Raw genomic sequence first — 227857 nt, 5'->3', positions numbered from 1 at the left:
AACTGGCGGCGTTCCTCGACAGCAACATCTAAGCGACGTTCCACGAAAAACCCCCGCCAAATGCGGGGTTTTTTTCGCTTATACGTCTGGACGGCCTCGTCTGGCCGGTGTTACATTCGGCCTCGCTGCATTTCCTATGTAGCCCCCTGCAAGCCGTCGCCGACGCCTTCCCGATCGAATAATTCGATACACAAGCAGGCGATCCAGTCGCCTCTCCGCGGCGCGGCCTCCCAAGCTCATAGCTTATTCCCCTCCTACAATGATTACGTCATTCCTATGAATCTGACCGAACTCAAGCAAAAGCCGATCACCGAACTGCTAGAAATGGCCGAACAAATGGGCATCGAGAACATGGCCCGTTCGCGCAAGCAGGACGTGATTTTCTCGCTGTTGAAAAAACACGCTAAAAGCGGTGAGGAAATCTCCGGTGATGGCGTGCTGGAGATTCTCCAGGACGGTTTCGGCTTTCTCCGCTCTGCGGATGCCTCGTACCTCGCCGGCCCCGACGATATCTACGTCTCGCCGAGCCAGATCCGCCGCTTCAACCTGCGCACGGGCGACACCATCGTCGGCAAGATCCGTCCGCCGAAGGAAGGCGAGCGTTACTTCGCGCTGCTCAAAGTTGACACCATCAACTACGACCGCCCGGAAAACGCCAAGAACAAGATTCTCTTCGAGAACCTGACGCCGCTGTTCCCGACCAAGCGTCTGGTCATGGAAGCCGGCAACGGCTCCACCGAAGACATCACCGGCCGGGTGATCGACCTCTGCGCCCCGATCGGCAAGGGTCAGCGTGGCCTGATCGTCGCACCGCCGAAAGCCGGTAAGACCATCATGCTGCAGAACATCGCGGCCAACATCACGCGCAACAACCCCGAGTGCCACCTGATCGTGCTGCTGATCGACGAGCGCCCGGAAGAAGTGACCGAAATGCAGCGCACCGTGCGCGGCGAAGTGGTTGCCTCGACGTTCGACGAGCCGCCGACCCGTCACGTGCAAGTGGCCGAGATGGTCATCGAGAAGGCCAAGCGCCTGGTCGAGCACAAGAAGGACGTGGTCATTCTGCTCGATTCCATCACCCGTCTGGCCCGCGCCTACAACACCGTGATCCCGAGCTCCGGCAAGGTCCTCACCGGTGGTGTCGACGCCCATGCCCTGGAGAAGCCGAAGCGTTTCTTCGGTGCCGCGCGCAACATCGAAGAAGGCGGCTCGCTGACCATCATCGCCACCGCGCTGGTGGAAACCGGCTCGAAGATGGACGAAGTGATCTACGAAGAATTCAAGGGCACCGGCAACATGGAACTGCCCCTGGACCGTCGTATCGCCGAGAAGCGCGTCTTCCCGGCGATCAACATCAACCGCTCCGGCACCCGCCGCGAAGAGTTGCTGACCGCTGAAGACGAGCTGCAGCGCATGTGGATTCTGCGCAAGCTGCTGCACCCGATGGACGAAATCGCCGCGATCGAGTTCCTTATCGACAAGCTGAAAGCGACCAAGACCAACGACGAGTTCTTTATGTCGATGAAACGTAAGTAAGGCGTTCCGCGCCCTACAACAAAAGCCGGGGAAACCCGGCTTTTGTGCGTCTGCGCATTGCGCGGCCTTCTGAAAGACCGACTTCGGCGCTAAACTTTGCCGTTCCCCGCTTTGCCCCACATGAGGCACCTTGCAATGCAGTATCGCGACCTGCGCGACTTTATCCGTGGCCTTGAACAGCGCGGCGAACTCAAGCGCATCCAGACCCCGGTGTCGCCGGTGCTGGAGATGACCGAAATCTGTGACCGCACCCTGCGCAAGGGTGGCCCGGCGTTGCTCTTTGAGAACCCGACCGGCTTCAGCATGCCGGTGCTCGGCAACCTGTTCGGGACGCCCAAGCGCGTGGCCTTAGGGATGGGCGCGGAGGAGGTCAGCGAGCTGCGGGAAATCGGCAAGCTGCTGGCGTTTCTCAAGGAGCCCGAGCCGCCCAAGGGCCTCAAGGATGCCTGGAGCAAATTGCCGATCTTCAAGAAGGTCCTGGCCATGGCGCCCAAGGTGGTCAAGGACGCACCCTGCCAGGAAGCGGTAATCGAAGGTGAGGATGTCGACCTTGGCATGCTGCCGGTGCAGACCTGCTGGCCGGGCGATGTCGGCCCGCTGATCACCTGGGGGCTGACCGTCACCAAGGGGCCGAACAAGGAGCGGCAGAACCTCGGCATCTACCGTCAGCAGGTGATCGGTAGCAACAAGCTGATCATGCGCTGGCTTAGCCACCGCGGCGGCGCCCTGGATTTTCGCGAATGGTGCCTGAAGTACCCGGATCGTCCGTACCCGGTCGCCGTTGCCCTGGGCGCTGACCCAGCGACCATCCTCGGCGCGGTCACACCGGTGCCCGATACGCTGTCCGAGTACGCCTTTGCCGGCCTGCTGCGCGGTCACCGCACCGAGCTGATCAAGTGCCGTGGCAGTGAATTGCAGGTGCCGGCCAGTGCCGAGATCGTGCTTGAGGGCGTGATCCATCCCGGCGAGATGGCCGATGAAGGCCCCTATGGCGACCATACCGGCTATTACAACGAGGTCGACCGCTTTCCGGTGATGACCGTCGAGCGCATCACCCACCGCCGCCAGCCGATCTACCACAGCACATACACCGGCCGCCCGCCAGATGAACCGGCGATTCTCGGCGTGGCGCTGAACGAGGTGTTCGTGCCGATCCTGCAGAAGCAGTTTCCGGAAATCACCGACTTCTACCTGCCGCCCGAGGGCTGCTCCTACCGCCTGGCGGTGGTCACCATCAAGAAGCAGTACCCCGGCCACGCCAAGCGCGTGATGCTCGGCGTCTGGTCGTTTTTGCGACAGTTCATGTACACCAAGTTCGTTATTGTCACCGACGACGACATCAATGCCCGTGACTGGAACGACGTGATCTGGGCCATCACCACGCGCATGGACCCCAAGCGCGATACCGTGCTGATCGACAATACGCCGATCGACTACCTGGACTTTGCCTCGCCGATTTCCGGGCTGGGCTCGAAGATGGGCCTGGATGCGACCCACAAGTGGCCGGGTGAAACCACCCGCGAGTGGGGCCGGGCGATTGTCCAGGATGATGCGGTCAAGCAGCGCGTCGACGCGCTTTGGGCCGAGCTGGGCATCGATTAACTGTACATCGGCGGCCTGGGCCGCCCCACGAACCTGTTTTGGATGCACATGCCATGAGAGTCACCTTGCAACCTTCCGGTGCAGCCTTCGAGATGCTGCCCGGCGAGCGCATTCTCGATGCGTTGCAGCGCCTGGGATTCGATTGCCCGCACAGCTGTCGCAACGGCAACTGCCATGTCTGCGCCGCCTTGCTGGTCGAGGGCCGCGTGCGTCAGGCGGACGAAGTCATCGAACAGGGCGAGTTGTTTACCTGCCTGGCCGAGCCGCTGGAAGACTGTGTGCTGCATTGGGATGCCGTGCTCGCGCCAGGCGAGCTGCCGGTGCGTGAGCTGGCCTGTCAGGTCGTCGACTGTGCGCCCCAGGGCGGCGATGTCTACCGCCTGCGCCTGCGTGCCCCTGCCGGCAAACTGCCGCGTTACCACGCCGGTCAATACGTGCTGCTGCAGCGCGAAGGCGAGGATTACGCAGCGTTTTCCCTGGCCTCGGCGCCGCATCAGGGGCGGGATCTGGAATTGCATATCCTGGCGCGTGATGCGGTGACGGAGGCGCTGGTGGCGCGTTTGCAGCAGCAGCCAAGTGTGCGCGTGAAGCTGCCATTCGGCGATACCCATCTAGCCCAGCTGCCCGATGGGCCGCTGGTGCTGATCGCCGCCGGCACCGGCATGGCGCAGATGCACAGCCTGATTGAGCATTGCCGCGCCGCCGGCTTCGCCCATCCGGTGCACCTGTATTGGGGCGCGCGCCATGCGGATGACTTCTATGCACTGCCGCACTGGGCCGACTGGCAACAAGTGGCCAACCTGACCCTGCATCAGGTGGTCAGTGAGTCCTGTGGCTGGCAAGGCCGCTGTGGCCTACTGCACGAGGCGGTGCGCGAAGATTTCCCTGACCTCAAGGCGCTGCACGTCTACGCCAGCGGGTCACCGGCGATGGTTTACGCGACCCTGGATGCGCTGGTCGAAGCCGGCATGGATGCCCACCAGATGCGCGCCGACGTATTCGCCTACGCGCCGCGCGGCTGAATGAAAGAAGCCGCTTTGGGCGGCTTCGTAGGGTGGATCACGCTTCACCGATCCACCCATTTGGGCGTCAGTGGTGGATGAATAAAGCGTCATCCACCCTACAATTTAGCGCACCTGCACCACCACCTTGCCCACGGCCTTGCGCTGGCCGAGGGTATTGATCGCGTCGGCGGCCTGGTCCAGGGGGAAGGTCTGCGATACCAGTGGCTTGAGCTTGCCCTCGGCGTACCAGGCAAACAGTTGCTGGAAGTTGGCCGCGTTGTCGGCGGGCTGGCGTTGGGCGAAGGCGCCCCAGAACACCCCGACCACCGCAGCGCCCTTGAGCAGTGCCAGGTTGACCGGTAATTCGGGAATGCGCCCACTGGCAAAGCCGACCACCAGCAAGCGGCCGTTCCAGGCGATGCTGCGTACGGCGGCATCGAACAGGTCGCCACCGACCGGGTCGTAAATCACGTCCGCGCCCTGGCCGCCGGTGAGGCGTTTGACTTCATCCTTGAGGTTGCTTTCGCTGTAATTGATCAGCTCATCGGCGCCGGCTGCCCGCGCGACGTCGAGTTTTTCCGCACTGCTCGCTGCGGCAATCACCTTGGCGCCCATGGCCTTGCCGATTTCCACTGCCGCCAGGCCGACGCCGCCGGAGGCGCCCAGCACCAGCAGGGTTTCCCCAGGCTGCAGGTTGGCGCGCTGCTTGAGCGCGTGCATGGAGGTGCCGTAGGTCATGCCGAACGCCGCCGCACTGGCGAAGTTCATGCTCGGCGGGATTGGCATGACGTTGTAGCCCGCTACCGCCACCTCCTCGGCAAAGCTGCCCCAGCCCGTCAGGGCCATGACCCGGTCACCAACCTTGAGGTGGCTGACCTTCTCGCCCACCGCCGTGACCACGCCCGCCGCCTCACCGCCGGGGGAGAAGGGGAAGGGTGGTTTGAACTGGTACTTACCCTCGATGATCAGCGTATCCGGGAAGTTGACGCCCGCGGCATGTACCTCGAGCAGAATCTCGTTGTTCTTCGCTTGCGGGCTGGCGACGTCTTCCAGAACCAGGGTTTCGGCGGGGCCGAAGGCTTTGCACAGCACGGCTTTCATCGGGCGACTCCTCTGCGGATGGTCGAGGCAGTGTAGGGCGCCGGGACGCTCGGTCAACGAGCATGGCTGGCCCTGATGGGCCTGCATAAGCGACGGGGCTTGGGATGGGGCGCCGCTGTGGCTATGCTAGGGGCTATCTGTGGAGGACACCCCTTGAAAATCTGGATCGCATCGCTGTTGCTCATGACCCTGCCGTTGTACGTGCAGGCCAATTCGTCGGAGGAGCCCAAGGTCGATCCCGCGACCGTTGTTGCTTACGTCGGTTTGTTTCCTGCTCTGGTCGGTAATTTCGGCACGGGGCCGCGGCTGAAGTTCTTCAAGGCCGATGTCTCATTGCGTGTCACCGGCGCCGAGGCTGAGGCCAAGGTGGTGCATCACCAGCCGCTGATCCGCAATCAGTTGGTGATGCTGTTTTCCCAGCAGACCGACGAGACCATGGCTGCCGCTGATGCCAAGGAAACGCTGCGCCAGGCTGCACTCAAGCAGGTGCAGGATGTGTTGGTACAGGAAGAAGGCGCGCCCCTGGTCGAAGACCTGCTGTTCAACAACCTTATCATTCAATAACGCAGCGCCAGGATCGCCTGCCAGTGGGCGTCGCTCACCGGCATGACGGACAGGCGTGAGCCTTTCTGGATCAGGGGCAATTCAAGCAAAGCCTGCTGAGCTTTCAGCAGTGACAGCCCGATAACCTGGGGGAAGGCTTCGACGTAAGCCACATCGATGGCGCTCCAGGGATTCTTCTCGGCACTGGCGCGGGCATCGAAGTAGTGGCTGTCGCGGTCCAGGGCTGTCGGGTCAGGATAAGCAGCGCCCTGAATGCGGCCGATGCCGGCAATCCCCGGCAGCGGGCAGCTGGAGTGATAAAAGAAAAACAGCTCACCCGGCTGCATGTCGCGCAGGAAGTTGCGCGCCTGGTAATTGCGCACGCCATCCCAGCGCGCCGTTCCCAGGCGCTGCAGGTCGTGGATGGAAAACTCATCGGGTTCGGACTTCATCAGCCAGTTGGGCATGAACATTGCTCCTTGGAATCGGCCCTATTGGGCCAGGTCTGCAATCTGGGTGCAAACTCGGAGAGATCGAGAGCAACGAGCGCCGGGTGCACCCTGCGCCGTCTGCCTTTAAGGGGGAGGCATTGGATGAAACGCAAACCAGATCTGTTGTGGGTACTCGTTATTCTGTTCAGCCTGGGCATGGTGACGACGGGGTACACCCAGAGCCAGTGGGAAGCACCAGGCACACCGCCTGCTCTGGCCCTGCCCGGCCGTTGAGCACTCCGGCCGCAGGGAAGCGGTTCTCAGTACCAGCCGGCGTCGGTCACAGTCGCTTGCAGCGGCACGTCCCAACTCGCTAGCGCCAGGCGCTCCACGCGCTGACAGCTATGCGCCACGCCCAGCAATATCGGTTTGTGCCAATTTTTGCGCATGCGCAGGTAAGCCAGGCTGCGATCATAGAATCCCCCGCCCATACCCAGACGACCGCCCTGGGCGTCGAAACCCACCAGGGGCAACAGCACCAGATCCAGCGTCCAGGTCGGTCGTTGCCATGCCGGGTTGTTGCGTGGCTCGGCGATGCCGAAGCGATTGGCGATCAGCGTCTCGCCGGGCCGCAGGCGCTGGAACACCATGCGCGTGCGTGGCCAGGGTTTGAGGACCGGCAGGTACACGGCCTTGCCGCGCCGTTGGGCTTCGCGCAGCAGTGGGCGTGGATCGATTTCACCGTCAGTCGGTAAGTACAGGGCCAGGTGCCGGGCACGGCGATAGGTGGGGTGCTGCGCCAGTTGGCGGTACAGCCTGCGCGCGGCTTGGCGCTGGGCTTGGGGCGAGAGTGCGCGGCGCTTCTGGCGCAGCAGGCGACGAAGCTGTGGGCGGCTGTGGGCGGTGGGGTCGAGCATCGAGCTGACAACCTATTGCAAAGAGGCGGCAATAAGCGAAGAAGAAATGACTCCCCGACGTGCCGCTGTCGGCTTAGCCCTTGAACCCGAAAGTTCAAGGTGGAGGTTGCAGGAGGCGTTAAGGCTTTCCGTCAGGCGGACATGCACACCGGCCTCAACATGCAACCCCCGGGTTTGTGCGTATCGGCTCAGGGACATCACCAACTGGCGCACACTTCAGGGAGCTGCGGCCAGTATACCCGAATCTGCCGCCAGGACACCCCGTCGGCAAAGCTGCACTGAGATGGATGAGCGTTCCTGGGCCGCTCGGCATGGGCACGGCAAGCATCAGGGAGCGACCCATTGCCGCAGCGTTTCAGACGTCGTCGTGGGTCAGTGCCTGGTCGACACGCTGCAGCAGGTCACGCACCTGTTCGCGCGTGGAGTTGGCCTGCAGGTCCTGGTGCTGTTGCTTGTGCAGCAGGTCGTGGGTGATGTTGAGCGCTGCCATGACGGCCACGCGATCGGCACCGATGACTTTGCCGCTGGTACGGATCTCACGCATTTTTCCGTCCAGGTAGCGGGCAGCGCTTTCCAGGTTGGTGCGTTCGTCGGATGGGCACGTGATGCAATATTCTTTGTCCAGAATGTGGACGGTAACGGTATTCGACTGGGTCATGAGTCCTGCTCCAGGGCTTTTAGGCGCGAAATCATCGATTCGACCTTGTGCCGGGCCATTTCGTTCTTTTCGATCAGATGGGCGCGTTCCTCGCGCCAGGCCTTTTCACTCGCCAGCAGAAGACGGTTCTGGGCCTTGAGTTGCTCGACACGCTGGATCAACAGCTCCAGTTTGGTCGTTAGGGCTTGCAAATCGGCGTCTTCCATGGGGTCTCGCTAAGGCAAGGGGTGACCGGTTATATCGGCGCACCATGGGGTGGGGTCAAACCCTCCGATGGTTTTGCCGCGTCTGCCGGTGCTAGGATACGAGGCCTCCATTCTAGTGATTGCGCCGTCTGGCGCCTAGTTATCTATGCCGACTTCAAGTTCTCCGTATTCCGCCTTCGCCGCACTGCTCAGCAGTGCCGGTTACACCGTTTCCCCTGCCGAGCTGCATGGCCTGCTGCTGGGCCGCAGCTGCGCCGGCGCGGGCTTCGATATCGCGCCCTGGCTGGTCGATGCCGCCGAGCTGCTCGGTGGCGAACCGCAGGACACCGTGCGCCAGGCGCTGATTGGCCTGCAGGAAATGGTCAAGGGCGAGCTCAGCGGCGAAGACATCGCCGTGGTATTGCTGCTGCCCAGTGATGAGGCGCCGCTCAGTGAGCGCGCCGTGGCCCTCGGCCAGTGGTGCCAGGGCTTTCTCGGTGGCTTCGGCCTCACCGCCCGTGACAGCGCGCTGAGCGCCGAGGCGATGGAAGTGCTGCAGGATCTTTCCGCCATCGCCCAGGTGCAGAATGCCCTCGAAGAGTCCGAGGACGGCGAGAGCGATTACATGGAAGTGATGGAGTACCTGCGCGTGGCACCCATGCTGCTGTTCAGCGAATGCACCAAGCCCGCTGCGCCGGCGCCCAAGCCCCTGTTGCACTGATCTTTCCGCCAACCCGATGGACTCGCTGCCCATGACCCGCATCTCCAAGTCGGAATACGCTCGTCGACGCAAGGCGTTGATGGCGCAGATGGAACCCAACAGCATCGCCATCCTGCCGGCGGCGCCGGTGTATATCCGCAACCGCGATGTCGAGCACGTGTATCGCCAGGACAGCGATTTCCAGTACCTCAGTGGTTTTCCCGAGCCCGAGGCGGTGATTGCATTGATTCCGGGGCGCGCCCATGGCGAGTACGTGCTGTTCTGCCGCGAGCGTGATCCCGAGCGCGAACTGTGGGACGGCCTGCGGGCCGGCCAGGATGGCGCAATCAGCCAGTACGGCGCCGATGATGCGTTTCCCATCGGCGATATCGACGACATTCTCCCGGGGTTGATCGAAGGCCGTGAGCGGGTCTACTACGCCATGGGCACCAACCCCGAGTTCGACCGTCACCTGATGGAGTGGATCAACGTGATCCGTTCCAAGGCACGTCAGGGCGCGCAGCCGCCGAACGAGTTCGTCGCCCTCGACCACCTGCTGCACGACATGCGTCTGTACAAGTCGGCCGGCGAGGTCAAGGTGATGCGTGCTGCGGCGCAGATTTCCGCCCAGGCGCATATCCGCGCGATGCAGGCCAGCCAGGTCGGGCTCAGCGAATACCACCTGGAAGCCGAGCTGGACTACGAGTTCCGCAAGGGTGGGGCGAAGATGCCGGCTTACGGCTCTATCGTCGCGACCGGCAAGAATGCCTGCATCCTGCATTACCGCGAGAACGACGCGCCGCTCAAGGATGGCGATCTGGTGCTGATCGACGCCGGCTGCGAGATTGACTGCTATGCCAGCGACATCACCCGCTGCTTCCCGGTCAACGGGCGTTTTTCGCCGGAGCAGAAAGCCATCTACGAGTTGGTCCTGGCGGCCAACGAAGAAGCCTTCAAACATATCGCGCCGGGCAAGCACTGGAACGAAGCCCACGAAGCGACGGTGCGGGTGATCACCGCCGGGCTGGTCGAGCTTGGGCTGCTGCAGGGCGATGTCGATGAGCTGATCGCCGGCGAGGCCTACAAAGCGTTCTACATGCACCGGGTCGGCCATTGGCTGGGCATGGACGTGCACGATGTCGGCGACTACAAGGTCGGCGGTGAGTGGCGCGTGCTGGAGCCGGGCATGGCGATGACCGTCGAGCCCGGCATCTACATTGCGGCGGACAACCAGAATGTGGCCAAGAAATGGCGCGGCATTGGTGTGCGTATCGAAGACGATGTGGTGGTGACCAAGAGCGGCTGCGAGATCCTTACCAACGGTGTGCCCAAGACCGTTGCCGAGATCGAAGCCCTGATGGCCGCCGCCCGCAGCGAGGCCGCTTAAGCCTATGGACAGGGTCAATCTGGCGATTATCGGTGGTGGCCTGGTCGGCGCCAGCCTGGCCCTGGCACTGCAGGATGAGGCGCGCAAACGCGGCTGGCAGATCGTGATGATCGAACCCTTTACTCCGGGTGTCGGTTACCAGCCGAGTTATGACGCGCGCTCCACCGCTCTGTCTTATGGCACCCAACAGATTTATCAGCGCCTGGGCCTGTGGCCGGCGATCAGCCAACGTGCCGAGCCGATCCGGCAGATTCACGTCTCCGACCAAGGCCGCTTTGCCGCGGCGCGCCTGAGCGCCGAAGACGAAGGTGTGGCGGCGCTGGGTTATGTGGTGGAAAACGCCTGGATTGGCGAGTGCCTGTGGCGCGCCCTCGACCCGGATGTGGTGACCTGGCGCAGCCCCGCCGAGGTCGTGAGTCTGGATCCGCTTGCCGATGGCTATCGCCTGACCCTTGACGACGGCTCGACTCTGGACTGTGACCTGGCGGTGATCGCCGAAGGCGGCCGCTCCAGTCTGCGTGAGCAACTCGGTATCCAGGTACGCCACACGCCGTACGGGCAAACCGCGCTGATCGCCAATATCACCCCGCAAGACGCCCATGCCGGCCAGGCCTTCGAGCGTTTCACCGCCGCTGGCCCGCTGGCCCTGTTGCCGCTGGCCGATAACCGCTGCGCCCTGGTCTGGACGCGCAGCGGCGAAGACGCTGCACGGCTGCTGCAGGCCAGTGATGCGGACTTCCTCGCCGAGCTGCAGCAGGCCTTTGGTTACCGCCTGGGTGCATTGCAACAGGTCGGGGCCCGCTACCTTTACCCGCTGGCGTTGGTCGAGGCGGCCGAGCAGGTTCGTGATCATCTGGTGGTGCTGGGCAATGCTGCGCACAGCCTGCACCCCATCGCCGGCCAGGGCTACAACTTGTCGCTGCGTGACACCCTGGCCCTGGCCGAGTGCCTGCTGGCCAGCACGGCGCCGTTGGGCGATCTGACCACGTTGCAGCGTTATGCGGATGGTCAGCGCAGCGATCAGCTACGCACCGTGGGCTTTTCCGATCAGGTCACCCGGCTGTTCAGTCGCGACGACAAGCTGTTGGCCGCCGGCCGCAGCCTCGGTCTGCTGGGTCTGGACATGCTGCCGCCAGCCAAACGCTGGTTCGCCCGCCAGGCCATGGGCCTGGGCACCCGCGCAGGTTACTAAAGCATGAGTGCCACGCGCCTGGCGCGCAAAGCCCGCTGGCTGCGCTGGGCGATGAACCTGTATCCACCCTATCTGGGCGCTGGCGTGCGTGTGCGGCAGATCAGCGCAGACTTCCGTCAGGTGCGTGTCAGCATGGGCCTGGGCTGGTACAACCGTAATTACGTGGGCACCCAGTTTGGCGGCAGCCTGTACAGCATGACCGACCCGTTCTACATGCTCATGCTGATGGAGAACCTCGGGCGCGATTACATCGTCTGGGACAAGGCGGCCAGCATCGATTTCGTCAGCCCCGGCACAGGTCCGGTGCACGCCGAGTTTCATATCGACGAGGCATTGCTGGCGCGTATTCGCCAGCACACCGCCGCAGGCGACAAGTACCTGCCGGTGCTCGACGTCGAGGTGCATGACAGCGCCGGTAAGCTGGTGGCCCGGGTGCACAAGACCCTCTATGTGCGGCTCAAGCCGCACCTGCGACAGACCACCGAGGACAGTACATGCAAGCAGATGTGATCATCGTGGGCGCCGGTATGGTCGGCAGCACCCTGGCCCTGGCGTTGCAGGACCTGGGGCTGGAGATTCTGATCGTCGACGGTGGTGCCTTGCAGGTCGCGCCATTCGCCGCCGATGCGCCGTTCGAGCCGCGGGTCAGCGCGTTGTCCGGCGCCAGTCAGCGTATTCTGCAGCGCCTCGGGGTCTGGTCGGCTATCGAGGCGCGGCGGGTCAGCCCCTATGGCGAGATGCGCGTGTGGGACGGCTCCGGCACCGGGCAGATCCACTTCAGTGCCGCCAGCGTGCATGCAGACGTGCTCGGCCATATCGTCGAAAACCGCGTGGTGCAGGACGCGCTGCTGAGCCGCCTGCATGACAGCGATATCGGCCTGCTCGGCAATGCGCGTCTCGAACAATTGCGCCGCAGTGGCGACGGCTGGCTGCTGACGCTCACCGATGGCCGCGAAGTGCGCACGCCGTTGCTGGTGGCCGCCGATGGCGCCAACTCGGCGGTGCGCCGGCTGGCCGGCTGCGCCACGCGCGAGTGGGATTACCTGCACCACGCCATCGTCACCAGCGTGCGCTGTGCCGAGCCGCACCAGGCCACGGCGTGGCAGCGTTTCACCGATGACGGGCCGCTGGCCTTCCTGCCGCTGCAGGGGCCGCCGGGTGAACACTGGTGTTCGATCGTCTGGTCAACCGTGCCGAGCGAAGCCGAGCGGCTGATGCAGCTCGACGACGCCGCGTTTTGCGCGGCCCTGGGGCGTACCTTCGAGCACCGCCTGGGCGAGGTTCTGCATGCCGATCCGCGGCTGTGCATCCCGCTGCGCCAGCGCCATGCCAAACGCTACGTGGAGGAGGGGCTGGTGCTGATCGGTGATGCGGCCCATAGCATTCATCCGCTGGCGGGGCAGGGCGTTAACCTGGGCTTTCTCGATGCCGCCGTGTTGGCCGATGTGCTGCAGCATGCCCATGGGCGTGGCGAGCGCCTGGCTGATGAGCGTGTGCTGAGCCGCTACGAGCGTCGCCGTATGCCACACAACCTGGCGATGATGGCGGCCATGGAGGGCTTCGAGCGGCTGTTCCAGGCCGACCCCCTGCCGCTGCGCCTGCTGCGCAATATCGGCCTTGATTGGGTCGATGGTTTGCCCGAGGCCAAGGCACTTTTCGTGTGTCAGGCGCTTGGCTTATCGGGCGACCTGCCGCCGTTGGCAAGGCCCTGAGGGCTGCTGACATTGCGTTGCGGGGGCGCAAGCAAAACGGCGCTAGGCCCTGGGCCGTTGCCGGGTTAATTGTGTACGACGGATACAAATGGCTAGTTGAGAAGCGAAATGCCATTCACTACTATTCGGCCTCTCTGCTTACCCACAAGAGGCTGGTCCCATGAAGGCTCGTAACGCGCTCCTCGCTGCATTTACCCTCAGCACCCTGGCAACTGCCGTTCAGGCTGCTGACGAGGTGGTGGTCTACTCCGCCCGTATTGACGAGCTGATCAAGCCAGTATTCGACCTCTACACCGAGAAGACCGGGGTCAAGGTGAAGTTCATCACCGACAAGGAAGCCCCGCTGATCGCTCGCCTCAAGGCCGAGGGCGCCAATACACCGGCCGACCTGCTGATTACTGTAGACGCTGGCAACCTCTGGCAGGCCGAGCAGGAAGGCGTGCTGCAGCCCGTCAAGTCCGAGGTGATCGACGCCAATATCCCCGCTCAGTACCGCTCCAGCACCGGCAGTTGGACCGGCCTGTCGCTGCGTGCGCGGACCATCTTCTACTCCACCGAGCGAGTCAAGCCGAGCGAGCTGTCGACCTACGAAGCCCTGGCCGACAAGAACTGGGAAGGCCGCCTGTGCCTGCGCACCAGCAAGAAGGTCTACAACCAGTCGCTGACCGCCACCCTGATCGAAACCCATGGCGCGGCCAAGACCGAAGAAATCATCAAGGGCTGGGTGAATAACCTGGCCACTGACGTGTTCGCTGATGACACCGCGCTGCTGCAGGCCATCGACGCCGGTCAGTGTGACGTCGGCATCACCAACACTTACTACTATGGCCGTCTGCACAAGCAGCAGCCTGACCTGAAAGTGAAGCCGTACTGGCCGAACCAGCAGGACCGTGGCGTGCACGTCAACCTCGCTGGCGCTGGCGTGACCAAGCATGCGCCGCATGCCGAGGCGGCGCAGAAGCTGCTGGAGTGGATGACCACTGCAGAAGCGCAAACCATCTTCGCCGGCGTCAACCAGGAATTCCCGGCCAACCCGGCGGTTGAGCCGTCCGCGGAAGTAGCCGCCTGGGGTACCTTCAAGGCCGACTCGATCGCCACTGAGGTCGCTGGTAAGCGTCAAGCCGAAGCCACCATGCTGATGGACCGCGCTGGCTGGAACTAACTGGCTGCAGACAGAGGGCGGCTAGCCGCCTTGCCGTTATACTCGACGCCCCGGCTTGCCGGGGCGTCGTGTTTTTGTCTTGAGGAATCTGCGTGGCCCATCCCGCCCAGCGCCGTTGGTATCCGATCGTCTTCGTTGTCGTGCTGCTGGTTCTGCTGCCGCTCAGCGTGTTGCTGTTCAGCTGGCACGAGGTGGACCAGCAGATCTGGGCGCACCTGTGGCAAACCCAGTTGCTGCGCCTGATCGGCAATACCCTGACCCTGGTGCTGGGGGTCGGCATTGGCGTGACGTTGCTGGGCGTCAGCCTGGCCTGGCTCACCAGCCTCTGCGAGTTTCCCGGCCGGCGCTGGCTGGACTGGGCGCTGATGCTGCCGTTCGCTATTCCCGCTTATGTGCTGGCCTTTGTCTTCGTTGGTTTACTGGACTTTGCCGGGCCGGTGCAAACTCTGATGCGCGAGTGTTTCGGCAGTGGCTTGCGCTTGCCGCGGGTGCGCTCTACCGGCGGGGTGATCATCGTCCTGGTGCTGGTGTTCTATCCCTATGTCTACCTGCTCGCGCGCAATGCCTTCCTCGCCCAGGGCAAGGGTCTGATGGAGGCGGCGCGGGTGCTTGGCCTGTCGCCCTGGCAGGCGTTCTGGCGGGTTGCCCTGCCGATGGCGCGCCCGGCCATCGGTGCAGGGCTGGCCCTGGCGATCATGGAAACCCTGGCCGATTTCGGCGCGGTGTCGGTGTTCAACTTCGATACCTTCACCACTGCCATCTACAAGACCTGGTACAGCTTCTACAGCCTGACCAGCGCCACCCAACTGGCCAGCCTGCTGCTGCTGGCGGTGATGCTGGTGCTCTACGGCGAGCGGCGTGCCCGTGGCGCGGTGCGGCCGACCAACGAGCGTCCGCGGGGCAAGGCGTTGTACCCGCTCAAGGGGCTGCAGGCCGCGGCGGCCACGGGCTGGTGTGTGCTGGTGTTCACCTGCGCCTTTGTCATCCCGATGGCGCAACTGCTGGTGTGGTTCTGGCAGCGTGGGCGTTTCGACCTCGATGAGCGCTACACCGCGCTGATCCTGCACACCCTGTACCTGGGCGCGATGGCCGCCTTGATCACCGTGTCGGTGGCGCTGCTGCTGGCGTTCGCCCGGCGCCTGGCGCCGACCCGGCTGATGCGCAGCGGCGTCAGCCTGGCCAATGTCGGCTACGCTTTGCCTGGTTCGATGCTCGCGGTGGCGATCATGCTGGCCTTCAGTTATCTGGATCGTGAGCTGGTGATTCCGCTGTCCAGCTGGCTCGGCGGCGCGGGTAAACCGCTGCTGCTCGGCAGCCTGTCAGCGTTGCTGCTGGCCTACCTGATTCGCTTTATGGCGGTGGCCTATGGGCCGCTGGAAAACAGCCTGGCGCGTATTCGCCCGTCGTTGCCGGAAGCCTCGCGCAGCCTGGGTGTAGGTGGGCCACGGTTGTTCTTCACGGTGTACCTGCCGTTGCTGGTGCCGGGGGTGTTGTCGGCGGCGCTGCTGGTGTTCGTCGACGTGCTCAAGGAAATGCCGGCGACGCTGCTGATGCGTCCCTTCGGCTGGGACACCCTGTCGGTGCGGGTCTTCGAGATGACCAGCGAAGGGGAGTGGGCACGGGCGGCGCTGCCGGCCCTGACCCTGGTGCTGGTGGGCCTGCTGCCGGTGGTTGGGCTGATTCGGCGCTCGGCGCGGCGAATCGGCGAAGACTGACCGTTCGCCCCGGTAGCCGATGGTCAGGATGACCCACCGCAGGCTTGCCGCTACAATGCGCGCCATTCGCTGCGGCCTGTCATGTTGACCGAGCACGCCGGACCGTGCTGGCCTGCTGCAAGGGCTACCCCGGCCTGACGCTCGCCCGCAGCTTCGCCACGCCCGGAAGGAGATACCCATGGGACAGCGTACCCCGCTCTATGACCTGCACCTCGCCCTGGGCGCCAAGCTGGTCGACTTTGGTGGCTGGGACATGCCGCTGCATTACGGTTCGCAGGTCGAGGAGCACCATCAGGTGCGCCGCGATTGCGGGGTCTTCGATGTGTCGCACATGACCGTGGTCGATGTCGCCGGACCTGACGCCCAGGCTTACCTGCAGCAATTGCTGGCCAACGACGTGGCGCGGCTCGAGGCCTCGGGCAAGGCCCTGTACAGCGGCATGCTCAATGCCCAGGGCGGAGTGATCGATGACCTGATCGTCTACCGTAATGACGGCGAGCAGGGCCTGGCATACCGGGTTGTGGTCAACGCCGCGACCCGCGACAAGGACCTGGCCTGGATGCGTCAGCAGTGTGAAGGTTTCAGCGTGCAGCTCGATGAGCGCGCCGAGCTGGCCATGCTGGCGATCCAGGGGCCGAAAGCCCGTGCTCGGGTCGCCGAGCTGGTGAGCCCGGCGCGTGCCGAGCTGATCCAGCATCTGGCACCCTTCCACGGGCTTGCCCAAGGCAACTGGTTTATCGCGCGCACCGGTTACACCGGTGAAGATGGCCTGGAAATCATTCTGCCGGCTGACCAGGGCGTGGCCTTTTTCAATGAACTGGTGGGCGCGGGGATTTCACCCATCGGCCTGGGTGCGCGCGACACCCTGCGCCTGGAAGCCGGGATGAATCTCTACGGCCAGGACATGGACGAGCAGACCAGCCCGCTGGCCGCCAACATGGCCTGGAGCGTGGCCTGGAACCCGCCGACCCGCGCTTTTATCGGCCGTGCGGCCCTGGCCGCACAAAAGGCCGCTGGCGTGCAGGCCAAGCTGGTCGGCCTGGTGCTCGAGGAGCGCGGCGTGCTGCGCGCACACCAGGTGGTGCGGGTCGATGGCGTGGGTGAGGGTGAAATCACCAGTGGCAGCTTCTCGCCCACGTTGGGCAAGTCCATCGCCCTGGCCCGCGTGCCAGCGGCGACCGGGGAACGCGCCGAGGTGGAAATTCGCGGCAAGTGGTACCCGGTGCGGGTGGTCAAACCGCTGTTTGTGCGCCACGGTAAAGCCTTGATCTGATATTTCCTGGCTCTGGCTGCGTCTATCGCGGTCAGGCCCTGAGCTGTTAACTTTTCCTGACGGCGCGATCGCCGTCACCGACCTATGAGGACGCCTACATGAGCACGATTCCCGCCGACCTGCGTTACGCCGCCAGCCACGAATGGGCGCGCCTGGAAGCCGATGGCAGCATCACCGTGGGCATCTCCGACCACGCTCAGGAAGCGTTGGGTGATGTGGTGTTTATCGAACTGCCGGAAGTCGGCAAGGTATTGGCTGCAGGCCAGGAAGCCGGTGTCGTGGAGTCTGTGAAGGCGGCATCCGATATCTACGCGCCAGTCGGCGGTGAAGTTATCGCGATCAACGAAGCCCTGGCCGACAGCCCGGAGAGCGTCAACAGCGATCCTTATGGCAGCTGGTTCTTCACGCTCAAGCCGCAGGACGCCAGCGAGCTGGATAAGCTGCTGGATGCCGAAGCGTACAAGGCTGCGTCCGAAGCTGAGTAAGCGTCAAAGGCTATGTCCCCATTGAGTGAGGCATGGAGAGTAGGGTGCGCCGTGCGCACGGCGTACCCCACGACATCACTATAGAAAAGGCTATGTCCCAGTACCCTGTTGCACTGCGACGATGCTTTTTGTGGGCCGCGCCCCACGGCGAATGCCATGGGTAACGCCGAAATAACTGCATGACTGCCATCGATTCGCCCCGAGGCGGGGCTCCTACGCGTGTTCGGTAGTTCACCCTGGTGCTGCGTGATGGCTTGCACGGGATGCAACACGATTTTGGGACATCGCCATAAAAAACCGCTGCCGAGGCAGCGGTTTTTTTATGGTATTTCGTTGTGCTTGGCTGTTGCATCCAGGCGCTTATTACTCAGCTGCGAGGATGGCGCTGGCCAGTTCCATGTCGCTGGCCTGCAGGCTTGGATTCTCAGCGCGCAGTTGCTGCAGGGCTGCTTCCAGGTACGGACCGCGGATCTCGCCGCCGCTGGCAACGAAGCTGGTGGCCTCGTCGTGGGCCGGGACGATCAGCTTCTTGTCCTTGAACGTCAGGTAGGTCGAAGCCGTGGTGGCGCCGGAAGAAAGGATATCGCGCAGACCGGCGGCCGAGGCCGAGGCGCTGCAAACGACGAGTACAGCAAGCAGCAGGGGGGTGAACTTACGCATGGCAGTAGCTCCGTGAGGGGGTAATCCTGAAGGATAAGAACGCCGATTGACGCAAGGGTTCAGTCGGATGGTGGCAGCGCCTGCTTCAGCATAGGCGTTGCAGGTAACACCGGCTTGGGCAATGCGCTCGCCGAGGGCTGACAGGCTTGCCGGGTCGGTGGCGGGCTCGGCTAGGGTTAAACAGCTCAGCCCCAGCAGTTGGTCAGCCTGCCAGGCGCCCAGATAGGCCCGTCGGCGGGCCGTGTAACCGGGCTGGGTCTGTTGCAGCACCCAGGCGAGGGTCTTCGGCAAACGCGTGTTCGAGCAGCGCCAGTGCCGCCGCGCCATCGGCTGGGGTCAGCGCCGTGACCGGCAGCGTTATGGCACCGCGTCGACCTTCAGCAGCACACCATCCTGGCCGATCACCCGCACCTGGCTGCCGGCCGGCAGCTCAGGGCCGCTGACCAGCCACAGGCTATCGCCAGCCTTGATCTTGCCGCGCCCGCCGCTGATCGCTTCGTGCAGGGTGAAGGTGCGCCCCAGCAGCTCGCTGCCACGCTGGTTCAGCCCCGGTTGGTCAGAGGGTTTGGCGGCGGTGCGCTGGCGTCGCCACCAATACACGGCGGTGAGGATGGCGAGGACACCGAACAGCACGAACTGCAGGGTCCAGTGCAGGTCCGGGATGAGGTAGGTGAGCAAACCCACCGCCGCGGCGGCCAGGCCGATCCACAACAGGTAGCCACCGGCCCCGAACACCTCGAGGATCAGCAGCAGGGTGCCGAAGGCCAACCAGTTCCAGAAACTCAGGTGCTGCAGGGCATCGAACATGGCTTAGCGTTTCCTGTCGCCGTCGGTTGGGGTGCCGAAAGTGGCCTTGACGATCTCGCCGATGCCGCCCACCGCCCCAATCATCTGGCTGGCTTCCAGCGGCATGAGGATCACCTTGCTGTTGGGCGAGGCGGTCAGCTTGCCCAGGGCGTCGATGTATTTCTGCGCGACGAAGTAGTTGATCGCCTGCACGTTGCCACTGGCAATCGCCTCGGAAACCATACGCGTCGCCTCGGCTTCGGCGGCCGCCGCGCGTTCGCGCGCCTCGGCTTCGAGGAAGGCGGCCTGGCGTTCGCCCTCGGCCTCGAGGATTTGCGCCTGTTTCTTGCCTTCGGCGGTAAGGATGGCGGCGGCGCGCAGGCCCTCGGCTTCGAGAATTTGTGCACGCTTGATGCGCTCGGCCTTCATCTGCCCGGACATCGCCGCCATCAGGTCGGCGGGCGGGCTGATGTCCTTGATCTCGATACGGGTGATCTTGATGCCCCAGGGCGCGGTGGCTTCATCGACGGTGCGTAGCAGTTTCTCGTTGATCCCGTCGCGCTGGCTGAGCATGGCGTCCAGCTCCATGGAGCCGAGCACGGTGCGGATATTGGTTTGCAGCAGGTTGCGGATGGCGTGCTCGAGGTTGTTGACCTCATAGGCCGCCTGGGCCGCGTTGATCACCTGGAAGAAGCACACGGCGTCGATCTGCACCGTGGCGTTGTCGGCGGTGATGACTTCCTGGGGGGGAATATCCAGCACGCTTTCCATGACATTGAGCTTGCGGCCGATGCGGTCCATCACCGGGACGATGATGTTCAGGCCCGGTTTAAGGGTGTTGGTGTAACGGCCGAAGCGCTCTACCGTCCACTGCGAGCCTTGCGGGACCACCTTGAAACCCATGAAGACCACGGCGACGGCAAGGCCGACGAAGAGAAAAATTACACTGCCGATTTCCATACAAACTCCATTTTCTGCGGCGCCTGGGCGCGTTCGAGCTGCCGTCCGGCGGCCCGTTGGTTATTTCTGCTCGCTCTGCGGGGTTACGCGCAGCACTTCTTCGATTGTAGTTAACCCAGCGGCGACTTTCTGTGCGCCAGACAGGCGCAGGCTGCGCATGCCTTCCTTGAAGGCATGGCGGCGCAGGGCGATCAGGTCGGTGTCAGCGGTGATCAGCGGCTTGATCGCATCGTTGAGCTGCATGATCTCGTACACCCCGGCGCGGCCGCGGTAGCCGGTGTCGCGGCATTCCAGGCAACCGACCGCGCGCTGCGCGCCGGTCGGCAGCGGGGCGTTCCAGGGGCGCGTCAGGGTTTGCCAGTCTTCCTCATTAAGGTCGTGGGGCGCCTTGCAATGCGGGCACAGGGTGCGCACCAGGCGCTGGGCCATAACGCCGAGCAGGGTGGCCTTGAGCAGATAATGCGGTACACCGAGCTCGAGCAGGCGGGTGATGGCGCTCGGTGCATCGTTGGTGTGCAGGGTCGAGAGCACCAGGTGCCCGGTGAGCGCGGCCTGGATGGCCATTTCGGCGGTTTCCAGGTCGCGGATCTCGCCGACCATGATGATGTCCGGGTCCTGGCGCATCAGGGCGCGCACGCCGCTGGCGAACGTCAGGTCGATGTTGTGCTGCACCTGCATCTGGTTGAAGGCGCCTTCGATCATCTCGATCGGGTCTTCGATGGTGCAGACGTTGACCTCGGGCGTGGCCAGTTGCTTGAGCGTTGTGTAGAGCGTGGTGGTCTTGCCCGAGCCGGTGGGGCCGGTCACCAGGATGATGCCGTTGGGCTGGCGGGTCATGTCGGCCCAGCGGCGCATGTCGTCCGGGGAGAAGCCGAGCTGGTCGAAACTCTTGAGCAGCACGTCCGGGTCGAAAATCCGCATGACCATCTTTTCGCCGAACGCGGTCGGCAGGGTCGACAGGCGCAGCTCGACTTCGCCACCGGCCGGGGTCTTGGTCTTGACCCGGCCATCCTGGGGTTTGCGTTTTTCCGCGACGTTCATCCGGCCGAGGGTTTTCAGACGGCTGACGATGGCCATGGTGACCTGGGGCGGGAATTGGTAGACGGTGTGCAGCACGCCGTCGATGCGAAAACGCACGCTGCCCTGTTCGCGGCGTGGCTCGATATGGATGTCACTGGCGCGCTGCTGGAAGGCGTACTGGAACAGCCAGTCGACGATATTGACGATGTGTGCGTCGTTGGCGTCAGGCTCCTGGTCCTGGGCGCCGAGGTTGAGCAACTGCTCGAAGTTACCGACGCCGCTGACCCGCGCATCGGCTGCCGAAGCGCCGCTGACCGAGCGCGCCAGGCGGTAGAACTCGACGGTGAAACGCTGGATATCCGCCGGGTTGGCCACCACCCGTTTGATCGGGCGCTTGAGCACGTGAGTCAGGTTGGCTTCCCAGCTGTGCATCAGCGGCTGGGCGCTGGCAATGGTCACGGCATCGGCGGTCACGGCGATGGCAAGGATCTTGTGGCGCTGGGCGAAGGCATAGGACATCAGTGGGGTGATGGCCGCCACGTCGATCTTCAGCGGGTCGATGCGCAGGTAGGGCTGGCCGGCATACTCGGCCAGCCAGACGGTCAGGGTTTCCAGGTCGAGAGTCTTGCCCGGGCGCGTCAGGTCAGCCAGTTGCTGCGCGGCGATGAATTCCAGCGGGTGCTGCTGCGCATTGGCCGCCGTGCGCCGTAGGCTCAGGCACTGCTCGGCGCCGTCCTGGTCAAGCCGACCGTGGGCGACCAGTTCGCGCAGCAGGTCGTTGAGGTCGAGCAGGCGGTCCTGAGGAGGCTGGGCAAGTGCGGACATGGGGCTCCCTGGGGTCTGTGGACGTTTCGTCGCGGCCGCGCACGAAAAATCAACAGACCCTCGTGCGAGTGAGTCATGGTCCTGCAGTGTGCCGCAAAACGGCCGTGCAGGTGCCATGCGCGGGGTGCATGGCGGGGCCTGCGCGGCCGTACTGTCGATTACTTCACTAATTGCCGCCAGGCTTTCAGCGTTGCCACAGTATGGGCCTGGGCCTGACGGGCAGCCAGTACCTCGGCATCACGCGGCTGCTGAGCGAGCTCGCTGAGCTTGCACATCTCCCCATACAGGCGGTCGGTTTCGGCCACATCGAGTACGTTGCGCGCCAGGCGCAGCCAGACCAGCAGGCGCTCCAGGCGTGGCAGTTGCTCGCTCAGGTCTTCGGGCTGCTGCTGGTAGCGTTTGAGCTGCAGGGCGGCGCCTTCTTCGGCGATCAGGGTCGGCAGCCAGTTGCCCAGCGGCGCGGCGCCCTGGCGATTGCCGCGGTTGTTGCGCTCAATGGTCCAGCGGCGGGCCAGCAGCCAGCTGGAAGTGCCCAGGGAGAACTGGCCCCAGCGGGTCAGCGTCAGCTCTTCGGCGAACTGTGCCGGGGCCACTTTGCGCACCGCGTCGTCGAGTTGCCCGGCCTGGACGATCGGGCGCCAGTGCTGCAGCAGCGCGTCGAGGGTCTGGCGCAGGGCATTGCTGGTGCTGCGCGGCGCGGCCTGGCCAAGGCTGCCGAGCAGGGCGCGTAGATCGACCAACTGTGCAACCCAATCCACCAGCAGGCGCCAGTGGCCGTTGAAACGATACTGTTCGGCCAGGCGCTGGCTGCTGCCGAGCAGGTGCCAGGCGAGGGCGCTGAGGCTGTCATCCAGGTTGGCTTCGGCATTCAGCTCGGGCGCGTTGAGGCTCAGGTTGTAGCTGCCGGCATCGAACAGGCGGTAGCCGCGCTCGGCCTTGCTGATGTCGCAGGGCATCAGCGCCAGGTCGGCGGCCAGGGCCTCGGCCAGTTCAAGCAGGGCTTCGGGTTCGCCTTGGCGCAGCTCAAGCTCCAGCTCGCAGATTTCTTCTTCACCCTCACCGGCAATCACCTTGCCTAGATCCAGGGCGGCTTCGATAACCACCTTGGCTTTGCCGCGACCCCAGGCGATTTCCGCACGCTGGCGCACGAAGTCGGTGGTGAACAGCGGCTGCAGCAGGGCTTTATCCAGCTCGGCGAGCGCCGCCGGCCAGCAGCTGTCGTCCAGGCGGCTGATATCCAGCTCGGGCTGTTCCAGGTACCAATCCCACTCGTGACGCTCGGACAGGCCTGCGATGCTCTGGCCGCGGCTCTTGAAGGTCTGGATGATTTGCTCGCCGTCACGGCGCAGGCGCAGGGCGACCTTGGCCGCGGCCAGGTCGCGCGCAGGCGTGTCGTAGTACTGGTTGTACAGCGGGTGTTCCTGCCAGCCGCTCTTGTTGCGTTTCTTCAGCAGCGGGTGGTCGCGCAGCGCCAGCAGGGTTTCGGGGCTGACTCGCAGTTTAATTTCGGTTTCTTTGAACATAGTGATGAATAGTGCGCCTACGATGATATGTGACAGTCCGATTACATGCGCTGGCGAGCCTGGGGAGTGATCCGTATACTTGCCGCCTTCTTAAAGCCGGGGTTCACCCTATGCCAGTCAATCCGTTTGCCAGCCTGTTTGGCCGTTCACCCATCGGGCCGATGCAGAAGCACTTCGCCAAAGCCCATGAGTGCGCCGCGAATCTTGTGCCGTTCTTTGAGGCCGTGATGGCTCAGGATTGGGCCAAGGTGGAACAGGTACAACAGGAAATGGCCAACCTCGAATATGAGGCCGACAAGCTCAAGAAAAGCGTGCGTCAGCACCTGCCCAAGAGCCTGTTTCTGCCCGTACCGCGCTCGGACTTGCTTGAGCTGCTGAGTGTACAGGACAAAGTTGCCAACCGCGCCAAGGACATTGCCGGCCTTATGCTGGGCCGTGAAATGGCCATTCCGCAGGCCCTGCAGCCGCTGATGCGCAGCTTCGTGCAGCGCACGGTGGATGCCAGCGCCCAGGCGCTGAAGGCCATGAATGAACTCGATGAATTGCTGGAAACCGGCTTTGGTGGCCGCGAAGCCGCATTGGTCGAAGCCATGGTGCTGGAGCTGGAGCAAATCGAACGCGACACCGACAAGATGCAAATCGACGTTCGGCGCGCGCTGTTCAAACTGGAAAAGGATCTCCCGGCTGTCGATGTGATGTTTCTCTACAAGATCATCGAATGGATCGGCGATGTAGCCGATCGGGCCGAACGTGTCGGCAACCGACTGGAACAACTGCTGGCGCGCTAAGCGCCAGTGTCCTTTCTGGAATCTACGGATTAACTATTTATGTCTCTGATTGCGGACTACGGCCTCGTATTGCTGCTGCTTGCCTGTCTCTTTGGTTTTTTCATGGCCTGGGGTGTGGGCGCCAATGACGTGGCCAACGCCATGGGTACATCGGTGGGCTCGAAGGCGCTGACCATCAAACAGGCGATCCTGATCGCCATGGTCTTCGAGTTCGCCGGCGCCTACCTGGCCGGCGGCGAGGTGACCGAAACCATCAAGAGCGGCATCGTCGACGCCTCGATGATCACCCCGGACCTGATGGTGCTGGGCATGATGTCGGCGTTGCTGGCAGCCGGCACCTGGCTGCTGGTGGCGTCGACCAAGGGCTGGCCGGTTTCCACCACCCACTCCATCGTCGGCGCGGTGATCGGCTTTGCCGCCGTTGGTGTGTCCATGGACGCCGTGCATTGGGACGGTGTTGGTCCGATCGTCGCCAGTTGGGTGATCTCCCCCGTACTGTCCGGCATCGTTGCCTTTGGCCTGTTTGTCAGCGTGCAGAAACTGATCATCGACACCGACAACCCCTTCCTCAACGCCAAGCGTTTTGTGCCGCTGTATATGTTTGCCACCGGCTTCATGGTCAGCATCATGACCCTGACCAAAGGCCTCAAGCATATCGGCCTGGACCTCTCTGCCACTGAAGGTTTCTTCCTTTCTCTGGGTGTTGGCGCCTTGATCATGCTGCTGGGCATCGTCTTGCTGAGCCGCATCAAGGTCGATGTTGAGGCGGATAAGGAATTCCACTACGCCAGCGTGGAGAAGGTGTTCGCCGTTCTGATGATCTTCACCGCGTGCGCCATGGCCTTTGCCCACGGCTCCAACGACGTGGCCAACGCAGTCGGCCCGCTGGCGGCGATTGTCGGGGTGATCCAGTCCGGCGGCGAAATGGCTGTTGGCGCCAAATCGTCCGTGCCCGGCTGGGTGTTGCTGCTCGGTGCCGTGGGTATCGTGATCGGCCTGGCCACTTACGGCTACAAGGTGATCGCCACCATCGGCAAGGAAATCACCGAGCTGACCCCGAGCCGTGGTTTCGCTGCCGAACTGGCCACCGCGACCACTGTGGTCGGCGCCTCGGCCATCGGCCTGCCGGTCTCTACCACCCACACCCTGGTCGGTGCGGTACTGGGTGTGGGCTTGGCCCGCGGTATCGGCGCGCTGAACCTGGGCGTGATCGGCAAAATCTTTATGTCCTGGCTGATCACGCTGCCGGTCGGTGCGGCGCTGTCGATCTTCTTCTTCTTTATCCTGCGCGGCATCTTCCTCTAAGAAACCCTCCCGCGGTTTCATCTCGGCGGGCGATGCCTCTATCATGGGGCTCGCCCGCGGAGACCGCTTATGCCCCTGCCTTCCTTGAAAGACCAGTTCGCTGCGCTGATTGCCACGCCCTCGGTGAGCTGTACCCAGGCCAATTGGGACCAGAGCAACGGCCCGGTGATCGAGTTGCTGGCCGCCTGGCTGGGCGACCTGGGTTTTACCTGCGAGATCCAGACCGTGGAGCCCGGCAAGTTCAACCTGCTCGCCAGTTATGGCAGCGGACCGGGCGGGCTGGTGCTGGCCGGGCACAGCGACACCGTGCCCTTCGATGCCGCGCTGTGGCAGACTGATCCGCTGAAACTCACCGAGATTGACGGCCGCTGGGTCGGCTTGGGCGCCTGCGACATGAAGGGCTTCTTCGCCCTGGTGATCGAGGCGGTCCGCCCGCTGCTCGAACAGCGCTTCCAGCAACCGCTGCTGATTCTCGCCACCTGCGATGAAGAAAGCTCGATGTCCGGCGCCCGTGCCCTGGCTGCGGCTGGCCGGCCACTGGGCCGTGCCGCGGTGATCGGCGAGCCGACCGGGCTGCGGCCGGTGCGCCTGCACAAGGGCGTGATGATGGAGCGCCTGGATATCCTTGGGCAAAGTGGCCACTCCTCCGACCCGTCACTGGGCCACAGCGCCCTGGAGGCAATGCACGATGTGATGAGCGCATTACGCGGGCTGCGCAGCCAGTGGCAGGTCGAGTACAACAACCCACAGTTTGGTGTACCGCAACCGACCCTGAACTTCGGCTGCATCCATGGTGGCGACAATCCCAACCGTATCTGTGGCCAGTGCTCCCTGGAGTTCGACCTGCGTCCGCTGCCCGGCATGGCCCCGGAACACCTGCGGGCGGCGATCCGCCAGAAGCTGCAACCGCTGGCCGAACAACACCAGGTGAGCATCGACTTTGCGCCGCTGTTTCCGGCCGTGCCGCCGTTCGAGCAGGCCGCCGATGCCGAGCTGGTACGGGTGGCCGAACGCCTGACCGGGCACACCGCCGAGGCGGTGGCGTTCGGCACCGAGGCGCCTTATCTTCAGCAACTGGGTTGCGAGACCCTGATTCTCGGGCCGGGGGATATCGCCTGTGCCCACCAGCCCGGCGAGTACCTGGACATGGCGCGTCTTGACCCTACCGTGCGCCTGCTGCGCGAGCTGATTCAACATTACTGCCTGGCGCCGCTCAAATGAGCCTGGCGCGAAACTGTTCTACCCGGAGGGACGCACGCGTGCAGCGGCTTACTCAACGACGATAACCCTCGGCACCCGCTTGTACTGCGGGGCGCTCGGCGCCCACTTTCGTGTTTTGCTCAGTTTCTACAGGTTTTTTTGCCCATGCTCGACTACGTCAACTGGCTGCGCCATGCATCGCCTTACATCAATGCTCACCGGGACTGCACCTTCGTGGTCATGCTGCCGGGCGAGGGCGTTGCCCATCCCAATTTCGCCAATATCGTCCACGACCTGGTGCTGTTGCACAGCCTGGGTGTGCGCCTGGTGCTGGTCCACGGTTCGCGTCCGCAGATCGAAGCGCGCCTCAATGCGCGCGGGCTGACGGCGCACTTTCACCGCGACCTGCGGGTGACCGACGGGCCGACCCTGGAGTGTGTGATCGACGCGGTTGGCCAGTTGCGCATCGCCATCGAGGCACGCCTGTCGATGGATATCGCGGCCTCGCCGATGCAGGGCTCGCGGCTGCGGGTGAGCAGCGGCAACTACGTCACCGCGCGGCCGATTGGGGTGATGGATGGCGTCGATTACCACCATACCGGCGAAGTGCGGCGTATCGACCGCAAGGGCATCAATCGCCAGCTCGATGAACGCAATATCGTGCTGCTGTCGCCTCTGGGGTATTCGCCAACGGGCGAGATCTTCAACCTGGCCTGCGAAGATGTGGCCATGCGTGCGGCCATCGACTTGGCGGTCGACAAGCTGATTCTGTTCAGCAGCCAGCAGGGTCTGCTCGATGAAGACGGCAAGCTGATTCGTGAGCTGCGTCCGCAACAGGTGCCGGCCCATGTGGCGCGCCTGGGCAGCGATTACCAGGGCGAGTTGCTGGATGCTGCCGCCCAGGCGTGCCGCAGCGGGGTCAAGCGCAGCCACATTGTCAGCTACACCGGCGATGGTTCACTGCTCACCGAGTTGTTCACCCGCGACGGTGGCGGCACCCTGGTCGACCCGGAGCAGTTCGAGTCCTTGCGCGAGGCCACCATCGGTGATGTCGGCGGCCTGATCGAGCTGATCAGCCCGCTGGAGGAGCAGGGCATTCTGGTGCGCCGCTCACGTGAGGTGCTGGAGCGCGAGATCGAGCAGTTCAGCATCGTCGAGCGTGATGGCCTGATCATCGCCTGCGCGGCGCTCTACCAGATTGCCGATACGGAATTCGGGGAGCTGGCCTGTCTGGCCGTAAACCCGGAATACCGCCACGGTGGCCGTGGCGACGAGCTGCTCGAACGCATCGAAGACCGTGCCCGTGCCCAGGGTATCAAGACCCTGTTCGTCCTCACCACGCGCACTGCCCATTGGTTCCGCGAGCGTGGCTTCGTACCCAGCAGTGTCGAGCGCATGCCCGCCGCGCGCGCGTCGCTGTACAACTACCAGCGTAATTCCAAGGTGTTCGAGAAAACGCTGTAGGACTAGGTCGGATTACCCTGCTTCCAGACCGCCAACAGCTCGGCGGACTCCATGACCAAGCCCAGGTGCAGGGAGACCATGCTGAAGGCCGCAGCCTCCAGGTGGTCGTCGGTGCCGCGCACCAGGTCACGCAGGACGATCACCCGATAGTTCAGGTTGGCTGCTTCAAAGGCGCTGTTCAATACGCAGCAGTCGGCGAAGCCGCCATTGAACACCAGGGTGTCGATGCGTTGGTTGCGCAGCAGAAAGTCCAGGTCGGTGGGGTAGAACGCCGACAGCCGGCGCTTGTTCGAGACCGTCAGGTCGCCGGGTTCGACCTGGGTCAGCCACTCGGTCCAGCGTGAGCCTTCCAGAGCATGTTCGGCATGGTTGGGGATCTCGCCGACATGCAATGGGAAGGTACGCCGCCAGGCCGAGGGAATACCGCCGAGATCGTCCGAGCCATCTGCGCGCAGCACCGAGCGCACGTGCACGATGCGCACCCCAATATCCCGCGCCTGCGTGTGGAAGGCGTCGACTGGCGCGACCAGTTCCCGTGCCCGAGGGGCTGGGCACGGGCAGTCGGGGGATTCGTCGAGGTGGCCGCGGTGCAGGTCGATGGAAATCACCGCCGTGCTGCGCGGGTCGAGGTAGTCGGCGAATGCGGCGGCATCGAGTTCGCGGGGGCGTTCATAGACAAAGGTGCGCATGGCAATCTCCTTGGCGCCGGGTCAGCGGCGCTCTTCGCGGACATAGGGTTCGCCGAGGGCGCCGGGCTGGTCGTTCTGGCCGCGGCCGGAAAGGGCGACCCAGATCATCACGCCGAGGGTCACGGCATAGGGCGTCATCAGCACGAAATACTGCGGCAGGCGGATGCCGGCCGCGGCGAGCTGCGGGATCAGCGCCTCGATGCAGCCGAACAGCAGCGCGCCGACCAACGCCTTCCAGGGTGACCAGCGAGCAAAGATGACCAACGCCACGGCGATCCAGCCACGGCCACCGCTCATGTCGGCAATCCACATCTTGGTGCTGAGCACCGCAATATAGGCGCCGGCCAGGCCCACCAGGGCGGCACCAGCCATGACCGCGGCGAAGCGGTAAGCGATCACCGGGATGCCCGCGGCATCGGCCGCTTGCGGGTTTTCGCCGACTGCGCGCAGGCGCAGGCCCGAGGTGCTGCGCTGCAGGTACCAGACCACGGCGAAAAAGATCGGCGCGGTGAGGTAGACCATCAGGTTCTGGTTGAACAGCCGGCCAATCAGCGGCAGCTCCGACAGCGGCCACAGCGCCAGCGCCGGCAACCCCTGGATCGGCTGGTTGGTCCACTCCAGCAAGGTGCCGAGCAGGCTGGTCAGACCCTGGCAGAAGAACACCAGGGTCAGCCCGGCGATGACCTGGTTGATCCGCAGGATGATCACCATGACCGCGAACAGCACCGAGACCAGGGCGGCGGCCGCCATACCGGCAAGCAACGACAGGCCAGTGACGCCCAGCGCCAGTTGCATGCCGATGCTGGCCAGGGCGCCGGCCAGCAGCAGGCCTTCGGCGCCGAGGGCCAGTACCCCGGCACGTTCAGTGAGAATCAGACCCAGGGCGGCCAGGGCATAGGGCACGGCAAAGTCGGGGACGTTACCGAGCCAGCTGGTGATTAGTTCCATCAGGCGTCTCTCCCGAGCGTGCGGCGAATGCGGTGGCGAATGAAGAAGTCGGAGCTGGCGACACAGATGACGATCAGCGCCTGGATCAGTTGCACCATGGAAAAGGGGATCTGGTAGAACACCTGCAGGTTGCGCCCGGCGACGAACAGCGTGGCCACCAGCAGCGCGACTATGGTTGCTGCCAGTGGGTTATTGCGGGCGAGGAAGGCGATGAGAATCCCGGAGAAACCGTAGCCCTGGTAGAAGGCCTGGGTCAGGCGACTTTCCTGGCCGGCTGCGACCAGCCAGCCGGCCAGCCCGGCGAGGCTGCCAGAGAGCAGCACACTGGTGATGATCACCTGGCGCACCGGTACTCCGTTGGCGGTGGCCACCCGCAGGTTGGCGTCGACGAAGCGTAGATAGAGCCCGGCCCGGCACAGGCTGACGAACCACCAGGCCAGCAGGGCGGCCAGCAAGGCCAGCGGGATGGCCAGGCTGTAGCCGTCGAAGAATTCGGGAATGCGCTCGAAGGGGCGGTACTGCGGTGAGTAGGGGAAGGCGTCGCGCGGGTCCTTCCAGGCACCATAGACCAGGTGCAGGAGAAAGTTCGCCGCGATGTAGTTGAGCATCAGCGTCGAGATGATCTCGTTGACCCGCAGGTTGAGCTTCAACAACACCGGTGCCAGCGCCCAGGCCAGCCCTGCGAGGGCGGCGGCCAGGCCCATCAGCGGCAAGCGCAGGGCCTCGGGGCCCACCTCGAACAGTGAGATGGCCGTGGCCGCGATGCCGCCCCAGATCATCTGCCCTTCCAGGCCGAGGTTCCAGAAGCGCGCGCGGAAGGCGATGCAGCCGGCCAGGCCGACCATGATGATGGGCGCGGCCTGGAACAGCACGGCCTTGAGGCTCTGCAGGTCGAACAGGGTGAGCAGGACGAACTCGTTGAGCAGTTCGCCGGCTGGCACTCCAGCTGCGACCAGGATCGCGGTGGAGATACCCAGACCGACCAGCAGCGCCAGGGCGAGGATCAACGCCTGCCAGTGCCAGGCCATCTGTTGGCGGATTTCCAGGGTGTAGCGGCGGCTCGCCAGCGGCTGGCGCGGTGCAGCAGTGGGGGCAATATCAGGCATGGTCCACCATGGCTTTGCCGATCGCTTGGCGATCAGCGGGTCGTTCAAATTCGGCGACGATGCGTCCGCCGCTCATCACACCGATACGGTCGGCCAGGGCCAGCACTTCATCCAGGTCTTCACTGATCAGCAGCACCGCCGCGCCAGCGTCGCGGGCGGCGAGCAGGCGCTGGTGCACGGCGGCCCCAGCGCGCACGTCGAGCCCCCGGCTGGGGCTATGGGCCAGGACGATGTTCGGCTCACGGGAGAACTCGCGGGCGATCACCAGCTTTTGCGCATTGCCGCCGGATAGCAGGGCGGCTTTCTGCCCTGGGCTGCGCGCGCCTTGCACATCAAAGCGTTCCACGGCGGCGCGAGTGTCGGCGCGCACAACGCCTTCGCGCAGGCGCCAGAAGCCGCCGTAGCGGCCGTTGTGCACCTGGCCGATGGCGAAGTTATCGGCAATCGACAGGTTGCCCGCCAACGCCAGGCCGTAACGGTCGGCAGGAATGGCAGCGATGCGCAGCTCACGGCGCTGCGCCGGGCTGGCGCTGAGCAGGTCGCCGAGGCCGTCGACCTGCACCTCGCCCTCGCAGGGTTCGGGCAGGCCCATCAGCACGTTGGCCAGTTCGCTCTGGCCGTTGCCGCCGACCCCGGCGATGGCGTAGATCTCGCCGGCGCGCAGGTCCATGTCGACACCCGAGAGGATGCGCCGCCCGCCACGCTCCGGTGAGCGCAGGCCGCGCACTTGCAGGCGCACCGGGCCGGCCTCGTTGCGCGTGTGCTCGGGCAATGAGGGCGATTCGCCGACGGTCAGTTTGACCAGCTCGGCGATGTCGATGCCGGCCGGGTCGAGGGTGGTGATGGTGCGCCCGCCGCGCATCACCGTCACGCGGTCGGCGAAGCGTTTGACATCGCTCATGCGGTGGGTCACCAGAACCACTGCGGCGCCCTGGCGGGCCAGTTTGCGCACCGTGCTCAGCAGGCGTTCACCCTCCTGGTCGGTGAGCACCGCCGTGGGTTCGTCGAGGATCAGGATGCGCGCCCCGGCGAGCAGCACCTTGAGGATCTCTACCCGCTGCTGCTCGGCGATGGAGAGGGTGGCCACCGTCTGCCGTGGGTCGATGGCGAAGCCGATCTCAGCCGCCTTCTCGGCCACCAACCGCTCGGTTTCAAGCAGGCGCGCGCGGTGACTGCCGGCACGTTTCGGCAGGCCGAGGAGGATGTTCTCGGCGACGCTGAACGGCTTCACCAGTTTGAAATGCTGGTGGACCATGCCGATGCGCTCGCGCGCCGCATCAGCCGGGCCTTTGAGCCGTACCGGGTTGTCGTCGATCAGTAAGTGGCCGCTTTCCGGGGCATAGAGCCCGGCGGCGATGTTCATCAGCGAGGATTTGCCAGCGCCGTTCTCGCCAAGCAGGGCATGCACCTCGCCCCATTTGACGGTGAAACTGGCGTCTGACAGGGCCTTGTAGCCGTCGAAGCTCTTGCTGACGCCTTCGAGTTGCAGTGCGTTGGGCATTCCGGTTGTCCGCGTCGGGCAGGCGAAGGCGCGCCGCACGCGGCGCGCCCCGGCACTGGATTACTTCTGGGTGATAACGCCGTCGACGTACCAGTCCATCTGCCACAGCTCGGCATCGGACAGGCTGCTACCGGCAGGCACGCGTTCTTTGCCTTCGCGGTCGCTCAACGGGCCGGCGTAGAGGTGCTTGCCATCGATGATCGCCTGGCGTGCGGCCATGATTTTGGCTTTGGCTTCTTCGCTCAGGCCGACCTTGCCGAAGGCGATGTCACCGCCGCCCTCGCTGATGGTCATAAAGGCGCCGTAGGGGGCGGGTTTCCAGTTACCGGCGATGATCTTCTTCAGCTCCGGTACGAGAAAGCGCTCCCAGGTCCAGATCGCTGAGCAGATGGTCGCCTCGGGGGCGAACTGCGACAGGTCGCGGTGGTGCCCGGTGCCGTAGACGCCGCGTTCCTGGGCGACGATCTGCGGTGTTGGGGTGTCGACGTGCTGGCCAATCACGTCGGCGCCCTGGTCGATCAGGGCCATGGCGGCGGCGCGTTCTTTTACCGGGTCGTTCCAGGCGCCGGTGAAGATCACCGTGGTAGTGGCCTTGGGATTCATCTCGCGGGCGCCCATCTCGAAGGCGTTGACCGTCCAGTTGACCACGCCAAAGGGGTTGGCGGCGACGAAGCCGAGCTTGCCGCTTTTCGACGCGGCGCCAGCGGCCATGCCGCACAGGTAGTGGGTTTCGTAGGTGCGGCCGTAAAAGGATTCGAGGTTGTGCCCGTTGGTGGTGCCGGAACCATTGAGGAAGGCCACATCGGGGTACTTCTCGGCCAGCTCCTTGAAGCTGTCCGAGTAGCCGAAGGCGGTGCCAATGACGATATTCGCGCCACGGGCAATAAAGCGTTCGGCGGCCGGTTTGATGGCTGAGGCACTTTCCGGCACCTTCTCGACAAACTGGATTTTTTGCCCCAGCTCACTCTCGATCTTGATCCGTGCCTCATCGAAGGCCTGGGTCCAGCCGCCATCGTTTTTCGCATCGAAATAGAGCATCGCAATCTTCGGTTCGCCCTTGAGGGTAAAGCCGTCTTCGGCCTGAGCCAGGCCGGCCGCCAGCAGCAAACCACCGGCTACCAGGCCGGCCGCTTTGTGCATCCATCTGTCGATCATGGTGTTGTCTCCTGTGCACGCATTTTTTGGTGTTGGCGTTATGGTTTTGTGGCAGATCCCAGGCACTTAGAGCATGTGGTTGATTCGGAACAGGTTGCCTTCAGGGTCGAGCAGCACGGCCTGGTACCAGTTGTAGTAGGTCGTGTAGGGCGCCTTGATCAGGGTTGCGCCGGCATCAAGGGCGATGGGCACCAGACGGTCCACCTCCGCTTGGCTGTCGACATCGAGGTTGAGCAGAAAGCGGATGCCGCTGCTCTGGGCATGCTCGGCGATACCCAGCAGTTCATAAGCGTGCGGGGCGTTGAAGCCAATGCAGGATTTGCCGGTATCAAGCCCCCGGAAAATCGGCGAGCGGATGGCCTCGATCTCACTGAAGCCAAACACCCGCTGGTAGAAACCGCTGAGGGCGACAATGTCGTTGGCGAAGACGTTGACGTACGACAGGGTCGCCATCACGCCACCTCCTTGGTGCCGCCGAAGGTGGTCTGTTTGACGAATTTCGAGCTGAGGTGATCGCCCGAGCTGATCGGCGCGTGGCGCGGGCTTTCACCAGGGGCCAGGCAGCTGGGTAGGCATTCGACCATGGCGTCGTAGTTCGGCTGGTGGAAGAACACCAGGGACTGTCGGCGTTTGTTGCTCGGTTCTTCCAGCCCCGGCACGACCACGCGGTGCACGGTGGAAATCCAGCGATCGTTGGTCCACTGCATCATCAGGTCGCCGATGTTGACCGCGAAACCGTCCGGGTCGTAGGGCACGTCGACCCATTCACCGGCCTTGTTGCGCACCTGCAGGCCTGGTGCGTCGGGATAGACGATGGTCAGGCTGCCGTAGTCGCTGTGGGGGCTGGCACGGAACTGGCCCTCTTCGGCGCGCTCGCGCAAGGGCGGGTAGCTGAGGGCGCGGAACATGCTGATGTGGCGGTCGATCTTGTCGTCGAAGTAGTGCTCCGGCAGGTGCAGGGCCAGGGCAAAAATACGCATCAGGTGCATGGCCAACTCGCTCATGGCGACGAAGTAGGCCTCGTAGTGTTCGCGCAGCGCCATGGGCTCGGCCGGCCAGACGTTGGGAGCAAAGTGCGGGCCAGCGGCGGGGCCGGTGAAGTAGGGGGTGTCCGGGACCTGGCTGGGGCCGATGGAGAAGGACTCCTTGAGGTCACCGGGCGCCGCTTCGCCAGTGCTGTAGGCCAGGCTTTCTTCGGCAACTGCGGAAAACCCCCGGACCTGATCGCGGCGTGGGCGATCAACCTTGCGTTTTTCTTCAAGCGGCAGGGCGAAAAATGCTTGCGACAGGGCGGTAACCTGATCGAGCAGTTCGCGGGGAATTCGATGCTTTTTGATAATCAGAAAACCGATGTCGCGGCAGGCCTGATCAACAGCCTGTGCAACCTGCATTTTGCCTTCCTGGCTGCCTTCAAAATAAGGCTCAAGATCAATGATGGGGACATATAACAGCGTCATTTAAAACTCTCCTTTCAGGCAAGGAAAAGTAAATAGGGGCAGCTGTGATCTGAAATAAAGCCAGGGCCATTAAGGCGGGGTTTGCACGCTTTTATAGTTACGTTAGGCAGTTCTTTGTTAGCAACCGACATGCCATTTTTGACCAAATGGAAAAATGCAATTATCTATATGATTAATAAGACATTTATTTTAATTTTCGCGAGGTTTTCAGGGTGCTCGAAAAGTACTCTTGCGCACCGCGCTGGCGCGCAAGTGCACCAAACTGTTGCCGTTTTATAAACGGAGTAAAAAGCCCGATAGAATCCTAGAAAAAACAGCCACGATATGCTTCGATCGGGGCGTTTATAGCGGCATAGAAACGGCGGTTAATTCACGGCAAAAGCGCGCGGGGATTTAACTAAATGGGTCAAGACAAGGGCGTGTGCTGATGGCCATTCGACGTTTATCTGCACCATCGACCAAGCAAGAAACCATTCAGCAGGCGGCACTGGCGCTGTTTTCCCGCTTCGGTTTGCACGGTGTCAGCCTGGACCAGATTGCCGCCCAGGCCGGTCTGTCGAAAAGTAACCTGCTCTATTACTTCGCCTCGAAGGAAGAGCTGTACGTCGATATCCTCGGGAGTTTGCTGGATCTCTGGTTAGCCCCGCTGCGAGCGATTACCGAGGAGCAGGATCCGGCAACCGCGATTGGCGATTACATTCGTCTGAAGATGATCAACTCCCGTGATCATCCCGAAGCTTCGCGCCTGTTCTGTCTAGAGATGATCCAGGGCGCTCCGTTGCTCAAACCGTCCCTCGAAGGGTCGTTGCGTGCGCTGGTGGATGCCAAGGCGGATGTGGTGCGCACCTGGATTGCCGAAGGGCGGATGCAGGCGGTTGACCCGCATCACCTGTTCTTTTCACTCTGGGCATTGACCCAGCACTACGCCGACTTTTCGGTGCAGGTGGCCTCAATTACTGGCCACACCCTCGACGACCCGCAGTTCTTTGATCAGGCGTTGGCCAATGTGCGCCGGATGATCCTGCGCGGCATTGGTATCGCGGCCTGATCAGGGCGTCAGCTCGGCTACTCGCCGAGCCGGTGGTAGGCGCGCTGGAAATACATCAGCCCGGCGCTGGCCTGGCCATGATGCAGGCCAATGACCTCGGCGTAGAGCACGTCATGGCTGCCGACCTGACCGCTGTCGACGACCTGACAATCGAATGAGACCAGTGCCCCTTGCAGTACCGGCGAGCCGCTGGCGCCGTGCAGCCAGTCGGCTGCGGCGAAACGCTCGGCCATGGCGGTTTTACCACCGAACAGATTGGAGAGCGCCTCCTGCCCGTGGGCCAGCACGTTGACGCAGAGCACCCGGTTGCGGACGAACGCGTCGTGGACCGAGGCGCTGCGGTTGAGACAGACCAGCAGGGTGGGCGGTTCGTCGGTCACGCTGCAGACCGCCGAGGCGGTAAAGCCCGCGCGCCCACCGGGGCCGTCGGTGGTGATGATGTTGACCGCGGCGCCCAGGCGCGCCATGGCATCGCGGTAGTCCTGTTTGGCCAGGGGTGGGGTCGCTGGGGTCGGTTGCAGCATGGAAGTCAGCATTGCAGGTTCCTCGAACAGGCGGTTCAGGCCAGTTGGCAGGCGTCGTCGAACGCCAGTCGCGGCAAACGGGCGAAGAGTTTATCGGGGTTGCCGTGCCCCAGGTTGATCAGCAGGTTGCTGGTCCAGGTGCTGTCGGCGAAGAACGCGGCGTCGAGCTTGCCGGCATCGAAGCCCGACATTGCTCCGCTGTCCAGGCCCATGGCGCGAGCAGCGAGGATCAGGTAAGCGGCCTGCATGGAGCTGTTGCGCAGGGCCGTCTGTTCGGCGAACGCCGGACTGGAGGTGAACCAGCTACGGGCGTCGGCGTGGGGAAACAGTGCGGGCAGGTGTTCGTAGAAGGCTTTGTCGTAGGCGACGATCACCGTTACGGGTGCGCTCATGGTCTTTTCCAGGTTGCCGGACGACAAGCAGGGTTTGAGCTTTTCCTTGCCAGCGGCGCTGCGCACGAAAACAAAGCGCGCGGGTGAGCAGTTGGCCGAGGTCGGGCCCATGCGCACCAGGTCGTAAAGCTGCTGCAACTGCGCATCGCTGACCGGCTCGTCGCGCCAGCCATTGTGGCTGCGGGCCTGGAGAAAGAGCTGGTCGAGAGTGTGGGTGTCGAGAGACATCGGGTGTGCTCCAAAGGTGCTCAGGGTGCCGGCGTCAGCAAGAACGCCAGCAGTTCGGCGTCGAATTCCGCCTGTTCGGTTAGGTTGAACGCGTGCCCGCCGAAATCCCGCAGGGCCAAGCTGGCATTGGGCAGCCCCTCTGCCAGCTGGCGGGACTGGGTCCAGGGCACCAGCGTGTCGTCGCGACTGGCCATGACCAGAACGGGCTGGCGAATCTCGGTCAGCACCGCGCTGATGTCGAAGGCGCGCAAAGCGCCAATCCGTCTGAGCGTATTGGCCACGCCGGGAAAGTGCTGCAGCGCATGCGCCAGCTCACGGGCCACCTGTTCAGCGTTCTCGAGAAGCCAGACCGGCGGGTAGAGAAAGATTGGCTGGGCATCGATGTAGGCCGCCGGGCCGCTGTGGCTCAGCAGCGCAATGCGCGCGTCGAAGCAGCGCGCGCTGTGGGCATTTGGCGCGGCCCAGGCGTTGATCGGTACCAGGCGGCGAATTCGGCTCGGCTGCTGGCGTGCCAGTTCCAGGCCCACCAGGCCGCCGAGGGCGTGACCGACGAAATCGCAGGTGCTGATCTGCAACTGTTCCAGCAGGGCGTCCAGTTCCTGGGCCATCTGCGCGATGCTGTAGCCCTCAGGTAGTTCGGCGGGGCTGCGCCCGGTGCCGCGTTGGTCGTAGCAGATGACCCGAAAGTGCTCGACCAAGGCTGGCAGGTTGGCCGCCCAGTAGGCCGCCGAGCCGCCGAGGCCGGAGCACAGCAGCAGGGTGGGGGCATCGGCCTCCTGACGGCCGTGGATCTCGTAGTACATGACAGTCTCCGCCTGCAAAGGGGCGCGTCGCACAGCGGCGACGCGCGGGGTCAGCCGATGTGCGCGATGCTGGCGATCTCAATCAGCGCATCCGGTTTCACCAGACCGCACTGGATGCAGTAGCGAGCAGGTTTTTCCCCGGCGAAATACTCGGCGTAGACCGCGTTGACGGCGGCATAGTTAGCCCAGTCGGTAAGCATGATCATGTTGAAGGTGACATCGTCCAGGGTGCCGCCAGCGGTTTCGACGACGCTTTTGATGGTTTCCAGGACGTGGCGGGTCTGGGCGGCGGCGTCGCCGACGTGGACCACGTTGTTGTCCTTGTCGAAGGGCAGGGTGCCGGAAACGTAGAGCACGCCGTCGGCCATTGAGCCCGGCACGAAGGGGGCGATGGGTTTGCTGGTGCCAGCGGGGATGATCGCGTGTTTGGGCATGGCAAGGCGTTCCTATTATGGGGGTAGGGAGTTAAGTGTTTTGCAGGGTGGTGCAGAAGTCGTCCACCGAGGAGACCCAGCCAAAGAAGGTCTCAATGTTGAACAGGGACGCCTCATGCGCCGCGCGAGGTCCGGCCTGGTGGCAGGCGTCAGCGAGGATCACGCCGAAATATTCGAGGAAGAAACCGTCGCGCAGGGTCGATTCCACACAAACGTTGGTGGCGATACCGGTGAACACCAGGTTGCGGATGCCGCGGGCGCGCAGGGTGCTGTCTAGCGGGGTATTGAAGAAGCCGCTGTAGCGGGTCTTGGGCATCACGATATCGCCCGATTGCGGCTGCAGCGCATCCACCAGGGCGTAGTCCCAGGTACCACGCGCCAGCAGGGTGCCTTGCAGGTCAGGGTGCCGGCGCATGGTTTTCAGGGCGTTGGACTTGTGCCAGTTCGGCGAGCCCGGCCCGCCAGCCTCAACGTAGTCGGGGTCCCAGCCATTCTGCAGAAAGATCACCTGGATGCCGGCGCTGCGCGCCGCCGTGATGGCGGCGTTGATCCGCTCGATCACCGGACCGGTGGCCGAGACGTCAAAGCCGGCTTTGTCCAGGTAGCCGCCCAGGGACGAGTAGGCGTTTTGCATGTCCACCACGATCAGTGCGGTTTCGCTGGGGCGCAGGTGCAGGGCTTCAGGGCGCGCGGGCAGGCGCAAGGGGGCGCTGCTGTCCGTGGGCAGGGCGTAGCCGGTATGGGCAGGCTGGTTCATCAGGCACTCTCCTTCACGGCATCGATATGACCACGGCTTTTCATCAGCGGCTGGATGCGCTGGCCGAAGTGCTCAATGCCTTGAACAAAGTCATCAAAGGTCAGCATCACGCCTTCGGTGCCTGGCACCTCGGCCACTTCGTCGAGCATCTTGGCCACTTGCTCGTAGGAGCCCACCAGGGTGCCCATGTTGATGTTCACCGCCGAGGTGGGGTCGGACATCTGCCGCACGTTGGTGTCGCTGCCTGAGCGGGTGTCGACGGCGGCCTGGTCGCCCAGCCACTTCAGTGCCTCCTGATCGGCGCCGGCCTTGTAGTGTTCCCATTTGGCACGGGCGGCCTGCTCGGTCTCATCGGCAATGACCATGAACAGCACGCAGGAGGTCACGTTGCGACCGCTCTTGGTGGTTGCGGCGAGTAACCGCTCGGTGGCCGGGGCAAAGGCCTGCGGGGTGTTCACGCCTTTGCCAAAGCAGAAGTTGTAGTCGGCGTAGCGGGCGGAGAAGTCCATGCCGGCATCCGAGGAGCCGGCGCAGATGATCTTCATATCGGCCTGGGGCTTAGGGCTGACGCGGCAGTCATCCATCTGGAAGTAGCTGCCCTTGAGGTCGCAGTGCCCGGTGCTCCAGAGGTCACGCAGAACCTGGGCATACTCGGCAAGGTAGTCGTAGCGGGTGGCAAAGAACTCATCGCCCGGCCACAGGCCCATCTGCGAGTACTCGGGGCGCTGCCAGCCGGTGACCAGGTTGACGCCGAAGCGGCCATTGGAGATGGAGTCGATGGTCGCCGCCATGCGCGCGACTATCGCCGGTGGCATGGTCAGAGTGGCGGCGGTGGCGAAGAGTTGGATGCGGCTGGTGACGGCGGCGAGGCCGGCCATCAGGGTGAAGGATTCCAGGTTGTGTTCCCAGAACTCGGTCTTACCGCCGAAGCCACGCAGTTTGATCATCGACAGGGCGAAGTCGAAACCGTAGTGCTCCGCGCGCTGGACGATGTGTTTGTTCAGCTCGAAGGTGGGCATGTACTGCGGTGCGTTTTCCGAGATGAGCCAGCCGTTATTGCCGATTGGGATGAAGATGCCGATATTCATGAAGCCTCCATTTTCGCTGGAATTGGCGGAAGTTAGCCGTCAATTGCTGGAAAATTGCCTGGTGTGGGTCAAGCAGGCTTCAGCATGGAGCGTGCCAAAAATACAAATGACTTGATAATCATGGGCTTGCAGAAAAACCAGGGCTTACGGTGGACCATGTGGTCTACCTTAGAGCACCTGTATTGTGCGCCGCGCTCGATAAAGAGGCAGGCGCGCCTCCCGCTGGGTTTCGCGGCAACGCGGCTTGCGACGAAACGTCAACAGACCCTAAGGTGGCCACTGCACTGTGGGTGCCGGTAATCAGGAGTTGTAATGGCAGAGCATCTTTCCCCCGCCAATCCGCCCGCGATGGCCATCACGCCGAAGGTCAAGGCTGTGCGTGTGCCCAGCGCTGCGACCCTGGCCCGCCGTGAGCAGCAGTTGGAGAGTAAGCGGGCTGCCATCAGTGAGGCGGCTATCGGGCTGTTCTCGCAGTTTGGCCTGCATGGCGTCCGTGTCGAACAGATTGCCGCGCGCGCCGAGGTGTCGAAGACCAACCTGCTGTACTACTTTGCCAGCAAGGAAGATCTCTACCTGTATGTACTCAAGCAGTTATTGGGCATCTGGTTGGCGCCCCTGCGGGCGCTGCGTGTGGAGATGGAGCCGTTGCATGCAATTAGCGAGTACCTACGCTTGAAGCTGGAGTTGTCACGCGACCATCCAGCCGCCTCGCGGCTGTTCTGTCTGGAGATTATCCAGGGCGCGCCGCTGTTGCGCGGCGAGTTGGAGCATGAGTTGCGTGATCTGGTGCAGGACAAACGTGCGGTGATCCAGCACTGGGTCGATGCGGGCCAACTGGCGCCAATAGACCCTTACCACCTGATCTTCTCGCTGTGGGCGACTACTCAGCACTACGCGGACTTCCGGGTTCAGGTCGAGTCGATAACCGGCCGCACCCTGGACGACCCGGTGTTTTTTGAGGAGGTGCTGACCAACCTGCAGGCGCTGTTGCTCAATGGCCTGCGGCTGCGCTGATGCGCGAGCAGCAGTGCTGCCGAGTGGCGTCAGATCATGATGGCGAGGATGGCGGTTTAACGAAAGCGTCGAAATCGCTCTCGTCTGGCGCGCCTCCTGTGAGGAGCTGTCGATAAGCCAAGCTTATGCAGCAGTGGGCCTTGTATGCTCAGGCGCTGCGCTGCTGGCGCAGCATCTGTTCGTGGCCATCGACCCAGCCGGCTTCCCAGGCGGCCGTCAGCACGTCGGCTGGCTGCCGTTGAGCGGTGACTGATTGTCCCGTGAGGCCGGCCATATAGCCGCGCTGGTAAGCCTTGTTAAGGCTTTCCAGGCTCCAATGGCGATCATCGCTTACGGGAGAGGGTGGGGCATCCATGCGGGCAAGTCTCGTGTGACGGTCATACTTGCATGCTAGCTGCCTCTGCCAGGAGACAGGCTGCCGCCCATCCCGGCTTTTGCCCCACTGGCGTCTTTTGTGACGCCGTTCACGGGTTAAGTCGCCAGCGCCAGGATGCTCGCCTGGTACGCCGCGGCAAAGCTGTCGAAATCCCCCTGTTCCTCGGCTTCCATATCCGCCTGATCACGCAGCGACTGGGCGGCCGCTGCCTCGAAGGCGGCTTGTTGCTCGGCTGACAGTGGCTGGCTGCGGAAATAGTCGGCATGGGCCTGGCTCTGGCGCAGGGCGAAGTCGCGGAAACGTTCACCGGCCTGCAACTGGGCGAGTACCTGGGCCGAGGGCGTCAGGGCCGGGTCGGCGACCTTGGCGCGCTGGGCGTCCAGGGCCTGGCGGTGATACCCGGCATCCTGGCTGCGGTCGAGCAGGTCGGCGAGGCTGGCGATTTGCTCAAGCAATTCGTCGGCCCATGCCTGCAGGCCGATGGCCTGACCGTCGCGTTGCAATTGCAGGCCCGGCAGGCGGCCTTCCTTGACCACGCTGAGGAAGTTGTCGGTGCAGGCGTGGCACTCGTCGCCGCCCAGCGGCGGGCTGTCCTGCAGGGCACAGAACAGCAGGAAGGCGTCGAGAAAGCGTGCTTCGCTCAGGTCGATACCCAGCGGCAGGAAGGGGTTGATGTCCAGGCAGCGTACTTCCACGTATTGCACGCCACGGGCCATCAGCGCCTGGATCGGCCGTTCGCCACTGTAGGTCACGCGCTTGGGGCGGATGTTGGAGTAGTACTCGTTTTCGATCTGCAGAATGTTGCTGTTGAGCTGCAGCCACTCGCCGTCCTTCTTGGTGCCCATGGCCACATAGGGCGCATAAGGCGTGCCGACGGCCTGGCGCAGGCTGTCGGTGTAGCTGACCAGGTCGTTGTAGCAGGGCGTCAGGCCGGCCTGGGCCTCGCTCTGGTAGCCCAGGTCGCTCATGCGCAGGCTGGTGGCGTAGGGCAGGTAGAGGGTATCGGCATCCAGGCTCTGCAACTGGTGCGGGCGGCCGCGCATAAAGCTGCTGTCCAGTGCCGGCGAGGCGCCGAACAGGTACATCAGCAACCAGCTGTAACGGCGGAAGTTACGGATCAGCGCGATATAACGCGCCGACTGGTAGTCGCGTGCGCTGCTGCTGTCGCCTTCGGCGGCTTGCAGCACCTGCCACAGGGCCTCGGGCAGGGAGAAGTTGTAGTGGATGCCGGCGATGCACTGCATGGTCTTGCCGTAACGCAGGGCCAGGCCCTTGCGGTAGACGTACTTGAGCTTGCCGATATGCGAGTCGCCATAGCGGGCGATGGGAATGGTCGCCTCGTCCGGCAAGGGGCAGGGCATCGACGGGCTCCACAGGTATTCGCCGTCGAGCTGGCTGACGGCGAAACGGTGGATGCGCTCCAGGTCGGCCAGGGTTTGCGCCGGGTCGGTCTCGGTTGGGGTGATGAACTCCAGCAGCGACTCGGAATAGTCCGTGGTGATCTGCGGGTGGGTGAGGGCCGCGCCCAGCGCCTGAGGGTGGGGGGTCAGGGCGAGCTGGCCCTGGCTGTCGACCCGTAGGCATTCGCGCTCGATGCCATGCAGGCACTGGCCCAGCAGGGACAGGTTGGCCGGCTGACCCAGCAGGGTCAGGCGACGGGAAAGAAGATCGCTCAAGATGTAGTTCCTAGCTGGCAGGCGCCGCAGGGCGGGCAATCGCCACAATATGGGGGGCAGAGCGACAAGCTTCAAGCGTCAGATCGCAAGATAATGCCAAAGCCTAAAGGCCTGTAGGCGCGAATTAATTCGCGCCTACGCGTCCCGTTAAATGCAGGCGAAGGTGCCTTGCGCCTTGGCGATCAGCTTGTCGTCCTGCCACACCTCGGCTTCGACAACCTGGGTGCGGCGCCCGGCATGCAGCACTTTGGCATGGCACAGCACGCTGCCTTCGCTGACCGGGCGGATGTAGTTGATCTTGCATTCCAGGGTCACGCTGCTTGGGCCGCCATCGCCCAGGCTGTGGCTGGCCTGGCCCATGGCGGTGTCGATCAGCGAGAACAGCGCGCCGCCATGCAGCTTGCCGTGCAGGTTGCGCAGGTCATCGGTGAGGCTCAGGCGCACGCGCGCCTCGCCGCCGCCGACCTGGAGAATGTCCAGGCCGAGCAGGCGGGAAAAGGCGCTGCTGGCGCCGCTGCGGGTCGTTTCGTTCATTTCTTCAACTGCTTGGCATTGGCGAACAGAGCGGCCATGCCGCCGCTGGCGGGGGCGGGTTTGTCCTGGCTGGAGTGGCGTTCGCTGCGCGGCGCACTGCCACGGTTGCCGCCACGCGGCCCTTCGACTTTCTCGCCGGGGGTGTCGCCCATGCGCATCGACAGGGCGATACGGTTACGCGGAATGTCGACTTCCATCACCTTGACCTTGACCACATCGCCGGCCTTGACCGCCTCGTGCGGGTCTTTGATGAACTTCTCTGACAGCGCACTGATGTGCACCAGGCCGTCCTGGTGCACGCCGATGTCGACAAAGGCGCCGAAGTTGGTGACGTTGGTCACCACGCCTTCGAGGACCATGCCCAGCTCCAGGTCCTTGAGGGTTTCCACGCCATCCTGGAAGGCGGCGGTCTTGAACTCCGGGCGCGGGTCACGGCCGGGTTTTTCCAGCTCGCTGAGGATGTCGCCGATGGTTACCAGGCCGAATTTCTCGTCGGTGAAGGCTTTCGGGTCAAGGCGCTTGAGAAAGACCGCGTCGCCGATCAGCGAGCGGATGTCGCGGCCGGTGTCGGCGGCGATGCGTTGCACCAGCGGGTAGGTTTCCGGGTGCACGGCCGAGGCGTCCAACGGGTTGTCGCCGTTCATCACACGCAAAAAGCCCGCGGCTTGTTCGAACGTCTTGTCGCCCAGACGCGGCACCTTTTTCAGAGCCTCGCGGCTGGGGAAGGCGCCGTGGGCGTCGCGGTGCGCGACGATGTTCTGTGCCAGGGTGCTGTTGAGCCCGGAGATACGCGCCAGCAGGGCGGCGGAGGCGGTGTTCACATCAACGCCGACAGCGTTCACGCAGTCTTCGACCACTGCGTCCAGGGAGCGCGCCAGCTTGAGCTGGGAGACGTCGTGCTGGTATTGGCCGACGCCAATGGATTTCGGGTCGATCTTCACCAGCTCGGCCAGCGGGTCTTGCAGACGCCGGGCGATGGACACCGCGCCACGCAGCGAGACGTCCATCTCCGGGAATTCCTTGGCCGCCAGTTCCGAGGCGGAATACACCGAGGCGCCGGCTTCGCTGACCATGACCTTGGTCAGGTTCAGGCCTGGCAGTTTCTTGATCAGGTCGGCGGCGAGCTTGTCGGTCTCGCGGCTGGCGGTGCCATTGCCGATCGAAATCAGGTCCACGGCGTGCTTGGCACACAGCTTGGCCAGCACGGCCAGGGTGCCATCCCAGTCGTTGCGCGGCGCATGGGGGTAAACGGTGGCGGTTTCCAGCACCTTGCCGGTGGTGTCGACCACGGCCACCTTGCAGCCGGTACGCAGGCCGGGGTCGAGCGCCAGGGTCGCCCGCGGGCCTGCCGGGGCGGCCAGCAGCAGGTCGTGCAGGTTACGCGCGAAGACGTTGATCGCCTCGTCTTCGGCCTTCTCGCGCAGCTCGCCGAGCAGGTCGGTTTCCAGGTGGGTGTAGAGCTTGACCTTCCAGGTCCAGCGCACCACTTCGCCGAGCCATTTGTCGGCCGCGCGGCCCTGATTGGCGATGCCGAAACGCTCGGCAATCATCAGCTCGCCGGGGTGCAGGGTGCCGGGCAGTTCTTCGCCGACCTTGAGGCTGGCGCTGAGGATGCCTTCGTTACGCCCACGGAAAATCGCCAGGGCGCGGTGCGAGGGGGCGAGCTTGAGCGGCTCGTCATGCTCGAAGTAATCGCGGAACTTGGCGCCCTCGACCTCTTTGCCCGGGATCAGGCGGGCGCTCAGGGTGGCGTGTTCCTTGAGGAAGCTGCGCAGGTTGCTGAGCAGGTTGGCGTCTTCGGCGAAGCGCTCCATAAGAATGTACTTGGCGCCTTCGAGTACCGCCTTGGTGTCGGCGAAGCCCTTCTCGGCATCGATAAAGCGCGCGGCTTCGTTTTCCGGCGTCAGGCTGGGGTCGTTGAACAGCGTATCGGCCAGCTCACCCAGGCCGGCTTCCAGGGCGATCTGGCCCTTGGTGCGGCGCTTCTGCTTATAAGGCAGGTAGAGGTCTTCGAGGCGCGTCTTGGTGTCGGCCAGGTTGATCTCGCGGGTCAGCTCGGGGGTCAGCTTGCCCTGTTCCTCGATGCTCGCCAGGATGCTGGCGCGGCGATCGTCCAGTTCGCGCAGGTAGCGCAGGCGCTCTTCCAGGTTGCGCAGTTGGGTGTCATCGAGGCTGCCGGTGACTTCCTTGCGGTAGCGCGCAATAAACGGGACGGTCGAGCCTTCGTCGAGCAAGGCCACCGCGGCGGCTACTTGTTGCGGGCGCACGCCCAGTTCTTCGGCGATGCGGTTGTTGATGCTGAGCATATAAAGAAGCTACCCACACTGGAACGAAAAACCGGCCACGCAGACTACGGGCCAGACACGAAAGTCGCGCATTATAAACACCGTGGTGCGAGGTGCTGGGACCGTTCGGGGAAAAATCTGCTAACAATGGATGGCGCGCCCGATAGGGCGCCTGAGCCATAATGCCGACGTTTGGAGCCCGCTGGCGCCGTTGCGTTCGGTGGTTTCTCGGTCAAGGAGCTTCTATGAGCAGCACGGCGGTAGCGGTTGAAGGCGAAAAAATTCTGATTGTCGACGACGACGCTCGGCTGCGTCGGCTGCTCGAACGCTTCTTCGACGAGCAGGGGTATCGGGTACGCGCGGTCGAGAACGTCGAGCAGATGGATCGTCTGCTGGCCCGCGAATTATTCAATCTGGTGGTGCTCGACCTGATGCTGCCGGGCGAGGACGGCTTGTCCGCCTGCCGCCGCCTGCGTGAGGGCGGTAATCAGATTCCGATCATCATGCTCACCGCCAAGGGTGACGAGGGCAGCCGGATTCAGGGCCTGGAACTGGGCGCTGACGATTACCTGGCCAAGCCGTTCAATCCGCGCGAGTTGCTGGCGCGGATCAAGGCTGTGCTGCGCCGCCAGGCGCCCGTGGTGCCTGGTGCACCCGGTGCCGAAGACGAAAGCGTCAGTTTCGGCGAGTACGAACTGTCGTTGGCCACCCGCGAGCTGAAGAAGGGTGAGGAAGTGCACATGCTCACCACCGGCGAGTTCGCCGTGCTCAAGGCGCTGGTGCAGCATGCGCGCGAGCCGCTGACCCGCGACAAGCTGATGAACCTGGCCCGTGGTCGCGAGTGGGATGCGTTGGAACGCTCCATCGACGTGCAGATTTCCCGCCTGCGCCGGCTGATCGAGCCGGACCCGTCCAAGCCGCGTTATATCCAGACGGTCTGGGGCGTGGGCTATGTGTTCGTGCCGGATGGCAATAAGTGATGCTGCAAGCGACAAGCCTCAAGCGGCAAGTGCTTGTGCTGTGCGTGGGCGCTTGCAGCTTGCAGCTTGAGGCTTGCCCTTGATGCAAGCCCCACTCTGGTTCCCGCAAAGCTTCTTCTCGCGCATGCTCTGGCTGGTGCTGATCGTCGTGCTGTTTTCCAAGGCGCTGACGCTGGTCTACCTGATGATGAACGAGGATGTGCTGGTCGACCGCCAATACAGCCATGGTGCGGCCCTTACTCTGCGTGCCTATTGGGCAGCAGACCCGGAGGACCGGGCGACCATCGCTGAGGCGGCCGGGCTCAAACGCGTGCCCTATGCCGAAGTGCCCGCCAGCGAGCAGCATTGGCCGTACAGCGAAATCTTCCAGCGGCAGATGCAATCCGAGCTGGGCCCCGATACCGAGGTGCATGTTCGGGCCAAGAGCCCGCCGGCGCTCTGGGTGCATGCGCCGACATTGGGCGAGGACTGGTTGCGGGTGCCGCTGTACCCGCACCCGCTGCGTGGGCAGCGAATCTGGAGTGTGCTCGGCTGGTTCCTGGGCATCGGCTTGTTATCCACTGCTGCGGCCTGGATTTTCGTGCGGCAGATGAGTGCACCGCTCAAGCGCCTGGTTTTCGCCGCCCGGCAGATCGGCCAGGGGCGTAGCGTGCGCCTGCCGGTTGGCGACACACCGAGCGAGATGACCGAGGTGTATCGCGCGTTCAACCAGATGGCCGAGGACGTCGAGCAGGGCGCGCGCGAGCGCGAATTGATGCTGGCCGGGGTGTCCCATGACCTGCGTACACCGCTGACGCGCCTGCGTCTGTCATTGGAGTTTCTCAACAGCGACTCCGAGCTGACCGAGGATATGGTTCGCGATATCGAGGACATGGATGCAATTCTTGACCAGTTCCTGGCCTTTATCCGCGATGGCCGCGATGAGCCCGTGGAGAACCTCGACCTGCTGGCGTTGATCCGTGAGGTGGTGGCGCCCTACAACCAGCAGCAGGAGCTGGTGCGCCTGTGCCTGGAGCCGGTGCCGGTCTTCCCGCTGCGGCGGGTGTCGATGAAGCGCCTGCTGGTCAATCTGATCGAGAACGCCCTGCGCTATGGCGGCAATGCAGTGGAGGTGGCGGTTTCGGTTGCCGGTGACAGCAGTGCGCCTTATGTGGTGCTCAGCGTGCTCGACCGTGGCGCCGGGATCAATCCGGCTGAGCTGGGCAGCATCTTCAACCCGTTCATCCGCGGCGATCGGGCCCGGGGCGGCAAAGGCGCTGGTTTGGGCTTGGCGATCGTCAAACGCATTGCCGCCTTGCACGGCGGCAGTGTCGAGCTGCGTAATCGCTCCGGTGGTGGTCTGGAGGCGCGCGTTTGCCTGCCGTTGGGGTTATTGCTACCACGCGACGCCGCCTGACCCTGGAGACACTTTGGTGTCGGGCAGTCAGGCCCGTCTGCACGCTTGCACACGCGGCCGGCGCGCGGCATTGTGTGCTGCGTCACCTTCTTAGGTCGCATACCCAGCAGGCGCTGCCGCGCCTTGGCAGATGACCTACCCCGCATCCCATCTCCGTGTTTCGCCAGAGGTTCGCATGCCGGCTGCCCCCGCTCTGCCCAGATGGACCTGGTGGTTGCCCTTGCCGTTGTTCCATCTGGCCACCTGGCTTGCGTTAGCCTCGCAATTTGCTGATGGGGCAGCATTGCTTTATGTGCCGTTCGCCCTGGCTCTGGTGCTGTGCCTGTGGTGGGGGCCGCGCGTACTGCCGGCGATGTACCTCAATGCGTTGCTGAGTATTCCTCTCTGGGGCCTCGACTGGCAGTGGGCGCCGCTGTATGCCATCCCGGAGACCGTCGGGGTGGGTCTGGCGTGGCTGCTGTTGCGCCGCCGTCCCTTCGATGCTGCCCTGGCGGACCTGCCCGGGTTATTGCGCTTCTGTGCCCTGGGTGTTTTTGTGCCGGTTGTACTGGTGTCTGTGGGTGTTCAGGGCAATCTGTGGCTGACGGGGCACCTGCCGACCGAGGATCTGCTGGTCGGCATATCCACGTTGATACTGGCCGATAGCCTTATTTCGTTGGCGCTGGCCACGCCTCTGCTGGTGTATGTCACGCCTTGGATGCGCCGCTGTGGCTGGGTGTTGCAGCCCGGTATCACAGCGCTGCCGGTTGCGCTGCGCCGGGCACCACCCTGGTACCTGTTGTTGGCCCTGATGGTGGGGTTGCCTTGGCTGCTCGGCTGGCTCCCCCTGACCCTCAATCTGCCATTGCTGGGGGTGGTGATGCTGGCCCTGGCACTGGTCTGGGGCATGGCGGGGGCGCTATGCGGCGCTTTGCTCAGTGTTCTGCTGGTGCTGGTGCTGCCCCTGGTCGTCGGTGCCAGCGAGGCCGCCGCCTGGCTTGATCCGCAGCGCCTGGAAATGCACCTGAGCGTGCTGCTGTTTATGCTCGCCTCATTGCTTATCGGCCGTAGCCTGAGTGATCTGCGCCAAGCACTGCAGCACAGTGCCCAGGTGCAGCAACAACTGACGCTGGCCCACCTGGCGCTGGATGCCAGCCCGCTGGGGGTGTCGATTGCTGATGCACGTACCTCCGGTCTACCGGTGATCTACAGCAACCCGGCATTGGCGCGTATCACCGGTTATGGGCGTGAGGAAAGCCTGGGCAGTGACAGCCTGACGCGCTTGCAGGACGAGCGCCCAGAGAGTGAACTGCCACGGCTGCAGCAGGCGATTCATCGCGGCGAGCCCTGCCAGGTGGTGCTGCGTAACCAGCGCAAGGATGGTCGTGCCTTCTGGAATGAGCTGATCCTCGCGCCGCTACATGATGGCGAAGGCGTCAGCCATTTCGTCGCCCTGCAGAACGATGTCACCGCTCGTGAAGAGCTGGCCGAGCAGGTCGCCCGGCAGCGGCGCGAGCTGCTACGCCAGAGCCATTTGTTCAGCCAGACCGAGCATATCGCCAGCCTCGGTGGATGGATGCTTGATGTGGCCGACCTGAGCATGTACTGGAGTCTGGGCTGCTTTCGCATTTATGAGCTGGACCCCAAGGGGGCGGCGCCTTCACTCAACCAGGCGCTGGACTACCTGGATGCCAATGGTCGTGTACTGGCACAGCAAGTCTCGCAACGCTTGCAGGATGGTCGTGATCAATTCGACATCGAGGTCCGCCTGATCACTGCGCGCGGGCGCTCGCGCTGGGTGCGCATACGCGGTGTGGCCGAGCGTGACGGTGAGGCACTGGTACGCGTGTATGGCGCGGTGCAGGACGTCAGTTCCCGCAGGCGCACCGAGCAACAGTTGCGCGAGCGCGACGAGCGCCTACGGCTATTCTTCGAGGCCCCTTTGCTGGGTATGGCCCTGACCAGCCCCAGCTATGGCTGGGAAGAGGTCAACGCCAAGCTGTGCAGCATTCTTGGACGCACCACGGAGCAGTTGCTGGCCTCTAGCTGGGAGGAGCTTTCCCAGCCGGATGATTGGCTGGTCGAGCAGCGCCTGCTCGACGATGTACTGGCCGGTGTGCGTGAGGGCTATGAGCTGGACAAGCGCTTTTTGCGTCCGGACGGCAGCCTGGTCCACACCCGAACCAACCTGCGCGCCGTGCGCCTGGCCAGCGGGCGGGTGAGCATGTTCCTGCTGCTGGTCGAGGACATCAGCGCCCGCTACGAGGCTGAAGCCCGTTACCGCACAATGATCGAGCATGCGCCGGAGGCGATCATGCTGTTCGCCCCACGGGGTGGCGTGATCGACTGTAACGAGAACGCCATGCGCCTGTTCCGTTGCAGCCGCGAGGACCTCCTCGGCAAGACCATACTCGAGCTCAGCCCACAGCGGCAGGCGGACGGCCAGCTTTCTGCTGCGCTGGACGGGCGCTACCTGCGTGATGCCAGTGCCGGGCAGGCGCCGGTATTCGAGTGGCTGCACCGCGACAGCGCCGGGCGTCAGGTGCCCTGTGAGGTTCGCCTGGTGCGGCTGCCGGGGGACCAGGAGCTGATTCGCTGCAGCATCACCGATATTTCCGAACGCCAGCGTTACCAGCGTGAAATCGAGCGGTTGGCCTACAGCGACGAATTGACCGGGTTGCCTAATCGTCGCCTGCTGCTCGATCGCCTGCAGCACGCCATGGATCGCGAGCTGCGCGAAGGCAGTCTGGGCGCATTGCTGTTTATCGACCTGGACCATTTCAAGACGGTCAACGACAGCCTCGGCCACCTGGTGGGTGATGGCTTGTTGCGTGAGGTGACCGTACGCCTTGCCGGCAGCCTGCGCGCCGAGGACACCTTGGCACGCATGGGCGGCGACGAGTTTGTGGTGCTGCTCGAAGGGCTCGACAACGACGCCCAGGTGGCGGCCGAGCACGCGGCGCTGACCGCCGAAAAACTGCTGGAGAGCCTCAAGGGCAGTTGCTGGATCGATGGCCACGAACTGTCGATCAGCGCCAGTATCGGTATTGCCCTGCACCCCTTTGGCGAGCAAGTGGCGGCCGATGTACTCAAGCAAGCCGATACGGCGATGTACCGGGCCAAGCACGCCGGGCGCAACGCCCTGCACTTTTTCGCCCCGGCCATGCAGGCCGCCATCGACCAGCGCCTGCAACTGCAGGGCGAGTTGCGCCAGTCGATCCAGCGCGGCCAACTGTATCTGGTGTTCCAGCCGCAGCTGGCCCTCGATACCGGGCAGGTGGCGGGCGCCGAGGTACTGCTGCGTTGGTTGCACCCGGAGCGCGGCGATATTCCACCGGATCAGTTTATCCCGCTGGCCGAAGAAACCGGGTTGATCCAGGATATCGGCCACTGGGTGCTGGAGCAGTCATGTGCCGCCCTGGCGCGTTGGCTGCCGCGTTATCCCAAGCTGGTTCTGGCGGTCAACCTGAGCCCGCGCGAACTGCGCCAGGAAGACTGTGTGGCACGTGTGCATGCCTGCCTGGCGCGCTACCAATTGCCCCATGCGGCGTTGGAGCTGGAAATCACCGAAGGGGTGCTGCTCGAGGACGTCGAACTGTGCATTGCCAACATGCTGGCCTTGCGCGCCTCGGGTATTCGCTTTGCCATCGACGATTTCGGCACCGGCTACTCGTCACTGACCTACCTCAAGCGCCTACCGCTGGATCGATTGAAGATCGACCGCAGTTTTATTCAGGACCTGGACGGTGACGGCAGTGACCTGATGCTGGTGCAGACCATCCTGATGATCGCCTGCAACCTGGGGCTGGAGTGTGTCGCCGAGGGCATCGAGACCGCGCAGCAGTTCGAGGTGCTGCGCGCCCACGGTTGTGAGCTGGGGCAGGGCTTTCACTTTGGGGTGCCGATGCGCGAAGCGGCCTTCCTCGAATGGCTGGGCGCGCGAAGTTAACCTTTACCCTTGGTGCGGGTCAGGTGTGGGCCGCCGTTCTTTTCCAGGTACTGAATGACCAGGCTGGCGACATCCTTGCCGGTGGTGGTTTCGATACCTTCCAGGCCCGGCGAGGAGTTCACTTCCATGACCAGCGGGCCGTGGTTGGAACGCAGGATATCGACGCCGGCCACCGACAGGCCCATGACCTTGGCGGCGCGGATCGCGGTCATGCGTTCTTCCGGGGTGATCTTGATCAGGCTGGCGCTGCCGCCGCGGTGCAGGTTGCTGCGGAACTCGCCGGGCTTGGCCTGGCGCTTCATCGCCGCGATCACCTTGTCGCCGACCACCAGGCAGCGGATGTCTGCGCCGCCGGCTTCCTTGATGTATTCCTGCACCATGATGTTCTGCTTGAGGCCCATAAAGGCCTCGATCACCGACTCGGCCGCCTTCTCGGTTTCGCAGAGCACCACGCCGATACCCTGGGTGCCTTCGAGCACCTTGATCACCAGGGGCGCGCCGTTGACCATGGCGATCAGGTCGGGAATATCGTCGGGGGAGTGGGCAAAGCCGGTCACTGGCAAGCCGATGCCGCGGCGCGAGAGCAATTGCAGGGAGCGCAGCTTGTCACGCGAACGGGCGATGGCCACCGACTCGTTGAGCGGGAACACGCCCATCATCTCGAACTGGCGCAACACCGCGCAGCCATAGAAGGTCACCGAGGCGCCGATACGCGGGATCACCGCGTCGAAGCCCTCCAGCGGCTGGCCGCGGTAGTGGATCTGCGGCTTGTGGCTGGCGATGTTCATATACGCCCGCAGGGTGTCGATCACCACCACTTCATGGCCCCGCTGCTGACCGGCTTCGACCAGGCGGCGGGTGGAATACAGGCGCGGGTTGCGCGACAGCACGGCGATCTTCATGGGGCGTCCGAGAATTGAGCGAGCGTTGGTTTGTCTTGTACGTAGGTTTGCGCCGGGTTCACCAGCAGGCAGCCGTCAACCAGCGCCTTGCTGCCCAGCAGCACGCGGTAGCGCATGGTCTTGCGGCAGGCGAGGGTGAACTCCACCGGCCAGCTGCGGGTACCGAGCGTTAGCAAGGTACGGATCACGTAGCGGCTCTGGGCGTGGCCATTGGAGCTTCTGATGATCTTGACCGACACCCGTGGTGCCTCGCAGCGGTGGCGGCGCTGCACCAGGGTGCCCAGGTGCGCGGTGAAGCGTACCCAAGGCTGGCCATCGCGCTCGAACGGCTGGATATCGCTGGCATGCAGGCAGGAAGTGCTGGCGCCGGTGTCGATCTTGGCGCGCAGGCCAACGATGCCGAGCTCCGGCAGGTTGATCCATTCGCGCAGGCCGATTACGCCGAGTTGGTCAAAAGTCTTCAAAGTGGGGGTGGTCCTCGTTTCCCGGCATTCTAGGGTCTGCACACGCCACTCGGCGAGAGGGCTCGCATGGCAATGCTGCAAGCGGGTAGGGTAGCTGGCCTTTATGACAACGGCCGCAAACAAAAGATGCGGCTTTAAACAGGAGTGAACGCACCCACGATGACGGCTAAAGACGACGACAAGGTCCGCCTGGACAAGTGGTTATGGGCGGCACGCTTTTATAAGACCCGGGCGCTGGCCAAGGCGGCCATCGAGGGCGGCAAGGTGCACCACCGCGGTGAGCGCTGCAAACCGGGCAAAGAGCCTCGGGTTGGCGACGAATACGTGCTGCGCAGCGGCTTCGAGTCGCGCACCGTGGTGGTGCTGGCGTTGTCGGCGGTGCGCCGCGGCGCGCCCGAGGCGCAGTTGCTCTACCGCGAAACCGAGGAGAGTGTGGTGCGCCGCGAGCAGGCCGCCGCGCTGCGCAAGGCCGGCGGCCTGGGCATGCAGACCGACGGCAGGCCGAGCAAGAAGCAGCGCCGCCAGTTGCAACATTTCAGTGACGCCCAGCAGGTGGTGCACCCCTGGGCGGATGAGGACTGAATGGCCTCAGCGAGGCTGCAGCACGCTCAGGCGCCCTATAACCGGCAGGGCGACCAAGGGCCTGAGCAGCGGCTGCACCAGGCGCTCAAGGTGTTGCGCTGCCCAGCCGGCCAGCGGTGTGTAACCGCCCCAGGCCAGGCCCAGCAGGCTTAGCAGCACACCGCCGACCAGTGCATCCGAAGCCCAGTGCGCCCCTGCGACCAGGCGTGGCATGACAAACAGCAGGGCCAGCGCCCAGACCAGTAGCAGGCGCCAGCCGTGGGCAGCACCGCTGAGGAACAGCGCCCAAAGTAGCAGCACCGAAGCATGGTCACCCGGAAAGCTGCGACTGGCGCTGTCCTTCATATTCCAGCGGGCTTCCCATTCGGGGAACAGTTCGCTCAGGCGCGCGGCGCCCTCGACCACCAGTGAGGCGCTCGGACGTTGCCAGTCCAGCAGGCGTACCAGGTCGGCAAAACCCACGCGGATCAGTAGCATCACCAGCAAGGTGGTGACAAAGGCGAACAGTGCCAGGCGCACCTGTTCGGAGCGCAGCACCAGGCCGCCCTTGAGCATTATGGCCAGCATCACCACGCCGACACCCAGGTCCACCGGACGCATGCTGCCAATGGCCCAGATATGAGCCCAGAGCCCGGCGTCATGCACGGGCGCGTTGAGCAGGTGGAACAGCGCCAGGTCCAGGGCGTCCCAGTAGACGCGGGTGACGGGCCAGCGCCAGCTGACCAGCAGCAGGATTGCGATCAGGTGGCAGAACAACAACGGGCGCAGGCGCCAACGGCGGTCGAGGCAGTCGGGAAACATGCTGGATATCCTCCTTGAATAGGTCGCTTCGTGCGGGGCGGGCGCGGATTCTAGAGAGCTCGCGCGTGCTGCGGACCGGCAACGGGCCTCTCGTTCAGCCGCGGTTCAGCTTTGGGCGACGGGCGGTGACCGCGTGCGTTCGGCGCATACCCCTTGGTTGAGGGCGCATTTGTGCCTAAAATCACTCGCCTTCCCGGTCGCGACCGGATGGCGCCCCGCCTTCAAAGCCTGCCGCCGCTGCCCGCGCGATCTTCTTGATGCCGTATTCCTGCAGGCGAGTTTGCGATGACCGATTTCACTCAACGCTTTCTGTTCGACGACACCGATGTGCGCGGCGAACTGGTCAGCCTGGAAGCCAGCTATCAGCATGTGCTGGCCAAGCATGCCTACCCGCAGCCGGTAGCGCAGTTGCTCGGCGAGCTGCTGGCAGCCGCTTCGCTGCTGGTCGGCACCCTCAAGTTCGAGGGCCTGCTGATTCTCCAGGCGCGTTCCGAAGGCGCAGTGCCGCTGCTGATGGTCGAGTGCTCGAGTGAGGGTGACGTGCGCGGCATCGCCCGCTACCACGCCGAGCAGATTGGCGCTGACGCCGGCCTGGCCGAGCTGATGCCAGAGGGCGTGTTGGCGATGACCATCGACCCGACCCAGGGCCAGCGTTACCAGGGCATAGTGGCCCTGGATGGTTTCAACCTGGCCGAGTGCTTCACCAACTACTTCGTCACCTCCGAGCAGCTGTCCACCCGGTTCTGGCTCAGCGCCGATGGCCAGCGGGCCCGGGGCCTGCTGCTGCAGCAGTTGCCGGCCGATCGTCTGAAAGACCCGGAAGAGCGTGAGGCCAGCTGGCAGCACGTGGCGACCCTGGCCGATACCTTGCAGACCGAAGAGTTGCTAGGGCTGGACAACGAAACCCTGCTCTATCGCCTCTACCACGAGGAGCCCCTGCGCCTGTTCGAGCCGCGCGGCCTGCAGTTTCGCTGCAGTTGCTCGCGGGAACGTTCAGCCAATGCACTGGTCAGTCTGGGGCAGGCCGATGCCGAGTTGCTGGTCGAGGAGAACGCCGGCAGCATCGTCATCGATTGTCAGTTCTGTAATGAACGCTACGCCTTCGACGCGGCCGATGTGGCCCAGTTGTTCGCCGGCGGCGGCAGCCAGGCACCGTCTGGCACGCGTCACTGATCGAGCGGGCGTTTAACGCACGATAGACGCAGGCTATTGGATTGGGAGCTGCCAAGGCGCGTTGCTTTCTGGCATACTCCCGCGACTTTTTTACCGCTGTAGTTGAACCTCTGGTTCCACTACACCCGTTCGGAAAACTCGGCCGCCGGCCGACGGGGACCCACATGACGCAAGCCAACACCGCCGTGTACACCGATATCAGCGCCGCTCAACTGGTCGAAGAGGCCATCCGTCGTGGCGAAGGCGAACTGGCCGCCAACGGCTCGCTGGTCGTACGCACCGGCCACCGCACAGGCCGTTCGCCGGCTGACCGCTACATCGTGCAAGAGCCGAGCACCGAGGCGAAAATCGCCTGGGGCGCGATCAACCGCCCATTCCCGGCCGACAAGTTCGATGCCCTGTGGGACCGCGTGCAGGCGTTCTCCGACGCCCAGGACAGCTTCGTTTCCTACGTCCATGTTGGCTCGGCCGAGGCGCACTACCTGCCGGTCAAGATGACCACCGCCACTGCTTGGCAGAACCTCTTTGGTCGTTGCCTGTTCATCGAGCCGGCGCAGTACAACCCGGCGGGCAAGGATGAGTGGCAAGTGCTCAACGTGGCCAATTTCGAGTGCGTGCCCGAGCGTGACGGCACCAACTCCGACGGTTGTGTGATCCTCAATTTCGCCGCTAAAAAAGTGCTGATCGCCGGCATGCGTTACGCCGGTGAAATGAAGAAAGCCATGTTCAGCGTGCAGAACTTCCTGCTGCCCGATGCCGACGTGCTGCCGATGCACTGCGCCGCCAACATCGGTGAAGAAGGCGACGTGACCCTGTTCTTCGGCCTGTCCGGCACTGGCAAGACCACCCTGTCGGCCGATGAGTCGCGCTACCTGATCGGCGACGACGAGCACGGCTGGGGCGTGGGCGTGGTGTTCAACATCGAAGGCGGTTGCTATGCCAAGTGCATCGACCTGTCGGAGAAGAACGAGCCGGTGATCTGGAAAGCCATCCAGTTCGGTGCTGTGCTGGAAAACGTCGTGCTCGACGGCAACCGCGTGCCGGATTACGCCGACGACAGCCTGACCCAGAACAGCCGTGCGGCCTACCCGCTGACCCACGTCGAGAAGCGCAGCGAGCACAACCTCGGCGGCGAGCCGAACGCGGTGATCTTCCTGACCTGCGACCTGACCGGCGTACTGCCGCCGGTGTCGATCCTCAACGAAGAACAGGCGGCTTATCACTTCCTCTCCGGTTACACCGCGCTCGTCGGTTCCACCGAAATGGGCAGTGGCGCCGGCATCAAGTCGACCTTCTCCACCTGCTTTGGCGCGCCGTTCTTCCCGCGTCCGGCGGGCGAGTACGCCGAACTGCTGATCAAGCGCATCCGTGGCTTCGGCTCCAAGGTGTACCTGGTCAACACCGGCTGGACCGGCGGCGGCTACGGCGTGGGCAAGCGCTTCAACATCCCCACCACCCGTGGCGTGATCGCGGCGATCCAGAGCGGCGCCCTGATCGGCACCGAGACCGAGCAACTGCCGATCATCAACCTCAGCGTACCTAAAGCCGTCCCAGGCGTTGAAACCAACTTGCTCAACCCGCGCAATACCTGGGCTGACCAGGCGGCATACGACGAGGCCGCGAAAGGCCTGGCCAAGCTGTTCGTCGAGAACTTCAAGAAGTTCGACGTCAGCGATGCCATCCGCAATGCCGGCCCGCAGCTTTAATAAGTAGCCGCGCGCTGTATAAAAAACCGCCTTCGGGCGGTTTTTTTATGACGCTGTCCCAGTATCCGCGTTGCACGGCGACGATGCTTTTGTAGGAGCCGCGCCCCGCGGCGAATGCCATGGGCAACGCCGAAATAACTCAATGGCTGCAATCGATTCGCCCCGAGGCGGGGCTCCTAAGCGTGTTCGGTCGTTCACTCTGGTGCTGCGTGATGGCTTGCACGGGATGCAACTCGATTTTGCGACATCGCCTTTTTATGGTCGCTGCTGATTGAGTCGATGCTGCTGTGTAGCGGTCAAAACGATGTCCTGTTAGCCGGAGTGTGACCATGGCCTTTAGCATCAACCCTGTTAAGTGTTCGAGCAAACAGCTGCGCCGGGTGGCCCGCGGGCGGCTGGACAAGGCCGTCAAGGCCGTACAGAGCGGCAGCAGCGAAGGTGTGCACGACGCCCGCAAGCGCCTGAAAGAGCTGCGCGCCTTGCTGCGGCTGGTGCGTGAACCGCTGGGGGCGGCGCGTTTTTCGGCCCTGAACCAGCGCCTAGGCGACACCGCCAGGCAGCTTTCCAGTGCTCGTGATGCCGTGGCGATGGTGGAAAGCTGGGACGCGCTGGTGCGCCATGAGCCGGCCCGTTTTGCCGCCGCGGCCATGGCCAGCGTGCGTGAGCGTTTGCAGGCGCGGGTCAGTGCCGGGGTAGGGCAGCCGCCCGAGCGTGACAGTCTGATCGCCGCGCTGCAGCAGACCGCCACCGAGGTCGCCGAGTGGCGGATCAAGGGCAAGGGTTTCAGCCTGTTCGAGGAGGGGTTGCTGCGCAGCTACCGCGCAGGCCGGGCGGCCCTGCGCAGGGTGCGCTGCGAGCCTGGCGATGAGGCCTTGCACGACTGGCGCAAGCGGGTGAAGGACCACGGCTACCATGCGCGTTTGCTGCACCAGGCCTGGCCGCAGCACTGCAACAGTTGGCATGCCTCGCTCAGCCTGCTGGCGGAAAAGCTGGGTGACTACCAGGACCTGAGCGTGATGCAAACGCTGTTGGCCGAGCAGCCCGAGCTGTTTGGCGATGTGTTGATGCGTGCCAGTATTGCCGAGGGCATCAGCCATCGGCGTGTCGTGCTGCACCACGAGGCGCTTGACCTGGGCCGCCGCCTGTACGCAGAAAAGCCCAGTGCCCTGGTAGCACGTTGGGCGCTTTACTGGCGTGTGGCCCGGCGAGCGTGAGGGACGACAGCAGTATCTTTTATCCTCAGGCGTTTACACTGAGGGTCTCGCTCTCATCGACCCAAAGGACTGAGCCATGATCCAGCAGAGCCTCGCCGAGGTTTTCGGCTTCACCCAATTGCGCCCCGGGCAGGATGCCGTGGTCAGCGCTGTTATGGCCGGGCGTTCGGCCGCGGCAATCTTCCCCACCGGTTCGGGCAAGTCGCTGTGCTACCAGCTGCCTGCGCTGCACCTGCCGCACCTGACCCTGGTGATCTCGCCCTTGCTGGCGCTGATGCAGGACCAGCTGGCGTTTCTGCACGCCCGCGGTATCAGCGCCGCCAGTATCGACTCGGCGCAAAGCCGCGAGGACGCCAGCGCGGTGATGGCCAGCGCCAAGGCCGGCGAGCTGAAGATTCTGATGATCTCGGTCGAGCGTCTGAAGAACGAACGCTTCCGCACCTTTATCGCCCAGGTACCGATCTCCCTGCTGGTGATCGACGAGGCGCACTGCATCTCCGAGTGGGGCCATAACTTCCGCCCGGACTACCTCAAGCTGCCGGACTATCAACGTCAGTTCAACATCCCCCAGGTACTGTTGCTCACTGCCACGGCGACGCCGCAGGTGGTGGCCGATATGCAGCAGAAGTTCGCCATTGCCGCTGCAGACGTGGTCACCACCGGTTTCTACCGACCCAACCTCAACCTGCTGGTGGAGCCGGTCAGCGGGCGTGACAAGCAGCGCCGCCTGGAGCAGTGGTTGCTGGCCAAGGCCGGGCAACCGAGCATCGTCTACGTCACCCAGCAGAAGACCGCCGAGCAGGTGGCCGAGCGCCTCAGCCAGCAGGGGTTTGCCGCCAGTGCCTACCACGCCGGCATGGCCCACGAAGCACGCGAGGCGATCCAGCGCCAGTTTATGGCCGGGCAGGTCAACTGCATCGTTGCCACCATCGCCTTCGGTATGGGCATCGACAAGAGCGACATCCGCAACGTCGTGCACTTCGACCTGCCGAAATCCATCGAGAACTACAGCCAGGAGATCGGCCGCGCCGGCCGCGATGGTCAACCCTCGGATTGCCTGGTGCTGGCCAACCGCGACAGCCTCAACGTGCTGGAAAACTTCGTCTACGGCGATACGCCGGAGCTGGATGGCATTCGCTGTGTGCTCGATGAGCTGCTCAACAGCAGTCACAACGGCGAGTGGGAGCTGATGCTCAACCAACTCTCCGAGCAGAGCAATATCCGCCAGTTACCGCTCAAGACCCTGCTGGTGCAGCTGGAACTGCGTGGCATCATCGCCCCGCGTTACGCCTACTTTGCCGAGTACCGCTTCAAGTACCTGATCGAGCCACAGGCGTTGCTGGATAAGTTCGAGGGCGAGCGGCGGCAGTTCGTCGAGGCCATCGCCAGCACCTCGGCGCGGGCACGGACCTGGTGCACGCTGGATTTCGAGACGCTGTACAGCCAGCACCAGGCCGAGCGCGGCCGGGTGATCAAGGCGTTGGACTTCTTTCAGGAGCGCGGCTGGATCGAGCTGGAAAGCAAGCAGATGACCGAGGTCTACGCGCTGCTCGATGGCCGTTTCGATCCCGCCGCCCTGGCCGAGGAGCTGCATGCGCACTTTCGTGCCCATGAGGCCAGCGAGATCACCCGCATCCAGGCCCTGCTCGGGCTGTTCGAGAGTCGCGAATGCCTGAGCCGGCGCCTGGCGCTGTACTTTGGCGACAAGCAGGCGCCCGAGCGTTGTGGGCATTGCTCGGTGTGCCAGGGGCGCGTTGCCAGATTGCCCGCGCCGCCGGATTTGCCGCCGCTGAGCGCACGCGACCCCGAGGCGCTGTGCGCGGCCTTGGCCGAGCGGCATATGCAGCACTGTGCTCAGGCACCGAGCAGTGAGTGCATGACGCGCTTTCTCTGCGGTGTCACCACGCCGCTACTGACCAAGCTCAAGGCGCGGCAACTGCCAGGTTTCGCCGTACTGGAAGATTATCCCTACGCCGACGTACGCGCCTGGCTGGACAAGTAGGGCGCGATGCGCGCACCAATGCGCACCCTACTGGCTGCGCTGTCCTTCGCCCAGCGTCCAGGCAATCAGCTCGCTGGCCAGGCGATCGCCGGCCTGGCCGAAGGCCGCCACAACCGCGTCGACCGATGGATCTGCCGTCGGCTGACGCACCTCGAAGCGTTGGCTGGCGACAATCTGCTGGCTACTGGCCTGGACCAGGCGCGCTTCCAGCACGATATGCACCGCCGGTTGGCCAGCGTGGTACTCGCTCTGGAAGGCGCGCAGGTCACTGCTCAGGACCAGGTCGGCGGCCAGCCGGGCGTCGTCGCTGCTCACCGCCGCTACTCGGCCGTCGCTACGGATGGCGTCGACCAGCCGATCACGCAACAGGATCGGTGCGCGGTCGCTCCAGCGCGCGCCCTGGTAGGCCGCGACCTGGGCGCCGCCCGGCAGCACGGCGATGCGCGGGCTGTCGAGCAACTGGTTGCTGTAGGGCTTGTCCACACGCAGGCTCCAGGCCACCTGGCCGGCAGCTGCCTGATTGACCGTGGGGCTTGCCGGCAGCAGGTAGTAGGTCAGCGGTTCACTCTTGGGCAGCACCGAGCAGGCGCCGAGCAGGGCGCTCAGGGCCAGCGCTGTCAGGGCGGCGATACGATTCATGGTTGGAACTCCTTGATGCTGTCGCTGCGCAGCAGGTAGCCCGCCGGGTCTTCTTCCAGTCGCCGGGAAAAGTTGCGCAGCGAGCCCAGGGTGTCGCGCAGTTCGGTGATCGCCGGGCCGATCTCGGCAAAGCTCTGCAGGCCGCCGTCGACGGCGTCGCGGTTGTCGGCCAGCAGGCGCTCGATCTGCGTGCTGCTGCGCTCCAGCGAGGTCATCAACTGGCGCGCGCTGGCGAAGGCTTCGCGGCCTTCGCCGTCGAGCAACTGGTTGGCGCTGCGCATCGCCTGGCTGGCCTCGCGGCTGAGCTGGCTGATCTGCTGCAGGGCCTGAGCCAGCTCGTCGCGCTGCTCGGCCACGGCGCCGGTGATCTTCTCCAGATGGTCGAGGGTCTGGCTGACGCGCTGGCTGTTCTCGCGCGAGAACATCTGGTTGGCGCGGTCGAGCAGGCGAGTGATGCTGATCATCAGGTCTTCGCCGCCGGCCATCAGCCGGGAGAATGGCGAGCGGTCGGCGATGATGATCGGCGGTTCGCCATTTTCGCTGGTCAGGTTCGGGCTCTCCGGGGTGCCACCCTCCATCTGGATGACGGCGGCGCCGGTGATATTGGTGACCGCCAGGCGCGCCCGGGTGTCCTGCTTGATCGGCGTCTGCCCGGTGATGCGGACGCGCGCGCGCACGGTGCGTGGGTCTTGCGGGTCGAGGCCGAGGGCGATCACTTCGCCGATCTTGATCCCGCTGTACTGCACCGCACTGCCCTGGGATAGACCGCTGACGTTGTCGTTGAACACCACCTCGTAGTCGGTGAAGTCGCTGTCGCTGCCCGAATGGCTCAGCCACAGGCCAAACAGCAGCGCGGCCGCGGCCACCAGCACGGTGAACAAGCCGATCAGAACATGGTGGGCTCGGGTTTCCATCAGCTGCTCCCTGGCACGCCTGTGGCGGCCTGTGTGGCGGCGCGTCCGCGCGGGCCATGAAAGTATTCGCGAATCCAGGCATCGTCGGTGTCGGCCACCACGTCGAGGCGGTCGGCGACCAGCACCTGCTTGCGCGCCAACACGGCAACGCGGTCGCACAGGCTGTAGAGGGTGTCGAGGTCGTGGGTGACCAGGAACACGCTCAGACCGAGGGCGTCGCGCAGGGTGCCGATCAACTGGTCGAAGGCCGCCGCGCCAATTGGGTCGAGGCCGGCGGTGGGTTCGTCAAGAAACAGAATGTCCGGCTCCAGCGCCAGGGCGCGCGCCAGGGCAGCCCGTTTGACCATGCCACCGGACAATTCGGTGGGGTATTTATCGCCGGCGTTGCTCGGCAGACCGACCAGGGCGACCTTGACCCGCGCCAGGCGCTCGGCGGCCTCACGGCTGAGTTTGGCGTGCTCGATCAGCGGCAGGGCGATGTTCTCCAGCACCGTAAGCGAGGAGAACAGCGCACCGCGCTGGTAGAGCACGCCGAAGCGTCGTTCCAGTAGTGAGCGACGCTCGCCCGACAGGCTCAACAGGTCTTCGCCGAACACTGTGATGCGTCCGGCGCTGGGCTCGCGCAGGCCGACGATGCTGCGCAGCAGCACCGACTTGCCGGTGCCCGAACCGCCGACCACGCCCAGTACTTCACCGCGATACAGGTCCAGGTTGAGGTGCTCGTGCACCACCTGGGCGCCGAAGCGATTGCCCAGGTCGCGCACTTCGATGATCGCTTCGCCGCTCACCAGCCCATCTCCATCAAGAACAGCGCGGCGATGGCGTCGAGCAGGATCACCACGAAAATCGACTGCACCACCGCCGAGGTGGTGTGCTCACCCACCGACTGCGCGCTGCCGCTGACCTTGAAGCCTTCCAGGCAGCCGATCACGGCGATCAGAAAGGCGAAGATCGGTGCTTTGAGCATGCCGACCAGGAAGTGGTTGAGGCCGATGTCCTCCTGCAGGATGGCCAGGAAGCGCACCAGCGGAATATCCAGGGTCAGGGCGCAGACCACCGCACCGCCGAAAATACCGCTGAGCATGGCGACGAAGGTCAGCATTGGCAGGGCCAGGAGCAGGGCGAACACCCGCGGCAGGACCAGCAACTCGATGGGGCTCAGGCCCAGGGTGCGGATCGCGTCGATCTCTTCGTTGGCCTTCATCGAACCGATCTGCGCAGTGAAGGCGCTGGCGGTGCGCCCGGCCATGAGGATGGCCGTGAGCAGCACGCCGAATTCGCGCAAAAACGAGAAGGCCACCAGGTCGACGGTGTAAATGCTGGCGCCGAAGTCGGCGAGTACGGTCGCACCGAGAAAGGCCACCACAGCGCCGACCAGAAAGGTCAGCAGGGCCACGATGGGCACGGCGTTGAGGCCGGTTTGCTCCAGGTGTGCGGCCAGGGCGGTGAGGCGCCAGCGTTTGGGCCGCAGCAGCACGCTGACCAGGGTACTCAGGGTCAGGCCGATAAAACCGAGCAACGCCACCAGGTGTTGCCAGATCGTCAGGGTGGCCTCGCCGATGTGCGCGAATACATCCCCGAGGGCGCTGCCGGCTTTCGCATGCGCTGGCGCCTCGTTGTCGGCCATGGCCTGACCGATGGTCTGCAGCAGCGCGCGGCGCTCACGGGACAGGTCCGGCGCGTCAGCGGCGAGCTCGGCCAGGCGCCCGGCGCCCAATAACTCCACCAGCAAGGCCGCGCCCGCCGTATCGAGGGCGCCGAGGTCGCTGAGGTCGACACGCACTTCGGCGTCGAGCTGGCTGCGCAGGGCATCGACCTGGGGCAGCAGCTGGGCGTAATGAGCCAGGGTCCAGTCACCGCCGATACGCAGACGTGCCTCGGTGTGCGAGGCGGTCGCAGCGGGCGATTGCAGGTAGGGGGCTGTACTCATGGGCGCAGCTTACTGGCTCAGCGCTCTGGCGCAAAGCTGCGCGGTATGTCGAGGCTGGGTAACGCGCAAGCACCGCTGGCGTCCGCGGATGCTGTGATTGGCGTTGAATCACAGGACATGCTGAACCTCCCGCGTATTGGCGCCTCGAATGACTACACCCTATGCAAGTGAGGAATACCATGCAGATTCACGTCAACAGCAACCACATCGAGGGCAGCGCCCGTCTTCAGGCCTGGATCGAGGCTAGCGTCGGCGAGCGCCTGGAGCGTTTCGATGATTTGCTGACCCGTGTTGAAGTGCATGTCAGCGACGAGAACGGCGCCAAGGCCGGAGACGACGACAAGCGTTGCCAGATCGAAGCGCGGCCCAAAGGGCATCAGCCGCTGTCGGTAACCCATAAGGCGGCCTCACTCGACCAGGCGGTGGACGGTGCCGCTGAGAAGATGCGCCACGCCCTTGAGCACCTGATGGGTAAACTCGACGCCAAGGTGCTGTCCGCCGGTGAGCTGAACGATCCGCTGCTCGAAGAGTCGCCTGAGCAGGTCAAGGATGCTCTGTTACAGGAGGAGTTTCTCGCCCGCCAGGAGGCCCTCGGCAAGGAGTGAGCCTGCTTCGCTGTGATTAGGGGCTGTTAGCGTTTTCGTCGTCAGCCGCGTTGTTGCGAACGAAACGTCAACAGACGCCTAGGTGCGGCATTGATGCTTCTCGTAGGAGCCGCGCCTCGCGGCGAATAGTGGCCATCCAGCGATACCGCAGGAAAGTCCAAACGCTCGCGCCGGGGCGACGCTTCTACGGGAGTTGCTAGTCCCGCCGAGCGCAGCCATTGTGGCAGACTCGGTGGGACCACTCTTTGGACTATGCCTGATGACCGACCTTTCTCTGCAGGACCAGGCCGCGCCAGACGGGGTCTGCTACGGCTGTGGCAGCAGCAACCCCCACGGCCTGCACCTGAAAAGCCACTGGGATGCCGAACAGGCCCATGTCATTTCCGAGTACCAGCCGGACGCCCGCTACTGCGGCTGGCCCGAGCTGGTTTATGGCGGCCTGATCGCCATGCTGGTCGACTGCCATTCCAACTGGACTGCCATGGCCTTTCACTACCGCGCCGAACAGCGCGGGCTTGAGAGCCTGCCGCGCATTGAGTGCGTTACCGGGCACCTGGGCATCCGCTTTATCAAACCGACGCCCATGGGTGTGCCGCTGCAACTGCGGGCCTGGGTAGAAGGCGAGGTCGCGCGCAAAAGCCGGGTGATCTGCGAGTTGTACGCCGGCGGCGTTATGACTGCCTGCGGTGACTCGACTTTTGTACGAGTCGAGGCCGCCGCCCTCGGGGCTCAGGCCCACGGGCGCTAGTGTCACGACAAAAATCAAATGTCGGTAAATTCAGAACTGCATGGGTGGGGCCGGGCGGCGTTCTGCTTTAGCAGCGATGCTTTCAGCGCCTTCAAGGATTATCGCGAATAAATTCGCTCCTACAGAGAGCGACATTTGATTCGTGTCACGACCCTATCCAGCCACCGCCACTATCTCTTCGATCAGCCACTGCAGCGCTGCATCGCGTCCGCGCTGGGCCAGGCTGACGATTTCCAGGTGAAACGGGCCTAGGGCAAAGGGCAGGTCGAACAATTGCAGTGGCAGTAGCGCGGCGAAGTGGTTGGCCAGGGCGGTGGGTAGCACCGCCGCCAGTTCGCTGCCGGCAACTATATGGGCCGCCTGCAAGTAGTTTGGTGTGGTGTAGAGAATCTGCCGCGACAACCCCTGTTCCCCCAGCCACTGGTCGACCATGCCGCGGGTCTGGCCGCCGTGTACCCACAGATGACGCAGGCGCAGGAAGGCCGCCAGGTCCGGCTGTGCCTGCAACTGTGGATGCTCGCGACGCAGCGCCAGCTTGAGGGTTTCGCTCATCCAATGCTGGCGGGCGAAGCGTGCAGGGATTTCATCGAAGCGGCCCAGCACCAGATCCAACTCGCCCTTGTCCAGGGCATCCATTGGCAGGCCTGGGCTGAGGTGGCGAATATCAATGCCGATCCCTGGCGCGCGCCTGCTCAGGCGCTCAAGCAAGCGCGGCATGCACACCAGCTCAACGTAGTCGGTGACGGCGATGCTAAAGCGCTGGCGGCTCTCGCCGGGCTCGAACACCTCTCCCGCACTGAGGCTCTGTTGCAACTGGCGTAATGCGTTGCGGATTGGCGCCTCCAGGGCCAACGCGCGCGGGGTGGGCTGCATACGCCGGCCGACGCGCACCAACAACGGGTCATCGAGCAGTTGGCGCAAGCGATTGAGCGCATTGCTCACCGCCGGCTGGCTCAGCGCCAGGCGTTCGGCCGCGCGCGAGACGTTCTGCTCACGCAGCAGGGCATCGAGTACGCGCAGCAGGTTGAGGTCGAAGTTGGAGAAATTCATAGGCTGAATATGTCGTATCACAAGACTAAATTTCAAAAATAGTAGTCGCTTGCTTATCGTGACCCAAACTTTTCTGTTCGTGCACGAGAGGAACAACAATGAACAACATCGTCTCGCCGCTTCGCTGCGCCGCCGTCATCGGCGCCGGCACCATGGGCCGCGGCATCGTCATCAGCCTGGCCAACGCCGGCCTGCGCGTGCTCTGGCTGGATAACAACCCGCAGATGGTCGAAGCAGGCCTCGAGATGGCCGAGCAGACCTGGGCGCAGAATGTCGCCAAGGGTCGTATCGATGCGGCCGAGGCGGCGGCGCGGCGGGCTCGAGTCGAGGCGGCGGACGGTTACCCGGCGCTGGCCGAGGCCGACCTGGTGATCGAGGCGGTGTACGAGAACCTCGCCCTCAAGCAGCAGATCTTTCGTGAGCTGGATGGGCTGATAAAGCCCGGCGCGATCCTCGCCAGCAACACCTCGGCGCTGGATATCGACGCCATCGCCGCCGTCACCTCGCGTCCTGAGGCGGTGCTGGGCCTGCATTTCTTCAGTCCGGCGCACATCATGAAACTGCTGGAGATCGTGCGCGGCGCCAAGGCTGCCCCGGCGGTGCTGGAGGCCGCCCAGGAGCTGGGCGTGCGCATGGGCAAGGTGGCGGTGGTGGCTGGCAACTGCCATGGCTTTATCGGCAACCGCATGCTGCACACCTATGTGCGCGAGGCGCGCATGCTGCTGCTCGAAGGTGCCTGGGCGCATCAGGTCGACGCCGCGCTGCAGGGCTTCGGCTTTGCCATGGGGCCGTTCCGTATGTACGACGTGGTCGGTATCGACCTCGAATGGCGCGCCCGCGAGCTGGCTGGGCAGGGCCAGGACGATGTGGCCGTGCAGGTGGACAACCGCCTGTGCGAGCAGGGCCGCTTTGGCCAGAAGAGCGGCAAGGGCTACTACCTGTATGCCCCCGGCAGCCGCCAGGCCGAGCATGACCCCGAGGTAGACGCCCTGGTGCTGGCCGAGTCCGAGCGCCTGGGCTTCGTCCGCCGAGAGATCGGCCGCGAGGAAATCCTCGAGCGCTGCCTGCTGGCGCTGGTCAACGAGGGCGCGAAGATTCTTGAAGAGCAGATCGCCGCCAACAGCCACGACATCGATCTGGTCTACCTCAACGGTTACGGTTTTCCCGCCGAGCGTGGCGGGCCGATGGCCTGGGCTGACGGCGAGGGTGTTGGCGCCATCCGCCAGCGCCTGCTGCACCTGCGCGAGCGCTTGGGCAGCCACTGGCAGCCAGCAGAGCTTATCGATCGCCTGGCAGCGGCTGGCAAACGATTCGCCGACGTGCAGGAGGGCCGGGCATGAGCTACCAGGCGCCGCTGCGTGATATGCGTTTTGTGTTGCACGAACTGTTCGATGCCACCGCTCACTGCGAGCGTTTAGGCAATGGCCTGGACCGCGAACTGATCGACGGTGTGCTGGAGGAGGCCGCGGCCTTTGCAGCCGGCGAGATCGCCCCGCTCAATCGCAACAGCGATGAGCAGGGCTGCCAACTGCAGGACGGCCAGGTCAGGACGCCAACGGGGTTTGCCGACGCCTATCGGCAATACGTGGACAACGGCTGGGCGAGCATGACCGGGCCGGTGGCGTTTGGCGGCCAGGGCTTCCCGCAGTTGGTGGCCTTTGCCTTCCACGAGATGCTGATGGGCGCATCGCTGTCCTTCCGCGTGTACTCCGGGCTGACCGAAGGCGCCGTGCTGGCGTTGCACAAGCACGGCAGCGACACGCTCAAGCAGAGCTACCTGGCGAAACTGGTCAGTGGCCAGTGGGCCGGCACCATGTGCCTGACCGAACCCCAGGCCGGCACCGACCTGGCCCTGTTGCGCACCCGCGCCGAGCCGCAGGCGGACGGCAGCTTCAAGGTCACGGGCAGCAAGATCTTTATCAGCGGCGGTGAGCAGGACTTGTCCGAGAACATCATCCATCTGGTGCTGGCGCGCCTGCCGGATGCGCCGGCCGGGGTGAAGGGCATCTCGCTGCTGCTGGTGCCGAAGTTTATCGTTAGCGCCGACGGCGGCCTGGGCGTGCGCAATACGCTGAGCTGTGGCGCCCTCGAACACAAAATGGGCATCAAAGGCGCCGCCACCTGCGTGATGAACTTCGACGGAGCCAGCGCCTGGCTGGTGGGCGAGGCCAACCAGGGCCTGGCCTGCATGTTCACCATGATGAACGACGCGCGCTTTCAGGTTGGTCTGCAGGGCCTCGGTATCGCCGAGGCGGCCTTCCAGGGCGCGCTGCGCTATGCCCGTGAGCGCCTGCAGTCACGGGGCCTGGCCGGGGTGCAGGCGCCGGACAAGGCGGCTGATCCGATTATCGTGCACCCGGACGTGCGGCGCATGCTGTTGACCCAGAAGACCCTGGCCGAAGGCTGCCGCATGCTCGCCGCCTACACTGCGCGCCAGCTCGATCTGGAGCACGGCGCCGAGACGACTGAGGCGCGCAAGGCGGCCGGCAAGCGCGCGGCGCTGCTGATCCCGATCGTCAAGGCGTTCTTCACCGACATGGGCCAGGAAGTGGCCAGCCATGGCGTACAGGTCTACGGCGGCCACGGTTTTATCCGCGAGTGGGGCATGGAGCAACTGATGCGCGACAGCCGCATCACCCAGCTCTACGAGGGTACTAACGGCATCCAGGCGCTGGACTATATTCGTCGCAAGGTACTGGGTGATGGCGGCGCCGAGTTGTCGGCGCTGCAGGCCGAGCTCAGTGAGCTGTGCGATGCCCAGGCCACACGCCCGACACTGGCGCAGATGGCGGCCGTGGTACAGAGCCGTCTGGGTGAGTGGCGCGAGCTGAGTGCCGAGGTGCTGAGTGTGTGCCAGCGCGACCCGCAGGAGATCGGTGCCACCTCGGTGGACTTTCTGCAGTACTCGGCCTATGTGCTGCTCGCCGGCTTTTGGCTGCAGGCTGCCGCACGGGCGCAGGATGCGCTGGAGGCGGGCAGTGCTGAGGCGGGGTTCTACCAGGCCAAGCTGCAGAGCGCCGATTTCTACCTACGCCGTGTGCTACCGCGTGCCAGTGGTCACCGCGAAGCACTGCTGGGCGGGGCGGATTGCCTGATGGCAATGCCGGAAGGGAGTTTCGCGTTTTAGCCGCGGGCCATTGGTGCGCACAGCGCACCCTGCGCATAACCCTGTAGGGTGCGCTGTGCGCACCGAATTATGCCAAACAACAAGAGGAGCACTGCATGCATCCCTTCAGCTTTGCCACCACCGCGCAGATCCTCTGCGAGTCTGGCGCCAGCCTGCGTCTAGCCGAGTTATGCCGTGAGCGCGGTGCGCAGCGCGTGTTGATCGTTACCGACCCCGGCATTACTCGCCTCGGCTTGCTCGCGCCGCTGCTGCCAGGCTTTGCTGCTGCCGGCATCGGCGTTGAGGTGTTCGATCAGGTGCTGGCCGACCCACCCGAGGCTATTGTCCTGGCGGCCGTTGAGCAGGCCCGTGCCCTGGGCGCCGAACTGGTAGTTGGCTTTGGCGGCGGCAGCTCGATGGACGTGGCCAAGCTGGTGGCGCTGCTGGCTCATCCGCAGTGCAAGCAGACGTTGAGCGAGACCTATGGCGTGGGCAATGCGCGCGGGCGGCGCTTGCCGCTGATCCAGGTGCCGACCACCGCGGGCACCGGCTCGGAGGTGACGCCGATTGCCATCATCACCACCGGCGAAACGACCAAGATGGGCGTGGTCTCGCCGCTGCTGCTGCCGGACCTGGCCCTGCTCGACGCCGACCTGACCCTCGGCCTGCCACCCGCAGTCACTGCGGCCACCGGCATCGACGCCATGGTCCATGCCATCGAGGCCTACACCAGTGCGCTGAAAAAGAACCCGCTGTCCGACCTGCTGGCGCGCGAAGCGCTGCGCCTGCTGGCGGCCAATCTCGACGAAGCCGTGCACAACGGCGGCAACCGTGAGGCACGCCAGGCCATGCTGCTCGGCGCCTGCCTGGCCGGCCAGGCGTTCGCCAATGCACCTGTGGCCGCGGTGCATGCGCTGGCCTACCCGCTGGGTGGGCATTTCCATATTCCCCATGGGCTGAGCAACGCCCTGGTGCTGCCCCATGTGTTGGGCTTCAACGCTTCGGTGGCCGCGCCGCTGTATGCCGAGTTGGCGCCGCTGGTGCTGGGCGACTCGCTGTGTGCCGGTAGCGAGTTGGAACGCACCGAGCAGTTTTTGCAGGCATTGGCCGATTTCAGCGTGCGCAGCGGCCTGCCCACGCGCCTGCGCGATGCCGGGGTGAGTGAGGCGATGTTGCCGACCCTGGCGGCCGACGCCATGCTGCAGCAGCGTCTGCTGGTGAATAATCCGCGCACGATCAACGAGCAGCAGGCGCTGGCTATTTACCAGGCCGCCTATTGAATACGGTCGCGGCTAAAGCCCCTCCCACAAAGGCCCCAGATATGTGGGAGGGGCTTTAGCCGCGATGCCAACCCAAGGACCCTGCATGAGCCAACCCCAACACTTGCGTAGCGACTACCGCCACTTCCAGCCGATCACCACGCGCTGGCATGACAACGATGTCTACGGCCACGTCAACAACGTCACTTACTACAGCTATTTCGACAGTGCGGTGAACGCCTACCTGATCGAGGTCGGTGGCCTGGATATCCACGAGGGCGCGGTGGTGGGCTTCGTGGTCAGCTCCAGTTGTGACTACTTCGCCTCCATCGCCTTTCCCGAGCGGATCGAGGTCGGTCTGCGTGTCGGCAAGCTGGGTAACAGTTCGGTGCAATACGAATTAGCGGTGTTCAAGGCGGCAGAGGAGCAGGCCTGCGCGGCAGGGCGTTTCGTGCATGTCTTCGTCGATCGCCAGAGCAACCGACCCGTACCGATCCCGGCGCTGTTGCGCGCAGCGCTCGAGCCTTTGCAGGTGGTTGAGGTGGAATAGTGAAAAGGCTATGCCTGAGCTAGCTGTTGCATCCATGTAGGCGCGATTTATTCGCGAAATTCGCGCTGCCATCGCGAATAAAGGCTAGTGCGGATGATCGTTGAGCCAGCCTTCCAGCAACAGGGCGGCGGCCAGGGCATCGACCGGGCGTTCGCGGTAGCCGCTGTTCTGCCCTTGCTGCAGGCGCTGGCCCTTGGCTTCATAGGTGGTCAGGCGTTCGTCGTGGGTGTGCACGGGCAGGTTGAAGCGGCCGTTGAGGCGCCGAGCGAATTTCTCGGCGCGCTCGCTCATCTCGCTTTTTGTGCCGTCCATATTCAGCGGCAGGCCAACGACGATGGCGTCCGGCTGCCACTCCTTGAGCAGGGCTTCGACTTTCTGCCAGTCGGGCACGCCATTTTGCGCCTTGAGGATGCACAGTTCGCGCGCCTGACCGGTGATCACCTGGCCGACGGCGACACCGATCTGTTTGGTGCCGTAGTCGAAGCCGAGCAACAGGCGCAGCGGTTTAGCGGTCGCGGTGCTCATGTAGAAGCTCCTGATTGTGCGGGCATCAGGCGTGTCCGGCCTGGGAGGTGAGCAGCGCGAGGGTGACACCCAGGCGCGCAGCAGCAGCGTCCAGGCGCTGATCGAAGGGGGTCTCGAAGAGAATCGCCGGGTCGGCCGGGCAGGTTAGCCAGGCGTTGTCGGCCAGCTCTGCCTCCAGTTGGCCAGCGTCCCAGCCGGCGTAGCCGAGGGCAATCAGATAGCGCTCGGGGCCACTGCCGTCAGCAATGGCGAAGAGCACGTCCTGGGATGTCGACAAGCCCAGCTCGCCCAACTCCAGGGTGGCCTGGAACTGCGGACCAGTGGGGTGCAGGACAAAGCCGCGGTCGGTCTGCACCGGGCCGCCGGCAAAGATCGGCAAGCTGTGGCAGAGCATCGGCGCGGCATCGTCGGGGCGTAGTTGCTCGAGGACGTCGGCCAGGGTCAGCCCATTGGGTTTGTTGATCACCAGGCCCATCGCGCCCTGATCGTTATGCTCGATCAGGTAGGTGACGGTTTGCGCGAAATGCGGATCGACCATGTGCGGCATGGCAATCAGGAAATGATGCTTGAGGAAGGTGGGCGCTGAGTTCTTCATGGCCGCTAGTTTGAAGCGGCAAGCCTCAGGCTACAAGCCATCCCTACGTAGGCCCAGTGCCGTTGTCGCTAATTGCTCGACAGTCGATCGCCACGTTCGAAGCGCCAGGTGCGGATGATTTCCAGGCGATCGATGTCGGCCAGGTCGCCGGTGAACGGGGCGAAGGGGGCGGCCAGGCGGACGATGCGCAGGGCGGCCTGGTCCAGCAGCGGCTGGCCGGATGATTCCAGGACCAGTACTTCAAACAGCGTGCCGTCGCGGTTGATCGATACCAATAGGCGCAGGCTGCCGTAAATCTGCTGGCGCCGGGCGGCATCCGGGTAGTTGAGGTTACCGATGCGCTCGACCTTCTTGCGCCACTCATCCTTGTACCAGGCGCCCTTGTCGCGCATGGTCGACGCTGCGTTGAGGCGGTGGATCTTCGGCCTTTTCGCGTATTGCTGGATGTCCTGGGCCAGTTCGGCTTCCAGGCTGGCGATTTCCGACGACAATTGCGCGGCGTCGAATACTGGTGCCTCGCGCGTTGGCGGGGCAGGCGGTGCTTCTTCACGCTTGACTGGAGTTTTCTGCGCTTGCGGGCTGCGCGTGGCGACCGCGGCTTTTGGCGCTTCCTGACGAGCGGCCGGTGGCTGCGGTGCGGCGGGCGGTGTCACGCGGTTGACCTGAGTGTCCTGGAAGGGTGCCTGCTCGGTCGTGGTCGGTGCGGCCTTGTGTTCCAGGGTGCCGCTGCCCTGCTGGTTGTCCTGGGCGAGAAAGTCGGCGTCTTTGGGCGCTTGCTCGCTCTTGAATGTCGACAGGGTGATTTCCAGGGTTTTGCTGACCTGGCTGGGGTCGGCCAGGGAAAAGCCGACACCGAGGATCAGCGCTGCATGCAGCACGGCGGCGAGAAACAGGGTAAAGCCCAGGCGATCCGCCGGGCGTACGCCGGCGGGCTGGGAATCGGTGAGGTCGGCAGCTGCGTTCATCGCGTTGTGGGTCCGCTCAGGTTGCCGCGCAGTCTGCCGAGGGTAGGCTTAAAAGTCTATGAAGCACTGCGCGCTGCGAGCTTCTCGGCAATGCAATCCATCAGGCGTTCGCCGATGCGTGTGTCATAGGCCGCATCGATCTCGCGAATGCAGGTCGGGCTGGTCACGTTGATTTCAGTCAGGTGCTCGCCAATCACGTCGAGGCCGACGAACAGCAGGCCGCGCTCGCGCAGGCTTGGGCCGATGGCTTCGGCAATTTCGCGATCACGAGCGCTCAGCGGTCGAGCTTCGCCGCGTCCGCCGGCGGCGAGGTTGCCGCGTGTCTCGCCAGCGGCCGGAATGCGCGCCAGGCAGTAAGGTACCGGTTCACCGTCTATCATCAGGATGCGCTTGTCGCCATCCTTGATGCCGGGCAGATAGCCCTGCGCCATGATTTGCTGGCTGCCATGCTCGGTCAGGGCCTCGAGGATGACCGACAGGTTGGGGTCACCTTCGCGGTGACGAAAAATCATCGAACCGCCCATACCATCCAGGGGTTTGAGAATGATGTCACGGTGCTCGCGGGCAAACTCGCGCAGAATGTCGGCACGGCGGCTCACCAGGGTGGGCGGTGTGAATTGCGGAAAACGCGTGGCGAAGAACTTTTCATTGCAGTCGCGCAGGCTTTGCGGGCGATTGACCACCAGTACGCCGGCTTCTTCCGCCTGCTCCAGCAGGTAGGTCGAGTAGACGAACTCGTTGTCGAAGGGTGGGTCCTTGCGCATCAGGATCACATCCAGTTCCTGCAGTGGCAGGTCTTGCTCGGCCTCCAGGTCGAACCAGTGCTCTGGGTTGTGGTGTACGGTCAGCGGGCTCATGCGTGCACGGGCCTGGCCCTTGCTCTGGTAGAGATCCTTTTGCTCCATATAGAAGAGGGACCAGCCCCGCGCTTGGGCGGCCAGCAGCATGGCCAGCGAGCTGTCTTTCTTGAAGGCGATCTGGGCAATGGGGTCCATGACAATGCCGAGGCGAACGCTCATGGGGTATTTCTCCGGTTGAAGGCGCCGTTTTTCAAGGGTGCCGGGCGATTGCAAAGCGTCAGGGTGGCGCTGCCGGGGCGGGGGGTCAAGGAAAAAACCCTAGCCCTGAGCGGCTTATAGCTTGCATAGGTAGAGTGTGCTAAAAAGGCCCGACGATCGGGTTGCAGCCCGTCGGTGGCAAGGCCTCAGGCGCACTGGATAACGAAAAAACAACGACTCACCGAGGCAATGGTAGGGCAAACATGGAACAGCATTCCGAGGGTTTGAGGGTGATGGTTATCGACGATTCGAAAACGATTCGTCGTACCGCCGAAACCCTGCTGAAGAAGGTGGGTTGTGATGTGATCACTGCGGTGGACGGTTTCGATGCCTTGGCAAAGATCGCCGACACCCACCCCAACATCATTTTCGTCGACATCATGATGCCGCGTCTGGACGGCTATCAGACCTGTGCGCTGATCAAGAACAACAGTGCTTTCAAGTCCACCCCGGTGATCATGCTGTCCTCCAAGGACGGCCTGTTCGACAAGGCCAAGGGGCGCATCGTGGGCTCCGATCAGTACTTGACCAAGCCCTTCAGCAAGGAAGAGCTGCTCGGGGCGATCAAGGCCCACGTCCCTGACTTCGTTCCGGTGGAGCAGGCATCCTGACGTGAGCGTTGGCTCGCGTCTTTTCACGTATTGGGAAACACCATGGCTCGAATTCTGATTGTTGATGACTCGCCGACCGAGATGTACAAGCTCACGGCCATGCTGGAAAAGCATGGTCATCAGGTGCTCAAGGCTGAGAACGGTGCTGATGGCGTGGCCCTGGCCCGTCAGGAAAAACCTGATGCCGTGCTGATGGATATCGTCATGCCGGGCCTCAATGGCTTCCAGGCGACCCGTCAATTGACCAAAGATGCCGACACCAGTCACATCCCGGTGATTATCGTCACCACCAAGGACCAGGAAACCGATAAGGTTTGGGGTAAGCGGCAGGGTGCCAAGGATTATCTGACCAAGCCGGTCGATGAAGAGACACTGCTCAAGACCTTGAAGGCGGTTTTGGCCGGTTGATGCCGGACGGGTCCGCTATTCATTAAAACAAGAAGGCCATGTTTGGCATGTCGGACACACAAACGCCATTTCAGCTACTCCTCGGAATCGACCAGCGCTGTCGGGCGCTGGCGGCTGGTCTGCCTTCGCAACAAGCGACGGTACAGACCTGGAGTGGTATAGGCTTTCGCATGGGTGAGCGGTTGTTCGTGGCACCGATGGGTGAGATCGGTGAAGTTTTGCACGAGCCCCGTTACACCTTGCTGCCTGGCGTGAAGAGCTGGGTCAAGGGTGTGGCCAACGTGCGTGGGCGATTGTTGCCGGTGATGGACCTGTGTGGTTTTTTCGGTAACGAGCTATCGCCGCTGCGCAAGCAACGGCGCGTATTGGTGGTCGATCACCAAGAAGTATTCGCGGGGCTCACGGTCGATGAAGTCTTCGGTATGCAGCACTTCGTGGTCGATACCTTCTCCGAGCAGCTACCGCCGCTCGAAGCGTCCATCCAGCCGTTCATACACGGCCTTTTCCAGCGCGAGCAGGCTTGGCTAGTCTTTAGTCCGCATGCGTTGGCGCAGCATCCGGCATTTCTTGACGTGGCGTATTAAACGATTTTCGGTTGGGTCGGCACTGTCGGCCTTTTGGCGTTACATGGGTACCGTAGTGCGGTCGGTCCAGGCGGGGGCCAGTTAATGAATAAATTAAAAGCAGGCAATATGTTCGCGGGTACGCGCAGCAGTTCGTTGATTGCAGGGCTGTTTATCGTCCTCATCGTTTCCATCGTGCTGTTGTTCGCCAACTTCGCCTACATCAACACACAGTCCAACTACGATACGGAATACATCAGCCACGCGGGTGAGCTGCGCGTGCTGTCTCAGCGTATCGCCAAGAACTCCACCGAAGCGGCTGCGGGTACGCCTGAGGCGTTCGCCCTGTTGCGCGATGCGCGCAATGACTTTCAGACGCGCTGGGGTTACCTGACCGACGGCAACCCGGCAAGCAGCCTGCCGCCGGCACCGGCCTCGGTGCAACCCCAGATTGCCGTTGTGCAGCAGGACTGGGACAGCTTGCGGCAGAACACCGACGCCATTCTTGCCAGCGAACAGACCGTTCTGTCGTTGCACCAGGTTGCTGCGACGCTCGCCGAAACCATCCCGCAGTTGCAGGTCGAGTACGAAGAAGTCGTCGACATTCTGCTGGAAAGCGGCGCGCCGGCAGCTCAGGTTGCCGTGGCACAGCGTCAGTCCCTGCTGGCTGAACGAATTCTCGGTTCGGTAAACAAGGTTCTGGCCGGTGACGAGGATTCGGTACAGGCCGCCGACATGTTCGGTCGTGACGCCAGCCTGTTCGGTCGGGTGCTGGCTGCGATGCTCGAAGGCAACGCTGCCATGGAGATCGCTCAGGTTACCGACGAAGAAGCGCTGGAGCGTCTGACAGAAATCTCCGAGCTGTTCGAGTTCGTATCGGGCTCGGTGGACGAAATTCTCGAAACCTCGCCTGAACTGTTCCAGGTTCGTGAGTCGGCGAACGGTATCTTTACCGTCTCGCAGACCCTGCTGGACAAAGCGTCCGACCTTGCTGATGGCTTTGAAAGCCTGGCCGATGCGCGGGCGATCAACACCCTGGCCGGTTACCTGTTGGGCGTGCTGGCGCTGGCCTCGATCATCCTGATCGGTATCGTCATGGTGCGTGAGAGCAACCGCCGGCTGGCCGAAAACCTGGAGAAGAACGAGCGTAACCAGACGGCGATTCTGCGTCTGCTCGACGAAATCGCCGACCTCGCCGACGGCGACTTGACGGTAGCCGCGACGGTAACCGAGGACTTCACGGGTGCCATTGCCGACTCGATCAACTACTCCATCGACCAGCTGCGTGAACTGGTGGCGACCATCAACATGACCGCCGTTCAGGTAGCCGGTGCTGCCCAGGAAACCCAGGCCACGGCGATGCACCTGGCCGAGGCTTCCGAGCACCAGGCCCAGGAAATTGCCGGTGCTTCTGCGGCAATCAATGAAATGGCCGTGTCGATTGACCAGGTATCGGCGAACGCCTCGGAGTCCTCCGCGGTAGCGGAACGTTCCGTAGCCATCGCCAACAAGGGCAACGAAGTGGTGCACAACACCATCACCGGCATGGATAACATCCGTGAGCAGATCCAGGACACCTCGAAGCGAATCAAACGCCTCGGTGAATCGTCCCAGGAGATCGGTGACATCGTTAGCCTGATTAACGACATTGCTGACCAGACCAACATCCTCGCCCTGAACGCCGCGATCCAGGCCTCCATGGCCGGCGACGCGGGCCGCGGCTTCGCTGTTGTAGCGGACGAAGTACAACGCCTCGCAGAACGTTCGTCTGCTGCAACCAAGCAGATCGAGGCGCTGGTCAAGACGATTCAGACCGACACCAACGAAGCCGTTATCTCCATGGAGCAGACGACTTCCGAAGTGGTACGCGGTGCGCGTCTGGCGCAGGACGCCGGGGTGGCACTGGAAGAGATCGAGAAGGTATCCAAGACCCTCGCGGCCTTGATTCAGAACATCTCCAACGCCGCTCGCCAGCAGGCTTCGTCGGCGGGCCATATCTCCAACACCATGAACGTGATCCAGGAGATCACCTCGCAGACCTCGTCCGGTACTACGGCAACCGCCAAGAGCATTGGTAACCTGGCCAAGATGGCCAGTGAGATGCGCAAATCGGTGTCGGGCTTTAACTTGCCGGATGGCGAACAGGTCTGACCCCGCTGCTGCGGTGGCCTGAACGGGCCGCTGCGCAGGGGCTATGGTCATGAGCGAGGGGCACGACATGCAGTCAGGCGTCTGGGCCTTGCAACCGCTGGCAGATATGTCCGCCAGCGAGTTTCGTGCCTGGCAGGCGTTGCTTGAGGAGCGTACCGGGCTGGTGATTACCGAGCAGCGACGCACTTTCTTGCAGACCAGCCTGAGTGCGCGCATGCGCGAGTTGGCGGTCAGTGACTACGCCAGCTATTACCAGCAGGTGCTCGACGGGCCGCGCGGTGCGGTGGAGTGGTCGACGCTGCTGGATCGTCTGACTATTCAGGAAACCCAGTTCTTCCGGCACCCGGCTTCATTCGAGGTCCTTGACCAGTACCTGCGACAGCGTCAGGCGGCGGGCCTTGAGCAGCCGCTGGCGTTATGGAGCGTGGGCTGCTCAAGTGGTGAGGAGCCTTATTCGCTGGCCATCAGTGCAGCGCAGGTACTCGGTATGGATGCCGCGTTCGGAGTCACTGGCACGGACATCAGCCTGAGCGCCCTGAACAAGGCCCGTGATGGGCTGTATGCAGCACGCAAGCTGGAACGGATGGAGGACGGGCTACGCCAGACGTACTTCACCGAGACTGCGGATGGACGTTTCAAGATCGTTGCGGGCCTGGCGGCGCAGGTGTGCTGCGCCCGGCTCAATGTGCTGGAACTGGCCAAGGCGCCAATGTCCGGCATGGATGTGATTTTTTGTCAGAACTTGCTGATCTATTTTCGCCGCTGGCGCCGCCGCGAGATCCTCAACCGCCTGGCTGAATGCCTGGTGCCGGGTGGTCTGCTGGTCGTGGGAGTGGGTGAGGTGGCCGGTTGGCAGCACCCGGATCTGGTTCCGGTGGCCGATGAGCGAGTGCTGGCGTTTACCCGCAAGGGATAAGGCAGAAGAGCCAAGTTTATGAGTGGAGTGGCTATGGGTGATCGGCACGACTATGTCGCCCTGGAGTGGGTCAAGGGCGAAATCGCGGAAACCCTGAAGCAGGCGCGCCAGGCCCTGGAGGCGTTCGTCGAGAACCCTCAGGATTCGACGCGCATGCGCTTCTGCCTGACCTATGTGCATCAGGTGCAGGGCACCTTGCAGATGGTCGAATTCTACGGTGCAGCGCTGCTGGCCGAAGAAATGGAGCAGTTGGCGCAAGCCCTGATGGAAGGGCGTGTGACCAACCAGGGCGAGGCGCTGGAAGTGCTGATGCAGGCCATTCTGCAGCTGCCGGTGTACCTGGATCGCATCCAGACAGCCCGCCGCGACTTGCCAATGGTGGTCCTGCCGCTGCTCAACGACCTGCGCGCCGCGCGCGGTGAGAAGCTGCTCTCGGAAACCAGCCTGTTCGCCCCCGACATGTCAGCGCGCCCTGCGCAGCTGTCGGCTGAGTCGCTGAGCCAGCTAGGTACTGCCGAACTGCCGGCGCTGCTGCGCAAGTTGCGGCAGATGCTGCAGGTGGCATTGGTCGGGGTCGTGCGCGGCCAGGACCTGCCCGTCAACCTGGGCTACATGGCACGCGTCTTCGCGCGCCTGGAAAATCTCTGTAAGGATGCGCCGCTGGGGCCGCTGTGGCAGATCACCTCTGGCCTGGTCGAAGGCCTGGCCGCGGGTAGCGTGAGCAACGGTACCTCGGTGCGCACGCTACTGCGTCAGGTCGACAAGGAGCTCAAGCGCCTGGTCGAGCAGGGCGCTGCTGGCTTCAATCAGCCGGCCCCGGATGAGCTGGCGAAAAACCTGCTGTTCTATGTCGCCAAGGCTCCCGCTCAGTCACCGCGTATCAGCGCGCTCAAGGAACACTACCGTCTCGACGACGCATTGCCCGATAGCCAGGTCGTAGATGAGGAGCGCGCGCGTCTGGCCGGTCCTGATCGCGATGCCATGCGTTCGGTGGTCGGCGCCCTCTGTGAGGAGCTGGTGAGGGTCAAGGACAGCCTTGATCTGTTCGTGCGCAGCGACCGCCAGCAGGTGAGTGAGCTGGACAGCCTGTTGGCACCCCTCAAGCAGATTGCCGATACCCTGGCCGTGCTTGGTTTTGGCCAACCGCGCAAGGTGATTGTCGACCAGATCGAGGTGGTGCAGGGCCTGGCGACAGGACGGCAAGCCCCCAGCGATGCGGTGCTGATGGATGTCGCCGGGGCGCTGCTGTACGTCGAGGCGACCCTGGCAGGCATGGTCGGGCCGGCCGAGGAAGGTGGGCGCGAAGAAAGCCACCTGCCCACCACCGATGTGGCGCAGATTCATCAGTTGGTGATCAAGGAAGCGCGCAACGGCCTGGAACAGGCCAAGGACGCGATCATCGAGTTCATCGCCTCGCAGTGGAACCACGAGCACCTGGCACGGGTTCCCGACCTGTTGACCCAGGTGCGCGGTGGTCTGGCGATGATCCCGCTGCCCCGTGCAGCACAGTTGCTCAATGCCTGTAACCGCTACATTCAGGAGCAGTTGCTGGCGCGCAAGGCCGTGCCCAACTGGCAGAGCCTCGACACCCTGGCCGATGCCATCACCAGCGTCGAGTATTACCTGGAGCGGCTGGCCGAAGACCACGCGACCCAGGGCGATCTGATTCTCGATGTGGCCGAGGAAAGCCTCGAAAGCCTGGGCTACCCGCTCACCGAGAAACCGTCGATCCTCGATCAAGTCGCGCCGGAAAGCGCGCCGGAACCTGCCCCGCTTGACGATCCGCTGAATGACATCGAAGTCCTCGATGCCGCATCCGATTTGCCGCCGCTCGACAGCGTCGAGCCGCAGAGTGAAACGCTGGACAGCGTGCCGGACGATGAGCTGACGCTGGCATTCGACGAATTGCCAGGTGTCACGCTCGAAGAGCCAACCCTGGAGTGGGACTTGCAGCCGCTGGACGAGCCTCTGCTGAGCCTGGATGAGCCGGACCAACTGCCCGAATTGCCCGTCCTCGAACTGGACGAGATGCCTGCAGAGCAGGGGCTGGGCGAGGCCTTGTTGCTGGACGAGCTGCAACCGGATAGCAACAGTGCCGATGAACTGAGTGACCTGGCACAGTGGAGTGCCGCCGAAATGGACGCGCTCGATCTGCCGGAGGTCGATCTTCCGGCCGCGCCAGAGCCCGTGGTCGAGCCCGTCCAGACTGAAGACAAAGCGTTGTCGATGGCCGATGTCATGGCCGCACCCGCCCAGGCAATCAACCCGCCGGCCCATGACGTACCACCGAGCCTGCTGCCACCGCCGCCTGACGAAGAGCCGATCGACGACGAACTGCTGGAAGTATTCATCGAGGAAGCTGGCGAGGTTCTGGAAACCATTGCCGAGTTCCTGCCGCGCTGGATTGCCGATAGCAACGACAAGGATGCCCTGACCGAGGTCCGCCGGGCGTTTCATACGCTCAAGGGCAGCGGCCGCATGGTCCGTGCGCTGATCATTGGTGAACTGGCCTGGTCCATCGAAAACCTGCTCAACCGGGTGCTCGACCGCAGCATTGCGCCGGATGAGGCGGTGCATGACGTGATCAATCAGGTAGTGGCCCTGATGCCGGCCCTGGTCGACGAATTCGCGGCCAAGGCCCAGCGTCAGCGCGACGATGTCGATCAGTTGGCCAGCCTGGCCCATGCTCTGGCGCGAGGGCAACGCCCCCCAAAACCTGAAGCCCCGGGTGCGGTGGTCGCCGAGCCCGAGGGCGTCAGCGAAGCTGCCGTGGAGGATGGGGAGGTTCTCGATCCGCAGTTGCTGGAGATCTTCCGCAACGAGGCCGAGACCCACCTCGATACACTCAATACGTTTCTTGCCGAGTGCGCCCGCGAAGTGCCGCAGCCGGTGACCGATGACCTGCAGCGCGCCCTGCATACGCTCAAGGGCAGCGCTTACATGGCCGGCATTCTGCCGATCGCAGAGATTGCCGCGCCGCTGGAAAAAATGGTCAAGGAGTTCAAGACCAACCTGATCCCCATGGACCTCGCCGAGGCTGAGCTGCTGAGTACGGCTGAGCAGCTGTTTCGCGCCGGCCTGGCCCAGCTGGATGATGCGCCCCTGGCACCGCTGCCGGGTGCCCCCGAGTTTCTTGAGCGCGCCCAGGCCCTGCACCAGGAGCGCCTCGACAGCGCTGAGTATGACCGCCAGGAGGGTCAGGGCGATGGCCGTGACCCGCAACTGATCGGGATCTTCCTGGCCGAGGGCATGGACATTCTTCTGGATGCCGAGGGTCTTTTGCGTCAGTGGCGCGAGCACCCCTCCGAGCGCCAGGAGCTCAGTGCTCTGCTCGATGAGCTGACAACGCTGGGTCGCGGCGCGGAAATGGCCGAGCTGCCACAGATCGATGAACTGTGTGAAGCCTTGCTGGACCTCTACGGCGCCGTTGAAGAAGGCAGCCTGGCAGTTAGCGAACGGTTTTTCAGCGAGGCTGAAGCGGCGCACGAAGCCCTGATCGGCATGATGGACCAAGTGGCGGCCGGCCTTCAGGTCACGGCCCAGCCTGACCGGGTCCAGGCCCTGCGTGACCTGCTGGACGAAGCCCTGGACCCCAGCACCCTGGCCTTGCTTACGCCGGGCGCCGATGGTGTGCAGGTGGTCGAGCTGGATGCAGCCACGGCGGCGATCGAGGCGCAGCTGGATACGGCTGACGAGCCCTTACCGCCATTAGCGATGGTCAGCGACAGCCTTGACGAGGAAATGGTCGATATCTTCCTTGAGGAAGCTGTGGATATTCTCGAGAGTGCCGGCAAGGCGCTGGAGCGCTGGCTGGCCGAGCCCGATAACCGGGTGGCGCTGTCCTCCCTGCAGCGGGATCTGCATACCCTCAAGGGTGGCGCGCGGATGGCCGAAATTCGCCCGATCGGTGACCTCGGGCACGAGCTGGAATCGCTCTACGAAGGCCTGATGGATCGGCGCTATAGCCACTCCCCAGCCCTGGCCGAGCTGCTGTTGAGCAGCCACGACCGACTGGCGACATTGCTCGAACAGCTGCAGGGGCGCCAGGTGCTGCAGCAGCCCAATGAGCTGATCGAGGCCATTCGGCGTTTCCGTCAGGGCGACAGTGCACCGCTGGCGCTGTTGGACGAGCCGCTGCAACCTGAGCCCGAAGCCGAAGCCGAAGCCGAAGCCGAGCCAGATGCAGACGCTGAAGAGGCGCCCGATGAAATCGTGGTGGCTGAGCCAGCAGCTATTGCTGAATCGTTCGCCGAGCCTTTGCCGGCGGAGCCGGAGCGTGATCCCGAGTTAGTCGAGATCTTCCTCGAGGAAGGTTTTGATATCGTCGACAGCTCCAGCGCGGCTCTGCAGCGCTGGATGGATGACACGAATAACAGCCTCGAACTCGAAGCCCTGCAACGTGACCTGCACACCCTCAAGGGTGGCGCACGCATGGCCGAGATCCGCGAGATTGGCGATCTGGCCCATGAGCTGGAGTTTCTCTATGAGGGGCTTGCCGACGGTCGTCTGCGCGCCAGCGCGGGTCTGTTCGAGCTGCTGCAAGCCTGCCACGACCGTCTGGCGCAGATGCTTGAAGCGGTCCGCAGCAAGCAGCCGGTTCCGGATGGGCAGGCGCTGATCGAGGCTATCAAACGCTTTCGTGCCAACCCGGACGAGCAACTGAGCATACCCACTGCGGTGCAGCTCAGGGCTGCTGCGCCGAACACCGGGTTGGACGATGACGAGTCCGACATTCTCGATATATTCCTCGAGGAAGCTGATGACCTGCTCGAGGTCATGGAAGCCTCCATTGGGCGCTTCGAAGCCCAGCGCGATGATGGCCGCGCCATCGACGATATTCTGCGGGTGCTGCATACCCTCAAGGGTGGTGCTCGGCTGGCTGGGCAGAAACGCCTGGGCGACCTGACCCACGACCTGGAAAGCCACCTCACCGAGGCGCAGCAGCAAGGCGCGCCCTGGCCGGAGAGCCTGTTCCTCGACCTGCAATCCGGCTTTGAGGGCTTGCAGACAGAGCTTGATCAACTGCGTCAGCGCCTGCTGGCCAGCCAGGCCGCCGATGTTCAGGCGCCTGGTGATATCCAAAGCGATGAAGAACTGGCGCTGACTCCGTCACCTGCCCCGCAGGCCCATGTCTCGCTGATTGCAGCCAGCGAGGCCGTGGTGCAAAACGATGCGCCCAGGGTCTTGCCGTTCGTGCAGCGTGCCGAGCAGGCGGCCCAGGAAGCAGCATCACGGCGGGCTCCGCAGGAGCTGGTCAAGGTTCCTGCCGAATTGCTGGAGGGGTTGGTCAACCTGGCGGGGGAAACCTCGATCTTCCGTGGTCGGGTGGAGCAGCAGGTCAGCGACTTCGGCTTCACCCTGAGTGAAATGGAAGCGACCATCGACCGTGTGCGCGACCAGTTGCGCCGTCTGGATATCGAGACCCAGGCGCAGATCCTCAGCCGCTACCAGTCCGAGGTCGAGCGCGTCGGTTACGAAGACTTCGATCCGTTGGAGATGGACCGTCACTCTCAACTGCAGCAGCTGTCGCGGGCGCTGTTCGAGTCGGCGTCTGACTTGCTCGACCTCAAGGAAACCCTGGCCACCCGTAACCGCGATGCGGAAACCCTGCTGTTGCAACAGGCGCGGGTCAACACCGAGCTGCAGGAAGGCCTGATGCGTACGCGCATGGTGCCGTTCGACCGTCTGGTACCGCGCCTGCGCCGTATCGTGCGGCAGGTTGCGAGCGAGCTGGGCAAGCAGGTCGAGTTTCTGGTCGGCAACGCCGAGGGTGAAATGGACCGTACGGTGCTTGAACGCATCGTTGCGCCGCTCGAACACATGCTGCGCAATGCCGTCGACCACGGTATCGAGCCGGCGCAGGTGCGGCGCGACAGCGGCAAACCGGAGCAGGGCAGCATTCGCCTGAGCCTTGGTCGTGAGGGCGGTGATATCGTCCTGACCCTGGCTGATGACGGTGCCGGCATCAAACTCGACGCGGTACGCCGCAAGGCCATCGAGCGCGGTCTGATGGACGCTGATGCTGGCTTGAGCGATCACGAGGTTCTGCAGTTCATCCTCGAGGCCGGTTTCTCAACTGCCGAGAAGGTCACGCAGATTTCCGGGCGCGGCGTTGGTATGGATGTGGTGCACTCGGAGGTCAAGCAGCTTGGCGGCTCGATGAGCATCGAGTCGACGCCGGGCGAAGGCACCACCTTCACCATTCGCCTGCCGTTTACGGTGTCGGTCAACCGCGCCCTGATGGTGCTGTCCGGGGAGGACCTCTACGCCATCCCGCTGAATACCATCGAAGGCATCGTGCGGGTTTCGCCTTACGAGCTGGAAGCCTATTACGGGCCGGATGCGCCGCGCTTCGAGTACGCCGGTCAGGCCTACGAACTGCGTTACCTGGGCGATCTGTTGAACAACGGCCAGCATCCCAAACTGGTGGGCCAGAGCCTGCCGTTGCCAGTCATCCTGGTACGTTCCAGCGAGCATGCGGTGGCCGTACAGGTCGACTCCCTGGCCGGCTCGCGGGAGATCGTGGTGAAGAGCCTCGGCCCGCAGTTTGCCGGGGTGCACGGGATTTCCGGTGCGACCATCCTCGGCGACGGCCGTGTCGTGGTGATTCTCGATCTGCTGGCAACCATTCGCGTACTTCACGCCCACCTGCAGAACCAGTTGCAGCCGCGTCTTGCCGGGCCGTCCAGTGCGTTGCCGGAAGTCGAAGCCGAGCGGCCGACCTTGGTCATGGTGGTCGACGACTCGATCACCGTGCGCAAGGTCACCAGTCGTCTGCTGGAGCGCAACGGCATGAACGTGCTGACCGCCAAAGACGGTGTCGACGCCATCGCACAACTGCAGGAACACAAGCCGGACATCATGTTGCTGGACATCGAGATGCCGCGTATGGACGGCTTTGAGGTCGCCACCCTGGTGCGCCATGACGAGGGGCTCAAGGACTTGCCGATCATCATGATCACCTCGCGTACCGGCGAGAAGCACCGTGAGCGCGCGATGAGCATCGGCGTCAACCAGTACCTGGGCAAACCCTACCAGGAGTCGTTGTTGCTCGAGACCATCGCGCAACTGGTGCACAGCCGGCCGGTGGGTGAGCCATGAGCGAGAAAATGACGGCGCGTATTGCGGTGATTGCCGACACCTCGCTGCAGCGCCATGTGCTGCAGCAGGCACTGACCGGTAGCGGTTATCAGGTGGTGCTCAACAGCGATCCGGCGCGCCTCGATGAGGCTCAACTGGTCGCCTGCGAGACGGATTTATGGCTGGTCGACCTGGCGCAGTTGGAAGACTCGCCGCTGGTCGACAACCTGATGGAAAGCGCCACGGCACCGGTGTTGTTTGGTGAAGGGCATGCCCCGGAGCGCCACTCCGAGCATTACCCACGCTGGGAGCGACGGCTGTTCGGCAAGCTGAAGAAGCTGGTCGGTGATCCCTCGGCCGCTGTTGGGCCGAGCCTGCAGACCCTGTTGGGCGAGGCCCAGCGGCCGAACCGGCTTGAGCTGCCCCGTGCCCTGGCCGATACCCCGCTGGTGGCCGGTGAACCCGCGCGCCAGGTCTGGCTACTGGCTGCTTCGCTGGGTGGTCCCGCTGCGGTGAAGGCCTTCCTTGATGCATTGCCCGGTGGTTTGCCGGTGGCCTTTCTCTACGCCCAGCATATCGATCCGGCGTTCGAGTCCGTCCTGCCCCAGGCGGTAGGCCGGCATAGCCAGTGGCATGTCAATCCGGCCCGCGATGGCGACAGCCTGCGCTGTGGCGAGGTGGTGGTGGTGCCGATCAGTCAGGAGCTGAATTTCAGCGACGAGCGTTGCATGCAGATCAGTGCACGAAGCTGGCCGGAGCCTTACAGCCCGTCGATCGACCAGATGATGCTCAACCTTGCCCAGGCCTATGGCGACCAGTGCGGTGTGATCGCATTCAGCGGCATGGGCAGTGATGGCAGTGCCGCTGCCGCCTATGTGCGCCGACAAGGTGCGGCCATCTGGACCCAGCGTGCCGACACCTGCGCTGCGCCGAGCATGCCGGAAAGCCTGCGCGAGGCGGGTTATAGCAGTTTCAGTGCCGAGCCCCGGGAACTGGCCGAAGCCTTGGTCAATCACCTGGCCGAGCAGTGCCCCAACTAGGAAGTTCTGATGAGCCAAGTTCCCGTTGCGACCACCACACCCACTGGCCTCACTGGGTTGTTGGTGCCGTTATCCGATCGCCAGTTGTTGCTGCCCAACGTGGCGGTGGCTGAGCTGATTGCCTTTCGTGCGCCGCAGGTCAGCGAGGGCATGCCGGACTGGTTTCTCGGCCAGATCGCCTGGCGCGACCTGCGCCTGCCGCTGCTGTCGTTCGAAGCCGCGTCTTCTGGTCAGGCGCCGCTCGGCGAGGGTGCGCGGGTCGCAGTGCTCAATGCTTTGGGCGGGCGACCCAAGGTCAAGTTCATCGCACTGCTGGTCCAAGGCATTCCACGTTCGGTGAAGATCGCCAGTGACCTGCCAGCGGCCGATGTCGAGCTGGCACCGTTGGAGTTGGGCGCGGCGCGGGTCGGTGACGATGTGGTGCGCATCCCCGACCTGATCGGGCTGGAGCAGTTGCTTGCCGATGCTGGGTTGATCTGATCGATTGCTGGCCTCCGCCAGCTCGTAATTTCTTTCCGTGCCCATGGAAAGGCTCTGTCCCAGTGGGTTGTTGCAGCCCCAATTTGGCTTGTGTAGGAGCGAATTCATTCGCGAGGCTATCGTGAAAGTGTCGTGATTTTCGCGAATAAATTCGCTCCTACAGGACTGCACTATTCCTTGGGATACAACCATGAAAAAGCCCCCGCAGATGCGATCTGCGGGGGCTTTTTTTACACGTCAGGCGGCTTAGCGCGGCTGCGTGCTGCCTTCTACTTGGCCGGCCTTCTCGGCTGCCAGGTTGTTCTCGGCGGTCGGCTCGGTCCAGTAGTCAGCATTCTTGATGCCGAGCTTCTCGGGGTGGAACACCGGGTCCTGCCCCGCGTCCTGCTGCGCCTCGTAGTCTTTCAGGCACTTGTAGGCGATCTTGTGCATCAGCAGGATGGCGATGATGTTCAGCCAGGCCATCAGGCCCACACCCAGGTCGCCCAGGTCCCAGGCAACGGTGGCGCTGCGCACGGTGCCATACACGGTGGCGGCGATGATGCCGAACTTCAGCAGCAGGGTGAGGATCGGACGATTCACCTTGCGGTTGATGTAGGCGATGTTGGTTTCGGCGATGTAGTAGTACGCCAGGATGGTGGTGAAGGCGAAGAAGAACAGGGCGATGGCAACAAAGATGTTACCAAAGCCTGGCATCACGTTTTCCATGGCGGTCTGTACGTAGCCCGGGCCTGCAGCAACGCCCGCGATACCGGTGAACAGCGCGGTGCCGTCCGGAGCCTGGACGTTGTACTGGCCGGTGATCAGCAGCATGAACGCAGTGGCCGAGCAGACGAACAGGGTGTCGATGTACACCGAGAAACCCTGCACCAGGCCTTGCTTGGCCGGGTGGCTGACAGCTGCGGCCGAGGAGGCGTGCGGGCCGGTGCCCTGGCCTGCTTCGTTGGAGTACACACCGCGCTTGACGCCCCACTGGATGGCCATGCCGACAATGGCGCCGAAGCCGGCTTCCAGGCCGAACGCGCTCTTGAAGATCAGCGCAACCACGCCTGGCAGTTTGTCGATGTGCAGCAGGATGATCACCAGGGCGACCATGATGTAGCCCAGTGCCATAAACGGCACCACCACCTGGGTGAAGTGGGCGATACGCTTGACGCCGCCGAAGATGATCATGCCGATCAGGATGGCCAGCAGGGCGGCAGTGACGGTCGGCTCGATGCCGAACGCGGTTTGTGCGCTGGAAGCGATCGAGTTGGCCTGTACGCCCGGCAGCAGCAAGCCGCAGGCGAATACGGTGACCACTGCGAACAGCCAGGCGTACCACTTCATGCCCAGGCCTTTCTCGATATAGAACGCCGGGCCGCCGCGGTATTGGCCGTCGATCTTCTCTTTATAGACCTGACCCAGGGTCGACTCGACGAACGCCGAGCTGGCGCCGAGGAAGGCCACCATCCACATCCAGAACACGGCGCCCGGGCCGCCAAAGGTGATGGCGGTGGCCACACCGGCGATATTGCCGGTACCCACACGACCGGCGAGGGTCATGGTCAGTGCCTGGAACGAGGTGATGCCATGCTCATCGGTGCGGCCGGCGAACATCAGGCGAATCATTTCCTTGAAGTGGCGAACCTGCAAAAAGCGCCCGCGCAGCGAAAAGTACAGACCGACACCGAGACAGAGATAGATCAGTGCCGGGCTCCAGACCAGCCCGTTAAGGGTCGAAACCAGTTCGTTCATGCCATGCTCCTGGGCGTGCGGCCGCTTTGTGGGCGGGGCCGAGACCCGTTGAATTGTTATTGGAATAGGGCGGCGCGTCTGGGAGGCGCCGACCTCGGCCGGGCGCGGGGCGCTGGTAAAGCAGGTCGCGCACGCGGCGCGCAGAGCATGCCAAAGACTGCGTCGCTTGCAATCTCTTGAGGTCACATTTTGTTACGTCAAGGCGACATTTTTACGCCTGTAGATCGCCCCAGAGCTGTTGGGCCACGCTTAGGGCCACTACAGGGGCGGTTTCGGTGCGCAGTACGCGCGGCCCGAGGCGAGCGGCATGAAAGTCAGCTGCCTGTGCCTGCGCCACTTCTGCATCGCTCAGACCACCCTCTGGGCCGATCAGAAAGGCCAGGGTGCCGGGCTTGGCATGGCTTTGCAGGGCTTCGGCCACCGGGTGCAGCACCAGCTTGAGGTCGGCCTCGACCTGGGCAAGCCAGCTGCTCAGTTCAAGCGGTGGATGAATGAGCGGCAAGACCGAGCGGCCGCACTGCTCGCAGGCGCTGATGGCCACCTGGCGCCAGTGCGCCATGCGTTTGTCGGCGCGCTCATCTTTCAACCGCACCTCACAGCGCTCGGAGACGATCGGAGTAATCTGCGTGGCGCCCAACTCGGTAGCTTTCTGAATCGCCCAGTCCATACGCTCGCCGCGCGATAGGCCCTGGCCGAGATGAATGGCCAGCGGTGATTCGGGCAGCCCAGGCAGGCATTCGCGCAGCTCGACCTGCACGCTCTTCTTGCCGACTTCGATCAGCTCGCCCCGGTATTCCAGGCCGCTACCATCGAACAGCTGCACCGCATCGCCCACGGCATGACGTAGCACCCGGCCGATATAGTGGGCCTGGGCTTCGGGCAGCGCATGCTGGCCGAGTGACAGGGGGGCATCAATAAAGAATCGGGAGAGGCGCATAAGAGGCGAACCTGGAGCAAAGGCGCAAATTCTAGCCGTAGCGTGCGCCGTGCGCACCGATATCTGTAGGGTGGATGGCGCTCTTTTCATCCACCAGGCGACCACAGCGGTGGATGGATAAAGCGTCAGCTACGCGCCCCGATCCACCCTACATTTAGCCCGGGTCGCGAAAGCCCGGATACAGCGTATTGCCTTGCGCTACGCTGACCGAGGTGCGGGTGGCGATGTCGATACCTTCACTGGCCACCTCAGCGAGGAAGTCGATCTGCTCGGGGGTGATCACATAAGGCGGCAGGAAGTACACCACGCTGCCCAACGGGCGCAGCAGTGCACCACGCTCCAGGGCGTGCTGGTAGACCTTGAGACCACGCCGCTCCTGCCAGGGGTAGGCGGTCTTGCTGGCTTTGTCCTGAACCATCTCGATGGCCAGGGCCATGCCGGTCTGGCGCACTTCGGCGACATGCGGGTGGTCGACCAGGTGCGCGGTGGCGCTGGCCATACGTGCGGCCAGGGCCTTGTTGGCTTCGATCACATTGTCCTGTTCGAAGATATCCAGGGTTGCCAGGGCCGCGGCGCAGGCCAGCGGGTTGCCGGTATAACTGTGCGAATGGAGGAAGGCGCGCAGGCTGTCGTACTCATCGTAGAACGCCTGGTAGACCTGCTCGGTGGTCAGGCAAGCGGCCAGCGGCAGGTAGCCGCCCGTCAGGGCCTTGGACAGGCAGAGGAAGTCCGGGGTGATGCCGGCCTGCTCGCAGGCGAACATTGTCCCGGTGCGGCCAAAGCCCACGGCGATTTCATCGAGAATCAGGTGCACGCCGTAGCGGTCGCAGGCTTCTCGCAGCAGTTTCAGGTAAATCGGATGGTACATGCGCATACCACCGGCACCCTGGATCAGCGGCTCGACGATCACCGCGGCGACCTCATGGGCGTGCTCGGCCAACGTCTGCTCCATGTGGGTAAACATGAGGCGCGAGTGCTCTTCCCAGCTCACCCCGTCGGGGCGGTAGTAGCAGTCCGGGCTTGGGACTTTTAAGGTGTCGAGCAGCAAGGCTTTGTAGGTGTCGGTGAACAGCGCGACATCGCCCACCGACATCGCCGCCACGGTTTCGCCGTGGTAGCTGTTGCTCAGGGTGACGAAGCGCTTCTTCGCCGGTTGGCCGACATTGAGCCAGTAATGAAAGCTCATCTTCAGCGCGACTTCGATGCACGACGAGCCATTGTCGGCATAGAACACCCGGTCCAGGCCGCTCGGTGTCAGCTTGACCAGGCGCTCGGACAGCTCGATCACCGGTGCATGGCTAAAGCCAGCGAGGATCACGTGTTCGAGTTGGTCGACCTGATCCTTGATGCGCTGGTTGATACGCGGATTGGCGTGGCCGAATACATTGACCCACCAGGAGCTGACCGCATCGAGGTAACGCTTGCCGTCGAAGTCTTCCAGCCACACGCCTTCGCCGCGTTTGATGGGCACCAGCGGCAGGCGCTCGTGGTCTTTCATCTGGGTGCAGGGATGCCAGAGTACCTTCAGGTCACGCTGCATCCACTGGTCATTCAGGCTCATCTAAGGGGTGTTCCTATTTGATCTGCGGCCGTGCTGGCCTTGAGGACGTGAGCATTGCCGGCGTTTTCGCCTGGGTACATTTCTCGCGGCAATAGGGCGTGAACATAAGGGGGCTAGCCCCGTGCTGCGCTCACTCGAACTGGCGTAAGCCTACCAGATGCCTCCGTTGGCGTGAGTGCCGCACCGTCTGTGGTTCAGGCGCGGTTACGTATCGAAAAGAATTCCCATTCCCTGGTAGCTTCCCAGGATTAGCGGCCCTGCTACTCTGGGTGACCGCTGGGTCGAGCATGGCCGAGACGCCGCTAATCGATCGTAATTAACGATCGTTTAAAGCGGAAAATTTCACTTTTAATCGATAAGTTAACCGCTAGTCTGGCGTTTTCGCGCTGCGGTTTTGGGGTGTTCGATGCAATGGCGTAATTCTTCTTCCCGCTATGGTCTGGTCAGCAGCCTGCTGCACTGGCTGGTTGCCGTGGCGGTATTCGGCTTATTCGGCCTGGGTTTCTGGATGGTCGGTCTGGACTATTACAGCACCTGGTACCGCACCGCGCCGGACCTGCACAAGAGCATTGGCCTGGTGCTGTTCGCCGTGATGCTGGGCCGTGTCGCCTGGCGCTGGTTCAGCCCGGCACCGCCGGCACTCGACAGCCACGGGCGCATGACCCGCTTGGCCAGCCACTTGGGTCATCTGTTTCTCTACGTTGGCCTGTTCGTACTGATGCTTTCCGGTTACCTGATTTCTACCGCCGAGGGTCGCGGTATCAGCGTCTTCGGTCTGTTTGAAGTGCCCGCGACCCTGACCAGCATCCCCGACCAGGGTGATGTGGCAGGGCTGGTCCACGAATATTTGGCCTGGGCCCTGGTGATCTTCGCCGGCATACATGGCCTGGCTGCGCTCAAGCACCATTTCATCGACCGTGACCGCACGTTGTTGCGCATGCTCGGGCGCTGAAACCTTCACAGGGGCGCGGATGACCGTGTTCCCGAGTTCCACCTCACAAGGAGTACACCTATGTTGAAGAAGACACTTGCTGCACTGGCGCTGGGTTCGGCGTTGCTGAGCGCAGGCCATGCCATGGCTGCCGACTATGCAATCGACAAGCAGGGTCAGCACGCGTTCGTCAATTTCAAGATCAGCCACCTGGGTTACAGCTGGCTGTACGGCACCTTCAAGGATTTCGACGGCAGCTTCACCTTTGACGCCGCGGCGCCGGAGGCCAGCAAGGTCAATGTCACCCTGAACACCGACAGCGTCGACACCAACCACGCCGAACGCGACAAGCACATCCGCAGCGCCGACTTCCTTAACGTCAGCAAGAACCCGACTGCGACCTTCGCGTCCACGTCGGTCAAGTCAACCGGTGAAGGCACTGCCGACATCACCGGCGACCTGACGCTCAATGGCGTCACCAAGCCAGTGGTAATTGCCGCCAAGTTCATCGGTGAAGGTAAAGACCCATGGGGCGGCTACCGTGCCGGCTTCGAGGGCAGCACCACGATCAAGCTGAAGGATTTCGATATCACCAAAGACCTGGGCCCAGCCTCGGAAAGCCTTGAGCTGATCATCTCGATTGAAGGTGTACGTAAGTAAGCCAATTCAAAGGGTGGGTTAGCTTTACGCATAACCCATCAAGGCTGCAGGCCTGGCTACTGCGAATGCCACACAAACGAAAACGCCGCCCCATGGGGCGGCGTTTTCGTGTGCGGCTTGCTTATGACTCGTCGCGGTTACGCGTCAGCAAAGCCGGCTTTTCACCGCGTGGGCGGTTGCTGCTGGCCAGCTCGTCGAGCTGCTCGGGCGTGGGGAAGCGATCGAGTCGCGAGCCCTTGTGCACGATCACCGGCTGCTTGTCGCTCGGCGCTTTCGCAGCACCTTCGCGGCGCGGCAGCTCGTCACGGTTGAGCGAGGTGATGCGTGTGTCGCGCGGTGGGCGAGCGCGACCACCACCGTTGTTGCTGCGTGGCTGACCGCCAGCGCCGCCTTGACGGCGACCCTGGCCACCGGCGCCGGCACCACCGCCATTGGCGCGTGGTGGTTTGGCTGGGCGAGCACCCTGGCCGACACCATTGCTGGCGCTCGGGCCGGAAGCAGGCGCACCGGGCCGACGGCCACGGTTCTGCTGCTTGGGCTGGCTTGGGCTGACGTAGTCGACCCGGTTGCCAAAATTATCGATTTCATCGTCGCGGAACTCGTCCGGCGCGCGGTCGGGGGGGAGTGCGGGCACTGCCGGCGCGGCGGCGCGGGCCGAACCGCGTGGTTGCTGGCTGCGCGCGCCCTGGGGCTTGCGTGCGGCATCACGGCCGCTGTCTTTGCCCTTGTCCTTGCGTCCGGCACCGTTGCGCTCGCCAGCAGGCTTGGCGCCACCACGTGGTTGGCGCGGCTTCTGCGGTTCACGCACTTCCGGGCGCTCGGCCTCGACGGTGCTGGCATCGAAGCCCATCAGGTCGCCGTCGGCGATTTTCTGCTTGGTCATGCGCTCAATGCCTTTGAGCAGCTTCTCTTCGTCCGGCGCGACCAGGGAAATCGCTTCACCGCTGCGACCGGCACGGCCGGTACGGCCGATACGGTGCACGTAGTCTTCCTCGACGTTGGGCAGCTCGAAGTTGACCACGTGGGGCAACTGGTCGATGTCCAGACCGCGGGCGGCGATGTCGGTAGCGACCAGGATGCGCACCTTGTTCGCCTTGAAGTCGGCCAGGGCCTTGGTGCGGGCGTTCTGGCTCTTGTTGCCGTGGATCGCCACAGCCGGCAGGCCGTGTTTGTCGAGGTACTCGGCCAGGCGGTTGGCGCCGTGCTTGGTGCGGGTAAACACCAGCACCTGCTCCCACGCCCCGGCGGTGATCAGGTGGGCGAGCAGGGCGCGCTTGTGGCTGGCCTGCAGGCGGAATACGCGCTGTTCGATACGCTCGACCGTGGTGTTCGGTGGCGTGACTTCGATGCGTTCCGGGTTGTGCAGCAGCTTGCCGGCCAGGTCGGTGATGTCTTTCGAGAAGGTCGCCGAGAACAGCAGGTTCTGCCGCTTGGTCGGCAGCTTGGCGAGGACTTTCTTCACGTCATGGATAAAGCCCATGTCGAGCATGCGGTCGGCCTCGTCGAGCACGAGAATTTCCACGTGCGACAGGTCGATGGCTTTCTGGTTGGCCAGGTCGAGCAGGCGGCCGGGGCAGGCGACCAGTACGTCGACGCCTTTGGCCAGGGCCTGGACCTGCGGGTTCATGCCAACGCCGCCAAAAATGCAGGCGCTGACGAATTTCAGGTCGCGGGCATACAGCTTGAAGCTGTCGTGCACCTGGGCGGCCAGTTCGCGGGTGGGGGTGAGCACCAGCACGCGGGGCTGTTTCGGGCCGTGGCGCTGTTCGCGATCCGGGTGACCGTTGGGGAACAGTCGCTCAAGGATCGGCAGGGCGAAACCGCCCGTCTTACCTGTACCCGTCTGGGCCGCCACCATCAGGTCGCGACCTTGCAACGCGGCGGGGATGGCCCGCTGTTGCACCGGAGTGGGTTGGGTGTAGCCGGCGGATTCGACCGCACGGACGAGTGCCTCGGAGAGACCGAGGGAGGCAAAGGACATGTGTAATCCTGTCTAGTGAGGGCGACGCCCTATGGGGTGTATTGCCAGGCTTGAATCGCGCTTGGGGGGCGTGATCCCGTCCGGTACTGCTGACCACTGGGGGTTAGCATCCGGGCGCAAGCCTGGCGGGAATGCCCGAGTATAACAGAGCTGAGGGCTTGCGCAGCCTTTGCCTGCTTAACGGTTCGAGGTGGCCATTTCAACAGAGGTGTCGGGGTGTGCGTAACGCGCCCGCAGGGCGGTGTAGGCCGGCTCACGCTTGAACTGGCGCAAGGCGCTGGCGAAGCGTCGGGCCAACTGTTGATGCCTTGGGCTGCGGCTTAAACCCAGGTACATCGGAGTGCGGGCGATGACGCTGGGGTGGTGAGCGATCACTTGGCTCATGCCCAGTTGCTCGAGCAGGTAGCGCCCTGAGCGACGGTCGTTGATCACCAGGTCGACACGCTGGCGCAGCAGCTTGCCGAAGTTGGCTTCGTGGCTGGCCGCTGGCTCGCGTTTGAACAGGGGGGAGTTTCTGAATGCCGGGTTGGCATACAAGTACCCCGCCGATACGCCGACAGTCAGCCCGGTGAGGTCTTCGATTTTCTGAAAGCGATGCGGGTTCTCACGGTGGTAGAACAGTACGAATTCGACGGTGGAAAGAGGCTCCTCTGGGAACACCATCCAGGTGTTGCGCGCTGTACTGTGGAATACGTCGAGGAGGGCATCTGCTTTGCCTTGTTGCACTGACAGGAGGCAACGTTTCCAGGGCATCAACTCCCAGGTTGTTTGTATGCCCAGTCGTTCGAGCACCACCTGCGTGGTTTCATAGTCCAGGCCGCGCAGCTCTCCGTCCACTTCATAGATGTAGGGCGGCCACGCTTCGCTCACGATGCGCAACGGCTGGGCCTGAAGTGTCATGCAGACAAGGGCTAGGAGTAATGCGCCTATTATTTGGCGCTGTAATACTGGCATGTCGCCAGGATACCGGCTGGCAATGCGGCTGAACAGATCGCGCGCACGCCCGAGTCGCAGGCATTACCTGCGACGGCGCTCATCTAGCGTGCTGGTGGCGGGTCAGTGGACCAAGCGATAGCAGGGCTCGTAGGCCGCGCCACCCGGCAGCTTCATGCGGTGTTGTTCGACGAAGGACTGCAGGAGCAGGTCGAGGTGACGCATGATCTCCGGGTCGCCGCTGATTTCGTAGGGGCCGTATTGTTCGATCAGGCGGATGCCCTTGTCCTTGACGTTGCCGGCCACGATGCCGGAAAACGCGCGGCGCAACTGGGCGGCCAGTTCGTGCAGCGGCTGGTTGCGGTCCAGTTGCAGGCTGGCCATGTTGGCATGGGTTGGTTCGAACGGGTGCTGGAAGCTCTCGTCGATTTTCAGCAGCCAGTTGAAGTGGAAGGCATCGTTCTGCTCGCGGCGGAACTGCTTGACCGCCTTGATGCCGTCGGCCATTTCGCGGGCAACCTGGGCCGGGTCATCCATGATGATGCGGTAGTGCTGGCGCGCGCTGTCACCCAGGGTCGCGCCGATGAATGCGTCGAGCTGCTGCATATAGGCTTCTGCGCTTTTCGGCCCAGTAAGGATCAGTGGGAAGGGCACGGCCTGGTTATCCGGGTGCATGAGAATGCCCAGCAGATACAGCAACTCTTCGGCCGTACCGGCGCCGCCAGGGAAGATGATGATGCCGTGGCCAACACGCACGAAGGCTTCCAGGCGCTTCTCGATGTCCGGCAGGATCACCAGCTCGTTGACGATCGGGTTGGGTGCTTCGGCTGCGATGATTCCCGGTTCAGTCAGGCCCAGGTAGCGGCCACGGGTGTTGCGCTGCTTGGCGTGGGAAATGGTCGCGCCCTTCATCGGCCCCTTCATCACCCCAGGGCCGCAGCCGGTGCAGATATCCAGGCCGCGCAGGCCCAGTTCGTGGCCAACGGTCTTGGTGTACTTGTATTCCACGGTGCTGATCGAGTGGCCGCCCCAGCATACGACGATCTTTGGCTCCAGGCCGGCGCGCAGGGTGTGGGCGTTGCGCAGCAGATGGAAGACGTAATCGGTGATGCCCTGGGAGCTGCTGAAGTCGACCCGTTTGCTCTCCAGTTCGCTCTGCGTGTAGACGATGTCGCGCAGGGCGCTGAACAGCATCTCGCGGGTGCTGGCGATCATTTCGCCATCGACGAAGGCGTTGGCCGGCGCGTTGAACAGCTCCAGGCGGATGCCGCGATCCTGCTGCAGGATGCGGATTTCAAAGTCGGGGTAGGCTTCCAGAATGGTCTTGGCGTTGTCGCTGTGCGAGCCGGTATTGAGGATCGCCAGGGCGCACTGGCGAAACAGGGCGTAGACACTGCCGGAGCCGGTTTCACGCAGTTGCTGGACTTCGCGCTGGGACAGGGTTTCCAGGCTGCCCTTGGGGGTGAGTGAGGCGTTGATGGTAAGGCGTTTGGACATTGGTCGCTCCGTGATGGGTATGCGGCTCAGGCCCTGGCGAGGCGACAGCAGCGTCGCGCAGGATACTGCCTGAGGCGAATGTAGGGTCATGATACGCCAGGCGCGAAGCTACCTGGCCAGGTGGGTATCGATGACGTGCACAGGCGGGGCAAACCGGGCCGCATCGCGCGGCCCGGCGCAGGGGTCAGCGCGGCAGCTTGAGGTTGTTCCAGATCGCCAGGCTGGGTTCGGCCTGGTTCATGCTGTAGAAGTGCAAGCCGGGGGCGCCGCCTTGCAGCAGGCGTTCGCACATCTGGGTGATGACCTGCTCACCGTAGGCCTGGATGCTGTCGGTATCATCACCGTAGGCTTCCAGCTGCTTGCGCACCCAGCGCGGAATTTCCGCACCGCAGGCATCGGAGAAGCGCGCCAGTTTGCTGTAGTTGGTGATCGGCATGATGCCGGGCACCACCGGGATATCCACGCCCATTCTCTGCACGCGCTCGACGAAGTAGAAGTAGCTGTCGGCGTTGAAGAAGTACTGGGTGATTGCGCTATCGGCGCCGGCCTTGGCCTTGCGCACGAAGTTGGCGATATCGTCCTCGAAGTTGCGTGCCTGCGGATGCATTTCCGGGTAGGCGGCCACTTCGATATGGAAGTGATCGGCGGTTTCTTCGCGGATAAAACTGACCAGCTCGTTGGCATAACGCAGTTCGCCACTGGCCATGCCCATACCGGAAGGCAGGTCGCCGCGCAGGGCGACGATGCGCTTGATTCCGGCATTTTTGTACAGGCCCAGCAACTCGCGCAGCTCGGCCTTGCTGTCACCGACGCAGGACAGGTGCGGCGCGGCCGGTACCTTGATCTCGCCATCGAGTTGCAGCACGGTGTTCAGCGTGCGGTCGCGGGTGGAGCCACCGGCACCGTAGGTGCAGGAGAAGAAATCGGGTTTGTAGGTTGCCAGTTGGCGCGCCACATTCATCAGTTTTTCGTGCCCGGCTTCGGTCTTGGTAGGAAAGAACTCGAAGCTGTAACGGCGTTCTTGGCTCATAGGGTTTCTAGCCTTGGAGACGTAGGTGAATGGCGTTTTTCCCATCCACCGTGCGGGAAGTCGGCGGTGGATAAGCCATGGGCTTACCCACCCTACGCATTAGTAGCGGTAGGCGTCCGGCTTGAACGGGCCTTCGACGGTCACACCGATGTAGTCGGCCTGGGTCTTGGTCAGTTGGGTAACCACGCCGCCGAAGCCCTTGACCATTTCCAGGGCCACTTCTTCGTCGAGTTTCTTCGGCAGCACTTCCACGGTCAGACGCTCGGCTTTTTGTGCCGGGCTCAGGTCGGCGTACTTCTGGCCGAACAGGAAGATCTGCGCCAGCACCTGGTTGGCGAACGAGCCATCCATGATCCGGCTCGGGTGGCCAGTGGCGTTGCCCAGGTTCACCAGACGGCCTTCGGCCAGCAGGATCAGGTAGTCGTCGTTGTGCGCATCGAAGCTGCCGGCACCAGTGCGGTGGATCTTGTGCACCTGCGGCTTGACCTCTTCCCACGCCCAGTTCTTGCGCATGAAAGCGGTGTCGATTTCGTTGTCGAAGTGACCGATGTTGCACACCACGGCGCGCTTTTTCAGGGCCTTGAGCATATTGGCGTCGCAGACATTGACGTTACCGGTGGTGGTCACCAGCAGGTCGATCTTGCTCAGCAGGGCGCTGTCGATGCTGGCGGCGGTGCCGTCGTTAATGCCATCGATAAACGGCGAAACCACTTCGTAGCCGTCCATGCACGCCTGCATGGCGCAGATCGGGTCGACTTCGGTCACGCGTACGATCATGCCTTCCTGACGCAGCGACTGCGCCGAGCCCTTGCCTACGTCGCCGTAGCCGATGACCAGTGCTTGCTTGCCGGACAGCAGGTGGTCGGTGCCGCGCTTGATCGCGTCGCTCAGGCTGTGACGGCAGCCGTACTTGTTGTCGTTCTTGCTCTTGGTTACCGAGTCGTTGACGTTGATCGCCGGGATCTTCAGCTCGCCCTTGGCCAGCATGTCCAGCAGGCGGTGCACGCCAGTGGTGGTCTCTTCAGTAACGCCGTGGATGCGTTCGAGCATCTGCGGGTATTTCTTGTGCAGGATCTCGGTCAGGTCGCCGCCGTCGTCGAGGATCATATTGGCGTCCCACGGCTGGCCGTCCTTGAGGATGGTCTGCTCGATGCACCACTCGTACTCTGCTTCGGTCTCGCCTTTCCAGGCGAATACCGGGATGCCGGCTGCAGCGATGGCGGCAGCGGCCTGGTCCTGAGTCGAGAAGATGTTGCACGACGACCAGCGTACTTCGGCGCCCAGTGCAGTCAGGGTTTCGATCAGCACGGCGGTCTGGATGGTCATGTGGATGCAGCCGATGATCTTCGCGCCTTTCAGCGGTTGTTCGCCGGCGTATTTGCGGCGCAGACCCATCAGGGCGGGCATTTCGGATTCGGCGATGATGGTTTCGCGGCGGCCCCAGGCAGCCAGGGAAATGTCGGCGACTTTGTAATCGGTGAAACCGGCAGGCGTCAGTACAGCGCTCATAAATGAGTTCTCCATTCGTTGGTGTCGAATGGGCGCCGTTGATGCGTATGGTTAACGCCCCATCCGAGCCTGACAAAGTCCTGTTGCACAGGGTTTGCTGCAGCGCCCCTCGGACGGGTGGCGGGAGCGACCGGGCGGTGCCGGTCGGAAGTAGCCGAGGGATTATAGCTGCACCTGGCCAACTGCCCAAGGCTTTCCGTCGCCGCGGGCTGGCGCCAGTGGCAGCCTTGCTCTGTTCAGTTGTCAGGGAGCACAAGATCGAGATTCGTCGGCGCAACGTCGAGAAGACTCTCCTGGCGGCCGAGAAGGTCTTCGCCAACAAAGGCTATGGCGGCACCGCGATGGGCCGCACGGGCGGGCAAGCGCACGTCGGTGATATTCGGCGTCAGTCTGACGATTATCGGCAGCGAGAGAGTGGTCTTGCACCAGCGGGTGACCATCTCCACGTATTCAGGCACCTGGCCGACCGCCGCGGCCATGCCGCGCTCGGGCATGACGCGATCTTGCTCGCTGAGCTCGGCCCAGCGGGGATGATTTTCGTGCCCTGTGAGGGCGGCATCAGCCACAACGAAATCGACAACGCCGACCCGGCGGATCTGGCGGCTGGCTGCGCGGTGCTGCTGCGCGCCATGCTCGCCGTGTCGGTGGCGCTGGCCGAGGGTAAACTGGCGGCCTGATTGGCTGAAACGCCATGGCCTTGAGTGGTGGCGGTCATGGACGCCCGGGCAGGGACAGGCGATGCTGCGTAGCCCACTGCCGAGCTACGGAGCTGCCATGACCCTTGCCTACTGGTGCGTACTGATCGCCATTGTCCTGCCGTACCTGTCCACCGTGACGGCCAAAGCCGTCGGCGGCGGTTTCAGCCCACGGCATAACCATGACCCGCGGGCGCTGCTGGACAACCTCGAGGGGTTGGGCCGGCGCGCCAACAATGCCCAGCTCAATGGCTTCGAGATCACCCCGGCATTTGCCGCGGCGGTGATTATCGCCCACCTGGCCGGCGGTGCTGCCCAGGGCGTGCTCGATCAACTGGCCATCGCGTTTGTCATCAGCCGCGTGCTCTATACCCTGTGCTACCTGGCCGACTGGGCGATGTTGCGCTCGCTGGTGTGGTTCGTCGGCGTCGGGCTGATCGTTGCGCTCTTTGTGGTTGCGGCCTAAACCGCGGATGACCTCTGTGGCAAAACACCACGCTTGGCCTGGCCCGATCGAGTGGTGATACTGGCTGTCGCCTTAAGCCGAAGCCTGTGACCATGAATCTGAAAATCCCGTTGTTGATCGCCCTTGCCTGCCTGACGCTTACCGCCTGTGGCGGTGTCGATCCAAATTCGCCGATGGGCAAGCGCCAGGCGATCTTCAAGGACATGCTCAAGACCAGCGAAGACCTGGGTGGCATGCTGCGCGGACGGGTGAAGTTCGACGAGGCGCGTTTTATCAGTGGCGCCGCACAACTTGACCAGCTGTCGCGCACACCCTGGCAGCACTTCCCCCAGGCGCGGGACGAAGGTGACAGCCGCGCCAAGGACGATGTCTGGGCGCGCCAGGAAACCTTTCAACGCATGGCCCGCGACCTGGAGGGCGCCACCGCTGCGCTGGTCACCGCGAGTACCGCCACGCCGCTCAAAAGCGACGACCTGGCCGCGCCCATGCAGCGCGTGGAAGACAGCTGCAAGGCCTGCCACGAAGAGTTCCGCGCCTACTGACTGGGACTTAATGCTAGAGCCGTAGGGTGCGCCGTGCGCACCGCCTTAGGCTGCAAGACTCTTGGTGCGCGCGGCCTGGCCGGCCCCCATGCAGCATTCAATTGGCACATAGCCAATCAGAAACCTGCCACCTTGGCCTCGCGCAGTTGCGCGGCCAGGGCCTGCACCTGCGGGTCATTGAAAAACGCCCAACGCTGCTCAGCCCCCGCCGCGCCGACGCCGGCCTGGCGTTGCCAGTCGGCTTGGCTGCGGCGGCTGAGCGTAGCCCAGTCGCTGGCCTGCGCTTCGGCATCCAGCGATGGCGCGCCCAGGGCCGCCAGCCACTGACTGAAGGGCCGCTGTCGCGCCTCGGCAAAGCGCGCGAGCAGGTGTTCGCGGCTGCGCGGGCCGATACCGGATATGTTTTTCAGCTGCCTGTCATCGAAATGCAGCCAGTCAAGCAGGCCCTCCAGCCGGCCGGCCTCCAGCAGGCGTGCCCAGGTTCCCGCACCAATGCCTGGCAGGGCCAGCCCGTTGCGGCCGCCGAGCCAGGTAAGGCGCGCCAGGAATTGCTGCTGGCAGTCTGGGGTGGCTTGCCAGCAACTCAGCGCGTGGTAAGTGCTGGCGTCCGGTATACGCAGCGGTGCGCGCTGCTGGGTGCGCCAGATCACCTCCTGCAAGCGCGGCAGGGTCAGGCCGGCGAGTTGAATCGATACCTGATCGCCAGGGCGAATATCCATTTCCTGCCAGCGTGACAAGGAGCCGACACTGACGCGGCTGATCCGCCGGTCGTCCAGCTGCACCGGTTGCAGGCGCAGCACCGGGGTGATCCGTCCGCTGCGGCCGATGCTGAAATCCACCGCACGGACCACCGCGAGGGCCTGGCTGGCGGGGTACTTCCAGGCTGCCGCCCAGTGCGGTGGGGTGGCCTGCCAGCGCGCTCCGGGTGGCCGCTGGCCCTGGCGCAGCACCACGCCATCACTGGCGAATGGCAGCGCGCTGCGGTACCAGTGCTGGCGCCACTGGCGGGCATCGGCGGGCGTACTCAGCGCTTGGCTGAAGCGTTGGCTATCGGGAAAACCCAGGGCCGTCAGGCCTTGCAGGCGTTCGCCCATCTCCGCCGGGCCGTCCGGCCAATCCCAGATAAACAGGCCGATGCGCGCTGCATCCTGGGCAGTCAGGCTGTGTCGAGCCAGCAGGCCGGCCACGCTGCCGCGTGCGCCCAGGCTGCCATCGCGCGCCTGCACATGCTTATCCAGGCGCCAGTAAAACTCGCCCTGCAAGATGGCATCCAGGCGCTGGGGCAATTGCTGCGGTACGGCGGGCAGTTGTCGCACCTGGGCGGTCCAGTCCTGGCCCAGGCGGCCGTCCCCCCGGCTGATTGCCTGTTGTAGAAAGCCGGCGCGGTACACCAGGGTCACGGCCACGCCATCGACCTTGGGCTGTACCCAGAGGTTTTCACGCGATGCCATCCACTCGGTGACTGCGGCTTCATCCGCCAGTTTACGCAGACCGGTCTGCGCGACCGGATGCTCGGCGTTCCCGGCAGCACCACTCGGGGCATCGGACAAGGTTGTGCCCACGTCGGGCCAGCAGGTTTGCCAGTGCGCCAGGCGAGCCCGGGCCTGGTCGTAGAGTTCGTCGCTGATCGGCGACTGGCCGTGGTTGTGGTAGGCGTCATCCCAGGCCGCGATCTGCGCGGCGAGGGGTTGGATCTCGCGTAACGCCTCGGCGTCGCTCCAATCGGGGCAGGGGGCGGCCAGCAGGGGCAGGGCGAACAGCAGGGTCGGTAGCGACAGCAGGGGCGTTTGCATGGGGGAGCATCCTTGCTCGTGACGGTTTTCTCAAGCCTAGCCTATAGCACGTGTCATGGCTTGTTGCGGCCGTGGCCTGGTGATAGATTGCCGCGCCTTTTACCACCCCCACAAATGGATTTGCCCGGCGGGGGCTATGGACAGCCGGGCCTCAGCACTCAAGAGGTCTTCACCATGCGTATCGTTTCTGCCGTCTGCTTCGCCGTTCTCGCCGCCACCAGCCTGTCTGCCCAGGCCGCCGAGATCAGCACCGCCGAGGCCAAGTGCCAGGAGCAACTGGCGGCTAATCAGGATGGCCTGGCCAAAGCCAAGCTGATCGCTCAGCTCGCCGGCAACCAGAAAGCCACCGACAATCTGGCGGCCGTCGATGGTGGCTGTGCTCGTCTCAATGCCCAGGCCGAGCAAGCCAATGCATCGGCCCAGGCCGCCGAGCCGAACCAGGTGAACCAGGCCGTGGAAAGCGTCACTGCCGCCAAGGATGCCCTCAAGGGCCTGGGCTCGATGTTCGGCAAGTAAGCCGAATCACAGGCACAAAAAAGCCCCGCTGCGTGCAGGGCTCAGGTTGCTGACAAAGCCCCTAGCCGCAAGGCTAGGGGCTTTTGTTTATTACAGGCCGGCGGCGGCGCGCAGGTCGGCGACCTTGTCGGTCTTTTCCCAGGTGAAGGTAGTGAAGGTGTCGTTGCCGACGGTCTTCTGCTCGGGCGTGCGACCGAAGTGGCCGTAGGCTGCGGTTTCCTGGTACATCGGGTGCAGCAGGTCGAGCATCTTGGTGATGGCGTACGGGCGCAGGTCGAACACCTCACGCACCAGCTTGATGATCTGGTCTTCGGCGATCTTGTGGGTGCCGAAGGTGTTGATCGAGATCGAGGTCGGCAGGGCCACGCCGATGGCGTAGGACACCTGGATTTCGCAGCGCTCGGCCAGGCCGGCAGCGACGATGTTCTTGGCCACGTAACGACCGGCGTAGGCAGCCGAACGGTCAACCTTGGACGGATCCTTGCCGGAGAACGCGCCGCCGCCGTGACGGGCCATGCCGCCGTAGCTGTCGACGATGATCTTGCGGCCGGTCAGGCCGCAGTCGCCCACCGGGCCGCCGATGACGAAGTTGCCAGTCGGGTTGATGTGGAACTGGGTGTCCTTGTGCAGCAGGTCGGCCGGCAGGGCGTGCTTGATGATCAGCTCCATCACGCCTTCACGCAGGTCGGCCAGGGACACGTCCGGGCTGTGCTGGGTCGACAGCACCACGGCGTCGATGCCCACCACCTTGCCGTTTTCGTACTGACAGGTGACCTGGGATTTCGCATCCGGGCGCAGCCACGGCAGCAGGCCGGACTTGCGCGCTTCGGCCTGACGCTCGACCAGCGCGTGGGAGAAGCGGATCGGTGCCGGCATCAGCACGTCGGTTTCGTTGCTGGCGTAGCCGAACATCAGGCCCTGGTCGCCGGCACCCTGGTCTTCCGGCTTGGCGCGGTCGACGCCCTGGTTGATGTCCGGGGACTGCTTGCCAATGATGTTGATGATGCCGCAGGTGTTGCCGTCGAAGCCGACATCCGAGCTGGTGTAGCCGATGTCGCAGATGACCTTGCGCACCAGGTCTTCGAGGTCGACCCAGGCGCTGGTGGTGACTTCACCGGCGACGATGGCCACTCCGGTCTTGACCAGGGTTTCGCAGGCCACACGGGCGTGTTTGTCCTGGGCGATGATGGCGTCGAGCACCGCATCGGAGATCTGGTCGGCAATCTTGTCCGGATGGCCTTCGGACACGGACTCGGAGGTAAACAGGGAATATTCGCTCATCGATCGGTTCCTTTACCGCAGGGTGAGGGCCCGCAGGCCGTGGTGTTCGTCGGGTTTGGCGAAGTGCCGTACCTGAATCTGGAAACCATTGCGCAAGCCCACATACAGGCTCTCGCCAGAGACCAGCCCGGCGGCAAGCGCCCAGCGAGTCAAGTCGTCTTGTTCGAAGCCTAGCCAGAGATCGCCGCAGGCTTGCCGCGCCCAGCTCTGGTTATGGCTGCACAGTTCGGTGATCAGCAGGCTGCCACCGGGGCAGAGACGCTGGGCAAGCTGCTGCAGGGCGTCGGCCGGGGCGGCGAAATGGTGCAGGACCATGTTCAGTACCAGGCAATCGGCGGCCGGATACTCATCGCTCAGGGCATCGGCCAGGTGCAGGCTGACATTGCTCAGGCCAGCCTGCAGGCAGCGTGCCTGAGCCAGCTCGAGCATCGCCGGGCTGTTGTCCAGCGCGCGCACCTGGGCAAAGCGCTGTGCCAGGTCAGGTAGAAAACCGCCGTCGCCAGGGCCGACTTCCAGGGCCGTGGCGTTGGCCGGCAGGTTAAGGCTGTCGAGCAGGGCCAGCACGCTGTCGCGGTATTGCGCGAGGCCGGCGATCAGGTCCTGCTGGGCCTGGAAGCTGGCGGCCATGCGGGCGAAAAACTCCTGGCTGGCGGCGGCGCGCTGGGCATGCACGGCGGCTATGCGCGCCTGCACCTCGGCGGGCAGTGGCAGCATGTCGATTTCGCCGAGCAGGGCGCCCTGCAGGGTGCCACCAGGCTGGTCGAGGCTCGCCAGGGCACGGCGGTAGAAGATCGCATTGCCCTCGCGACGGGTCGCCACCAGGCCGGCCTGGGCCAGCACCTTGAGGTGGTGGCTGATGCCCGACTGGCCAATGGCGAAGATCTGCGCCAATTCCAATACGCCGAAGGAGTCGTTGGCCAACGCACGCAATACGTTCAGGCGCAGTGGATCGCCGGCGGCCTTGCACAGGACGGCCAGAGAATCGGCGGGCTCGAAACGCGGTTGTGGTGCGGGCAGGTTCATGGGGCGGCAGTCTAGTCGGTCATTTTTCATACAGCAAGGGCAATATCAAAAAGTTTTGATATTGCTCCGGCCGTAGAAAACATCGCCCCTGTGACCATCTGTCATTGCCCCGGTAGGCCCCCGTGGGCGAAAATGGCCGCCTTTTTGTGAATAGCCCCCCGCAGGAGATTAGCGATGCCCAGCCGTCGTGAGCGAGCCAATGCCATTCGTGCCCTGAGCATGGATGCCGTGCAGAAAGCCAACAGCGGCCATCCCGGTGCCCCCATGGGCATGGCGGACATCGCCGAGGTGCTGTGGCGTGACTACCTCAAGCACAACCCGAGCAACCCGAGCTTCGCTGACCGTGACCGTTTCGTGCTGTCCAACGGTCATGGCTCGATGCTGATCTATTCGCTGCTGCACCTGACCGGTTACGACCTCGGCATCGAGGACCTGAAAAACTTCCGTCAGCTGCACAGCCGCACCCCGGGCCACCCGGAATACGGCTACACCCCAGGCGTGGAAACCACCACTGGCCCGCTCGGCCAGGGCATCGCCAACGCCGTGGGTTTTGCCATCGCCGAGAAAGTCCTGGGCGCGCAGTTCAACCGCGACGGCCACCAGATCGTTGACCACTTCACCTACGCCTTCCTCGGCGACGGTTGCATGATGGAAGGCATCAGCCATGAAGTCTGCTCCCTGGCCGGCACCCTCGGCCTGGGCAAACTGATCGCCTTCTACGACGACAACGGCATCTCCATCGACGGTGAAGTCGAAGGCTGGTTCACCGACGACACGCCCAAGCGCTTCGAGGCCTACGGCTGGCAAGTGATCCGCAATGTCGACGGCCACGATGCCGAAGAAATCAAAATCGCCATCGACACTGCACGCAAGAGCGAGCAGCCGACCCTGATCTGCTGCAAGACCACCATCGGCTTCGGTTCGCCGAACAAGCAGGGCAAGGAAGACTGCCACGGCGCGCCGCTGGGTAACGACGAAATCACCCTGACCCGCGCCGCCCTGGGCTGGAACCATGGTCCGTTCGAAATTCCGGCCGACATCCACGCCGAATGGGACGCCAAGGCCGCTGGTGCTGCCGCCGAAGCCGAGTGGGACGAGCGCTTCGCCGCCTATGCTGCTGCTTACCCGGAGCTGGCCAGCGAGTTCAAGCGTCGCGTCGCCGGTGACCTGCCGGCTGATTTCGCCGAGAAAACCGCGGCCTATATTCAGGAAGTGGCTGCCAAGGGCGAAACCATCGCCAGCCGCAAGGCCAGCCAGAACACCCTGAACGTCTTCGGCCCGCTGCTGCCGGAATTCCTCGGTGGTTCGGCGGACCTCGCCGGTTCCAACCTGACCCTGTGGAAAGGCTGCAAAGGCGTCTCCGCTGAAGATGCAGCCGGTAACTACATGTTCTACGGCGTGCGCGAGTTCGGCATGAGCGCGATCATGAACGGCATCGCCCTGCACGGCGGCTTCGTGCCCTACGGCGCGACCTTCCTGATCTTTATGGAATACGCGCGCAACGCGGTGCGCATGTCGGCGCTGATGAAAAAGCGCGTGCTCTACGTGTTCACCCACGACTCCATTGGCCTGGGCGAAGATGGCCCGACCCACCAGCCGATCGAGCAACTGGCCAGTCTGCGTGGCACGCCGAACCTCGACACCTGGCGCCCCTGCGACGCCGTGGAATCGGCGGTGGCCTGGAAGTACGCGATCGAGCGCAATGACGGCCCGAGCGCGCTGGTATTCAGCCGGCAGAACCTGCCGCACCAGGAGCGTGACGCTCAGCAGCTTAGTGATATTGAACGTGGCGGCTACGTGCTCAAGGATTGTGCCGGCGAGCCGGAACTGATCCTGATCGCCACCGGTTCGGAAATCGGCCTGGCTGTAGCCGCTTACGACAAGCTGAGTGCCGAGGGCCGTCAGGTCCGCGTGGTGTCGATGCCGTCGACCAGCGTGTTCGACCAGCAGGACGCCGGTTACAAGCAGGCCGTGCTGCCGCTGCAAGTGGGCGCGCGCATCGCCATCGAAGCCTCCCATGCCGATTACTGGTACAAGTACGTCGGCCTGGAAGGTCGCATCATCGGCATGACCAGCTTCGGCGAGTCGGCACCGGCGCCGGCGCTGTTCGAGCATTTCGGCTTCACCGTGGACAACATCCTGGAAACCGCCGCCGAGCTGCTGGACGCCTGAGAGAGAACGACGCCGTAGGGTGGATCGGGGCGCGTAGCCGACGCTGCTTTGATCCACCGTTACACAGCCGGTGGATCGATAAAGCGCGATCCACCCTACGTTCTGCGAACCTGCGAGACACCATGCCCAAGCGCCCCTATCGAATTGCCCTCAACGGTTACGGCCGGATTGGCCGCTGTGTGCTGCGCGCGCTGCACGAGCGAGGCGCAGGGGCGCAGCTGGAAATCGTCGCGCTGAATGACCTGGCCGACCAGGCCAGCATCGAATACCTGACCCGCTTCGACTCCACCCACGGGCGTTTTCCCGGTGAGGTGAAAGTCGACGGTGATTGCCTGCATATCAACGGCGACTGCGTAAAGGTGTTGCGCCAGGCTACGCCAGAAGGCGTTGATTGGGCCGCGCTGGAGATCGACCTGCTGCTCGAATGCTCCGGCCAGTACACCAGTCGCGCTGCGGCGCAACGCTTTATCGACGCCGGCGCGCCGCGTTTGCTGCTGTCGCAGCCGATGGCCAGCGAAGCGGATATCGACGCCACGGTGGTGCTCGGGGTCAATCAGGACTGCCTGACCGGCCGCGAGCGGCTGGTGTCGAATGCTTCCTGCACCACCAACTGCGGCGTGCCGCTGCTCAAGTTGCTGAATGAGACGGTGGGCATCGACTACGTGTCGATCACCACCATCCACTCGGCGATGAACGACCAGCCGGTGATTGACGCCTACCACCACGAAGACCTGCGCCGTACGCGCTCGGCCTTTCAGTCGGTGATTCCGGTGTCCACCGGTCTGGCGCGCGGTATCGAACGCCTGCTGCCGGAACTAAGCGGGCGGATTCAAGCCAAAGCCATTCGCGTGCCGACGGTAAATGTCTCCTGCCTGGATATTACCCTGCAGACCGCCCGCGATACCTCGGCGGCGGAGATCAACACGGTGTTGCGTCAGGCGGCTGAGAGCGGTCCGCTGCAAGGCTTGCTGGCCTATACCGAGTTGCCCCACGCCAGTTGCGATTTCAACCACGACCCGCATTCGGCGATTGTTGATGGCAGCCAGACCCGGGTCTCCGGCCCGCGCCTGGTAAACCTGCTGGCCTGGTTCGACAACGAATGGGGTTTTGCCAACCGCATGCTGGATGTCGCCGAACATTTTCTCGATACAGCGCTGCGCGCTGTTCCACCCGCCTCTGTGAAGGATTGATGTGATGACCGTTCTGAAGATGACCGATCTTGACCTCGCCGGTAAGCGCGTGCTGATCCGCGAAGACCTCAACGTGCCGGTGAAAGACGGTGTGGTGAAGAGCGATGCGCGCATCCTGGCGTCCCTGCCGACCATCAAGCTGGCGCTGGAAAAGGGCGCGGCGGTGATGGTCTGCTCGCACCTGGGTCGCCCGACCGAGGGCGAGTTCAGCGCAGAGAACAGCCTGGCACCGGTGGCCGCTTACTTGAGCAAGGCCCTGGGCCGTGACGTGCCGCTGGTTCAGGATTACCTGGCCGGCGTTGAGCTCAAGGCCGGCGAGATCGTGCTGTTCGAGAATGTGCGCTTCAACAAGGGCGAGAAGAAGAACGCGGACGAGCTGGCCCAGCAATACGCTGCCCTGTGCGACGTATTCGTCATGGACGCCTTCGGCACCGCCCACCGTGCCGAGGGCTCGACCCATGGCGTGGCCAAGTTCGCCAAGGTTGCCTGCGCCGGCCCGCTGTTGGCCGCCGAGCTGGACGCGTTGGGCAAGGCCCTGGGTAACCCGGCCAAGCCAATGGCGGCGATTGTCGCCGGCTCCAAGGTGTCGACCAAGCTCGACGTGCTCAACAGCCTGAGCCAGATCTGCGACCAACTGATCGTCGGTGGCGGTATCGCCAACACCTTCCTCGCCGCAGCCGGTTTCCCGGTGGGCAAGTCGCTGTACGAAGCCGATCTGGTCGACACCGCCAAAGCCATCGCCGCCGAGGTCAGCGTGCCGCTGCCGGTCGATGTGGTGGTCGCCAAAGCCTTTGCCGAAGACGCCGAGGCGACCGTCAAGCTGGTCGCCGATGTGGCTGAAGACGACATGATTCTGGATATCGGCCCGCAGACTGCTGCGCAGTTCGCCGAGTTGCTGAAGTCCTCGAAGACCATTCTGTGGAACGGCCCGGTCGGCGTGTTCGAGTTCGACCAGTTTGGCAACGGCACCAAAGTGTTGGCCCAGGCCATCGCTGAAAGCCCGGCCTTCTCCATTGCCGGCGGTGGCGACACCCTGGCGGCCATCGACAAATATGGCGTGGGCGAGCAGATCAGCTACATCTCCACCGGCGGTGGCGCCTTCCTTGAGTTCGTCGAAGGCAAGGTGTTGCCGGCGGTCGAGGTGCTCGAGCAGCGCGCCCGCGGCTAAACCTTTGGTGCAGCTCGAGGGTCTCTTGTTCATCTACCCTTGGACAGGAGTCACCGATATGCGCCTTACCACTCTGGTTTTAGTCTGCTGTGCCGCTTTGGCCGGTTGTGCTGGTGGTTCATCCGAGCGGGTCTGCGATGTCTTCAGTCCCGCCGAGATCGACCTGCCGACCACCCGTGATGATGCCCGTGTAGACGGGCAGGGCACGGGCGACCCCACGGCGCCGGCGCCCGAGCAGGATTGTTGAACACGAGCGCAGCGCATTGAGCGGCTGCGAGTTGCAAGGTGAATGAAGATGCTGGCGAAAGCCATAGGTGCGCTGGCCCTGCTGGGGCTGGCAGGCTGTGCCGGGCAGGGCGCCGCATCCGGACCCTGGACCCATTGGGTTTGCGACAGCCAGGCCGAGGTGTTCTGGCGCCCGGCAGGCGATGCCGATCAGGTCGAGGTGCGCCTGGCTGCGGATGAGCCTATCCGCGTGTTGCAGCAGGAGCCTTCCGGCTCTGGTGCGCTGTACAGTGATGGCCAGCTGTCGCTGCATGTGCGCGGCGATGAAGGCCTGGTGTACTGGACGGCTACTGATGATTTGATCGGCCGCGGTTGTCGCGCACGCTGATCGCTGGGCACGCCTGGCGTGCCCATCCCCTAACGCCCCGGGCCTGGCCCGGGTAACGCGCGTAAGCGCAGCCCTTGAATAGCACCTGTCCCTGGGGCAGGCTTGCACGATCAACGACCTCCACAGCGGGAGACAGGAAACATGGCACTTATCAGCATGCGCCAGATGCTCGACCACGCCGCCGAATTCGGCTACGGCGTGCCGGCATTTAACGTCAACAACCTCGAGCAAATGCGCGCGATCATGGAAGCGGCTGACAAGACCGATTCCCCGGTGATCGTCCAGGCCTCTGCCGGTGCTCGCAAATACGCCGGTGCACCCTTCCTGCGTCACCTGATTCTGGCGGCTATCGAAGAATTCCCGCATATCCCGGTGTGCATGCACCAGGACCACGGCACCAGCCCGGACGTCTGCCAGCGTTCGATCCAGCTGGGCTTCAGCTCGGTGATGATGGACGGCTCGCTGAAAGAAGACGGCAAGACCCCGGCCGACTACGACTACAACGTGCGCGTGACCCAGCAGACCGTGGCCTTCGCCCATGCCTGTGGCGTGTCCGTGGAAGGTGAGTTGGGTTGCCTGGGCAGCCTGGAAACCGGCATGGCCGGCGAAGAAGACGGCGTCGGTGCCGAAGGCGTGCTGGATCACAGCCAGCTGCTGACCGACCCGGAAGAAGCCGCCGACTTCGTCAAGCGCACCCAGGTCGATGCCCTGGCCATCGCCATCGGCACCAGCCACGGCGCCTACAAGTTCACCAAGCCGCCCACCGGCGATGTGCTGTCGATCGAGCGCATCAAGGAAATCCACAAGCGCATCCCCAATACTCACCTGGTGATGCACGGCTCCAGCTCGGTACCCCAGGAGTGGCTGGCGATCATCAACCAGTACGGCGGCGACATCAAAGAAACCTACGGCGTGCCGGTCGAGGAAATCGTCGAAGGCATCAAGCACGGCGTGCGCAAGGTCAATATCGACACCGACCTGCGTCTGGCTTCCACTGGCGCGATCCGCCGCATGATGGCCGAGCAGCCAAGCGAGTTCGACCCGCGTAAGTTCTTCGCCCAGACCATCGTGGCCATGCGCGACATCTGCATCGCCCGCTACGAAGCCTTCGGCACTGCCGGCAACGCCTCGAAGATCAAACCGGTCTCCCTGGAAGGCATGTTCCAGCGCTATGCCAAAGGTGAGCTGATCGCCAAGGTCAACTAACCGGCAGCCAACGCCCGCCGTGATTACGTCGGGCGCCTAACGAAAAACGCCGCGTCTCCTTTCGGAGTCGCGGCGTTTTTTATGGCGCTGTGGCCGTAGGGTGCGCCGTGCGCACAAAATGCCAACAGTCAGCACGCTGGTGCGCAGGGTCTCACACGTCCTGGGGCAGCCTGTCAGTTACGGGTGATATTCAACCCCTTGAGCAGGTTCAGCGCCTGGCTCAACTGGTAGTCACCATCCTGTAGGCGTACCGGTTTCTCACCTTTGCTGCGGAGCTTGTCGGCGCCGCCGTTGCCATTGCCCAGGTGGCCCTGCAGATCGGCTTCTTTGATACCTTCCTCGTCCTGTTCGCGGGTGACCTTGGCGCGGGCCACCTCGATGTCCGGGACGATGCCCTGGGCCTGGATCGAGCGGCCGTTGGGGGTGAAGTACAGCGCGGTGGTGAGCTTGAGTGCGCGGTCGTTATTCAGCGGCAGCACGGTCTGTACCGAGCCTTTGCCGAAGCTGTCGGTGCCCATCAGCACGCCACGCTTGTGATCCTGCAGGGCGCCGGCGACGATTTCCGAGGCCGAGGCGCTGCCGCCGTTGATCAGCACCACCAGTGGCACGCCTTCGCTGGCGTCGGCCGGGTCGGCATTGAAGCGCAGCTCGGAGTTGGCGATGCGCCCTTCGGTATAGACGATCAGCCCGCTCTTGAGGAAGTGGTCCGTCACTTCGACCGCTGCCTGCAGTACGCCGCCGGGGTTGTTGCGCAGATCGAGGACCAGGCCGCTGAGTTTCTTGCCGTTGTCCTTGCGCAGTTTATCCAGGGCTTTGCCGACTTCTTCGCCGGTATTGACCTGGAACTGGGTGATGCGCACGTAGCCGTAACCGTCGTCGAGCATCTGGCTTTTCACGCTCTTGACCTTGATCACCGCGCGCTTCAGCTCGACATCGAAGGGCTTGCCGCCTTCCCGCACCAGGGTCAGGACGATGGGGCTGCCGGCCTTGCCGCGCATCTTTTCCACGGCTTCCATCATCGACAGGCCTTTGGTGGGCTGGTCGTCGATTTTCACGATCAGGTCGCCCGGCTGGATGCCGGCGGCGGATGCCGGGGTGTCGTCGATGGGCGAGATGACCTTGATGAAACCGTCTTCGGTGCCCACCTCGATGCCCAGGCCGCCGAACTCGCCACTGGTGCTTTCCTGCAGCTCAAGGAAGGCTTCGGGTTCCAGGTAGGCGGAGTGTGGGTCGAGGTTACTGAGCATGCCCTTGATGGCGTTCTCCAGCAGGGTCTTGTCGCTCACCGGTTCGACATAGGCGGACTTGATGCGGTCCATGACCTCGGCGAAGGTGCGCAGCTCATCCAGGGGCAGCGGTGCCTTTTCGCTCGTGACATCGGTCGCGGTCGGCGTCTGGTCAGCCTGCAGCAGGGGCGTAGCACCGAGCAGGGCAATGGCCAGGGCCAGCGAGGTAAGGCGAGACAGATGCGGCATAACGAGCTAACTCCTAAAGAGGTGAACGCAGTACTGAGCGGCCTGTGGGCGGGCTATTGGACAATTTCGACGGTACAGGCTCGCCGAACTTGCGTGAACCACCTCGCGGTACAGGCCATTAGCCTTGCGCGCGGCACCATTGTGCGGGGTCGCTGGGGCGGCCCTGCTGTCGAATCGCAAAATACAGCGCCGGGGTATCCTGGCCGCCGGTGGTGCCGACGGTAGCGATGGGCTCACCGGCCTTGACCACGTCACCGGCATCCTTGAGCAGGCTCTGGTTGTGGCCGTACAGGCTCAGGTAACCATTGCCATGGTCGAGAATCACCAGCAGGCCAGCGCCGCGTAGCCAGTCGGCAAATACCACCCGCCCGCCATGCACAGCGCGCACCTGGCTACCGGCGCTGGCGCCGATCAGCACACCGTCCCACTTAGTACGAGCGTCATCGCCGCGCGGGGTTCCGTAACGCGCCACCAGGCGGCCATCGACCGGCCAGGGCAGTTTGCCACGGGCCTGGGCGAACGGGCCGCCATAACTGGCGCCAGCACTGACCAATGGGCCACTGCTGGGCGCGCTGGGGCGGGCCTGACGCTGCTCCTGTTCGCGGGCGTCGGCCAGGGCGCGGGCACGGGCGGCTTGCGCTTCGCGGGCCTGGCGTGCGAGGGTCTCGTCAATGGTCTTGAGCACCTGGGCCAGTTGCGCCTGGTCTTCCTGGCGGGCCTTGAGCTTGCGGTCGCGCTCGGTGAACTCCTTGTTCAGGCGCGCCAGAGCAACCTGGCGCTCCTTGCGCACCTCGGCCAGTTGCGTGCGGCGGCTGTCCAGGGCAGATTTCTGCTCAAGCAGTTGCGCCTGTTGTTGAACGATGTCTTGCTCGACATTATTCAGTTGGCGCAGGGTCTCGTTGAACGTCGCCAGTTGTTCCATGCGGGCCTGGCTGATGTAGTCGTAGTAGGTCAGGGTGCGGGCGAAGCGCTCGGGGTTCTGCTGGTTGAGCAGCAGTTTGACGTATTCCTGACGACCACTCTGGTAGGCGGCGCGTGCCTGTATACCGATCAGCCGCTGCTGTTCCAGGCGAGCGCCTTCGAGCTGCTTCTTTTCTTTGTCCAGGCGCTGGATTTCGCCTTCGCTGCTTTTCAGGTCACGTTGCAAGCCGTCGACCTGCTTTTGCAGCTCGCCCATCTCGGTTTCGGTTTTCTTCAGTTCGCTTTGCACGCCGGACTTGTCGCGCTGCAGTTGCTCGAGCAGCTTTTTCAGCTCGGCCACATCGCTGCGCGCCGCTTCTAGCTGCTTTTGCGCATCGGCCTTTTCATCGGCGAACGCCGGTGTCAGCAGGCAGGTCAGGCAGATAAGGAGCAGGGCACGGAACATGGTGGGGCGATACCAGGGTTGGAGTGGCCCTAGTATGCCTAAAAAAGCGTTGGCAAGCTGCAAGGGCGTGTGCCCTTGCAGCGGGTTGAACAAGCGGTATTAGCCGAGTTCGACAATGCTGTGACCGGTCATCTGCTCCGGCACGGGCAGGCCCATGAGGGTCAGCAGGGTGGGCGCCACATCGGCCAGCACGCCGCCTTCACGCACGCGCGCCTGGCGTTTGCCGACATAGATGAAGGGCACGGGCTCGCAGGTATGCGCGGTGTGCGCCTGCCCGGTGCTTTCATCCTCCATCTGCTCGACATTGCCATGGTCGGCAGTGATCAGGGCTTCGCCGCCGACCTGCTCCAGGGCCTTGACGATGCGCCCGACACAGCTGTCCAGGCATTCGACTGCGGCGACGGCGGCGGCGAATACGCCGGTGTGGCCGACCATGTCGCCATTGGCATAGTTGACCACGATCACGTCATAACGCTGCTGTTCGATGGCTTCGACGATGCGGTCGGTGACCTCGGGCGCGCTCATTTGCGGCTGCAGGTCGTAGGTGGCGACATTCGGCGAGGGGATCAGAATGCGCTCTTCGCCCTCGAAGGGCTCCTCGCGCCCGCCAGAGAAGAAGAAGGTGACGTGGGCGTACTTTTCGGTTTCGGCGATACGCAGCTGGGTTTTACCCTGCTTGGCCAGGTATTCGCCGAGCACGTTGTCCAGGCTGGCCGGAGCGAAGGCGCTGGGCGCTGGAATGCTCGCGGCATACTGGGTGAGCATGACGAACTCGGCCAGCTGCGGCACCCGCGCGCGCTCGAACTCCTTGAAACCTGGCTCGACGAAGCAGCGGGTCAGCTCGCGGGCCCGGTCGGCACGGAAGTTCATAAACACCACGGCATCGCCATCTTCCACCTGGGCGGCAGCGCCGATGTGGGTGGCTTTGACGAATTCGTCGCTTTCATCGCGGGCATAGGCGGCCAGCAGGCCTTCTACGGCGCTGTCAGCCGTGAACTGGCCGTGGCCGTCGACGATCAGGCGGTAAGCCTGCTCGACGCGGTCCCAGCGGTTGTCGCGGTCCATGGCGAAGTAGCGGCCGATCAGGCTGGCGATGCGGCCCTTGCCCAGGCGGGTGAACGCCGCATCGAGCAGCTCGATGGAGTGTTGCGCGCTTTTCGGTGGGGTGTCGCGGCCATCAAGGAAGGCGTGCAGGTAGATCTTCTCGGCGCCGCGGCGGGCGGCCAGCTCAGCCATGGCGACCAGGTGATCCTGATGGCTGTGGACGCCGCCATCCGAGAGCAGGCCAAGGATGTGCACGGCCTTGCCGGCGCTGACGGCCTTATCGACGGCGCGGGTGAGCGTCGGATTGTCGAAAAACTCGCCGTCGCGGATGGCTTTGGTCACGCGAGTGAAGTCCTGGTACACCACGCGGCCGGCACCGAGGTTCATGTGGCCAACCTCGGAATTGCCCATCTGCCCGTCTGGCAGACCGACGTCCATGCCGGAGCCGGAGATCAGGCCGTGGGGGCAGGTGGCGCGCAACTGGTCGTAGACCGGTGTGTTGGCGGCCATGATGGCATTGGAGGTGGGGTCGTCACTGTGGCCGAAGCCGTCGAGGATGATCAGAACCAAAGGTTTGGGCGTGGCGCTCATAAAGCTGACTCGCTCTGCTTGGGGCAAAAAGAGCGCCCATCTTACGGCCAGGCGGCGTGCGCGTCACCGCTGTACAGGCTTTGGCCGACTTGTGGGGCTGTGTATACTGGCCGACATTTTACCGCCCCCGGAATCACGTGATGCTTGCCAACCTGATTGAATTTGCCACTACCCACTATGTCCTGAGCGGATTGTTCGTCCTGTTCCTGGCGCTGCTGATCTTCACTGAGCTGCGCAAAGGTGGTCAGAGCCTGAGCACCCGCGAGCTGACCGCACTGGTCAACAGTGAGCAGGGCCTGGTGCTGGATATCCGCGGGCAGAAGGACTTCTCCGCCGGCCATATCGTCGGCGCGCTGCATATCCCCCAGGACAAACTGACTGCTCGTATGGCTGAGCTGGACAAACACAAGGCCAAGACCCTGATTGTGGTCGACGCCATGGGCCAGCACGCAGGCTCGGTGAGCGGCAGTCTGAAGAAAGCCGGTTTCAATGCCGCCAAACTGTCCGGCGGGATCGCCAGCTGGCGCGCTGACAACCTGCCACTGGTGAAGTGACATGAGCACTGTCGTCATCTATTCCAGCGACTGGTGCCCCTACTGCATCCGGGCCAAGCAATTGCTCGGTAACAAGGGCGTGGCCTTCGAGGAGATTCGCGTTGACGGCAAACCCGCTGTGCGCGCCGAGATGACGCGCAAGGCCGGGCGCACCTCGGTGCCGCAGATCTGGATCGGCGACACCCATGTCGGCGGTTGTGACGACCTTTTTGCGCTGGAGCGTGCCGGTAAACTCGACGCACTGCTCCAGGGCTGATGCACCCATTCCATTCAAGCACCCATTGATAAGAAGGCTTTGCCATGACTGAACAAGCTAGCAACGGCGCCGCCCAGGGCGAACAGACACCGCAGTTTTCCCTGCAGCGTATCTACGTGCGTGACCTGTCGTTTGAAGCGCCGAAGAGCCCCGAGATTTTCCGCAAGGAATGGACGCCGAGCGTCGCGATGGACCTCAACACCCGCCAGAAAGCCCTTGATGGCGACTTCCATGAAGTGGTGCTGACCCTCTCGGTAACGGTCAAGACTGGTGAAGAAACCGCCTTTATCGCCGAAGTGCAGCAGGCTGGCATCTTCCTGATCAAGGGTCTGGACGCCGCCTCCATGAGCCACACCCTGGGCGCGTTCTGCCCGAACATCCTCTTCCCCTACGCCCGCGAAACCCTGGACAGCCTGGTCGTGCGCGGCTCGTTCCCGGCGCTGATGCTGGCTCCGGTGAACTTCGATGCTCTGTACGCGCAAGAGCTGCAGCGCATGCAGCAGTCGGCCGAGTAAACGCCGCTGCGTGAACTAAAAAGCCGCCTTCGAGGCGGCTTTTTGGTTCAGGCGTTGGCCCTAACGGTGAGCTCACCGTGTAGGGTGCGCCGTGCGCACCAGCCTTGGCGGCAGACTCTTGGTGCGCGCAGCGCACCCTACGCTTAGGCAAAGTCGTGCTGGCGCCAGGCCTCGTAGACCGCCACGGCCACGGTGTTGGACAGGTTCAGGCTGCGGCAGCCTTCGCGCATCGGTAGACGCAGGCGCTGCTCGGCAGGCAGGGCGTCGCGGATCTCGGCCGGCAGGCCACGGCTCTCAGGGCCGAACAGGAAGGCATCGCCACGGCGGTACTGCACCTGGTGGTAGGCCTGGCTACCTTTGGTGGTGAAGGCGAACACTCGCGGTTGGCCCAGCGCGTCGAGGCAGGCGTCGAGGTCTGCATAGCGCTGCAGGCTGGCGTATTCGTGGTAATCCAGGCCAGCACGACGCAAGCGCTTGTCATCCAGCTCGAAGCCCAGTGGCTCGATCAGATGCAGGTGGCAGCCGCTGTTGGCGCAGAGCCTGATAATGTTGCCGGTATTGGGCGGAATTTCCGGCTGAAAGAGGATGACGTGAAACATGCGCGGCTCCGTGGATCAAGACCAGCGGCATTCTACAGATACACGGCCCCGGCCGTGGCTGCGGGTTATTACGTCGTTGGGGATCTTTGGTTTTCTTATTGGCCTGATGATCGGCCGGCTGCTGCAGCCCGATCCGCTGCGTCTGGATAGGGTCGAGCCGGCGGACCAGGCGTTGCAGTTGTGGTTCAACGTCGAGCCGCAGCTGCAGGCGACCTACGTAGCGGGCACGGTAATACTGCGCTTTGAGGCGTTTGGGCGAGAGCGGGAAGGGCAACTGCGCTGGGCGGATCGGTTGGTCAACTGGCGGGTGACCCGCGAGCGGCGTGACCTGGTGTTGCGGGTGGTCGCGGCGCGTCCACTGCGCGCCGAGTGGCGCGCGGAGGCGGTGGACGGTGAGTGGCGGCTGACGATCAGCCTGCTTGAGCAATAAAAGAGGGGAATCCCCGGCCTGCCTGTACCAAGGTCCCCGAAACTGGGATTACTAGAGTCTATGCAGCTCGTGTGCCAGTTTTCTTACAATGCCGAAAAAGCCCTGAATCCGCCTATTGCGGGCTGAAAATGGCCACGTCGGGGGCGCTCTTGCCCGTTTGCGTGTGCCGTGGCTGTGCACGCCGCGCCTTAACGGTGCCGAGACTGTGCATTTTTCAAGGGCTGTGGCCGGCCTTGTAGGAGCGAATTTATTCGCGATAATCACGACGCAATCGCGAATAAGGCTAGGGTCTGTTCCCGTTTCGTCGCGGCCGCGCCGGAGCCAGTTTTAGCGCGAGGCAAGGCACGAGATGCGAAGTTTAGTGAGCTAAATGAGCCATCGAGAAACGCGGCATCGCGCTAAAACTGGCCCGGCCCTGCGGGTTGCGCGCAAAATCTCGCCATGCGTTGTTGGAGGACTTGGCAAGGGAGCAACCATTCCCTGCGTCCTCCGCCTAGCGGAACGCCGCCCGGCCTGGCGAGATTTTTCGCAGCAACGCGGCGTGTGACGAAACGGGAACAGACCCTAGGCGCCCCTTCGCGCCTACACCTGCCTAATCAGGGTTGCTCCAGCAATTGGAATGCCTCCAAAAAAGCTATGTCCCAATTGGCTGTTGGATCCCTGTGCAGGCCATAAACGCAACATCTGCATGAGCCGCTGAATACGCGTAGGAGCCCCGCCTCGGGGCGAATCGATTGCAGCCATCCAGTGACTTAGGCGTTACCTATGGCATTCGCCGCGGGGCGCGGCTCCCACGAGAAGCATCATCCCCGTGCACAGGCACTGGGAACATAGCCAAAAAAAACGGGCCCCGAAGGGCCCGTCGTGTGCGCGTGCTGCTGTCAGGCGTCGTCGCCATCGTCGTCATCAGCGCCGTCGACCTTCATGCCGAGTTCCTTGATCTTGCGGGTCAGGGTGTTGCGCCCCCAGCCCAGCAGCACAGCGGCATCGCGGCGGCGGCCGGCGGTGTGCTTGAGTGCGGTCTCGATCATGATGCGCTCGAAGGCTGGTACGGCGCTGTCGAGCAGGTTGGACTGGCCGCGTGCCAGGGCCTGGTCGGCCCACTGGCGCAGGGCCTGTTCCCAGTTGCTGACCGGTGCGCTGTCCTGCGGTTGAGTCAGCAGCTCTGGCGGCAGGTCATCGACATGCACTTCACGGCCCGAGGCCATGACGGTGATCCAGCGGCAGGTGTTTTCCAGCTGGCGCACGTTGCCGGGCCAGGGCAGGTGCTTGAGGTATTCCTCGGTTTCCGCCTTGAGCAGCTTGGGTTCGACGGCCAGCTCCAGGGCGGCGCGGGCGAGGAAGTGGCGGGCCAGGGTCGGGATATCTTCGCGGCGATCAGCCAGGCGCGGGATATGGATGCGGATGACATTGAGGCGGTGGAACAGGTCTTCGCGGAACTTGCCGGCCTGTACCAGGGTTTCCAGATTCTGGTGGGTCGCGGCGATGATACGTACGTCGACCTTGACCGGGGTATGGCCACCGACCCGGTAGAACTCGCCGTCGGCCAGCACGCGCAACAGGCGGGTCTGGGTATCGGCCGGCATATCGCCGATTTCGTCGAGAAACAGGGTGCCGCCGTCGGCTTGCTCGAAGCGCCCGCGGCGCTGGTTGGCCGCGCCGGTGAAGGCGCCTTTTTCATGGCCGAACAGCTCGGACTCCATCAGGTCCTTGGGAATCGCCGCCATGTTCAGGGCAATAAAGGGTGAGGCTGCGCGTGGGCTGTGGCGATGCAATGCATGGGCAACCAGCTCCTTGCCGGTACCCGACTCGCCGTTGATCAGCACGGTGATGTTGGAGTGGCTCAAGCGGCCGATGGCGCGAAACACTTCCTGCATGGCCGGCGCTTCGCCGATGATTTCCGGCGTGCGCGCTTGCTCCACTGGTACCTGCAGGCCCTGCTGCTCCTGGGCGTGCTGGTTGGCACGCTTGACCAGGGAGACGGCCTCGTCGACGTCGAAGGGCTTGGGCAGGTACTCGAAGGCACCACCCTGGTAGGACGCCACCGCACTTTCCAGGTCGGAATGAGCGGTCATGATGATCACCGGCAGGCGCGGATACAGCTCGCGAATGCGCGCCAGCAAATCCAGGCCGCTGGCACCCGGCATACGGATGTCAGAGATGATCACATCCGGTTGCTGGCGGGTCAGGCGTGCCAGCACGCCGTCGGCGCTGTCGAAGCTCTGGGTGGTCATGCCTTCCTGTTGCAGGGCCTTTTCCAGTACCCAGCGAATGGAACGGTCATCATCGACAATCCAAACGGTTTCACTGCGACTCATGACGGGGTTGCTCCTTGTTCCAGCGGCAGGAAGATCGAGAACACGGTGTGGCCAGGGTGGCTGTCGCATTCGATCAAGCCTTGGTGCTGGCTAATAATGTTCTGGGTAATGGACAGGCCGAGCCCGGTGCCGTCGGCACGCCCGCTGACCATGGGGTAGAAAATGGTTTCCTGCAGTTCCTGCGGCACACCTGGGCCGTTGTCGATGATCTCGAGCTTGGCCACCAAACGGTGGCGCACATGGCCGATGGTGAACTGGCGCAGGGTGCGTGTACGCAGGGTGATGCGGCCCAGGCGCATTTCGTTCTGCGTGCCGATGGCCTGCATGGCGTTGCGCACGATATTGAGCACGGCCTGAATCATCTGTTCGCGGTCGATAAGCACATCCGGGATGCTCGGGTCGTAATCGCGCACCAAGGTGATGCTGCCCTGGCTTTCCGCTTCGATCAGGCTGCCGACGCGTTCGAGCACTTCATGCACGTTGGTCATCGCCAGGGACGGCAATTTGTTCGAGCCGAGCATGCGGTCGACCAGATTACGCAGGCGATCGGCCTCCTCAATGATCACGTTGGTGTAATCCTTGAGGCTTTCCTCTGGGAGTTCACGCGCTAGCAGCTGGGCTGCTCCACGGATACCGCCGAGGGGGTTCTTGATCTCGTGCGCCAGGCCGCGTACCAGCAGTTTGGTGGTCTCCTGTTTGGACAGCTGCGCTTCTTCCTTGGTGATGCGCAGCAGGCGATCGCGAGGGTGCACCTCCAGCAGCAGCATGGTGGTGCCGCGGCTGAGGATGGGTGTCACGGCGTAGTCGACGGTCAGGGTTTGCCCGGTGATGGCGGTCAGCACGGCTTCACGTTTATTGAACGGGTGTGCCTGCTCGACCGCCTGACGCAGGGCGCCGAGGGCTTCCGGTGACTCGGTGAACAGTTCGCTGATGAACTGCCCGTGGCTGCGCTGGCCGCTGACGGCCAGCAGCATTTCGGCGGCCGGATTCATGTATTCCAGGCGCAACTCGGCGTTGAGCAACAGCGTTGCTGTCGTCAGGTTGTCGAGCAGTAGGCGGTGCAGTGCGTCGTTAATGATCATAGGCTGAGGCATTCCGGCAATGGAGCAGGAAAATGCAAGAAGCAAACCAAGGCCCCGAAAAGACGCGTGATTGCTGAGCAAAAGGTGATCAGAGCCGCGTTTCGGCGCAGCGAACGGCACCGCGAGCGGTCCAAAACAGGGAGAGTATAGAAAGTGGTGCGCAATAGCGCACCTTTATGGTGCGAGCATGGTGGCTCAGATGAAGGGAATGAAGGGAATGTCTTTTTCCTCGACGGGTTTATCTTTCAGCGGGCATTCCGGGCGCACGCCATAGTCCGTCTTGGTGCAGGGTTTGGCCTTGCGTTTCTGCACCAGGGATGTACGCATCATATGGAAGGGTTGGCTGGGGGTGCGCTCCAGGGTTCGACCCTGGGCGTCGAGAATTTCCACAGCTAACTGATGGGTCCCCCGATCAATATTCTCCAGCGCGAACACTGGGCTGCGGCCTGCCTCGCCCCAAGGCTGGCTGTCGAGAACCAGGCGATAGAGGTGGCCAGGCTGCAGGCCCGGCTCGCTGGTGGCTGTGACGATCAGGTTGCCTGTGTTGTCGCGGATGGTTGCGTCCGGCTGAGGGATCAGAATGCGCAGCATCTGGTAAGCAGGCGCCGTGATAGTGGGCGCCTCCAGCGGCTGCTGCTGCGCCGGGCTAGGTGGTTGGGCCATGTTATTGGTCGGCGCCAGCTGCACGGATTCGACATTATGCTGGTTAGCCGAGGGGCGGTCGGTGAATACCCGATTACCCTCGGCATCAATGTAGGTGTAGACCTGCGCGCTGGCCGATGTGGCGAGCAGCAGCAGGCTGAGCAGCAGATTGCGCATGGGTCAGTTGGCCGGTTTTGGAGGCGTGGGAGGCTTGGGTGGTGGCGGGCGCAGCGCCGGGCTGCTGGTATTGACCCGCTGCACGGTGAAGGTCAGGGTCTCGCTTTGCTGCACCACTCGCTCGCCACTGAGAACCTGAACCGCCAGGCTGTGCTCGCCGCGATCAAGCTGGTGCAACTGCAGGGGTGGCGCCGAGCGCGGCTCGCCGTACGGGCGACCATCCAGCACCAGGCGCAAGCGGTGGCTCGGTGCCAGGGCTGGCTCGGTTTGCACGCCAACGCTGAAAGTGCCGTTGTTGGCGCGCAGGGCTTCGTCCGTTGGAATGTCCGTCAAGCGCAATACGCGGTAGGCCGCCTGAGTTGGGGCGGGCTCGGGGCTGCTGGCCGGAAGCTGCGGTGCTTGCATCTCTACGGTGTTGGTCGGCGGCAGTTCGACGCTCTCGGCCTGAATACCCTCGGGAGGCTGGTTGGTGAACACCGTGTTGCCTTTGGCGTCGGTGTACTTGTAGATCTGCGCACTGGCGGGCAGGGCCAGGGCAATCAGCAGGCAGGTGAGCAATAGGCGCATGGGCCTGTCTCCTGGGGCGTGGGTATAGATGCAGCGCTGCTGCTAAGCCTTGCACTGCTGCTCGTACCTGGCAAGGGGTCAAGCGTCACGGCGTGTGCCGGCGCACTCAAATGCTCGAAATCCGGCTCACGAAAAGGCGTTGTCCCGTTGCTCTGGGCGTTGGGGGTTGTCGCTTGGGTTGTTGTGCTGCACGCATCGGCTTCAGGTGCGCACGGCGCATCCTACTTATTTCAGCGCATTAAAAAGGCTATGTCCCAAAACCGTGTTGTAACCTCAAATCGGCTTGTGTAGGAGCGAATTTATTCGCGATTGTGCCGCGAATTTCGCGAATAAATTCGCTCCTACAGATATGCAACAGCCTATTGGGACATAGCCATTAAAAAAGCCTCCCCGGTTTGCACCGGGGAGGCCTTGGTCACGCCGCGTCTGCGGGTGTCGCTGGGTTAGACGCTGTAGTACAGGTCGTATTCCAGCGGGTGTACGAAGGTGCGGACTTTGATTTCTTCTTCCGATTTCAGCTCGATGTAGGCATCGATGAAGTCGTCGGAGAACACGCCGCCTTTGGTCAGGAACGCGCGGCCCTTGTCCAGCTCTTCCAGGGCTTCTTTCAGGCTGCCGCACACTTGCGGGATCAGCTTGCCTTCTTCTGGCGGCAGGTCGTACAGGTTCTTGTCAGCAGCATCGCCGGGGTGGATCTTGTTCTGGATGCCGTCCAGGCCAGCCATCAGCAGGGCGGCGAAGGCCAGGTAGGGGTTGGCAGCCGGGTCCGGGAAGCGTGCTTCGATGCGGCGGGCTTTCGGGCTGGAAACGTACGGAATACGGATCGAGGCCGAACGGTTACGGGCCGAGTAGGCCAGCATGACCGGCGCTTCGAAACCTGGGACCAGACGCTTGTAGGAGTTGGTCGACGGGTTGGTGAAGCCGTTCAGTGCTTTACCGTGCTTGATGATGCCGCCGATGAAGTACAGGGCGGTGTCGGACAGGCCGGCATAGCCTTCGCCTGCGAAGGTGTTCTTGCCATCTTTGGAGATGGACATGTGTACGTGCATACCCGAGCCGTTGTCGCCGTACAGCGGCTTCGGCATAAAGGTCGCAGTTTTACCGTAGGCATCAGCGACGTTGTGTACGCAGTACTTCAGGGTCTGAACTTCGTCAGCCTTGGCTACCAGGGTGTTGAACTTCACGCCGATTTCGTTCTGGCCGGCAGTCGCCACTTCGTGGTGGTGCACTTCGATGACCAGGCCCATTTCTTCCATGGCGTTACACATGGCAGTACGGATTTCGTGGTCGTGGTCGCACGGCGGAACTGGGAAGTAGCCACCTTTGACGGCAGGACGGTGGCCCTTGTTGCCGCCTTCGATGTCAGCGTCGGTGTTCCAGGAGCCTTGTTCGGAGAAGATCTTGAACATGGAGCCGGAGATGTCGGACTTGAACTTCACTTCGTCGAAGATGAAGAACTCAGGCTCCGGGCCGACGAATACGGTATCGCCGATGCCGGTGCTCTTGAGGAATTCTTCAGCGCGCTTGGCGATCGAGCGCGGGTCGCGATCGTAGCCCTGCATGGTGCTCGGCTCGATGATGTCGCAGACGATGATGACGGTCGGCTCTTCGGTGAACGGATCCAGTACAGCGGTTTCGTCAACCGGCAGCAGGATCATGTCGGAGGCTTCGATGCCTTTCCAGCCATGGATGGAGGAACCGTCGAACATCTTGCCGACTTCGAAGAATTCGTCGTCCAGCGCATCACGGGCCGGCATGGTCACGTGGTGCTGCTTACCCTTGGTGTCGGTGAAGCGCAGGTCTACCCACTTCACGTCGTGTTCTTTGATGAGTTGAATCGCCTTCGACATGCTGTCCTCCAGGTGGATAAGGCTCGAAGCTTGAGCCCCTATAAGTTCGGTGAAGCCTGGCTGGATACTCCGCCAGGACGACCTGCCTCACAAGGGAGCAAATTGCATGCCAGTGCCCCGGAATGGGTGCAGTGCCCGAAACGCAGGCGTGGCGGGGGCTGTGTCCAAAGATTAAGAAGTTGTATGCGCTTTGTTGGTGCGCTTTAAAAGAGTAGCGACCCAAAACGGTGCTCAATAAAGGTGCGTAAGGATTTTTGATCAAAGCTTGAGCAATTTCCGCTATAATCCTCGCCCCTGTTTTTCGGCTCTGTCGGCCCGCCCCACTTTCATGAAACTCATCGTTAAAGTTTTCCCGGAAATCACCATCAAAAGCCCGCCGGTGCGCAAGCAGTTCATCCGGCAGCTGGCGAAGAACATTCGCTCGGTGCTGCGCGATCTGGATCCGCAGCTGCTGGTGGTGGGCGTGTGGGACAACCTTGAGGTGCAGACCGAGGTGCGCGAGCCGGCTGTGCTGCAGGCGATGATCGAGCGGTTGGGCTGCACGCCAGGTATTACTCATTTTCTCCAGGTCGACGAATACCCCTTGGGGGACTTCGAGGACGTGCTGGACAAGTGCAAGCGTCATTTCGCTGATTTGTTACCGGGTAAAGTCTTCGCCGTGCGCTGCAAGCGCGCCGGCAAGCACCCGTTCAGCTCGATGGATATCGAGCGCTATATCGGCAGCCAACTGCGTCAGCAGTGCGGCGCCGCCGGTATTTCGCTGAAGCAGGCCGAGGTTGAAGTACGCCTGGAAATTCGCGATCAGCGCCTGTTCGTCATTCATCACCAGCACGACGGCCTGGGCGGTTACCCGCTCGGCGCGCTGGAGCAGACCCTGGTGCTGATGTCCGGTGGCTTCGACTCTACGGTCGCGGCTTATCAGATGATGCGCCGCGGGTTGGTTACCCACTTTTGCTTTTTCAACCTGGGCGGCCGTGCGCACGAACTGGGTGTGATGGAAGTGGCCCACTATCTGTGGAAGAAATTCGGCAGCTCGCAGCGCGTGCTGTTTATCAGCGTGCCGTTCGAGGAAGTGCTGGGTGAGATTCTCGGCAAGGTCGACAACAGCCAGATGGGCGTGGTGCTCAAGCGCATTATGCTGCGCGCGGCGACGACCATGGCCGAGCGCCTGCAGATCAATGCCCTGGTTACCGGTGAGGCGATCAGCCAGGTATCCAGCCAGACCCTGCCGAACCTCTCGGTGATCGACGCGGCCACCGATATGCTGGTGCTGCGGCCACTGCTGGCCAGCCACAAGCAGGACATCATCGATACCGCCACGGCCATTGGCACGGCCGAGTTCGCCAAGCACATGCCCGAATATTGCGGGGTGATTTCGGTCAACCCGACCACCAAGGCGAAGAAGCTGCGCATCGAATACGAGGAAAGCCAGTTCGACCAGGCCATTCTTGCGCGCGCCCTGGAACGGGCAACCTTGCTGCCGATCGACAAGGTGATCGACGAGCTGGCAAAGGATGTGCAAGTCGAGGAAGTCAGCGAAGTCCTGCCCAGTCATGTCATCATTGACATCCGTCATCCAGATGCCACGGATGAACAACCCTTACAACTTGACGGCATCGACGTGCAGACGTTGCCGTTCTACGCCGTAAACAGCCGCTTCAAGGAGCTGGATGCCAGTCGTCAATACCTGCTGTATTGCGACAAAGGCGTCATGAGCCGTTTGCATGCCCATCATCTGCTCAGCGAGGGGTATGCCAATGTGCGCGTTTATCGTCCGACATAAGACGCCCGGGTTGAATGGCGGGAGTATCCGCCATCGCCCTCCCGATTGTCAGGCAGCTTGAAGCTGCTGCCATGCCTTGGCACCGCCTGGCCGAATTCGCATTTAGTTAATACTCGCCGCCTAGACTAAGCGGCACACCGAATCCTCTGATCGAGATACACACGTGATCGAAAATCTACGCAACATCGCCATCATTGCCCACGTTGACCATGGTAAGACCACCCTGGTAGACAAACTCCTGCGTCAGTCCGGCACTCTGGAGCGCGGCGAGCTCAACGACGAGCGCGTGATGGACAGCAACGACCAGGAAAAAGAGCGTGGCATTACCATTCTCGCGAAGAACACCGCGATCAACTGGAACGGCTACCACATCAACATCGTCGACACCCCCGGCCACGCCGACTTCGGCGGTGAAGTTGAGCGCGTGATGTCGATGGTCGACTCCGTGCTGCTGCTGGTCGACGCCCAAGACGGCCCGATGCCGCAAACCCGCTTCGTGACCAAGAAGGCGTTCGAAGCCGGCCTGCGTCCGATCGTGGTAATCAACAAGGTCGACCGTCCGGGCGCGCGTCCGGACTGGGTTCTGGACCAGATCTTCGACCTGTTCGACAACCTCGGCGCCACCGAAGAACAGCTGGACTTCAAAGTCGTCTACGCCTCGGCGCTGAACGGTATTGCCGGTCTCGACCACACCGAGATGGCCGACGACATGACCCCGCTGTACCAGTCGATCGTCGACAACGTACCTGCGCCGAAAGTCGACCGTGAAGGTCCGTTCCAGATGCAGATCTCGGCACTGGACTACAACAGCTTCCTCGGCATTATCGGTGTTGGCCGTATCGCCCGTGGTAGCGTCAAGCCGAACACCCCGGTTGTTGCTATCGGTGCCGACGGCAAGAAGCGTAACGGTCGTATCCTCAAGCTGATGGGTCACCACGGTCTGCACCGTATCGACGTTGAAGAAGCTTTTGCAGGCGATATCGTTTGCGTCAGCGGTATGGACTCGCTGTTTATCTCCGACACCCTGTGCCACCCGGACACTGTCGAGGCGATGAAGCCTCTGACCGTCGACGAGCCAACCGTTTCCATGACCTTCCAGGTAAACGACTCGCCATTCTGCGGTAAAGAAGGCAAGTTCGTGACCTCGCGTAACATCAAGGACCGTCTGGACAAAGAGCTGCTGTACAACGTTGCTCTGCGCGTTGAAGAAGGCGACTCGGCTGACAAGTTCAAGGTTTCCGGCCGTGGTGAGCTGCACCTCTCGGTACTGATCGAAACCATGCGTCGCGAAGGCTTCGAAATGGGTGTGGGTCGTCCGGAAGTAATCATCCGTACGGTCGACGGCGTGAAGCAGGAGCCCTTCGAAAACGTCACCATCGACACCCCGGAAGAATCCCAGGGCAAGGTCATGGAAGAGATGGGCCTGCGCAAGGGCGACCTGACCAACATGGTCCCGGACGGTAAAGGCCGTGTGCGTCTGGAATACAACATCCCGGCGCGCGGTCTGATCGGTTTCCGTAACCAGTTCCTGACCCTGACCAACGGTGCTGGCATCCTGACCTCGATCTTCGATCGCTACGACACCATGAAGTCCGGCGACATGTCCGGCCGTCAGAACGGTGTGCTGGTATCGGTAGAAACCGGCAAGGCGCTGACCTACTCCCTGGAAACCCTGCAGGCGCGTGGCAAGCTGTTCGTTGAGCACGGCCAGGAAATCTACGGTGGTCAGATCGTTGGTCTGAACAGCCGCGATAACGACATGGGCGTCAACCCAACCAAAGGCAAGAAGCTCGACAACATGCGTGCTTCCGGCAAGGACGAAACCATCGCTCTGGTTCCGCCGGTGAAATTCACCCTGGAACAGGCTCTGGAATTCATCCAGGACGACGAGCTGTGCGAAGTCACGCCGAAGTCGATCCGCCTGCGCAAGAAGATCCTCGACGAAGGCGAGCGCACCCGCGCTGCCAAGAAAGCCAAGAACTGATCCAGTTCTAGCTCACTAGAAAGCCCCCGTTGGCGCAGGCCGGCGGGGGCTTTTTTATGCGTGCAGGATTGGTTTGGGTGGCTGTGTTTTAGCCGGCCTGGGGTTGCAGCACGGTCTGCTGAATGGCTTCGCCAATGCGCTCGAAGAGTGCACCCGCTTCGCGATTTTCGTCCAGATCAGCGGCACAGGCGATGATGATCAGCGCCTGCTCGGGCGTTTCTGGGCGAGCCACACCGACATGGCAGGCACGGCCTTGCTGGGTGCCGGTTTTCTGAATGAAAGGCAGGTCTTCGGCCAGGCCGGCCTCAAGGCGATAGGCCTCGTACTGATTCAGTCCGGTCAGTTGGTAGAGCAACTGCTGGCTGGCGTCACTGAGCAATTCGCCGCGGACCAGATCGCGCAGCAGGGCGCCGTAGCCGGTAAGGCTGCTGCTATTGCGGCCTTGGGCATAGTAACGGCGGTAGGCCTCATCAAGATCGTCCTGCTCAAGTTGTCCAGGCGTTAAGCCCAGGGCGTTGGCCAGGGCCTGCACACGTTCAGGCCCAATGGGTGCGGCGGCTACTTCGACGATCTGCTGGTTGCTCAGGTTGCGCGCATCGGGGTGCAGTTCGGCATAAAGATCCTGGCGCACTTGCAACAGTGACGTCAGCTGGCTGAAGCCATAACGCTCCAGGCTTGCGTTGAGCGTATCGACGCCTACCAGGCGAATCAGCATGTCCGCTGCGGTGTTGTCGCTTTCGCGCAGCATCTCTTCGAGCAGGGTGCGGATGCTGAAGGTCGTGCCTACGTCGCTCCAGACGGTACCGCCTGAGCCATCCACCTTGTCTTCGGCGGTCAGTTCGACGGCTTGATCCAGGCTCAGGCGACCTTTGTCGACGCCTTGTAGCACCGCGATGGCCACGGGCAGTTTGACGGTGGAGGCGAGGTACCAGGGGCCTTCGGCCTGATAATCGAGGTGACCTTCGCTCAGGTGCTCGACATACACGCCCAGCTTGCCAGGCGACTCGGCATCCAGACGTTCGAGGCGTTCTTGCAGCTCGGCTCGCCAGGGCGCCTCGCTTGAGGGGCTGGCCCAGAGCCAGGCGGCGAGCAGCAGGCCAACAGCAAGCAGAGGCAGCAGAACGCGTGGGTTCATCGGTTGTTCCCATCCATGGGTTTGAGCAGTCCACTGCGCGTCAAGGCTTCGCCGACCTGGCGCAGGCTGCGCTCGCTGCGCGCCATCGACAGGTCACCGCGCACGCAGGCCACCACCAGCACGGGGGCTTGGCCCTGACGCGCTGGTGGCTCGATCAGCCCCGCATCGCAGGCGCGTGCCCGCTGGGTGCCGGTTTTCTGGGCATAGGGCGTGGCAGCCGGCAAGCCCGCCCTGATCCGTTGGTTGCCGGTCTGCACCTGGCGCATCAGGCCCAGCAGGTAATCGGTATGTGCCGCATCCAGCGCGCGGCCATCAGCCAGGCCTTCGAGCACCTCGGCCAGAGCCGTCAGGTGGGCCGAGTTGGCGCCGCCGGCATAGTAGGCCTGGTAGGCCTGGTCGAGGCTGATGGGCTGCAGATCGGCCTCAGCCAGGCCCAGTTGTCGGGCCACTGCCGCTTTGCGTGAGCCGCTGGCGTGGCGAATCTGCAGAAAGTCCTGGCCGGCTAGCTGCTGAGCGTTCGGGTGCCACTGGCTGTAGATCTGCCGGCGCACGCCCGCCAGGGTAGTGATGGCAAAGAGCGGCTGATCGCCCGCCAGGTTTCGCGCTACCTGATTCACCGCATCCAGGCCCACCAGACGAATCAGGCGGTCGGAGGCGGTGTTGTCGCTGTAGATGATCATCTGTTCGAGCAGGGTGCGTACCGCCACCCGACTACCCACAGGGCGCGCATTACTGCTGCCGGCGCCATCGACGTAGTCCTCGGCTGCCAGGGTAAGCGGGCTATCGAGGTGGATGGTGCCTGCCATCGCCGCCTGCAGTACCGCTATGGCGATTGGCACTTTGACGGTGGATGCCAGGTACCAGGGCTCGTCGGCCTGGTAGGCGACGATCCGCTGGCTGTGCAGATCCTTCACGTACACGCCCAGTTCGCCAGGGCTCTGGGCATCGATCTGGGCCAACTGCTCGAGCAGGTAGTCGGGCCACGTAGGTGGCTCCAGCGCTGCGACGGCGTTGCTGCTAAGAGTGAAAGCAACGGCCAGATGGCGCCACGCGGTAAGGCGATGGAGCATGTGCAACCTCGGAGTAGGAGTACTCCAGATTCGAGGGGCTAGTGGCCAAGCTGTTCAACCATTGTGCGCGTGGCGTGCCAGGCAAGGCGTAACCTGAAGTTGCGACATGTCGTAGACAGGCGCTGCAACGCTGCTCGCGACGAAACAGCTCCTCAGCGCCCGAGCACACGCATAGCGTTCGTGGATAAGTCTTGCATCAGCGTTTGGGCTTGTAGGCGCAGTAGCCAGGGCGTGGTCCGATGCGTGGATGGTTGCGGCAGGTATCGGGACGCTTGTCGTAGATAGTGCACAGGCGAGAGGTGCGATCCAGGTACAGGCAGTCGTTATTGCTCATGCGCGCCAGGGTGAAGATGCCGGATTTCTGGTTGAAGCGCTCGACGATGCCGTCTTTCTGCAGGCGTTTGGCGATGTTCTTCGCAGGTTCCCCACGCTCGAACTCATCGACCACGCCGATGCGGATGAGATCGCTCAAGCGCGCTTCCACCGGCAGCGTGCAGCAGCTGGAGTTGCAGGAGTGACACATATCCGCAGTGTATTTGGCCCAGGTATCGAGGCGGTCTAGTTCGGCTGCGGCGATCAGATTGTTCTTCATTGGCTTCGATGATGTCGGTGGTCGGCGTGAGGGGGCGCGATCATAGCGTTCGGGGCGCTGCTGTGGAGTGCTTTTCGCCAGACGGTTAGAGTGTCTAACGGTTGCCGCTCAGACAGTGCTGTCGTTGGGCTATTATAGCGCGCTGACTCGGATGTCCAGTTCAGGCCTGCATGCTTGTTCGAGGGCCATCACACGCACCATTTCAGGCTTTGGACTGCTTTGTGTTCATTCCACACCCTATTCTTGCGCGCTGCCCTGCGCCTGCCAGGCTTGCCTGCTGCCATGCTTTTGCGTGGGGCGGGCCATGAGTCGTTGTGCTGATGCCGGCTGGAGCATGAGCGTCCCGGTTCTACTGACCGGCTTGATTTGTCTCGGCGTCGTCGTGCTGGCACGCTGGGTTTTGCGCCAGCGTTACTTTCCTGGGCGCGAGTCGTTCCTCTATATGCACCTGGCCAGCCTGTGGTGGATGGCTGCTGCAGCGCTGGAGCTGGCAACCCAGGACGCCGGCTGTAAGCAGTTGTGGGCAGTCATGGCCTGGCCCGGAATTGTTGGCGTGCCGACCTTTTGGGCGGTCTTCCTGTGGCAATACGTCAACAGCATACGCCAGCCGTTGCTCTTGCCGCTGCGCCTGGCGTTGGGTCTGGCGCCTGTGTTGATCTGGGGCATGGCGGCCAGCAATCCCTGGCATGCTTTGTTCTATGGGGCTGGTACTGCGCCGATCGCGGATACACCGGGCGCGCCGGTGCAGTATGAACACGGTCCGCTGTTCTATCTGGCCACTGTCTACGTCTACCTGCTGATGTGTTTCTGCTTGGCTGTGGTCGTGCGGGCTGCCGTCGTTGGTTATGGGGTTCATCGCCGCCACTATCTGTGTTTTGTGCTGGTTACGGCGCTGCCTTGGCTGGCCAATTTCAGTTACGTGGGGTTCGGCTGGACGCTGTTTGGTTTTGACCCCACGCCGTTCAGCTTCGCTTTCACGCTCCTTGCATTTGCCTGGCTGATCGTCAGCGTGCGGCTGTTCGATCTGCTGCCGATGGCGCGGCACCTGCTGCTTGAAGCGTTGCTTGATCCCGTGTTGGTGGTTGATCCTCAGCGCCGGGTCGTCGAGGCCAATCCCGAGGCGCTTAAGCTGGCGGGGCTGCATACCAGCTGGCAGGGGCGCGCGCTGGAGCACTGGCCGGTATTCGGGCCGGCATTGCAGGCGTTGCTGGAGCGCCAAGCCAGTGAGGACCAACTGCTCGTTCTGCATAGCTCTGCGCGCTATTTCGAGGTGCGTACCCGGGCGATCGAGCGCATTACCCGCGATGGTGCTGTCGTGCTGGGGCGAATGCTCTACCTGCGTGATGTGACCCAGCGTCATCTCGACGCGCTCCGGCTGGCGGAGGCACTGGCCGTGAGCGAGGAGCGCCTGCGCACGATTTCCAGCCTGCATGCGCAGTTGCAGGAGCAGGCGCTGTGCGATCCGTTGACCGGGTTGTACAACCGACGTTACCTGGATGAATTCTTCGCCCGTGAGCTGGCCCGCGCGCAGCGCGAGCAAAGCCCGATCGCCATTGGCCTGATTGATCTTGACCATTTCAAACAGCTCAATGACCTGCACGGGCATTTGGCTGGCGATGATGTGCTCAAGGCTGTTGCTCAGCACTTGCTGGATAGTCTGCGCAGTTCTGATGCGGTGTTTCGCATCGGCGGTGAAGAATTTTTGCTGATTCTGCCGGGGGCGGGGCGCGACGAAGCGCTGATGCGTCTGCAGGCGTTGTGCCGCGCATTGGCTGGTGAGCCGCTGCCCACGCGCAGTGGCGGCCAACACATCACGCTGTCGGCGGGGTTGGCAGTCTGGCCGCAGCAGGGCAATGACCTCGATCAACTGCTGCAGGTGGCCGACTTGGCGCTTTACCAGGCCAAGCGCAATGGGCGCAATCAGGTCGTGGTGGCCGCAGACCCGGCATGACCGGCGGCAGGAGGCGCGGTTGTCGCGAACAGGTTAAACTGCCGCGATTCCACATCCTCCCGGAGCCTTCAATGTCGCGCGTTACCCTGAGCCGCTATCTGATCGAACAGACCCGCAGTCACAATACCCCGGCTGATCTGCGTTTCCTCATCGAAGTCGTGGCGCGCGCCTGCAAGGCCATCAGCCATCAGGTGTCCAAGGGCGCCCTGGGCGGCGTGCTGGGCAGCATGGAAACCGAGAACGTGCAGGGCGAGGTGCAGAAGAAGCTGGACGTGCTGTCCAACGAAATCCTGCTTGAGGCCAACGAGTGGGGCGGTCACCTGGCCGGCATGGCTTCCGAGGAAATGGACAATGCCTACCAGATTCCTGGGCGCTACCCCAAGGGCGCCTACCTGCTGGTCTTCGATCCGCTCGATGGCTCTTCCAATATCGATGTCAACGTCTCGGTCGGTACCATCTTCTCGGTGCTGCGTTGCCCTGAACGTAATGGCGAACTCGGCGACCTGGGTGAAGAAGCCTTCCTGCAGCCGGGCACCGAACAGGTCTGCGCCGGCTATGCGATCTACGGCCCGCAGACCATGCTGATGCTGACCCTGGGCAATGGCGTCAAGGGCTTTACCCTGGACCGCGAGCTGGGCAGCTTCGTGCTCACCCACGATGACATCAAGGTGCCGGAAAGCACCCAGGAGTTCGCCATCAATATGTCGAACCAGCGTCACTGGGAGCCACCGGTCACCCGTTACGTCAATGAGCTGCTGGCCGGGCAGGACGGCCCCCTGGGCAAGAACTACAACATGCGCTGGATCGCCTCCATGGTCGCCGACGTGCACCGTATCCTCACCCGTGGTGGCGTCTTCATGTACCCGCGTGACTCCCGTGAGCCGGAGAAGCCGGGCAAACTGCGCTTGATGTACGAGGCCAACCCGATGTCGATGATTATCGAGCAAGCGGGCGGCGCTGCCACCAACGGTACCCAGCGCATCCTCGATATTCAGCCGACCTCCCTGCACCAGCGTGTAGCGGTCTACCTTGGCTCGAAGGAAGAAGTCGAGCGGGTCACCGCTTACCATAAAGGCTGATCTCTGCTGTGCCTGGCAGGCTCCCTGCCAGGCCGTATCTAACACGCATTCCTCCCTCCGTGCGCCTCTGCACCGCGCCTTCCTTGATTTGTCTTCTGCGCTAAGCGAGCTCTCCGTCAAGGAACCTGGCTCGCGGTTCTAACGTCCAAGCAGGCGGTCGTCGCGACCTTGTGCCAAGCTGTCTGTTATCTGTCGCCCTGGAGCTCACCCATGTCACTGCGCACTATCGCCCTTGTGGCGTGCTGTCTGTTGTTGGTCGCCTGTAACAAGATCAACCAGGCCAACTATTCCAAGCTTGAGGCGGGTATGGCCAAGGCCGAAGTGGAGACACTGCTCGGACGGCCGAGCGAATGTGCCGGGGCGTTGGGTGTTCTCAGTTGTACCTGGGGCACCCAGGAGCGCTTTATCAGCGTGCAGTACGCCGGCGACAAGGTCCTGATGTTTTCAGGTAAAGGTTTGCAATAAGGAGTCAACGATGCGATTAGCCGCTGCTGTGCTGGCACTGGGTGTGTTGGCGGGATGCGCGAATTCGGGAACCGGTGTGGTGCCGCCGAAGACTGTCGACCGGGTCGACCTGGCCCGCTATCAGGGTACCTGGTACGAGCAGGCCCGCCTGCCGATGTTCTTCCAGCGCGATTGTGCACAGTCCGAGGCACATTACAGCCTGCAGGATGACGGCAGTATCGGCGTACTCAACCGCTGCCGGACGCTGGAAGGCGAATGGCAGCAGGCGGAGGGGCGTGCAGTGCCTCAGGTTGAAGGCAAGACCGACAAGCTGTGGGTCACCTTCGACAACTGGTTCAGCAACCTCCTGCCGGGCGTGGCCAAAGGCGACTACTGGGTGCTGTACCTCGATAACGATTACCGTACCGCGCTGGTGGGTAGCCCCAACCGCAAGTTCCTGTGGTTATTGACGCGCGAGCAGAAAGTGTCTGCCGCGCAGCGTGACAAATTGCTGGAGGTGGCGCGCAGCCAGGGCTATGACACTCAAGAGCTGATCTGGCGCAGCCCGAACGCGGCGATCAGAACACCCTGATAGGCGTCTTCTGCGTTCGCAGCGCCCGTTAGCGGGTGCATTCGCTCACCCGTTCGGGTGAGCGAAACCGCAGGCAGGAGTGGGTAGTCTCCTTCGATGCCACTCGGCATCACAATAAGAAGGAGCCACCATGCGCCCGACCCTCAAGACGTTGACCGCCGCCATTCTGCTCGCCGGTCTTTCCACTGCCCACGCCATGCCGTACAGCCAATTGGTGATCTTCGGGGACTCGCTCAGCGACAGCGGCCAGTTTCCGGATGCCGGTAGCCCGCTGCTGTTCGGCAATCCCACGGGCGGCCTGCGTTTTACCAACCGTACCGGTCCCGGCTATGCGGACAACAACAGCGAGTATTACGCGCAGGTTTCGACCCAGCGTCTGGCCACTCAGCTAGGGTTGCAGGCGCTGCCGTCGACGCCGATTCTGCCGCAGGCGCTGACTGGCAATGCCGACGGGACCAACTACGCCGTGGGCGGCTACCGCACGGATCAGATTCTTGGCTCCATCGTCGACACCAACGGCTCAGTGGTGGACACGGGGCTGGGTCTCAGCCGTACACGCAATGGTTACCTGGTCGACGTGCCACGGGTGGATCCCAATGCGCTGTTCTACATCAATGGCGGCGGTAACGATGTGCTGCAGGGCGTGATTGTCGATCAGACCACGGCTTCGGCTTCGGCTGCCGACTTGGTCGCCGGAGTTGCGGCTCTGCAGGCGGCTGGGGCGCGCTATATCATCGTTTCGGACTTGCCGGATGTAGGGTTGACGCCGGCCGGTTTCGCCTCCGGTCAGCGTTCGGCTTTTTCGGCCGCTGCCGAGTTGTTCAATACCGAGTTGGCCAGCCAGCTGGGTACCCTGGGCGGCAACGTTATCCGCTTGAACGTCCGTGGCTTGCTGGCCGAGGTACAGACCGACCTGGCTCTATACGGGTTTGACCCCAGCGTCAGTCAATCCGATGTGTGCTTCAGTGGCGATCTCTGCCTGGAAGACGCTACTTCCGGCATCAACAGCGCCACGGCCAACCCTGATCGGCTGTTGTTCAACGATGGCGTGCACCCCACCGCAGCCGTGCAGCAAATCAGCGCCGACTACATTTATTCGATTCTCGCAGCGCCCTGGGAAACGGGTCTGCTCCCGGAAATGGCATTGGGCAGCCTGACGGGCCATCAACAGCAACTGCGCAGCGAGTGGCAGTCGCAGCGCAATGCCTGGCAACCGGTGGGGCAATGGCAAAGCCTGGTGGCGGCCTCCGGTCAGCAGCTGGCTTTCCAGCGAGGCGAAGCGGTTGCCGAGGGCGACAGCCAAGGGCTCGGTTTGACCGTGGGCGGCAGTTACCGGCTGGACGCGAATTGGCGCCTGGGTATCGCCCTGGGTGTGCAGGACCAGCAGCTTGAAGCCGGTGCGGCCGATTCGGAGTACGACCTGCGCAGCTACCTGCTGAGTGCGTTCGCCCAGTATCAGAACGGTCGTGTCTGGGCTGATCTTGGCGCGACCGCCGGGCACCTCGATTACAGCGATCTGCAGCGACGTTTTGCCCTGGGCATAACCGAGCGCAAGGAGAGCGGGGATAGTGAGGGCCAGCTCTGGGCATTGTCCGGGCGCCTGGGCTACGACCTGGCCAATGCCGACAGCGGCTGGCAGGTCAGTCCCTTCGTCAGTGCAGACCTGGCGAAAATCACCGTTGACGGCTACCGCGAGCAGGGCAGCAGCGCCACTGCCCTGGATTTCGACGAGCAGCAGCGTGACAGCCGTCGTCTGGGCGTGGGTGTGCAGATGAACTATGCGGTGAATGCGATGACGCAGGTTTTCGCTGAAGTTGCCCGTGAGCGTGAGTTCGAGGACGATCCGCGCGATCTGCGCATGGGCTTGTCCAGCGTCGAAGGCTCATCGTTCGAGTTGCAAGGCTATGCGCCGGCGAGCGGGCAAACACTGGCGAGCATGGGCATCAGCCACGCCCTCGCGGCGGATATGGACATCCGCGCCACCTACCACTGGCGCGGGACTGAGGCGCGTCAGCAGGCGGTCAGCCTGGCCTTCAACTGGGACTGGTAAGTGGTGCTACTGCCAATCCAGACGGGCAAGTCGCCACTCGCCGTCTTCCAGCCACCACTCAAGCTTCACGGTGTAGTGCTTGGCGCTGTCGGGGATCAGCCCTTCAGCGCCGACCAGGCCGACCTGCGCTTCGGTGTGGCCCTTTTCGCTGTAGGTGGGGTCGATGTGGCTGCTCTTGCTCAGCGCCAGCACCTTGATGTTCTTGTGGCGCATGAATAACAACGTCATGGTGCGTTTGGCCCAGTCGCGGTCATAGGTGGCCTGGGCTGTGAACTCAGGGTGCAGTTGCTCGATCACCGCGCTGGTCTTCTTCGCTTCCAGGTTGTCCTGCAATTGCTGCACGGCTGCTTCGAGGGCGGCCTGCGGGTCATCCGCGCCGCCACAGCCGCTCAGCAGGGCACAAATCAAGGTGAGGGAGAGGGCAAATTTCGGCAGCCACATGTTCAAGTCCTTTTTCATGGTTATGATGCGTGGTCAGGCGCGCTTGCATGCCAAGGCGCCGGTATTCATCAGGAGCACACCATGCAGACTTTGTACCCGGAGATCAAACCCTACGCGCGTCACGAGCTCGCGGTGGAGGAGCCGCATGTCCTGTACGTGGACGAGAGCGGATCGCCCGATGGGTTGCCGGTGGTGTTTATCCATGGTGGTCCGGGTGCCGGTTGCGATGCCCTGAGCCGGCGCTTCTTCGACCCCAATCTGTATCGCATCGTCACCTTCGATCAGCGCGGCTGCGGCCGTTCGACGCCCCACGCCAGCCTGGAGAACAACACCACCTGGCATCTGGTGGCGGACCTGGAGCGCATCCGCGAGCACCTGGGTATCGAGCGCTGGGTGCTGTTCGGCGGCTCCTGGGGTTCGACCCTGGCGCTGGCCTATGCTCAGGCCCATCCCGAGCGGGTTCAGGCGCTGATCCTGCGCGGTATCTTCCTCTGCCGGCCACAGGAGTTCGACTGGTTCTACCAGGCCGGGGCCAGCCGCATCTTCCCTGACTACTGGCAGGACTACGTGGCGCCGATCCCCCTGGAGGAGCGCGATAACCTGATGCAGGCCTTCTACAAGCGCCTCACCGGTCCGGACCAGATTGCCCAGATGCATGCGGCCAAGGCCTGGTCGACCTGGGAGGGGCGCACGGCCACGTTGCGGCCCAATCCGCAGGTGGTCGAGCGTTTCAGCGAAAGCCACCGCGCGCTGTCGATTGCCCGTATCGAATGCCACTACTTCGTCAACAATGCCTTCCTTGAGTCTGACCAACTGTTGCGCGACATGCCGAAAATCGCCCATTTGCCGGGCGTGATCGTGCATGGCCGCTACGACATGATCTGCCCGCTGGACAACGCCTGGGCACTGCACCAAGCCTGGCCCAACAGCGAGCTGCAGATCATCCGCGATGCCGGCCATGCCGCCTCCGAGAGCAGCATCACCGATGCCCTGGTGCGCGCGGCCGACGAGATCGCCCGGCGCCTGTTAGACCTGGCCCCGGACGAAGCATGAAGGCACTGATTCAGCGGGTATCCAGTGCCCGTGTCGAAGTCGCTGGTGAGGTGGTGGGGGCGATTGATCAGGGCCTGCTGGCGCTGGTGGGTGTCGAGCCCCAGGACAACCCGGCCAGCGTCGAGAAGATTCTCCATAAGCTGCTCAACTACCGAGTGTTCAGCGATGCCGCCGGCAAGATGAACCTGTCACTTAGCGATGTCGGTGGCGGTCTGTTGCTGGTTTCCCAATTCACCCTGGCGGCCGACACCAGGAGTGGTCTGCGCCCCAGTTTTTCCAGCGCCGCACCGCCGGCACTGGGGGCTGAGCTGTTCGACCTGTTGGTAACTCAGGCCCGCGCGAAGCATCCGCAGATCGCCACGGGCCAGTTCGGCGCCGATATGCAGGTGCACCTGATCAATGACGGGCCGGTGACCTTTCTGTTGGAGAGCTGAGTCGGCGCTTGCCGACTTGTTTGCCTCGGCCAATCAGCTCGCCTGCATACAGCGCCCAGAGAATGATCAGGGGCTGGAACGGTAACCGTAGCCAGTAATACCAGGTCGCCGCCGGCAGCCCCTCAACCTGTAGGCCATCCAGGGCGTTCTTGATGTTCGCCGGGAACACGCAGACGAAATAAATCGCCAGGGCAATCGCAGCATAGCGCCGTAAACGTGGCATCAGCAGGCCCATGGCGCCTGCCAACTCGCAAAGCCCAGTGAACAGCACCAGGTGCTCTGGAAAGGGCAGGTACTCCGGCATCATGGGCAGGTAACGTTGGGGCGTCAGCAGGTGATCGGCGCCCGCCATCAGCAACGCCAAAGCCATGGCCAAACGCATGCGTTGTGGCCAGGTAGCCACGCCCGGTGCGCCGCAGCGATGAGCCAGGGCGGCTATTGCAGTCAGGCCGAGTAACAGGGCAATAAACAACATGGGGACTCCTCGGTGGTAGGAACAGTCGCGCTTCGACATAATGTGGGCGTCGTCAACATAGAAGAGGATGTTGTCAGTGTCAACACGTAAGCCGGAGCAGTCTTATCACCATGGCGAGTTGCGCAGTGCGCTTGTGCTCGCGGCTACCGAGCTGCTGGTCGAGGGCGGGCTGGCATCCATCAGCCTGCGCGAGGTCGCGCGCCGTGCGGGCGTCTCGCACAACGCGCCTTATCGGCACTTTGCTGACCGCGACAGCCTGCTGGCGGCGTTAGCCACCCAGGGATTTATCCAGTTGGAGCAGGCGATGGATCAGCAGCCGGGCGGGCTGGCTGAACTGGGGCAGTGCTATGTGCGTTTCGCCCTGGCGCAGCCGGGACATTTCGCGCTGATGTTCAGTGTCAGCCTGGACAAACGCCGCTATCCCGAGCTGCAACAGGCTGCGGCGGCCTTACATGCACGTCTTGTGGCGGTGGTGCAGGTCGCCGCGCCGCAACGCCCTCACCAGGTTGCAACACTGGCCGCCTGGAGCCTGGTACACGGTCTCGCTCATTTGCTGCAAGAGCAGCAGTTGGGCGAAACCCTAGGCCCCGGACTGAGTGCCGAACAACTGGCTGAACAGGTGACACAGTTGTTTGCTCGCTTGCTCTAGGGTCTGTTCCTGTTTCGTCGCGTGTGACGAAACGGGAACAGACCCTAGGCGTTTAGCGCCTCTGCGACAAAGTCCAGGCGATCCTGGCCGAAGTGCATTTCAGCGCCTACAAAGAAGGTCGGTGCGCCGAACGCGCCACGTTTGACGGCTTCTTCGGTGGTGGCCTTGAGGCGTTCCTTGATCGCCTCATCGTTGACCAGACGCTCGAATTCGTCCAGGTCGAAGCCGGCAGTGCTAAGCACTGTGGCAACCACTTCGGGTTTGCCGAGGTTTTTCTGTTGCACCCATAGCGCCTCGAAAATGGTTTTCACGTAGTGCTCGAAGCGCTCGCTGCCCTGGTAGCCGGCCGCGCCGCGCATCAGCGTCAGGGTATTGATCGGGAAGTGCGGGGTGAAGCTCATCGGTACGCCGTAGCGGCTGGCGAAGCGCGCCAGGTCCTGCAGCATATAGCGGCCCTTGGCCGGAATATTCACCGGCGACTGGTTGCCGGTGGCCTTGAACACGCCACCGAGCAGCATAGGCCGCCAGATAATCTGTGCGCCGGCCTCGCGGGCGATGCGCGGCAACTGAGTCCAGGCCAGGTAGCTGGCCGGGCTGCCGAAATCGAAGAAGAACTCGACGGTTTTGCTCATTGCATGCTCCTTTTGGCTGTCTTGTTATGACGCGCAGTTGCTAGAACGTCTCAGACCAGGGGCGTAGATCCAGTTCATGCACCCAGCAATCGCGTGGCTGGCAGTGGATCTGCCAGTAGGTCTCGGCGATATGCTCGGGGTTGAGGATGCCGTCCTGATCCTTGAGCTGGTACAGCTGGGGGAAGGTGTCGCGGATAAACGCAGTATCGATAGCCCCGTCTATGATCGGGTGGGCAACGTGGATGCCCTGGGGTCCGAGTTCGCGGGCCATGCTCTGGGCCAGCGCGCGCAGGGCGAACTTGGCACTGGCGAACGCAGAGAAATTCGCCCGGCCACGCAAGGAGGCGGTTGCCCCGGTAAAAATGATCGTGCCCTGGGCGCGCGGCAGCATCACCTTGGCGGCTTCACGGCCGGTGAGGAACCCGGCCAGCGCCGCCATTTCCCAGACCTTGCGGTAGACCCGCTCGGTGGTTTCGGTGATGGAGAACTGCACGTTGGCGCCGATATTGAACACCACCGCATGCAGCGGACCGACCTCGCGCTCGATAGTGGCGAACAGTTCGACTACCTGCTCCTCGACCCGTGCATCACAGGCAAAGGCCCGGGCTGTGCCGCCAGCGGCTTCGATCTCCGCTACCAGTGCGCCGAGTTTATCGGCATTACGCCGCGCCACACAGGCGACATAACCCTCGCGGGCGAAGCGTTTGGCGATGGCGCCACCGGTGGCATCGCCGGCTCCTACCACCAGAATGGCTTTGCGTTCGGACATTGCAGTCTCCTTGAGTTCTCTTTTGGAACCTGAATGGATAGTCGGTTCCATTTTGGAACCTGTCAAGCTATGGTGGGCCATCGCACATGGAGGCTGAACAATGCGCTGGGAAGAACTCGAGCAGCAATCCTGCTCCCTGGCCCGCACCTTGTCGGTGGTGGGCGACCGCTGGACCCTCCTGGTGCTGCGTGAAAGTTTTCTTGGCACGCGTCGCTTCGACGAGTTCGAGAAGCGTCTTGGGATTACCCGGCACCTGTTGGCCGACCGGCTGAAAAAGCTGGTGGAGAGCGGCGTGCTGAATAAGGTTGCTTATCAGCAGCGGCCTCTGCGCGAGGACTATCGCCTCAGCGACAAGGGTCGTGATCTTTACCCGGCGATCATGGCGCTGGTGCACTGGGGTGATCGCTATATGAGCGGCCCTGAAGGTGCGCCGATCCGCCATATCCACCGTAACTGTGGCCAGCCGATGCATGGTGTGCTGGTGTGTTCGGATTGCGCTGAGCCGCTGCAGCCGCGGGATGTGTTGCTGGAAGAAGCGCCGGCGCTCAAGGGGCAGCTCTTGCCAGCGCATTGGCAGGCTCGGCGAGCGGAGGAGCAGCAATAGGCGCACGTAGCCCGCTCGTAGGGTGCGCCGCGCGCACCAGGTATCGGCTTGCCCAGCGCACCCTACAGGTCAGGCAGTTAGAACAAGCGCGCCAGCAGCGCCGTCACCGCCGTTTCTACCCGCAAAATGCGCTCGCCCAGTTGCACCGGTTGCAGGCCAGCTTGCTGCAGCTTTTCCACTTCATAGGGAATCCAACCGCCTTCCGGGCCGATGGCCAGGGTGATCGGCTGCTCGACCGCGCGCGGGCAGGCTGGGTAGTCGCCGGGGTGGCCGACCAGCCCCAGAGTATTGGCCGCAAGAGCGGGTAGCTGGTCTTCGACGAAGGGTTTGAAGCGCTTTTCGATAATCACTTCCGGCAGCACGGTATCGCGAGCCTGCTCCAGGCCGAGGATCAGTTGCTCGCGAACTGCTGCAGGTTCGAGAAAGGGTGTCTGCCAGAAGCTTTTTTCCACCCGGTAGCTGTTCAGCAGGATCAGCCGGGGCACGCCCATGCTGCTGACGGTTTGCAACACCCGACGGAGCATTTTCGGTCTGGGCAGGGCGAGCAACAGGGTCAGCGGCAGTTTGGCGGGCGGCGGCTGGTCGACGCTCACTTCCAGGGTGGCGCTCAGGGCGTCGAGCTGGATGACCTGACCATGGCCCATCAGCCCACCGAGGCGACCGGCACGCAATGAATCCCCTACGGCTACGCGATGCACTTCCAGCAGATGCTTCAAACGCCGCCCGCTGAGCTGCACGGTGTCGGCGGCGATGAAGTCGCCGTCCTCAAGTAGCAGCAGGTTCACGGTTGGGTGCTGGGCGGCTGATCCTGGGAGGGCGATTCCTCAGCTGTTTCCGCCGATTCCTCTTCGTGCTCGTCACGGCGTTTGACCATCGCGCCAAACAGCAGGCCGGCTTCGAACAGCATCCACATGGGCACCGCCAGCAGCGTCTGCGAAAACACGTCCGGGGGGGTCAGCACCATGCCGACGACAAAGCAGCCAACCACCACGTACGGCCGGCTCTTGCGCAGGGTGGCTACATCGACGATACCGACCCAGATCAGCAGGAAGGTCGCCACCGGGATCTCGAAGGCCACGCCAAAGGCGAAGAACAGGGTCAGCACGAAATCCAGGTACTGGCCGATATCGGTCATCATCGACACGCCCTCCGGGGTCACGCTGGCGAAGAAGCCGAACATGATCGGGAAGACGACAAAGTAGGCGAAGGCCATGCCGCCGTAGAACAGCAGGATGCTGGAGATCAGCAGCGGCACGGCGATGCGCTTCTCGTGCTTGTACAACCCTGGCGCGATAAAGCCCCAGATCTGATGCAGGATGACCGGCATCGAGAGAAACAGCGCGACCACCATGGTCAGCTTGAACGGTGTGAGAAACGGCGAAGCCACGCCGGTGGCGATCATGGTCGCGCCTTCCGGCAGGTAGGCGCGCAAGGGCGCGGCCACCAGGGCGTAAATATCCTGGGAGAAGTAGAACAGCCCGGCGAACAGCACCAGGATGGCGCCGACGCAGCGCAATAGGCGGCTACGCAATTCGGTCAGGTGCGTGACCAGCGGCATTTCCTGGTCGTTGTCGGCAAGTCTGCTCATGGCGCGGGTTTCTGATCCTGGCTGGCGAGTGGCGTCGTGGGTGCGGCAGGCGGCTTTATTTCAGGCGCATCACCGCCAACTTCCGGCGCCTTGGGCGGCAGGCTGCCAGGCGACAGCAGGTCCTGCTTCATGGCGTTCATCTCGCGTTCCAGATCGAGAATCTGCTCATTGTGCAGTTGCCGACGAATTTCATCGGCACCGATTTCCCGTTCGACCTCGGCCTTGATCGCGCTGAAGCTGCGCTTGATCCGGCCGATCCACAGGCCGGCCGTGCGCACAGCACCCGGCAGCCGTTCGGGGCCGAGCACGACCAGGGCGACGATCCCGACGAGCAGCAGTTCGGTAAAACCTACATCGAACATGGCGTGGGCTCGTCAGTCTTTCTTCACAGGGTCTTCGACCTTGCGTGCCTGGGCGTCAATGGTGTGGCCCTTGGGCTCTTCCACCGCCGGCTTGTCGGCTTCGCCGTTATCCATGGACTTGCGGAAGCCCTTGATCGCGTCACCCAGGTCCGAACCCAGACCCTTGAGGCGCTTGGTGCCGAACAGCATGACCACGATCAGCAGGACAATCAGAAGTTGCCAGATGCTAATGCCACCAAATCCCATGATGCGTACTCCGTAATAGTTAATAGTTAGTGATTTAGGACTGCGGGCGCGCGGCCTTTTCCGCGTGCCCGGACAAACCGAAGCGCCGATCCAGTTCGTCCAGTACAGCCTGGGGGTGCTGGCCGAGGGCGGCGAGCATAACCATACTGTGGAACCAGAGGTCGGCGGTTTCGTAGATCAGGTCACTGCAATCGCCACTGCTGGCGGCATCCTTGGCGGCGAGAATGGTTTCCACCGATTCCTCACCGACTTTCTCCAGAATCTTGTTCAGGCCCTTATGGTACAGGCTGGCGACATAGGAGCTGTCAGCCGCTGCGCCCTTGCGCGCTTCCAGTACTTCTGCCAGGCGGATCAGGGTGTCACTCATGGGGCTATCCTGGGTAAATGGCGTGCGGGTCTTTAAGCACGGCGTCGACGGTGTGCCAGGCGCCTTGTTGGTAAACCCGATAAAAACAACTTTCGCGCCCGGTGTGACAGGCGATGCCGCCCAACTGCTCGACCATCAGAATGACCACATCGGCATCGCAATCCAGGCGCAGCTCATGCAGCTTCTGCACATGGCCGGACTCTTCGCCCTTGCGCCAGAGTTTGCCACGCGAACGCGACCAATATATTGCACGCTGCTCAATGGCGGTCAGGCTCAGAGCTTCGCGGTTCATCCAGGCCATCATCAGCACGCGGCCGCTGCGGTAGTCTTGGGCGATGGCGGGTACCAGGCCGTCGCTGTTCCAGTTGATTTCGTCTAACCAGTTCATTGCAGGTTCCGTGGTGTTCGGGCGCGCTGGCAAGCGGTTGCCGCGCGAGGTCGCTCAGTCTGCCAGTGGTCGCCGGGATTGGCTATCGGCGCAGGATCAGATAAAGCCCGCTAGCCCCCATCAGCCAGACCGGCCAGGCGACCAGCGACTCGATCTCCCCGAGGTTCAGGCCAAGGGCCACGGCGCCGCCGATCAGTGCGGCGCCGAGTAGCCGCAGCAGGCGGCTGTCGCTGCGCTGGGCCCAGGGCGGTGGCGGGTCGTAAGCGTGGGGCTGAGCCATGCGCTCAAGCAGGCTGCGGGTCATATTGGCCAGGTGCGGCACTTGCTCGACCTGGCTTTGCAGGTTGCTCAGCAGGCTGCGCGGGCTGACCCGTTCGCGCATCCAGCGCTCGAGAAACGGCTGAGCCGTGCTCCACAGATCCAGATCGGGGTACAGCTGGCGGCCGAGGCCTTCGATGTTGAGCAGGGTTTTTTGCAGCAGCACCAGTTGCGGTTGGATTTCCATATTGAAGCGGCGGGCGGTCTGGAACAGGCGCAGCAGCAGTTGGCCGAAGGAGATGTCCTTGAGCGGGCGCTCGAAGATCGGCTCGCAGACGGTGCGAATCGCTGCCTCGAAATCATTCACCTGGGTGTCGGCCGGCACCCAGCCGGAATCGATGTGCAGCTGCGCCACGCGGCGGTAGTCGCGCTTGAAGAAGGCCAGCAGGTTGCGCGCCAGGTAATCCTGGTCTTCGGGCGTCAGGCTGCCGATGATCCCGCAATCTACCGCGATGTACTGCGGGCTCCAGGGCGTGCGGGTGCTGACGAAGATGTTGCCGGGGTGCATGTCGGCGTGGAAGAAACTGTCGCGGAACACCTGGGTGAAGAAGATCTCCACACCGCGCTCTGCCAGCAGCTTCATGTCGGTGCGCTGGTCGGCCAGGGTCGCCAGGTCGGTGACCTGGATGCCGTAGATGCGCTCCATGACCAGCACGCTCGGGCGGCACAGGTCCCAGTACACCTGGGGCACATAGAGCAGCGGTGAGTTCTCGAAGTTACGCCGCAACTGGCTGGAGTTGGCCGCCTCGCGCAGCAGGTCGAGCTCGTCGAAGATGGTTTTTTCGTAGTCGCTGACCACCTCCACCGGGTGCAGACGGCGCGCTTCGCTGGAGGCGCGCTCGGCGATGCGCGCGAGCAGGAACAGCCAGGCGATGTCTTGCTTGATCACCGGCTTGAGGCCCGGGCGGATGACCTTGACTACCACTTCTTCGCCGCTTTTCAGCTGCGCCGTATGCACCTGGGCGACCGAGGCTGAGGCCAGGGGCAGGCTGTCGAAACGAGCGAATACCTCGCTCACCGGGGCGCCCAGTTGCGCTTCGATCAGCGCTTGCGCCTTGGCCGGGTCGAACGGCGGCACCTGGTCTTGCAGCTTCGCCAGCTCATCGGCGATATCCAGCGGCAGCAGGTCGCGGCGGGTCGACAGCACCTGGCCGAATTTGATGAAGATCGGCCCCAGGGCCTCCAGCGCCAAGCGCAGGCGGGCGCCGCGCGACAGCGTCGAGGGTGCACGCGGCAACCAGCGCCACGGCAGGACGAAGCGCAGCGCACGCAGCCAGAACGGCAGCGGCAGGGCGAACAGCAAGTCGTCCAGTTGGTAGCGGATCACGACGCGTTGAATGTGCAGCAGGCGACGCAGGGCAAGCAGCTTCATGCGGAGGGCTTATGCAGGTGGGCGAGGCGCTCGATGCGCGCGTCGAGACGCTCGAGGTCGAGCTTGAGGCGGTCCAGCTCGGCGAAACGCGCATCGGCTTCGCGTTGGCCAACCAGGCTGCGTGACTCTTCACTGAGGTAATCGGCCAGGTTCAGGCGCAGGCTGTCGAGGGCCTGCTGGCTCCAGCCGAAACGGCTGCGCAGATGGCCGCTGAGCAACTGGCTACCGACCGGGCCGAGCCAGCGCGAGAGTTCGTATTCCCAGTCCAGTTCGAGGTCTTGCAGGATGCCGGCCAGCTCCAGCAGCAGGGCGCTGTCACCCTCCAGGCTGACCTCGGGGCTATGCAGGATGCGCGTCTTGTCCGTACTGGTAGCCAAGCGCAGCAGGCTGGCGGCGGGGGCGCGCAGCACGCAGTCGGCTTCTGCGGCCCACTGGCTGGCCAGTTGCAGGCCGCTGGCGCTGGGCAGAATAAACAGGTGCAGGCTGGGGGCGGTACATTCCACGGCAACCACCCGGCCGCTTAGCCGCGCCAGGCGTGGCAGCGCGGTGCTGTCCATGGCCAACACACGATTGAGACCCAGCTCGACGCCGGCCAGCAGCCCGGTTAGCAGCATGAGGGTCTGTTCCCGTTTTGACGCGAGCCGCGTTGCTGCGCCAAATGGTGCCAGGCAAGGCGTGGGACGCAGAGAATGGTTGTTCCCTTGCCAAGTCCCACAACGCAGCATGGCACCATTTGCCGCGCAACCCGAAGGGCCGGGCCAGTTTTTGCGCGGTGCTGCGTTATTCGTCGTTCATTTGGAATAACCAAACTTCTCTCCTCATGCCTTGCCCCGCGCAAAAACTGGCTCCGGCGCGGCCGCGAGCGAAACGGGAAAAGACCCTACGGTTTGATGCCGCGGTGCAGGGCGACAATACCGCCGGTCATGTTGTGGTAGGTCACGCGCTCGAAGCCGGCGTCAATCATCATCGCCTTGAGCGTGTCCTGGTCGGGGTGCATGCGGATCGACTCGGCCAGGTAGCGGTAGCTGTCGGCGTCGTTGGTGATCAGCTTGCCGGCCAGCGGCATGAAGCGGAACGAATAGGCGTCATAGAACTTCGACAGCAGGTCGCTGGAGGGTTTGGAGAACTCCAGTACCAGCAGGCGGCCGCCGGGCTTGAGCACGCGCAGCATGGAGCGCAGGGCGTCTTCCTTGTGCGTCACGTTGCGCAGGCCGAAAGCGATGGTCACCACGTCGAAATGGTTGTCCGGGAAGGGCAGTTTTTCCGCATCGGCCTGGACGAATTTGACATTGCCGGCCACGCCCTTGTCGAGCAGGCGGTCACGGCCGACCTTGAGCATCGACTCGTTAATGTCAGCCAGCACCACTTCGCCGGTCGGACCGACCAGGCTGGCGAATTTGCGCGTCAGGTCGCCCGTGCCGCCGGCAATGTCGAGCACCCGGTTGCCGTTGCGCACACCGGACAGCTCGATGGTGAAACGCTTCCACAGGCGGTGCATGCCGCCGGAGAGCACATCGTTCATCAGGTCGTACTTGGCGGCGACCGAGTGGAACACTTCGGCGACTTTCTCCGCCTTCTGGCTTTCCGGGACATCCTGGAAGCCGAAGTGGGTGGTCGGTTCGCTGTCGTGGCGCTTGTGCGGATCGTTCATGTCGCCCTTACCTAGCCGAGGCTGAATCTGAATGGTGGCCATTCTAAACCTGCCACCGCATCCCTGTCTTGGCATGCGCCACGGCGAGCCGCTGCGTCGCTCCTGGCCGGGCTGCTATAGTCGCGCGACTTAAGGTCGCAGGCAGGAGTTGGACAATGGCGAAAATCACCGTGGAGCGCGAGCACGCTCTGGGTCGTGAGGCGGCGCGAGCCAAGGCTGAGCAGTTGGCTGAGCGCCTGGCGCGGGAGTTCGATGTGACGTATCAATGGCAGGGCGACACCCTGCTGTTCAAGCGCAGCGGCGCAGACGGCAGCATCGCGGTCAGTGACGATCGGGTGCGCGTGGAGCTGAAACTGGGTCTGCTGCTGTCGGCCATGAGTGGGAGCATCAAGCGCGAAATCGAGCAGGTGCTGGATAAGAGCCTGGTTGCCTGATCCCTCCCGTCTAGCGCCTGAACTGCTATTCAGGCGCGCTGCTCGGCGTTACCAGATCGGCAACGTATAGAGCACGATAAAGCGCGTCTGGTTTTCATCGCGAAACGCTGCGCCGCTTGGGAAATCATTGCGATAGATGGACTTGCGGGCCAGCAGGGCGAGGTTTTTCAGCGGACCGCTTTGTAGCGTGTAGCCCAGCTCCATCTGGAATTCTCTTTCCTTTCGATCATCTGCCGCAAAGGCGGCCAGCTCGATATTGTCGCCGCGCACATAGCGCAGCCGACTCTTCAGGCCCGGCACGCCGGCGGCGCTGAAGTCATAGTCGTAGATGGCTTGCCAGGTGCGCTCCTTGGCGTTGAGAAAGTCCGAACTCATGGTCAGTTCGCTCATGCCCATCAGCTCGGTGCCGGAAATATAGGGCGTCGCCGTATCGCCACTGGCATGCATGTAGCCGAGGCTGAGCGTGTGTCCGCCAAGATGATAGGCAAACAGCGCCGAGAGGTTGCGGTTGTCTACGGTGCCGGCCCTGGCGCTGCCGTGCTCACGGCTGAAAAAGCTGCGCAGGTCGCTGGTCAACACGCCTTTGCCAAGGGGCAGGGTGTGCAGCGCGGCCAGGCTGTCCTGCTGATACAACTCGGCGACTTCGGCATGGTAGGCGCGCAGGCTGAGGTTATTGCTGAACTGGTAGTCACCGCCGACATAGGCCAGGTGTGACGTAGTGGCCGCGCCATTGAAGCGCCGATTGGGCGAGGCAATCGCCATGGCCTGGTAGTTGGTGGAGTCGCGTCTGTTGATACGGTCGATGTAGCCCGTATTGAGGGTCAGGCCCTCGATGTCCTTGGCGCTTAGCGTCACGCCGCGGAAGGTTTGCGGCAGCAGCCGCGATGGGCTGGCAAAGGCAAAGGGCAGGAAAATCGAGACATCACCCGCCTTGAGCGTGGTCTGCGCGAAACGCAGTTTGGCGCTGGGCGCCAGGCGCGAATACTCATCGGCCGCGCGCCCGTCCCGCGCTGACACCGGCAGCAGTTCGGTGCCGCTGCGCTCGGGTGAAGAATCGAGCTGTACCCCCAGCAGCCCGCGTACATCCAGACCAAACCCGATTGGCCCCTCGGTAAAGCCTGACTCCATATTCAGGATGAAACCCTGGGCCCACTCGCGGGCGGCGGTCTTTGCTCCATCGTCCTTGTAGTCCCGATCCAGGTAATAGTTGCGCAGGGTCAGGTTGGCGCGGCTGTCATCGATAAAACCGGCGGCCCACCCAGGTAGGGACAGGGTGCATAAGCCCAGTAAGGTCAGGGCGCTAGCGGCGTGGCTGAGGATACGAAGTGAGGGCGCAGGCGTCGCGGTGCCCGTGAGGCGCTTTGGCATGTCGAGATCCACTTAATTGTTGTTGTTTTTTGGGTGCCGGCCCGGTGTTTTTTTAACTGGGCTGTGGATGAAGAATGGGAAGGGCAGACGACTTTCGTCAATCTCATTGTTCGATAATCGAACATTAATGTAGTTATCTATATTCTTATTTTTATAAGGCATTCTAATTAAGTAGCTGTTTTATATGGCTAATAACTGTCTATTTGATGAGTTTTTTGGCGGTGTTCATTTTTTAGTTATCTTTGTTATCTTGTAGGTCAGCACCTGCAGAGTGAAGCCAGTGCGTTCTCCCTGGCTTGTCTGACAGGTGGCACAACAACAAAAACAACAATGAGGTTTGCCCATGAACAGCCCAACGCGTCGTTCGACGCTGACCATTGCTTTGTGTTTTATCGTCGCGCTTATTGAAGGGTTTGACCTGCAGGCCGCCGGCACAGCGGCGGCAGGGCTGCGCCAGGCCTTTGCGCTGGACCCGCGCATGCTGGGCTGGGTGTTCAGTGCAGGCATCATCGGGCTGTTGCCCGGCGCTTTTTTCGGCGGCTGGATTGCCGACCGTATTGGCCGCAAGAAAATTCTTATTGGCGCGGTCGTGCTGTTTGGCGTGTTCTCACTGTGCACCGCTTATGTGGAAAGCTACGCCAGCCTTTTACTGGTGCGATTTATGACTGGCCTGGGGCTGGGCGCCGCCTTACCCAATCTGATCGCCCTGTGCGCCGAAGCCGTGAGTGAGCGCCACCGCGGTTCGGCCATCAGTGTCATGTACTGCGGGGTGCCGCTGGGCGGCGCCTTGGCGGCGGTGGTGGCCATGTTTACCGGCGATCATTGGCAAACCACCTTCATTATCGGCGGCCTGGCTCCCTTGTTGGTGGTGCCGCTGATGGTGCTGTGGTTGCCGGAGTCCCATGCGTTCCGCGAGCAGCGCGCGCTGCCTGCGGGCGGGCGTGCCTCCACGGCTCAGGCGCTGCTCGGCGAAGGCCGCGGGCGCAGTACGTTGGCCTTGTGGTTGAGCTATTTCTTCACCCTGACGGTTATGTACATGCTGCTCAACTGGTTGCCATCACTGTTGGTCGGGCAGGGCTTCAGCAAGCCCCAGGCCGGCATGGTGCAGATGTTGTTCAACATCGGTGGCGCCCTCGGTTCGTTGCTGGGTGGTGTGCTGCTGGATCGCTGCAATGGGGTGCGTGTAGTGTTGTTCGTGTATGCCGGGTTGTTGTCAGCCCTCGCCGGGGTAGGGCTATCCGTGGGCATCGTGCCGATGGCGGTCGCGGGGTTTGCTGCAGGGCTGTTCGTCATGGCCGCGCAGTTGGTGCTCTATGCCCTGGCCCCGCCCGCTTATCCCACCGCAGTGCGCGCAACCGGAGTCGGCGCAGCCGTTGCCATCGGTCGCCTGGGGTCAGTCGCCGGGCCGCTTGCGGCTGGGCAGATTCTTGCCGCTGGGGCCGGCACTACAGGTGTATTGCTTGCGACTTCGCCAGGGCTGGTGATCGCAGCCGCGGCGATTATCACGGTAATCATGCGGGCACCTTCGGCGCGTAAGGCCTCGTCTGAGCGGGTTAGCGCATAACCCGGGTTATGCCCGGCCAGCATGCTGGGCGGTGAGCCGTGGTCAGCGCGATGCTGAGAGGGCTGTGGCGCACATTGCCCTGGGCCGGCCAGGGTGGCGAGGTTTCTGCCGAGCAGCCGCCCCTCAGGCTACCCGTGCGGCCTTTTGCCTGAGCAGCTCTACAAACACGCCCAGCTCGCGGCTCACCGGCTCGCCCTTGCGCAGTAGCATGCCAAAGGGGGCCAGCCGCACATCCAGCGTTACGGGCAGTGCCACCACCAAGCCCATTCTCAGGTAGTCGCGCAGGGCGCTCTCCGATAGCACCATGACCGCGTCGGTCAGTTGAATCAGTTGCTGCATGGAGTACACCGAGCTGCACTCAATGATGTCGGCCGGTGTGGGCAGTGCCAGGTCTTGCAGGGCTTGGTCAAAACCAATACGCGCCGGGCTGGTCTGCGGTTGCAGGATCCACGGCCAGTCGCCCACCAGCTCTGTCAGGCTCAGGTGCTCGCGCTGGGTCAAGGGGTGGCCGGCATGCACCACCACCAGCATCCGTTCGTTACCCAAAGGTTCGAAGCTGTAATGCTCGCTGTCGGTGGCGGCGTTGCGCCGGGAGATGGCCAGGTCGATGCGGCCCTGTTCCAGTAGCTGAATCACCTGATCGCTGGTGTCGCCCATGATGCGTATGCGCAATTGCGGGTGCAGCGATTTGATCTGGGCGATGGAGTCCATCACCAGGTCTGGTGCGGCGCCCATGATGGTGCCAATCGACAGGTAGCCGTAGCCACCTTGCTGGCGTGCCATCAAGTCCTCGGCACAGCGATCCAGGCCGCTCAAGGCCGACTCGGCGAAGCGAATCAATTCCTGCCCCAGTGCTGTGGGCCGCATGCCCCGTGGCAAGCGCTCGAACAGGTCACAGCCAAACATGTCCTCGATCTCGCGCAGCATGCGGGTAGCTGCAGGTTGCGACATGTTCAAGGCCTGTGAGGCACGGTGCAGGTTTTGGCTTGAACTCAATGCCACGAGCATGTGCAGGTGCTTGTAGCGCAGCCGGTTGAGCAGGCTGCGAGAAATGGCGGGGCTGGTCATTTTTTGTCCTGATTATCGATACCCTGGAGGTATCGCTTGTAAGCGAGATTCGATTTGTAGCGCATTGATCGCCGGCCGTACAGTCCAGCCCATAAGAACAAAACATAGGTCTGAACCATGAAAGCACTGCCCGCGTACCTGCTCGCCAAAATTTCCTGGCGGCTCCTGCCCTTCCTCCTGCTGATGTACATCATGGCCTTTCTCGACCGCGCCAATGTCGGGTTTGCCAAACAAGCTTTCCAGGCCGATACCGGTTTGAGCGACGCGGCCTTCGCCTTCGGCGCCGGGGTGTTTTTTGTCGGCTATGCGCTACTTGAGGTGCCCAGCAACCTGATCCTGCATCGCGTCGGCGCCCGCCTGTGGATGTGCCGGATCATGGTCAGTTGGGGGCTGGTGTCGGCGGCAATGGTGTTTGCCCATAACGAAACCAGCTTCTATATCTTGCGGTTTCTGCTGGGGGTGGCTGAAGCCGGCTTCTTCCCTGGCGTGATCCTCTATCTCACCTACTGGTTCCCCCAGGCTGCGCGTGGCAAGGCCATGGGTTTCTTCTACTTTGGCGCGCCCCTGGCGTTTATCTTCGGTAGCCCGTTGTCTGGCTTGCTCTTGGAAATGGACGGTTTTGCCGGGTTCCATGGTTGGCAATGGCTGTTTGCCGTAGAAGGCTTGATGGCCTCTGCGGTGGGCATTTGGGCCTACTGGTACTTGGACAACCGCCCCGCCGATGCGAAGTGGCTGACGCCTGAGGAGCGCGCGCAAATCCAGGCCCTGCTGGACCGTGAAGACCAGCACAAGACCGCCCATGGCCGCAGCCTGCTGGCGCTGTTGTGCCAGCCCTCGGTGCTGTACCTGTGCCTGGTGTACCTGTTGATCCAGGCCAGTGTGTATGGCGTAGTGTTTTACCTGCCAACCCAGGTGGGCGGCCTGCTGGGCACCAAGGTCGGCGTAATGGTCGGGTTTGTTTCGGCTATCCCTTGGGTGTGCGCGCTGTTTGCCGCCTGGTGGATCCCCGGTTACTCCGACCGCACGGGCAAGCGCCGCCGCACCGCCTGCCTGACTCTGTTGATGGCCGCCGCCGGCATCGCTTGTTCCGTGACCTTCTCCAACCCGCTGCTGGGCATGCTCGCCCTGTGTTTTGCCGCCTCGGGCTTTATCGCCGTGCAGCCGGTGTTCTGGACCTTTCCCTCCAGTTATTTGGCAGGCAGTGCCGCCGCTGCGGGGATTGCCTTGATCAACTCCTTCGGCGCCCTGGGCGGGTTTATCGCCCCGGTGCTGAAGAACTGGGCCGAAGGTGCCTTCCATTCCCCGGCGGCCGGCCTCTACCTGCTCTCTGCCACCACGGTGCTGGCCGCGTTGCTGGCGCTGGGTATTCATCCCACCGGCCCTAAAGCGTCGAACACGCCGGCCACTGTTTAAACCAGGAGTCACATTATGGGTCACCTCACCATCAAACACGTTCGCGCCTTTGTCCTGCGGGGCGGCGGCGCCGATTATCACGACCAGGCCGACGGCCATTGGATCGACGATCACATCGCAACCCCGATGAGCAAATACCCCGAGTACCGGCAGAGCCGCCGCAGCTTCGGCATCAACGTGCTCGGCACCCTGGTGGTGGAGATCGAAGCCAGCGACGGCACCGTCGGTTTTGCGGTGACCACCGGTGGCGAACCGGCGGCCTATATCGTCGAAAAGCACCTGGCGCGCTTTCTTGAAGGTGCTCGGGTCACCGATATCGAGAAAATCTGGGACCAGATGTACCAGTCCACCCTCTATTACGGTCGCAAGGGCCTGGTGATCAACACGATTTCCGGTGTCGACCTGGCGCTCTGGGACCTGCTAGGCAAGATCCGCCAGGAGCCGGTCCACCAGTTGCTGGGTGGTGCGGTGCGCGATGAGTTGCAGTTTTACGCCACTGGCACGCGCCCGGACCTGGCGCAAAAAATGGGCTTTATCGGCGGCAAGATGCCCCTGCACCACGGCCCCAGTGAAGGTGAGGAAGGCCTGCGCAAGAACCTTGAGGAGCTGGCGACCATGCGCGAACGGGTCGGCCCGGACTTCTGGCTGATGCTCGACTGCTGGATGAGCCTGGACCTGAACTACGCCACCAAGCTCGCCATCGGCGCCCACGAACACGGCCTGAAATGGATCGAAGAAGCGCTCTCGCCGGATGATTACTGGGGCTACGCGGCCCTGCGCAACAACGTGCCCAGGGGCATGCTGGTGACCACCGGCGAGCACGAGGCCACCCGCTGGGGCTTTCGCATGCTGCTGGAGATGGGCTGCTGCGACATCATCCAGCCCGATGTCGGCTGGTGCGGCGGGCTCACCGAGCTGGTGAAAATCTCCGCCTTGGCCGATGCCCACAACGCCATGGTAATACCGCACGGCTCGTCGGTTTACAGCTACCACTTTGTCGCGACCCGGCAAAACAGCCCGTTCGCCGAGTTCCTGATGATGGCCCCCAAGGCGGATGAAGTGGTGCCGATGTTCCACCCGCAACTACTCGGCGAACCTGTGCCGGTTAATGGCCGCATGCGCCTTTCGGTACTGGATAAACCTGGCTTCGGGGTTGATCTCAACCCGGATTGCCAACTGCATCGGCCCTATAACCGCTAAGGAACGCCATCATGAATATGCCCCGTAATGGCTTCAAGGCTGCCCTTGCCCAAAGCGCCACGCAGTACGGTATCTGGGCTGGTTTCGCCACGGCCTATAGCGCAGAAATCGTCGCCGGCATCGGCTTCGACTGGATGCTGATCGACGGTGAGCACGCGCCCAATACCGTGCCCAGTGTGCTCAGCCAATTGCAGGCGGTTGCGCCCTACGCCACTGCGCCTGTGGTGCGGGCGGTGAGCAGCGACGCTAACCTGATCAAGCAACTGCTCGACGTTGGCGCCCAGACCCTGATGATCCCCATGGTGGAAACCGCCGAGCAGGCCCAGGCCCTGGTGCGTGCTATGCGTTATCCGCCCCACGGTATTCGCGGCGTAGGGGGCGGCTTGACCCGTGCCACGCGCTGGGACAGCGTGGCGGATTACCTGCAAACGGCCCATGACGAGCTGTGCCTGATCGTTCAGGTGGAGTCGAGCCTGGGGATGGAAAACGTTGAGGCCATTGCTGCCGTTGAGGGCGTCGATGCGGTGTTTATCGGCCCTGCCGACCTGTCCATCGGCCTCGGTCATGCTGGTAATCCCGGGCACCCCGAGGTGCAGGAGCGCATCCAGCACGCCGTCAACGCGACCCTCGCCGCCGGCAAAGTGTGCGGCATCCTGGCACCCAATGAAGACGATGCGCGCCGGTATCAGGCCTGGGGCTGCCGTTTTATCGCGGTAGCCATCGACATCAGCCTGCTGCGCCAGAGCGCACTCAACACCCTCGCCCGTTATCGCCCTGCCGGCGCCGCCTTGGTAAAGGCAGAGCCGTCCCGTACTTACTGAGGAGCCGCCCAATGTCATCCGTACCCGTGTACCAGAACTTCATCAATGGTCGCTTCGTTCCGAGCCAAGCCCACCTCGACGTGCTCAACCCCGCCACGGGCGCGCTGCTGTCCAAGGTCCCGGCCTCCACCCACGCCGATGTCGATCAAGCGTTGGCCGCCGCGCGCCAGGCGCAAAAGGCCTGGGCACGTAAGCCCGCAATCGAGCGTGCCGGGCATTTGCGGCGCATTGCGGCCAAGCTGCGGGAAAACGCCGCCCACCTGGCGCGCACCATTACCCTGGAGCAAGGCAAGATCAGCGCCCTGGCGGAAGTCGAGGTGAATTTCACCGCCGACTACCTCGATTACATGGCCGAGTGGGCACGGCGCATTGAAGGCGAGATCATCACCAGCGACCGGCCCAACGAAAACATCTTTCTGTTCCGCAAACCCTTGGGCGTGGTGGCCGGCATCCTGCCGTGGAATTTCCCGTTCTTCCTGATCGCCCGCAAGATGGCCCCGGCGCTGTTGACCGGCAACACCATCGTGATCAAACCGAGCGAAGAAACCCCCAACAACTGTTTCGAGTTCGCCAAGCTGGTGGCCGAGACCGACTTGCCCGCTGGCGTGTTCAACGTGGTCTGTGGTGACGGCCAGGTGGGTGGCGCACTCACCGCGCACAAGGGCGTGGACATGATCAGCTTCACCGGCAGCGTGGCCACCGGTACGCGGATCATGAGCGCCGCAGCGCCCCACATCACCAAACTCAACCTGGAGCTGGGCGGCAAGGCGCCGGCCATCGTGCTGGCCGATGCCGACCTCGACCTGGCGGTCAAAGCCATTCGCGACTCGCGCATCATCAACACGGGCCAGGTGTGCAACTGCGCCGAGCGTGTGTACGTGGAGCGCAAGGTTGCCGACCAGTTTATCGAGCGCATCAGCGCGGCCATGTCGGCCACCCGCTACGGTGACCCGATCGCCCAGGCCGATGTAGAAATGGGCCCGCTGATCAATCAGCAGGGCCTGGACAGCGTCGCGCGCAAGGTCCGCACCGCCTTAAGCCAGGGCGCAAGCCTGGTCAGCGGCGGCCAGGTGGCGGACCTGGGCGCTGGGTTTCACTTCCAGCCCACGGTTCTGGCGGGCTGCCGCGCCGACATGCAGATCATGCGCGAGGAGATCTTCGGTCCGGTGCTGCCGATCCAAATCGTCGACGACCTCGATGAAGCCATCGCCATGGCCAATGACTGCGACTACGGCCTGACGTCCTCTATCTACACCCGTGACCTGGGCAAGGCCATGCATGCGGTGCGCGAAATCGACTTCGGCGAGACCTATGTCAACCGCGAAAATTTCGAGGCCATGCAGGGGTTCCATGCCGGGGTGCGCAAGTCTGGGGTCGGCGGGGCTGACGGCAAACATGGCCTGTACGAATACACCCACACCCATGTGGTGTACCTGCAGGGCTGAGATGCTGCAACAGGGCCTGACGCGACCGCGCACAGGCCTTTCCGAAACGCTTCAGCTAAGGACATGCAGCATGTCTCAGACGCCATACAGCGGCCCGATTATTGACAGCCACCTACACCTGTTTGACCCGCGGCGCCCTCAGGGCATCCCATGGCCCGAACCGGGTGATCGGCTATATGCCGCGCATTTACCCGCGCATTACTGGACCCAGGCCCGCGAGCATCAGGTGATCGGTGCCATCGTCGTGGAAGCCAGCCCATGGCGCGACGACAACCGCTGGTTGCTGGAAACTCTGCGCCACGAGCCGCTGATGCTGGGGTTTGTTGGCAACCTGGACCCGCTGCACGCGGACTTCGCCGCCGATCTCAACGGCTTGGCCAATGAGCCGTTATTCCTGGGTTTGCGCTACGGCAACCTGTGGGGTCGCGACCTGTTGTTGGACCAAGTGCGGCCAGGCTTTATCGACGGTCTGCGGCAGTTGGTAGCGTGTGGTCGCAGCTTCGACAGCGCCAACCCCGATCCGCGTTTGATCAAGGGCTTGTTACACCTAAGCGATGCGTTACCGGCGCTGAGAATCATCGTCGATCACTTACCCAGCGCGCAGGTGCCCGCACACCAGGAAGCGGCTTACCACGCTGACCTTCTGCGCTTGGCCGAGCGACCGAATGTGTTCGCCAAACTGGCGGAAATTCCCCAGATCGGCCCTCGCGGTTTGATCCTTGACCCGGCGTTTTACAACGACCGCCTTGCGGTGTTGTGGGAAGCCTTTGGCGAAGACCGCTGCTTCTTTGGCAGCGACTGGCCCAACAGCGACCACCTGGCGGATTTCGCCACCACCTTGGGGCTCGTAAAAGCCTGCATGGCTGACAAACCCGAAGCGGTGCAAGCCAAGTTCTTTCTGCACAACGCCAAGCGAATTTATGCCCCAACACTGCCCCATGGAGACCTGTGATGCAGACCCGCGCCTTTCGCATGACCCTTAACCCCGGCCAGGCCGATGAATATCGCCGACGCCATGACGCTATCTGGCCGGAACTCAGCAAGGCCCTGCTAGATGCCGGCGTGCTCGATTATCGGATTTTTCTTGATGAGGCCAGCAACGCCTTGTTTGCAGTGCTGAGCCACGAGGACGCTCACGGCCTTGATGAACTCCCCGGCACCGAGCTGATGCAGCGCTGGTGGCAGTTCATGCAAGACATCATGGTCACTCACCCGGACGCCTCGCCGCTTAGCGTCACCCTGCAGCCCATGTTCTGCCTGACGCGCGACTAAGCGCAGCGACTCCCTCGACCACAACAACAATAAAAGGATGCGACAACGTGGAAATCATTCTCCTTGGTGTGATTCTGCACTTCATCGGCGGCTTCGCCTCCGGCAGCTTTTACATCCCCTATAAAAAGGTTCGCGGTTGGGCCTGGGAAAGTTACTGGATTACCGGCGGCCTGGTTTCGTGGTTGATTGTGCCGCTGATTGCCGCCCAACTGACGGTGCCCGGCTGGGTCGATATTTTGCGCACTGCCGATACCAGCACCTTGCTCTGGACCTACCTGTTCGGCGTGCTCTGGGGCATTGGCGGGCTGACCTTTGGCCTGACCATGCGCTACCTCGGCCTGTCCCTGGGCATGTCGCTGATCATGGGCCTGACCTCAGCCCTCGGCGCCTTGATGCCGGCGCTGTACCGCGATCTGTTTACGGCCGAAACCGAAGGCACCCTGACCTCGATGCTGGCCTCCCAGGGCGGGCAGTGGGTGCTGTGGGGCGTGGCGGTATCGCTGATCGGTATTGCGGTGTGCGGCAAGGCGGGCTTGATCAAAGAGCGCGAAGTGTCACAGGCGGTGAAGCTCGCCAGTGTCAGCGAGTTCTCCCTGGGCAAGGGCATGCTGGTGGCCGTGATCTCCGGGGTGCTCAGCGCGTGTTTCAGCTACGGCATTGCTGCCGGCCGGCCATTGGCTGACGCTGCGCTGGAGCACGGCGCCAATAGCCTGTTCCAGAACAACGTCATCTTTATGGTGATCATGTGGGGCGGCCTGACTACCAATGGCATCTGGTGCCTGTGGCTGAACTGGCGTAACCGCACCTTTCACAACTACACCGACCGCAGCACGCCCTTGCTGGGCAACTACCTGCTGGTGGCGTGTGCCGGTACGTTGTGGTTCCTGCAATTCTTCTTCTACGGCATGGGCGAAAGCCGCCTGCAGAACGACGCCAGTTCGTGGGTGCTGCACATGTCATTCATCATCATCGTGTCCAACTGCTGGGGCCTGTATTTCCGTGAATGGCAAGGCACCAGCGCCACCAACAAGGGCGTGCTGGTGACCGGCATAGCCGTGATTCTTGGCGCTATCGCCATGGTCGGATACGGCAACTACCTCGGCTGAAGCCGCTTAATAGTCAAAGGAGTTTTTGTATGTTGCTAGCAGATAAAACGGTAATTATTACGGGTGCATCTCGGGGTATCGGCCGCGCCGCTGCCCGTGAATGCGCGCGCCAGGGCGCTCGCGTGGTGATTGGCCACAGCGGTAGCGGCCAAGGCACCGAGGCTGCGTATTCGTTAATCGAAGAGATCAAGGCCTTTGGTGGTCAGGCCATCGAAGTGGGCGGCGATGCGGCGGACCCAGACACCGGCGACAAGCTGGTGGCCGGCGCAGTGAAGGCCTTCGGCAGTGTCGATGTGTTCGTCAACAACGCCGGCATTTGCCCGTTCCACTCCTTCCTCGACATGCCACGCGAGGTCTACCTCAAAACCGTCAACACCAACCTCAATGGCGCCTACTTTGCCGTGCAGGCCGCCGCCAACCAGATGAAAAACCAGGGCCGGGGTGGCGCCATCATCGCCGTAAGCTCCATCAGCGCCCTAGTCGGCGGGGCCATGCAAACCCACTACACGCCGACCAAAGCCGGGCTGCATTCGTTGATGCAATCCTGCGCGATTGCCCTCGGCCCGTATGGTATTCGCTGCAACTCGGTGCTGCCGGGCACCATCGCCACAGACATCAACAAGGAAGACTTGGCCGACGCCGAAAAACTGGCCTACATGACCTCCCGTACCCCGCTCGGTCGCCTGGGCGAGCCGGATGATGTAGCCGGGCCGATTGTGTTTCTGGCTTCGGACATGGCGCGTTATGTGACCGGTGCTTCGCTGCTGGTCGATGGCGGGATGTTCGTTAACCTCCAGTAACGCTCACGCCCTACAAACAGCAGCGTTCACCTGTGGGAGCGTGCAAGCCAGGCTCCCACACGGACCGCGCACGCCTGCAATTTGAGTTTCACCCCAATAAAAACAACAATCCAAGGAACTTCACATGCGTACCAAGCTCCCCCTCGCCCTGCTGTGCAGCGCCATTTCGACCTGCGCCTTGAGTGCCGGCCTGCTCGACCCCAGCTCCCCCGCCATGCTCGGCGACTGGAACGGCCTGCGTCCCAAATTGGCCGCGCAAGGCTATGACTTCACCCTCAAATACGTCGGCGAAGTCGGCTCCAACCTTGGCGGTGGCTACAACTCGCACACCACAGCGCGCTGGAGTGACCAGTTCATCCTCGGCGTGAACATGGACCTGCAAAAACTCATCGGCTGGCAGGACGCGACCTTTCGCATCGGCATCGGCGGACGCCGTGGCAAGGACATCACCAACGACCGCGTACACCAGCCCAACGCCACCGGCCTGACCTCCACCATGGAAGTGTTTGGCGGCGGCAACGCGTGGCGGCTGTCGCAGTTTTGGTACGAGCAGAAATTCTTCGAGCGCAAGTTCGCCCTGAAACTGGGGCGTTTCGGTCACGGCGAAGACTTCGACCAGTTCCCTTGCGAGTTCCAGAACGTCACCCTTTGCGGCTCTCAAGAAGGCAACTGGAATGGCGTGTGGAACAGCTTCCCCATCAGCCAGTGGGCGGTGCGCGCCAAGTACCAGTTCACCGATGAGTTCGCCGTACAGCTCGGCGCCTATGACAAGAACCTTGGCAACGCTGAGGCCAGCAACGGCTTCAAACCGTTTATCAGCGGCTCCCAGGGCACCAGTTTCCCCATTGAGGCCATCTGGAAAGGCCAGGTCGCCGGCCTGAATTCGGAGTACCACGCCGGTTACTACTACGCCAACACGGACACCAAGGACATGCTCAAGGACGCCGACGACAACGCCGCCGCCCGCTCGCAAAACCCCTACAAGATGTACTCCAGCAACGCCGGCTGGTGGTTGTCGGGCCAGCAGCAATTGACCACGGTGGACGGCAACAACAAACGCGGGCTCAACGTGTTTGCCAACCTGACGGTGAATGACCCGGACAAAAGCCTGATTAAAAATCTGATCCAGGTCGGCCTGATCTACCGTGGCCCGTTCGATTCACGCCCCGACGACACCTTCGGTATCGGCGCCTCGAAATTGCAGGTCAGTGAGCGCTATACCCGCAACACGCAAATACTCAACGCCGTCAACGGCGTGACCGCTATCGACGACCCGCTGTATGTGCCCGAGCAACGCCGCGAGTACAGCTACGAAATCAACTACGGCGTACAAGCGACAAAATGGCTGATGATGCGGCCCAACCTGCAATACGTGAAATACCCGGGCGGGTTGACGCAAACCACGTCTGCGGTGGTCGGTGGCGTGCAGTTTATAGCTGACTTTTAGTCGGCCTGAGCGTGTGCAGCAAATGCTTGAAACATTGCCGGGCAGTGGCAGTACGGCGCGGCAACGCGGCTCGCGCCGAAACATCAACAGACCCTAGGAGCCTGTCGGACTTAACACTGTTCTACTGCGGAAAATCCGGACTTGGCCATTTTTGCTGCTTTCCCTCGTTAAATAGCCCGCTATTCGCGGGGCGGCCCCCCCGCCTCGGAAAAGCAACAAAACTGCCTCAAGCCGAAACGTCGGACCACGGACTTTTCCTCGCTACGAACGGTCAAGCCCGACAGGCGCCTAGTATGTAGATTCTAATTTTTCTGAGTACGGTGTATCTCAAGCCTGCATTTCGTGGGCGATTCCTCAAACCACCGCGCGTGAGGTGCACCATGTCCAAGGTTGCCGTCAGGAAAAAACTCGAAGCCGAAGTGGATGCCAAGGCCACTGTGCTGACCGATGTCAAAGTATACGCCCGCAAGATCTGGCTGGCCGGCCTGGGTGCCTACGCCAAGGCGGGTCAGGAAGGCGCCGATTACTTCAAAACGCTGGTCAAGGCCGGTGAAGGCGTCGAAAAGCAGGGCAAAAAACAGGTTGCAGCGCAGATCGATGCGGCGAATAGCCAGTTCGATGGTGTTAAAAGCACGGTGACCAGCAATGTGCAGAGCGTGAAGGGCAAGGTCGATCTGCAGCTCGACAAGATCGAGAAGGCATTCGACAGCCGTGTCGCGGGTGCGCTCAACCGCATCGGTATCCCGTCCAAGCAAGACGTCGATGCACTCTCTGCTAAGCTGGATGAGCTGAGCGCGTTGCTCGAGCACGTCGCGCGTACCAAATAAGGAGAGCAGGATGGCTGTCAAAAAGAAAACCGAAAAACAGACCAGCTCCTGGATCGGCGAGGTTGAAAAATACTCGCGTCAGATCTGGTTGGCCGGCCTAGGCGCTTACTCCAAGGTCAGCAAGGACGGCACCAAGCTGTTCGATACCCTGGTCAAGGATGGCGAGAAAGCCGAGAAAGTGGCCAAGACCGAAGTCGACAAGCAGGTTGGCGCGGTGAAGACCAGCGTGGGCAGCACCGTGGGTTCGGCCAAGTCGCGTGTTGACGAGGTCAAAGGCAAGGCGATCGGCAAGTGGGGCGAACTCGAAGAAGCCTTCGACAAGCGTCTCAACAGCGCCATTTCGCGTCTGGGCGTACCCAGCCGTAATGAAGTGAAAGCGCTGAACGAGAAAATCGACAGCCTGACCAAGCAGATCGAGACGCTCACCGGCGTTTCGGTCAAGGCGGTCAAGCCTGCTGCCAAGGTTGCTGCTAAGCCTGCGCCGAAAGCCGCTGCCAAGCCGATGAAAGCACCGGCCAAGGCGCCTACCAAAGTCGCTGCGGCCAAGCCGGCACCGGCTAAAGCGGCCGCCAAACCAGCAGCTAAACCGGCTGCCAAGGCTGCACCGAAAGCTGCGGTCAAACCCGCTGCCAAGCCGGCCGCAGTGAAAAAGCCGGCCGCGCCAAAGGCGCCGAAAGCGGCTGCCAAACCAGCCGCCGCCAAGCCAGCTGCACCGGCCGCCGCAGCGCCTGTCGAAGCTGCACCGGTAGCACCTACCACCGCGTCCTGATTCACGCGCGGCATCGCAAACGCCCGGCACTCGCCGGGCGTTTTGCGTTTCGCGGTCAGGCCTCGAGGTAGCGCTGGGCCAGGTGCTCGGCGGCGTAGCGGGAGTCGGGCGCCAGGTGCGGGGCGACCAGCATCATCACCTGGTACACCACCAGACGGCTTTCGCCCGTACTGCCGATGATGCGTTGGTAGTCGAGGGAGAACAGCAGCGTCAGGGTGATCTGCTCGACAAGCTGACCCAGGGCGTGGGTGTCGCTGAGTAGTTGACCTTCGGCTTTGAGCCTGGCCAGTAGCCCGGCGAGGGTGCGCTTGAGGGCGTTGAGCCATTGGCGAATACCCCGCGCGAGTTTGGGCAGGCGCCCGGCGAGGTTGGACAGGTCCTGGAACAGAAAGCGGTAGTGCGCCAGCTTCTCGACAATCAGGTGCAGGAACAGCCAGTAGTCCTCGACATCCAGTTGCACCTCCGGGGGCGGGTCGAGCAGGGGGGCGAGATCGGCCTGGAAACGCTCGAACAGGCCGAGAATCAGGGGTTCCTTGCCGTGGAAGTGGTAATAGAGATTGCCTGGGCTGATCTCCAGTTCGTTGGCAATTTCCAGGGTGGAGACGTTCGGTTCGCCCTGCTGGTTGAACAGCTGCAGCGCACATTCGAGGATACGGTCGCGGGTTTTCATCCGGGTGTCTTGTTCTGGCCGCCGAGGCTCGACGATAGCCGGCCGGCTGAGCGCCGGCCAGCATTGTTTTTCAGGTTTAGCGCACGTGCACGTAGGTGCCCGGTGCTGCCTCCATGGGCGAATAGCGGGTGCTGCCAATGGCCACGACCGTATCGCGCTGCTCCCCTGAGCGTTCCTGTAGCCAGCTCAGCCATTCTGGCCACCAGCTGCCCTGTACCTGAGTTGCGTCGTAGATCCAGGCGCGCGGGTCGCTGCTGAGTGTGGCGTTTTCGCTGTAGGTGGATTTGGGGTTGCCTGGCGGGTTGAGGATGCTCTGGATATGGCCGCTGTTGGACAGGATAAAACGGCGTTTGCCGCCTAGCAGCAGGGTCGAGCGATACACCACATCCCAGGGAGTGATGTGGTCGTTGACGCCGGCGACGCTGAAACTGTCGACCGTGACTTTTTGCAGGTCGATAGGGGTGCCGCAGATTTCCAGGCCGCCTGGGCGGGTCAACGGGTTGTGCTTGAAGAAATCGATCAGGTCGCCGTGCAGGGCGGCAGGCAGGCGAGTGTTGTCATTGTTCCAGTAGAGGATGTCGAACGCCGGTGGCTGCTTGCCGAGCAGGTAGTTATTGACCCAGTAGTTCCAGATCAGGTCGTTGGGGCGCATCCAGGCAAATACCCTGGCCATGTCGCGGCCGTCGAGCACACCTTGCTGGTAGGAGCGGCGTTTGGCCGCTTCAAGGGTCAGCTCATCAGCAAAGAGCATGGCCGGGCTGTCGATCTGGCTGTCGAGCAGGCTGACCATATAGGTGGCACTGGCGACCTTGCGCAGTTGCCGCTTGGCCTGCAGATGGCCCTGCAGGGCGGCGATGGTCAGGCCGCCAGCGCAGGCGCCGAGCAGGTTGACGTCCTTGCTGCCGGTGATCTCGCGGCATACGTCGATGGCTTCTTCCAGTGCCTGGACGTAGCTAGACAGCCCCCATTCGCGGTGCCGGGCATCCGGGTTGCGCCAACTGATGATGAAGGTTTGCAGGCTGTTCTTCAGAGCGTACTGGACGAAGCTCTTATCGTTGGACAGGTCGAAGATGTAGTACTTGTTGATTTGCGGCGGCACGATCAGCAAGGGGCGCAGGTGCTGCTTCTCGCTCATGGGGCGGTACTGGATCAGCTCCAGCAGCTCGTTGCGAAAGACCACGGCGCCAGGTGTCGCTGCCAGGTTACGACCAACCTCGAAGGCATGTTTGCTGACCTGACTGGGCATGCCGTCGTTGTGCAGCAGGTCCTCGGCCAGGTGGTTGAGGCCCTTGAGCACGCTGGCGCCGCCACTGTTGAACAGCTCCTTGAGCGCCAGTGGATTGAGCAGGGTATTGGAGGGTGACAGAGCATCACCCAGCAGGGTGGCGATAAAGCGTGCGCGGGCACGGTCATCGGCTGACAGGTCGCTTTCGTCGATCCACAGGGCCAGCTGCTTTTGCCAGGCCAGGTAGGCTTGCAGGCTGCGTTTGTAGAAAGGGTTCAGGTGCCAGGTTGGGTCGGCGAAGCGGGTATCTTTCGGGTTCACCGCATGGGGCGCGTCACCCAGCAGTACGCGGCCCAACTGGCCGCCCAAGGCCAGCAGATGACGGGCGCTGTGGCGAGGCTGCTTGAGGCCTTGCAGGGCCAGGGTACGTAGCGTCGAGAGCAGGTCGCGGCCGCGTACCCCGATTACTGCGTTCTGCGCATTCATGAAGCTGGCCGGGGCGGGCAGTTGTTTGCTGCTGCGTGACTGGTCTCGCATGGGTAACACTCCGTCGTTATGCCGTAGAGACTGCTAGGAGTCCTGCCGGACTTAACCCTGTTCTGCTGCGTGAAAACCGGATTTGGCCTGGCTCTCTCACGGCACAATAAGGCCAAATACCGCATATTCCTGGTGACTGGGTGCAGCAAGGCGTGTACCAGAACGCGCTCAGGTGCGGGCTAGACACGTCGGCGCCTCACACCGGTGCAGTAGGCGCACGTTTATGTGATCTGAGCGTACCAGCGTACCAGCGTAGCACCAGGATCGAGCGACGTCGGGTCAATGCGTGCGGGCGGGCGTAGGGCGCGGGTGCATCACGGCACGCTGACGTTCTTCTTCGAGGAATTTCATGATGATCGGCGCTACTGCTTCGGCGCGGGTGACCAGGAACAGATGCCCGTCATCGATCACATGCAATTCCGAGTTGGGAATGCGCCAGGCCAGCAGGCGCATATTGACTAGCGGGATCAGCGGGTCGTCATCGCCGGCCAGGACCAGGGTCGGTTGGCTGATCTTGTGTAGCCAGTGGATGCTGGTCCAGCCGAGGCCGGCGAACAGCTGCCAGTAGTAACCCATCTTGCCGCCGGAGCGCACCTTGCTGGCATGTGCCAGGGCTAGCTTCGGATCGCGGCGGAAGGCGCCGCCGTAGATGTCGGGTGCGATATGCACACCGTAGGACGGCTGCACATAGCGCCGTGGGCTGGCCATGCGCCAGAGTACCTTGGGCTTGCCCGGCACCATCACCGCGCCGGCAGAGGTTGCCGCGAGCACCAGCTTCTTGCAGCGCTCCGGGTAGTCGTGGGCAAACTGCTGGGCCAGGGCGCCGCCCCAGGACACGCCGATGGCATTGACCTGGCCGTAATCCAGGTAGTCGAGCATGCGCGCGGCCAGCTTGGCCAGGCCGGGAAAGCGGTACGGCGTGCTGGGTGTTGAAGAGCCGCCAACGCCGGGTACGTCGAAGGCGATGACTTCCAGCTCCGGGTCGAGCGCGGCGACGAAAGGCATCACCAGCTCGAGGTTGGCGCCAATGCCATTGAAGATCAGCAGGGGCGCCATCGTGCTGTTGCCCGGTCGTACGGCGGTGCGGATGGTCTGGCCATCCAGGTCGATGGTGCGAAATACGAATGGTAACGACATGCGCAGTAGCCCTATAAAGTTATTCGCTGGCCGCGACCGTCCCGGTCATGTCCAACACCATCACGGGCCTAGCCACCCTTGGCACAAGTGCCAGGACGGGCGGCACATCCGGTGCCGCGGGCGAAGCTGCGCACGCCGCCTGTCAGCGCTCGTGCACGTAGGTTCCCGGGGCGGCTTCGCCGGCCGGGTGTTGTTTGTTGCCCAGGCTGGTGGGCGCCTTGCGCAGCTTGCCGGAGCGTTCGGCCAGCCATTTTTGCCAGTACAGCCACCAGGAGTCAGCGTGCTTGGTCGAGCTTTCCTGCCAGGCGCGCGGGTCAAAGGGCATTTCGGTATTGGTCATGTAGCGCGCCTTGGGATTGCCTGGCGGGTTGAGAATGCTCTGAATATGCCCGCTGTTTGAAAGCACGAACTCGCACTTGCCGCCAAACAGCAGGGCCGACTTGTAGCAGGATGTCCAGGGCGTGATGTGGTCGTTGGTGCCGGCCACGCAGAAGAAATCGCAGGTCACCTGCTTGAGGTCGATCGGTGTGCCGCAGACCTCCAGCGCGCCGGCGCGGGTCAGCGGGTTGGTCTGGAACATGTCGATAAATTCGCCATGCAGCGCAGCGGGCAGGCGGGTGGTGTCGTTGTTCCAGTAAAGGATGTCGAAGACTGGCGGCTCGTTGCCGAGCAGGTAGTTATTGACCCAGTAATTCCAGATCAGGTCATTGGGGCGCATCCAGGCGAACACCTTGGCCATGTCGCTGCCTTCGAGCACGCCGGACTGGTAGGAGCGGCGCTTGGCGGCCTCCAGGGTTTTCTCGTCGGCGAACAGCGCGACCTGGGTGTCGAGCTGGGTGTCGAGCACGCTGACCAGCAAGGTCAGTGCGTGGACCTTCTGGTCGCCCAGGGCCGCATAGTGGCCCAGCAAGGACGCTGTGGTCAGGCCGCCCGAGCAGGCGCCGAGCATGTTCAGGTCCTTGCTGCCGGTGATCGAGCAGATCACCTCGATGGCTTCCTTGAGCGCGGCGATATAGGTCGACAGGCCCCACTCGCGCTGGGCCTTGGTCGGGTTGCGCCAACTGACCACGAAGGTCTGTACCTGGCTGCGCAGCAGAAACCGCGCCAGGCTCTTTTCCGGCGACAGGTCGAAGACGTAGTACTTGTTGATCTGTGGGGGCACCACCAGTAGCGGGCGCTCGTGCACGCTTTCGGTGATGGGGCCGTACTGGATCAGCTCCAGCACGTCATTACGAAACACCACGGCGCCATCGGTGATCGCCAGGTTCTTGCCGACCTCGAAGGCGTCCATGTTCACCTGGCTCGGCATGCCGCCGTTGTTGACCATGTCCTTGGCCAGGTGCGACAGACCATCGAGCAGGCTCTTGCCACCGGTTTCGAAGAAGCGTTTGACCGCGGCCGGGTTGGCCATGCTGTTGCTCGGGGCCATGGCTTCGGTCATCAGGTTGATCACGAAGTGGCCACGGCTGGCGTCCTGTTCGGACAGGTTGCTGTGTTCGACCCAGTCGTGCAGCTCCTTGCGCCAGGCCAGATAAGTCTGCAGATAGCGGCGGTAAAGCGGGTTCTGACTCCAGGCCGGGTCGGCGAAACGGCGGTCGCCGTCCTCGGGTTTGAGGCTGGATTGGCCGAGCAATACGTTCTTCAGTTCGAGGCTGAAATGGGCCATGTGCTTGACGCTGTGGAAGGGCTGGCGGATAGCCTGGGTAAGCACCATACGAGCCGAGGTCAGCAGGTCTTTGCCGCGAATGCCGATCACCGGGTTGAGCCCCAGGGTGTTCTCGGACGCCTGGCGCTTCAGGTCATCATTATTCTTATCACTCATCTACGACGCTCCATTGTCCAGGCCAGTACAGGCAGGCCAGTGCGCGCGGCGACACGGACTGATCGGCCAGATACTGCTCGGGTTACCGGGGGCGGAACCATTCCGCTTAGTGCCGCGTCAGCCACAGGCCGACGACGGGAATCTGCCAGCTCCTTGGTTACCCGAGTTTGGACGTTTGCGCAAGCCGGCCGCAGTGGCCGTATCTGCCGAAGAGTATGCCGATGCAGATTAGAAAATGCGCTCTAACTGCAGGCGTAGGCGGATGAAGTAAGCCCGGCAGGCTCTGGCATAAGGGTTACAGCATCAGGCGCACGGGCGAGACATCAGGGTCGCGGGATTTGCCGGCGGCGGCCAGGGTATCGAGGTAGTCCTGCCACAGTTCGGTCTGGCGCGTGGCCAACTGGTACAGGTAATCCCAGGTGAACAGGCCGCTGTCGTGGCCGTCATCGAAAATCAGCTTGAGCGCGTAGTTGCCGGCTGGCTCCAGGCCGATCAGGGCAACGTGCAGTTTGCCGGTTTGCAGGATGGGTTTGCCGTGCCCCTGCACCTCGGCCGAGGGCGAGTGCACGCGCAGGAATTCGGCAGGCAGTTGGTACTGCTGATCGCCGTAACGCAGCTCAAGCAGTTTCGACGCTTTGTGCAATTTGATCGCGCTGGGGATGGGCATGTCAGGGTTTCCGGCTACAGGTTGCAGGCTTTTTTTGGCTATTTCCCAAACTTTGTTGCAGCCCGTGCAAGCCATAACGTAGCGCCTGCAGGAACCGCCGAACAGGTGTAGGAGCCCCGCCTCGGGGCTAATCGATTGCAGCCATTGCGCAAAATCGGCGGTGCCCATGGGATTCGCCGCGGGGCGCGGCTCCCACGAAAAGCAGGCCGCCGTGCACCACATAGCCTTGTTTTTGGCTGACGACCTGCCGCCGCTGTCAAAGGATATAACGCGACAGGTCTTCGTCCTTGGCCAGGTCGCCCAGGTGGCTGTTGACGTAGTCAGCGTCGATACGGATCGGCGTGCCATTCTGCTGGCTGGCCAGGTCGCCAGCGCTGAAGGAGACTTCTTCGAGCAGGCGTTCGAGCAGCGTGTGCAGGCGGCGAGCACCGATGTTCTCGGTCTTCTCGTTGACCTGCCAGGCGATCTCGGCGATGCGCTTGATGCCGTCAGCCATAAACTCGATGCCAAGGCCCTCGGTATTCAGCAGGGCCGCATACTGCTCGGTGAGCGAGGCATGGGGTTCACTGAGAATGCGCTCGAAGTCACTCGGCGACAGGGCCTTGAGTTCCACGCGAATCGGCAGGCGACCCTGCAGCTCGGGCACCAGGTCGCTGGGCTTGCTCAGGTGGAAGGCGCCGGAGGCGATAAACAGGATGTGATCGGTCTTGACCATGCCCAGCTTGGTGTTGACCGTGCAGCCCTCGATCAGCGGCAGCAGGTCGCGCTGCACGCCTTCGCGGGAGACGTCAGCACCGCCGGTGTTGCCACGCTTGGCGACCTTGTCGATCTCGTCGATGAAAACGATACCGTTCTGCTCGACGGCCTCCAGGGCGAGGGCCTTGAGCTCGTCTTCGTTGACCAGGCGCGCGGCTTCTTCGTCACGCACCAGCTTCAGCGCCTCCTTGACCTTGAGCTTGCGGCTTTTCTTCTTGCCCTTGCCCATATTGGCAAACAGGCTTTGCAACTGGTTGGTCATCTCTTCCATGCCCGGCGGGGTCATGATTTCGATGCCGGCCGTGGCTTCGGCGACTTCGATCTCGATTTCTTTGTCGTCCAGCTGACCTTCGCGCAGGCGCTTGCGAAACAGCTGACGGGTGTTGGAGTCGCTGGCAGGCGCGGCCTCTTCGTTAAAGCCGGTGCGTGCGGGCGGCAGCAGTGCATCGAGGATGCGGTCTTCGGCGGCGTCCTCGGCGCGGTGACGGACTTTGACCATCTCCTGCTCGCGCAGCATCTTCACCGCGGCATCGGCCAGGTCGCGGATGATCGACTCGACATCCCGGCCGACATAGCCGACCTCGGTGAACTTGGTCGCTTCGACCTTGATAAACGGTGCATTGGCCAGCTTGGCCAGACGGCGGGCAATCTCGGTCTTGCCAACGCCGGTCGGGCCGATCATCAGGATGTTCTTCGGCGTGACTTCGGCGCGCAGCTCCAGCGGCAGCTGCATGCGCCGCCAGCGGTTGCGCAGGGCAATGGCCACGGCGCGCTTTGCGTCGTCCTGGCCGATGATGTGGCGGTTGAGTTCGTGAACGATCTCGCGGGGCGTCATGGACATGCGGCGATACTCCAAAGGAAGACGCGCTTATTCAGCGCAATCTTCCTCCTCAATAGTCAGGTTCTGATTGGTGAAGACACAGATGGAGCCGGCAATGTTCAGCGCGGTTTCAGTGATTTCACGGGCACTCAACTCGGTTTTCTGCAGCAGGGCCATGGCCGCGGCCTGGGCGAAGCCGCCGCCGGAGCCCATGGCAATCAGGCCATTTTCCGGTTCGACCACATCGCCATTGCCGGTGATGATCAGCGAAGCGTCCTTGTTGGCTACGGCCAGCATGGCTTCCAGACGGCTCAGCGAGCGATCAGTGCGCCAGTCCTTGGCCAGCTCGACGGCGGCGCGGATCAGGTGGCCCTGGTGCTTTTCCAGCTGGCCCTCGAAGCGCTCGAACAGGGTAAAGGCGTCGGCCGTGGCCCCGGCAAAGCCGGCCAGCACCTGGCCGTGATACAGGCGCCGGACCTTCTTCGCGTTGCCTTTCATCACGGTATTGCCGAGGGATACCTGGCCGTCGCCGCCCATGACGACTTTGCCATTGCGGCGCACTGAAACGATGGTGGTCAAGGGGAGAGTCTCCACACTGCGGGGCGAATTTGCCCGAATGAAAACTCAGATGGGGGGGCGCAGTTGGCTTTTCAACCGTGAAGGGGCGATTCATCTACCGCTGGTAGATGAATCGCTGTAACAGCAAATTGCTTCATCGGCTCTGGCGCTGTTGCAGCAGCAGGTTACTGAAGCCGTTGGCCGCCAGGGCCTTTTGCGATTGGGCGAGTTGTTCGCGGCTGGTGAATGGCCCGACCAGCACGCGGTGCCAGGTTTCCTCGCGCACGGTGCCCGACTCCACGCGTACGTTCTGGCCGAGCAGGATGATCTGCGCGCGCACGCTTTCGGCGTCGTCCTTGCGCCGGAAGGAGCCGGCCTGGAGGAAGAACTGGGTCGTCAGGGGTGCCTTGGCCACCGGCTCGATCACCGGTGGGGCAGGTGGTGGAACCTGGCCGTTGAGCGCGGCCTGGGCGCGCTCGGCGTCGATTTTCGCCGCTTCTTCCGGGGTGACCGGTTTGGTCTCAGCAGTGGGTGGCGTTGCTGGTGGCAGCGCGTCCGGCGGGACTATGACTTCGGACTCCGGTAGCAGGGTGTAGAAGTCGTACTTGGGCTTGTTCGGCTCGTCCGTCACCGGCTTGGGTTTGCTCTGCGGGGCGTTATCGCGTGCCTGTTCGCCACGGTCGCGCTTGACCGCATCACTTCCCGGTTCGAGGTTCATCAGGGTCATCACGAAGACGCCGACGATCAGGCCGCAGGCCAGCCATATCCAGCCTGGGACAGGTTTTTTCGCCGGCGCCTTGTAGCGGCTGGCGCCGCGTTTGGCCGGCGCCTTTTTGCGGGCAGCCATTTACATGCGCTCCAGGGTTTCCAGGCCGAGCAGTTCCAGGCCTTGCTTGAGCGTGCGGCCGGTCAGGGCGGCCAGGCGCAGACGGCTGTTGCGCAGCGCTTCGTCTTCGGCGGAGAGGATCGGGCAGTTCTCGTAGAAGCTGGAAAACAGCCCGGCCAAGTCGTACAGATAAGCGCAGAGCAAATGCGGCTCGCCCTTGTCAGCCACGCTGGCAAGCACCTCATTGAATTGCGCGAGCTTGCCGGCCAGCTCGATTTCCTGGGCGGCCTGCAGGTCGAGGCTGCCTTCGATCTCATCGAAGCCCTTGCCCAGCTTGCGGAACACGCTGGCCACGCGGGTGTAGGCGTACAGCAGGTAGGGCGCGGTGTTGCCCTCGAAGCTCAGCATCAGCTCGAAGTTGAAGCGGTAGTCGCTGGTGCGGTGCTTGGACAGGTCGGCATATTTCACCGCGCCGATGCCTACGGCACGGGCGATCTGTCGTAGTTCGGTTTCGGCAAGCTCGGGGTTCTTGCCCTTGACCAGGCTGTAGGCGCGCTCTTCGGCCTCATCGAGCAGGTCGACCAGCTTCACCGTGCCGCCGTCACGGGTTTTGAACGGGCGACCGTCGGCACCGTTCATGGTGCCGAAACCCATATGTTCCATCTGCATGCTGGCCGGGACAAAACCGGCCAGACGCGCAGCAGTGAAGACCATCTGGAAGTGCAGGGCCTGGCGCTGGTCGACGAAGTACAGCACCCGGTCGGCTTTCAGCACGTTGGCGCGGTAGCGGGTGGCGGCCAGGTCAGTGGTGGCGTACAGGTAACCGCCACCCGCCTTTTGCACGATCAGCGGCAGCGGATTGTCGTCGGCGTTCTTGAACGCATCCATAAATACGCATTGCGCGCCTTCGCTTTCGCTTAGCAGGCCCTTGGCCTTGAGGTCGGCAACCACGTTGGCCAGGTCGTCGTTGTAGGCGCTCTCGCCCTTGACGTCGGCCATGCTCAGCTTCACACCGAGGCGGTCGTACAGCGCCTGGCAGTGGCTCAGGGAAATATCGTTGAAGCGGTGCCACAGGCGCAGGCATTCGGCGTCGCCGGCTTGCAACTGCACCACCAGCTCGCGGGCACGCTCGGCGAACTCAGGGGATTCGTCGAAGCGCTTCTTCGCCGCGCGGTAGAAACCTTCCAGGTCAGCCAGTTGGCTGTCTGCTGCGGCCGGATTTTCCTGCATAAAGGCCAGCAGCATGCCGAACTGGGTGCCCCAGTCACCGACGTGGTTCTGCCGGATCACCTCGTCACCGAGGAACTCCAGCACCCGGGCCACACCATCGCCGATGATGGTCGAGCGCAGATGGCCGACGTGCATCTCTTTGGCCAGATTGGGCGCGGACAGGTCGACCACCACGCGCTGCGCCGGGCCGGCCTTGCGCACGCCGAGTTTGGCGTCGGCAAGCAGGGCGTCCAGGCGCACGGCCAGGGCCTGGGTGTTCTGGTAGAAATTAAGGAAGCCTGGGCCGGCGATTTCGACCTTGCTGATGCTTGCATCGGCCGGCAGTGCAGCGATCAGCTTCTCGGCCAGGTCACGGGGCTTCATCCCAGCCGGCTTGGCCAGCATCATGGCGATATTGCTGGCGAAGTCGCCGTGGGTTTTGTCTTTGGTGTTCTCCACCTGAATGGCCGGGCTCAGGCCTTCGGGCAATACGCCGTCGGCAGTGAGGCGGGTCAAGGCTTGCTGGATCAGGTGGCGAATGCTGTCTTTCATGGTCTGCTCGGTCGGCCGTTGGGGCGGCGGCGCCCTGGGGCGCTGGTTGAAAACTGCGCATTATAGAAGCAGCGGCAAGCCGCAAGCCATCACTTGTAGGGTGCGCTGTGTGCACCGGTGGTGCTCAGCGGCGAATCGAACAGCGGGTGCGCACGGCGCACCCTGCCCTGGGATTGCCGTTTCGTCCGCGGTAACGCGGCTCGCGACGAAACGGCAACAGACCCTAGAACAGATCGATCGGGTCGACATCCAGCGACCAGCGCACAGCGCGGCCGGTGGGCAGGCTTTCCAGGCGTTGCATCCAGGTGCTGAGCAGACGGTGCAGCGGCGCGCGGGCGTTGGCCTGGATCAGCAGTTGCGCGCGGTAGCGGCCGGCGCGGCGCTCCATGGGCGCCGGGATCGGGCCGAGCAGCTCGACGCCGTGCAGCTTGAAGTCGCTGAGCAACTGTTCGGCCTCGGTGCAGGCTTCGTCGAGAAACCCTTCGGCCTGGCCCGGCTTGTGCGCTTCGGCGCGCAGCAGGGCGAGGTGGCAGAACGGCGGCAGGCCGGCGCCCCGGCGTTCGCTCAGGGCCTGTTCGGCGAAGGCGAAATAGCCTTGCTCGGTCAACTGCACCAGCAGCGGATGGTCGGCCAGGTGGCTCTGGATGATCACCTTGCCAGGCTCTTCCGCGCGCCCGGCGCGGCCAGCAACCTGGACGATCAGCTGGGCCATGCGTTCGCTGGCGCGAAAATCGGCAGAGAACAGCCCACCGTCGGCATCGAGAATCGCCACCAGGGTGACTCGCGGGAAGTGGTGGCCCTTGGCGAGCATCTGGGTGCCGACCAGGATGCACGGCTCGCCGCGTTGCACCGTGGTGTACAGGGTGCTCATGGCGTCTTTGCGCGCGGTGCTGTCGCGGTCGACGCGCAACACCGGCACATCGGGGAAGAGGATCGCCAGGCGTTCTTCGGCGCGCTCGGTGCCGGCGCCGACCGGGCGCAGGTCGACGTTATTGCAGGTTGGGCAGTTGCTCGGCTGGCGTTCGCTGTGGCCGCAGTGGTGACAGCGCAGTTCACGTGAGCGCTGGTGCACGGTCATGCGCGCATCGCAGCGTGGGCATTCTGACAGCCATCCGCAGTCATGGCACAGCAGGGTGGGGGCAAAGCCACGGCGGTTGAGAAATACCAACACTTGCTGGCCGGCTTTCAGCGTCTGCCCGATGGCTTGCTGCAGCGGCCCGGAAATGCCCGAGTCGAGCGCCCGGCTCTTTACGTCCAGGCGCAGGAAGCGCGGCGGCTGCGCGCCGCCGGCACGCTGGGTCAGGCGCAGCATGGCGTAGCGTCCGGCGTGGGCGTTGTGCAGGCTTTCCAGCGAGGGCGTGGCTGAGCCGAGGACGATTGGCACCTGTTCCTGGCGTGCGCGCACCAGGGCCAGGTCGCGGGCGTGGTAGCGCAGGCCTTCCTGCTGTTTATAGGAGGCGTCGTGTTCTTCGTCAATGATGATCAGGCCGGGGCGCAGCATCGGGGTGAACAGTGCCGAGCGCGTGCCGATGATGATGTCAGCCTCGCCGTCGCGGGCGGCGAGCCAGGCGTCCAGACGCTCGCGGTCATTGATGCCGGAGTGCAGCAGGGCGATGCGCGCATTGAAGCGCCGCTCGAAGCGCGCCAGGGTCTGTGGGCCGAGGTTGATCTCGGGGATCAGCACCAGGGCCTGTTTGCCGGCTTCGAGGGTTTCGCGGATCAGCTGCAGGTACACCTCGGTCTTGCCGCTGCCGGTAACCCCGGCCAGAAGGAAGGCGGTAAAACCGCCAAAACCGCTGCGGATGGCTTCGACCGCGCTGCGTTGCTCGGGGTTGAGCGGCAGCTCCGGCTGCGCCAGCCAACTGGTTGGCCGCGGCGCGCTGGCATGGCGGCGCACTTCAACCTCGACCAGGCCCTTTTCACGCAGCAGTTCAAGACTGTCCTTGTTCAGCAACAGTTTGCTGAGCAGCGCGTGGGCCACGCCGTGGGGGTGCTGGGCAAGGGTTTGCAGGGCTTCGCGCTGACGCGGCGCGCGGTTCAGGCGCGGGTCGTCGAGGCGGGCATCGGCCGTGGCGGACCAGAAGCGTTCCTGCCGCGCTTCGGCCGGTTCGCCCTGGCGCAGAAGAACTGGCAGGGCCCAGCTCAGGGTATCGCCGAGGCTGTGCTGGTAGTACTGCGCGGCCCACAGGCACAGGCTGAAGAAGGCCGGTGGTACCGGCGATTGCCCATCCAGCAGTTGCAAGGCGGGCTTCAGCTTGTCGGCGGGCACCTCGCTGTGTTCGGCAACCTCGACCAGGATGCCGATCAGCTCGCGGCGGCCGAACGGCACACGCACGCGCATGCCTGGCTGCAGGGCGTCCGGCAACGTACCCGCTGGCGGCAGGTAGTCGAACAGGCGGCGCAGGGGCGAGGGCAGGGCGAGGCGCAGGATCAGGTCGGACACGCGTGGGCTCCAGAAGCAGGCGGCGATCTTAACACGGCGACCGCCGGCATCCCGCGCGGCTTGCATCGCAGGGCGTGTCTGGTATTATCCGCGGCCTATTTCCGTGCGGTACCTGACAACGGGTTGGGTGGCGGCACACATTACCGAGGAATACACCGTGAAAGCTGATATCCACCCGACTTATGAAGCCATTACCGCTACTTGCAGCTGCGGCAATGTGATCGAAACCCGCTCCACCCTGGTCAAGCCGCTGAGCCTGGACGTGTGCAACGAATGCCACCCGTTCTACACCGGCAAGCAGAAAATGCTGGATACCGGTGGCCGTGTTGACCGCTTCAAGCAGCGTTTCGGCATGTTCGGCGCCAAGTAAGCGACCGACAGCAGCGAGCAGCCTGATGGCTGGTATCGCACACTTGAAAAAGGCGTCCCTGGTGGGCGCCTTTTTCATGGCCAGCGTTTTCTGCTCGCTGGCCCAGGCGTTCTGCCCGGCGCCTGCTCAGGTCGCGCCTGTGCAGGTGCAGCGGGTGGTTGACGGCGATACGTTGCGTCTGCGCGATGGCCGCAGTGTCAGGCTGATTGGCCTGAACGCCCCCGAGCTGGCGCGCAAGGAGCGGCCTGCCGAGCCCTTCGCCAACGCGGCGCGCAAACGCCTGCAGGCGCTGGTCGAGGCCTCCGACGGGCGGGTCGGTTTATTGCTGGGCCGGCAGGCCAAGGATCACTACGGTCGTACCCTGGCGCATCTGTATGACGCCCGCGGGGCCAATCTGGAGGCACAGCTATTGGCCGAAGGGTTGGCGGTGCGCGTGGCCATCGCCCCCAATACCTTGCTCGATGACTGCCTGCGCAACGCCGAGGCCCAGGCGCGCGAGCAGCGCCTGGGGTTATGGGCGCGCCCGCCGCTGGTACAGGCCGAGCAGGTGCGTGCGGGCGGTTTCGCCATCGTCACTGGTACAGTGCGCGAGGTGGCGCGTAACCGCGGCGGCCTCTGGCTGGAGATGCCGGGGTCGCTGGTGCTGCGCGTCGCCCCCGAGGCGTTGGCCGATTTCGATGAGCGCGCCCTGCGACGCCTGGCGGGTGCGCGGGTCGAGGCACGTGGCTGGGTGATTGACCGTTCGCGGCGGGGCGGCGTAAAACCTGGGCAGGCTCGCTGGATGCTGCCGTTGACTCATTCCACCATGCTCGAGGTGCTGCCATGAAGGTTCTCGTGTGCGTTGCGGCGCTGCTGGTGCTGGCGGGTTGCGCGGTCAACCCGGCCACGGGGCGCAACAATTTCGTGATGATGAGCGAGCAGCAGGAGCTCGATCTCGGGCAGCGCTACAACCAGGAAATCGCCAAGCAGAACCCGCGGCATGCCAATGAAGCCCTGCAAGCCTATGTGCAGCAGATCGGCGAGCGGGTGGCGCGTGCCAGCCATCGCAGCCAGCTCGACTACCGCTTTACCCTGGTCGACAGTCCCGACGTCAACGCCTTCGCGTTGCCGGGCGGCTACATCTATATCCACCGTGGCTTGCTCGCCTACCTCAACTCCGAGGCGGAGCTGGCCGCTGTTCTGGGGCATGAAGTGGGGCATGTCACGGCGCGCCACAGCGTTCAGCAGCAAAGCCAGTCGACGGCCTGGGGGCTGTTGGGTCAAGCAGTGGCCATCGGCACGGGCATCGGCGCAGCCGGAGATCTGACCAACGCCCTGGGTGGCGCGCTGGTCAGTGGCTACGGCCGCGACATGGAGCTCGAGGCCGACGGGCTCGGCGCCCAGTACCTGGCGCGCAGCGGCTATGATCCGCAGGCGATGATCGGTGTGGTCGAGGTGCTGAAGAATCAGGAAACCTTTGCCAGGGACCAGGCTGCGCGGCGGGGTCAGCCACAGCCTGCCAGCGGCTACCACGGCCTGTTCGACACCCATCCCGACAATGACCGGCGGCTGCAGGAGGTCCTGGGGCCAGCCAGGGCGCTGGCGACCGGGCAACAACTGATCAACCGCGAGGCTTTTCTCAAGCACCTGGACGGATTGCCTTTTGGCGATTCAGAAGCCACCGGGGTACGGCGCGGCCAGCGTTTCTACCATGCCGACCTGGATTTCACTCTGGGCTTTGCGCCCGGCTGGTCCCTGGTCAATCGGCCTGATGCGCTGATTATTCACAGTGCCGATCAGCAGGCGTTCGTGGCCATGACCCTGGAAGACAATGCGCAGCGCCTGGCCCCGGAGGCGTTCCTGCGCCAGCGTGCCGGCTCTTCCGCCCTGCAGGCGGGCACGCGCTGGACGGCGGGTGAGTTTCAGGGCTACACCGCGCTGTTGGCGGGCAACCCGACGCGGCGTGTCGCTGCGGTGGTGCAAGGCGAACGCGCCTACCTGTTCGTAGCCGTGGTGCGCAATGCGGCCTTGCAGACCCAGGACCGCGCGTTTCTTGAAGTGATCCAGAGTCTACGCAAAATGACTGCCGCCGAACGGCCTCTGGCGCAGCCGCAGCGTCTGTACCTGCACCGCGTGAAGGCGGGTGAGAGCATGGCGGTGTTGGCGCGCGGCAGTGTGTTGGGTGAGGAGGCCGAGTCCCGTCTGCGTCTGCTCAACAACCTTTATCCCGCCGGCGAGCCACGGCAGGGCGACTGGGTGAAACTGGTGCGCTAGCCCATGACCTGTGGGTGACCGAACAGTCTTGTGCAGCTATATGCAACTTGCGTATCCTCGGCCGCCTGCCTGTCAACAGCCAAAAAAGCGGAACGCCACTATGTCTGATCTTAAAACAGCCGCTCTCGAGTACCACGCTCTGCCCCGTCCGGGAAAACTCAGCGTCGAACTTACCAAGCCCACTGCCACTGCCCGTGACCTGGCGCTCGCCTACAGCCCGGGTGTTGCCGAGCCGGTCCGCGAGATCGCGCGCGATCCTGAGCTGGCCTACCGCTACACCGGTAAAGGCAACCTGGTTGCCGTGATTTCCGACGGTACGGCCATCCTCGGTCTGGGCGACCTCGGCCCGCTGGCGTCCAAGCCGGTCATGGAAGGCAAGGGTGTACTGTTCAAGCGGTTTGCCGGCATCGACGTGTTTGACATCGAAGTCGATGCCGAGAGCCCGCAGGCGTTTATCGACACCGTCAAACGCATCTCCATCACTTTCGGCGGCATCAACCTCGAAGATATCAAAGCGCCAGAGTGCTTCGAGATCGAGCGCGCGCTGATCGAACAATGCGACATCCCGGTGTTCCACGATGACCAGCATGGCACCGCCATCGTGACTGCCGCCGGCATGCTCAACGCCCTGGAAATCGCCGGTAAGACCCTGGAAGAGGCGAAGATCGTCTGCCTGGGTGCTGGTGCTGCGGCCATCTCCTGCATGAAGCTGCTGGTGAGCATGGGCGCCAAGGTCGAGAATATCTTTATGGTCGACCGCAAGGGCGTGATACACGCCGGCCGCGACGATCTGAACCAGTACAAGGCGGTGTTTGCCAGCGAAACGGACAAGCGCACCCTGTCCGATGCCCTGGATGGTGCTGATGTGTTTGTGGGTCTGTCGGGTGCCAACCTGCTGACCGCAGACAACCTCAAGCGCATGGCGCCGAACCCGGTGGTCTTCGCCTGTTCCAACCCGGATCCGGAAATCAGCCCTGAGCTGGCCCATGCCACCCGTGATGACGTGATCATGGCCACTGGTCGCTCGGACTACCCGAACCAGGTCAACAACGTGTTGGGCTTCCCCTTCATCTTCCGTGGTGCCCTGGACGTACGCGCAACGCGCATCAATGAAGAGATGAAGATCGCCGCTGCCACCGCGCTGCGCGAACTGGCCAAGCTGCCGGTACCGCAGGATGTCTGTGATGCCTACGGCGGTATCAAGCTGGAGTTCGGTCGTGAGTACATCATTCCGAAGCCGATGGATAAGCGCCTGATCACTGTCGTCTGCGATGCCGTGGCCAAGGCCGCCATCGAGTCCGGTGTGGCCACGCTGCCGTACCCGAAACACTACCCGCTGACTTCCGTTGACCAGGTATTCAACGGCTGATTCGGCAGGCGAGCGCGGGTGGTCATCCACCCGCCTCGGCAATAAAAAACCCGCATCCAAGATGCGGGTTTTTTATTGCGCTCACTTTATAGGCGAGTGCTTAGAACAGATCGATGGGCGCGGCTTCGTCGGCAGGCAAAGGGCTGCCGGGTGCGCCATAACCCGAGTCGAATTCCGACATCGGCGGTGGCGTGTCTTCGCTTTTGAATAGCTCGAAGTAGGCGTCGGCGGTCGACGGTGTCGCGGCACGGCCGCTGTGCGGGTCTATGCGCAGGGTCATCAACCCTTCAGGCTCGGGCGGTAGATGGCTGGGCTTATCCTTGAGTGCCCCGCCCATGAAACTCATCCAGATCGGCAGGGCGACTGTGCCGCCGTATTCGTTGCGGCCCAGACTTTCCGGTTGGTCGAAGCCGGCCCACACGGTGGTCACGTAATCGGCGTTGTAGCCCGAGAACCAGCTGTCTTTGGACTCGTTGGTGGTGCCGGTCTTGCCGGCCAGGTCGTCGCGTCCCAGGGCCATGGCGCGGCGCCCTGTTCCGCGCTTGATCACGTCCTGCAGCATGCTGGTCATGATGTAGGCGGTGCGTTCGTCGATGATTTGCTCGGCAGCAATAGGTTCTGGGGTCAGCATCTGTGCTGCAAGCTGCTGACCCAGGTTGGCCGGTGCTTCCAGCTGGGCTTCAGGCGACTGAACGGCGGCTGGCGCTTCTGCGGTTGGTTTGCCATTCGGGACGGTCGGCGGATTGGCAACGAACAGGGCTTCACCCTGGCGGTTGTCGATGCGCTGGATCAGATAAGGTTGGACCTTGTGCCCACCATTGGCGAAAACCGTCCAGCCGGTGGCGATTTCCATCGGCGTAAGGTTGGCCGTGCCCAGCGCGAGGGACAGGTTGGGCGGTAGGTCTTGTTTGTTAAAGCCGAAACGGGTCACGTAGTCCACGGTATTGTTGATACCGAGGGCTTGCAGCAGGCGGATCGAAACCAGGTTGCGCGACTTGTACAGCGCTTCGCGCAAGCGAATCGGGCCTAGGAAGGTGTTGTTGTCGTTCTTCGGTCGCCAGACCTGGTCCAGGTATTCGTCGACGAAGACGATGGGGGCATCATTGACCAGGCTGGCAGCGGTGTAGCCATTGTCCAGCGCGGCACTGTAAATGAAGGGCTTGAAGCTGGAGCCTGGTTGGCGTTTGGCCTGGACTGCGCGATTGTAATTGCTTTGCTCGAAGGAGAAGCCGCCCACCAGCGCGCGTATGGCACCGTTTTGCGGGTCGAGCGAAACCACTGCGCTCTGTGCCTGAGGTAGCTGGACGAAATGCAGGCTGCCATCTTCCTGACGTTGCACGCGTACCAGGTCGCCTACTTGAGCGACATCGGCCGGTTTCTGCGGGCGAGGGCCCATGCTGTTGGTGTTCAGGAAAGGCCGCGCCCATTTCATGCTGTCCCAGGAGACGGCTTCTTCCTGGCCCTGGCGAGTGAGTACCAGCAGGCCACTCTTCTCGACTTGAGTGACGATGACCGGCTCCAGCCCGCCCAGGCTATTGCGTTTGCCCAGTTCCTCAAGCCAGGTTTCCTTGGTCATGCCCGGCAACCGACTCTCGGGGCCGCGATAACCATGGCGCTGGTCATAGTTGACCAGACCCTCGCGCAGTGCGGTGTTGGCCAGGTGTTGCAGGTCGCTGGGTACGGTCGTGGTGACGTTGAAGCCTTCGGTGTAGGCCTCGCTGCCATAACGGCCAACCATCTCGGCGCGGGCCATCTCGGCAACGTAGGGGGCCTGCACTTCTGGTGCTTGTACGTGATAGCGCGCGTCAATGCCCTCGGCAATGGCGGCGTCGTGGCGCGCCTTGTCGATTTTGCCGAGCATCAGCATGCGTCCCAGGATCCAGTCACGGCGCTCTTTGGCGCGTTCGGGATTGACCAGCGGGTTGAAACGCGAAGGTGCTTTTGGCAGGCCGGCGATCATCGCCAATTGGCCGAGTGTCAGCTCGCGTATGGGTTTGCCGTAATAGACCTGGGCGGCTGCTTCGATACCATAGGCGCGGTGGCCCAGGTAAATCTTGTTGACGTAGAGCTCGAGAATCTCGTTCTTGCTCAGCTCGCGCTCGATTTGCAGCGCCAGAAGAATTTCTGTGGTTTTGCGCGAGAAGCTGCGTTCGCTGGTCAGGAAGAAATTCTTCGCCACCTGCATGGTGATGGTGCTGCCGCCGCTCTGGATCTGGCCACTTTTCAATAATTGCGTGGCAGCGCGCAGCAGGCCTGTCACGTCAACGCCATAATGATTGGCGAAGTTGTCATCCTCGGCGGCGAGCAGGGCGTTGATAAAGTCTTGTGGGATGTCGTTGAAAGCGATCGGCGAACGGCGCATCTCGCCGAATTCCGCTATCAGCTTGCCGTCGCTGCTGTAGACGCGCAGCGGGATCTGCAGCTGTATGCTGCGTAGCGACTCGACGGATGGCAGGCTGGGGCTAAGGTAAAGGAAGGCGCCGCTCAAACTGAGCAGCAGCCCACAAAAAATAGCAACGCAGGACCAGAGCAGGAACTTCAACAAACGCATCAAAATGTTTGTATTTCCAGATAAAAGAATGGGTTAAGAAAAAGACGACGCGAAAATAGAAAAACCGTTCACATTATAAGCGGTTTTTTCGTCAGGGAGCCATTTGCGCTTCTGTCAAGACTGTTATTTAATGTGGAAAAACATAAATAGTCCGTAAGTTGCGGATGCCAATAGGAAATCGGTCGTGCTAGGGCTCTTCAATCAGAAAGCGAATACGCTGCTGGGGATCGATATCAGTTCGACCTCCGTCAAGCTCCTCGAATTGAGTCGCTCCGGAAGCCGCTACAAGGTAGAGGCCTACGCTGTCGAGCCGCTCCCGCCCAATGCGGTGGTCGAGAAGAACATTGCCGAGCTCGAGGGGGTCGGTCAGGCATTGTCACGTGTTCTAGCCAAGGCGAAGAGCGGAGTAAAGGTCGCCGCCGTCGCAGTAGCCGGCTCCGCTGTGATCACCAAGACGATCGAGATGGAAGCTGGGCTTTCGGATGATGATCTCGAGAACCAGTTGAAGATCGAGGCGGACCAGTACATTCCCTACCCGCTGGAAGAGGTTGCCATCGATTTCGAGGTGCAGGGCGCCTCACCTCGCAACCCCGAGCGTGTAGAGGTGCTGCTTGCAGCTTGTCGCAAGGAGAACGTCGAGGTGCGCGAGGCGGCGTTGGCGCTTGCTGGCCTGACCGCCAAGGTGGTCGACGTCGAGGCGTATGCACTGGAGCGTGCTTTTGGCCTGCTGTCCGGGCAGCTTGGTAGTGGCCATGACGAGTTGACGGTTGCTGTTGTTGATATCGGCGCCACCATGACCACCCTTAGCGTTCTGCACAACGGCCGTACCATCTATACCCGTGAACAGCTATTCGGTGGGCGTCAGCTGACCGAAGAAATTCAGCGTCGTTATGGGTTGTCCATGGAGGAAGCTGGTCTCGCCAAAAAACAAGGCGGTCTTCCGGATGACTATGACAGCGAAGTTTTGCAACCGTTCAAAGAGGCGGTTGTTCAGCAGGTATCGCGTTCTCTGCAGTTCTTCTTTGCGGCCGGCCAGTTCAACGATGTCGACTACATCCTGTTGGCGGGTGGTACGGCGTCTATTCCTGATCTTGATCGCTTGATCCAGCAGAAGATTGGTACCCAGACGCTGGTGGCCAACCCGTTCGCCGATATGGCATTGAGCAACAAGGTCAATGCTGGGGCGCTGGCCAGTGATGCTCCCGCGTTGATGATTGCCTGCGGTCTGGCGATGAGGAGTTTTGACTGATGGCACGGATCAACCTTCTTCCCTGGCGAGAGCAGCTGCGCGAAGAGCGCAAGCAGCGGTTCCTCGTGGCGCTTGGTGGCGTGCTGATTATCGCGGCTGGCAGCATCTTTCTGGGTGACCAGTACCTGAACAGCGCGATTGAACGACAGACGGCTCGCAATGAGTTCGTGCGCAAGGAAATCGCGGTTCTGGATGCGCGCATCAAAGAGATCAGTGAGCTGAAAACGCGTCGCGAGCAGCTACTCGAGCGTATGAAGATCATCCAGGACTTGCAGGGCAACCGTCCGATCATTGGTCGGGTATTTGATCAGCTGGTACGTACGTTGCCTGATGGTGTGTATTTCACTGCGCTCAAGATGAACGGCAAGAACATCGCAATCGTAGGTGCGGCCGAATCGAACAATCGTGTTTCCAATCTGATGCGTAATCTGGAGTCGTCTGACTGGCTGGAGTCGCCCAATTTGACCGAAGTCAAGGCAGTGACTGCTGGTGCGCTGGATCAGGCGAATGTATTTCAGTTGACCGTGCAGCAGACGCAGCCTGCACTAGGCTCGGAGGAAGTTGAGAAATGAGCCTGAGTGAATCGCTTGAAAGTTTGCGCAAGGTTGATCTCGCGGATCTTGACCTTAATAATCTAGGGTCTTGGCCTGCACCAATCAAGTTTATTGCCGGAGTCCTTTTGCTGATTGCTGTGCTGGCGCTTGGTTACAACTTTCATCTCAAGGATCTTCAAGCGCAACTGGAGCAACAGCAGGCGCAGGAAGTAACGCTCAAAGAGCAGTTTTCTACCAAGGCGTTTCAGGCGGCAAATCTGGAGGCTTATAAGGAGCAGATGCAGGAGATGGAGGTGTCCTTTGGCGCCTTGCTGCGTCAACTTCCGAGTGATACCGAGGTCCCCGGGCTGCTGGAGGACATTACGCGTACAGGGCTTGGTAGTGGACTTGAATTTGAAGAAATCAAGCTGCTGCCAGAGGTTACTCAGCAGTTCTATATAGAGCTGCCAATACAAATCAAGGTAGTGGGGGCGTATCACGATCTGGCGACGTTCGTCAGTGGCGTGGCCAGCCTGCCGCGCATCGTTACGCTGCATGATTTCGAAATGGTTCCAGCCTCTGCTGATAGTGTCTCCAAGTTGCGTATGAGCATTCTTGCGAAAACCTATCGCTACAATGACAAAGAGGTAAAAGGTGGCACGACCGGGACTGCTAAGGTCGCTGGGAAAGGAGCGAAAAAATGATGAAGCGTTCCTGTCCATTTCTACTAGTTGCTCTAGCTGCCTTGTCGGGGTGTGGTTCAAATGGGGGCTTTTCAGATCTTCAGGCCTTCCTGGATGAGGTGCGTGCTCGCCCCAAGGGCTCTATAGAGCCTTTGCCCAAGTTCAAGCCTTATGAAAGTTTTACCTACAGTGCCGCAGCTATGCGCAGCCCTTTTCAGCCGCCAGTCAAGATTGATCTTATAAGCCGACAAAAAGGCTCTCAGGACATCAAGCCAGACGAAACTCGAGTGCGCCAATTCCTTGAGGGTTTCAATATCGAAACTTTCGAAATGGTCGGTACCCTAGGCAATGAGCAAGGTGCTTTCGCGTTGGTCAGCGGTGCGGGTGGTGTTCATCGCGTGAAGGTCGGGGATTATCTAGGGCGCAATCATGGCCGTATCCTGTCGATTGATGAGGCCAAGATTGATGTTATGGAAATCGTTCCTGATGGTGATGGCGGGTGGCTCGAACGTCCGCGCAGCATTGCCCTCAAGGAGCGCTCGTAAGAGCGAATTGAGCATGAGAAAAAATAATCGGTCTGCCCAACGGAACCTGATGATGAATAGCCCATTGAAGCACCTCGGTCTTTCCCTGCTGGCGATAGTTCTTTCCCCAGCCTTGTTGGCCGCTGACTTGCAGACGCTCGATGTGGCTGCATTACCCGGAGACCGCGTCGAGTTAAAACTGACGTTTGATGAGCCTGTTGCTGCCCCGCGTGGCTATACCATCGAGCAACCTGCAAGGATTGCTCTTGACCTGCCGGGAGTAGCGAACAAGTTAGGTTCCAAGAACCGCGAGTTAGGCGTCGGTAATGCGCGAAGCCTGACAGTGGTTGAGGCCAAGGACCGAACCCGGCTGATTATTAACCTAACCAATCTGGCGCCCTACAATACGCGCGCCGAGGGTAATAACCTGTTCATTGTTGTTGGTGAAAGTAGCGGTGCACCACGTGTCGCGACGACTTCGGCTGCCACTGTCTCTACACCTGCTCCGGCGCCAGTTAAGGCCTATGTGCCTCAGGCCAAGTCAATCAGCAATATCGACTTTCAGCGTGGTGAGCAGGGTGAAGGTAACGTTGTCATTACGTTGTCTGATGCCAGTGTGAGCCCTGATATCCAGGAGCAGGGGGGGAAGATTCGCTTGGATTTCTCCAAGACCCAGCTGCCTGAGGCGCTGCGAGTACGTCTAGATGTTAAGGACTTTGCCACTCCTGTACAGTTTGTGAGTGCGAGTGGGTCTGCCGATAAAGCGAGCATAGTGATTGAACCGACTGGGCTTTATGACTATCTCGCCTATCAAACCGATAATAAATTGACGCTCAGTATTAAGCCGCTGACCCAGGACGAAGTGGACCAGCGTAAGACAGAGCGCTTCGCCTATAGTGGTGAAAAACTGTCTCTCAACTTTCAAGATATTGATGTGCGGTCAGTCCTGCAGCTTATTGCAGACTTTACCGATCTGAACCTTGTCGCTAGTGACACTGTTGCAGGCAACATTACTCTGCGGCTGCAAAATGTTCCCTGGGACCAGGCGCTTGATCTCGTGCTCAAGACCAAGGGGCTAGACAAACGCAAGGTTGGCAACGTGCTGCTGGTTGCGCCGGCGGACGAAATCGCTGCACGGGAACGTCAGGAGCTGGAGTCGCAAAAGCAGATTGCCGAATTGGCACCGCTACGCCGTGAGCTGATTCAAGTCAACTATGCCAAAGCATCTGATATGGCGAAGTTGTTTCAGTCCGTTACCAGTGCGGATGGTGCTGTATCTGAGCGTGGTTCGATTACTGTTGATGATAGAACCAACAGTATTATCGCCTACCAGACACAAGAGCGACTTGATGAGTTGCGTCGTATTATTGCGCAGCTTGATGTGGCTGTTCGTCAGGTGATGATTGAGGCGCGTATTGTTGAGGCAAATATTGATTATGATAAGGCGCTTGGCGTGCGCTGGGGGGGCAGTGCAAGAAGTGGGCGTTGGGATGTCAGTGGAAAAGATGGTGTTCAAGCGTTTGATGATGAAACTGGCCAGCGCGCTGACTTTGTAGGAACTGATGAAGTCGGTAGTACCACCTTAGATGATGGGTTGGCGCGTTTACCTTTCGTGGATATGGGTGTTGTAAGCAGTACTTCTGGTATTGGTATTGGCTACCTCGGCAGCAATGTTGTGCTGGATCTACAGCTGTCAGCCATGGAAAAAACGGGGAATGGTGAGATTATTTCACAACCCAGGGTAGTCACCTCGGACAAGGAAACCGCCAAGATTCTCAAGGGGACCGAGATACCTTATCAGGAATCGACCTCCAGTGGCGCCACCTCAACCGCTTTCAAGGAGGCCGCCCTGTCGTTGGAAGTGACGCCGCAGATAACTCCGGATAACCGGATTATCATGGAAGTAAAGGTAACCAAGGATTCCGTCGGACAGGTATTCGCGGATGGAGTGTCTATCAATAAAAACGAGGTCAACGCCAAGGTTTTGGTGAGCGATGGTGAGACCATCGTAATCGGCGGAGTGTTTTCCAATGAGCAGATTAAATCTGTTGATAAGGTACCGTTCTTGGGGGACATGCCCTTTGTTGGTCGGTTGTTCCGTCGCGACGTGGTCAGAGACAACAAGTCGGAACTGTTGATTTTTCTCACACCGCGTATCATGAACACCCAAGCCGTAGCGGTGAGCCGTTGACTCTGTGCGTAATTTGATTCTTGTAGGCCCGATGGGTGCCGGGAAAAGCACCATCGGGCGTTTGCTTGCCAAAGAGCTGCGTTTGCCTTTCAAAGACTCCGACAAGGAGATCGAGCAACGGACAGGTGCTGACATTCCCTGGATCTTCGATGTTGAAGGTGAGCAGGGTTTTCGTGAGCGTGAGCAGGCGGTGATCGCTGAGTTGTGCGAGCAGGATGGCCTGGTACTGGCGACGGGGGGCGGGGCGGTGATGCGTCCTGAAAACCGTTCGACGCTCTGGCGTGGTGGGCGTGTGGTGTATTTGCATGCGTCGGTCGAGCAGCAGCTTGATCGGACTGCCCGTGATCGTAATCGGCCATTGCTGCGCACGGCGAACCCAAGCAAAGTGCTGGGTGAGCTGCTGGCGATACGTGACCCTCTATACCGCGAAATTGCCGATGTGATCGTGGAAACCGACGAGCGACCTCCACGTATGGTTGTCCAGGAGATCATTGAGCGGCTCGAGGCGTTGCCCCCCCGTTAAAGCGCAGGCATAACTGCGCTATCCTAGGACCCTTTCCTGACCGGGGGCTCCATGCAAACTCTTCACGTCGATCTCGGCGAGCGCAGCTATCCCATTTATATCGGTGCCGACCTGCTGGGGCAGGCGCAGTTGCTTGCGCCTCACATTGTCGGGCGGCAAGTGGCGGTGGTGACCAATGAAACCATTGCACCGCTGTATCTTGAGCGCCTATTGGCCAGCCTTGCCGGCTACAACGTGGTTTCCATTGTGTTGCCGGATGGTGAGGCGCATAAGAACTGGGAAACCCTGCAGCTGATTTTTGATGGTCTGCTCGGCGCGCGCCATGATCGCCGTACCACTGTCATAGCCTTGGGCGGTGGCGTGATCGGTGATATGGCTGGCTTTGCCGCGGCTTGTTATCAGCGTGGGGTTAACTTCATCCAGATTCCCACCACGCTGCTGTCGCAGGTTGATTCCTCGGTTGGGGGCAAAACAGGCATCAATCACCCGCTTGGCAAGAACATGGTCGGTGCGTTTTACCAGCCGCAGGCGGTACTCATCGATACTTCCTCACTCGTCACCCTGCCGCCGCGCGAGTTGTCGGCGGGTTTGGCGGAAGTGATCAAGTACGGTTTGATCTGTGATGCCCAATTCCTCGATTGGCTCGAAACCAATATGCCGGCGCTGCGATCGCTGGATCAGACTGCTTTGACGCTGGCTATCGAGCGCTCCTGTGCCGCCAAGGCGCGAGTCGTTGGTGCGGATGAGCGTGAGGCTGGGGTGCGGGCTACCCTGAACCTTGGGCATACCTTTGGTCATGCCATCGAGACGCACATGGGCTATGGCGTTTGGTTGCATGGTGAGGCTGTGGCAGCGGGGACGGTCATGGCGCTGGAAATGTCTTGCCGTCTGGGCTGGATCAGCCAGGCCGATCGTGATCGCGGTATTCGTCTATTTCAGTCAGCCGGCTTGCCAGTCGTTCCCCCTGCCGAGATGACACCTGAACAGTTCCTCGAACATATGGCAGTCGACAAGAAAGTGCTCGATGGCCAGCTACGGCTGGTGCTGTTGCGCCAGATGGGGGAGGCGGTCGTGACGGCCGATTACCCGCGTGAAATTCTCGATGCCACGCTGCGTACGGATTACCGCGCGCAGGTGGATCTGCTTACACATCAATGAGTGGCTCATGACCAGTTTGCATGCCGACGAGGCGTTTCTCGATCACTACCAGTTCACCCATGATCCCTTTGCGGCTCGCGTGCCGGGCTTCAAGTTTTTCCCGGCGCAGCGCAAGCCGGTGCTGGGCCAGTTGCATCATCTGGCGCGCTATAGCCAGCTGCTGTTGGTGGTGACTGGCCCGCTCGGCAGCGGTAAGACGTTGTTGCGCCAGGCATTGGTTGCCAGCACCAACAAGCAGGCTGTGCAGAGCGTGGTGGTGTCGGCGCAGGGCGCGACCGATCCGGCCAGTCTGCTACGCCAGATTGCCCAAGCGCTGCAGGTCCAGCAGGCTGATCCGCGCGCCATTCTGGCGCAGGTTGGCCAGTTGGCGCTCACCGGGCAGGAGGTTTATCTGCTGGTCGATGATGCTGAGCAGTTGAGTGAGGCCGCGTTGGTCGCTCTGCTAGCTCTCGCGGCAGGTAACGGTGAGGGCCGGCCGCATGTGTTCCTGTTCGCTGAGCCTGAGGTGATCGAGCGGCTTGAGGTGCTGGCTGCCGGGGAAGAGCGCTTTCATGCCATCGAGCTGCAGCCTTACAGCGAAGATGAAACACGCGAGTACCTGGCGCAGCGGCTCGACGGTGCTGCGCAGGGCATCGAGCTGATCAGTGATGAGCAGATAGCCGAGATTCACGAGCAGTCTGGCGGTTGGCCAGGTTCAATCAATGAGGTGGCTCGCGAAACATTGATAACCGCCATGCTGGCCAGCCGAGGTAAAGCCAAGCCTGGTGGGGCCGGTTTTCGCTTGCCGCGCAAGCACGCATTGGCACTTGTGGTAGTGGCTATCGGGGTGCTTGCTGCCTGGCTGATGCAGGGCCGTGAGCTCACCACGGAGCCGGCTTCGACTGTGCAACAGGTGCCCGCTGCTGAGCCGCAAGGGGGTCCATCCACACCTGCGCAAGAGTCTGCGAGTACAGGTGTACCGGCGATCGAGTTTGCCGGTAACAACCAACCGCTGCCATTGCCGTTAGTGGGTGACGCGCAGCCGGTCATTCGCCAGCCGTTGGCTGAGGCGGCCGGGATGAGTGCTGGTGATGATGCGGAGGTCGACGGGGGAGAGCCCGTGATCAATTTGCCGCCGCCGGTCCCGGTTGCCCCTGTGACACCATCTGCGCCTGTTGCTCAGGCGCCAGTCCCGGCGACAGCACCTGCACCTGCACCTGCACCTGCACCTAAGGCTGTTCCTGTGACGACCCCTAAGCCTGCTCCTGCTCCGGCGCCTGTGGCTGCTTCAGCGGCTGCCGGTTGGTATGGCGCTCAGGCTGACGGTCGTTTTACCCTGCAGATTCTGGGTGCCCGGGCGGAGCGCAGTGCTCAGGCATTTGTCAGTGAGCACGGTAGTGAGTACCGCTATTTCCGCAAGCAGCACCAGGGGCAGCCGCTTTACGTGGTGACCTATGGTAGTTTCGCCAGTCGTGATGCGGCCCAGGCGGCCCTGCGCGGCCTGCCGGCTAAGGTGCAGGCCGGTAAGCCATGGCCGCGGACCTTCGGCAGTATCAAGCAGGAAATCGCCCAGTCCCGCTGAGCACGCTAGATAACCTTCAGGTCGGTAGCACGGCTTGCAGGTTGAGTCCTTCGTTTTAGCGACATAAATTTGCATGGCTTCGCCACGAAATTTGTGAGCGCCAGGGCGGATATGTACAATAACCTCCCTTTTGCCTGCGCAATGCTGGGGCACTGCCCTGCGCGTACGGTAACTTGTTGAATTAGAAAGCAATAGCCTTGAAAAAGGCAGCCTGGTGAGAGTCCCTATGAAAGCAGGTTTGTACCGTCCTGATGAGTTCAAGGATAACTGCGGCTTCGGCCTGATCGCCCACATGCAGGGCGAGGCGAGCCATCACCTGCTGCAGACGGCCATCGAAGCGCTGACATGCATGACCCACCGCGGTGGGATCAACGCCGATGGCAAGACCGGTGATGGTTGTGGCCTGTTGATCCAGAAGCCCGATGCCTTCCTGCGCGCGATTGCTCAGGAGCAGTTTGGTGTAGCGCTGCCCAAGCAATATGCGGTCGGCATGGTGTTCTTCAACCAGGACCCGGCCAAGGCCGAGGTTGCCCGCGAGAACATGAACCGCGAAATCAGCAATGCCGGGCTGCAGTTGATTGGCTGGCGTAAGGTGCCGGTCGATACCAGCGTGCTGGGGCGCCTGGCGCTGGAGCGGCTGCCGCAGATCGAGCAGGTGTTTATCGGCGGCGATGACCTGTCCGATCAGGATTTCGCCATCAAGCTGTTCAGTGCCCGCCGTCGTTCCTCGGTGGCCAACGTCGATGACAGCGAGCACTACATCTGCAGCTTCTCGCACAAGACCATCATCTACAAAGGCCTGATGATGCCGGCCGACCTGCAGCAGTTCTACCCGGACCTGGGTGACGAGCGGCTGCAAACGGCTATCTGTGTATTCCACCAGCGCTTTTCCACCAACACCCTGCCGAAGTGGCCGCTGGCGCAGCCGTTCCGCTTTCTTGCGCACAACGGCGAGATCAACACCATCACTGGTAACCGCAACTGGGCCCAGGCGCGGCGGACCAAGTTCGCCAACGACCAGATCCCCGATCTGGACGAGCTCGGCCCGCTGGTCAACCGCGTCGGCTCCGATTCCTCTAGCATGGACAACATGCTCGAGCTGATGGTCACCGGCGGCATCGACCTGTTCCGTGGCGTGCGCATGATCATTCCGCCAGCCTGGCAGAACGTCGAGACCATGGACGCCGACCTGCGCGCGTTCTACGAGTACAACTCCATGCACATGGAGCCCTGGGATGGCCCGGCCGGCGTGGTGTTGACCGATGGTCGCCATGCCGTCTGCCTGCTCGACCGTAACGGCCTGCGCCCGGCGCGCTGGGTGACCACCACCAATGGCTACATCACCCTGGCCTCGGAAATCGGCGTGTGGGATTACCAGCCCGAGGACGTGATTGCCAAAGGCCGCGTTGGCCCGGGGCAGATCCTGGCGGTCGACACCGAGACCGGTCAGGTGCTCAACACCGAGGACATCGACAACCGCCTCAAGTCGCGCCACCCCTACAAGCAGTGGCTGCGCAAGAGTGCCCAGCGCATTCAGGCGACCCTGGAAGACCGCGATCACGGTTCGGCGTTCTACGACAGTGACCAGCTCAAGCAGTACATGAAGATGTACCAGGTCACGTTCGAGGAGCGCGACCAGGTATTGCGCCCGCTCGCCGAGCAGGGCCAGGAGGCGGTCGGCTCCATGGGTGACGACACGCCGATGGCGGTGCTCAGCCAGCGTGTGCGCTCGCCCTATGATTATTTCCGTCAGCAGTTCGCTCAGGTCACCAACCCGCCGATCGACCCGCTGCGTGAAGCCATCGTCATGTCCCTGGAGATCTGCCTCGGTGCCGAGCGCAACATCTTCGAGGAGTCGCCGGACCATGCCAGCCGCGTGATTCTCAGCTCGCCGGTTATTTCGCCCGCCAAGTGGCGTGCGCTGATGAACCTGGACCGTCCAGGCTTCGAGCGTCAGATCATCGACCTGAACTATGACGCCTCGATCGGCCTGGAAGCAGCCGTGCGTAACATGGCAGACCAGGCTGAAGAAGCCGTGCGTGGCGGCAAGGTGCTGCTGGTACTGACCGACCGACACATCGCCCCCGGCAAGTTGCCGGCGCATGCGGCGCTGGTCACCGGAGCGGTGCACCATCGCCTGACCGAAAAAGGCCTGCGTTGTGATTGCAACATCCTGGTCGAGACGGCGACTGCCCGCGACCCGCATCATTATGCGGTCCTGCTGGGCTTTGGCGCGTCGGCGGTCTATCCGTTCCTCGCCTACGAAGTGCTCGGCGATCTGATCCGTACCGGCGAAGTGCTGGGCGACCTCTACGAGGTGTTCAAGTACTACCGCAAAGGCATCTCCAAGGGCCTGCTGAAGATTCTCTCGAAGATGGGCATCTCCACGGTGGCGTCTTACCGTGGTGCTCAGCTGTTCGAGGCCATCGGCCTGGCCGATGACGTCACTGAGCTGTGCTTCCGCGGTGTCGCCAGCCGCATCAAGGGTGCGCGTTTTGTCGACATCGAAGCCGAGCAGAAGCTGCTGGCTGCCGAAGCCTGGAACAACCGCAAGGCGATCCAGCAGGGCGGTTTGTTGAAGTTCGTCTACGGCGGCGAATACCACGCCTACAACCCGGATGTGGTGAGCACCCTGCAGGTGGCTGTGCAGCAAGGCAGCTACGAGAAGTACAAGGAATACAGCGCGCTGGTCGATACCCGTCCGGTATCGATGATCCGTGACCTGTTGGCGCTCAAGCTGGCGGATCAGCCGTTGGCGCTGGACCAGGTCGAGCCGCTGGAGTCGATCTTCAAGCGTTTCGACTCCGCCGGTATCTCCCTGGGCGCGTTGTCGCCGGAAGCCCATGAGGCCATCGCCGAGGCGATGAACCGCCTCGGCGCGCGCTCCAACTCCGGTGAGGGCGGTGAAGACCCGGCCCGCTATGGCACGCTGCGCAGCTCGAAGATCAAGCAGGTGGCCACCGGCCGTTTCGGCGTGACCCCGGAGTACCTGGTCAACGCCGAAGTGCTGCAGATCAAGGTTGCTCAGGGCGCCAAGCCCGGTGAGGGCGGCCAGCTGCCAGGTGGTAAGGTCAATGGCCTGATCGCCAAGCTGCGTTATGCAGTGCCGGGCGTGACCCTGATCTCGCCGCCGCCGCACCATGACATCTATTCCATCGAAGACCTGGCGCAGTTGATCTATGACCTCAAGCAGGTCAACCCGGCCGCCCTGGTGTCAGTCAAGCTGGTGGCAGAAGCCGGCGTCGGTACCATCGCCGCCGGCGTGGCCAAAGCCTATGCCGACCTGATTACCATCTCCGGCTACGACGGTGGCACCGGCGCCTCGCCGCTGACTTCGATCAAGTATGCCGGTGCGCCCTGGGAGCTCGGCCTGGCCGAAACCCACCAGACCCTGCGCGGTAACGACCTGCGCGGCAAGGTGCGGGTGCAGACCGACGGCGGCCTGAAAACTGGCCTGGACGTGGTCAAGGCGGCCATTCTCGGTGCCGAGAGCTTCGGCTTCGGCACCGCGCCGATGATCGCCCTGGGCTGCAAGTACCTGCGCATCTGTCACCTGAACAACTGCGCCACCGGCGTGGCCACGCAGAATGACAAGCTGCGCAAAGACCACTTCATCGGCACCGTCGAAATGGTGATGAATTTCTTCACCTATGTCGCCGAAGAAACCCGCGAGTGGCTGGCCAAGCTGGGCGTACGCAGCCTGGAAGAGCTGATCGGGCGCACTGACCTGCTCGAAATGCTGCCCGGCGAGACCGACAAACAGCAGCACCTGGACCTCACGCCGCTGCTCGGCAGTGATCACATTCCGGCGGACAAGCCGCAGTTCTGTCTGGTCGAGCGCAACCCACCGTTCGACCAAGGCCTGCTGGCCGAGAAGATGGTCGAGTTGGCCAAGCCGGCAATCGATGCCGCCAGCGGCGCGGAGTTCGAGCTGGACATCTGCAACTGCGACCGTTCGATCGGTGCGCGGGTGTCGGGTGAGATCGCCCGCGTGCATGGCAACGAAGGCATGAATGGCGCGCCCATCACCTTCCGCTTCAAGGGCACGGCCGGCCAGAGCTTTGGTGTGTGGAACGCCGGTGGCCTGAACCTGTACCTCGAAGGCGATGCCAACGACTACGTCGGCAAGGGCATGACTGCCGGCAAGCTGGTGATCGTGCCGCCCAAGGGCAGCCCGTTCAAGACCCAGGACAGCGCCATCATCGGCAACACCTGCCTGTACGGCGCCACCGGCGGCAAGCTGTTCGCCGTGGGGACCGCGGGTGAGCGCTTCGCTGTGCGTAACTCCGGTGCCCATGCCGTGGTCGAAGGCACGGGTGACCATTGCTGCGAATACATGACCGGTGGCTTTGTCTGTGTACTGGGCAAGACTGGCTACAACTTCGGCTCCGGCATGACCGGTGGCTTCGCCTATGTGCTGGACCTGGACAACAGCTTCTATGACCGGGTCAACCACGAGTTGGTGGAGATCCAGCGGATCAACAACGAGTCGATGGAAGCCTATCGCAGCCATCTGCAGCGCGTGCTCACCGAATACGTGCAGGAAACTGCCAGTGAATGGGGACACAATGTCCTGGAAAACCTGGACGATTACCTGCGCAAGTTCTGGCTGGTCAAACCCAAGGCTGCCAGCCTCAGGTCCTTGCTCACCAGCACCCGCGCCAACCCGCAATAACCGCAGCTGCAAGCGGTCAGCCTCAAACCACCAGGTGGTGGAGGCTGACCAGCTACCGTGATCGTCTTGCAGCTTGAAGCCGTGCGCTGAAGCTGCTGTTAAGAGGTTTTTATGACTGAACGTCTGAATAACGACTTCCAGTTCATCGAAGTTGGGCGCAAAGACCCGAAGAAGAAACTGTTGCGTCAGCGTAAGAAAGAGTTCGTCGAGATCTACGACAACTTCAAACCTGCGCAAGCGGCCGACCAGGCGCACCGCTGCCTGGGCTGCGGTAACCCCTATTGCGAGTGGAAGTGCCCGGTGCACAACTTCATTCCCAACTGGTTGAAGCTGGTGTCCGAGGGCAATATCCTCGCCGCCGCCGAGCTGTCGCACCAGACCAACACCCTGCCGGAAGTCTGCGGCCGCGTGTGTCCGCAGGACCGTCTGTGTGAGGGCGCCTGTACCCTGAATGACGGCTTCGGCGCGGTGACCATTGGCTCGGTGGAGAAGTACATCACCGACACCGCGTTCGCCATGGGCTGGCGCCCGGACATGTCCAAGGTTAAACCGACCGGCAAGCGTGTTGCGGTGATCGGCGCCGGCCCGGCCGGTCTCGGTTGTGCCGACGTGCTGGTGCGCAACGGCGTGACCCCGGTGGTGTTCGACAAGAACCCGGAAATCGGCGGCCTACTGACCTTCGGTATTCCCGAGTTCAAGCTGGAAAAAAGCGTGCTCAGCCGCCGCCGTGAAGTCTTCACCGGCATGGGGGTCGAGTTCCGCCTGAACACCGACGTCGGCACCGACGTGACCATGCAGCAGTTGCTGGATGAGTACGATGCGGTGTTTATGGGCATGGGCACCTACACCTACATGAAGGGCGGCTTCCCCGGTGAAGACCTGCCAGGCGTGCACGATGCCCTCGACTTCCTGATCGCCAACGTCAACCGCAACCTGGGCTTCGAGAAGTCGCCGGAAGACTTCGTCGACATGAAGGGCAAGCGCATTGTTGTGCTCGGCGGCGGTGACACAGCCATGGACTGCAACCGCACCTCGATTCGCCAGGGCGCCAAGAGCGTGACCTGCGCCTATCGCCGTGACGAAGAGAACATGCCGGGCTCGCGTAAAGAGGTGAAGAACGCCAAGGAAGAAGGCGTGAAGTTCCTCTTCAACCGTCAACCCATTGCCATCGTCGGCGAAGACAAGGTCGAAGGCGTGAAAGTGGTTGAGACCCGTCTTGGCGAGCCGGATGCCCGTGGCCGCCGCAGCCCCGAGCCGATCCCAGGCTCCGAAGAAATCATCCCGGCGGAAGCCGTGCTGATTGCCTTCGGTTTCCGTCCAAGCCCGGCAGCCTGGTTTGGGGACTTCACCATCCAGACTGACAGCCAGGGCCGTGTGGTCGCGCCCGAGCAGAGCCAGTTCAAGCACCAGACCAGCAACCCGAAGATCTTCGCCGGTGGCGATATGGTGCGCGGTTCCGACCTGGTGGTGACGGCAATCTTCGAGGGGCGTAATGCCGCTGAGGGGATCCTCGACTACTTGGGCGTCTAATCGATTGTGTCGCGGCTTGCCCGCGACAAATTGACCCGATGGATAAAGGCACGGCACTCGCCGTGCTTTTTGTTTTGTATTGCCATTCCGGCTTGCAGCTGTTTCTGGTGTATTGCTATATTAATACACATGAATCCAGAAGCCCTGTACATCGAACCCGCTTCGCCCGACCCCATTTACCGGCAGATTGTGGGGCAGATCGCACGCATGATCGCTGCTGGTCAATGCCAGCCAGGTACTCGCCTTCCCTCGGTACGAGAGGTTGCAGCCGCGCACGCCATCAACCCGATGACTGTTTCCAAGGCTTATTCGCTGCTGGAAGAGCAGGGGTTGCTCGAGCGTCTGCGTGGCAAGGGCATGGTGGTCATGGCGCAGGCCGCCGTCAGGCAGCCACGTGCTGAGCGCTTACAGGTGCTGACGCCTCTGCTCGCCGAGTTGGTTCGTCAGGCGCGCCAACTTGATCTGGATTTTAAGCAGGTAACGGAGGCTTTACGGCCATTGATGGAGAAAAAGGAATGAGTTTAGTGTGCAACTCGGATGCAGTGATTGAGGTCCGTGGTCTGGCAAAACGCTATGCCGATCATCAGGTGCTGGATGATCTATCGCTACGTGTCGAGCCAGGTAGCATTTTGGGTCTGGTCGGCCGCAATGGAGCCGGCAAGAGCACCTTGCTGCGCTGCATGCTTGGTCTGCTACGCGCCGATAAGGGGCAAGCGTTCGTGCAGGGGCGTGATGCGTTGCGCCTTGATGATCAGGCCAAGAGCGCGCTGAGTTATGTGCCGCAACAGCCCGACAGTTTCCCGTGGATGACGGTAGGCGCCATGCTGGATTTTGTCGGAAGTCTTTATCCGAATTGGGATGCCGACCTGGTAAAGCGGCTACTCGATCGCTGGGAGCTGTCGCGGGCGCGGCAATTGAACAAACTATCTCCCGGCGAGCGTCAGCAGGTGGCCCTAATTCGTGCGTTGGGCAGTCGACCGCAGTTGCTGGTGCTGGATGAGCCAGCTGCGGCGCTTGACCCTGTGGCACGTCGTGAGCTGCTACGCGAGATCGTTGGTAGCGCAGCCGAGCAGGGCGCTACGGTGATTCTGTCGACGCATATCATTTCTGATCTTGAGCGCATCGCCTCTGAGGTCGCCTTTCTGCATCAAGGGCGATTGCTGCTGCAGGCCGGTCTGGATGAATTAAAAGATGAAGTTCGCCGTATCGTGCTGCCGGCTGATGTCAACCTACCGCAAGAGCGATTACGCGGTGAAGTCATGCGCCATCGTCTTAGCGATGGCGGCTATAGCGTGTTGTTACGCCTTGCTGATGGCAGCGCTTCGCTACTGCCTGGCAAGTACCAAGCGCAGACTCTGGGCCTGGAGGATCTGTTCCTGGAGTTAGTGCGATGATCGCTATGCACTGGCGTAGTCTGTGGCCGGAAAGCCAGCGTCTGTTGTTTGCCCTTGCCATCTGCAGCACGTTGACCATCTTGAGCGTTTACTTCGGTCCGAAGGTACGCGGCAATAGTATGCAGAATGTGCAGACTTTGGCCTGGTTGCTCGCGGGGTTGCAGTGGGGGCTGCTGGTTTCTGCGCGGCCTTTTCAGCTTGCCTGGCATATGCTCGGATTGCGGATGCCGGGAGCTATCAGGGTGGTGAGCCTTGGTGTCGTTGCCAATTTGGGGTTATGCCTTCTGGCTATTTCCAGCCTGGCGGCGCTATCTGAATACGCAAATGTTTCCCGCCTGGGGGCTGGGCTGCTGCTGGGCTGGAGCCTGGCTTTGTTGATACTGGTGTTGCCTGCTCATCACATAACCGCAGCTATAGTGCCTGTTCTGCTGCTGGCCGGCACTTATTGGCAGGCCTGGTGGCCGCAGACGACCGCAGAGTATGGAGTGCCCGCCCTGGTCATCCTGACCCTGGCAGCAGCCCTGTGGTTCTACGTATGCAAGCGACGCTGGCCGATACTAGCGCTAGCTGTCGAGATGCCATTGCGGCTGACCGTGCAGGACGAAGATGTGGCGCTATTCCGTAAGGCAAATGCGCCGGATTTAAGCGCTGGACTGAGTCCAGTCCAGCGGCTGCGCGAGGTGCTCGCTCCCGAACTAAAGGGCATCATCCAGGAGGCGAGCTGGCCTAACCGACTGCTGGGTGCGCTGTTTGTATGCAGTGGCATTGGCTTTTTGCTGTGGCTGGAGCCGAATCGTGGAACTCGTTTTGTTATTGCCTATGGAATAGTTGCCGCATGTCTGATGCTGGTATCGCAGCCTGCACGTTATCTGCTGGCAGAGCGTAATCGTACCAGCCAGTCGCTAGTCGCCGAGTTGTGCTTGCTGCCGGGGTTGCCGAGTGACAGGCGGTGGCTCTTGGGGTTGTGCCTGCAGATATTGCGTGGCATGTCGGAGCGACTGGTTTTCCTGGGACTCTTTATCAGCCTGATCGGTTGGAATTATGGTTTTCCAACCGCCTGGCTGCAGTGGGTCTGGCTCTATCTGTTGGTGATTCTGTCTCTGGGTTTAGCGCAGGCTTTGCAGATTGGCCTGCTAGGTTATACGCTGGGCCGCTGGCGGCTTTTCGAATTTGTGATGATGATTGTCGCTATTGCCAGTAGCGCCTGGTTGCTCTCTAAAGATGAATCCACGAGCCTGCTGTTGTGGTCGTGGTTGGTCCTGCTGGCGCTATCCTTGGCCTTCTGCGTCCGGCTCTTTCAGGGCCTGCAGCGGCGTGGCGCGCCGTATTTTTCTTGAGCGAGGCAAATCGTCGCAATTGGTAAAAGGCATGGTCCCCACCGTGCCTTTTGTTTTGCGCTCTGCGAAAATGCCCGCACTTTTTTACCGATTACTTTTCTCGGGAACTGCCATGACCGCCCTGAAGAACGACCGCTTCCTTCGTGCTCTGCTCAAGCAACCTGTCGACGTCACCCCGGTGTGGATGATGCGCCAGGCCGGTCGTTACCTGCCGGAATACCGCGCCAGCCGCGCCAAGGCCGGGGACTTCATGAAGCTGATGATGAACCCCGAGTTCGCCTGTGAGGTGACCCTGCAGCCTCTGGACCGCTACCCGCAACTCGACGCGGCGATCCTGTTTTCCGACATCCTCACCATTCCCCATGCCATGGGTCAGGGCCTGTATTTCGAGACCGGCGAAGGGCCGCGCTTCAAGAAGGTCATCAGCTGCGCCGCCGATATCGACGCGTTACCGATCCCCGACCCGGAGCAGGACCTGGGCTACGTGATGGATGCTGTGCGCACCATCAAGTCGGCGCTGGGTGGCCGTGTACCGCTGATCGGCTTCTCCGGCAGCCCCTGGACCCTGGCGACCTACATGGTCGAGGGCGGCTCGTCGAAGGACTTCCGCAAGATCAAGGCGATGCTCTACGACCAGCCTGAAGCCATGCACGCCCTACTCGACAAGCTGGCGCAGTCGGTGACCCTCTACCTCAATGGGCAGATCCGCGCGGGCGCCCAGGCCGTGCAGATATTCGATACGTGGGGCGGCAACCTGTCGTCGGCGGCCTACCAGGAGTTCTCCCTGGCCTATATGCAGAAGATCGTTGCCGGCCTGATCCGCGAGCACGACGGCCGTAAGGTGCCGGTGATTCTGTTCACCAAGAACGGTGGGTTGTGGCTGGAGTCGCTGGCCGCCGCGGGCGCTGATGCACTGGGGCTGGACTGGACCTGCGATATTGGCGAGGCGCGTCGTCGCGTTGGCCAGCAGGTAGCACTGCAGGGCAATATGGATCCGACGGTGCTGTATGCCAAGCCATCAGCCATTCGCGCCGAAGTGGCGCGTATCCTGAGCAGTTATGGCGCAGGCAGCGGGCATGTCTTCAACCTGGGCCACGGCATCACCCCGGAAGTCGATCCAGCCCATGCTGGGGCCTTCCTCGAAGCGGTGCATGAGTTATCAGCGCAATACCACGTTTAATCCTGAAAGGGCCGCAGATGCGGCCCTTTCAATTTATGGACGGTGCTTTTCAGCGTTGTTCGAGTCATCTGGTGACCAAACATCTCGCCCTTGTCATGTCCTTTGCATAGAATCCAGGGGTCTATAGGTTCAGGGAGGTGTGACATGCGACGCGTGGTGTTCAATCAGAAAGGCGGTGTCGGCAAGTCGAGCATCGCCTGCAACCTGGCGGCGGTGAGTGCATCCCAGGGGTATCGTACCCTGCTGATCGACCTTGATGCCCAGGCCAACTCCACGCATTACCTCACTGGGCTCACGGGTGATGACATCCCCATGGGAATCGCCGAGTTCTTCAAGCAGACCCTGGCCAGTGGGCCGTTCGGCAAGAAGAACCAGGTCGATATCTACGAGACGCCGTTCGATAACCTGCACGTGGTGACCGCCACGGCCGAGTTGGCCGATCTGCAGCCCAAGCTCGAGTCCAAATACAAGATCAACAAGTTGAGCAAGCTCCTTGACCAATTGGCCGAGGATTACGACCACATCTACCTCGATACCCCGCCAGCGCTGAACTTCTACACGGTTTCGGCGCTGATTGCCGCGGATCGCGTGCTGATCCCCTTCGACTGCGACAGTTTTTCACGCACGGCGCTGTACGGCCTGCTGCGCGAGATTGAGGAGTTGCGCGATGACCACAACGAGGGGCTGGCGGTCGAGGGCATCGTGGTCAATCAGTTCCAGCCTCGTGCCACCTTGCCGCAGCAACTGCTCGACGAGCTGATCGCCGAGGGGCTGCCGGTGTTACCGGTGAACCTGATGAGTTCGGTGCGCATGCGCGAGTCCCATCAGGCCTGCATGCCGCTGGTGTATATGGATCCGCGGCACAAACTGACCCAGCAATTCGTCGAACTGCACGACCTGCTCGTCGCCGCGCAGTGAACCCGCCGCGCGGTTAGCGCACCACCAGCACATCACAGGGCGCCTTGTGCAGAAAGTGCTGCGCCAGGCTGCCCAGCAGCGCCTGTGACAGCGCGCTACGGCCGTGGCTGCCAAGCACCAGCAGATCGCTGCGTTGTACCTTGAGCTGCTCCTGCAGCCGGCGCAGGATGCCGCCGTCATACACCGAGTGACTCAGGCGCGCGCCCTTGTCCGGCAGTTTCTGCGCTTCATCGTGCAGCAACTGTTCGATCAGCGCCCGCTGAATCTGCTGTTGCGCCTCGATCTGCCCGGGCGTGCCCTTGTCCGGGTCGAACACATGCACGGCATGCAACTGCGCATCGGCGGGGAGCAAGCGGTAGCCCTGCTCCAGGGCGCTGCAGGCGCACAGGGAAAAATCGATGGCCGACAGGGCGCGGCTATAGGGCTGGATTTCATTGCGCGCGACCAGCAGCAGCGGCACGGGGCACTGCCGGGCAATACGGTCAAGGCTGGTGCCGGAGAAAAAGTCATGGCGCTGTTGGTGGCCGCCGAGCACCAGCAGGTCGCACGCCTGCGCCTGCACCTCTTGCAGTACCACTTCCGAGGGTTTGCCACTGCGCACCAGTAACGCGCTGCCGCCAGGGGCAAATGCCGTCAGGCTGCGGTCCAGGGCCTGGCGGGCCTTTTCGTGTTGTTCGCTGGTCTGCGCTGGGTCGAGCACGTGCAACACGCTCAGGCGCGCGCCGTGTTGCTCGGCCAACTGGGCTGCACGGCGCAAGGCCATGTCGGCCGTGTCGCGCAGGTCATGGGCAATCAGGATGTGGGTGAACATGGAAACTCCCGCCGAGGCGCCAGCAAATGATTATTGTGCTCCATCAATTAGCTGGTCTTTTGACTTGTGGCAAGGCCAGCGGTCAGCGACGTCGCAGTTGGTAGAGCGCGCTGCTGTCCGCCACGACCTCACCGGCGTCATTCGTCAGCACCAGTGTCAGGCTGAATTCCGCTTTGCCGTTGCTCTGCGCCTGGGCTTGCAGGGCGTCGATCAGCTCGGCAGACAAGCGCGCCTCGACCCGAATATCGCCCAGTGCCGGACGGCGAAAGTTGAGGTTGAAGGATTTGACGATGGGGTAGTAGCGCTGTGCATCGAAGCTGGTGAGAAACAGCGCGCCGCCGGGCATTTCTGCCAGGGTGAACAGCGCACCGGCATACATGCTGCCGATATGGTTCTGGTTACCCGTCAGGGGCATGCACAGGCGCACGAAGCCGGGTTCGAGCACCTCGGCCTTGAGGCCGCTGCGCTTGACGAAGGCAATCTGCTCTTCGGTCAGCTGACGAATCAGCTCGGCTGGCATCGACATGCTTGGACTCCGCTGGCTGGGATTTACTCGCAGCCTAGCGGGCATGATGGACGGCGGGAATGACCTCACGCGGTCAGTGGGTTGACCGATCCGCTCAGATCCCCTGCTGGCGCAGCCAAGCCAGCAACTGGGGCAGCGGCAGGGCGCCGCTCTGGCGGGCGACTTCCACGCCGCCTTTGAACAGAATCAGGCTGGGAATCGAGCGGATACCCAGGCTGCCCGACAGTTGCGGCGCCGCCTCGCTGTCCAGTTTGCCCAGGCGGCAGCGGCCATTTAGCTGGCCGGCGGCCTGCTCGTAGATAGGCGCAAAGCTGCGGCATGGGCCGCACCAACTGGCCCAGACATCCACCAGCAGGGGCAGGTCGCCTTTGAGTTGGCTGGCGAAGTTGCCTTGTGTCAGCTCGAAGGGTGTTGTCGGCAGTACTTCGGCCTTGCAGCGCCCACAGCGGGGGCTGTCGCCCAGGCGCGCGGGAGGAATGCGGTTAAGGCCGTTGCAGTGGGGGCAGGGGATAAGCAGAGGATCGGACATAAAACGGCTCCAGTAGCGTTGGCTGTTACATGGCGCCGCGCGCGCTGGATATCAAGTCATGCGGGCGTGAGCGGGAAGAACCAGGGAATCACGAAGCTGGCCACGACCCAGAGCAACAGATTGAGCGGGATACCGACCTTCATAAAGTCGGTAAAGCGATAGCCGCCGGCGTTGTACACGAAGGTGTTGGTCTGGTAGCCAATGGGCGTGGCGAAGCTGGCGCTGGCGGCGAACATTACCGCTACCACGAAGGCGCGCGGGTCGACGCCCAGGTGTTGAGCCATGCCGATGGCAATGGGCGTGACCAGCACGGCGACGGCGTTGTTCGACAGCACCTCGGTGAGGATCGAGGTGAACAGGTAGATAAAGCTCAGCATCAGCAGCGGCCCGGCCCAGGGCATCAGGCCCATGACATTGCTGACCATCAGGCTGACCAGGCCGACCTTGTCCATGGCGATGCTGATGGCCAGCATGCCGAAGATCAGGCTGAGGATTTTCCAGTCCACCGCTTTGTAGGCGTCTTCCACATCCAGGCAGCGGGTCGCCAGCACAGTCACCGCACCGATGATCGCCAGGCCCTCGATGGGCATCACGCCAAAAGCCGCCAGCAGCATCACCGCGAGGGTGGCGATGATTGCAATCGGCGCCTTGTCGCGGCGGAAGGCACGCTCTTGCACAGCGTTGAGGCTGATCAGATCGCCATTGTCGGCAAAGCGTTTGATCTGTGTCGGCGTGCCTTCGACCAGCATCACGTCGCCGAATTGCAGTTCGAAGTCATCCAGGTTGCCCTGGATGTTCTCGTCCTGACGGTGCACGGCCAGCACGGCGATGCCGTAGCGCGCGGTCAGGTCGAGGTCGCGCATGGGCCGGTGGCTGTAGCGCGAGTTACGCCCGACGATGGCCTCGGCGAGGATCACGTCGTGGCTGCTGATGGTTTCAAAGGCATCGCTGCGGTTGAAGATCAGGTGGCCGCTTTCGCGCAGCTCTACCACGTCCTTGACCTGGCCGTGCAGCACCAGTTGGTCGCCGGCAAGCAGCAGGGTGTCGTGGGCCGGCTCGGTCAGTTGCTGCTCGTCGCGGAAGAACTTCAGCACCTGCAGGCCGCTGCCGCCGTTGAGGTGCGCTTCGTGCAGGGTCTTGCCGATCACTGGCGAGTCATGCGGCACCAGCAGTTCGGTCATAAAAGTGCGGTCGAGGTTCGGGCGCAACTGCTTGGACAGGGTTTCGCGCTCGGGCAACAGGCGATGGCCAATGGTCAGCAGGTAGGCCATGCCGAACGCGGCCATGATCAGGCCGGCGCCAGTGATTTCAAAGATGCCGAAGGGCGCCAGGCCTGCCTTGCGTGCCACACCGTCGACCAGAATATTGGTCGAGGTGCCAATCATGGTCAGGGTGCCGCCGAGAATAGTGGCGTAGGACAGCGGAATCAGCAGCTTCGACGGCAGAGTGCCGGCGCGGCGCGCCAGGGAAATCGCCACCGGGGTGAGGATGGCCACCACGGGGGTGTTGTTCAGGCAGGCGGAGGCCACCAGGGCGGTGACTGTCAGGCCGGTCAGCACGCGGATCGGGCTGGTACCGACCAGGTCACCCAGCCAGTTGCCGAGAGCGTCGATGCAGCCGGTGCGCTCAAGCGCGGCGGACAGCACGAACATGCAGGCGATGGTCACCGGCGCCGAGTTGCTCAGCACGCTGAGCACTTCTGCCGGGGTCAGCAATTGGGTAATCAGCAGCGCGGCCACGGCGATGGCCGCGACTATGTCCGGGCTCCAGGTTTCGCGGACGAAGGCATACAGCACCCACAGCAGCAGGGCGCCGACGAACAACAGGGGCAGGGAGTCCCAGTACATGAACATCCTTGGCGTGCGAATCTCGTGTGAGGTATCGGCGGCCAAGCCGGGTTGGGCGGCCACACAAGGCGCAGAAGATAAGGCTTGCTGCTTAGAGAGTCTAAGAATGTTTGGAAAGGTTTATATGCCTTTTCGATTTAATAGATAAGGCTGTGCCGACCACTCTGGCGCGCACTGTGCCTGTGCGCCAAGCCAGCTGAGGATTAGGCTCAGGGCTTTGCACCTAGGGGGTTGATATGCGCCAGCTTGGCATTTTGGGTGGCATGAGCTGGGAGTCCACGGCCAGCTACTACCGCTTGCTCAATCAGGGCGTGCGCGAACGCCTGGGTGGTTTGCATTCGGCGCCGTTGCTGCTGCATTCCGTGGATTTTGCCGAGGTCGCCGAACTGCAGCACCGTGGTGACTGGCTCGCGGCCGAGGCACTTTTGGCCAAGGCCGCGCAGGGGCTGGAGCAAGCAGGGGCGACAGCTCTGCTGCTGGCCACCAACACCATGCACAAGGTGGCGCCGGCCATCGAAGCGGCAGTGGATATCCCCCTGTTGCATATCGGTGATGCCGTGGGCCAGGCGCTACAAGACCAAGGCGTAAAACGCGCGGCCTTGCTCGGTACGCGCTTTACCATGCAGGAAGACTTCTACCGTCAACGCCTGGCCGAGCGCTTTGACATCGAGGTGATGATCCCGAGCGCAGCGCAGATGACGGAAATCGACCGTGTGATCTTTGCCGAGCTGTGCCAGGGCCAGTTTCTGCCCCAGGCGCGCGAGTTCTATCTGGACTGCTTGCGCTCGCTGCAGGCGCAGGGCGCCGAAGTGGCGATCCTTGGCTGCACGGAGATCGGTTTGCTGCTCGATGGCATAGACGCGCCACTGCCCTGGCTCGACAGCAGCGCGCTGCATGTGGCGATGGGGTTGGAGTGGATGTTGGGTGGCGTTTAGGTCGTCTGTGGGAGGCGCTTTAGCGGCGATTGTCGCGGCTAAAGCCCCTCCCACAACTGGCTACGAGGAGCAGCTGATTTCCAGGTGCTTACCCCACTCCGGCGGACGCTGGGCATAGCGCTCGAAGCCGGGCTGCTCATCGAAGGGGTGTGACAACACCTGATGCAGCTCGCGCACCGGGGCGTAGTCGCCCTGTTCGGCGGCTTCGATGGCTTGTTGCGCCAGGTAGTTGCGCAAAATGTACTTGGGGTTGGCCGCGTGCATGCGCGTGCGCCGTTGCGTTTGCTCGTCGCCATCCTGAGCGCTGCGCGCCAGGTAGTCGGCGGCCCAGGCGTCGAAGCCGGCCAGGTCGGTAAAGTCATCACGCAGGCGCGCCACCGCTTGCGCTGCCGGGCTGTCGCCGAGCTCGCGGAAGAACAGGCTGTAGTCCACCGCGCTGCTCTGCATCAATTGCAGCAGGCGTTGCACCAGGGCTTCGTCGCCGTCAGCGGCGCTGAGCAGGCCCAGGCGTTTGCGCATCAGGTCGAGGTAGTGCGCCTGGTACAGCGGCAGAAACAGGCTCAGGCTTTCGCGCAGCGCCTCTACCTCGACCAGCGGCACCAGGGCCTGGCCGAGGGCGGCGAGGTTCCACTGGGCAATCGGCACCTGATTACTGAACGAGTAACGGCCGCTGTCATCCGAATGGTTGCAGATGTGTTTGGCGTCGAAATCATCGAGAAAGGCGTAGGGGCCGTAGTCGAAGGTGATACCGAGGATCGACATATTGTCGGTATTCATCACCCCATGACAGAAGCCGTAGGCCTGCCAGTAGGCGATCATCGTCGCGTTGCGTTCGATGATCTCGCGGAACATCGCCAGATACGGCTGCTCCTGCTGCAGGCAGTCGGCGTAGTGGCAGCGCAGCACGTGTTCGGCCAGCTGTTTGAGCTGCTCATGCTGCTGGGTGTAGTAGAAGTACTCGAAGTGACCGAAGCGGATATGGCTGGGCGCCAGGCGCAGGACCATGGCGGCGGTCTCCTGCCGTTCGCGCCACACCGGGGTGCTCGAGCCAGTCACGCACAGCGCCCGCGAGCTGGGGATGCCGAGGGCATGCAGGTGCTCGCTGGCGAGGAATTCACGGATCGACGAGCGCAGCACTGCGCGGCCATCGCCCGAGCGGGAGTAGGGTGTTTGCCCGGCGCCCTTGAGGTGCAGGTCCCAGTATTCACCCGCATCGTTGATCACTTCGCCGAGCAGCAAACCACGGCCGTCACCCAGGCGCGGGCTGTAACCACCGAACTGGTGACCGGAATAGACCATGGCGCGCGGCTCGGCCGTACTCCACAGGGTGTGCCCGGTAAAGACCTGGGCGAACAGGTCGCTGTCGGCTTCGCTCGGGTCCAGATCGAGTAGCGCCATAGCCGTCGGGCTGGCGACTATGAGGCGCGGCTCGGTAATCGGCTCTGGCAACACCTCGGTGGAGAAGGTATCGCCGAGGCGGGCAAAGCGGTTGTCGAACTGCAGCTCGATGAGCGACTTCACGGTCTGGCTCCAGCCGGGCAGAGACTGCCCGGCGATGGTGAGAGAGTGGCCTTGGCCGCACTCTACTGAGGGTCGATTGCCGGCGTCGGTGCAGGCGGTGGTAGTTGTCCCTGCTGCGCATTGCTTGCCGCAGTGGCTGCGACCATCTGCCCAGTGGTCAGATTGAGTTCCTGGCCGTGCAGGTTCTTGATCATGACCTCGACCTGGTTGAACGCCATCTCCACATTGTGCTCACGGAAGCTGATGGCGATCCGGGTGAGAATCTCATCGGTGGAGGCGTTACGGTCGCCCAGCTCACGTACGTGGAAGCGCAGCTCGTAGTCGAAGGTGCTCGGGCTGATGGTGAGGAAGAACAAAAGCGGCTCGGGGTCGCGCAGCACCCGTGGGTTTTCCAGGGCCGCCTGGAGCATCAGTTTGCGCGCCAGGGGCAGGTCGGTTTCGTAGGCCACGCCGATCTTGATGATGACCCGGGTCACGGTGTCGTTGAGCGACCAGTTGATCAACTGATCGGTGACGAAGGTCTTGTTCGGCACGATGATTTCTTTGCGGTCGAAATCGGTGATGGTGGTGGCACGGATGCGGATCTTGCTCACCGTGCCGGACAGGTTGCCGATGGTCACCACGTCGCCGATACGCACCGGTCGCTCGAACAGAATGATCAGGCCGGAAATGAAGTTGGCGAAGATTTCCTGCAGGCCAAAGCCCAGCCCCACCGACAGCGCCGCCACCAGCCATTGCAACTTGTCCCAGCTGACCCCGAGGGTCGACAGGGTGATGACGAAGCCGATGCCAACAATCGCGTAGGACAGCAGGGTGGTGGTGGCATACGCGCTGCCCTGGGCCAGTTTCAGGCGGGACAGCACCAGCACCTCGAGCAGACCCGGTAGGTTACGCCCCAGGGCTACGGTGATGCCGATGATCACCAAGGCGCTGAGCACGTTGTTGACGCTGATCGGCACCAGGCTGGCGGTCTCGCCGGTGCCGCTGGTGTATTCGTAGAGGGTGATGTTGTCCAGGTAGGCGAACACCGAGATCAGGTCGGCCCAGACCCAGTACAGGCCGGCGATGAATGCACCGAGCAGGGTCAGGCGGATCAGACGCAGCGACTGCTGGTTGACCTGCTCGATATCCAGGGTCGGCTCTTCGATCACCACCTCTGCGCCTTCGCTGGCTGCTTCCTTGGCCTGGGCCTGGCGTTTGGCCGTGGCGCGGTGATAGGCCAGGCGCCGGGCTGCCACGCCCAGGCCGCGAACGAAGGTGGCTTCGACGATCAGCCAGATCATCAGCAAGTACAGGGTGTCGATCAACCGGTCGCTGAGCTTGAGGGCGGTGTAGTAGTAACCGAAAGCAACGGCGGCGATCAGCGCCAGCGGCAGCAGGCTGACCAGTAGTCCAAGCAGCATGCGAAACGCCGAGGCGTGCTCGCGCGCCGGGCCACTGACCAGCAGGCGGTGCAGCAGCCAGGCCATCAGCGCGTAGCACGCCAACACCACCACAATGCCCATGACGTCATCCGCCAGGCTTGAGGGCTGATGCTCGGCCACAGTGACCACCGCCACCAGGGCCATGACCACCAACCCCAGGTAACGCAACTGGCGATGCAGAAAGACCACGTGGTGGCGCGCCCAGCGGAAGTGCAGCTCGGCCACCCCGCCGGGCGTGAGCATGCGGTACACGGTGTAGAACACCAGCCAGGCTTGCGCCATCTCGAACAGTGCGGCCCCCAGGTTAGTGTTTTGCCCGCGCCCATCCATCTGCAGCATAAAGCCGCAGAGGGCGAAGAACAGCGTCCCAGGCAAGGCCAGCAACACGTTGAGCAGAATCGCCAGCGGTGTATGCAACTGGCTATCGCGCTTGAAATGGCCAATATCCTGGTGCAGGTCGGCGAGCTTTTTCGACAGAAAGGCCCGCTTCCACAGCAAACCGGCGATCAGCAGCAGCAGCGGCAGGAACAGCCAGGGGCGCTCGGCCAGCCCGGCGCCGAGCTGGCGCAGATTGGCGCCCCAGGCCAGTTCCGCGACCTGGCGCTCGAGCATGCGCGGCGTGGCTTGCAGCCAGTCGAGGTCCAGCGGTTTGTTGCTGGGGATCCAGAACATCTGCTCATCGAGCGTGGCGCGCAGAGACGCTGCCGTGCTCTGTGTCTGCTTCTGGTTGAGCTGCAGGGTGATCGATTCATTGAGCAGCGCATTGAGCTCGCGGTTGAGGCGGTCAAGCAGCTCACGTCGGGTGCTGAGCAGATCGAGCAGATTGGCGCGCAACTCCGGGGTGATATTTTCCGGCGGCTGTTGGGCCAGCAGCTTGTCGATATAGGCGCTGGGGTTGCCGGCTTCCTCGCGTTGCTGGGACAGCTCGAACTGGTAAAGGCGGATATCGGCGATCTGGTCGGCGAGCTGTTTGTCGACTGTCAGCGAGGGCAGGGCGTCTTTTTGCTGATAGAGAATTTTCGACAGCAGCAGGCTGCCTTGCAGCACGCTGATCTGTTCATCCAGCGCCTGATCGCTCTGGTTGAGCGTATCGAGCTGCTGTTGGGTCTTGAGGTTTTCCTGGGTCAACTGGTTGAGGCGATCGGTGGCGCGCAGCAGGTAGTCCGAGAGTTTCAGGTTGAGTGCGCTTTCCTGCGCCAGCAGTTTGTCCGAGCCGACCCGTTCGGCTTCCTCGGACTGTTCGGCGACGGTCTTTTCCGACTGCTCGCGGCGCTTTTCGTTGATCAGGGTTTGCAGGCTCTGCAGCTCCTGCTCAAGGCGCTTGATGCGCTCCTCCAGCAGGTTACGGCGGCTGCTGCCCAGGTCTTGCAGCAGGCTGTTGCCCGCCAGCTCCTGGCGGCGCAGTTGGGTCAGGGCGGTGAGCTGGGCCAGTTCGGCAGCCAGTTGGTCACGCTGCTCGCTGCTCAGGGGTTTGTTGTCTTCGCGGCCGTTCTTCAGGATGTTGTTGATCGCCTGGCTGCGCGCCTGGCTGCTGGCGATTTCTGCCTGAGCGCGCTCCGGACGGGTTTGTGCGGTGATGATCAGGCTATTGGCCTCGATGATCTGTTTTTGCCACTCGTTGAGCTGGGCGCTGCGCTCACTGAGCAGTGCATCCAACTGGTCGACCCGGCTATTGGCGTAGCGTGTGGCAATGGGCGCGGGTTGGCTGGCCTTGAGCCGTTCCAGTTCGCGCTGGGCTTCGCCGATCAGCCGCGGTGCCTGGTCCAGCTGTTTTTTCAGGTCGGCGAGCTTTTGCGTGCTATCGGCCTGGGCGTCGAGCAAGGCCAGGGTGCGCTCCAGGGCGAGCTTGACCTGGGTCTGCTCGGTCTCGGACAACTTGCGCTCGGCCAGGCTATCCAGGCTGCCCTGTACATCGGCGCGCGTGGGTGCCTCGGCGGCGTAAGTGAAGGGGGCGCTCAGGCAAACGCCTAGCAGGGTTGCAATCAGGTAATGACGAAAAGAGGGCATGGTCGCGATCGGCGGCTCGAATGAGGTCGGGGAAGTCTATCAGGCTGCTGGACAGCCCGGTAAGGACTCCGCCGGGCGCTGTGCAGCGCGCCCGCCAGGTTGGTCTTAAAGGAACAGACCGGGGCCCGGGCGGGCACCTTCGGGGAATTTGACGCCGATCTTGCGGATCTTGTTCCCTTCCATCGCCGCTACCGTCCAGGTCAGGCCCTGCCACTCGACCTGGTCGCCGATAATTGGCTCGCCGCCGATTTCATGGGCGATAAAGCGGCTCAGGCTTTGCTGGGCGTCCAGCTCGTCCAGCTTCAGGCCGTAGAGGGCCGCGACTGCGCCGAGTTCGGCGTCGCCTTCGAGCACGAAGTCGCCGAAGAAGCGCAGATCCTGGCCGCGTTTGGGTGCCTGGATGAACAGTTTGCCGAGGGCGGGTAAATCGTGTTCATGGCCAATCACGCAAAGCAGATCACCGGCCTCCAGGCGTGTGCTGCCGGAGGGGTGGAGCAGTTCATGGCTGCGGAACAGCGCAGCGATCCGCGTGCCCTCAGGCATCTTCAGCTCGCGCAGGGCGGCGCCGATGCACCACTTTTCCTTGCCCAGACGGTAGATGAACAGCTCCCACTGGCTGGTGGCATGCACTTCCAGCCCGGCGCGGGAAACCGGCAGCGGCTCTGGCGGCACCGTGACGCGCAACAGTTTGGCAGCCAAGGGCAGGCTGGTGCCCTGCAGCAGCAGCGACACCAAGACGATAAAAAAGGCCACGTTGAAGAACAGCTGGGCATTGGGCAGCCCGGCCATCAGTGGGAACACCGCGAGGATAATCGGCACTGCGCCGCGCAGGCCGACCCAGGCAATAAAAGCGCGTTCGCGGTCGTGGAACGCACGGAAAGGCAGCAAGCCGATAAAGATCGACAGCGGTCGGGCAAACAGAATCATCCACAGCGCCAGGGCAAGGGCCGGCAGGGCGATGGGCAGCAGTTCGTGCGGGGTCACCAGCAAGCCGAGGACCAGGAACATACCGATCTGCGCCAGCCAGGTCAGGCCGTCGAGCATATGCAGGATGCCGTGGCGCGAGCGGATCGGCCGGTTGCCGAGCAGCAGGCCGCAGAGGTAGATCGCCAGGATGCCGCTGCCGCCCACCGCAGTGGTGATGGCGAAGATGATCAAGCCGCCGCTGACCACCAGCAGCGGGTAGAGGCCGTTGGCCAGTTCTATGCGGTTGATCAAATTGAGCAGCAGCCAACCACCGCCCAGGCCGAGCAGGCCGCCGATACCGAACTGCAACAGCAGTTGCAGCGGCAAGTCCCAGGTCAGGCCGGTGTCGCCGCTGCCGAGGATGGCGATCAGGGTGATGGTGAGGAACACCGCCATCGGGTCGTTGCTGCCGGACTCGATTTCCAGGGTGGCGCTGACCCGCTCGTTGAGGCCGCGTCCGCCGAGCAGGCTGAACACCGCCGCGGCGTCGGTGGAGCCGACGATGGCGCCGATCAGCATGCCTTCCATGATCGTCAGGTCGAACAGCCAGGCCGCAGCCATGCCGGTCAGCCCGGCGGTAATCACCACACCGACAGTCGCCAGCGACAGCGACGGCCAGAGCGCTACGCGAAAGCTCGATACGCGGGTGCGCATGCCGCCGTCGAGGAGGATGATGGCCAGCGCCAGGTTGCCGACCAGGTAGGCCAGCGGGTAGTTGTTGAAGACGATGCCGCCCGGGCCGTCGGTACCGGCGAGCATGCCGACGCCGAGGAAGATCACCAGGATGGGAATGCCGAAGCGCGAGCCGAAAGCGCTGACGAGAATGCTCAGGGCAACCAGTAGACCACCGACCAGGAACAGGTTGTTGATGGTGCTGGCATCCAAATCGATCTACTCCCTGGCTGATGCTTTTGGGCGCGGCCAACTGCACTTATGCATGGCGCGTGCCAGGGATTCTAACCTGTGCCCTCGCTCGGGTGTCAAAAAAACGCCCGGATCTGTCCGGGCGTCAGGGAACAGACAGCTATCACCTCAGAACCAGGCGTCCTGCATCGCCAGGCAGGTCGGGTCGCGGCCTTCCAGCAGGTCGAGGTCATGCTGACAGGCGGGGACTTCCCAGGTCAGGAAGAAGCGCGCTGCTTGCAGTTTGCCCTGGTAGAAGTCGGCATCGGCGGGGTTGCCCTCGCTGTTATTGAGTCGCGTCAGGCCCTGCTCGGCGCAGATCGCCTGTTCCAGCCAGCGCCAGCCGATCACAGTGTGGCCAAACACTTTCAGGTACAGCGCCGAGTTGGCCAGGCCCTCATTGACCTTGCCGCTCATCAAATCGCCGAGCAGCGCCAGGGTGACGGTTTGCAGGCGTGCCAGCAGTTGCTCCAGTGGCTCGCGCAGGGCGGTCAGCGAAGCGTGGGCTTCGGCGCGCTGGCAGGTGCCGTGGATCAGCTTGAGCAGTTGCTTGAGCGCCGCGCCGCCGTTCATCGAGACCTTGCGGCCGAGCAGGTCGAGGGACTGGATGCCGTGGGTGCCCTCGTGGATCGGGTTGAGGCGGTTGTCGCGGTAGTACTGCTCCACCGGGTAGTCGCGGGTGTAGCCGTGGCCGCCGAGAATCTGGATGGCCAGCTCATTGGCCTTGAGGCAGAACTCCGAGGGCCAGGATTTGACGATCGGGGTAAGCAGATCGAGCAGCTCCAGGGCGCTGCGGCGCTCTGCCTCGGTCTCCAGCGTCAGGGTGTCATCGAACAGTCGTGCTGCGTACAGGCCGAGGTCGAAAGAACCCTCCACATAGGCCTTCTGAGTCAGCAGCATGCGCCGCACATCGGCGTGTTCGATGATCGCCACCTGGCTGGAGGTTGGATCCTTGCCATCCGGCAAACGGCCTTGCGGGCGTTGGCGCGCGTAGTCCAGCGAGTACAGGTAGCCGGCGTAGCCGAGCATTACCGCACCCATGCCGACGCCGATGCGCGCCTCGTTCATCATCTGGAACATATACGACAAACCCTGATGGGGCTTGCCGACCAGATAGGCCACACAGTTGCTGTTGTCACCAAAATTCAGCGCGGTGGAAGTGGTGCCGCGCCAGCCCATCTTGTGGAACAGCCCGGCCAGCACCACGTCGTTGCGTTCACCCAGGCTGCCGTCATCTTTAACCAGAAATTTCGGCACGATAAACAGCGAAATGCCCTTCACCCCGGCGGGGGCGTCCGGCAGCTTGGCCAGCACCATGTGTACGATGTTTTCGCTTAATGGGTGGTCGCCGCCGGAGATAAAGATCTTGTTGCCCTTGAGCCGGTAGGTGCCGTCAGCAGCCGGCTCGGCGCGGGTACGGATATCCGACAGTGAGGAGCCAGCATGGGGCTCGGTCAAGGCCATGGTGCCGAAGAAGCGGCCGTCGATCATCGGCTGCAGAAAGCGCTGCTTCTGTTCCGGGCTGCCGAAGGCTTCTATCAGGTTGGCCGCGCCCATGGTCAGGAAGGGGTAGGAGGTAGTCGCGGCGTTGGCCGACTGGAAGTGGGCGAAGCAGGCCTGCGACAGCAGGTTGGGCAGCTGCATGCCGCCGACCTCGAACTCGCGGGTGGCGTTGAGAAAGCCGGCTTCGAGAAAGGCGTCCACCGCCGGCTTGACCTCGGGGATCAGCACCGCGGCGCCGTCGACATACTCCGGCTCGTGTTCGTCGTTCTTGCGGTTGTGTGGGGCGAACAGGTTCTCGGCGATGCTGCGCGCTGTATCGATGGCCGCATCGAAGGTTTCACGGCTATGCTCGGCGAAGCGTTCGCGCTGGGTCAGGCCTTCGGCGTCCAGCACTTCGTAGAGTTCAAAGGCCAGGTTGCGGGAACTGAGCAGGGACTCGGACATGGGTGTACCTCCGGTTGCAATGTGCCGAGTCTAAGCAGGCGTGCGTGTGGCTCCCAGCACTATTAATAAGCGTGATAACGGGGCGTTGGGACGGATCGGTCGGGTAGGGTGGATGACGCTTTATCCATCCACCAGATCGTGATGGTGGATGAAAAAGACGTCATCCACCCTACGAAGTTGTACCGCAGAGATCGTGCTTACTGAATAGAGCCCCGGGCCAGCTCGCGGGTCAGTTCGGCGGCGCCAATGGCCTTGCAACCGCTGACATTCTGCCCCGCCCACAGCGGTGAGAAGTCGCCATTGCCCTGGCTTTCTGCCTTACTGCGCAGCGGTGCAATGGCGGCGGTAGCCAGGGGGAAGGCCGGCGCCAGTGGGCTGATTGGACCCAGCTCGCGCATCACCCGGTTGACGATGCCGCGCGCTGGCCGGCCGCTGAATAGATTGGTCAGGGCGGTGTGCTGCGCCGCCGGGCTGTGCAGGGCGGCGCGGTGGATGGTGCTGGTGCTGGCTTCATCGCAACACAGGTAAGCGGTACCGATCTGCACCCCGGCTGCGCCCAGGGCCATGGCTGCGCGCACGCCTTGTGCGTCGGCAATGCCGCCGGCGGCAATCACCGGCAGGCGCACGGCCTGGACGATCTGCGGCAGCAGGGCAAAGGTGCCGAGTTGGCTGCTCAGCTGGTCAGTCAGAAACATGCCGCGATGGCCGCCGGCTTCCAGGCCCTGGGCGATAATCGCGTCCGCACCGTTGTCTTGCAGCCACAGCGCTTCGGCAACCGTGGTCGCCGAACTGAGCACCCTGGCCCCACAGGCCTTGACCCGCGCCAGCAGCTCGGCCGAGGGCAGGCCGAAGTGAAAACTCACCACTGCCGGGCGGAATTCATCCAGCAGGTCGGCCATCTCGGTACTGAATGGCAGTCGGCCGGGGCCACTGGCGATAGTCGTCGGGTCGATGCCGAACTCGGTGTAGTAAGGGCTTAGTGCCTCGCGCCAGGTTGCCTCGCGAGCAGCATCGACGATGGGTGGGGTATGGCAGAAGAAGTTCAGGTTATAGGGCTTGTTGGTTTTACCGGTCAGCGCCTGCAGCTCCTTGCGCAACCCGCTCGCGTCGAGCATGGCGCAGGGCAGTGAACCCAGTGCGCCGGCATTCGACACGGCAGCTGCTAGGCCATGCAGCTGCACGCCGGCCATGGGTGCCTGAATCAAGGGCAGCTCAATGCCCAATAGCGCTTGCAGTGACATGTCGGTTCTCTCTTGCCAGACGGCTCAATGGCCACCGTACTGATCCATCTGGCGCATGGCAAATACCGTCACCCTGTGGCCCTGTTAAACTGTTCGGCCACAGGAGCCCGTCCCAATGAACTACCGCCACGCCTTCCATGCCGGCAACCATGCCGATGTGCTGAAACACTACGTCTTGAGTCGTCTGATTGCCCTGCTGTCGCGCAAGGAGGCAGCGTTCGCCTACCTCGACAGCCATGCCGGTATCGGTCTGTATGACCTGCGCGGCGACCAGGCCAGCCGTACCGGCGAGTGGCTGGAAGGTATTGCGCGGCTGTGGCAAGCCACGGATGTACCGGACCCGCTGCTGGATTATCTGGAAGTGATCCGCGCGATGAACCCGGATGGCGAGTTGCGTCATTACCCAGGCTCGCCGGAACTGGCGCGCTTGCTGACCCGTGAGCAGGACCGCCTGCACCTGAACGAGAAGCACCCGGAAGACGGTCGCCTGCTCAAGGAAAACATGCATGGCGACCGCCGCGTCGCCGTGCACCTGGGCGAAGGCTGGCATGTGCCGCGGGCCCTGCTGCCGACCCGCGAGAAGCGCGCGCTGCTGCTGATTGACCCGCCGTTTGAGCAGGTCGACGAAATGGAGCGCTGTGCCCAGTCCCTGAGCGAGGCCATCAGTCGTATGCGTCAGGCCGTGGTCGCGATCTGGTACCCGATCAAAGAGCCGCGCCAGCTCCGACGCTTTTACGGCGACCTGCAGAAAAGCAAGGCACCCAAGCTGCTGCGGGTGGAACTCTACGTGCATTCCACCGATGAAGCCGCGCGGTTGAATGGCTCCGGCCTGGTGATCAGCAACCCGCCATGGGGGCTGGAGGATGAGCTTAAGCAGACCCTGCCCTGGCTTGCTCAGTTGCTGGGGCAAACCCAAGGCGGCTGGCGCATGGATTGGCTGATCGAGGAAAAGCCTGCGGGCTAGCTGAATAGCTAGGGTCGCGACACAAATAATATGTCGCTCTCGGTAGGAGCGAATTTATTCGCGATTGATCGTGGGGCGCTGCAAACGTCGCGGCTAAAGCGGAGCGCCGCCCGGCCCCTCCCACGCCGCCCGGAATTTACCGACATTTGATGCATGACGTGACACTCAGGCCTGTTGCAGGTTCTTGGTGCGCACGGCGCACCCTACGGCCAGCCGCAGCCGCTTGAGCAATGATTATTGCTTAGCAAGGTCATGTTAGGTGCCAATGAGGAAACCTCGCTAGCGGCGACCGTGCCCCGGTTCGATGTGGTAGCTCAGCTGGCGCCGCGGGCTGAGGTATTCCAGCACCTGCAAAGGCACTTCAGTCGGACGCAGGCTGCGTTCGATACTGTGTTGGGGATTCTGCTCAAGGTCGAGGATCAGCGCTTCGTGCTTGGGCAGCTCGGCATCGTGCAGCATCAGGGTCGGGCGCAAGGGTTTTTCCGGATTCATGCCCAACACCAGGGCGTAACGTTGATCGTCGAGCTGCACCAGGCTACCCGGCGGGTAGATGCCCATGCAGCGAATAAAGGCCTTCAAGGCGACCTCGTCGAAGCGCGACCGTTGGTGCTTGAACATCATGGCCAGGGCCTCGTGCGGGCTCAGGGCTGCGCGCGGATCCAGTGGATTGCACAGGTTGTCGAACTGGTTGGTGATGGCCACCAGTCGGCTCAGGCGACCTATCGCTGGTTCATGCAGGCCGCGCGGGTAGCCGCTGCCGTCGCAGTGTTCATGGTGTTCCATGATGATGCGCAAGACCTCGTCATCGAACATCAGTTTCTCGCCCATGCGCTGCCCGAAACTGCAGTGCAGTTGCACCAACTGTTGTTCCGGGCGTGTCAGCGGTTCGCGCTTGAGCAGCACTTTGCTGGGGATCTCCAGTTGGCCGATGTCATGCAGCAGAGCACCGAGCCCGAGGATATGACAGGCCTCGCTGTCCAGGCCAAGCTGGCGGCCAAGCAGCAGCGACAGCACCGTGACATTGAGGGCATGGAAGTAGCTGTCATCCGCTGCTTTGCCGGTGATGCTGTGCAGCACCACACCGGGCGCGCCGAGCAGGGTCTCGACCATGGCTGAGACGATCTCGCCGGCGGCTTTCATGGCGTCTTCCGGACGGCTGCGCAAGGTCTGGTTGAGTGCCTTGATCTGCTGGCTGGTTTGCACGAAACGCCGGTCCACCTCGGCCAGGCGGGTGCGCAGGGCGCGCAACTGAGCGGCTCTGGCATCACGCGCGAGCTGTTGTGGGTCTACCTTGGTGGGCACAGCCGCCGGGGCTGGTGGCTCGCTGCTAAGGGGCAGGGGTTGGCAATCGCTGCGTGCCGGGTCATAGCGCAGGCTCGGCAGATTCAGCTGGCGCAGGCTATCGAGCTGCGCCTGGTCGCGAATTTTGAACTGGCTGAAGGCGAAGCCGTGTTGCCACCAGCTCAGATCCAACTGAACGTAGAGCCCGATGCACAGCTGCTCGGGCTGGATGTAGTGTGCAGAGGGCGGCATGCCGGGCTCGCAAGCAGGTTGGGTGGCGATTCGCCAGCAAGTCTACTGCGCTTTGCCGCTTTTTGCCCGGACCGCCATCAGGCTGGCAGGCACACACCCGTGCCACCGAGGCCACAGTAGCCACCGGGGTTCTTTGCCAGGTATTGCTGGTGGTAGGTTTCGGCGTAGTAGAACGTGGGGGCTTCGGCGATTTCGGTGGTGATGGTGCCCAGGCCGGCCTTATCCAGCTCGGCCTGGAAGCGCGCGCCGCTTTCCAGCGCCGCGGTCAGTTGCTCTGGGCTGTAGCAGTAAATCGCCGAGCGGTACTGGGTGCCCTGGTCATTGCCTTGGCGCATGCCCTGGGTTGGGTTGTGCGCTTCCCAGAACACCTTGAGCAGGGCTTCGTAGGAGGTGAGCTGCGGGTCGAACACCACCCTCACCACTTCGGTGTGGCCAGTTAGCCCGGAGCAGGTTTCTTCGTAGGTCGGGTTGGGCGTATGGCCACCGGCATAACCAACCGCCGTGGTCCACACGCCTGGTTGTTGCCAGAAGCGCCGTTCGGCACCCCAGAAACAGCCTAAACCAAACACGGCCTGCTCCAGGCCTGCCGGAAAGGGTGGCAGCAAGGGGTTGCCGTTGACCGCGTGTTGATTGCCCACCTGCAGGGGCGTGGCGCGACCTGGCAGGGCCTGCTCGGCGCTGGGCAGTGCGGATTTGTGTGCCAGAATTTGTGAGCGCAGAACCATGAGAGGCGTCCTCGACGTGAATGTAGTGTATTGACCCGGCTGGGGGCGCAAGGTTACAGCGCGATCAGGCCGGTGGTCGGCGCGGGTAGCGTTTCAGGCGCTCGAGCAGGTCGCGCCCGGGGATCGGCTGGTCGAACAGGTAGCCCTGGCCGATATCGCACTGCTGGCGCCGTAGAAAGGCCAGTTGCGCGGCCGTCTCGATGCCTTCGGCGACCACTGTGAGTTTGAGGTTGTGCGCCATGGCGACGACAGCGGAGGTGATCTCCATGTCGTCCTGGTTGTCCGGGATGTCTTTGATAAAGCTGCGGTCAATCTTGATCACATCGATGGGGAATTTCTTCAGGTAGCTGAGCGACGAATAGCCGGTACCAAAATCGTCCATCGCCAGGGTCAGGCCCAGGGCCTTGAGGCTGGCGAGTTGCTGGCGGGTGTCCTCGGTGGCATCGAGCAGCAGGCTTTCGGTGAGTTCCAACTCCAGCAGGCGTGTGGGCATTTGCTCTTCCTGCAGGATCGTGGTGATCGAGCCCACCAGGTCGGGGTCAGAGAACTGCTTGGGCGAGAGATTGATCGCCACCTGCAGGTTGACCAGGCCGACGGCGGTCAGTTGCATGCTCATCCGGCAGGCCTGGCGTACCACCCATTTACCGATGGGGATGATCAGCCCGGTTTCTTCTGCGACGCCGATAAACTGGTCGGGGCGGATCATGCCGCGCTCCGGGTGCTGCCAGCGCAACAGCGCTTCCATGCCGATCAGTTGGCCCGTCCTGAGGCATAGCTTCGGTTGGTAGAACACTTCCAGTTCGTTTTGGGTAAGCGCGCGACGCAGGTTGTTTTCCACGAACAGCTTGTAATCGGCCTCGGCGTTGAGCACCTCGGTGAAGATCTGCATCTGGTGTTTACCGTTGGCTTTGGCCTTGTGCAGGGCCAGACCAGCATGCTTCATCAGGGTTTGCGGGTCCTTACCGTGCAGGGGCGCGCAGGCCAGGCCGACCGAGCCGGTCACGCTGATCAGTTGATTGTCGATGAACAGCGGTTTATCCAGGGTCTGCAGGACCTGCTGGGCGATCGCTTGGCTGTCCTCTAGATCACAGGTCAGGAGAATGGCGAACTCGTTACTGGCGAAGCGCGCCAGGACCCCATGGGGGCTGAGGCTATTACGCAAACGTTTGGCCAGGCTGACCAATAATTTGTCGCCGGTTTGGTGGCCGAGGCTGTCGTTGATGCGTTTGAAATTGTCGATATCCACCAGCAGCAGGCTGATTGTCGCCGTAGCGCTTTCGGCGAAGCGTGCCTCAAGGGCGCGGATAAACGCGTAGCGGTTGCCCAGACCGGTCAGGTTGTCGCTGTAGGCCAGGCGCTCGATGCGCTGCTGCGATTGCTTGCTCTCGGTGATGTCTTCGTAGATGCCGATGTAGTGAGTCAGGGTGCCGTCATCGGCATGCACTTTGGAGATCGATAGTTGACTCCAGTAGGGTTCGAGGTTCTTGCGTCGGCTTTTGAATTCGCCCTGCCAGCTGTGGTGCTCGGCGAGGCCGGATTGTGCGTCGAAGAGCAGGTCGCTGAGATTTTCCAGTGCAGGTAGCTCGGACAGCAGGCGCCCCTGGACTTCTTCAGCGCTGTACAGGGTGATGGCGGTGAAGCTGGGGTTGACGTATTCCACCAGGCCGTCGCGATCGAGCAGGATAAAGGCGCTGGCGCTTTGCTCGACGGCTCGCTGGAACAGATAGAGGGCGCTGGTGGCGCTGCGCCGCTGGTAGTTGGTCAGCACCTGGGCATATTGGTCGGCCAATTCGCCGGCAAACGCCACTTCATCGGCTTGCCAGGTACGCGCTGTACCTGTGTGTTCCAGGCAGAGCACCGCCACGACTTCGCCGCCTACGCGGATGCTGGCATCGAGCACCGCGGTGATCCCGAGTGGGCACAGGTACTCGACGGCTAACGCGGCAGTGCGCGGATCTTGCAGGGCGTCATGGGCGTCCAGCGCGCGACCACCTTGCAGTGCCTGCAGATAAGCGGGAAAGCGACTAATGCTCAGTGGTTGAGGGTGCAGGTACTGGGCGATCTGGCCGTCATACAGGGCCATCGGCTCCAGGGTCTCGCCGTTGAGGTTCCAGATACCAGCTCTGGCGACTGCGTAGATCTCACTGGCGACCTTGGTGATCAGTTCTGCGGCTTCGCGCAGCGGGTTTTCCGCCCGGTAGCGGTGGCGGGCGAGGGTAACGATCAGGTCCTGCTGCACCCGTGTGCGGTCCTGCTGTTGCTGAAACGCTGCCTGGTCACGCTGGTACAGGGCCAGCGACGTTTGCAGGCGCTGGTTGTGTGCCTGTAATTCGCTGGCGCGCTGCTCACCATTGCTGAGCAGGTTGCTGTCGGCGATCATCAGATAGCCGCGCAGCAGGTGACGGCCGCGTTGCTTGAAGGGCTCGCCGAGCTCCATCAGGGTCAGTGGCCCGCGTGGTGTGTGCAGGGTGTAATGGATCAGGTAGTGCCCTTGTTGGGCGAGTTGGGCCTGGATCGTATCGTGCAATCGGTAGCGTGCTTCCGGCTCCATCAGGCTGGCGTAGGGCGCGTCGACCAGGGCGCACAAGTCAGCGGCAGGGATGCCTAACTGTCGTTCGCAGGCCGGGTCGAGAAACAGCATGCTCCAGCTGGCCTCATTCAGCCGCTCGTAACGCAGCATGCCGAGCCGTGATGGCACTGGCAACTGCGTCACAACCTCGGCCGCTAGGCGGCTTGCGGCATCAGGATGGCTTTTCATTCAGGCTGCTGGCTTCCACTATGCTGGCCGATACGAGGGCACGGCCCACTTCACTATAGCGTCGAGTAAGGGTGCATCATGCAACTGTCACTGACAAGAAAACTCAGCGTGCCGGCGTTGTTTCTGCTGGTCCTATACGGCACATCTGTCCAGGCGAACGGGCCGGACAGCGGCCTCAGCAGCGCCGAACAATCGAGCTATCTCGAGCGCGTAAAGCAGTTGTACCTGACGCGGGACGAGCGTCAAGCGCTGCTTGCGCATTGCAACAGCTTATTGGAAACCTATGCCCTGCGCGCAGCCTATCAGGTTGGCCAGTCGCCGCGTGAGGACCTTCGCTATGAGCTGCGCCTGGGTGAGCCGGGTGAGCTGCTGTTGCGCGAGGATGTGCGCGCCATTCAGGGTGTCGAACGTTCGGTAAGCACCCGACGTATCGGGGTGTTCGGTGTCGATCCATTCATTCGCTACGACTGCCCTGCCGGGGCGGTCCAGTGCGTGTTGCGCAACCCTGTCGATGACAGCCCGTTGCTGAGCATCGTACGTGATCACCAGGGTGCCGCCGAGTTGGCCAAGGCCCTGAGTTTTCTTATTCGCAACCTGCAGAAGGGCTAGGGTCTGTTCCCGTTTCGTTCGCGGCAACGCGGCTTGCGACGAAACGGGAACGGACCCTAAGACCCGCTGCAGGTGTGCTGGCCGATGTCTGTAGTGGTCAACTAATCCCGGACACTGCGTTAAGTTTTTCTTCCGCCACGGCAGGCGGGAGTCCGCCATTGAATTGATGTGGCCGTTGCCAGTTGTACCGTTGCATTAAAAACCGTCCGATATCTTGCTGTGCGAGCGCAGCGCTCATGTAACCCACACTCGGCACCCATTCTGTTTTCAAGCTGCGAAACAACCGTTCCATTGGCGCGTTGTCGTGGCAGTTTCCGCGGCGGCTCATGCTCTGTTTGAACCGATAGCGCCACAGTCGCTGGCGGAAGCTTCTGCTGCCGTACTGGCTACCCTGATCACTGTGGAACAGCACATTCTGGGGGCGGCCGCG

Annotated in this window: 205 protein-coding genes, 1 other RNA gene, 2 pseudogenes and 1 riboswitch (1 of these 209 cut by a window edge); of the genes and pseudogenes, 105 read left to right on the top strand and 103 right to left on the bottom strand. The window is 62.7% G+C overall.

Annotated elements, in window-relative coordinates; all coding sequences use genetic code 11:
• From trxA to BMW49_RS06060, 4 genes are all read left to right on the top strand, one after another.
• Positions 1-32 carry the 3' end of a thioredoxin TrxA gene (gene trxA, locus BMW49_RS06075; protein WP_069516446.1) on the top strand. It extends 295 nt beyond the left edge of the window, so the window shows 32 of its 327 coding nt (coding positions 296-327); its start codon lies off the left edge, out of view; it ends in the stop codon at positions 30-32.
• 244 nt (positions 33-276) lie between these two features.
• Entirely contained in the window at positions 277-1536 is a 1260-nt protein-coding gene (rho, locus tag BMW49_RS06070; RefSeq protein WP_069516445.1) for a transcription termination factor Rho, read from the top strand.
• A 135-nt stretch (positions 1537-1671) separates the two neighbouring features.
• Positions 1672-3138 (top strand): 4-hydroxy-3-polyprenylbenzoate decarboxylase, encoded by a 1467-nt coding sequence (gene ubiD, locus BMW49_RS06065; RefSeq protein WP_069516444.1) that lies wholly within the window; start codon positions 1672-1674, stop codon positions 3136-3138.
• A 53-nt stretch (positions 3139-3191) separates the two neighbouring features.
• Positions 3192-4160, top strand: coding sequence for a CDP-6-deoxy-delta-3,4-glucoseen reductase (locus BMW49_RS06060; RefSeq protein ID WP_069516443.1), 969 nt, complete (start codon positions 3192-3194; stop codon positions 4158-4160).
• A gap of 105 nt (positions 4161-4265) precedes the next feature.
• Here BMW49_RS06060 and BMW49_RS06055 read toward each other — a convergent pair whose 3' ends face one another.
• Positions 4266-5243 (bottom strand): NADPH:quinone oxidoreductase family protein, encoded by a 978-nt coding sequence (locus BMW49_RS06055; RefSeq protein ID WP_069516442.1) that lies wholly within the window; start codon positions 5241-5243, stop codon positions 4266-4268.
• Positions 5244-5396: 153 nt separating this feature from the next.
• On the opposite strand from BMW49_RS06055, the gene BMW49_RS06050 reads away from it, so the two are divergent.
• A complete protein-coding gene (locus tag BMW49_RS06050) occupies positions 5397-5807 on the top strand; it encodes a flagellar basal body-associated protein FliL (RefSeq protein ID WP_244168311.1) in 411 nt (136 codons plus the stop codon).
• On the opposite strand, the gene BMW49_RS06045 is transcribed toward BMW49_RS06050, so the two are convergent.
• Entirely contained in the window at positions 5801-6253 is a 453-nt protein-coding gene (locus BMW49_RS06045) for an EVE domain-containing protein (protein WP_069516616.1), read from the bottom strand. The genes BMW49_RS06050 and BMW49_RS06045 overlap by 7 nt on opposite strands.
• A 126-nt stretch (positions 6254-6379) precedes the next feature.
• On the opposite strand from BMW49_RS06045, the gene BMW49_RS25310 reads away from it, so the two are divergent.
• On the top strand, positions 6380-6511 hold the full coding sequence (locus tag BMW49_RS25310) for a hypothetical protein (RefSeq protein WP_256539150.1): 132 nt from the start codon (positions 6380-6382) through the stop codon (positions 6509-6511).
• Positions 6512-6537: 26 nt separating this feature from the next.
• Here BMW49_RS25310 and BMW49_RS06040 read toward each other — a convergent pair whose 3' ends face one another.
• The 4 genes from BMW49_RS06040 to BMW49_RS06025 form a co-directional block, all read right to left on the bottom strand.
• Positions 6538-7134 carry a 5-formyltetrahydrofolate cyclo-ligase gene (locus BMW49_RS06040; RefSeq protein WP_069516440.1) on the bottom strand — a complete coding sequence of 199 codons (597 nt, stop codon included), beginning with the start codon at positions 7132-7134 and terminating at the stop codon, positions 6538-6540.
• Between the two features lie 47 nt (positions 7135-7181).
• Positions 7182-7360, bottom strand: a non-coding RNA gene (gene ssrS, locus BMW49_RS06035) — 6S RNA.
• A 129-nt stretch (positions 7361-7489) separates the two neighbouring features.
• The gene (locus BMW49_RS06030; RefSeq protein WP_069516439.1) at positions 7490-7792 is read right to left on the bottom strand and encodes a cell division protein ZapA; all 303 of its coding nucleotides are present in this window, start codon (positions 7790-7792) and stop codon (positions 7490-7492) included.
• Complete coding sequence (locus BMW49_RS06025; protein ID WP_069516438.1) at positions 7789-7998, bottom strand: TIGR02449 family protein; 210 nt, start codon at positions 7996-7998, stop codon at positions 7789-7791. The genes BMW49_RS06030 and BMW49_RS06025 overlap by 4 nt, the downstream gene beginning before the upstream one ends.
• Before the next feature lie 145 nt (positions 7999-8143).
• Between BMW49_RS06025 and BMW49_RS06020 the strand changes: the two genes are divergently transcribed.
• The 9 genes from BMW49_RS06020 (at position 8144) to gcvH (ending at position 17603) form a co-directional block, all read left to right on the top strand.
• Entirely contained in the window at positions 8144-8698 is a 555-nt protein-coding gene (locus BMW49_RS06020) for a YecA/YgfB family protein (RefSeq protein WP_069516437.1), read from the top strand.
• Between the two features lie 31 nt (positions 8699-8729).
• Entirely contained in the window at positions 8730-10064 is a 1335-nt protein-coding gene (gene pepP / locus BMW49_RS06015) for a Xaa-Pro aminopeptidase (RefSeq protein ID WP_069516436.1), read from the top strand.
• Between the two features lie 4 nt (positions 10065-10068).
• Complete coding sequence (gene ubiH, locus BMW49_RS06010) at positions 10069-11256, top strand: 2-octaprenyl-6-methoxyphenyl hydroxylase (RefSeq protein ID WP_069516435.1); 1188 nt, start codon at positions 10069-10071, stop codon at positions 11254-11256.
• 3 nt (positions 11257-11259) lie between these two features.
• Complete coding sequence (locus tag BMW49_RS06005; RefSeq protein ID WP_069516434.1) at positions 11260-11766, top strand: DUF4442 domain-containing protein; 507 nt, start codon at positions 11260-11262, stop codon at positions 11764-11766.
• On the top strand, positions 11751-12968 hold the full coding sequence (locus BMW49_RS06000) for a 2-octaprenyl-3-methyl-6-methoxy-1,4-benzoquinol hydroxylase (RefSeq protein ID WP_069516433.1): 1218 nt from the start codon (positions 11751-11753) through the stop codon (positions 12966-12968). Before BMW49_RS06005 ends, BMW49_RS06000 begins: the two co-directional genes overlap by 16 nt.
• 160 nt (positions 12969-13128) lie before the next feature.
• Complete coding sequence (locus BMW49_RS05995; RefSeq protein ID WP_069516432.1) at positions 13129-14130, top strand: extracellular solute-binding protein; 1002 nt, start codon at positions 13129-13131, stop codon at positions 14128-14130.
• 92 nt (positions 14131-14222) lie between these two features.
• Positions 14223-15845 (top strand): ABC transporter permease, encoded by a 1623-nt coding sequence (locus tag BMW49_RS05990; protein WP_069516431.1) that lies wholly within the window; start codon positions 14223-14225, stop codon positions 15843-15845.
• 178 nt (positions 15846-16023) lie between these two features.
• Positions 16024-17118: a glycine cleavage system aminomethyltransferase GcvT gene (gene gcvT / locus BMW49_RS05985; protein ID WP_069516430.1), complete on the top strand. Its 1095-nt coding sequence runs from the start codon at positions 16024-16026 to the stop codon at positions 17116-17118.
• A 98-nt stretch (positions 17119-17216) separates the two neighbouring features.
• Positions 17217-17603, top strand: a complete 387-nt coding sequence (gene gcvH, locus BMW49_RS05980) for a glycine cleavage system protein GcvH (protein ID WP_069516429.1) — start codon at positions 17217-17219, stop codon at positions 17601-17603.
• A 363-nt stretch (positions 17604-17966) separates the two neighbouring features.
• Here the strand turns inward: gcvH and BMW49_RS05975 are convergent, their stop codons facing one another.
• From BMW49_RS05975 to BMW49_RS05955, 5 genes are all read right to left on the bottom strand, one after another.
• Positions 17967-18263, bottom strand: a complete 297-nt coding sequence (locus tag BMW49_RS05975; RefSeq protein WP_069516428.1) for a DUF2388 domain-containing protein — start codon at positions 18261-18263, stop codon at positions 17967-17969.
• 357 nt (positions 18264-18620) lie between these two features.
• Entirely contained in the window at positions 18621-19070 is a 450-nt protein-coding gene (locus BMW49_RS05970; RefSeq protein ID WP_069516427.1) for an NfeD family protein, read from the bottom strand.
• 3 nt (positions 19071-19073) lie between these two features.
• Entirely contained in the window at positions 19074-20009 is a 936-nt protein-coding gene (locus tag BMW49_RS05965; protein WP_069516426.1) for an SPFH domain-containing protein, read from the bottom strand.
• Between the two features lie 60 nt (positions 20010-20069).
• Entirely contained in the window at positions 20070-21854 is a 1785-nt protein-coding gene (tfpB, locus tag BMW49_RS05960; RefSeq protein ID WP_069516425.1) for a type IV pilus assembly ATPase TfpB, read from the bottom strand.
• 158 nt (positions 21855-22012) lie between these two features.
• Positions 22013-23377, bottom strand: a complete 1365-nt coding sequence (locus tag BMW49_RS05955; RefSeq protein ID WP_069516424.1) for a CYTH domain-containing protein — start codon at positions 23375-23377, stop codon at positions 22013-22015.
• Positions 23378-23487: 110 nt separating this feature from the next.
• Between BMW49_RS05955 and BMW49_RS05950 the strand changes: the two genes are divergently transcribed.
• The 4 genes from BMW49_RS05950 to argA all read left to right on the top strand — a co-directional run bounded on the left by BMW49_RS05950 (position 23488) and on the right by argA (position 28134).
• A complete protein-coding gene (locus BMW49_RS05950) occupies positions 23488-24165 on the top strand; it encodes a TIGR00153 family protein (protein WP_069516423.1) in 678 nt (225 codons plus the stop codon).
• A gap of 39 nt (positions 24166-24204) precedes the next feature.
• Positions 24205-25470 carry an inorganic phosphate transporter gene (locus BMW49_RS05945; RefSeq protein WP_069516422.1) on the top strand — a complete coding sequence of 422 codons (1266 nt, stop codon included), beginning with the start codon at positions 24205-24207 and terminating at the stop codon, positions 25468-25470.
• Positions 25471-25539: 69 nt separating this feature from the next.
• Positions 25540-26691 carry an acetylornithine deacetylase gene (argE, locus tag BMW49_RS05940; protein WP_069516421.1) on the top strand — a complete coding sequence of 384 codons (1152 nt, stop codon included), beginning with the start codon at positions 25540-25542 and terminating at the stop codon, positions 26689-26691.
• A gap of 144 nt (positions 26692-26835) precedes the next feature.
• On the top strand, positions 26836-28134 hold the full coding sequence (gene argA, locus BMW49_RS05935; protein ID WP_069516420.1) for an amino-acid N-acetyltransferase: 1299 nt from the start codon (positions 26836-26838) through the stop codon (positions 28132-28134).
• Between the two features lie 2 nt (positions 28135-28136).
• Here the strand turns inward: argA and BMW49_RS05930 are convergent, their stop codons facing one another.
• From BMW49_RS05930 to BMW49_RS05900, 7 genes are all read right to left on the bottom strand, one after another.
• The gene (locus BMW49_RS05930; protein ID WP_069516419.1) at positions 28137-28823 is read right to left on the bottom strand and encodes a cysteine hydrolase family protein; all 687 of its coding nucleotides are present in this window, start codon (positions 28821-28823) and stop codon (positions 28137-28139) included.
• Positions 28824-28844: 21 nt separating this feature from the next.
• On the bottom strand, positions 28845-29771 hold the full coding sequence (locus BMW49_RS05925) for an ABC transporter permease (RefSeq protein ID WP_069516418.1): 927 nt from the start codon (positions 29769-29771) through the stop codon (positions 28845-28847).
• Entirely contained in the window at positions 29771-30877 is a 1107-nt protein-coding gene (locus BMW49_RS05920; protein WP_069516417.1) for an ABC transporter permease, read from the bottom strand. Before BMW49_RS05920 ends, BMW49_RS05925 begins: the two co-directional genes overlap by 1 nt.
• On the bottom strand, positions 30870-32378 hold the full coding sequence (locus tag BMW49_RS05915; protein ID WP_069516416.1) for an ABC transporter ATP-binding protein: 1509 nt from the start codon (positions 32376-32378) through the stop codon (positions 30870-30872). Before BMW49_RS05915 ends, BMW49_RS05920 begins: the two co-directional genes overlap by 8 nt.
• Positions 32379-32438: 60 nt before the next feature.
• On the bottom strand, positions 32439-33533 hold the full coding sequence (locus BMW49_RS05910) for a BMP family ABC transporter substrate-binding protein (protein WP_069516415.1): 1095 nt from the start codon (positions 33531-33533) through the stop codon (positions 32439-32441).
• A 66-nt stretch (positions 33534-33599) separates the two neighbouring features.
• Positions 33600-33986 (bottom strand): VOC family protein, encoded by a 387-nt coding sequence (locus tag BMW49_RS05905; protein WP_069516414.1) that lies wholly within the window; start codon positions 33984-33986, stop codon positions 33600-33602.
• Positions 33986-34990 carry an isopenicillin N synthase family dioxygenase gene (locus tag BMW49_RS05900; RefSeq protein ID WP_069516413.1) on the bottom strand — a complete coding sequence of 335 codons (1005 nt, stop codon included), beginning with the start codon at positions 34988-34990 and terminating at the stop codon, positions 33986-33988. Before BMW49_RS05900 ends, BMW49_RS05905 begins: the two co-directional genes overlap by 1 nt.
• Before the next feature lie 427 nt (positions 34991-35417).
• On the opposite strand from BMW49_RS05900, the gene rutR (BMW49_RS05895) reads away from it, so the two are divergent.
• Complete coding sequence (rutR, locus tag BMW49_RS05895; RefSeq protein WP_069516412.1) at positions 35418-36038, top strand: HTH-type transcriptional regulator RutR; 621 nt, start codon at positions 35418-35420, stop codon at positions 36036-36038.
• Positions 36039-36055: 17 nt separating this feature from the next.
• Here rutR (BMW49_RS05895) and rutF read toward each other — a convergent pair whose 3' ends face one another.
• From rutF to rutA, 6 genes are read right to left on the bottom strand one after another with little or no spacing between them, the layout of a single operon-like run.
• A complete protein-coding gene (gene rutF, locus BMW49_RS05890; protein WP_069516411.1) occupies positions 36056-36574 on the bottom strand; it encodes an NADH-dependent FMN reductase RutF in 519 nt (172 codons plus the stop codon).
• A gap of 23 nt (positions 36575-36597) precedes the next feature.
• The gene (locus BMW49_RS05885; RefSeq protein WP_069516410.1) at positions 36598-37182 is read right to left on the bottom strand and encodes a malonic semialdehyde reductase; all 585 of its coding nucleotides are present in this window, start codon (positions 37180-37182) and stop codon (positions 36598-36600) included.
• A gap of 20 nt (positions 37183-37202) precedes the next feature.
• Entirely contained in the window at positions 37203-37985 is a 783-nt protein-coding gene (gene rutD / locus BMW49_RS05880; protein ID WP_069516409.1) for a pyrimidine utilization protein D, read from the bottom strand.
• A 50-nt stretch (positions 37986-38035) separates the two neighbouring features.
• Positions 38036-38419 (bottom strand): pyrimidine utilization protein C, encoded by a 384-nt coding sequence (rutC, locus tag BMW49_RS05875; RefSeq protein WP_069516408.1) that lies wholly within the window; start codon positions 38417-38419, stop codon positions 38036-38038.
• A 31-nt stretch (positions 38420-38450) separates the two neighbouring features.
• A complete protein-coding gene (gene rutB, locus BMW49_RS05870) occupies positions 38451-39176 on the bottom strand; it encodes a pyrimidine utilization protein B (RefSeq protein WP_069516407.1) in 726 nt (241 codons plus the stop codon).
• The gene (gene rutA, locus BMW49_RS05865) at positions 39176-40264 is read right to left on the bottom strand and encodes a pyrimidine utilization protein A (RefSeq protein WP_069516406.1); all 1089 of its coding nucleotides are present in this window, start codon (positions 40262-40264) and stop codon (positions 39176-39178) included. Before rutA ends, rutB begins: the two co-directional genes overlap by 1 nt.
• 312 nt (positions 40265-40576) lie before the next feature.
• Between rutA and rutR (BMW49_RS05860) the strand changes: the two genes are divergently transcribed.
• A complete protein-coding gene (gene rutR / locus BMW49_RS05860; RefSeq protein ID WP_069516405.1) occupies positions 40577-41278 on the top strand; it encodes an HTH-type transcriptional regulator RutR in 702 nt (233 codons plus the stop codon).
• A gap of 148 nt (positions 41279-41426) precedes the next feature.
• Here rutR (BMW49_RS05860) and rmf read toward each other — a convergent pair whose 3' ends face one another.
• The 4 genes from rmf to BMW49_RS05840 form a co-directional block, all read right to left on the bottom strand.
• Complete coding sequence (rmf, locus tag BMW49_RS05855) at positions 41427-41633, bottom strand: ribosome modulation factor (protein ID WP_069516404.1); 207 nt, start codon at positions 41631-41633, stop codon at positions 41427-41429.
• 116 nt (positions 41634-41749) lie between these two features.
• On the bottom strand, positions 41750-43330 hold the full coding sequence (gene gshA / locus BMW49_RS05850) for a glutamate--cysteine ligase (protein ID WP_069516403.1): 1581 nt from the start codon (positions 43328-43330) through the stop codon (positions 41750-41752).
• Between the two features lie 147 nt (positions 43331-43477).
• Positions 43478-43864 carry a PaaI family thioesterase gene (locus BMW49_RS05845; protein ID WP_069516402.1) on the bottom strand — a complete coding sequence of 129 codons (387 nt, stop codon included), beginning with the start codon at positions 43862-43864 and terminating at the stop codon, positions 43478-43480.
• Entirely contained in the window at positions 43861-46170 is a 2310-nt protein-coding gene (locus BMW49_RS05840) for a Tex family protein (protein WP_069516401.1), read from the bottom strand. Before BMW49_RS05840 ends, BMW49_RS05845 begins: the two co-directional genes overlap by 4 nt.
• A gap of 224 nt (positions 46171-46394) precedes the next feature.
• Here BMW49_RS05840 and ompR point away from each other — a divergent pair, with 224 nt between their 5' ends.
• From ompR to BMW49_RS05825, 3 genes are all read left to right on the top strand, one after another.
• Positions 46395-47129 (top strand): osmolarity response regulator transcription factor OmpR, encoded by a 735-nt coding sequence (gene ompR, locus BMW49_RS05835; RefSeq protein WP_069516400.1) that lies wholly within the window; start codon positions 46395-46397, stop codon positions 47127-47129.
• A gap of 82 nt (positions 47130-47211) precedes the next feature.
• Positions 47212-48525, top strand: a complete 1314-nt coding sequence (locus tag BMW49_RS05830; RefSeq protein WP_069516399.1) for an ATP-binding protein — start codon at positions 47212-47214, stop codon at positions 48523-48525.
• Positions 48526-48700: 175 nt separating this feature from the next.
• Positions 48701-52453 (top strand): sensor domain-containing protein, encoded by a 3753-nt coding sequence (locus tag BMW49_RS05825; protein WP_069516398.1) that lies wholly within the window; start codon positions 48701-48703, stop codon positions 52451-52453.
• Here the strand turns inward: BMW49_RS05825 and rimK are convergent.
• Together rimK and rimB are read right to left on the bottom strand one after the other, a co-directional pair.
• Positions 52450-53355 carry a 30S ribosomal protein S6--L-glutamate ligase gene (rimK, locus tag BMW49_RS05820; RefSeq protein WP_069516397.1) on the bottom strand — a complete coding sequence of 302 codons (906 nt, stop codon included), beginning with the start codon at positions 53353-53355 and terminating at the stop codon, positions 52450-52452. The genes BMW49_RS05825 and rimK overlap by 4 nt on opposite strands.
• Positions 53352-53819 carry a retropepsin-like aspartic endopeptidase RimB gene (gene rimB / locus BMW49_RS05815; protein WP_069516396.1) on the bottom strand — a complete coding sequence of 156 codons (468 nt, stop codon included), beginning with the start codon at positions 53817-53819 and terminating at the stop codon, positions 53352-53354. The genes rimK and rimB overlap by 4 nt, the downstream gene beginning before the upstream one ends.
• Before the next feature lie 159 nt (positions 53820-53978).
• On the opposite strand from rimB, the gene BMW49_RS05810 reads away from it, so the two are divergent.
• A complete protein-coding gene (locus BMW49_RS05810) occupies positions 53979-54401 on the top strand; it encodes an RNA-binding S4 domain-containing protein (protein ID WP_069516395.1) in 423 nt (140 codons plus the stop codon).
• A gap of 6 nt (positions 54402-54407) precedes the next feature.
• Here the strand turns inward: BMW49_RS05810 and BMW49_RS05805 are convergent, their stop codons facing one another.
• Complete coding sequence (locus BMW49_RS05805) at positions 54408-55202, bottom strand: phosphatase PAP2 family protein (RefSeq protein ID WP_069516394.1); 795 nt, start codon at positions 55200-55202, stop codon at positions 54408-54410.
• 285 nt (positions 55203-55487) lie between these two features.
• Between BMW49_RS05805 and hslO the strand changes: the two genes are divergently transcribed.
• The 4 genes from hslO (at position 55488) to BMW49_RS05785 (ending at position 61297) form a co-directional block, all read left to right on the top strand.
• Complete coding sequence (gene hslO / locus BMW49_RS05800) at positions 55488-56375, top strand: Hsp33 family molecular chaperone HslO (RefSeq protein ID WP_069516393.1); 888 nt, start codon at positions 55488-55490, stop codon at positions 56373-56375.
• A 164-nt stretch (positions 56376-56539) separates the two neighbouring features.
• A complete protein-coding gene (locus BMW49_RS05795) occupies positions 56540-58081 on the top strand; it encodes a phosphoenolpyruvate carboxykinase (protein ID WP_069516392.1) in 1542 nt (513 codons plus the stop codon).
• 329 nt (positions 58082-58410) lie between these two features.
• On the top strand, positions 58411-59295 hold the full coding sequence (locus tag BMW49_RS05790; RefSeq protein ID WP_069516391.1) for a CHAD domain-containing protein: 885 nt from the start codon (positions 58411-58413) through the stop codon (positions 59293-59295).
• Positions 59296-59371: 76 nt separating this feature from the next.
• The gene (locus tag BMW49_RS05785; protein ID WP_069516390.1) at positions 59372-61297 is read left to right on the top strand and encodes a RecQ family ATP-dependent DNA helicase; all 1926 of its coding nucleotides are present in this window, start codon (positions 59372-59374) and stop codon (positions 61295-61297) included.
• A 27-nt stretch (positions 61298-61324) separates the two neighbouring features.
• On the opposite strand, the gene BMW49_RS05780 is transcribed toward BMW49_RS05785, so the two are convergent.
• From BMW49_RS05780 to BMW49_RS05765, 4 genes are read right to left on the bottom strand one after another with little or no spacing between them, the layout of a single operon-like run.
• Positions 61325-61936, bottom strand: a complete 612-nt coding sequence (locus BMW49_RS05780; RefSeq protein ID WP_069516389.1) for an ABC-type transport auxiliary lipoprotein family protein — start codon at positions 61934-61936, stop codon at positions 61325-61327.
• On the bottom strand, positions 61933-62850 hold the full coding sequence (locus BMW49_RS05775) for an MlaD family protein (protein ID WP_069516388.1): 918 nt from the start codon (positions 62848-62850) through the stop codon (positions 61933-61935). The genes BMW49_RS05780 and BMW49_RS05775 overlap by 4 nt, the downstream gene beginning before the upstream one ends.
• Entirely contained in the window at positions 62850-63638 is a 789-nt protein-coding gene (locus tag BMW49_RS05770; protein ID WP_069516387.1) for an ABC transporter ATP-binding protein, read from the bottom strand. Before BMW49_RS05770 ends, BMW49_RS05775 begins: the two co-directional genes overlap by 1 nt.
• On the bottom strand, positions 63635-64780 hold the full coding sequence (locus tag BMW49_RS05765) for an ABC transporter permease (RefSeq protein WP_069516386.1): 1146 nt from the start codon (positions 64778-64780) through the stop codon (positions 63635-63637). The genes BMW49_RS05770 and BMW49_RS05765 overlap by 4 nt, the downstream gene beginning before the upstream one ends.
• A gap of 179 nt (positions 64781-64959) precedes the next feature.
• On the opposite strand from BMW49_RS05765, the gene BMW49_RS05760 reads away from it, so the two are divergent.
• On the top strand, positions 64960-65385 hold the full coding sequence (locus BMW49_RS05760) for an HPF/RaiA family ribosome-associated protein (RefSeq protein ID WP_069516385.1): 426 nt from the start codon (positions 64960-64962) through the stop codon (positions 65383-65385).
• 259 nt (positions 65386-65644) lie between these two features.
• Positions 65645-66133, top strand: coding sequence for a PaaI family thioesterase (locus tag BMW49_RS05755; protein ID WP_069516384.1), 489 nt, complete (start codon positions 65645-65647; stop codon positions 66131-66133).
• Positions 66134-66286: 153 nt separating this feature from the next.
• On the opposite strand, the gene BMW49_RS05750 is transcribed toward BMW49_RS05755, so the two are convergent.
• Entirely contained in the window at positions 66287-67183 is an 897-nt protein-coding gene (locus BMW49_RS05750) for a LysR family transcriptional regulator (protein ID WP_069516383.1), read from the bottom strand.
• A gap of 98 nt (positions 67184-67281) precedes the next feature.
• Here BMW49_RS05750 and BMW49_RS05745 point away from each other — a divergent pair, with 98 nt between their 5' ends.
• From BMW49_RS05745 to BMW49_RS05730, 4 genes are all read left to right on the top strand, one after another.
• Positions 67282-68523, top strand: a complete 1242-nt coding sequence (locus BMW49_RS05745) for a 3-hydroxyacyl-CoA dehydrogenase (protein ID WP_069516382.1) — start codon at positions 67282-67284, stop codon at positions 68521-68523.
• On the top strand, positions 68520-70310 hold the full coding sequence (locus tag BMW49_RS05740; protein ID WP_069516381.1) for an acyl-CoA dehydrogenase C-terminal domain-containing protein: 1791 nt from the start codon (positions 68520-68522) through the stop codon (positions 70308-70310). The genes BMW49_RS05745 and BMW49_RS05740 overlap by 4 nt, the downstream gene beginning before the upstream one ends.
• A 95-nt stretch (positions 70311-70405) precedes the next feature.
• A complete protein-coding gene (locus BMW49_RS05735) occupies positions 70406-71569 on the top strand; it encodes an iron-containing alcohol dehydrogenase (RefSeq protein ID WP_069516380.1) in 1164 nt (387 codons plus the stop codon).
• An 85-nt stretch (positions 71570-71654) separates the two neighbouring features.
• Positions 71655-72098 carry an acyl-CoA thioesterase gene (locus BMW49_RS05730; RefSeq protein ID WP_069516379.1) on the top strand — a complete coding sequence of 148 codons (444 nt, stop codon included), beginning with the start codon at positions 71655-71657 and terminating at the stop codon, positions 72096-72098.
• 84 nt (positions 72099-72182) lie between these two features.
• Here BMW49_RS05730 and ruvX read toward each other — a convergent pair whose 3' ends face one another.
• The 4 genes from ruvX to gshB all read right to left on the bottom strand — a co-directional run bounded on the left by ruvX (position 72183) and on the right by gshB (position 75202).
• The gene (gene ruvX / locus BMW49_RS05725; protein ID WP_069516378.1) at positions 72183-72623 is read right to left on the bottom strand and encodes a Holliday junction resolvase RuvX; all 441 of its coding nucleotides are present in this window, start codon (positions 72621-72623) and stop codon (positions 72183-72185) included.
• Positions 72624-72648: 25 nt separating this feature from the next.
• Positions 72649-73218: a YqgE/AlgH family protein gene (locus BMW49_RS05720; RefSeq protein WP_069516377.1), complete on the bottom strand. Its 570-nt coding sequence runs from the start codon at positions 73216-73218 to the stop codon at positions 72649-72651.
• 68 nt (positions 73219-73286) lie between these two features.
• Complete coding sequence (locus BMW49_RS05715; RefSeq protein WP_069516376.1) at positions 73287-74183, bottom strand: energy transducer TonB; 897 nt, start codon at positions 74181-74183, stop codon at positions 73287-73289.
• 56 nt (positions 74184-74239) lie between these two features.
• A complete protein-coding gene (gshB, locus tag BMW49_RS05710; RefSeq protein ID WP_069516375.1) occupies positions 74240-75202 on the bottom strand; it encodes a glutathione synthase in 963 nt (320 codons plus the stop codon).
• A gap of 242 nt (positions 75203-75444) precedes the next feature.
• On the opposite strand from gshB, the gene pilG reads away from it, so the two are divergent.
• The 8 genes from pilG to BMW49_RS05670 all read left to right on the top strand — a co-directional run bounded on the left by pilG (position 75445) and on the right by BMW49_RS05670 (position 88490).
• On the top strand, positions 75445-75852 hold the full coding sequence (gene pilG, locus BMW49_RS05705; RefSeq protein WP_069516374.1) for a twitching motility response regulator PilG: 408 nt from the start codon (positions 75445-75447) through the stop codon (positions 75850-75852).
• A gap of 42 nt (positions 75853-75894) precedes the next feature.
• Positions 75895-76260, top strand: coding sequence for a twitching motility response regulator PilH (pilH, locus tag BMW49_RS05700; protein ID WP_069516373.1), 366 nt, complete (start codon positions 75895-75897; stop codon positions 76258-76260).
• A gap of 47 nt (positions 76261-76307) precedes the next feature.
• Positions 76308-76844 (top strand): chemotaxis protein CheW, encoded by a 537-nt coding sequence (locus BMW49_RS05695; RefSeq protein ID WP_069516615.1) that lies wholly within the window; start codon positions 76308-76310, stop codon positions 76842-76844.
• A gap of 84 nt (positions 76845-76928) precedes the next feature.
• A complete protein-coding gene (locus tag BMW49_RS05690; RefSeq protein WP_069516372.1) occupies positions 76929-78974 on the top strand; it encodes a methyl-accepting chemotaxis protein in 2046 nt (681 codons plus the stop codon).
• Between the two features lie 67 nt (positions 78975-79041).
• On the top strand, positions 79042-79890 hold the full coding sequence (locus BMW49_RS05685) for a CheR family methyltransferase (protein ID WP_069516614.1): 849 nt from the start codon (positions 79042-79044) through the stop codon (positions 79888-79890).
• A gap of 33 nt (positions 79891-79923) precedes the next feature.
• Complete coding sequence (locus BMW49_RS05680; protein WP_069516371.1) at positions 79924-86991, top strand: Hpt domain-containing protein; 7068 nt, start codon at positions 79924-79926, stop codon at positions 86989-86991.
• Positions 86988-88010, top strand: coding sequence for a chemotaxis protein CheB (locus BMW49_RS05675; protein WP_069516370.1), 1023 nt, complete (start codon positions 86988-86990; stop codon positions 88008-88010). The genes BMW49_RS05680 and BMW49_RS05675 overlap by 4 nt, the downstream gene beginning before the upstream one ends.
• A gap of 9 nt (positions 88011-88019) precedes the next feature.
• A complete protein-coding gene (locus tag BMW49_RS05670) occupies positions 88020-88490 on the top strand; it encodes a chemotaxis protein CheW (protein ID WP_069516369.1) in 471 nt (156 codons plus the stop codon).
• A 246-nt stretch (positions 88491-88736) separates the two neighbouring features.
• Here the strand turns inward: BMW49_RS05670 and BMW49_RS05665 are convergent, their stop codons facing one another.
• The 3 genes from BMW49_RS05665 to BMW49_RS05655 form a co-directional block, all read right to left on the bottom strand.
• The gene (locus tag BMW49_RS05665) at positions 88737-90227 is read right to left on the bottom strand and encodes an alanine/glycine:cation symporter family protein (protein ID WP_069516368.1); all 1491 of its coding nucleotides are present in this window, start codon (positions 90225-90227) and stop codon (positions 88737-88739) included.
• Between the two features lie 211 nt (positions 90228-90438).
• A complete protein-coding gene (locus tag BMW49_RS05660; protein WP_069516367.1) occupies positions 90439-91164 on the bottom strand; it encodes a 16S rRNA (uracil(1498)-N(3))-methyltransferase in 726 nt (241 codons plus the stop codon).
• A 154-nt stretch (positions 91165-91318) separates the two neighbouring features.
• Positions 91319-92725 carry an adenosylmethionine--8-amino-7-oxononanoate transaminase gene (locus tag BMW49_RS05655; RefSeq protein ID WP_069516366.1) on the bottom strand — a complete coding sequence of 469 codons (1407 nt, stop codon included), beginning with the start codon at positions 92723-92725 and terminating at the stop codon, positions 91319-91321.
• A 406-nt stretch (positions 92726-93131) separates the two neighbouring features.
• Between BMW49_RS05655 and BMW49_RS05650 the strand changes: the two genes are divergently transcribed.
• Entirely contained in the window at positions 93132-93677 is a 546-nt protein-coding gene (locus BMW49_RS05650; protein ID WP_069516365.1) for a cytochrome b, read from the top strand.
• 60 nt (positions 93678-93737) lie between these two features.
• Positions 93738-94316 (top strand): YceI family protein, encoded by a 579-nt coding sequence (locus tag BMW49_RS05645; protein WP_069516364.1) that lies wholly within the window; start codon positions 93738-93740, stop codon positions 94314-94316.
• Between the two features lie 121 nt (positions 94317-94437).
• Here BMW49_RS05645 and rhlE2 read toward each other — a convergent pair whose 3' ends face one another.
• From rhlE2 to BMW49_RS24450, 6 genes and pseudogenes are all read right to left on the bottom strand, one after another.
• On the bottom strand, positions 94438-96297 hold the full coding sequence (gene rhlE2 / locus BMW49_RS05640) for an RNA helicase RhlE2 (RefSeq protein WP_069516363.1): 1860 nt from the start codon (positions 96295-96297) through the stop codon (positions 94438-94440).
• A gap of 177 nt (positions 96298-96474) precedes the next feature.
• Positions 96475-97197, bottom strand: coding sequence for a substrate-binding periplasmic protein (locus BMW49_RS05635; protein ID WP_244168310.1), 723 nt, complete (start codon positions 97195-97197; stop codon positions 96475-96477).
• A 156-nt stretch (positions 97198-97353) separates the two neighbouring features.
• Positions 97354-98727 carry a nucleotide 5'-monophosphate nucleosidase PpnN gene (ppnN, locus tag BMW49_RS05630; protein WP_069516361.1) on the bottom strand — a complete coding sequence of 458 codons (1374 nt, stop codon included), beginning with the start codon at positions 98725-98727 and terminating at the stop codon, positions 97354-97356.
• Positions 98728-98911: 184 nt separating this feature from the next.
• Complete coding sequence (gene metF / locus BMW49_RS05625) at positions 98912-99757, bottom strand: methylenetetrahydrofolate reductase [NAD(P)H] (protein ID WP_069516360.1); 846 nt, start codon at positions 99755-99757, stop codon at positions 98912-98914.
• Positions 99758-99856: 99 nt separating this feature from the next.
• Positions 99857-101266, bottom strand: a complete 1410-nt coding sequence (gene ahcY / locus BMW49_RS05620; protein WP_069516359.1) for an adenosylhomocysteinase — start codon at positions 101264-101266, stop codon at positions 99857-99859.
• Positions 101267-101289: 23 nt separating this feature from the next.
• A riboswitch (S-adenosyl-L-homocysteine riboswitch) is annotated at positions 101290-101383 on the bottom strand.
• A 206-nt stretch (positions 101384-101589) separates the two neighbouring features.
• Positions 101590-101760 (bottom strand): annotated as a pseudogene (locus tag BMW49_RS24450) (NAD-dependent dihydropyrimidine dehydrogenase subunit PreA); the annotation flags it as partial.
• Here BMW49_RS24450 and BMW49_RS05615 point away from each other — a divergent pair.
• From BMW49_RS05615 to BMW49_RS05605, 3 genes and pseudogenes are all read left to right on the top strand, one after another.
• Positions 101755-101943 (top strand): annotated as a pseudogene (locus BMW49_RS05615) (Zn-dependent hydrolase); the annotation flags it as partial. The pseudogenes BMW49_RS24450 and BMW49_RS05615 overlap by 6 nt on opposite strands.
• Positions 101944-102040: 97 nt before the next feature.
• Positions 102041-102427 (top strand): MAPEG family protein, encoded by a 387-nt coding sequence (locus tag BMW49_RS05610; protein WP_069516357.1) that lies wholly within the window; start codon positions 102041-102043, stop codon positions 102425-102427.
• Positions 102428-102519: 92 nt separating this feature from the next.
• Entirely contained in the window at positions 102520-102969 is a 450-nt protein-coding gene (locus tag BMW49_RS05605; protein ID WP_069516356.1) for a c-type cytochrome, read from the top strand.
• Between the two features lie 116 nt (positions 102970-103085).
• Here BMW49_RS05605 and ligB read toward each other — a convergent pair whose 3' ends face one another.
• Complete coding sequence (ligB, locus tag BMW49_RS05600; RefSeq protein WP_069516355.1) at positions 103086-104762, bottom strand: NAD-dependent DNA ligase LigB; 1677 nt, start codon at positions 104760-104762, stop codon at positions 103086-103088.
• Between the two features lie 174 nt (positions 104763-104936).
• On the opposite strand from ligB, the gene BMW49_RS05595 reads away from it, so the two are divergent.
• Positions 104937-105278 (top strand): hypothetical protein, encoded by a 342-nt coding sequence (locus tag BMW49_RS05595; protein WP_069516354.1) that lies wholly within the window; start codon positions 104937-104939, stop codon positions 105276-105278.
• A 90-nt stretch (positions 105279-105368) separates the two neighbouring features.
• On the opposite strand, the gene metK is transcribed toward BMW49_RS05595, so the two are convergent.
• Both metK and BMW49_RS05585 read right to left on the bottom strand, forming a co-directional pair.
• Positions 105369-106559, bottom strand: coding sequence for a methionine adenosyltransferase (gene metK / locus BMW49_RS05590; protein ID WP_069516353.1), 1191 nt, complete (start codon positions 106557-106559; stop codon positions 105369-105371).
• 12 nt (positions 106560-106571) lie between these two features.
• Positions 106572-107582 (bottom strand): ArsR/SmtB family transcription factor, encoded by a 1011-nt coding sequence (locus tag BMW49_RS05585; RefSeq protein ID WP_069516352.1) that lies wholly within the window; start codon positions 107580-107582, stop codon positions 106572-106574.
• Between the two features lie 174 nt (positions 107583-107756).
• Between BMW49_RS05585 and tkt the strand changes: the two genes are divergently transcribed.
• The 6 genes from tkt to fba all read left to right on the top strand — a co-directional run bounded on the left by tkt (position 107757) and on the right by fba (position 113931).
• Positions 107757-109754 (top strand): transketolase, encoded by a 1998-nt coding sequence (tkt, locus tag BMW49_RS05580; protein WP_069516351.1) that lies wholly within the window; start codon positions 107757-107759, stop codon positions 109752-109754.
• Between the two features lie 122 nt (positions 109755-109876).
• Positions 109877-110944, top strand: a complete 1068-nt coding sequence (gene epd / locus BMW49_RS05575; protein ID WP_069516350.1) for an erythrose-4-phosphate dehydrogenase — start codon at positions 109877-109879, stop codon at positions 110942-110944.
• 4 nt (positions 110945-110948) lie between these two features.
• The gene (locus tag BMW49_RS05570; protein WP_069516349.1) at positions 110949-112112 is read left to right on the top strand and encodes a phosphoglycerate kinase; all 1164 of its coding nucleotides are present in this window, start codon (positions 110949-110951) and stop codon (positions 112110-112112) included.
• Between the two features lie 58 nt (positions 112113-112170).
• Positions 112171-112359, top strand: coding sequence for a hypothetical protein (locus BMW49_RS05565; RefSeq protein WP_083251650.1), 189 nt, complete (start codon positions 112171-112173; stop codon positions 112357-112359).
• A 48-nt stretch (positions 112360-112407) separates the two neighbouring features.
• Positions 112408-112725, top strand: coding sequence for an MliC family protein (locus BMW49_RS05560; RefSeq protein WP_090390878.1), 318 nt, complete (start codon positions 112408-112410; stop codon positions 112723-112725).
• A 141-nt stretch (positions 112726-112866) separates the two neighbouring features.
• Positions 112867-113931, top strand: a complete 1065-nt coding sequence (gene fba / locus BMW49_RS05555; RefSeq protein WP_069516347.1) for a class II fructose-bisphosphate aldolase — start codon at positions 112867-112869, stop codon at positions 113929-113931.
• Positions 113932-114104: 173 nt separating this feature from the next.
• Here fba and BMW49_RS05550 read toward each other — a convergent pair whose 3' ends face one another.
• The 3 genes from BMW49_RS05550 to gpmI all read right to left on the bottom strand — a co-directional run bounded on the left by BMW49_RS05550 (position 114105) and on the right by gpmI (position 118407).
• Complete coding sequence (locus BMW49_RS05550; protein WP_069516346.1) at positions 114105-115406, bottom strand: S41 family peptidase; 1302 nt, start codon at positions 115404-115406, stop codon at positions 114105-114107.
• A 118-nt stretch (positions 115407-115524) separates the two neighbouring features.
• A complete protein-coding gene (locus BMW49_RS05545; protein ID WP_069516345.1) occupies positions 115525-116772 on the bottom strand; it encodes a murein hydrolase activator EnvC family protein in 1248 nt (415 codons plus the stop codon).
• A gap of 99 nt (positions 116773-116871) precedes the next feature.
• Complete coding sequence (gene gpmI, locus BMW49_RS05540; RefSeq protein ID WP_069516344.1) at positions 116872-118407, bottom strand: 2,3-bisphosphoglycerate-independent phosphoglycerate mutase; 1536 nt, start codon at positions 118405-118407, stop codon at positions 116872-116874.
• Between the two features lie 140 nt (positions 118408-118547).
• Here gpmI and BMW49_RS05535 point away from each other — a divergent pair, with 140 nt between their 5' ends.
• Genes BMW49_RS05535 through secB form a run of 3 tightly spaced genes read left to right on the top strand, consistent with a single transcriptional unit; the run spans position 118548 to position 119732 of the window.
• Positions 118548-118961: a rhodanese-like domain-containing protein gene (locus tag BMW49_RS05535; protein WP_069516343.1), complete on the top strand. Its 414-nt coding sequence runs from the start codon at positions 118548-118550 to the stop codon at positions 118959-118961.
• Position 118962: 1 nt separating this feature from the next.
• Positions 118963-119217 (top strand): glutaredoxin 3, encoded by a 255-nt coding sequence (gene grxC, locus BMW49_RS05530; RefSeq protein WP_069516342.1) that lies wholly within the window; start codon positions 118963-118965, stop codon positions 119215-119217.
• Positions 119218-119261: 44 nt separating this feature from the next.
• Positions 119262-119732, top strand: coding sequence for a protein-export chaperone SecB (gene secB / locus BMW49_RS05525; protein ID WP_069516341.1), 471 nt, complete (start codon positions 119262-119264; stop codon positions 119730-119732).
• 143 nt (positions 119733-119875) lie between these two features.
• On the opposite strand, the gene trmL is transcribed toward secB, so the two are convergent.
• Positions 119876-120331, bottom strand: coding sequence for a tRNA (uridine(34)/cytosine(34)/5-carboxymethylaminomethyluridine(34)-2'-O)-methyltransferase TrmL (gene trmL / locus BMW49_RS05520; RefSeq protein ID WP_069516340.1), 456 nt, complete (start codon positions 120329-120331; stop codon positions 119876-119878).
• Here trmL and BMW49_RS05515 point away from each other — a divergent pair.
• Positions 120330-120761, top strand: a complete 432-nt coding sequence (locus BMW49_RS05515; protein WP_069516339.1) for a hypothetical protein — start codon at positions 120330-120332, stop codon at positions 120759-120761. The two genes, trmL and BMW49_RS05515, sit on opposite strands and share 2 nt — an antisense overlap.
• Before the next feature lie 881 nt (positions 120762-121642).
• Here the strand turns inward: BMW49_RS05515 and ntrC are convergent.
• The 5 genes from ntrC to glnA form a co-directional block, all read right to left on the bottom strand.
• Positions 121643-123079, bottom strand: a complete 1437-nt coding sequence (gene ntrC / locus BMW49_RS05510) for a two-component system response regulator NtrC (RefSeq protein ID WP_069516338.1) — start codon at positions 123077-123079, stop codon at positions 121643-121645.
• Positions 123076-124161 carry a nitrogen regulation protein NR(II) gene (gene glnL, locus BMW49_RS05505; protein ID WP_069516337.1) on the bottom strand — a complete coding sequence of 362 codons (1086 nt, stop codon included), beginning with the start codon at positions 124159-124161 and terminating at the stop codon, positions 123076-123078. Before glnL ends, ntrC begins: the two co-directional genes overlap by 4 nt.
• Positions 124162-124356: 195 nt before the next feature.
• Positions 124357-124980: a DUF4124 domain-containing protein gene (locus BMW49_RS05500; RefSeq protein ID WP_069516336.1), complete on the bottom strand. Its 624-nt coding sequence runs from the start codon at positions 124978-124980 to the stop codon at positions 124357-124359.
• Positions 124981-124983: 3 nt separating this feature from the next.
• A complete protein-coding gene (locus BMW49_RS05495; RefSeq protein ID WP_069516335.1) occupies positions 124984-125547 on the bottom strand; it encodes a DUF4124 domain-containing protein in 564 nt (187 codons plus the stop codon).
• Between the two features lie 443 nt (positions 125548-125990).
• Entirely contained in the window at positions 125991-127397 is a 1407-nt protein-coding gene (gene glnA / locus BMW49_RS05490) for a glutamate--ammonia ligase (protein WP_069516334.1), read from the bottom strand.
• A 328-nt stretch (positions 127398-127725) separates the two neighbouring features.
• Between glnA and thiI the strand changes: the two genes are divergently transcribed.
• Together thiI and typA are read left to right on the top strand one after the other, a co-directional pair.
• Entirely contained in the window at positions 127726-129180 is a 1455-nt protein-coding gene (thiI, locus tag BMW49_RS05485) for a tRNA uracil 4-sulfurtransferase ThiI (RefSeq protein ID WP_069516333.1), read from the top strand.
• Between the two features lie 163 nt (positions 129181-129343).
• On the top strand, positions 129344-131164 hold the full coding sequence (gene typA, locus BMW49_RS05480; RefSeq protein ID WP_069516332.1) for a translational GTPase TypA: 1821 nt from the start codon (positions 129344-129346) through the stop codon (positions 131162-131164).
• Between the two features lie 88 nt (positions 131165-131252).
• Here typA and BMW49_RS05475 read toward each other — a convergent pair whose 3' ends face one another.
• The 3 genes from BMW49_RS05475 to BMW49_RS05465 all read right to left on the bottom strand — a co-directional run bounded on the left by BMW49_RS05475 (position 131253) and on the right by BMW49_RS05465 (position 133961).
• Positions 131253-132299, bottom strand: coding sequence for a serine hydrolase (locus tag BMW49_RS05475; RefSeq protein WP_090390865.1), 1047 nt, complete (start codon positions 132297-132299; stop codon positions 131253-131255).
• A complete protein-coding gene (locus BMW49_RS05470) occupies positions 132296-133369 on the bottom strand; it encodes a serine hydrolase (RefSeq protein ID WP_069516331.1) in 1074 nt (357 codons plus the stop codon). The genes BMW49_RS05475 and BMW49_RS05470 overlap by 4 nt, the downstream gene beginning before the upstream one ends.
• A gap of 196 nt (positions 133370-133565) precedes the next feature.
• Complete coding sequence (locus BMW49_RS05465) at positions 133566-133961, bottom strand: YkgJ family cysteine cluster protein (RefSeq protein WP_069516330.1); 396 nt, start codon at positions 133959-133961, stop codon at positions 133566-133568.
• 304 nt (positions 133962-134265) lie between these two features.
• On the opposite strand from BMW49_RS05465, the gene BMW49_RS05460 reads away from it, so the two are divergent.
• From BMW49_RS05460 to BMW49_RS05440, 5 genes are all read left to right on the top strand, one after another.
• The gene (locus BMW49_RS05460) at positions 134266-135912 is read left to right on the top strand and encodes a histidine kinase N-terminal 7TM domain-containing diguanylate cyclase (protein ID WP_069516329.1); all 1647 of its coding nucleotides are present in this window, start codon (positions 134266-134268) and stop codon (positions 135910-135912) included.
• A gap of 71 nt (positions 135913-135983) precedes the next feature.
• Positions 135984-136991, top strand: coding sequence for a class 1 fructose-bisphosphatase (locus tag BMW49_RS05455; protein WP_069516328.1), 1008 nt, complete (start codon positions 135984-135986; stop codon positions 136989-136991).
• 210 nt (positions 136992-137201) lie between these two features.
• Positions 137202-137456 carry a hypothetical protein gene (locus BMW49_RS05450; protein WP_069516327.1) on the top strand — a complete coding sequence of 85 codons (255 nt, stop codon included), beginning with the start codon at positions 137202-137204 and terminating at the stop codon, positions 137454-137456.
• Between the two features lie 10 nt (positions 137457-137466).
• Positions 137467-138027, top strand: a complete 561-nt coding sequence (locus BMW49_RS05445) for a lipocalin family protein (protein WP_069516326.1) — start codon at positions 137467-137469, stop codon at positions 138025-138027.
• A 130-nt stretch (positions 138028-138157) separates the two neighbouring features.
• Complete coding sequence (locus BMW49_RS05440; protein WP_069516325.1) at positions 138158-140077, top strand: autotransporter domain-containing SGNH/GDSL hydrolase family protein; 1920 nt, start codon at positions 138158-138160, stop codon at positions 140075-140077.
• 6 nt (positions 140078-140083) lie between these two features.
• Here BMW49_RS05440 and BMW49_RS05435 read toward each other — a convergent pair whose 3' ends face one another.
• Complete coding sequence (locus BMW49_RS05435) at positions 140084-140518, bottom strand: hypothetical protein (RefSeq protein WP_069516324.1); 435 nt, start codon at positions 140516-140518, stop codon at positions 140084-140086.
• 81 nt (positions 140519-140599) lie between these two features.
• On the opposite strand from BMW49_RS05435, the gene pip reads away from it, so the two are divergent.
• Positions 140600-141571 (top strand): prolyl aminopeptidase, encoded by a 972-nt coding sequence (pip, locus tag BMW49_RS05430; RefSeq protein WP_069516323.1) that lies wholly within the window; start codon positions 140600-140602, stop codon positions 141569-141571.
• On the top strand, positions 141568-142005 hold the full coding sequence (gene dtd / locus BMW49_RS05425) for a D-aminoacyl-tRNA deacylase (protein WP_069516322.1): 438 nt from the start codon (positions 141568-141570) through the stop codon (positions 142003-142005). The genes pip and dtd overlap by 4 nt, the downstream gene beginning before the upstream one ends.
• On the opposite strand, the gene BMW49_RS05420 is transcribed toward dtd, so the two are convergent.
• Positions 141968-142480, bottom strand: coding sequence for a DoxX family protein (locus tag BMW49_RS05420; RefSeq protein ID WP_208600957.1), 513 nt, complete (start codon positions 142478-142480; stop codon positions 141968-141970). The two genes, dtd and BMW49_RS05420, sit on opposite strands and share 38 nt — an antisense overlap.
• Before the next feature lie 76 nt (positions 142481-142556).
• Between BMW49_RS05420 and BMW49_RS05415 the strand changes: the two genes are divergently transcribed.
• Entirely contained in the window at positions 142557-143129 is a 573-nt protein-coding gene (locus BMW49_RS05415) for a TetR/AcrR family transcriptional regulator (protein ID WP_167362778.1), read from the top strand.
• Between the two features lie 44 nt (positions 143130-143173).
• Here BMW49_RS05415 and BMW49_RS05410 read toward each other — a convergent pair whose 3' ends face one another.
• Both BMW49_RS05410 and BMW49_RS05405 read right to left on the bottom strand, forming a co-directional pair.
• Positions 143174-143761, bottom strand: coding sequence for a 2-hydroxychromene-2-carboxylate isomerase (locus tag BMW49_RS05410; protein WP_069516320.1), 588 nt, complete (start codon positions 143759-143761; stop codon positions 143174-143176).
• A gap of 40 nt (positions 143762-143801) precedes the next feature.
• The gene (locus BMW49_RS05405; RefSeq protein WP_069516319.1) at positions 143802-144530 is read right to left on the bottom strand and encodes an SDR family oxidoreductase; all 729 of its coding nucleotides are present in this window, start codon (positions 144528-144530) and stop codon (positions 143802-143804) included.
• 100 nt (positions 144531-144630) lie between these two features.
• Here BMW49_RS05405 and BMW49_RS05400 point away from each other — a divergent pair, with 100 nt between their 5' ends.
• Entirely contained in the window at positions 144631-145134 is a 504-nt protein-coding gene (locus BMW49_RS05400; protein WP_069516318.1) for a winged helix-turn-helix transcriptional regulator, read from the top strand.
• Positions 145135-145211: 77 nt separating this feature from the next.
• Here BMW49_RS05400 and BMW49_RS05395 read toward each other — a convergent pair whose 3' ends face one another.
• The 9 genes from BMW49_RS05395 to ubiE all read right to left on the bottom strand — a co-directional run bounded on the left by BMW49_RS05395 (position 145212) and on the right by ubiE (position 151426).
• Positions 145212-145919, bottom strand: a complete 708-nt coding sequence (locus BMW49_RS05395) for a 16S rRNA (uracil(1498)-N(3))-methyltransferase (RefSeq protein WP_069516317.1) — start codon at positions 145917-145919, stop codon at positions 145212-145214.
• Positions 145916-146722, bottom strand: a complete 807-nt coding sequence (gene tatC, locus BMW49_RS05390) for a twin-arginine translocase subunit TatC (protein ID WP_069516316.1) — start codon at positions 146720-146722, stop codon at positions 145916-145918. Before tatC ends, BMW49_RS05395 begins: the two co-directional genes overlap by 4 nt.
• On the bottom strand, positions 146719-147084 hold the full coding sequence (tatB, locus tag BMW49_RS05385; protein ID WP_069516315.1) for a Sec-independent protein translocase protein TatB: 366 nt from the start codon (positions 147082-147084) through the stop codon (positions 146719-146721). The genes tatC and tatB overlap by 4 nt, the downstream gene beginning before the upstream one ends.
• Positions 147085-147096: 12 nt before the next feature.
• Positions 147097-147330 carry a twin-arginine translocase TatA/TatE family subunit gene (tatA, locus tag BMW49_RS05380; RefSeq protein WP_069516314.1) on the bottom strand — a complete coding sequence of 78 codons (234 nt, stop codon included), beginning with the start codon at positions 147328-147330 and terminating at the stop codon, positions 147097-147099.
• Between the two features lie 34 nt (positions 147331-147364).
• Complete coding sequence (locus BMW49_RS05375; RefSeq protein WP_069516313.1) at positions 147365-147697, bottom strand: phosphoribosyl-ATP diphosphatase; 333 nt, start codon at positions 147695-147697, stop codon at positions 147365-147367.
• A gap of 4 nt (positions 147698-147701) precedes the next feature.
• Entirely contained in the window at positions 147702-148118 is a 417-nt protein-coding gene (gene hisI / locus BMW49_RS05370; protein WP_256539078.1) for a phosphoribosyl-AMP cyclohydrolase, read from the bottom strand.
• 49 nt (positions 148119-148167) lie between these two features.
• Entirely contained in the window at positions 148168-149775 is a 1608-nt protein-coding gene (gene ubiB, locus BMW49_RS05365) for a ubiquinone biosynthesis regulatory protein kinase UbiB (protein WP_069516311.1), read from the bottom strand.
• Positions 149772-150389, bottom strand: a complete 618-nt coding sequence (locus BMW49_RS05360; protein WP_069516310.1) for a ubiquinone biosynthesis accessory factor UbiJ — start codon at positions 150387-150389, stop codon at positions 149772-149774. Before BMW49_RS05360 ends, ubiB begins: the two co-directional genes overlap by 4 nt.
• A gap of 266 nt (positions 150390-150655) precedes the next feature.
• Positions 150656-151426, bottom strand: coding sequence for a bifunctional demethylmenaquinone methyltransferase/2-methoxy-6-polyprenyl-1,4-benzoquinol methylase UbiE (gene ubiE, locus BMW49_RS05355; protein ID WP_069516309.1), 771 nt, complete (start codon positions 151424-151426; stop codon positions 150656-150658).
• Between the two features lie 155 nt (positions 151427-151581).
• Here ubiE and BMW49_RS05350 point away from each other — a divergent pair, with 155 nt between their 5' ends.
• Entirely contained in the window at positions 151582-151860 is a 279-nt protein-coding gene (locus BMW49_RS05350) for a polyhydroxyalkanoic acid system family protein (protein WP_069516308.1), read from the top strand.
• Positions 151861-151908: 48 nt separating this feature from the next.
• Here the strand turns inward: BMW49_RS05350 and BMW49_RS05345 are convergent, their stop codons facing one another.
• Positions 151909-153228 carry an OprD family porin gene (locus tag BMW49_RS05345; RefSeq protein ID WP_069516307.1) on the bottom strand — a complete coding sequence of 440 codons (1320 nt, stop codon included), beginning with the start codon at positions 153226-153228 and terminating at the stop codon, positions 151909-151911.
• Positions 153229-153571: 343 nt separating this feature from the next.
• On the opposite strand from BMW49_RS05345, the gene mhpT reads away from it, so the two are divergent.
• Positions 153572-154792 carry a 3-(3-hydroxy-phenyl)propionate transporter MhpT gene (gene mhpT, locus BMW49_RS05340; RefSeq protein WP_069516306.1) on the top strand — a complete coding sequence of 407 codons (1221 nt, stop codon included), beginning with the start codon at positions 153572-153574 and terminating at the stop codon, positions 154790-154792.
• A 123-nt stretch (positions 154793-154915) separates the two neighbouring features.
• Here mhpT and BMW49_RS05335 read toward each other — a convergent pair whose 3' ends face one another.
• A complete protein-coding gene (locus tag BMW49_RS05335) occupies positions 154916-155860 on the bottom strand; it encodes a LysR family transcriptional regulator (protein ID WP_069516305.1) in 945 nt (314 codons plus the stop codon).
• Positions 155861-155977: 117 nt separating this feature from the next.
• Here BMW49_RS05335 and BMW49_RS05330 point away from each other — a divergent pair, with 117 nt between their 5' ends.
• The 11 genes from BMW49_RS05330 to BMW49_RS05280 all read left to right on the top strand — a co-directional run bounded on the left by BMW49_RS05330 (position 155978) and on the right by BMW49_RS05280 (position 166960).
• Positions 155978-157273: an MFS transporter gene (locus tag BMW49_RS05330; protein ID WP_069516304.1), complete on the top strand. Its 1296-nt coding sequence runs from the start codon at positions 155978-155980 to the stop codon at positions 157271-157273.
• Between the two features lie 15 nt (positions 157274-157288).
• The gene (rhmD, locus tag BMW49_RS05325) at positions 157289-158473 is read left to right on the top strand and encodes an L-rhamnonate dehydratase (protein ID WP_069516303.1); all 1185 of its coding nucleotides are present in this window, start codon (positions 157289-157291) and stop codon (positions 158471-158473) included.
• Positions 158474-158484: 11 nt separating this feature from the next.
• The gene (locus tag BMW49_RS05320) at positions 158485-159294 is read left to right on the top strand and encodes an aldolase/citrate lyase family protein (RefSeq protein ID WP_069516302.1); all 810 of its coding nucleotides are present in this window, start codon (positions 158485-158487) and stop codon (positions 159292-159294) included.
• Between the two features lie 11 nt (positions 159295-159305).
• On the top strand, positions 159306-160739 hold the full coding sequence (gene aldA, locus BMW49_RS05315) for an aldehyde dehydrogenase (RefSeq protein ID WP_069516301.1): 1434 nt from the start codon (positions 159306-159308) through the stop codon (positions 160737-160739).
• A 70-nt stretch (positions 160740-160809) separates the two neighbouring features.
• Positions 160810-161691, top strand: a complete 882-nt coding sequence (locus BMW49_RS05310) for an amidohydrolase family protein (RefSeq protein WP_069516300.1) — start codon at positions 160810-160812, stop codon at positions 161689-161691.
• Positions 161691-162011, top strand: coding sequence for an L-rhamnose mutarotase (gene rhaM / locus BMW49_RS05305; RefSeq protein WP_170829029.1), 321 nt, complete (start codon positions 161691-161693; stop codon positions 162009-162011). The genes BMW49_RS05310 and rhaM overlap by 1 nt, the downstream gene beginning before the upstream one ends.
• 47 nt (positions 162012-162058) lie before the next feature.
• A complete protein-coding gene (gene rhaT, locus BMW49_RS05300; protein WP_069516299.1) occupies positions 162059-163117 on the top strand; it encodes an L-rhamnose/proton symporter RhaT in 1059 nt (352 codons plus the stop codon).
• 29 nt (positions 163118-163146) lie between these two features.
• A complete protein-coding gene (lra1, locus tag BMW49_RS05295; protein ID WP_069516298.1) occupies positions 163147-163917 on the top strand; it encodes an L-rhamnose 1-dehydrogenase Lra1 in 771 nt (256 codons plus the stop codon).
• Between the two features lie 124 nt (positions 163918-164041).
• Positions 164042-165364, top strand: coding sequence for a carbohydrate porin (locus BMW49_RS05290; protein ID WP_069516297.1), 1323 nt, complete (start codon positions 164042-164044; stop codon positions 165362-165364).
• Positions 165365-165744: 380 nt separating this feature from the next.
• Entirely contained in the window at positions 165745-166191 is a 447-nt protein-coding gene (locus BMW49_RS05285) for a phasin family protein (RefSeq protein ID WP_069516296.1), read from the top strand.
• 10 nt (positions 166192-166201) lie between these two features.
• On the top strand, positions 166202-166960 hold the full coding sequence (locus BMW49_RS05280; protein WP_069516295.1) for a phasin family protein: 759 nt from the start codon (positions 166202-166204) through the stop codon (positions 166958-166960).
• 55 nt (positions 166961-167015) lie between these two features.
• Here BMW49_RS05280 and BMW49_RS05275 read toward each other — a convergent pair whose 3' ends face one another.
• From BMW49_RS05275 to BMW49_RS05230, 10 genes are all read right to left on the bottom strand, one after another.
• A complete protein-coding gene (locus tag BMW49_RS05275; protein ID WP_069516294.1) occupies positions 167016-167630 on the bottom strand; it encodes a TetR/AcrR family transcriptional regulator in 615 nt (204 codons plus the stop codon).
• A gap of 76 nt (positions 167631-167706) precedes the next feature.
• Positions 167707-169392, bottom strand: a complete 1686-nt coding sequence (gene phaC, locus BMW49_RS05270) for a class II poly(R)-hydroxyalkanoic acid synthase (RefSeq protein WP_069516293.1) — start codon at positions 169390-169392, stop codon at positions 167707-167709.
• Between the two features lie 279 nt (positions 169393-169671).
• A complete protein-coding gene (gene phaZ, locus BMW49_RS05265) occupies positions 169672-170529 on the bottom strand; it encodes a poly(3-hydroxyalkanoate) depolymerase (protein ID WP_069516292.1) in 858 nt (285 codons plus the stop codon).
• Positions 170530-170671: 142 nt separating this feature from the next.
• Positions 170672-172351: a class II poly(R)-hydroxyalkanoic acid synthase gene (gene phaC / locus BMW49_RS05260; protein WP_069516291.1), complete on the bottom strand. Its 1680-nt coding sequence runs from the start codon at positions 172349-172351 to the stop codon at positions 170672-170674.
• A gap of 295 nt (positions 172352-172646) precedes the next feature.
• A complete protein-coding gene (locus BMW49_RS05255) occupies positions 172647-173018 on the bottom strand; it encodes a gamma-butyrobetaine hydroxylase family protein (protein WP_069516290.1) in 372 nt (123 codons plus the stop codon).
• Between the two features lie 256 nt (positions 173019-173274).
• On the bottom strand, positions 173275-174615 hold the full coding sequence (gene hslU, locus BMW49_RS05250; RefSeq protein ID WP_069516289.1) for an HslU--HslV peptidase ATPase subunit: 1341 nt from the start codon (positions 174613-174615) through the stop codon (positions 173275-173277).
• Positions 174616-174642: 27 nt separating this feature from the next.
• Positions 174643-175173, bottom strand: a complete 531-nt coding sequence (gene hslV / locus BMW49_RS05245) for an ATP-dependent protease subunit HslV (protein ID WP_069516288.1) — start codon at positions 175171-175173, stop codon at positions 174643-174645.
• A 133-nt stretch (positions 175174-175306) separates the two neighbouring features.
• Positions 175307-175999, bottom strand: coding sequence for an SPOR domain-containing protein (locus BMW49_RS05240; protein ID WP_069516287.1), 693 nt, complete (start codon positions 175997-175999; stop codon positions 175307-175309).
• Positions 176000-177739 (bottom strand): arginine--tRNA ligase, encoded by a 1740-nt coding sequence (gene argS, locus BMW49_RS05235; RefSeq protein ID WP_069516286.1) that lies wholly within the window; start codon positions 177737-177739, stop codon positions 176000-176002.
• A gap of 223 nt (positions 177740-177962) precedes the next feature.
• Positions 177963-180182: a primosomal protein N' gene (locus tag BMW49_RS05230; protein ID WP_069516610.1), complete on the bottom strand. Its 2220-nt coding sequence runs from the start codon at positions 180180-180182 to the stop codon at positions 177963-177965.
• A 157-nt stretch (positions 180183-180339) separates the two neighbouring features.
• Here BMW49_RS05230 and rpmE point away from each other — a divergent pair, with 157 nt between their 5' ends.
• The 4 genes from rpmE to BMW49_RS05210 all read left to right on the top strand — a co-directional run bounded on the left by rpmE (position 180340) and on the right by BMW49_RS05210 (position 184174).
• Positions 180340-180552: a 50S ribosomal protein L31 gene (gene rpmE, locus BMW49_RS05225; protein WP_069516285.1), complete on the top strand. Its 213-nt coding sequence runs from the start codon at positions 180340-180342 to the stop codon at positions 180550-180552.
• A gap of 25 nt (positions 180553-180577) precedes the next feature.
• Positions 180578-181378, top strand: a complete 801-nt coding sequence (locus BMW49_RS05220) for a thermonuclease family protein (protein WP_170829028.1) — start codon at positions 180578-180580, stop codon at positions 181376-181378.
• Entirely contained in the window at positions 181375-182805 is a 1431-nt protein-coding gene (locus BMW49_RS05215; protein WP_069516284.1) for a M48 family metalloprotease, read from the top strand. The genes BMW49_RS05220 and BMW49_RS05215 overlap by 4 nt, the downstream gene beginning before the upstream one ends.
• 100 nt (positions 182806-182905) lie before the next feature.
• Complete coding sequence (locus tag BMW49_RS05210; RefSeq protein ID WP_069516283.1) at positions 182906-184174, top strand: malic enzyme-like NAD(P)-binding protein; 1269 nt, start codon at positions 182906-182908, stop codon at positions 184172-184174.
• 100 nt (positions 184175-184274) lie between these two features.
• Here the strand turns inward: BMW49_RS05210 and BMW49_RS05205 are convergent, their stop codons facing one another.
• Entirely contained in the window at positions 184275-186725 is a 2451-nt protein-coding gene (locus tag BMW49_RS05205; protein ID WP_371850848.1) for a penicillin-binding protein 1A, read from the bottom strand.
• Positions 186726-186909: 184 nt separating this feature from the next.
• Between BMW49_RS05205 and BMW49_RS05200 the strand changes: the two genes are divergently transcribed.
• From BMW49_RS05200 to BMW49_RS05130, 15 genes are all read left to right on the top strand, one after another.
• Complete coding sequence (locus BMW49_RS05200; protein ID WP_069516281.1) at positions 186910-187974, top strand: pilus assembly protein PilM; 1065 nt, start codon at positions 186910-186912, stop codon at positions 187972-187974.
• Positions 187974-188546 (top strand): PilN domain-containing protein, encoded by a 573-nt coding sequence (locus BMW49_RS05195; protein WP_069516280.1) that lies wholly within the window; start codon positions 187974-187976, stop codon positions 188544-188546. Before BMW49_RS05200 ends, BMW49_RS05195 begins: the two co-directional genes overlap by 1 nt.
• Positions 188543-189211: a type 4a pilus biogenesis protein PilO gene (pilO, locus tag BMW49_RS05190; RefSeq protein ID WP_069516279.1), complete on the top strand. Its 669-nt coding sequence runs from the start codon at positions 188543-188545 to the stop codon at positions 189209-189211. Before BMW49_RS05195 ends, pilO begins: the two co-directional genes overlap by 4 nt.
• Positions 189211-189735: a type 4a pilus biogenesis lipoprotein PilP gene (gene pilP, locus BMW49_RS05185; protein ID WP_069516608.1), complete on the top strand. Its 525-nt coding sequence runs from the start codon at positions 189211-189213 to the stop codon at positions 189733-189735. The genes pilO and pilP overlap by 1 nt, the downstream gene beginning before the upstream one ends.
• Positions 189736-189787: 52 nt before the next feature.
• Positions 189788-191905 (top strand): type IV pilus secretin PilQ, encoded by a 2118-nt coding sequence (locus BMW49_RS05180; protein WP_069516607.1) that lies wholly within the window; start codon positions 189788-189790, stop codon positions 191903-191905.
• A gap of 4 nt (positions 191906-191909) precedes the next feature.
• Positions 191910-192428 carry a shikimate kinase AroK gene (gene aroK / locus BMW49_RS05175; protein WP_083251648.1) on the top strand — a complete coding sequence of 173 codons (519 nt, stop codon included), beginning with the start codon at positions 191910-191912 and terminating at the stop codon, positions 192426-192428.
• 51 nt (positions 192429-192479) lie between these two features.
• Complete coding sequence (gene aroB / locus BMW49_RS05170) at positions 192480-193586, top strand: 3-dehydroquinate synthase (RefSeq protein WP_069516277.1); 1107 nt, start codon at positions 192480-192482, stop codon at positions 193584-193586.
• A gap of 7 nt (positions 193587-193593) precedes the next feature.
• Positions 193594-195147 carry an AAA family ATPase gene (locus tag BMW49_RS05165; RefSeq protein ID WP_069516276.1) on the top strand — a complete coding sequence of 518 codons (1554 nt, stop codon included), beginning with the start codon at positions 193594-193596 and terminating at the stop codon, positions 195145-195147.
• A gap of 226 nt (positions 195148-195373) precedes the next feature.
• Positions 195374-199822 (top strand): glutamate synthase large subunit, encoded by a 4449-nt coding sequence (gene gltB, locus BMW49_RS05160; RefSeq protein ID WP_069516275.1) that lies wholly within the window; start codon positions 195374-195376, stop codon positions 199820-199822.
• Positions 199823-199933: 111 nt separating this feature from the next.
• On the top strand, positions 199934-201352 hold the full coding sequence (locus BMW49_RS05155; protein ID WP_069516274.1) for an FAD-dependent oxidoreductase: 1419 nt from the start codon (positions 199934-199936) through the stop codon (positions 201350-201352).
• A 129-nt stretch (positions 201353-201481) separates the two neighbouring features.
• Positions 201482-201871 carry a GntR family transcriptional regulator gene (locus BMW49_RS05150; protein ID WP_069516273.1) on the top strand — a complete coding sequence of 130 codons (390 nt, stop codon included), beginning with the start codon at positions 201482-201484 and terminating at the stop codon, positions 201869-201871.
• Positions 201868-202746, top strand: coding sequence for an ABC transporter ATP-binding protein (locus BMW49_RS05145; protein ID WP_069516271.1), 879 nt, complete (start codon positions 201868-201870; stop codon positions 202744-202746). The genes BMW49_RS05150 and BMW49_RS05145 overlap by 4 nt, the downstream gene beginning before the upstream one ends.
• Positions 202743-204083 carry a hypothetical protein gene (locus BMW49_RS05140; RefSeq protein WP_069516270.1) on the top strand — a complete coding sequence of 447 codons (1341 nt, stop codon included), beginning with the start codon at positions 202743-202745 and terminating at the stop codon, positions 204081-204083. Before BMW49_RS05145 ends, BMW49_RS05140 begins: the two co-directional genes overlap by 4 nt.
• A gap of 112 nt (positions 204084-204195) precedes the next feature.
• Complete coding sequence (hemE, locus tag BMW49_RS05135) at positions 204196-205263, top strand: uroporphyrinogen decarboxylase (RefSeq protein ID WP_069516268.1); 1068 nt, start codon at positions 204196-204198, stop codon at positions 205261-205263.
• 144 nt (positions 205264-205407) lie between these two features.
• A complete protein-coding gene (locus BMW49_RS05130; protein ID WP_069516266.1) occupies positions 205408-206181 on the top strand; it encodes a ParA family protein in 774 nt (257 codons plus the stop codon).
• Positions 206182-206194: 13 nt separating this feature from the next.
• On the opposite strand, the gene BMW49_RS05125 is transcribed toward BMW49_RS05130, so the two are convergent.
• From BMW49_RS05125 to BMW49_RS05110, 4 genes are all read right to left on the bottom strand, one after another.
• On the bottom strand, positions 206195-206992 hold the full coding sequence (locus tag BMW49_RS05125; RefSeq protein WP_069516264.1) for a universal stress protein: 798 nt from the start codon (positions 206990-206992) through the stop codon (positions 206195-206197).
• 82 nt (positions 206993-207074) lie between these two features.
• Positions 207075-207518, bottom strand: coding sequence for a YiiD C-terminal domain-containing protein (locus BMW49_RS05120; RefSeq protein ID WP_069516260.1), 444 nt, complete (start codon positions 207516-207518; stop codon positions 207075-207077).
• A 94-nt stretch (positions 207519-207612) separates the two neighbouring features.
• Positions 207613-208047 (bottom strand): thioredoxin TrxC, encoded by a 435-nt coding sequence (gene trxC, locus BMW49_RS05115; protein ID WP_069516258.1) that lies wholly within the window; start codon positions 208045-208047, stop codon positions 207613-207615.
• A 56-nt stretch (positions 208048-208103) separates the two neighbouring features.
• Positions 208104-209894, bottom strand: a complete 1791-nt coding sequence (locus BMW49_RS05110) for an SLC13 family permease (protein WP_069516256.1) — start codon at positions 209892-209894, stop codon at positions 208104-208106.
• Between the two features lie 236 nt (positions 209895-210130).
• Here BMW49_RS05110 and BMW49_RS05105 point away from each other — a divergent pair, with 236 nt between their 5' ends.
• Entirely contained in the window at positions 210131-210829 is a 699-nt protein-coding gene (locus tag BMW49_RS05105) for an aspartate/glutamate racemase family protein (RefSeq protein ID WP_069516254.1), read from the top strand.
• 60 nt (positions 210830-210889) lie between these two features.
• On the opposite strand, the gene selO is transcribed toward BMW49_RS05105, so the two are convergent.
• From selO to BMW49_RS05080, 5 genes are all read right to left on the bottom strand, one after another.
• Positions 210890-212350 (bottom strand): protein adenylyltransferase SelO, encoded by a 1461-nt coding sequence (selO, locus tag BMW49_RS05100; protein ID WP_069516252.1) that lies wholly within the window; start codon positions 212348-212350, stop codon positions 210890-210892.
• Positions 212351-212412: 62 nt separating this feature from the next.
• Positions 212413-215781, bottom strand: coding sequence for a mechanosensitive channel MscK (mscK, locus tag BMW49_RS05095; protein WP_090390863.1), 3369 nt, complete (start codon positions 215779-215781; stop codon positions 212413-212415).
• Positions 215782-215886: 105 nt separating this feature from the next.
• Positions 215887-217632, bottom strand: coding sequence for a potassium/proton antiporter (locus BMW49_RS05090; protein ID WP_069522409.1), 1746 nt, complete (start codon positions 217630-217632; stop codon positions 215887-215889).
• Positions 217633-217779: 147 nt separating this feature from the next.
• Positions 217780-219597: an acyl-CoA dehydrogenase gene (locus BMW49_RS05085; RefSeq protein ID WP_069522411.1), complete on the bottom strand. Its 1818-nt coding sequence runs from the start codon at positions 219595-219597 to the stop codon at positions 217780-217782.
• A gap of 197 nt (positions 219598-219794) precedes the next feature.
• Positions 219795-220838: an NAD(P)H-dependent flavin oxidoreductase gene (locus tag BMW49_RS05080; protein ID WP_069522414.1), complete on the bottom strand. Its 1044-nt coding sequence runs from the start codon at positions 220836-220838 to the stop codon at positions 219795-219797.
• Positions 220839-220953: 115 nt separating this feature from the next.
• Here BMW49_RS05080 and BMW49_RS05075 point away from each other — a divergent pair, with 115 nt between their 5' ends.
• Positions 220954-221802, top strand: coding sequence for a 23S rRNA (adenine(2030)-N(6))-methyltransferase RlmJ (locus tag BMW49_RS05075; RefSeq protein WP_069522416.1), 849 nt, complete (start codon positions 220954-220956; stop codon positions 221800-221802).
• Between the two features lie 279 nt (positions 221803-222081).
• Here the strand turns inward: BMW49_RS05075 and BMW49_RS05070 are convergent, their stop codons facing one another.
• The 3 genes from BMW49_RS05070 to BMW49_RS05060 form a co-directional block, all read right to left on the bottom strand.
• Entirely contained in the window at positions 222082-223335 is a 1254-nt protein-coding gene (locus BMW49_RS05070) for a cyclic di-GMP phosphodiesterase (protein WP_069522418.1), read from the bottom strand.
• 77 nt (positions 223336-223412) lie between these two features.
• Positions 223413-224060 (bottom strand): peptide-methionine (S)-S-oxide reductase MsrA, encoded by a 648-nt coding sequence (gene msrA / locus BMW49_RS05065; protein WP_069522420.1) that lies wholly within the window; start codon positions 224058-224060, stop codon positions 223413-223415.
• Between the two features lie 64 nt (positions 224061-224124).
• Entirely contained in the window at positions 224125-226818 is a 2694-nt protein-coding gene (locus BMW49_RS05060; RefSeq protein ID WP_069522422.1) for a putative bifunctional diguanylate cyclase/phosphodiesterase, read from the bottom strand.
• A 78-nt stretch (positions 226819-226896) separates the two neighbouring features.
• On the opposite strand from BMW49_RS05060, the gene BMW49_RS05055 reads away from it, so the two are divergent.
• On the top strand, positions 226897-227427 hold the full coding sequence (locus tag BMW49_RS05055) for a hypothetical protein (protein WP_069522424.1): 531 nt from the start codon (positions 226897-226899) through the stop codon (positions 227425-227427).
• Positions 227428-227524: 97 nt separating this feature from the next.
• On the opposite strand, the gene BMW49_RS05050 is transcribed toward BMW49_RS05055, so the two are convergent.
• On the bottom strand, positions 227525-227857 hold a 333-nt coding region (locus tag BMW49_RS05050; protein WP_139205693.1), incomplete at its 5' end, for an integrase core domain-containing protein.

Origin of the sequence: Pseudomonas cuatrocienegasensis (genome assembly GCF_900110925.1) — a bacterium.
In the GTDB taxonomy this organism is placed as follows: domain Bacteria; phylum Pseudomonadota; class Gammaproteobacteria; order Pseudomonadales; family Pseudomonadaceae; genus Aquipseudomonas; species Aquipseudomonas cuatrocienegasensis.
Note: the sequence above shows the minus strand (reverse complement) of the source record. Positions and strands in the feature narration are given on the sequence as shown.

Coding starts and splice junctions, on each gene's coding strand:
- rho (WP_069516445.1), top strand. CDS start 277: ATGAATCTGACCGAACTCAAGCAAAAGCCGATCACCGAACTGCTAGAA.
- ubiD (WP_069516444.1), top strand. CDS start 1,672: ATGCAGTATCGCGACCTGCGCGACTTTATCCGTGGCCTTGAACAGCGC.
- BMW49_RS06060 (WP_069516443.1), top strand. CDS start 3,192: ATGAGAGTCACCTTGCAACCTTCCGGTGCAGCCTTCGAGATGCTGCCC.
- BMW49_RS06055 (WP_069516442.1), bottom strand. CDS start 5,243: ATGAAAGCCGTGCTGTGCAAAGCCTTCGGCCCCGCCGAAACCCTGGTT.
- BMW49_RS06045 (WP_069516616.1), bottom strand. CDS start 6,253: ATGCCCAACTGGCTGATGAAGTCCGAACCCGATGAGTTTTCCATCCAC.
- BMW49_RS25310 (WP_256539150.1), top strand. CDS start 6,380: ATGAAACGCAAACCAGATCTGTTGTGGGTACTCGTTATTCTGTTCAGC.
- BMW49_RS06040 (WP_069516440.1), bottom strand. CDS start 7,134: ATGCTCGACCCCACCGCCCACAGCCGCCCACAGCTTCGTCGCCTGCTG.
- BMW49_RS06030 (WP_069516439.1), bottom strand. CDS start 7,792: ATGACCCAGTCGAATACCGTTACCGTCCACATTCTGGACAAAGAATAT.
- BMW49_RS06025 (WP_069516438.1), bottom strand. CDS start 7,998: ATGGAAGACGCCGATTTGCAAGCCCTAACGACCAAACTGGAGCTGTTG.
- BMW49_RS06020 (WP_069516437.1), top strand. CDS start 8,144: ATGCCGACTTCAAGTTCTCCGTATTCCGCCTTCGCCGCACTGCTCAGC.
- pepP (WP_069516436.1), top strand. CDS start 8,730: ATGACCCGCATCTCCAAGTCGGAATACGCTCGTCGACGCAAGGCGTTG.
- ubiH (WP_069516435.1), top strand. CDS start 10,069: ATGGACAGGGTCAATCTGGCGATTATCGGTGGTGGCCTGGTCGGCGCC.
- BMW49_RS06005 (WP_069516434.1), top strand. CDS start 11,260: ATGAGTGCCACGCGCCTGGCGCGCAAAGCCCGCTGGCTGCGCTGGGCG.
- BMW49_RS06000 (WP_069516433.1), top strand. CDS start 11,751: ATGCAAGCAGATGTGATCATCGTGGGCGCCGGTATGGTCGGCAGCACC.
- BMW49_RS05995 (WP_069516432.1), top strand. CDS start 13,129: ATGAAGGCTCGTAACGCGCTCCTCGCTGCATTTACCCTCAGCACCCTG.
- gcvT (WP_069516430.1), top strand. CDS start 16,024: ATGGGACAGCGTACCCCGCTCTATGACCTGCACCTCGCCCTGGGCGCC.
- gcvH (WP_069516429.1), top strand. CDS start 17,217: ATGAGCACGATTCCCGCCGACCTGCGTTACGCCGCCAGCCACGAATGG.
- BMW49_RS05975 (WP_069516428.1), bottom strand. CDS start 18,263: ATGCGTAAGTTCACCCCCCTGCTGCTTGCTGTACTCGTCGTTTGCAGC.
- BMW49_RS05970 (WP_069516427.1), bottom strand. CDS start 19,070: ATGTTCGATGCCCTGCAGCACCTGAGTTTCTGGAACTGGTTGGCCTTC.
- BMW49_RS05965 (WP_069516426.1), bottom strand. CDS start 20,009: ATGGAAATCGGCAGTGTAATTTTTCTCTTCGTCGGCCTTGCCGTCGCC.
- tfpB (WP_069516425.1), bottom strand. CDS start 21,854: ATGTCCGCACTTGCCCAGCCTCCTCAGGACCGCCTGCTCGACCTCAAC.
- BMW49_RS05955 (WP_069516424.1), bottom strand. CDS start 23,377: ATGTTCAAAGAAACCGAAATTAAACTGCGAGTCAGCCCCGAAACCCTG.
- BMW49_RS05950 (WP_069516423.1), top strand. CDS start 23,488: ATGCCAGTCAATCCGTTTGCCAGCCTGTTTGGCCGTTCACCCATCGGG.
- BMW49_RS05945 (WP_069516422.1), top strand. CDS start 24,205: ATGTCTCTGATTGCGGACTACGGCCTCGTATTGCTGCTGCTTGCCTGT.
- argE (WP_069516421.1), top strand. CDS start 25,540: ATGCCCCTGCCTTCCTTGAAAGACCAGTTCGCTGCGCTGATTGCCACG.
- argA (WP_069516420.1), top strand. CDS start 26,836: ATGCTCGACTACGTCAACTGGCTGCGCCATGCATCGCCTTACATCAAT.
- BMW49_RS05930 (WP_069516419.1), bottom strand. CDS start 28,823: ATGCGCACCTTTGTCTATGAACGCCCCCGCGAACTCGATGCCGCCGCA.
- BMW49_RS05925 (WP_069516418.1), bottom strand. CDS start 29,771: ATGGAACTAATCACCAGCTGGCTCGGTAACGTCCCCGACTTTGCCGTG.
- BMW49_RS05920 (WP_069516417.1), bottom strand. CDS start 30,877: ATGCCTGATATTGCCCCCACTGCTGCACCGCGCCAGCCGCTGGCGAGC.
- BMW49_RS05915 (WP_069516416.1), bottom strand. CDS start 32,378: ATGCCCAACGCACTGCAACTCGAAGGCGTCAGCAAGAGCTTCGACGGC.
- BMW49_RS05910 (WP_069516415.1), bottom strand. CDS start 33,533: ATGATCGACAGATGGATGCACAAAGCGGCCGGCCTGGTAGCCGGTGGT.
- BMW49_RS05905 (WP_069516414.1), bottom strand. CDS start 33,986: ATGGCGACCCTGTCGTACGTCAACGTCTTCGCCAACGACATTGTCGCC.
- BMW49_RS05900 (WP_069516413.1), bottom strand. CDS start 34,990: ATGACGCTGTTATATGTCCCCATCATTGATCTTGAGCCTTATTTTGAA.
- rutR (WP_069516412.1), top strand. CDS start 35,418: ATGGCCATTCGACGTTTATCTGCACCATCGACCAAGCAAGAAACCATT.
- rutF (WP_069516411.1), bottom strand. CDS start 36,574: ATGCTGACTTCCATGCTGCAACCGACCCCAGCGACCCCACCCCTGGCC.
- BMW49_RS05885 (WP_069516410.1), bottom strand. CDS start 37,182: ATGTCTCTCGACACCCACACTCTCGACCAGCTCTTTCTCCAGGCCCGC.
- rutD (WP_069516409.1), bottom strand. CDS start 37,985: ATGTACTACGAGATCCACGGCCGTCAGGAGGCCGATGCCCCCACCCTG.
- rutC (WP_069516408.1), bottom strand. CDS start 38,419: ATGCCCAAACACGCGATCATCCCCGCTGGCACCAGCAAACCCATCGCC.
- rutB (WP_069516407.1), bottom strand. CDS start 39,176: ATGAACCAGCCTGCCCATACCGGCTACGCCCTGCCCACGGACAGCAGC.
- rutA (WP_069516406.1), bottom strand. CDS start 40,264: ATGAATATCGGCATCTTCATCCCAATCGGCAATAACGGCTGGCTCATC.
- rutR (WP_069516405.1), top strand. CDS start 40,577: ATGGCAGAGCATCTTTCCCCCGCCAATCCGCCCGCGATGGCCATCACG.
- rmf (WP_069516404.1), bottom strand. CDS start 41,633: ATGGATGCCCCACCCTCTCCCGTAAGCGATGATCGCCATTGGAGCCTG.
- BMW49_RS05845 (WP_069516402.1), bottom strand. CDS start 43,864: ATGAACGAAACGACCCGCAGCGGCGCCAGCAGCGCCTTTTCCCGCCTG.
- BMW49_RS05840 (WP_069516401.1), bottom strand. CDS start 46,170: ATGCTCAGCATCAACAACCGCATCGCCGAAGAACTGGGCGTGCGCCCG.
- ompR (WP_069516400.1), top strand. CDS start 46,395: ATGAGCAGCACGGCGGTAGCGGTTGAAGGCGAAAAAATTCTGATTGTC.
- BMW49_RS05830 (WP_069516399.1), top strand. CDS start 47,212: ATGCAAGCCCCACTCTGGTTCCCGCAAAGCTTCTTCTCGCGCATGCTC.
- BMW49_RS05825 (WP_069516398.1), top strand. CDS start 48,701: ATGCCGGCTGCCCCCGCTCTGCCCAGATGGACCTGGTGGTTGCCCTTG.
- rimK (WP_069516397.1), bottom strand. CDS start 53,355: ATGAAGATCGCCGTGCTGTCGCGCAACCCGCGCCTGTATTCCACCCGC.
- BMW49_RS05810 (WP_069516395.1), top strand. CDS start 53,979: ATGACGGCTAAAGACGACGACAAGGTCCGCCTGGACAAGTGGTTATGG.
- BMW49_RS05805 (WP_069516394.1), bottom strand. CDS start 55,202: ATGTTTCCCGACTGCCTCGACCGCCGTTGGCGCCTGCGCCCGTTGTTG.
- hslO (WP_069516393.1), top strand. CDS start 55,488: ATGACCGATTTCACTCAACGCTTTCTGTTCGACGACACCGATGTGCGC.
- BMW49_RS05795 (WP_069516392.1), top strand. CDS start 56,540: ATGACGCAAGCCAACACCGCCGTGTACACCGATATCAGCGCCGCTCAA.
- BMW49_RS05790 (WP_069516391.1), top strand. CDS start 58,411: ATGGCCTTTAGCATCAACCCTGTTAAGTGTTCGAGCAAACAGCTGCGC.
- BMW49_RS05785 (WP_069516390.1), top strand. CDS start 59,372: ATGATCCAGCAGAGCCTCGCCGAGGTTTTCGGCTTCACCCAATTGCGC.
- BMW49_RS05780 (WP_069516389.1), bottom strand. CDS start 61,936: ATGAATCGTATCGCCGCCCTGACAGCGCTGGCCCTGAGCGCCCTGCTC.
- BMW49_RS05775 (WP_069516388.1), bottom strand. CDS start 62,850: ATGGAAACCCGAGCCCACCATGTTCTGATCGGCTTGTTCACCGTGCTG.
- BMW49_RS05765 (WP_069516386.1), bottom strand. CDS start 64,780: ATGAGTACAGCCCCCTACCTGCAATCGCCCGCTGCGACCGCCTCGCAC.
- BMW49_RS05760 (WP_069516385.1), top strand. CDS start 64,960: ATGCAGATTCACGTCAACAGCAACCACATCGAGGGCAGCGCCCGTCTT.
- BMW49_RS05755 (WP_069516384.1), top strand. CDS start 65,645: ATGACCGACCTTTCTCTGCAGGACCAGGCCGCGCCAGACGGGGTCTGC.
- BMW49_RS05750 (WP_069516383.1), bottom strand. CDS start 67,183: ATGAATTTCTCCAACTTCGACCTCAACCTGCTGCGCGTACTCGATGCC.
- BMW49_RS05745 (WP_069516382.1), top strand. CDS start 67,282: ATGAACAACATCGTCTCGCCGCTTCGCTGCGCCGCCGTCATCGGCGCC.
- BMW49_RS05740 (WP_069516381.1), top strand. CDS start 68,520: ATGAGCTACCAGGCGCCGCTGCGTGATATGCGTTTTGTGTTGCACGAA.
- BMW49_RS05735 (WP_069516380.1), top strand. CDS start 70,406: ATGCATCCCTTCAGCTTTGCCACCACCGCGCAGATCCTCTGCGAGTCT.
- BMW49_RS05730 (WP_069516379.1), top strand. CDS start 71,655: ATGAGCCAACCCCAACACTTGCGTAGCGACTACCGCCACTTCCAGCCG.
- ruvX (WP_069516378.1), bottom strand. CDS start 72,623: ATGAGCACCGCGACCGCTAAACCGCTGCGCCTGTTGCTCGGCTTCGAC.
- BMW49_RS05720 (WP_069516377.1), bottom strand. CDS start 73,218: ATGAAGAACTCAGCGCCCACCTTCCTCAAGCATCATTTCCTGATTGCC.
- BMW49_RS05715 (WP_069516376.1), bottom strand. CDS start 74,183: ATGAACGCAGCTGCCGACCTCACCGATTCCCAGCCCGCCGGCGTACGC.
- gshB (WP_069516375.1), bottom strand. CDS start 75,202: ATGAGCGTTCGCCTCGGCATTGTCATGGACCCCATTGCCCAGATCGCC.
- pilG (WP_069516374.1), top strand. CDS start 75,445: ATGGAACAGCATTCCGAGGGTTTGAGGGTGATGGTTATCGACGATTCG.
- pilH (WP_069516373.1), top strand. CDS start 75,895: ATGGCTCGAATTCTGATTGTTGATGACTCGCCGACCGAGATGTACAAG.
- BMW49_RS05695 (WP_069516615.1), top strand. CDS start 76,308: ATGTCGGACACACAAACGCCATTTCAGCTACTCCTCGGAATCGACCAG.
- BMW49_RS05690 (WP_069516372.1), top strand. CDS start 76,929: ATGAATAAATTAAAAGCAGGCAATATGTTCGCGGGTACGCGCAGCAGT.
- BMW49_RS05685 (WP_069516614.1), top strand. CDS start 79,042: ATGCAGTCAGGCGTCTGGGCCTTGCAACCGCTGGCAGATATGTCCGCC.
- BMW49_RS05680 (WP_069516371.1), top strand. CDS start 79,924: ATGGGTGATCGGCACGACTATGTCGCCCTGGAGTGGGTCAAGGGCGAA.
- BMW49_RS05675 (WP_069516370.1), top strand. CDS start 86,988: ATGAGCGAGAAAATGACGGCGCGTATTGCGGTGATTGCCGACACCTCG.
- BMW49_RS05670 (WP_069516369.1), top strand. CDS start 88,020: ATGAGCCAAGTTCCCGTTGCGACCACCACACCCACTGGCCTCACTGGG.
- BMW49_RS05665 (WP_069516368.1), bottom strand. CDS start 90,227: ATGAACGAACTGGTTTCGACCCTTAACGGGCTGGTCTGGAGCCCGGCA.
- BMW49_RS05660 (WP_069516367.1), bottom strand. CDS start 91,164: ATGCGCCTCTCCCGATTCTTTATTGATGCCCCCCTGTCACTCGGCCAG.
- BMW49_RS05655 (WP_069516366.1), bottom strand. CDS start 92,725: ATGAGCCTGAATGACCAGTGGATGCAGCGTGACCTGAAGGTACTCTGG.
- BMW49_RS05650 (WP_069516365.1), top strand. CDS start 93,132: ATGCAATGGCGTAATTCTTCTTCCCGCTATGGTCTGGTCAGCAGCCTG.
- BMW49_RS05645 (WP_069516364.1), top strand. CDS start 93,738: ATGTTGAAGAAGACACTTGCTGCACTGGCGCTGGGTTCGGCGTTGCTG.
- rhlE2 (WP_069516363.1), bottom strand. CDS start 96,297: ATGTCCTTTGCCTCCCTCGGTCTCTCCGAGGCACTCGTCCGTGCGGTC.
- BMW49_RS05635 (WP_244168310.1), bottom strand. CDS start 97,197: ATGACACTTCAGGCCCAGCCGTTGCGCATCGTGAGCGAAGCGTGGCCG.
- ppnN (WP_069516361.1), bottom strand. CDS start 98,727: ATGTCCAAACGCCTTACCATCAACGCCTCACTCACCCCCAAGGGCAGC.
- metF (WP_069516360.1), bottom strand. CDS start 99,757: ATGAGCCAAGAACGCCGTTACAGCTTCGAGTTCTTTCCTACCAAGACC.
- ahcY (WP_069516359.1), bottom strand. CDS start 101,266: ATGAGCGCTGTACTGACGCCTGCCGGTTTCACCGATTACAAAGTCGCC.
- BMW49_RS05610 (WP_069516357.1), top strand. CDS start 102,041: ATGACCCTTGCCTACTGGTGCGTACTGATCGCCATTGTCCTGCCGTAC.
- BMW49_RS05605 (WP_069516356.1), top strand. CDS start 102,520: ATGAATCTGAAAATCCCGTTGTTGATCGCCCTTGCCTGCCTGACGCTT.
- ligB (WP_069516355.1), bottom strand. CDS start 104,762: ATGCAAACGCCCCTGCTGTCGCTACCGACCCTGCTGTTCGCCCTGCCC.
- BMW49_RS05595 (WP_069516354.1), top strand. CDS start 104,937: ATGCGTATCGTTTCTGCCGTCTGCTTCGCCGTTCTCGCCGCCACCAGC.
- metK (WP_069516353.1), bottom strand. CDS start 106,559: ATGAGCGAATATTCCCTGTTTACCTCCGAGTCCGTGTCCGAAGGCCAT.
- BMW49_RS05585 (WP_069516352.1), bottom strand. CDS start 107,582: ATGAACCTGCCCGCACCACAACCGCGTTTCGAGCCCGCCGATTCTCTG.
- tkt (WP_069516351.1), top strand. CDS start 107,757: ATGCCCAGCCGTCGTGAGCGAGCCAATGCCATTCGTGCCCTGAGCATG.
- epd (WP_069516350.1), top strand. CDS start 109,877: ATGCCCAAGCGCCCCTATCGAATTGCCCTCAACGGTTACGGCCGGATT.
- BMW49_RS05570 (WP_069516349.1), top strand. CDS start 110,949: ATGACCGTTCTGAAGATGACCGATCTTGACCTCGCCGGTAAGCGCGTG.
- BMW49_RS05565 (WP_083251650.1), top strand. CDS start 112,171: ATGCGCCTTACCACTCTGGTTTTAGTCTGCTGTGCCGCTTTGGCCGGT.
- BMW49_RS05560 (WP_090390878.1), top strand. CDS start 112,408: ATGCTGGCGAAAGCCATAGGTGCGCTGGCCCTGCTGGGGCTGGCAGGC.
- fba (WP_069516347.1), top strand. CDS start 112,867: ATGGCACTTATCAGCATGCGCCAGATGCTCGACCACGCCGCCGAATTC.
- BMW49_RS05550 (WP_069516346.1), bottom strand. CDS start 115,406: ATGCCGCATCTGTCTCGCCTTACCTCGCTGGCCCTGGCCATTGCCCTG.
- BMW49_RS05545 (WP_069516345.1), bottom strand. CDS start 116,772: ATGTTCCGTGCCCTGCTCCTTATCTGCCTGACCTGCCTGCTGACACCG.
- gpmI (WP_069516344.1), bottom strand. CDS start 118,407: ATGAGCGCCACGCCCAAACCTTTGGTTCTGATCATCCTCGACGGCTTC.
- BMW49_RS05535 (WP_069516343.1), top strand. CDS start 118,548: ATGCTTGCCAACCTGATTGAATTTGCCACTACCCACTATGTCCTGAGC.
- grxC (WP_069516342.1), top strand. CDS start 118,963: ATGAGCACTGTCGTCATCTATTCCAGCGACTGGTGCCCCTACTGCATC.
- secB (WP_069516341.1), top strand. CDS start 119,262: ATGACTGAACAAGCTAGCAACGGCGCCGCCCAGGGCGAACAGACACCG.
- BMW49_RS05515 (WP_069516339.1), top strand. CDS start 120,330: ATGCGCGGCTCCGTGGATCAAGACCAGCGGCATTCTACAGATACACGG.
- trmL (WP_069516340.1), bottom strand. CDS start 120,331: ATGTTTCACGTCATCCTCTTTCAGCCGGAAATTCCGCCCAATACCGGC.
- ntrC (WP_069516338.1), bottom strand. CDS start 123,079: ATGAGTCGCAGTGAAACCGTTTGGATTGTCGATGATGACCGTTCCATT.
- glnL (WP_069516337.1), bottom strand. CDS start 124,161: ATGATCATTAACGACGCACTGCACCGCCTACTGCTCGACAACCTGACG.
- BMW49_RS05500 (WP_069516336.1), bottom strand. CDS start 124,980: ATGCGCAATCTGCTGCTCAGCCTGCTGCTGCTCGCCACATCGGCCAGC.
- BMW49_RS05495 (WP_069516335.1), bottom strand. CDS start 125,547: ATGCGCCTATTGCTCACCTGCCTGCTGATTGCCCTGGCCCTGCCCGCC.
- glnA (WP_069516334.1), bottom strand. CDS start 127,397: ATGTCGAAGGCGATTCAACTCATCAAAGAACACGACGTGAAGTGGGTA.
- thiI (WP_069516333.1), top strand. CDS start 127,726: ATGAAACTCATCGTTAAAGTTTTCCCGGAAATCACCATCAAAAGCCCG.
- BMW49_RS05475 (WP_090390865.1), bottom strand. CDS start 132,299: ATGAACCCACGCGTTCTGCTGCCTCTGCTTGCTGTTGGCCTGCTGCTC.
- BMW49_RS05470 (WP_069516331.1), bottom strand. CDS start 133,369: ATGCTCCATCGCCTTACCGCGTGGCGCCATCTGGCCGTTGCTTTCACT.
- BMW49_RS05465 (WP_069516330.1), bottom strand. CDS start 133,961: ATGAAGAACAATCTGATCGCCGCAGCCGAACTAGACCGCCTCGATACC.
- BMW49_RS05460 (WP_069516329.1), top strand. CDS start 134,266: ATGAGTCGTTGTGCTGATGCCGGCTGGAGCATGAGCGTCCCGGTTCTA.
- BMW49_RS05455 (WP_069516328.1), top strand. CDS start 135,984: ATGTCGCGCGTTACCCTGAGCCGCTATCTGATCGAACAGACCCGCAGT.
- BMW49_RS05450 (WP_069516327.1), top strand. CDS start 137,202: ATGTCACTGCGCACTATCGCCCTTGTGGCGTGCTGTCTGTTGTTGGTC.
- BMW49_RS05445 (WP_069516326.1), top strand. CDS start 137,467: ATGCGATTAGCCGCTGCTGTGCTGGCACTGGGTGTGTTGGCGGGATGC.
- BMW49_RS05440 (WP_069516325.1), top strand. CDS start 138,158: ATGCGCCCGACCCTCAAGACGTTGACCGCCGCCATTCTGCTCGCCGGT.
- BMW49_RS05435 (WP_069516324.1), bottom strand. CDS start 140,518: ATGTGGCTGCCGAAATTTGCCCTCTCCCTCACCTTGATTTGTGCCCTG.
- pip (WP_069516323.1), top strand. CDS start 140,600: ATGCAGACTTTGTACCCGGAGATCAAACCCTACGCGCGTCACGAGCTC.
- dtd (WP_069516322.1), top strand. CDS start 141,568: ATGAAGGCACTGATTCAGCGGGTATCCAGTGCCCGTGTCGAAGTCGCT.
- BMW49_RS05420 (WP_208600957.1), bottom strand. CDS start 142,480: ATGTTGTTTATTGCCCTGTTACTCGGCCTGACTGCAATAGCCGCCCTG.
- BMW49_RS05410 (WP_069516320.1), bottom strand. CDS start 143,761: ATGAGCAAAACCGTCGAGTTCTTCTTCGATTTCGGCAGCCCGGCCAGC.
- BMW49_RS05405 (WP_069516319.1), bottom strand. CDS start 144,530: ATGTCCGAACGCAAAGCCATTCTGGTGGTAGGAGCCGGCGATGCCACC.
- BMW49_RS05400 (WP_069516318.1), top strand. CDS start 144,631: ATGCGCTGGGAAGAACTCGAGCAGCAATCCTGCTCCCTGGCCCGCACC.
- tatC (WP_069516316.1), bottom strand. CDS start 146,722: ATGAGCAGACTTGCCGACAACGACCAGGAAATGCCGCTGGTCACGCAC.
- tatB (WP_069516315.1), bottom strand. CDS start 147,084: ATGTTCGATGTAGGTTTTACCGAACTGCTGCTCGTCGGGATCGTCGCC.
- tatA (WP_069516314.1), bottom strand. CDS start 147,330: ATGGGATTTGGTGGCATTAGCATCTGGCAACTTCTGATTGTCCTGCTG.
- BMW49_RS05375 (WP_069516313.1), bottom strand. CDS start 147,697: ATGAGTGACACCCTGATCCGCCTGGCAGAAGTACTGGAAGCGCGCAAG.
- ubiB (WP_069516311.1), bottom strand. CDS start 149,775: ATGAAGCTGCTTGCCCTGCGTCGCCTGCTGCACATTCAACGCGTCGTG.
- BMW49_RS05360 (WP_069516310.1), bottom strand. CDS start 150,389: ATGCTGCTAACCGGGCTGCTGGCCGGCGTCGAGCTGGGTCTCAATCGT.
- ubiE (WP_069516309.1), bottom strand. CDS start 151,426: ATGAACGATCCGCACAAGCGCCACGACAGCGAACCGACCACCCACTTC.
- BMW49_RS05350 (WP_069516308.1), top strand. CDS start 151,582: ATGGCGAAAATCACCGTGGAGCGCGAGCACGCTCTGGGTCGTGAGGCG.
- BMW49_RS05345 (WP_069516307.1), bottom strand. CDS start 153,228: ATGCCAAAGCGCCTCACGGGCACCGCGACGCCTGCGCCCTCACTTCGT.
- mhpT (WP_069516306.1), top strand. CDS start 153,572: ATGAACAGCCCAACGCGTCGTTCGACGCTGACCATTGCTTTGTGTTTT.
- BMW49_RS05335 (WP_069516305.1), bottom strand. CDS start 155,860: ATGACCAGCCCCGCCATTTCTCGCAGCCTGCTCAACCGGCTGCGCTAC.
- BMW49_RS05330 (WP_069516304.1), top strand. CDS start 155,978: ATGAAAGCACTGCCCGCGTACCTGCTCGCCAAAATTTCCTGGCGGCTC.
- rhmD (WP_069516303.1), top strand. CDS start 157,289: ATGGGTCACCTCACCATCAAACACGTTCGCGCCTTTGTCCTGCGGGGC.
- BMW49_RS05320 (WP_069516302.1), top strand. CDS start 158,485: ATGAATATGCCCCGTAATGGCTTCAAGGCTGCCCTTGCCCAAAGCGCC.
- aldA (WP_069516301.1), top strand. CDS start 159,306: ATGTCATCCGTACCCGTGTACCAGAACTTCATCAATGGTCGCTTCGTT.
- BMW49_RS05310 (WP_069516300.1), top strand. CDS start 160,810: ATGTCTCAGACGCCATACAGCGGCCCGATTATTGACAGCCACCTACAC.
- rhaM (WP_170829029.1), top strand. CDS start 161,691: ATGCAGACCCGCGCCTTTCGCATGACCCTTAACCCCGGCCAGGCCGAT.
- lra1 (WP_069516298.1), top strand. CDS start 163,147: ATGTTGCTAGCAGATAAAACGGTAATTATTACGGGTGCATCTCGGGGT.
- BMW49_RS05290 (WP_069516297.1), top strand. CDS start 164,042: ATGCGTACCAAGCTCCCCCTCGCCCTGCTGTGCAGCGCCATTTCGACC.
- BMW49_RS05285 (WP_069516296.1), top strand. CDS start 165,745: ATGTCCAAGGTTGCCGTCAGGAAAAAACTCGAAGCCGAAGTGGATGCC.
- BMW49_RS05280 (WP_069516295.1), top strand. CDS start 166,202: ATGGCTGTCAAAAAGAAAACCGAAAAACAGACCAGCTCCTGGATCGGC.
- BMW49_RS05275 (WP_069516294.1), bottom strand. CDS start 167,630: ATGAAAACCCGCGACCGTATCCTCGAATGTGCGCTGCAGCTGTTCAAC.
- phaC (WP_069516293.1), bottom strand. CDS start 169,392: ATGCGAGACCAGTCACGCAGCAGCAAACAACTGCCCGCCCCGGCCAGC.
- phaZ (WP_069516292.1), bottom strand. CDS start 170,529: ATGTCGTTACCATTCGTATTTCGCACCATCGACCTGGATGGCCAGACC.
- phaC (WP_069516291.1), bottom strand. CDS start 172,351: ATGAGTGATAAGAATAATGATGACCTGAAGCGCCAGGCGTCCGAGAAC.
- BMW49_RS05255 (WP_069516290.1), bottom strand. CDS start 173,018: ATGCCCATCCCCAGCGCGATCAAATTGCACAAAGCGTCGAAACTGCTT.
- hslU (WP_069516289.1), bottom strand. CDS start 174,615: ATGTCCATGACGCCCCGCGAGATCGTTCACGAACTCAACCGCCACATC.
- BMW49_RS05240 (WP_069516287.1), bottom strand. CDS start 175,999: ATGGCTGCCCGCAAAAAGGCGCCGGCCAAACGCGGCGCCAGCCGCTAC.
- argS (WP_069516286.1), bottom strand. CDS start 177,739: ATGAAAGACAGCATTCGCCACCTGATCCAGCAAGCCTTGACCCGCCTC.
- BMW49_RS05220 (WP_170829028.1), top strand. CDS start 180,578: ATGGCTGGTATCGCACACTTGAAAAAGGCGTCCCTGGTGGGCGCCTTT.
- BMW49_RS05215 (WP_069516284.1), top strand. CDS start 181,375: ATGAAGGTTCTCGTGTGCGTTGCGGCGCTGCTGGTGCTGGCGGGTTGC.
- BMW49_RS05210 (WP_069516283.1), top strand. CDS start 182,906: ATGTCTGATCTTAAAACAGCCGCTCTCGAGTACCACGCTCTGCCCCGT.
- BMW49_RS05205 (WP_371850848.1), bottom strand. CDS start 186,725: ATGCGTTTGTTGAAGTTCCTGCTCTGGTCCTGCGTTGCTATTTTTTGT.
- BMW49_RS05195 (WP_069516280.1), top strand. CDS start 187,974: ATGGCACGGATCAACCTTCTTCCCTGGCGAGAGCAGCTGCGCGAAGAG.
- pilO (WP_069516279.1), top strand. CDS start 188,543: ATGAGCCTGAGTGAATCGCTTGAAAGTTTGCGCAAGGTTGATCTCGCG.
- pilP (WP_069516608.1), top strand. CDS start 189,211: ATGAAGCGTTCCTGTCCATTTCTACTAGTTGCTCTAGCTGCCTTGTCG.
- BMW49_RS05180 (WP_069516607.1), top strand. CDS start 189,788: ATGAATAGCCCATTGAAGCACCTCGGTCTTTCCCTGCTGGCGATAGTT.
- aroB (WP_069516277.1), top strand. CDS start 192,480: ATGCAAACTCTTCACGTCGATCTCGGCGAGCGCAGCTATCCCATTTAT.
- BMW49_RS05165 (WP_069516276.1), top strand. CDS start 193,594: ATGACCAGTTTGCATGCCGACGAGGCGTTTCTCGATCACTACCAGTTC.
- gltB (WP_069516275.1), top strand. CDS start 195,374: ATGAAAGCAGGTTTGTACCGTCCTGATGAGTTCAAGGATAACTGCGGC.
- BMW49_RS05155 (WP_069516274.1), top strand. CDS start 199,934: ATGACTGAACGTCTGAATAACGACTTCCAGTTCATCGAAGTTGGGCGC.
- BMW49_RS05150 (WP_069516273.1), top strand. CDS start 201,482: ATGAATCCAGAAGCCCTGTACATCGAACCCGCTTCGCCCGACCCCATT.
- BMW49_RS05145 (WP_069516271.1), top strand. CDS start 201,868: ATGAGTTTAGTGTGCAACTCGGATGCAGTGATTGAGGTCCGTGGTCTG.
- BMW49_RS05140 (WP_069516270.1), top strand. CDS start 202,743: ATGATCGCTATGCACTGGCGTAGTCTGTGGCCGGAAAGCCAGCGTCTG.
- hemE (WP_069516268.1), top strand. CDS start 204,196: ATGACCGCCCTGAAGAACGACCGCTTCCTTCGTGCTCTGCTCAAGCAA.
- BMW49_RS05130 (WP_069516266.1), top strand. CDS start 205,408: ATGCGACGCGTGGTGTTCAATCAGAAAGGCGGTGTCGGCAAGTCGAGC.
- BMW49_RS05125 (WP_069516264.1), bottom strand. CDS start 206,992: ATGTTCACCCACATCCTGATTGCCCATGACCTGCGCGACACGGCCGAC.
- BMW49_RS05120 (WP_069516260.1), bottom strand. CDS start 207,518: ATGTCGATGCCAGCCGAGCTGATTCGTCAGCTGACCGAAGAGCAGATT.
- trxC (WP_069516258.1), bottom strand. CDS start 208,047: ATGTCCGATCCTCTGCTTATCCCCTGCCCCCACTGCAACGGCCTTAAC.
- BMW49_RS05110 (WP_069516256.1), bottom strand. CDS start 209,894: ATGTACTGGGACTCCCTGCCCCTGTTGTTCGTCGGCGCCCTGCTGCTG.
- BMW49_RS05105 (WP_069516254.1), top strand. CDS start 210,131: ATGCGCCAGCTTGGCATTTTGGGTGGCATGAGCTGGGAGTCCACGGCC.
- mscK (WP_090390863.1), bottom strand. CDS start 215,781: ATGCCCTCTTTTCGTCATTACCTGATTGCAACCCTGCTAGGCGTTTGC.
- BMW49_RS05085 (WP_069522411.1), bottom strand. CDS start 219,597: ATGTCCGAGTCCCTGCTCAGTTCCCGCAACCTGGCCTTTGAACTCTAC.
- BMW49_RS05080 (WP_069522414.1), bottom strand. CDS start 220,838: ATGTCACTGCAAGCGCTATTGGGCATTGAGCTGCCCTTGATTCAGGCA.
- BMW49_RS05075 (WP_069522416.1), top strand. CDS start 220,954: ATGAACTACCGCCACGCCTTCCATGCCGGCAACCATGCCGATGTGCTG.
- BMW49_RS05070 (WP_069522418.1), bottom strand. CDS start 223,335: ATGCCGCCCTCTGCACACTACATCCAGCCCGAGCAGCTGTGCATCGGG.
- msrA (WP_069522420.1), bottom strand. CDS start 224,060: ATGGTTCTGCGCTCACAAATTCTGGCACACAAATCCGCACTGCCCAGC.
- BMW49_RS05060 (WP_069522422.1), bottom strand. CDS start 226,818: ATGAAAAGCCATCCTGATGCCGCAAGCCGCCTAGCGGCCGAGGTTGTG.
- BMW49_RS05055 (WP_069522424.1), top strand. CDS start 226,897: ATGCAACTGTCACTGACAAGAAAACTCAGCGTGCCGGCGTTGTTTCTG.